203 protein-coding genes, 9 tRNA genes and 3 pseudogenes (1 of these 215 cut by a window edge) are annotated in these 230,686 nt (G+C 57.4%); 91 read left to right on the top strand and 124 right to left on the bottom strand.

The features are described from left to right. Positions 1-649, bottom strand: the 5' portion of a protein-coding gene (gene gnd / locus KO536_RS13570) for a phosphogluconate dehydrogenase (NAD(+)-dependent, decarboxylating) (protein ID WP_133077897.1). The gene continues 332 nt to the left of window position 1, outside the view; 649 of the gene's 981 nt are visible here — the first part of the coding sequence; its start codon is at positions 647-649; the stop codon falls past the left edge of the window. Positions 650-1,013: 364 nt separating this feature from the next. Here gnd and KO536_RS13565 point away from each other — a divergent pair, with 364 nt between their 5' ends. Further along, entirely contained in the window at positions 1,014-2,756 is a 1,743-nt protein-coding gene (locus KO536_RS13565; RefSeq protein WP_133077898.1) for a phosphoethanolamine transferase CptA, read from the top strand. A gap of 141 nt (positions 2,757-2,897) precedes the next feature. Then, positions 2,898-5,141 (top strand): TonB-dependent siderophore receptor, encoded by a 2,244-nt coding sequence (locus tag KO536_RS13560; RefSeq protein ID WP_219262107.1) that lies wholly within the window; start codon positions 2,898-2,900, stop codon positions 5,139-5,141. A gap of 129 nt (positions 5,142-5,270) precedes the next feature. Here KO536_RS13560 and KO536_RS13555 read toward each other — a convergent pair whose 3' ends face one another. The 7 genes from KO536_RS13555 to KO536_RS13525 all read right to left on the bottom strand — a co-directional run bounded on the left by KO536_RS13555 (position 5,271) and on the right by KO536_RS13525 (position 19,372). After that, positions 5,271-5,756 (bottom strand): GNAT family N-acetyltransferase, encoded by a 486-nt coding sequence (locus KO536_RS13555; RefSeq protein ID WP_133077989.1) that lies wholly within the window; start codon positions 5,754-5,756, stop codon positions 5,271-5,273. Positions 5,757-5,842: 86 nt separating this feature from the next. Next, on the bottom strand, positions 5,843-6,190 hold the full coding sequence (locus tag KO536_RS13550) for a hypothetical protein (protein WP_257622913.1): 348 nt from the start codon (positions 6,188-6,190) through the stop codon (positions 5,843-5,845). After that, complete coding sequence (locus tag KO536_RS13545) at positions 6,183-9,443, bottom strand: ATP-binding protein (protein ID WP_219262105.1); 3,261 nt, start codon at positions 9,441-9,443, stop codon at positions 6,183-6,185. Before KO536_RS13545 ends, KO536_RS13550 begins: the two co-directional genes overlap by 8 nt. After that, a complete protein-coding gene (locus KO536_RS13540; RefSeq protein WP_133077901.1) occupies positions 9,444-10,067 on the bottom strand; it encodes a response regulator transcription factor in 624 nt (207 codons plus the stop codon). A gap of 330 nt (positions 10,068-10,397) precedes the next feature. Then, a complete protein-coding gene (gene mgtA / locus KO536_RS13535; RefSeq protein WP_219262104.1) occupies positions 10,398-13,160 on the bottom strand; it encodes a magnesium-translocating P-type ATPase in 2,763 nt (920 codons plus the stop codon). Positions 13,161-13,325: 165 nt separating this feature from the next. Continuing rightward, a complete protein-coding gene (locus KO536_RS13530; protein WP_219262103.1) occupies positions 13,326-18,803 on the bottom strand; it encodes a dermonecrotic toxin domain-containing protein in 5,478 nt (1,825 codons plus the stop codon). A gap of 89 nt (positions 18,804-18,892) precedes the next feature. Then, positions 18,893-19,372, bottom strand: a complete 480-nt coding sequence (locus tag KO536_RS13525) for a sigma-70 family RNA polymerase sigma factor (protein WP_219262102.1) — start codon at positions 19,370-19,372, stop codon at positions 18,893-18,895. 303 nt (positions 19,373-19,675) lie between these two features. Here KO536_RS13525 and KO536_RS13520 point away from each other — a divergent pair, with 303 nt between their 5' ends. From KO536_RS13520 to KO536_RS13510, 3 genes are read left to right on the top strand one after another with little or no spacing between them, the layout of a single operon-like run. Next, positions 19,676-20,842, top strand: coding sequence for an efflux RND transporter periplasmic adaptor subunit (locus KO536_RS13520; RefSeq protein ID WP_219262101.1), 1,167 nt, complete (start codon positions 19,676-19,678; stop codon positions 20,840-20,842). Then, positions 20,843-22,813: a MacB family efflux pump subunit gene (locus KO536_RS13515; RefSeq protein ID WP_219262100.1), complete on the top strand. Its 1,971-nt coding sequence runs from the start codon at positions 20,843-20,845 to the stop codon at positions 22,811-22,813. 7 nt (positions 22,814-22,820) lie between these two features. Beyond that, on the top strand, positions 22,821-24,236 hold the full coding sequence (locus KO536_RS13510) for an efflux transporter outer membrane subunit (protein WP_219262099.1): 1,416 nt from the start codon (positions 22,821-22,823) through the stop codon (positions 24,234-24,236). A 26-nt stretch (positions 24,237-24,262) separates the two neighbouring features. Here KO536_RS13510 and zapE read toward each other — a convergent pair whose 3' ends face one another. Next, positions 24,263-25,378: a cell division protein ZapE gene (gene zapE / locus KO536_RS13505; protein ID WP_219262098.1), complete on the bottom strand. Its 1,116-nt coding sequence runs from the start codon at positions 25,376-25,378 to the stop codon at positions 24,263-24,265. 303 nt (positions 25,379-25,681) lie between these two features. Between zapE and KO536_RS13500 the strand changes: the two genes are divergently transcribed. The 3 genes from KO536_RS13500 (at position 25,682) to KO536_RS13490 (ending at position 27,152) form a co-directional block, all read left to right on the top strand. After that, entirely contained in the window at positions 25,682-25,936 is a 255-nt protein-coding gene (locus KO536_RS13500) for a DUF2790 domain-containing protein (RefSeq protein ID WP_133077910.1), read from the top strand. A 289-nt stretch (positions 25,937-26,225) separates the two neighbouring features. Continuing rightward, complete coding sequence (locus KO536_RS13495; RefSeq protein ID WP_133077911.1) at positions 26,226-26,483, top strand: DUF2790 domain-containing protein; 258 nt, start codon at positions 26,226-26,228, stop codon at positions 26,481-26,483. A 111-nt stretch (positions 26,484-26,594) separates the two neighbouring features. After that, positions 26,595-27,152 carry a GNAT family N-acetyltransferase gene (locus tag KO536_RS13490; protein ID WP_219262097.1) on the top strand — a complete coding sequence of 186 codons (558 nt, stop codon included), beginning with the start codon at positions 26,595-26,597 and terminating at the stop codon, positions 27,150-27,152. A 90-nt stretch (positions 27,153-27,242) separates the two neighbouring features. Here KO536_RS13490 and KO536_RS13485 read toward each other — a convergent pair whose 3' ends face one another. Next, the gene (locus KO536_RS13485; protein WP_016782369.1) at positions 27,243-27,518 is read right to left on the bottom strand and encodes a PepSY domain-containing protein; all 276 of its coding nucleotides are present in this window, start codon (positions 27,516-27,518) and stop codon (positions 27,243-27,245) included. 164 nt (positions 27,519-27,682) lie between these two features. Between KO536_RS13485 and KO536_RS13480 the strand changes: the two genes are divergently transcribed. Both KO536_RS13480 and KO536_RS13475 read left to right on the top strand, forming a co-directional pair. Further along, complete coding sequence (locus KO536_RS13480; RefSeq protein WP_133077913.1) at positions 27,683-28,678, top strand: FecR family protein; 996 nt, start codon at positions 27,683-27,685, stop codon at positions 28,676-28,678. Positions 28,679-28,890: 212 nt separating this feature from the next. Then, the gene (locus KO536_RS13475; RefSeq protein WP_133077914.1) at positions 28,891-29,277 is read left to right on the top strand and encodes a fe2+ zn2+ uptake regulation protein; all 387 of its coding nucleotides are present in this window, start codon (positions 28,891-28,893) and stop codon (positions 29,275-29,277) included. On the opposite strand, the gene KO536_RS13470 is transcribed toward KO536_RS13475, so the two are convergent. Continuing rightward, positions 29,274-29,462 carry a hypothetical protein gene (locus tag KO536_RS13470; protein WP_019828355.1) on the bottom strand — a complete coding sequence of 63 codons (189 nt, stop codon included), beginning with the start codon at positions 29,460-29,462 and terminating at the stop codon, positions 29,274-29,276. The genes KO536_RS13475 and KO536_RS13470 overlap by 4 nt on opposite strands. A 148-nt stretch (positions 29,463-29,610) precedes the next feature. Between KO536_RS13470 and KO536_RS13465 the strand changes: the two genes are divergently transcribed. Beyond that, a complete protein-coding gene (locus KO536_RS13465; protein ID WP_219262096.1) occupies positions 29,611-29,748 on the top strand; it encodes a hypothetical protein in 138 nt (45 codons plus the stop codon). Between the two features lie 72 nt (positions 29,749-29,820). Here the strand turns inward: KO536_RS13465 and KO536_RS13460 are convergent, their stop codons facing one another. The 3 genes from KO536_RS13460 to KO536_RS13450 form a co-directional block, all read right to left on the bottom strand. Continuing rightward, entirely contained in the window at positions 29,821-33,495 is a 3,675-nt protein-coding gene (locus tag KO536_RS13460; RefSeq protein WP_219262095.1) for a translocation/assembly module TamB domain-containing protein, read from the bottom strand. Then, complete coding sequence (locus KO536_RS13455; protein WP_133077916.1) at positions 33,492-35,219, bottom strand: autotransporter assembly complex family protein; 1,728 nt, start codon at positions 35,217-35,219, stop codon at positions 33,492-33,494. The genes KO536_RS13460 and KO536_RS13455 overlap by 4 nt, the downstream gene beginning before the upstream one ends. Before the next feature lie 64 nt (positions 35,220-35,283). Further along, positions 35,284-35,934 carry a GNAT family N-acetyltransferase gene (locus KO536_RS13450; protein WP_133077917.1) on the bottom strand — a complete coding sequence of 217 codons (651 nt, stop codon included), beginning with the start codon at positions 35,932-35,934 and terminating at the stop codon, positions 35,284-35,286. A gap of 167 nt (positions 35,935-36,101) precedes the next feature. On the opposite strand from KO536_RS13450, the gene xthA reads away from it, so the two are divergent. Together xthA and KO536_RS13440 are read left to right on the top strand one after the other, a co-directional pair. Then, positions 36,102-36,914 (top strand): exodeoxyribonuclease III, encoded by an 813-nt coding sequence (gene xthA / locus KO536_RS13445; protein WP_219262094.1) that lies wholly within the window; start codon positions 36,102-36,104, stop codon positions 36,912-36,914. A gap of 89 nt (positions 36,915-37,003) precedes the next feature. Continuing rightward, positions 37,004-38,311 carry a substrate-binding domain-containing protein gene (locus tag KO536_RS13440; RefSeq protein WP_219262093.1) on the top strand — a complete coding sequence of 436 codons (1,308 nt, stop codon included), beginning with the start codon at positions 37,004-37,006 and terminating at the stop codon, positions 38,309-38,311. A 26-nt stretch (positions 38,312-38,337) separates the two neighbouring features. Here KO536_RS13440 and KO536_RS13435 read toward each other — a convergent pair whose 3' ends face one another. Continuing rightward, a complete protein-coding gene (locus tag KO536_RS13435) occupies positions 38,338-39,537 on the bottom strand; it encodes an acyl-CoA dehydrogenase (protein WP_133077920.1) in 1,200 nt (399 codons plus the stop codon). Between the two features lie 155 nt (positions 39,538-39,692). On the opposite strand from KO536_RS13435, the gene KO536_RS13430 reads away from it, so the two are divergent. The 3 genes from KO536_RS13430 (at position 39,693) to KO536_RS13420 (ending at position 42,095) form a co-directional block, all read left to right on the top strand. Next, positions 39,693-40,658, top strand: a complete 966-nt coding sequence (locus KO536_RS13430) for a LysR family transcriptional regulator (RefSeq protein ID WP_133077921.1) — start codon at positions 39,693-39,695, stop codon at positions 40,656-40,658. 26 nt (positions 40,659-40,684) lie between these two features. Next, the gene (locus KO536_RS13425) at positions 40,685-41,083 is read left to right on the top strand and encodes a MerR family DNA-binding transcriptional regulator (protein ID WP_133077922.1); all 399 of its coding nucleotides are present in this window, start codon (positions 40,685-40,687) and stop codon (positions 41,081-41,083) included. Between the two features lie 115 nt (positions 41,084-41,198). Continuing rightward, positions 41,199-42,095, top strand: coding sequence for a hydroxymethylglutaryl-CoA lyase (locus tag KO536_RS13420; RefSeq protein ID WP_219262092.1), 897 nt, complete (start codon positions 41,199-41,201; stop codon positions 42,093-42,095). A gap of 613 nt (positions 42,096-42,708) precedes the next feature. Here KO536_RS13420 and KO536_RS13415 read toward each other — a convergent pair. Continuing rightward, on the bottom strand, positions 42,709-44,394 hold the full coding sequence (locus tag KO536_RS13415; protein ID WP_219262091.1) for an AMP-binding protein: 1,686 nt from the start codon (positions 44,392-44,394) through the stop codon (positions 42,709-42,711). A gap of 204 nt (positions 44,395-44,598) precedes the next feature. Between KO536_RS13415 and KO536_RS13410 the strand changes: the two genes are divergently transcribed. Genes KO536_RS13410 through KO536_RS13395 form a run of 4 tightly spaced genes read left to right on the top strand, consistent with a single transcriptional unit; the run spans position 44,599 to position 50,162 of the window. Beyond that, positions 44,599-45,762, top strand: coding sequence for an isovaleryl-CoA dehydrogenase (locus KO536_RS13410; RefSeq protein ID WP_133077925.1), 1,164 nt, complete (start codon positions 44,599-44,601; stop codon positions 45,760-45,762). 11 nt (positions 45,763-45,773) lie between these two features. Beyond that, positions 45,774-47,381: a carboxyl transferase domain-containing protein gene (locus KO536_RS13405; RefSeq protein WP_133077926.1), complete on the top strand. Its 1,608-nt coding sequence runs from the start codon at positions 45,774-45,776 to the stop codon at positions 47,379-47,381. 28 nt (positions 47,382-47,409) lie between these two features. Then, positions 47,410-48,228, top strand: a complete 819-nt coding sequence (locus tag KO536_RS13400) for a gamma-carboxygeranoyl-CoA hydratase (RefSeq protein WP_133077927.1) — start codon at positions 47,410-47,412, stop codon at positions 48,226-48,228. Further along, on the top strand, positions 48,225-50,162 hold the full coding sequence (locus KO536_RS13395) for an acetyl/propionyl/methylcrotonyl-CoA carboxylase subunit alpha (protein WP_133077928.1): 1,938 nt from the start codon (positions 48,225-48,227) through the stop codon (positions 50,160-50,162). Before KO536_RS13400 ends, KO536_RS13395 begins: the two co-directional genes overlap by 4 nt. Before the next feature lie 57 nt (positions 50,163-50,219). On the opposite strand, the gene KO536_RS13390 is transcribed toward KO536_RS13395, so the two are convergent. Beyond that, on the bottom strand, positions 50,220-50,882 hold the full coding sequence (locus KO536_RS13390) for a LexA family transcriptional regulator (RefSeq protein WP_133077929.1): 663 nt from the start codon (positions 50,880-50,882) through the stop codon (positions 50,220-50,222). A 129-nt stretch (positions 50,883-51,011) separates the two neighbouring features. Here KO536_RS13390 and KO536_RS13385 point away from each other — a divergent pair, with 129 nt between their 5' ends. Continuing rightward, on the top strand, positions 51,012-51,359 hold the full coding sequence (locus KO536_RS13385; protein ID WP_133077930.1) for a DUF6124 family protein: 348 nt from the start codon (positions 51,012-51,014) through the stop codon (positions 51,357-51,359). Positions 51,360-51,407: 48 nt separating this feature from the next. On the opposite strand, the gene KO536_RS13380 is transcribed toward KO536_RS13385, so the two are convergent. Further along, positions 51,408-52,460, bottom strand: coding sequence for a Glu/Leu/Phe/Val dehydrogenase dimerization domain-containing protein (locus KO536_RS13380; protein ID WP_133077931.1), 1,053 nt, complete (start codon positions 52,458-52,460; stop codon positions 51,408-51,410). Between the two features lie 183 nt (positions 52,461-52,643). Between KO536_RS13380 and KO536_RS13375 the strand changes: the two genes are divergently transcribed. The 3 genes from KO536_RS13375 (at position 52,644) to KO536_RS13360 (ending at position 56,401) form a co-directional block, all read left to right on the top strand. Further along, a complete protein-coding gene (locus tag KO536_RS13375) occupies positions 52,644-53,117 on the top strand; it encodes an Lrp/AsnC family transcriptional regulator (protein WP_133077932.1) in 474 nt (157 codons plus the stop codon). Between the two features lie 531 nt (positions 53,118-53,648). Beyond that, on the top strand, positions 53,649-54,800 hold the full coding sequence (locus KO536_RS13370) for a M14-type cytosolic carboxypeptidase (protein ID WP_219262090.1): 1,152 nt from the start codon (positions 53,649-53,651) through the stop codon (positions 54,798-54,800). Between the two features lie 290 nt (positions 54,801-55,090). Then, positions 55,091-56,401 carry a leucine-rich repeat-containing protein kinase family protein gene (locus tag KO536_RS13360; protein WP_219262089.1) on the top strand — a complete coding sequence of 437 codons (1,311 nt, stop codon included), beginning with the start codon at positions 55,091-55,093 and terminating at the stop codon, positions 56,399-56,401. 111 nt (positions 56,402-56,512) lie between these two features. Here the strand turns inward: KO536_RS13360 and KO536_RS13355 are convergent, their stop codons facing one another. Then, entirely contained in the window at positions 56,513-57,217 is a 705-nt protein-coding gene (locus KO536_RS13355; RefSeq protein WP_219262088.1) for a YebC/PmpR family DNA-binding transcriptional regulator, read from the bottom strand. A 107-nt stretch (positions 57,218-57,324) separates the two neighbouring features. Further along, positions 57,325-58,185, bottom strand: coding sequence for a LysR substrate-binding domain-containing protein (locus tag KO536_RS13350; RefSeq protein WP_133077936.1), 861 nt, complete (start codon positions 58,183-58,185; stop codon positions 57,325-57,327). Between the two features lie 113 nt (positions 58,186-58,298). Here KO536_RS13350 and KO536_RS13345 point away from each other — a divergent pair, with 113 nt between their 5' ends. Both KO536_RS13345 and phnX read left to right on the top strand, forming a co-directional pair. After that, complete coding sequence (locus KO536_RS13345; RefSeq protein WP_219262087.1) at positions 58,299-59,408, top strand: 2-aminoethylphosphonate--pyruvate transaminase; 1,110 nt, start codon at positions 58,299-58,301, stop codon at positions 59,406-59,408. A gap of 71 nt (positions 59,409-59,479) precedes the next feature. Then, positions 59,480-60,307 carry a phosphonoacetaldehyde hydrolase gene (gene phnX, locus KO536_RS13340; protein ID WP_219262086.1) on the top strand — a complete coding sequence of 276 codons (828 nt, stop codon included), beginning with the start codon at positions 59,480-59,482 and terminating at the stop codon, positions 60,305-60,307. Positions 60,308-60,368: 61 nt separating this feature from the next. On the opposite strand, the gene KO536_RS13335 is transcribed toward phnX, so the two are convergent. Next, positions 60,369-60,929 carry an NADPH-dependent FMN reductase gene (locus KO536_RS13335; RefSeq protein ID WP_133077939.1) on the bottom strand — a complete coding sequence of 187 codons (561 nt, stop codon included), beginning with the start codon at positions 60,927-60,929 and terminating at the stop codon, positions 60,369-60,371. 196 nt (positions 60,930-61,125) lie between these two features. On the opposite strand from KO536_RS13335, the gene KO536_RS13330 reads away from it, so the two are divergent. Both KO536_RS13330 and KO536_RS13325 read left to right on the top strand, forming a co-directional pair. Further along, complete coding sequence (locus KO536_RS13330) at positions 61,126-61,347, top strand: hypothetical protein (RefSeq protein ID WP_133077940.1); 222 nt, start codon at positions 61,126-61,128, stop codon at positions 61,345-61,347. A gap of 95 nt (positions 61,348-61,442) precedes the next feature. Continuing rightward, positions 61,443-62,354, top strand: coding sequence for a LysR family transcriptional regulator (locus KO536_RS13325; RefSeq protein WP_219262085.1), 912 nt, complete (start codon positions 61,443-61,445; stop codon positions 62,352-62,354). 18 nt (positions 62,355-62,372) lie between these two features. Here KO536_RS13325 and KO536_RS13320 read toward each other — a convergent pair whose 3' ends face one another. The 4 genes from KO536_RS13320 to KO536_RS13305 all read right to left on the bottom strand — a co-directional run bounded on the left by KO536_RS13320 (position 62,373) and on the right by KO536_RS13305 (position 65,094). Then, on the bottom strand, positions 62,373-62,954 hold the full coding sequence (locus KO536_RS13320; protein WP_219262084.1) for a GNAT family N-acetyltransferase: 582 nt from the start codon (positions 62,952-62,954) through the stop codon (positions 62,373-62,375). 92 nt (positions 62,955-63,046) lie between these two features. Beyond that, a complete protein-coding gene (dnaQ, locus tag KO536_RS13315; RefSeq protein WP_133077943.1) occupies positions 63,047-63,805 on the bottom strand; it encodes a DNA polymerase III subunit epsilon in 759 nt (252 codons plus the stop codon). After that, positions 63,798-64,250, bottom strand: a complete 453-nt coding sequence (gene rnhA, locus KO536_RS13310; protein ID WP_133077944.1) for a ribonuclease HI — start codon at positions 64,248-64,250, stop codon at positions 63,798-63,800. Before rnhA ends, dnaQ begins: the two co-directional genes overlap by 8 nt. 85 nt (positions 64,251-64,335) lie before the next feature. After that, positions 64,336-65,094, bottom strand: coding sequence for a class I SAM-dependent methyltransferase (locus KO536_RS13305; protein WP_133077945.1), 759 nt, complete (start codon positions 65,092-65,094; stop codon positions 64,336-64,338). A 73-nt stretch (positions 65,095-65,167) separates the two neighbouring features. Here KO536_RS13305 and gloB point away from each other — a divergent pair, with 73 nt between their 5' ends. The 8 genes from gloB to fabI all read left to right on the top strand — a co-directional run bounded on the left by gloB (position 65,168) and on the right by fabI (position 75,791). Beyond that, positions 65,168-65,947 (top strand): hydroxyacylglutathione hydrolase, encoded by a 780-nt coding sequence (gloB, locus tag KO536_RS13300; protein WP_219262083.1) that lies wholly within the window; start codon positions 65,168-65,170, stop codon positions 65,945-65,947. Between the two features lie 99 nt (positions 65,948-66,046). Next, entirely contained in the window at positions 66,047-67,447 is a 1,401-nt protein-coding gene (locus KO536_RS13295; protein ID WP_219262082.1) for a lytic transglycosylase domain-containing protein, read from the top strand. Positions 67,448-67,602: 155 nt separating this feature from the next. After that, positions 67,603-69,432, top strand: coding sequence for an extracellular solute-binding protein (locus KO536_RS13290; protein WP_219262081.1), 1,830 nt, complete (start codon positions 67,603-67,605; stop codon positions 69,430-69,432). After that, on the top strand, positions 69,429-71,270 hold the full coding sequence (locus KO536_RS13285; RefSeq protein WP_133077949.1) for an extracellular solute-binding protein: 1,842 nt from the start codon (positions 69,429-69,431) through the stop codon (positions 71,268-71,270). Before KO536_RS13290 ends, KO536_RS13285 begins: the two co-directional genes overlap by 4 nt. Continuing rightward, entirely contained in the window at positions 71,271-72,344 is a 1,074-nt protein-coding gene (locus KO536_RS13280) for a microcin C ABC transporter permease YejB (protein ID WP_133077950.1), read from the top strand. It begins immediately after the preceding gene. Between the two features lies 1 nt (position 72,345). Then, positions 72,346-73,365 carry an ABC transporter permease gene (locus KO536_RS13275; protein ID WP_133077951.1) on the top strand — a complete coding sequence of 340 codons (1,020 nt, stop codon included), beginning with the start codon at positions 72,346-72,348 and terminating at the stop codon, positions 73,363-73,365. A gap of 1 nt (position 73,366) precedes the next feature. Next, complete coding sequence (locus KO536_RS13270; protein ID WP_133077952.1) at positions 73,367-74,977, top strand: ABC transporter ATP-binding protein; 1,611 nt, start codon at positions 73,367-73,369, stop codon at positions 74,975-74,977. 19 nt (positions 74,978-74,996) lie between these two features. Next, on the top strand, positions 74,997-75,791 hold the full coding sequence (gene fabI, locus KO536_RS13265) for an enoyl-ACP reductase FabI (protein WP_016782317.1): 795 nt from the start codon (positions 74,997-74,999) through the stop codon (positions 75,789-75,791). 223 nt (positions 75,792-76,014) lie between these two features. Here the strand turns inward: fabI and KO536_RS13260 are convergent, their stop codons facing one another. From KO536_RS13260 to KO536_RS13215, 10 genes are all read right to left on the bottom strand, one after another. Continuing rightward, the gene (locus KO536_RS13260) at positions 76,015-77,886 is read right to left on the bottom strand and encodes a SurA N-terminal domain-containing protein (RefSeq protein ID WP_219262080.1); all 1,872 of its coding nucleotides are present in this window, start codon (positions 77,884-77,886) and stop codon (positions 76,015-76,017) included. 229 nt (positions 77,887-78,115) lie between these two features. Further along, entirely contained in the window at positions 78,116-78,388 is a 273-nt protein-coding gene (locus KO536_RS13255; protein WP_016782315.1) for an HU family DNA-binding protein, read from the bottom strand. 148 nt (positions 78,389-78,536) lie between these two features. Further along, the gene (gene lon, locus KO536_RS13250; RefSeq protein ID WP_133077954.1) at positions 78,537-80,933 is read right to left on the bottom strand and encodes an endopeptidase La; all 2,397 of its coding nucleotides are present in this window, start codon (positions 80,931-80,933) and stop codon (positions 78,537-78,539) included. 163 nt (positions 80,934-81,096) lie between these two features. Then, positions 81,097-82,380: an ATP-dependent Clp protease ATP-binding subunit ClpX gene (gene clpX / locus KO536_RS13245; protein ID WP_046809721.1), complete on the bottom strand. Its 1,284-nt coding sequence runs from the start codon at positions 82,378-82,380 to the stop codon at positions 81,097-81,099. Between the two features lie 106 nt (positions 82,381-82,486). Then, on the bottom strand, positions 82,487-83,128 hold the full coding sequence (gene clpP, locus KO536_RS13240) for an ATP-dependent Clp endopeptidase proteolytic subunit ClpP (protein WP_016782312.1): 642 nt from the start codon (positions 83,126-83,128) through the stop codon (positions 82,487-82,489). 90 nt (positions 83,129-83,218) lie between these two features. Continuing rightward, the gene (gene tig, locus KO536_RS13235; protein WP_133077955.1) at positions 83,219-84,529 is read right to left on the bottom strand and encodes a trigger factor; all 1,311 of its coding nucleotides are present in this window, start codon (positions 84,527-84,529) and stop codon (positions 83,219-83,221) included. A 359-nt stretch (positions 84,530-84,888) separates the two neighbouring features. Next, positions 84,889-84,964 (bottom strand) — tRNA-His (locus KO536_RS13230). A gap of 87 nt (positions 84,965-85,051) precedes the next feature. Continuing rightward, positions 85,052-85,136: transfer RNA gene (locus KO536_RS13225), tRNA-Leu, on the bottom strand. Positions 85,137-85,192: 56 nt separating this feature from the next. Further along, positions 85,193-85,268 (bottom strand) — tRNA-His (locus KO536_RS13220). Between the two features lie 40 nt (positions 85,269-85,308). Beyond that, positions 85,309-85,385 (bottom strand) — tRNA-Arg (locus tag KO536_RS13215). A 280-nt stretch (positions 85,386-85,665) separates the two neighbouring features. On the opposite strand from KO536_RS13215, the gene folD reads away from it, so the two are divergent. Next, positions 85,666-86,520 carry a bifunctional methylenetetrahydrofolate dehydrogenase/methenyltetrahydrofolate cyclohydrolase FolD gene (gene folD, locus KO536_RS13210; RefSeq protein ID WP_219262079.1) on the top strand — a complete coding sequence of 285 codons (855 nt, stop codon included), beginning with the start codon at positions 85,666-85,668 and terminating at the stop codon, positions 86,518-86,520. Between the two features lie 117 nt (positions 86,521-86,637). On the opposite strand, the gene cysS is transcribed toward folD, so the two are convergent. Both cysS and KO536_RS13200 read right to left on the bottom strand, forming a co-directional pair. Then, positions 86,638-88,020 (bottom strand): cysteine--tRNA ligase, encoded by a 1,383-nt coding sequence (cysS, locus tag KO536_RS13205; RefSeq protein ID WP_219262078.1) that lies wholly within the window; start codon positions 88,018-88,020, stop codon positions 86,638-86,640. Between the two features lie 22 nt (positions 88,021-88,042). Next, on the bottom strand, positions 88,043-89,740 hold the full coding sequence (locus KO536_RS13200) for a glutamine--tRNA ligase/YqeY domain fusion protein (RefSeq protein WP_133077958.1): 1,698 nt from the start codon (positions 89,738-89,740) through the stop codon (positions 88,043-88,045). Between the two features lie 277 nt (positions 89,741-90,017). On the opposite strand from KO536_RS13200, the gene KO536_RS13195 reads away from it, so the two are divergent. Together KO536_RS13195 and lpxH are read left to right on the top strand one after the other, a co-directional pair. After that, the gene (locus KO536_RS13195) at positions 90,018-90,521 is read left to right on the top strand and encodes a peptidylprolyl isomerase (RefSeq protein WP_019823171.1); all 504 of its coding nucleotides are present in this window, start codon (positions 90,018-90,020) and stop codon (positions 90,519-90,521) included. Further along, the gene (gene lpxH / locus KO536_RS13190; RefSeq protein ID WP_133077959.1) at positions 90,518-91,246 is read left to right on the top strand and encodes a UDP-2,3-diacylglucosamine diphosphatase; all 729 of its coding nucleotides are present in this window, start codon (positions 90,518-90,520) and stop codon (positions 91,244-91,246) included. Before KO536_RS13195 ends, lpxH begins: the two co-directional genes overlap by 4 nt. Before the next feature lie 55 nt (positions 91,247-91,301). Here the strand turns inward: lpxH and KO536_RS13185 are convergent, their stop codons facing one another. From KO536_RS13185 to KO536_RS13165, 5 genes are all read right to left on the bottom strand, one after another. Beyond that, a complete protein-coding gene (locus tag KO536_RS13185) occupies positions 91,302-92,831 on the bottom strand; it encodes a DHA2 family efflux MFS transporter permease subunit (protein WP_133077960.1) in 1,530 nt (509 codons plus the stop codon). Positions 92,832-92,894: 63 nt separating this feature from the next. Next, on the bottom strand, positions 92,895-94,100 hold the full coding sequence (locus tag KO536_RS13180) for an efflux RND transporter periplasmic adaptor subunit (protein ID WP_219262077.1): 1,206 nt from the start codon (positions 94,098-94,100) through the stop codon (positions 92,895-92,897). A 9-nt stretch (positions 94,101-94,109) separates the two neighbouring features. After that, entirely contained in the window at positions 94,110-95,585 is a 1,476-nt protein-coding gene (locus KO536_RS13175; RefSeq protein WP_219262076.1) for an efflux transporter outer membrane subunit, read from the bottom strand. After that, the gene (locus KO536_RS13170; RefSeq protein ID WP_133077963.1) at positions 95,582-96,055 is read right to left on the bottom strand and encodes a MarR family winged helix-turn-helix transcriptional regulator; all 474 of its coding nucleotides are present in this window, start codon (positions 96,053-96,055) and stop codon (positions 95,582-95,584) included. The genes KO536_RS13175 and KO536_RS13170 overlap by 4 nt, the downstream gene beginning before the upstream one ends. A gap of 265 nt (positions 96,056-96,320) precedes the next feature. After that, complete coding sequence (locus KO536_RS13165) at positions 96,321-96,929, bottom strand: tRNA-(ms[2]io[6]A)-hydroxylase (protein WP_133077964.1); 609 nt, start codon at positions 96,927-96,929, stop codon at positions 96,321-96,323. A gap of 220 nt (positions 96,930-97,149) precedes the next feature. Between KO536_RS13165 and KO536_RS13160 the strand changes: the two genes are divergently transcribed. Further along, positions 97,150-98,013 carry a universal stress protein gene (locus KO536_RS13160; protein WP_133077965.1) on the top strand — a complete coding sequence of 288 codons (864 nt, stop codon included), beginning with the start codon at positions 97,150-97,152 and terminating at the stop codon, positions 98,011-98,013. 12 nt (positions 98,014-98,025) lie between these two features. Here KO536_RS13160 and KO536_RS13155 read toward each other — a convergent pair whose 3' ends face one another. After that, on the bottom strand, positions 98,026-98,496 hold the full coding sequence (locus KO536_RS13155) for a DUF1289 domain-containing protein (RefSeq protein WP_019823181.1): 471 nt from the start codon (positions 98,494-98,496) through the stop codon (positions 98,026-98,028). Positions 98,497-98,903: 407 nt separating this feature from the next. On the opposite strand from KO536_RS13155, the gene acnB reads away from it, so the two are divergent. After that, positions 98,904-101,504, top strand: coding sequence for a bifunctional aconitate hydratase 2/2-methylisocitrate dehydratase (acnB, locus tag KO536_RS13150; RefSeq protein ID WP_133077991.1), 2,601 nt, complete (start codon positions 98,904-98,906; stop codon positions 101,502-101,504). Positions 101,505-101,577: 73 nt separating this feature from the next. Here the strand turns inward: acnB and KO536_RS13145 are convergent, their stop codons facing one another. Next, complete coding sequence (locus KO536_RS13145; protein WP_133077966.1) at positions 101,578-102,648, bottom strand: AI-2E family transporter; 1,071 nt, start codon at positions 102,646-102,648, stop codon at positions 101,578-101,580. Between the two features lie 21 nt (positions 102,649-102,669). Further along, on the bottom strand, positions 102,670-102,909 hold the full coding sequence (locus KO536_RS13140) for a sulfurtransferase TusA family protein (protein WP_133077967.1): 240 nt from the start codon (positions 102,907-102,909) through the stop codon (positions 102,670-102,672). A gap of 120 nt (positions 102,910-103,029) precedes the next feature. On the opposite strand from KO536_RS13140, the gene KO536_RS13135 reads away from it, so the two are divergent. After that, on the top strand, positions 103,030-104,460 hold the full coding sequence (locus KO536_RS13135) for a M48 family metalloprotease (protein WP_133077968.1): 1,431 nt from the start codon (positions 103,030-103,032) through the stop codon (positions 104,458-104,460). 121 nt (positions 104,461-104,581) lie between these two features. Here KO536_RS13135 and nadA read toward each other — a convergent pair whose 3' ends face one another. The 13 genes from nadA to KO536_RS13070 all read right to left on the bottom strand — a co-directional run bounded on the left by nadA (position 104,582) and on the right by KO536_RS13070 (position 116,351). Continuing rightward, positions 104,582-105,640 (bottom strand): quinolinate synthase NadA, encoded by a 1,059-nt coding sequence (nadA, locus tag KO536_RS13130; protein WP_016782293.1) that lies wholly within the window; start codon positions 105,638-105,640, stop codon positions 104,582-104,584. A 223-nt stretch (positions 105,641-105,863) separates the two neighbouring features. After that, a complete protein-coding gene (locus KO536_RS13125) occupies positions 105,864-106,826 on the bottom strand; it encodes a type II secretion system F family protein (protein WP_133077969.1) in 963 nt (320 codons plus the stop codon). Between the two features lie 27 nt (positions 106,827-106,853). Then, on the bottom strand, positions 106,854-107,840 hold the full coding sequence (locus KO536_RS13120) for a type II secretion system F family protein (protein ID WP_133077970.1): 987 nt from the start codon (positions 107,838-107,840) through the stop codon (positions 106,854-106,856). A gap of 2 nt (positions 107,841-107,842) precedes the next feature. Beyond that, positions 107,843-109,276, bottom strand: a complete 1,434-nt coding sequence (locus tag KO536_RS13115) for a CpaF family protein (RefSeq protein WP_133077971.1) — start codon at positions 109,274-109,276, stop codon at positions 107,843-107,845. A 3-nt stretch (positions 109,277-109,279) separates the two neighbouring features. After that, positions 109,280-110,497, bottom strand: a complete 1,218-nt coding sequence (locus KO536_RS13110; protein ID WP_219262075.1) for an AAA family ATPase — start codon at positions 110,495-110,497, stop codon at positions 109,280-109,282. Then, complete coding sequence (locus KO536_RS13105; RefSeq protein WP_133077973.1) at positions 110,491-110,994, bottom strand: TadE/TadG family type IV pilus assembly protein; 504 nt, start codon at positions 110,992-110,994, stop codon at positions 110,491-110,493. Before KO536_RS13105 ends, KO536_RS13110 begins: the two co-directional genes overlap by 7 nt. Next, positions 110,994-111,464, bottom strand: a complete 471-nt coding sequence (locus tag KO536_RS13100; protein WP_133077974.1) for a TadE/TadG family type IV pilus assembly protein — start codon at positions 111,462-111,464, stop codon at positions 110,994-110,996. The genes KO536_RS13105 and KO536_RS13100 overlap by 1 nt, the downstream gene beginning before the upstream one ends. 8 nt (positions 111,465-111,472) lie before the next feature. After that, positions 111,473-112,813 (bottom strand): TadE/TadG family type IV pilus assembly protein, encoded by a 1,341-nt coding sequence (locus KO536_RS13095; protein WP_219262116.1) that lies wholly within the window; start codon positions 112,811-112,813, stop codon positions 111,473-111,475. 39 nt (positions 112,814-112,852) lie between these two features. Continuing rightward, entirely contained in the window at positions 112,853-113,659 is an 807-nt protein-coding gene (gene cpaB / locus KO536_RS13090; protein WP_219262074.1) for a Flp pilus assembly protein CpaB, read from the bottom strand. 12 nt (positions 113,660-113,671) lie between these two features. Then, positions 113,672-114,994 carry an AAA family ATPase gene (locus KO536_RS13085; protein ID WP_133077977.1) on the bottom strand — a complete coding sequence of 441 codons (1,323 nt, stop codon included), beginning with the start codon at positions 114,992-114,994 and terminating at the stop codon, positions 113,672-113,674. A gap of 14 nt (positions 114,995-115,008) precedes the next feature. Next, on the bottom strand, positions 115,009-115,527 hold the full coding sequence (locus tag KO536_RS13080; protein WP_133077978.1) for a prepilin peptidase: 519 nt from the start codon (positions 115,525-115,527) through the stop codon (positions 115,009-115,011). A 27-nt stretch (positions 115,528-115,554) separates the two neighbouring features. Continuing rightward, the gene (locus KO536_RS13075; RefSeq protein WP_133077979.1) at positions 115,555-115,746 is read right to left on the bottom strand and encodes a Flp family type IVb pilin; all 192 of its coding nucleotides are present in this window, start codon (positions 115,744-115,746) and stop codon (positions 115,555-115,557) included. Between the two features lie 413 nt (positions 115,747-116,159). Continuing rightward, positions 116,160-116,351, bottom strand: a complete 192-nt coding sequence (locus tag KO536_RS13070) for a Flp family type IVb pilin (protein WP_133077980.1) — start codon at positions 116,349-116,351, stop codon at positions 116,160-116,162. A gap of 241 nt (positions 116,352-116,592) precedes the next feature. Between KO536_RS13070 and KO536_RS13065 the strand changes: the two genes are divergently transcribed. Continuing rightward, positions 116,593-117,456, top strand: a complete 864-nt coding sequence (locus KO536_RS13065) for a response regulator transcription factor (protein WP_133077981.1) — start codon at positions 116,593-116,595, stop codon at positions 117,454-117,456. An 8-nt stretch (positions 117,457-117,464) separates the two neighbouring features. Here the strand turns inward: KO536_RS13065 and KO536_RS13060 are convergent, their stop codons facing one another. Together KO536_RS13060 and KO536_RS13055 are read right to left on the bottom strand one after the other, a co-directional pair. Continuing rightward, entirely contained in the window at positions 117,465-118,067 is a 603-nt protein-coding gene (locus KO536_RS13060) for an FMN-dependent NADH-azoreductase (RefSeq protein ID WP_219262073.1), read from the bottom strand. Further along, positions 118,064-118,507, bottom strand: coding sequence for a GNAT family N-acetyltransferase (locus KO536_RS13055; RefSeq protein ID WP_133077983.1), 444 nt, complete (start codon positions 118,505-118,507; stop codon positions 118,064-118,066). The genes KO536_RS13060 and KO536_RS13055 overlap by 4 nt, the downstream gene beginning before the upstream one ends. A gap of 268 nt (positions 118,508-118,775) precedes the next feature. On the opposite strand from KO536_RS13055, the gene KO536_RS13050 reads away from it, so the two are divergent. Next, a complete protein-coding gene (locus KO536_RS13050; protein ID WP_133077984.1) occupies positions 118,776-119,282 on the top strand; it encodes a C40 family peptidase in 507 nt (168 codons plus the stop codon). A gap of 108 nt (positions 119,283-119,390) precedes the next feature. On the opposite strand, the gene KO536_RS13045 is transcribed toward KO536_RS13050, so the two are convergent. Next, a complete protein-coding gene (locus KO536_RS13045; protein ID WP_133077985.1) occupies positions 119,391-120,710 on the bottom strand; it encodes an LLM class flavin-dependent oxidoreductase in 1,320 nt (439 codons plus the stop codon). Between the two features lie 17 nt (positions 120,711-120,727). Beyond that, entirely contained in the window at positions 120,728-121,651 is a 924-nt protein-coding gene (locus tag KO536_RS13040) for an ABC transporter substrate-binding protein (RefSeq protein ID WP_219262072.1), read from the bottom strand. Between the two features lie 313 nt (positions 121,652-121,964). Between KO536_RS13040 and KO536_RS13035 the strand changes: the two genes are divergently transcribed. Next, positions 121,965-123,203, top strand: coding sequence for an acyl-CoA dehydrogenase family protein (locus KO536_RS13035; RefSeq protein WP_133077987.1), 1,239 nt, complete (start codon positions 121,965-121,967; stop codon positions 123,201-123,203). Between the two features lie 73 nt (positions 123,204-123,276). Here the strand turns inward: KO536_RS13035 and KO536_RS13030 are convergent, their stop codons facing one another. Both KO536_RS13030 and KO536_RS24325 read right to left on the bottom strand, forming a co-directional pair. Continuing rightward, positions 123,277-123,726, bottom strand: coding sequence for a hypothetical protein (locus tag KO536_RS13030; RefSeq protein WP_219262071.1), 450 nt, complete (start codon positions 123,724-123,726; stop codon positions 123,277-123,279). A gap of 295 nt (positions 123,727-124,021) precedes the next feature. Then, positions 124,022-124,138, bottom strand: a pseudogene (locus KO536_RS24325) (zinc-binding dehydrogenase); the annotation flags it as partial. A gap of 62 nt (positions 124,139-124,200) precedes the next feature. Here KO536_RS24325 and KO536_RS13020 point away from each other — a divergent pair. Then, positions 124,201-124,356: pseudogene (locus KO536_RS13020) on the top strand (LysR family transcriptional regulator); the annotation flags it as partial. 174 nt (positions 124,357-124,530) lie between these two features. Here the strand turns inward: KO536_RS13020 and umuC are convergent. Further along, positions 124,531-125,808, bottom strand: a complete 1,278-nt coding sequence (gene umuC, locus KO536_RS13015) for a translesion error-prone DNA polymerase V subunit UmuC (RefSeq protein ID WP_219262070.1) — start codon at positions 125,806-125,808, stop codon at positions 124,531-124,533. 391 nt (positions 125,809-126,199) lie between these two features. Beyond that, the gene (locus KO536_RS13010; RefSeq protein WP_219262069.1) at positions 126,200-126,568 is read right to left on the bottom strand and encodes a hypothetical protein; all 369 of its coding nucleotides are present in this window, start codon (positions 126,566-126,568) and stop codon (positions 126,200-126,202) included. 578 nt (positions 126,569-127,146) lie between these two features. Here KO536_RS13010 and KO536_RS13005 point away from each other — a divergent pair. Next, positions 127,147-129,048 carry an acyltransferase family protein gene (locus KO536_RS13005; protein WP_219262068.1) on the top strand — a complete coding sequence of 634 codons (1,902 nt, stop codon included), beginning with the start codon at positions 127,147-127,149 and terminating at the stop codon, positions 129,046-129,048. 645 nt (positions 129,049-129,693) lie between these two features. On the opposite strand, the gene KO536_RS13000 is transcribed toward KO536_RS13005, so the two are convergent. From KO536_RS13000 to KO536_RS12920, 17 genes are all read right to left on the bottom strand, one after another. After that, positions 129,694-129,769, bottom strand: a tRNA-Lys gene (locus tag KO536_RS13000). Between the two features lie 74 nt (positions 129,770-129,843). Then, entirely contained in the window at positions 129,844-130,536 is a 693-nt protein-coding gene (queC, locus tag KO536_RS12995) for a 7-cyano-7-deazaguanine synthase QueC (protein WP_133077402.1), read from the bottom strand. Position 130,537: 1 nt separating this feature from the next. Beyond that, positions 130,538-131,185 (bottom strand): 7-carboxy-7-deazaguanine synthase QueE, encoded by a 648-nt coding sequence (queE, locus tag KO536_RS12990; protein ID WP_133077401.1) that lies wholly within the window; start codon positions 131,183-131,185, stop codon positions 130,538-130,540. A gap of 163 nt (positions 131,186-131,348) precedes the next feature. Beyond that, positions 131,349-132,167 carry a tol-pal system protein YbgF gene (gene ybgF / locus KO536_RS12985; protein WP_133077400.1) on the bottom strand — a complete coding sequence of 273 codons (819 nt, stop codon included), beginning with the start codon at positions 132,165-132,167 and terminating at the stop codon, positions 131,349-131,351. A 6-nt stretch (positions 132,168-132,173) separates the two neighbouring features. Beyond that, on the bottom strand, positions 132,174-132,674 hold the full coding sequence (gene pal / locus KO536_RS12980) for a peptidoglycan-associated lipoprotein Pal (protein ID WP_003441254.1): 501 nt from the start codon (positions 132,672-132,674) through the stop codon (positions 132,174-132,176). 51 nt (positions 132,675-132,725) lie between these two features. Then, positions 132,726-133,976, bottom strand: coding sequence for a Tol-Pal system beta propeller repeat protein TolB (gene tolB / locus KO536_RS12975; protein ID WP_016782234.1), 1,251 nt, complete (start codon positions 133,974-133,976; stop codon positions 132,726-132,728). 47 nt (positions 133,977-134,023) lie between these two features. Continuing rightward, positions 134,024-135,094: a cell envelope integrity protein TolA gene (gene tolA, locus KO536_RS12970; RefSeq protein ID WP_219262067.1), complete on the bottom strand. Its 1,071-nt coding sequence runs from the start codon at positions 135,092-135,094 to the stop codon at positions 134,024-134,026. Beyond that, a complete protein-coding gene (tolR, locus tag KO536_RS12965; RefSeq protein ID WP_162200692.1) occupies positions 135,094-135,546 on the bottom strand; it encodes a protein TolR in 453 nt (150 codons plus the stop codon). Before tolR ends, tolA begins: the two co-directional genes overlap by 1 nt. Before the next feature lie 23 nt (positions 135,547-135,569). Next, complete coding sequence (gene tolQ, locus KO536_RS12960; RefSeq protein ID WP_016782231.1) at positions 135,570-136,265, bottom strand: protein TolQ; 696 nt, start codon at positions 136,263-136,265, stop codon at positions 135,570-135,572. Then, entirely contained in the window at positions 136,255-136,722 is a 468-nt protein-coding gene (ybgC, locus tag KO536_RS12955; RefSeq protein WP_133077398.1) for a tol-pal system-associated acyl-CoA thioesterase, read from the bottom strand. The genes tolQ and ybgC overlap by 11 nt, the downstream gene beginning before the upstream one ends. Before the next feature lie 137 nt (positions 136,723-136,859). Further along, positions 136,860-137,918 (bottom strand): Holliday junction branch migration DNA helicase RuvB, encoded by a 1,059-nt coding sequence (ruvB, locus tag KO536_RS12950; protein WP_019823257.1) that lies wholly within the window; start codon positions 137,916-137,918, stop codon positions 136,860-136,862. After that, on the bottom strand, positions 137,919-138,527 hold the full coding sequence (gene ruvA / locus KO536_RS12945; RefSeq protein ID WP_133077397.1) for a Holliday junction branch migration protein RuvA: 609 nt from the start codon (positions 138,525-138,527) through the stop codon (positions 137,919-137,921). It lies immediately after the preceding gene. Between the two features lie 111 nt (positions 138,528-138,638). Then, positions 138,639-139,163, bottom strand: a complete 525-nt coding sequence (gene ruvC / locus KO536_RS12940; protein WP_133077396.1) for a crossover junction endodeoxyribonuclease RuvC — start codon at positions 139,161-139,163, stop codon at positions 138,639-138,641. 132 nt (positions 139,164-139,295) lie between these two features. Then, the gene (locus KO536_RS12935; RefSeq protein ID WP_019823260.1) at positions 139,296-140,042 is read right to left on the bottom strand and encodes a YebC/PmpR family DNA-binding transcriptional regulator; all 747 of its coding nucleotides are present in this window, start codon (positions 140,040-140,042) and stop codon (positions 139,296-139,298) included. Positions 140,043-140,151: 109 nt separating this feature from the next. Beyond that, positions 140,152-141,927 carry an aspartate--tRNA ligase gene (gene aspS / locus KO536_RS12930; RefSeq protein ID WP_019823262.1) on the bottom strand — a complete coding sequence of 592 codons (1,776 nt, stop codon included), beginning with the start codon at positions 141,925-141,927 and terminating at the stop codon, positions 140,152-140,154. Positions 141,928-142,036: 109 nt separating this feature from the next. Next, complete coding sequence (locus KO536_RS12925) at positions 142,037-142,258, bottom strand: FmdB family zinc ribbon protein (RefSeq protein ID WP_019823263.1); 222 nt, start codon at positions 142,256-142,258, stop codon at positions 142,037-142,039. A gap of 181 nt (positions 142,259-142,439) precedes the next feature. Continuing rightward, entirely contained in the window at positions 142,440-142,802 is a 363-nt protein-coding gene (locus KO536_RS12920; protein ID WP_133077395.1) for a ribbon-helix-helix domain-containing protein, read from the bottom strand. An 850-nt stretch (positions 142,803-143,652) separates the two neighbouring features. Between KO536_RS12920 and KO536_RS24450 the strand changes: the two genes are divergently transcribed. Then, a complete protein-coding gene (locus tag KO536_RS24450; protein WP_133077394.1) occupies positions 143,653-144,255 on the top strand; it encodes a cold-shock protein in 603 nt (200 codons plus the stop codon). A gap of 66 nt (positions 144,256-144,321) precedes the next feature. On the opposite strand, the gene KO536_RS12910 is transcribed toward KO536_RS24450, so the two are convergent. The 3 genes from KO536_RS12910 to KO536_RS12900 all read right to left on the bottom strand — a co-directional run bounded on the left by KO536_RS12910 (position 144,322) and on the right by KO536_RS12900 (position 145,468). After that, positions 144,322-144,528: a SlyX family protein gene (locus tag KO536_RS12910; protein WP_133077393.1), complete on the bottom strand. Its 207-nt coding sequence runs from the start codon at positions 144,526-144,528 to the stop codon at positions 144,322-144,324. Between the two features lie 2 nt (positions 144,529-144,530). Beyond that, positions 144,531-144,956 carry an HIT domain-containing protein gene (locus tag KO536_RS12905; protein ID WP_219262066.1) on the bottom strand — a complete coding sequence of 142 codons (426 nt, stop codon included), beginning with the start codon at positions 144,954-144,956 and terminating at the stop codon, positions 144,531-144,533. Positions 144,957-145,330: 374 nt separating this feature from the next. Continuing rightward, positions 145,331-145,468, bottom strand: coding sequence for a hypothetical protein (locus KO536_RS12900; RefSeq protein WP_219262065.1), 138 nt, complete (start codon positions 145,466-145,468; stop codon positions 145,331-145,333). A gap of 268 nt (positions 145,469-145,736) precedes the next feature. Here KO536_RS12900 and KO536_RS12895 point away from each other — a divergent pair, with 268 nt between their 5' ends. Then, on the top strand, positions 145,737-147,020 hold the full coding sequence (locus tag KO536_RS12895) for an OprD family porin (RefSeq protein WP_133077391.1): 1,284 nt from the start codon (positions 145,737-145,739) through the stop codon (positions 147,018-147,020). A 266-nt stretch (positions 147,021-147,286) separates the two neighbouring features. Here the strand turns inward: KO536_RS12895 and KO536_RS12890 are convergent, their stop codons facing one another. Together KO536_RS12890 and KO536_RS12885 are read right to left on the bottom strand one after the other, a co-directional pair. Next, positions 147,287-148,129 carry a mechanosensitive ion channel family protein gene (locus KO536_RS12890; RefSeq protein ID WP_019823275.1) on the bottom strand — a complete coding sequence of 281 codons (843 nt, stop codon included), beginning with the start codon at positions 148,127-148,129 and terminating at the stop codon, positions 147,287-147,289. Positions 148,130-148,267: 138 nt separating this feature from the next. After that, on the bottom strand, positions 148,268-148,753 hold the full coding sequence (locus KO536_RS12885; protein ID WP_019823277.1) for a YajQ family cyclic di-GMP-binding protein: 486 nt from the start codon (positions 148,751-148,753) through the stop codon (positions 148,268-148,270). A 116-nt stretch (positions 148,754-148,869) separates the two neighbouring features. Here KO536_RS12885 and KO536_RS12880 point away from each other — a divergent pair, with 116 nt between their 5' ends. Genes KO536_RS12880 through KO536_RS12870 form a run of 3 tightly spaced genes read left to right on the top strand, consistent with a single transcriptional unit; the run spans position 148,870 to position 152,503 of the window. Beyond that, a complete protein-coding gene (locus KO536_RS12880) occupies positions 148,870-149,835 on the top strand; it encodes a putative 2-dehydropantoate 2-reductase (protein WP_219262064.1) in 966 nt (321 codons plus the stop codon). Positions 149,836-149,882: 47 nt separating this feature from the next. Further along, positions 149,883-151,919 (top strand): ATP-binding protein, encoded by a 2,037-nt coding sequence (locus KO536_RS12875; RefSeq protein WP_133077389.1) that lies wholly within the window; start codon positions 149,883-149,885, stop codon positions 151,917-151,919. 2 nt (positions 151,920-151,921) lie between these two features. Continuing rightward, complete coding sequence (locus KO536_RS12870; protein ID WP_133077388.1) at positions 151,922-152,503, top strand: cob(I)yrinic acid a,c-diamide adenosyltransferase; 582 nt, start codon at positions 151,922-151,924, stop codon at positions 152,501-152,503. Between the two features lie 63 nt (positions 152,504-152,566). On the opposite strand, the gene KO536_RS12865 is transcribed toward KO536_RS12870, so the two are convergent. The 4 genes from KO536_RS12865 to secA all read right to left on the bottom strand — a co-directional run bounded on the left by KO536_RS12865 (position 152,567) and on the right by secA (position 158,319). Further along, entirely contained in the window at positions 152,567-153,511 is a 945-nt protein-coding gene (locus KO536_RS12865) for a Nudix family hydrolase (protein ID WP_219262063.1), read from the bottom strand. Beyond that, a complete protein-coding gene (locus KO536_RS12860) occupies positions 153,508-154,140 on the bottom strand; it encodes a glutathione S-transferase (RefSeq protein ID WP_133077386.1) in 633 nt (210 codons plus the stop codon). The genes KO536_RS12865 and KO536_RS12860 overlap by 4 nt, the downstream gene beginning before the upstream one ends. Before the next feature lie 97 nt (positions 154,141-154,237). After that, positions 154,238-155,455, bottom strand: coding sequence for a bifunctional glutamate N-acetyltransferase/amino-acid acetyltransferase ArgJ (gene argJ / locus KO536_RS12855; RefSeq protein WP_133077385.1), 1,218 nt, complete (start codon positions 155,453-155,455; stop codon positions 154,238-154,240). A 116-nt stretch (positions 155,456-155,571) separates the two neighbouring features. Beyond that, a complete protein-coding gene (secA, locus tag KO536_RS12850) occupies positions 155,572-158,319 on the bottom strand; it encodes a preprotein translocase subunit SecA (protein WP_219262062.1) in 2,748 nt (915 codons plus the stop codon). A 308-nt stretch (positions 158,320-158,627) separates the two neighbouring features. Between secA and KO536_RS12845 the strand changes: the two genes are divergently transcribed. Further along, entirely contained in the window at positions 158,628-159,083 is a 456-nt protein-coding gene (locus KO536_RS12845; protein WP_133077383.1) for a DUF721 domain-containing protein, read from the top strand. Between the two features lie 15 nt (positions 159,084-159,098). Here KO536_RS12845 and KO536_RS12840 read toward each other — a convergent pair whose 3' ends face one another. Further along, positions 159,099-160,583 carry a helicase HerA-like domain-containing protein gene (locus KO536_RS12840; protein ID WP_133077382.1) on the bottom strand — a complete coding sequence of 495 codons (1,485 nt, stop codon included), beginning with the start codon at positions 160,581-160,583 and terminating at the stop codon, positions 159,099-159,101. Between the two features lie 195 nt (positions 160,584-160,778). Here KO536_RS12840 and KO536_RS24550 point away from each other — a divergent pair. Then, positions 160,779-161,810: pseudogene (locus KO536_RS24550) on the top strand (cache domain-containing protein); the annotation flags it as partial. A 93-nt stretch (positions 161,811-161,903) separates the two neighbouring features. Further along, entirely contained in the window at positions 161,904-162,668 is a 765-nt protein-coding gene (locus KO536_RS24545; RefSeq protein WP_374105705.1) for a methyl-accepting chemotaxis protein, read from the top strand. Here KO536_RS24545 and KO536_RS12830 read toward each other — a convergent pair. After that, the gene (locus tag KO536_RS12830; protein ID WP_133077380.1) at positions 162,591-162,851 is read right to left on the bottom strand and encodes a hypothetical protein; all 261 of its coding nucleotides are present in this window, start codon (positions 162,849-162,851) and stop codon (positions 162,591-162,593) included. The genes KO536_RS24545 and KO536_RS12830 overlap by 78 nt on opposite strands. A gap of 132 nt (positions 162,852-162,983) precedes the next feature. Next, entirely contained in the window at positions 162,984-163,832 is an 849-nt protein-coding gene (purU, locus tag KO536_RS12825) for a formyltetrahydrofolate deformylase (RefSeq protein WP_016782207.1), read from the bottom strand. A gap of 351 nt (positions 163,833-164,183) precedes the next feature. Here purU and mvaT point away from each other — a divergent pair, with 351 nt between their 5' ends. Further along, positions 164,184-164,561, top strand: a complete 378-nt coding sequence (mvaT, locus tag KO536_RS12820; RefSeq protein ID WP_133077379.1) for a histone-like nucleoid-structuring protein MvaT — start codon at positions 164,184-164,186, stop codon at positions 164,559-164,561. 76 nt (positions 164,562-164,637) lie between these two features. Here the strand turns inward: mvaT and sbcB are convergent, their stop codons facing one another. The 3 genes from sbcB to KO536_RS12805 all read right to left on the bottom strand — a co-directional run bounded on the left by sbcB (position 164,638) and on the right by KO536_RS12805 (position 167,077). Continuing rightward, positions 164,638-166,089, bottom strand: a complete 1,452-nt coding sequence (sbcB, locus tag KO536_RS12815; protein ID WP_133077378.1) for an exodeoxyribonuclease I — start codon at positions 166,087-166,089, stop codon at positions 164,638-164,640. 67 nt (positions 166,090-166,156) lie between these two features. After that, entirely contained in the window at positions 166,157-166,516 is a 360-nt protein-coding gene (locus KO536_RS12810; RefSeq protein ID WP_133077377.1) for a PilZ domain-containing protein, read from the bottom strand. A gap of 180 nt (positions 166,517-166,696) precedes the next feature. Then, positions 166,697-167,077 carry a tetratricopeptide repeat protein gene (locus KO536_RS12805; RefSeq protein WP_133077376.1) on the bottom strand — a complete coding sequence of 127 codons (381 nt, stop codon included), beginning with the start codon at positions 167,075-167,077 and terminating at the stop codon, positions 166,697-166,699. A 161-nt stretch (positions 167,078-167,238) separates the two neighbouring features. Between KO536_RS12805 and pyk the strand changes: the two genes are divergently transcribed. Continuing rightward, positions 167,239-168,690 (top strand): pyruvate kinase, encoded by a 1,452-nt coding sequence (gene pyk / locus KO536_RS12800; protein WP_133077375.1) that lies wholly within the window; start codon positions 167,239-167,241, stop codon positions 168,688-168,690. A 68-nt stretch (positions 168,691-168,758) separates the two neighbouring features. On the opposite strand, the gene KO536_RS12795 is transcribed toward pyk, so the two are convergent. Continuing rightward, positions 168,759-169,697, bottom strand: coding sequence for an iron-sulfur-binding ferredoxin reductase (locus KO536_RS12795; protein ID WP_219262061.1), 939 nt, complete (start codon positions 169,695-169,697; stop codon positions 168,759-168,761). A 333-nt stretch (positions 169,698-170,030) separates the two neighbouring features. On the opposite strand from KO536_RS12795, the gene KO536_RS12790 reads away from it, so the two are divergent. After that, positions 170,031-171,554, top strand: coding sequence for a fumarate hydratase (locus tag KO536_RS12790; RefSeq protein ID WP_133077373.1), 1,524 nt, complete (start codon positions 170,031-170,033; stop codon positions 171,552-171,554). Positions 171,555-171,629: 75 nt separating this feature from the next. Here KO536_RS12790 and yiaY read toward each other — a convergent pair whose 3' ends face one another. Then, positions 171,630-172,778, bottom strand: coding sequence for an L-threonine dehydrogenase (gene yiaY / locus KO536_RS12785; protein WP_133077372.1), 1,149 nt, complete (start codon positions 172,776-172,778; stop codon positions 171,630-171,632). A gap of 138 nt (positions 172,779-172,916) precedes the next feature. On the opposite strand from yiaY, the gene KO536_RS12780 reads away from it, so the two are divergent. Further along, positions 172,917-173,942, top strand: coding sequence for a DUF4917 family protein (locus KO536_RS12780; RefSeq protein WP_133077371.1), 1,026 nt, complete (start codon positions 172,917-172,919; stop codon positions 173,940-173,942). Positions 173,943-173,957: 15 nt separating this feature from the next. Here the strand turns inward: KO536_RS12780 and KO536_RS12775 are convergent, their stop codons facing one another. Further along, positions 173,958-174,290, bottom strand: coding sequence for a YegP family protein (locus tag KO536_RS12775; protein WP_133077370.1), 333 nt, complete (start codon positions 174,288-174,290; stop codon positions 173,958-173,960). Positions 174,291-174,462: 172 nt separating this feature from the next. Here KO536_RS12775 and KO536_RS12770 point away from each other — a divergent pair, with 172 nt between their 5' ends. From KO536_RS12770 to KO536_RS12760, 3 genes are all read left to right on the top strand, one after another. After that, entirely contained in the window at positions 174,463-175,002 is a 540-nt protein-coding gene (locus tag KO536_RS12770) for an RNA polymerase sigma factor (RefSeq protein ID WP_133077369.1), read from the top strand. After that, positions 174,999-175,940 carry a FecR domain-containing protein gene (locus KO536_RS12765; RefSeq protein ID WP_219262060.1) on the top strand — a complete coding sequence of 314 codons (942 nt, stop codon included), beginning with the start codon at positions 174,999-175,001 and terminating at the stop codon, positions 175,938-175,940. Before KO536_RS12770 ends, KO536_RS12765 begins: the two co-directional genes overlap by 4 nt. Positions 175,941-176,060: 120 nt before the next feature. Beyond that, a complete protein-coding gene (locus tag KO536_RS12760) occupies positions 176,061-178,607 on the top strand; it encodes a TonB-dependent receptor (RefSeq protein ID WP_219262059.1) in 2,547 nt (848 codons plus the stop codon). Between the two features lie 138 nt (positions 178,608-178,745). On the opposite strand, the gene KO536_RS12755 is transcribed toward KO536_RS12760, so the two are convergent. The 6 genes from KO536_RS12755 to KO536_RS12730 all read right to left on the bottom strand — a co-directional run bounded on the left by KO536_RS12755 (position 178,746) and on the right by KO536_RS12730 (position 183,232). Then, positions 178,746-179,066: a ribbon-helix-helix domain-containing protein gene (locus KO536_RS12755; RefSeq protein WP_133077366.1), complete on the bottom strand. Its 321-nt coding sequence runs from the start codon at positions 179,064-179,066 to the stop codon at positions 178,746-178,748. Positions 179,067-179,081: 15 nt separating this feature from the next. Then, entirely contained in the window at positions 179,082-179,663 is a 582-nt protein-coding gene (locus tag KO536_RS12750; RefSeq protein ID WP_133077365.1) for a DJ-1/PfpI family protein, read from the bottom strand. 116 nt (positions 179,664-179,779) lie between these two features. Next, positions 179,780-180,997 (bottom strand): SAM-dependent methyltransferase, encoded by a 1,218-nt coding sequence (locus KO536_RS12745; protein WP_133077364.1) that lies wholly within the window; start codon positions 180,995-180,997, stop codon positions 179,780-179,782. Between the two features lie 106 nt (positions 180,998-181,103). Beyond that, entirely contained in the window at positions 181,104-181,718 is a 615-nt protein-coding gene (locus KO536_RS12740) for a TPM domain-containing protein (protein WP_133077363.1), read from the bottom strand. 27 nt (positions 181,719-181,745) lie between these two features. Continuing rightward, a complete protein-coding gene (locus tag KO536_RS24445; protein ID WP_219262058.1) occupies positions 181,746-182,486 on the bottom strand; it encodes a YgcG family protein in 741 nt (246 codons plus the stop codon). 137 nt (positions 182,487-182,623) lie between these two features. Next, complete coding sequence (locus KO536_RS12730; protein ID WP_133077361.1) at positions 182,624-183,232, bottom strand: LemA family protein; 609 nt, start codon at positions 183,230-183,232, stop codon at positions 182,624-182,626. A 242-nt stretch (positions 183,233-183,474) separates the two neighbouring features. Between KO536_RS12730 and bglX the strand changes: the two genes are divergently transcribed. From bglX to codA, 3 genes are all read left to right on the top strand, one after another. Then, positions 183,475-185,766, top strand: coding sequence for a beta-glucosidase BglX (bglX, locus tag KO536_RS12725; RefSeq protein ID WP_219262057.1), 2,292 nt, complete (start codon positions 183,475-183,477; stop codon positions 185,764-185,766). A gap of 693 nt (positions 185,767-186,459) precedes the next feature. After that, the gene (locus tag KO536_RS12720) at positions 186,460-189,333 is read left to right on the top strand and encodes a ribonucleoside-diphosphate reductase subunit alpha (RefSeq protein WP_219262056.1); all 2,874 of its coding nucleotides are present in this window, start codon (positions 186,460-186,462) and stop codon (positions 189,331-189,333) included. Between the two features lie 170 nt (positions 189,334-189,503). Further along, entirely contained in the window at positions 189,504-190,739 is a 1,236-nt protein-coding gene (gene codA, locus KO536_RS12715; protein WP_219262055.1) for a cytosine deaminase, read from the top strand. Between the two features lie 133 nt (positions 190,740-190,872). On the opposite strand, the gene flgE is transcribed toward codA, so the two are convergent. From flgE to KO536_RS12685, 6 genes are all read right to left on the bottom strand, one after another. Then, positions 190,873-192,192, bottom strand: a complete 1,320-nt coding sequence (gene flgE / locus KO536_RS12710) for a flagellar hook protein FlgE (RefSeq protein WP_133077357.1) — start codon at positions 192,190-192,192, stop codon at positions 190,873-190,875. Positions 192,193-192,221: 29 nt separating this feature from the next. Continuing rightward, a complete protein-coding gene (locus KO536_RS12705) occupies positions 192,222-192,947 on the bottom strand; it encodes a flagellar hook assembly protein FlgD (protein WP_219262054.1) in 726 nt (241 codons plus the stop codon). Positions 192,948-192,962: 15 nt separating this feature from the next. Next, the gene (gene flgC, locus KO536_RS12700; RefSeq protein WP_133077355.1) at positions 192,963-193,406 is read right to left on the bottom strand and encodes a flagellar basal body rod protein FlgC; all 444 of its coding nucleotides are present in this window, start codon (positions 193,404-193,406) and stop codon (positions 192,963-192,965) included. A 3-nt stretch (positions 193,407-193,409) separates the two neighbouring features. Further along, positions 193,410-193,817, bottom strand: a complete 408-nt coding sequence (gene flgB, locus KO536_RS12695) for a flagellar basal body rod protein FlgB (RefSeq protein WP_133077354.1) — start codon at positions 193,815-193,817, stop codon at positions 193,410-193,412. Positions 193,818-194,131: 314 nt separating this feature from the next. After that, on the bottom strand, positions 194,132-194,959 hold the full coding sequence (cheR, locus tag KO536_RS12690) for a protein-glutamate O-methyltransferase CheR (RefSeq protein ID WP_219262053.1): 828 nt from the start codon (positions 194,957-194,959) through the stop codon (positions 194,132-194,134). 12 nt (positions 194,960-194,971) lie between these two features. Beyond that, positions 194,972-195,934 carry a chemotaxis protein CheV gene (locus KO536_RS12685; RefSeq protein ID WP_133077352.1) on the bottom strand — a complete coding sequence of 321 codons (963 nt, stop codon included), beginning with the start codon at positions 195,932-195,934 and terminating at the stop codon, positions 194,972-194,974. A gap of 78 nt (positions 195,935-196,012) precedes the next feature. Between KO536_RS12685 and flgA the strand changes: the two genes are divergently transcribed. From flgA to KO536_RS12665, 4 genes are all read left to right on the top strand, one after another. After that, positions 196,013-196,783 (top strand): flagellar basal body P-ring formation chaperone FlgA, encoded by a 771-nt coding sequence (gene flgA / locus KO536_RS12680; protein ID WP_219262052.1) that lies wholly within the window; start codon positions 196,013-196,015, stop codon positions 196,781-196,783. A gap of 151 nt (positions 196,784-196,934) precedes the next feature. Continuing rightward, the gene (flgM, locus tag KO536_RS12675; RefSeq protein ID WP_219262051.1) at positions 196,935-197,261 is read left to right on the top strand and encodes a flagellar biosynthesis anti-sigma factor FlgM; all 327 of its coding nucleotides are present in this window, start codon (positions 196,935-196,937) and stop codon (positions 197,259-197,261) included. Positions 197,262-197,312: 51 nt separating this feature from the next. Beyond that, complete coding sequence (locus KO536_RS12670; RefSeq protein ID WP_219262050.1) at positions 197,313-197,780, top strand: flagella synthesis protein FlgN; 468 nt, start codon at positions 197,313-197,315, stop codon at positions 197,778-197,780. Positions 197,781-197,876: 96 nt separating this feature from the next. Further along, positions 197,877-198,617: a flagellar brake protein gene (locus KO536_RS12665; RefSeq protein ID WP_133077349.1), complete on the top strand. Its 741-nt coding sequence runs from the start codon at positions 197,877-197,879 to the stop codon at positions 198,615-198,617. Positions 198,618-198,687: 70 nt separating this feature from the next. Here KO536_RS12665 and KO536_RS12660 read toward each other — a convergent pair whose 3' ends face one another. Next, positions 198,688-200,010: an MFS transporter gene (locus KO536_RS12660; protein ID WP_219262049.1), complete on the bottom strand. Its 1,323-nt coding sequence runs from the start codon at positions 200,008-200,010 to the stop codon at positions 198,688-198,690. A gap of 65 nt (positions 200,011-200,075) precedes the next feature. After that, the gene (locus tag KO536_RS12655) at positions 200,076-201,317 is read right to left on the bottom strand and encodes a glutamine synthetase family protein (protein WP_219262114.1); all 1,242 of its coding nucleotides are present in this window, start codon (positions 201,315-201,317) and stop codon (positions 200,076-200,078) included. Between the two features lie 374 nt (positions 201,318-201,691). Here KO536_RS12655 and KO536_RS12650 point away from each other — a divergent pair, with 374 nt between their 5' ends. Continuing rightward, a complete protein-coding gene (locus tag KO536_RS12650; RefSeq protein ID WP_133077346.1) occupies positions 201,692-202,990 on the top strand; it encodes a histidine-type phosphatase in 1,299 nt (432 codons plus the stop codon). Here KO536_RS12650 and KO536_RS12645 read toward each other — a convergent pair. Both KO536_RS12645 and KO536_RS12640 read right to left on the bottom strand, forming a co-directional pair. Further along, positions 202,945-204,210: an EAL domain-containing protein gene (locus KO536_RS12645; protein ID WP_133077345.1), complete on the bottom strand. Its 1,266-nt coding sequence runs from the start codon at positions 204,208-204,210 to the stop codon at positions 202,945-202,947. The genes KO536_RS12650 and KO536_RS12645 overlap by 46 nt on opposite strands. A 121-nt stretch (positions 204,211-204,331) precedes the next feature. Next, on the bottom strand, positions 204,332-205,093 hold the full coding sequence (locus KO536_RS12640) for a FadR/GntR family transcriptional regulator (RefSeq protein WP_219262048.1): 762 nt from the start codon (positions 205,091-205,093) through the stop codon (positions 204,332-204,334). A 241-nt stretch (positions 205,094-205,334) separates the two neighbouring features. Between KO536_RS12640 and KO536_RS12635 the strand changes: the two genes are divergently transcribed. The 9 genes from KO536_RS12635 (at position 205,335) to KO536_RS12595 (ending at position 213,281) form a co-directional block, all read left to right on the top strand. Beyond that, a complete protein-coding gene (locus KO536_RS12635; protein ID WP_133077343.1) occupies positions 205,335-206,075 on the top strand; it encodes an SDR family oxidoreductase in 741 nt (246 codons plus the stop codon). A gap of 82 nt (positions 206,076-206,157) precedes the next feature. Further along, positions 206,158-207,006 (top strand): fumarylacetoacetate hydrolase family protein, encoded by an 849-nt coding sequence (locus tag KO536_RS12630; RefSeq protein ID WP_133077342.1) that lies wholly within the window; start codon positions 206,158-206,160, stop codon positions 207,004-207,006. A 14-nt stretch (positions 207,007-207,020) separates the two neighbouring features. Beyond that, positions 207,021-208,298, top strand: a complete 1,278-nt coding sequence (locus KO536_RS12625; protein WP_133077341.1) for an L-fuconate dehydratase — start codon at positions 207,021-207,023, stop codon at positions 208,296-208,298. Between the two features lie 24 nt (positions 208,299-208,322). Further along, complete coding sequence (locus KO536_RS12620) at positions 208,323-209,168, top strand: amidohydrolase (RefSeq protein WP_133077340.1); 846 nt, start codon at positions 208,323-208,325, stop codon at positions 209,166-209,168. Next, a complete protein-coding gene (locus KO536_RS12615; RefSeq protein ID WP_219262047.1) occupies positions 209,165-209,941 on the top strand; it encodes an SDR family oxidoreductase in 777 nt (258 codons plus the stop codon). Before KO536_RS12620 ends, KO536_RS12615 begins: the two co-directional genes overlap by 4 nt. Further along, entirely contained in the window at positions 209,938-210,279 is a 342-nt protein-coding gene (locus KO536_RS12610) for an L-rhamnose mutarotase (RefSeq protein ID WP_219262046.1), read from the top strand. The genes KO536_RS12615 and KO536_RS12610 overlap by 4 nt, the downstream gene beginning before the upstream one ends. 56 nt (positions 210,280-210,335) lie before the next feature. Beyond that, complete coding sequence (gene fucP, locus KO536_RS12605; RefSeq protein ID WP_133077337.1) at positions 210,336-211,571, top strand: L-fucose:H+ symporter permease; 1,236 nt, start codon at positions 210,336-210,338, stop codon at positions 211,569-211,571. A gap of 40 nt (positions 211,572-211,611) precedes the next feature. After that, positions 211,612-212,934 carry an MFS transporter gene (locus tag KO536_RS12600; RefSeq protein ID WP_219262045.1) on the top strand — a complete coding sequence of 441 codons (1,323 nt, stop codon included), beginning with the start codon at positions 211,612-211,614 and terminating at the stop codon, positions 212,932-212,934. Between the two features lie 95 nt (positions 212,935-213,029). After that, positions 213,030-213,281, top strand: coding sequence for a hypothetical protein (locus tag KO536_RS12595; protein WP_219262044.1), 252 nt, complete (start codon positions 213,030-213,032; stop codon positions 213,279-213,281). A 120-nt stretch (positions 213,282-213,401) separates the two neighbouring features. Here the strand turns inward: KO536_RS12595 and KO536_RS12590 are convergent, their stop codons facing one another. Both KO536_RS12590 and KO536_RS12585 read right to left on the bottom strand, forming a co-directional pair. Beyond that, positions 213,402-214,670 carry an MFS transporter gene (locus KO536_RS12590; RefSeq protein ID WP_133077334.1) on the bottom strand — a complete coding sequence of 423 codons (1,269 nt, stop codon included), beginning with the start codon at positions 214,668-214,670 and terminating at the stop codon, positions 213,402-213,404. A gap of 116 nt (positions 214,671-214,786) precedes the next feature. After that, entirely contained in the window at positions 214,787-215,743 is a 957-nt protein-coding gene (locus KO536_RS12585; protein WP_133077333.1) for a LysR family transcriptional regulator, read from the bottom strand. Positions 215,744-215,849: 106 nt separating this feature from the next. Here KO536_RS12585 and KO536_RS12580 point away from each other — a divergent pair, with 106 nt between their 5' ends. The 7 genes from KO536_RS12580 (at position 215,850) to KO536_RS12550 (ending at position 224,103) form a co-directional block, all read left to right on the top strand. Further along, entirely contained in the window at positions 215,850-216,590 is a 741-nt protein-coding gene (locus tag KO536_RS12580; RefSeq protein ID WP_133077332.1) for an SDR family oxidoreductase, read from the top strand. Positions 216,591-216,716: 126 nt separating this feature from the next. Beyond that, positions 216,717-217,565 carry an ureidoglycolate lyase gene (locus KO536_RS12575; protein ID WP_133077331.1) on the top strand — a complete coding sequence of 283 codons (849 nt, stop codon included), beginning with the start codon at positions 216,717-216,719 and terminating at the stop codon, positions 217,563-217,565. 38 nt (positions 217,566-217,603) lie between these two features. Further along, the gene (gene denD, locus KO536_RS12570) at positions 217,604-218,578 is read left to right on the top strand and encodes a D-erythronate dehydrogenase (protein WP_133077330.1); all 975 of its coding nucleotides are present in this window, start codon (positions 217,604-217,606) and stop codon (positions 218,576-218,578) included. A 151-nt stretch (positions 218,579-218,729) separates the two neighbouring features. Next, entirely contained in the window at positions 218,730-220,100 is a 1,371-nt protein-coding gene (locus tag KO536_RS12565; protein ID WP_133077329.1) for an MFS transporter, read from the top strand. Continuing rightward, positions 220,097-220,981 (top strand): NAD(P)-dependent oxidoreductase, encoded by an 885-nt coding sequence (locus KO536_RS12560; RefSeq protein WP_219262043.1) that lies wholly within the window; start codon positions 220,097-220,099, stop codon positions 220,979-220,981. Before KO536_RS12565 ends, KO536_RS12560 begins: the two co-directional genes overlap by 4 nt. Positions 220,982-220,997: 16 nt before the next feature. Continuing rightward, a complete protein-coding gene (locus tag KO536_RS12555; RefSeq protein WP_219262042.1) occupies positions 220,998-222,782 on the top strand; it encodes an IlvD/Edd family dehydratase in 1,785 nt (594 codons plus the stop codon). Positions 222,783-222,915: 133 nt separating this feature from the next. Then, positions 222,916-224,103, top strand: a complete 1,188-nt coding sequence (locus KO536_RS12550) for a fumarylacetoacetate hydrolase family protein (protein WP_133077326.1) — start codon at positions 222,916-222,918, stop codon at positions 224,101-224,103. A gap of 59 nt (positions 224,104-224,162) precedes the next feature. On the opposite strand, the gene KO536_RS12545 is transcribed toward KO536_RS12550, so the two are convergent. Continuing rightward, positions 224,163-224,239: transfer RNA gene (locus KO536_RS12545), tRNA-Arg, on the bottom strand. Between the two features lie 616 nt (positions 224,240-224,855). Between KO536_RS12545 and KO536_RS12540 the strand changes: the two genes are divergently transcribed. The 5 genes from KO536_RS12540 (at position 224,856) to KO536_RS12520 (ending at position 228,451) form a co-directional block, all read left to right on the top strand. After that, positions 224,856-226,397, top strand: coding sequence for an NCS1 family nucleobase:cation symporter-1 (locus KO536_RS12540; protein ID WP_133077325.1), 1,542 nt, complete (start codon positions 224,856-224,858; stop codon positions 226,395-226,397). 55 nt (positions 226,398-226,452) lie between these two features. Next, entirely contained in the window at positions 226,453-227,181 is a 729-nt protein-coding gene (locus KO536_RS12535; protein ID WP_133077324.1) for an aspartate/glutamate racemase family protein, read from the top strand. A 233-nt stretch (positions 227,182-227,414) separates the two neighbouring features. Further along, positions 227,415-227,645 (top strand): hypothetical protein, encoded by a 231-nt coding sequence (locus tag KO536_RS12530; RefSeq protein ID WP_133077323.1) that lies wholly within the window; start codon positions 227,415-227,417, stop codon positions 227,643-227,645. 29 nt (positions 227,646-227,674) lie between these two features. Then, a complete protein-coding gene (locus KO536_RS12525) occupies positions 227,675-227,851 on the top strand; it encodes a PA3371 family protein (RefSeq protein ID WP_219262041.1) in 177 nt (58 codons plus the stop codon). Positions 227,852-228,124: 273 nt separating this feature from the next. After that, complete coding sequence (locus KO536_RS12520) at positions 228,125-228,451, top strand: Arc family DNA-binding protein (RefSeq protein ID WP_219262040.1); 327 nt, start codon at positions 228,125-228,127, stop codon at positions 228,449-228,451. A 112-nt stretch (positions 228,452-228,563) separates the two neighbouring features. Here KO536_RS12520 and mgtE read toward each other — a convergent pair whose 3' ends face one another. From mgtE to KO536_RS12500, 4 genes are all read right to left on the bottom strand, one after another. Beyond that, the gene (gene mgtE / locus KO536_RS12515; RefSeq protein WP_133077321.1) at positions 228,564-230,006 is read right to left on the bottom strand and encodes a magnesium transporter; all 1,443 of its coding nucleotides are present in this window, start codon (positions 230,004-230,006) and stop codon (positions 228,564-228,566) included. 298 nt (positions 230,007-230,304) lie between these two features. Then, positions 230,305-230,381: transfer RNA gene (locus KO536_RS12510), tRNA-Arg, on the bottom strand. 70 nt (positions 230,382-230,451) lie between these two features. Further along, positions 230,452-230,528: transfer RNA gene (locus tag KO536_RS12505), tRNA-Arg, on the bottom strand. Positions 230,529-230,598: 70 nt separating this feature from the next. Further along, positions 230,599-230,675: transfer RNA gene (locus tag KO536_RS12500), tRNA-Arg, on the bottom strand. Positions 230,676-230,686 lie beyond the last annotated feature (11 nt).

Raw genomic sequence — 230,686 nt, 5'->3', positions numbered from 1 at the left:
TCTCACCGCCCTTCATCTTCATCAGGTTGAAGCCTTCGGCGTAAGCCTGCATCAAACCGTATTCAATACCGTTGTGCACCATCTTCACGAAATGACCAGCACCTGCCGGGCCCGCATGGATGTAACCACGCTCGGCACGATCGTCGTCAGATACACGGTCCTTGGTGCGCGGGATGTCACCCATGCCCGGGGCCAGCGCTGCAAACAGCGGGTCCAGGTGCTTCACGACAGCGCTGTCTCCACCGATCATCATGCAATAACCGCGCTCCAGGCCCCACACGCCGCCCGAGGTACCGACGTCAACGTACTGGATGCCCTTTTCGGCCAGAGACTGCGAACGACGCATGTCATCTTTATAGAAGGTGTTACCGCCATCGATGATGATGTCATCGGCGTCCAGCAGCTGGCTCAGGGTCTCGATGGTGTCTTCGGTCGGCGCACCTGAAGGCAGCATGACCCAGACAGCACGGGGTTTGGCCAGGCCTGCGACCAGCGCTGGCAAATCGGCAACGCCGGTGGCGCCTTCCTGTTCCAGAGCGCTGACAAAGTCGGTATTGCGGTCAAAAACCACGGTTGTATGCCCATTGAGCATCAGACGCCGTGCGATATTCCCGCCCATACGGCCCAATCCAATAATTCCCAACTGCATGTACTGTTGCTCCCAACGACAAATAAATAGGTGTACAGCACCTTAGTGCAACATTGCCCAAGGTGCCCGGTCAGGATCAGTCCTGACACATGGTGCATAGTTTCGCACAAGGTGAAGGGCAGATTCCCGATTCAATACACTCAACAGACGGACGAAGCAGCAAAGATTGCAAAACCAATACCCCTCAAGGTCGCCGAATGCGCCGACACACCCCCCGCAAGCGCAGCTATTGGCGACAAAGTTTTCACATGCACTTGGAGATACTTGAACACTTTGTGGCTGCTCTTTCGTGAGGCAGCCCCCATGTGTTGTGCCTGATTAATAGGCAACAACCATTCAAGTCAGTTATCAGCTGGAGCGCTGTATGGGGATGTTTAAACGCAGCAACACGTCTGCGAAAGGATTTGACTGGGCCGGCCTGGGTTGGCTGTTCCTGTTCTTCTGGTATTTTTCCGGCATCACCCAGCTACTGATCCAGCTGACCGGCACCTCCGGCTTCTCGGGGTTCCGCCAGGCCTTTGTGATGAGTGCCGTCTGGTTGGCTCCTATGCTGATGTTTCCCAAGCACACCCGCGTAATGGCTGCCGTGATTGGCGTCGTGCTGTGGGCCTGCTCGATGGCAAGCCTGGGCTACTTCTTTATCTATCAGCAAGAATTCTCGCAAAGCGTCATCTTCATCATGTTCGAATCGAACATCTCCGAAGCTGGCGAATACATGACCCAGTATTTTGCCTGGTGGATGGTGCTGGCATTCGTGGCCCATACCGCTTTCGCCGTGTTCCTGTGGTCACGCTTGCGCCCGGTGTACCTGCCCCGCGTGCAGGCCTGGGCTGCAGCGGTTGCCATACTGGTGGCGGTTATCGGTTACCCGCTGATCAAACAGACAATGAAGCACGACTCTATGGCCTCCGCCATGGAAAGCTTCGAAAGCCGTGTCGAACCTGCAGTGCCGTGGCAGATGGTAGTGGCGTATCGCCGTTATCTGGAGCAACTGGATAACATGCAAGGCATGCTGGCCAGCGTCAGCAAGATTCCGCCCCTGACCAACCTCAAGGACAACGAAGCCGGCAAGCCAACCACCCTGGTGCTGGTCATAGGCGAATCGACCAATCGCCAGCGCATGAGCCTCTATGGCTACCCGCGCGAGACAACGCCAAACCTCGATAAATTGCGCGATCAACTGGCGATTTTCGACAACGTCGTCACTCCACGGCCCTACACCATTGAAGCCCTGCAACAAGTGCTGACGTTCGCTGACGAAGAAAACCCGGATCTGTATCTCAGTACTCCGTCACTGGTCAGTGTCATGAAGCAAGCGGGCTACAAGACTTTCTGGGTCACCAACCAGCAGACCATGACCAAGCGCAACACCATGCTCACCACCTTCTCCGAGCAGGCTGATGAACAGGTCTACCTCAACAACAACCGCAACCAGAACGCTCGCCAGTACGACGGCGATGTCATTGAGCCGTTCAACAAGATCCTGGCCGACAGCGCCCCGCGCAAACTGATCGTGATCCACCTGCTCGGCACCCACATGAGCTACCAGTATCGTTACCCGCCGACCTTCGACAAGTTCGTGGACCGTACCGGTGTGCCAGCCGGACTGACCGACGACCAGGTACCGACTTACAACAGCTACGACAATGCCGTGTTGTATAACGATTTCGTGGTGTCGAGCCTGATCAAGGACTTCGCCAAGACCGACCCCAACGGCTTCCTGTTGTATCTGTCCGACCACGGCGAAGATGTATTCGATTCGGTCGGTCACAACACCCTGGGCCGTAACGAAGCCAAGCCGACAGCACCGATGTACACCATTCCGTTCATGGCCTGGGCATCGCCAAAATGGCGTGAAAACCACACCTGGAATTTCGCCAGTGACCTCAGCCGTCCTTACAGCAGCTCGCAGTTCATCCATACCTGGACTGATCTGGCCGGCCTGAGTGCCGATGAACTGGACGACAAGAAAAGCCTGGTCAGCGATCAGTTTGTCGCCCGCCCGCAACTGATTGGCGACCCGTACTCGCGCCCGCAGAAAGCCTTGATCGATTTCAGCCTGATCAAGCCTAAACCTCCGGCTGCAGGCAATGTAGCCAAGCAATAAATAACCTGCAGGGCGCCAATGGCGCCCTGCTCGTTTTCAGGCACACACATCACAAATAATTCTCATTACCCCTAAACCTTCTCCTTGTCATTCGTTTGAAGCACTAGACAACTTCATAACAACGACAAGGAGTCGGCAGCGATGTTCGCGCCATTTACCCGTTCCATGACCCTGACACTCGGGCTTATCGGCACTACCGTCAGCCCGCAATTGTTGGCAGACACCGAGCAGGATGACGTAGAGAAAACCTCCCGTTCACTGGAACTGGGCAGTACCAGTGTCACCGCCCAAGGTCTGGGCGCCAGCACCGAAAATACCGGTTCCTACACCACGGGCTCGACCAGCACCGCGACCAAACTCAACCTGAGTATTCGCGAAACTCCGCAGTCGATCTCAGTCGTCACCCGTCAGGAGATGGATGACTTCAACCTCAACACCCTGACCGAGGCCATGCGCCATACCACGGGGATTGTGGTGCAGCACAACGACTCCGACCGGGTCAGTTATTCGTCACGCGGCTACACCATCTCCAATTTCCAGATTGACGGGATGCTCAATACGTTCAGTTTTATGAAGACTGATGCCGACACCATCATCTACGACCGAATTGAAGTGGTGCGCGGCGCCACCGGCCTCACAACCGGCGCGGGCGATCCGTCGGGCACCATCAACATGATCCGCAAACGCCCCACCCACCAATTGCAGGCCAAGGCCGGGGCAACAGGCGGCAGTTACGATGACTATTACAGCTATGTCGACGTGGGCGGCCCGCTGGCTTTCGACGGTCGTTTGCGCGGGCGCACCGTGTTGTCTTATCGCGACAGCAAGTCGTTTCGCGATATCTATGCACTCAAGCGTGAAGTGGCCTACGGCATTCTGGAAGCAGACCTGACCGACACCACCCTCCTGGCAGTGGGTTACGACTACCAGGACAAACAGGTAAAAGGGTCGTCCTGGGGGACCACTCCCTATTGGACCGGTTCGGGCGAGAAAGCCAAATTTGGCCGCTCAACCAACCTGGCCACCTCCTGGAGTTCATGGCCGATGAAGGACAAGACCGCCTTCGCCACCCTGGACCAGCAACTGTCCAATGACTGGCACCTCAAAGCGGCCTATACCCATCGCACCAGTGACGCCGAAGGCAAGGTCTACTACGCCGGGGGCGGTTTCCCCAATGCCGATGGCACAGGTATGTCGGCCTATAACAGCCATTTTATCGGCGAAGAAAAAATGACCGCCGTCGACGTCAATATCTCAGGCACTTACCCCTTGTTCGGGCGTGACCACGAGTTGATGGTGGGTTACGGCCAGGCCAAAAACGACAACACGTCACCCTTGATGATTAACCTCAACCCAGAGACCTACGACACCATTCCAAACTGGCAGGACATGAGTTCGATTCCCAAGTATCAGGACTTTAATACCGGCATTGAGGGCAGCCAAAACATCGTCAAACAAAAGTCCGGTTACCTGGCTACACGCTTCAACCTGACGGATGAATGGCATGCCGTACTCGGCACCCGTTATGGCAGCTGGAAAAGCTCCAACGCCAACACCGTGTTTGTTGAGAACAATTCAGGCCCTCTCAAGCACACAAAAGTCAGCCAGACACAAAACGACATCATTACGCCTTACGCGGGCTTGCTGTATGACTTCACCGAGGAGTTGACGGTCTACGCGAGCTACACCGATATTTTCAAACCTACAACCAACAAGGCCGTAGGCGATGCTTATCTTGAACCGGTGGTGGGTAGCAATTATGAACTGGGCTTGAAGGGCAGCTTCTTGCAAGAACGCCTCAACCTGTCGACAGCCGTGTTCTGGAGCAAGCAGGACAACGTACCGGAAATCGACGACTCAGTGCCTCGCGGCCCCAAGGGCGAGGAATATTACAAATCCGGTGGCAAGGGCAACAAGATCAATGGCTTTGAGGTCGAACTGGCCGGTGAGGTCATGCAGGACTGGAACATGGTCGCCGGTTACACCTACACCCATTCACGCAACGCCGCAGGCCAACGCATGAATACCGCGTCGCCATTGAATCTGGTCAAAATTTCGAGCACCTACCGCCTGCCAGGTGAGTGGAATGCCATGACCGTGGGCGCCGCCGTCAACTGGCAAAGCGATATCTATCGCGCTGCCAACCGTCCTACCGGACAGAAAAATGCAGCGGGTTATCCGATCACCTTTAAAGAAGACATCACCCAAAAGTCCTACACCCTCGTCGACCTGATGGCCCGCTACACATTCGACGAACACGTCTCGGCATCATTGAACGTCAAGAACCTGCTCGATCAGAAGTATTACGAAAACGTCGGCTTCTATAACGGCGTGTTCTGGGGCGAACCGCGAACGGTGAGTGTTGGCCTGGAGTGGACGCTCTAAACCGGAGCTTTATCAAGCACAGCGGGAGCAGGCTTGCTCGCGATGCAATCGCCGCGGCAAGCCTGAAACACCGCCCCACCTGCATGACGGGCAGCACCGTTCCCGCAGGACGTGTGAAACCCGCCGCGCTTACAAATATTTGTTCCAGAACATCATGCGCCCGTGAGCAGGGTCGAGCTGACCATCGCTGAAACCAAACTTGCGATAGGAACCTTGAGCCACGGGGTTGCCCTCAAGCACTTCCAGGGTGATCTTGCAGCAGCCTCGCTCACGGGCAATGTCTTCGACCTTGAGCAACATTTTCTGACTCAGGCCCAGACCGCGAAACGTATCCACCACTGACACATCATGTACGTTGACTAACGGTTTGCCAGCAAACGTCGAAAAACCTTCAAAACAGTTCACCAGACCTGCCGCCTCGCCGTTGACGAACGCCAGCACGCTAAACGCATGAGGGCGTCTGGCAAGCTCTGCCGGCAATTGCGCCAACACGTCCTGCGACAACTCTTCACCTCCACCCATGGGGTCTTTGGCGTAGTGGTTCAACACGTCTCTCAGCGCTTGAGCATGAACCGGGTTTGTATAATCAGCTTGAACTACCACGACATCCGACATTACGGGCATTCCTCGACCAATCCTGGTTCTGTTTATGAGAACACCAGACCTTAGCGCGGCCCCTGTGAAGCACACAAGTATCCGTCTCAGGGCAAGTGCGTGGAATCAAGCATCGACATCCGGGTGGCGAGCTGATTTGAAAAACTCTCAGCATCCGTATAAATCAGTACATGGCGAAACTGCGAATTTTCCTTGTGGAATTGAGCTTCATCCGCAATGCCCCCTCCTGCCATTTTCTGGCTGATCAGCAGCACGTCATACTCATTGGTCCGGGCTGCTCTCAAGCTCACCAAGGCCTCAGGGTTGTACAAAGGCGCGATCCGGTAATAGCCCAGAAGGTTAAGAGCCCTTTCCATTTTCAGCGCTTGTACTGGATCATCATCGGCAATCAATATTCGTAATGTTTTTGTTGGCATTTTGGCCTCGTCATTCATGAGACTCATCGGCTTGAGCATAACGGTCCAGCTCGTCGGCCAGTTGCTCCATGCTGTAGTGCAGTGCATCGACAGCACCAGCAAGACCTTGTGGTTCCGCCATCCTGCAAATCTCTTCCAGTTGCTCGCAACACTCAATCAGCTTCGTGGCTTGAATGAGCTTGCCTCCTCCTTTGACACCATGTGCCAGAGCACTCAATCCCTCATAATCATCTTTCACAAACAGCTCGATCAGTGCACCGAGGTCCTGGCGATTACTGATGGCCAGTTCAGCGAGCAGTTTGTGGACCACCCCATCATCACCTTGGCTCAACTGTTTAAGATAAGTCAGATCAATCTGCCCGTCAGACTCATCGGCACTCTTGCCTGATGGCCCCTGCGGTACCCCAGACGCCAGGCAGGCACTCAAGTCCTTCAAACTGATGGGCTTGAACAAGCATTGATCCATTCCAGCTTCCCGGCAACGCACAGCTTCCTCTGGTTGTGCGTTGGCCGTAAAACCAAAAATCTGGCAGGGCGCTCGCCCCAACGCGACCTCCTCTGACCGCACTGCCCGTGCCAGCTCATAGCCATCCATGACCGGCATGGAACAATCAGTGATGACCACGTCAAACTGCCCCATCCGCCATGCCTTCAGACCCAGCGCACCATTTTCGGCGTCGGCCACGCGGTGCCCCAGGTAGCTGAGTTGTTGGGCCAGCAGCATCCGATTCGCCGGATAATCATCCACCACCAATACATTCAGCGAGCGTGTGCTCCCGACTTCTTGCTGCGCCTCGTCGACGGCGATTTCTTCAGGTTCAAGCAATGGCACCACCATCGTGATCTCAACCTGAGTTCCGGTCCCCTGCACGCTACTGAGGTGCAACTGCCCGCCCATCATTTCGCAGAGTTCACGGCTAATCACCAAGCCCAACCCTGAGCCACTACGCGCAGACTGGGTGTTGTTGCTGGCCTGAACAAATGGACTGAACAGTCGAGACTGGTCTTCGTCAGAAATACCGACGCCCGTATCCTCAACGCGCAAACACACCGACACCTGCTGCCCATCGTGAGCAGGCTCTACGTTCAGTTTCAGCCGAACTGCGCCCACATTCGTGAACTTGATGGCATTGCTCAACATGTTGGAGACGACTTGTTTAAAACGCATCGGATCGATCATGACATCTGTGTCCGACGCAGGGCTCAATTCGCATATCAGGCTCAAGTGCTTCTGGCGTGCAAGCCCATCGAACATCCGTGCCACGGCCTCTACCAGGGACTTGAGATTGGAGCGCTTGGGGGTCAATGACAAATAACCGGATTCAATACGCGCGATATCCAGAATATCGCCAATCAAGTCGAGTAACTCGCGGGCCGAGACGGATGCCACTTCGATTGCAAACCGATCCATGACACCCTGGTCGGCTTTTTTCATGGCCAGTTCAAGCATGCCGATTACCGCATTCATGGGTGTGCGTATTTCATGACTCATGGTCGCCAGGAATGTTGTCTTCGCCCGATTAGCCTCATCGGCACTTTGTTTGGCGACGTTCAACTCGTTCATTAGCTGCTGACGCCTGGCAATCACTCGCTGCAAGTAAGTAATCCAGGCAACCGCCACCAAGAGCAGGGCCGCCGCAATGGCGAACCCTTGAATAATTGCCGCACGATTACGCAGCCAATAGCTTTCAACGACGGGTATGTCAGTGCGCCAACGGCCGGTCAGCTCACTCATTTCTCCTGGGGTAATGCTCATGAGCGCCTTGCCCAGAATGGAGTTCAGCTGCGGATCATTGCTGGCTGTGGCAAAGCCGATCTGCTCGGGTTGTGTGCCTACCGTGCTGGTGATTTGCAGCTGTTTACTAAATCGCCTCGAGACCAGATAGCGTGCACTGACCAGCGCACTGACCGCCGCATCAGCTGCGCCTTCTGCCACCATGCTCAGGGCCGCAGGAGGGTTGTCAGCCTCCACCACCTGAATGCCGGGGTAGTTCTGCTCAATAAACTCGCGCAACACGTTGCCCCGCACCAATGCCACCCGCCGGCCCGACATTTCATCCAGGGTTTCAGGCACATCAGAACCAATACGGGTGGTCAGCACAAAAGGCGTTGTGAGGTAAGGTCTGGTAAAGCGCAGTTGATTCTCTCGGGCAGTACCGCTCGTGATTCCTCCCAGCATGTGTGCCTTGCCCGAACTGACCAGCTTAACCCCCTCAGCCACCGTGCTCTCGCGCACGGCTTCGAACTCAAGTCCTGTGTGTGCACTGATCTTGGTTAACAGATCAGCAATCAAACCCTTGAACGTGCCCTGCTCATCAAAGAATGACAACGGTACAAACTGATCATTGATCGCCACCTTTATCCTGGGGTGCATAGCCATCCATCGTTGCTCGCCAGGGCTGGGGTTAAAGCGCCAGGGGTTGGTGATTTGAGGCCCGTCGGAGCTCCAGCGCCGCAGGATCGTCATGCGCGCACTGGGCGGAATCACCGCCAGCGCCGCATTAACAACGCGCAGTAATCTGGGGTTATCGCGGCGTACCGCAAAAGAGAACGGGTTGTCTTCCAGCCGGGAAAAGTCAGCCAGTTGCACGTTGTTCAAGTAGTTTTTGTTGATCAGGTAATTGGCACTGATGTAATCCCCGAGGTAGACGTCGGCCTGGCCAAACGCTACGGCGCCGATCGCCGTCAGGGTTGAGGGATACAACTGCAAGGTAGCCTTGGGGTAAAAATCCTTGACCTTTTGGGGCGGTAAATAGTGATCAAGCATGGCCACACGCAACCCTGCCAGATCGACAGGTGGACGCTCACGATTACTGATGCGCGTCACCAGCGCAGGCGAATCGTCTGCGTAGGCAAGGCTTAGCACCAACTGGGGATCTTGTGCCTCGAAACCATTGGAGCTGCTTAATAAGTCCAGCTCGCCCTGCTTGAGTGCTTCTATCGCCAACGGCCTCGAGGGATACCGTTTGACCTCAATATCGATGTGCAGTAACTGTGACAGCAACTGCGCATAATCGGCGGTCAAGCCTTCGAAGTCCTGGCCATTGACGGCCAGGTCAAACGGACCGTAATCGGGGGCCGAGATACCAAGACGCAAGGGGCCCTGTTGTTTGAGCCATTGCACTTCGGAAGGCTCAAGTACCACGCTGTACTCTTCAACACTCGAACGTCCCAACAGGCGCAATGTCTGCACCGATGTTTCAGCGGCTGCGACGTACTGGCCAAGGACAAGCAGCAGCCCAGCAAGTCCCAGACATGCAAGAGTTTTCAATTAAATCAAATCATTGCGCTTGGCAAAATCTGCCAAATAAACGACCGACTTTATATTCAACTTCTCAATCAACCTCGCCTTGTAAGTACTGATTGTCTTGCTGCTCAATATCATGTCTTCAGCAATCTTCTTGTTACTCAAGCCACGGGCGAGCTGTTGCAATATGTACAACTCCCGGGCCGACAAGTGCTGAATCAACTCAACGTCGCTCATGTTTGCATCACTGTTGCGTACCGAACTGGCCGCCAGGTACGGAAAAAACGTGTAACCATCCATGATTATTTTCACGGCCCTCAACAACTCGGTGAGATCCTGGCTTTTACTGATGAACCCTGCCGCCCCGGCTTTCATGCACCGTTGGGAATAAAACAGGGGGGACTGAGACGTCAGCACCAGAATACGGGTGTCCAGCCCTGCGACCCTGATTCGATTGATCACCTCCAGGCCATCAAGGCCGGGCATGGTGATATCCAGGACAATCAGGTCAACATGATGCAAACGCGCCAATTGAACAGTGTCAGTGCCATTAGCCGCCTCAGCCACGACTTCATAACCCTGGCTTTCCAGCAGTACTTTCATGGCTGACCGAATAAGTGAATGATCATCCGCAATCAACACTTTCATACATTTAATCCTCCGCTAGCTAGCCGAGCATCAGCGTATATCAGGCACAAACATATCGTTTTGAATAGGTACGGCAAGCCAAAGCTTGGAAAAAACGACCTGATGAATGACACTGAAAGTATAGGACAGTTCTTACGAACATAATCTCCAAAGTCCACAATATCTATGCGCAACATACCGTACCCCGTTCGAAATCGAGCCGGGGATGATCGCTAATCGGAGACGATCTACGAGAAGGGAAAACACCATCTGATTTGTAGGTTTTTTCCCAAGATATGGATCCAAAAGCCGAATAACGATTCGGCTCCCTTTAGATGTCAAAGTTAATTCTTATTGCCATCCAAACTTGCGAATGTAGAACCCTTTTACCGCCTGGGTCAGCGCCATGTAGGCCAGCAAAATCATTGGCAAGAACACAAAGTACAACCCCGGCAACGCCTGCAACTTGAAGTAGCCTGCCAAAGGCCCCATTGGCAGGAAAATGCCAACGGCCATGATTATCCCCGTCATGACCATCAACGGCATTGCCGCGCGGCTTTGAAGGAACGGGATTTTCGGTGTACGTATCATGTGGACGATCAGGGTTTGGGTCAGCAAACCGACCACAAACCAGCCTGACTGAAACAGGGTCTGGTGTTCGGGTGTGTTGGCTTTGAAGACGTACCACATCAGCCCAAAAGTCAGGATGTCGAAGACCGAGCTGATCGGCCCAAAGAACAACATGAAACGCCCGACATCAGCAGGCTGCCAGCGCTGCGGTTTTTTCAGCATTTCCTCATCGACGTTATCGAACGGGATGGCAATTTGTGACACGTCGTAAAGCAGGTTCTGCACCAGCAAGTGCATCGGCAACATTGGCAGAAACGGAATAAACGCACTGGCGACCAACACCGAGAACACATTGCCGAAGTTCGAGCTGGCAGTCATTTTGATGTACTTGAGCATGTTGGCAAAGGTGCGGCGCCCTTCCAGCACACCCTCCTCCAGCACCATGAGGCTTTTTTCCAACAGAATGATGTCAGCTGCCTCCTTGGCGATGTCTACCGCACTGTCCACCGAAATCCCGATATCTGCCGTGCGCAACGCCGGGGCATCGTTGATCCCGTCGCCCATAAAGCCGACCACATGACCATTGGCCTTGAGCAAACGCACGATACGTTCCTTGTGCGTGGGGGTAAGCCGGGCAAATACGTTGGTGGTTTCCACTGCCTCCGCCAACTGGGCATCACTCATGCGCTCAATGTCGTTGCCCATCAGCAGGCCCTGTTGCTCCAGGCCGACCTCCCGACAGATTTTGGCCGTAACCAATTCGTTATCGCCGGTCAGCACTTTTACGGCAACGCCATGCTCGGCCAACGCCTTGAGCGCCGGGGCGGTGCTCTCCTTGGGAGGGTCCAGGAACGCCACATAGCCAATCAGCGTCAGTTCCTGTTCATCCGCCAGGCTGTAAGTGTCCCGCCCCCCGGTCATTGGCCGCGCAGCCACGGCCACAACCCGCAAGCCTTCCTCGTTGAATTCGGCGGTCACCTGGCGAATACGCGCCAGCAACGGGTCACTCAGGGCTTCTTCCTGATCGCCATGGCGCACGGTGTTACACACGGACAGCACTTCTTCGACAGCCCCCTTGCAGATCAGCAGATGAGGCTGATCCTGCTCGGCCACCACCACCGACATGCGTCGGCGGGTAAAGTCGAACGGGATTTCATCCACCTTGCTGAAAGCCGTGCCCACGTTCAGCTCACGGTGAACCTCAACATGCTCCAGCACCGCCACGTCCAGCAGGTTCTTCAAGCCGGTCTGGTAGTAGCTATTGAGATAGGCCATTTCCAGCACATCGTCAGACTCTTGCCCCCACACATCAACGTGTCGGGCCAGAAAAATCTTGTCCTGGGTCAGGGTGCCGGTCTTGTCGGTGCACAGCACATCCATCGCGCCAAAGTTCTGAATCGCATCCAGGCGTTTGACGATGACTTTTTTACGGGACAAAAACACCGCACCCTTGGCCAGGGTCGAGGTCACAATCATCGGCAACATTTCCGGGGTCAGCCCCACGGCCACCGACAACGCGAACAGCAAGGCTTCGGTCCAGTCCCCCTTGGTAAAACCATTGATAAAGAGCACCAGCGGCGCCATCACAAACATGAAGCGGATGAGTAGCCAACTGATGTTGTTGACCCCGGTCTGAAACGAAGTCGGGCCACGATCGGTCGCACCCACCCGTTGGGCCAGCGCGCCAAAATAGGTGTTATTACCCGTGGTCAGTACCACCGCCGTCGCCGCACCGGAGACCACGTTGGTGCCCATGAACAAGATATTTTCCAGCTCCAGCGGGTTGCTGGTCTGGTTGTCAGACTGACGGGAAAACTTCTCCACCGGCATGGACTCACCGGTCATCGCCGCCTGGCTGACAAACAAGTCCTTGGCACTTAGCACCCGGCAATCGGCCGGAATCATGTCGCCTGCCGACAACACAATCAGATCACCCGGCACCAGTTGCTTGATCGGCAATTCGATACGCTGCGCGCCCCTGATTTGCCGAGCGGCTCCCGAAAACCGGCCAAACATCGGCGAAGTGTCAGCACCAAAGTCTCGGCGCATCACCGTGGCGGTGTTGCTCACCATTTCCTTGAGCGCGTCAGCCGCCTTGTTGGACTTTGCCTCCTGCCAAAAACGCAGCACGGTCGACAGCACCACCATGGTGCTGATCACCACGGCCGCCTGTACGTCATCGGTGGCCAGCGACACACCTGCGAGCAAGGTCAGCAGCAGGTTGAACGGGTTTTTGTAGCAGTGCCACAAATGCACCCAGCGACTGAGCGGCTGTTCGTGCTCAACCTCATTGAGCCCGTGTTGCTGACGCAACGCATCGACCTCGGCATCACTCAACCCGTCGGTGTGGGTGCCCAGGTTGTCGATCAATAACGCGCTGTCGCTGTTGGCAGCGACCACCAGGGTTTGCGCCAGAGTCGGTGGTACTTCCCGACTGACCGTGGTGTTGGTCAGGCTGTCGAGCAAGGCCAGGCGCCGAAAGTGCCGGCCGAAATGGCGAGTACGCAAAAAGCCTGCGAAGAATTCTTTCAGGGCGAGTTTCATGGTGCTACTCCTGCGACGCGAGCGCACATGCCACTGAGGGACTTCGCTCATGATCAAAACGCCGGTAGCTGATGCCCGGCGTTTTAAAGAGTAAGCCGTAAGAAGGATGACGTTTTATCTATCAGAATATTCTTCAGGATCGGTTCAGCCCGGGATGGGCCCGGACTAAATGTCCCCTGGGGCCAGTAGCCTGAAAATCATCACCTGGCCATCCCGCGTCACCCCGGCCAACAGTTTGAACAACCGGTGGCGCTCATGGGCTTCGCGCAAGGCTTTGACCACAGAGTTGTCAGGTAACTCCCATATCTGATTGGCAATCACGGAATCGATCCAGGCATCAGAAAAGTGCAAACCACGTCGCGACTCATTCAGCACCACTGGCTTCAACCCGACGCCCGTCCTGCGAGGTGGCAGGAACTTTGTCGTCATCACATACAAGTCTCCATTAGGGCTTTTGAATATCTGGCTGAACAAACCTCGTCTAAACAGTGCTTCGTTCCCGCGGCCTAATGACACATAGCCTTTACGCCTCAGCACACTGCGCAAAAATTGATTCATTGGCATTTGCGTCGACAACATTATGTTTGTTCGACTGTTCAGTAAGGTGCTCAGGTCGGCCAATAGCGCAGACTCTTCGGTGGACAGGGGCAAGATGCTCAGGAAATCACCCAAAACCATAGCCTCATGGATATAGAGGGTATTGCGCGTAGACAAGGACAAGGGCGCCAGGCCCTGTAGCTCATCGTAAACCGGTAAACCCTCTGGCACGGGCAAACCATTGATTTGCGCCTCGAAGATCCGGATCAGCGTTTCAATCGGCAAGCCGTGGCGATAGGTATGCTGCCTGGCCAATCGCTCCAGCTCCGGCACACTGCGGGCCAGGAGCAGCTCAGGCACCGTGGATTTGATCAGTTGATGCCCATAGCGCGAAACATATCGGGCGACTTGCTGATCAGTCGCCGGTAACGGCATTAACTGGCGTGCCAGTGCGTCAAGCCGGGCGGAGAGATCCAGCTGCGCCACCGGGGACTGCAGCAATTGCCATTCGCCCATCCGCCGAAAGATCCCTTGGGGCTCCACCACCAACATATGCCCCACCCTTCCACCGGGCTTGTTGATGGTGATTCGATTGAGATTCTCATTGAAGTGCGCCTCGTAAAAATGCCCATCAATCGAGATGTAATCCATTTCAACAGGTACTTCGAGGTGGTAGACACCTTCTGGAGAGAGACGTCCGCAGACCTGCAGTTGCCCGGCATCAAGGGGATTGGGTTGATACAACGGGTAAAAACCATCCGCATCTGTGCCTTGGGCAACAAACAGATCATGGTCACCTATTACAACCCGATCCATCGACAGCTCGCTGCTGGCTATGGCCTGGGTGACACGGGGCGTCACAACATAGTCTTCCAGCCCCGGGGTGACCGGTCGGCTTGTCGCTGGACGATGGGAGGGGCCGGCCATGGGCTCTGCACTGACGGCACGGAATTTGTTGGCCCACTCGGGCCTGATACCGTCTCGCTGCACGCTCATGGCAAACAAATGCTCCAGCCCCGAGTTGGCCGGAAAGTCGTAATCGGCCAATAATCCCTGGGCCACCTCCAGCGACATGCCGCAATTCATCAAGATGGTTTCTGCCTCTTTCACCCCACCCGGCAACCCATAGCCTGAAGCAAAGTGCCATTCACCCGATTCGGCCAGCCGGACAGGCGGCCCCAGGCGCTGAGTCTGCGGATTTTGCAAATGCAGGGTTTGGGCATTTTTTGGGCGTGTCACGCGGTAGCTTTTGCCCTTTTGAACAATAAATTGCACGCCATCCTTGCGATAACTGCCCAGATCGTATTGTCCGGTCAGTGCACAGGCGTCCTGCGGGGCCAGAGAGATTTCATAGCCGCCGAAGTCAGGCATCACAAAGGGTTGGGGCTCAGGCGCAATGGCCCGTGCCGCCCAGCCCTCACGCGCCAGGGTTTGTCGCGCCTTGAAAGGCTGCATTAACAATCGGGGCGGTACAGGATCATGGGTGACAACGCTTTGCCACTTGCTCGGTTGCGGGCTTTCCAGGCCCAGCATCGCGAAAGTGAGGATCATATCAACCAGGCACATTCCCATTTGCAGCACCTGCTGTGCTGCTTCATAAGCGGAATTGGCATTGCGCAATGCCTTGAATCCCTGGTCGATGAAATAAATATCGGATAACAGGTTCAATCCCGGAATAAACCCGATCAACGCAAAGAAGTTCGCGAACCATTGCTGACGATTGCGCTCCTCGCGCAAGAGATCGCGCTTGGCAGTGGACCGGGACGTCAATCGCAGCACCTTGATCATGCGTTCAGGACGATCAGTGCTCAGGCTCCAGCCCATATCAACCTCGCCCTTGAACTCGGCAGCGATCCAGTCCTGCGGTGCCTGGGTCGCGGCTTCGGCCAGGCGGCCTTGAATCTGCGCCGCGTCCTCACCGGGTTCCGTGCGTTGCGCAAGGTAAGCCAACAACTCCGGGCTTTTGCCCATGCTTGCCAATGCCGCGTTGGCCAACTCCAGGCTGGGATACATGACCAGGCTATTGCCGTGAGCGGTGCCGGGCATATAGATCAGTGTCATATCCGACAGGGTGTCGCGAATGACGCGCACCCCCTCCACCGAGCTCATGGCATAGCGTTCGACATCGCTGCTGTAAGTGACATGGCCAACGCTGATGTCCATCCCCGCGACTTTAAGATCCGCTGACGTTCGCGCCCTGATGGTGTGAGCGAACAGCGCCTGGGCGGTTGCATCCATGCCCTGAAGTCGGGCCTGCCATAGCACCATCTCCAGTGTCTGCCGGTACGGCCGGGCCATGAGCTGAATCTGCACGTCGCTGCCCGGCGCTTGCAAGAAATGGTTTTGCTCAATCACCGCCCGGCCATAAAACGCCAGATTGATCTGCTGCTCGTAGGCACCTCCGATATCCAGAGCAGGCATGATCCGGCTCAGGTATTCAACGGTCAGGCGCGAGCTCCACTCGGGTTTCAACACCTGCAAATACTTGAGGCGCAGTGCTATCTGCGGGTCGTCCGGGTCGAAGTTCTCCAGGGCCAGCTGCACCAGGTTGTAGGTGCGCATCCCCAGAGGCCGTTGCGCCAGCTCGACGCTCGGCACGACGTTGGTGGGGGTAGGCAAATTGGGAGTGCCCAGGGTCTTGATGACCTCCACCTGATCCGGGATGCTGAACATATCCTCAAGCGGGTCCAGATCCTCCTCAAAACCATCGTGCTTGAACTGTTCACGCAATTTTTGCGTGGCGAACTCCGTGACAGAAGGCAAGCGCCTGGACAAATACTCTTCAACCGCCAGCTGATTTTCGTTGATCTGCCTGGACCGCCGCGCATAGTCAGCCTGGACCTCATTGGGCGCTGCCAGTAACCAGGGCCCAAGCCGCTGCTGGAGTGCCATGGCCTGGCGCTGCATCACCACATGAGCAAGTGCCACCTCACGGGCCGCATGCCCGGGCACTTGCAATTGCATCGCACTGGTCTGAGCCAGCAGGCGCAGCGCGGTCTGCCGATCTGCGCCGATAATCACCAGCAAGAACTTGTTGATGGCCTGCAGGGTTTTCTTGTGGGCCTTGATTTGCGCTTTGACGCTGTACTCGACAATTCCGAGGGTAATTTCGCTCAATTGCAGTTCAACCTGCGAGCGCAAAGGCACCGCGCCGACCCAGGCCCGCGCTGGCGCCTGCTCCTCCAGCGCCACTGTCAGCCACAGCGAACAGTCAGCACGGCGGGACAGAGTTTTACCCACGTGCTCGCGCAACTGCGCCAATGAATCGAATCTGAGCAAACCACCGTCCTGACCGGGTACAAACAGCAAGGTCGACGCTTGAAGCGATGGCGTGAGCAACCCTTGGCGCGAAGTGATCACAAAGCAGCCGACCAAGGGGTAGGACAGTTGTTCAGTACCCAGTGCAATGGCCACCAGACGCAACTCGGTGGCGGTGTCATGGCCTGCGAGATTGAGTTTCAGCGCCTGGGTCAGCAAGGCAAAATCCGCAGCGGTCAGTTGCTTTTGCAACACTTGCAACTGGCCTTCAAGCAGCAGTGCCAGATTGCGACTGGTGATCAACCGGCTCTGGGGCGAACCCTGCCCGCCATCAAGCGTCAACACGTCGGCATTTTCAAGATTTGCCTCGCTGGCCAATTCCTTCAAACAGGCCAACGACCATTCGCGCTCGTTGTTCAAGGCTTGTTGGTGGGTCAAAAAATCATTGAACTGCGGAATGTCTTGACCCACCAGCCCCTGTTTCAACATCTGCAAAATGCTGTGTTCGTGCAGTTCGATTTTTTCCTTGCGAATACGCAATGCCAGCTCAGGTGCCAGGCTGCCAAAAGAAATATCCTGCTCATGCCAGCGTGCGTCACGGCGGATAAACTCCGTCACCACGGCACTCAACTCTGACGACAAACCTTTGCCTGCCACCTCCAGGCGCCATTGCTCGGTGGTTTGCGCATAACTCAAGGCCACACCACTGGCATCAATCGGTTCCAGGGTCGCTTCGCCGGTTACCAGCGCCGGGCTGACCATAACGGCGCAAAGCAACTCATTGGCGTGTTGTGTGTACACACTGGCCGTGGCGCTGTGCTCAAAAATATTGTCCGCTACCGCGCGATAAGCGAGGTCGGCCAATGGCCGTCTGTTACCCGACTCATACAGCACCGAACGGCTGTGATAGGGCAACAGTTGCCATAACAACCAGCCTGGCCCCGCATCGCTGTCGATCCAGCGCACCATCTGTGCCAGTAACTCCGTACGCGAAGAGAACTCAAACAGTTCGGTATCCATACCCGGCACAAACAATAGCTCGCGGGCGTTTTGCCCGGCGTCACGCCCGTGGATCACAAACGCCCCTTTGAACAGCACCCCGTTACCATTTCCATGACCATTGGCCCAGGCGATGTCACTGACCTGCAGATCGCCAGATTCCCCCCCTGCCTCCAGGCGTTGCTGATCAGTCGGGGCATCCACCACCTGCAACCACATGCCAAGGCCATCATTGCTCAATTGCCCCGCAGCATGAGCCAGCAGCGCCCGGGTTTTAATCAGCTGGCGGCGCAACACACCCACATACTCGCAACAACTAACGCTTTGACCTTGGGCAATGCCCTGCCAGTAATCGCGCACAGCCTTGTTGTAGCGGCCTTTCAAATTCAGTGAATTCAGCTGGTTCAATACCTGCTCGGGGATGAGCATAACTGGCTGGCCCGTAGTGCCTTCATCACCGACCAGACTGACTCGCTGATTGAGATCAGCCTCGGCAAAATCGTCGCGCAGGCTCTCGACCGCAACTTGAGTCAAGGTCAACGTGACCGGCGCATCAGGCCGCAGCGCGCTGGTCCATGACAGGTTATCGGGGTCGACCCCCAGAGCCTGGAGCACCTGGCCATGCACCACCTGATACAGAGTCGGCGCCGCACTGAACAAAGCCTGTACCTCGCCCAACGCATGCTGGTTCACGGTCACTGCAGCCTGTAATCGATTAAGCAGTTCGCTGGGGTACGCAGCCTCCTCAATCGCGCGGCTCAATTCGATCACGAACCGCTCGCGGCGAGTCAAGGTACTGGGCAAGTCTGGGCGGGGAGGTGCGGCAGAAGGCGTTTGGGAGTCAGTCATGGCGCTCACTTTCTAATGAAAAGAGCACCCAGTAAAACAGCGGGGATTGGCGCAGGAGTGTTACTTATCTAAGCCCAAAAACGGACGATTCAGGCGTTGTCCCACTGCCGGATTCGAACCCGGCAATGCTTCATGGCGTTGACGATGTGCTTCTCCACCACGCTGCGCGATACGCCGAGGCGCTCGGCAATTTCGGGGTGTGACAAGCCTTCGATCTTGCGCAGCAAAAAACACTCGCGACACGCTGCAGGCAGCTCGGCGAGCGCCTTCTGGATCATGTCCAGCCGCTGGCCCTGATCCAGCAGTACCTGGGGTGAGGGGCTGAAAAAACGTTCCTCACCATCGAGCACTTCCAGCGGCTCGGACTGGCGCAAGGTGCTGCGTCGATGGCCATCAATCACCAGGTTGAGTGCCGTGCGGTACAGAAAGGCACGGGGCTGCTCTATCGGCTCGCCCCGTGTACGTTCCAGCACCCGCACATAAGCGTCATGCACCACATCTTCGGCCGCCTGGGCATTACCCAGCCTGGCACTCAAAAAACCCACCAGTTCTCGATAGTAGTTTTCCAACAGGACTCCAGGCCGCGACGGCAGCGGCAACACTCCATGAGCGCAGAAACAGATCTAATGGGATAGCGGCGTGATGATGGCATTTTTGCGGATGTAATTTATAGTAATTCTCATATAGATTTAAACCCCGCACGCTTAAACATTGTCGAAACATCCAGTAACAGACGCATCATCCAATACCTAAATCCCCCGCCAAATCATTCGTTTACTCAACAGCTCCCCGTATCTGTTGCCAGGGCGACAGCGTTTGCCTAGCCCCTTCAGGCATGACGACGGGCCGATTTTCACTGGCTGGATCCCCCCATGAAACGCCCTCGACAGACCCGCCGTGCGCTGCTTGTCACCCTGTGTTTATTACTGGTCGCAGCCGTTTTAGTCTGGCTATTACTGAGCCCGGGACGGGACGCGTATGACACCGTGCCCGTCACCCGGGGCGATATCGAAAGCAGCGTGACCGCACTGGGCACTCTGCAGCCCCGGCAATACGTCGATGTGGGCGCGCAGGCATCAGGGCAAATTCAAAACATTCACGTGGACGTCGGCACTGAAGTCAAAGAAGGCCAGCTGCTGGTCGAAATCGACCCCTCCACCCAGACCGCCAAGCTCGATGCCAGCCGCTTTGCCATTGAAAACCTCAAGGCCCAGTTGCAGGAGCAACGTGCCCTGCATGACCTGGCAAAACAGAAGTTCCAGCGCCAGCAACATCTGGCCAAAGGCGGCGCCACCCGGGAAGAGGACGTTCAGGCCGCACGGGCTGAAGTACGAACCACCCAGGCCCGGATCAACATGTTCGAGGCCCAGATCAATCAGGCCAGGGCCAGTTTGCGCAGTGATGAGGCCGAGCTGGGTTACACCCGCATCTATGCGCCCATGTCCGGCACCGTGGTAGCACTGGATGCCCGCGAGGGTCAGACCCTCAATGCCCAACAGCAAACGCCGCTGATTCTGCGCATTGCCAAACTCTCGCCCATGACGGTGTGGGCCGAAGTGTCGGAAGCTGATATCGGCCATGTCAAACCCGGCATGCACGCCTGGTTCACGACTTTGAGTGGCGGCAACAGGCGCTGGAACAGCACGGTGCGCCAAGTCCTGCCCGTACCGCCCAAACCCCTCAACGAGACCAGTCAGGGCGGCGGCAGCCCCGCCAGCAAAAGCGGCAGCGCCCGGGTTGTGCTGTACACCGTGCTGCTGGATGTCGACAACACCGATCAGGCACTGATGCCCGAGATGACCACCCAGGTATTCTTCGTCGCCGACCAGGCCCGGGACGTACTGCTGGCCCCGATCATCGCGCTGCAGGGCACCACGCAGGACAACCGCCAGACCGCCTACGTCGTGACTGAAAACGGCAAGGTCGAGCCCCGCGAGATCCGCACCGGCATCAGCGACCGTCTACGCCTCGAGATCATCGACGGCTTGAATGAAGGCGATCACCTGCTGATCGGCCCCGCTACCGGCAGCGGAGGTTAAATGCCCACTCCCTTGATCGACCTGCAGGCTATTCGCAAGGTCTACGGCGGCATCGATACTCCAGAAGTTCACGTGCTCAAGGGCATCAGCCTGTCGATTCATGCCGGGGAATTTGTCGCCATCGTCGGCGCTTCGGGCTCGGGCAAGTCAACCCTGATGAACATCCTTGGCTGCCTCGACCGCCCAACGTCAGGCCGCTATCTGTTTGCTGGCGAAGACGTCGCCCACCTCGACAGTGACGAACTGGCCTGGCTGCGCCGCGAAGCCTTTGGTTTCGTGTTCCAGGGCTACCACTTGATTCCCTCGGCCTCGGCCCAGGAGAACGTCGAAATGCCGGCCATCTATGCTGGCACCCCGGCCGCTGAACGCCATGCACGCGCCGCCGCCCTGCTCAATCGCCTGGGGCTGGCCGAGCGCACTGCCAATCGCCCGCACCAATTGTCCGGAGGCCAGCAACAGCGGGTGTCCATCGCGCGTGCCTTGATGAACGGCGGGCATATCATTCTCGCCGACGAACCCACCGGCGCCCTCGACAGCCACAGCGGTGCCGAGGTCATGACCTTGCTCGACGAACTGGCGAGCCAGGGGCACGTCGTCATCCTGATCACCCATGATCGTGAAGTGGCAGCACGGGCCAACCGGATCATCGAGGTGCGCGATGGTGAAGTGATCAGCGACAGTGCCAACGGCAAGCAACCCCCCACAACCGACAACCCCGACGCCTTGCAGGCCATCGACCTGCGCAAGCGCCTGAGCGAAGGCAGCGAAGCGCGGGGCGCCTGGAAAGGCGAGCTGGTCGATGCGGTTCATGCCGCCTGGCGGGTGATGTGGATCAACCGTTTCCGCACCGCACTGACGCTGCTCGGCATCGTCATCGGGGTGGCTTCTGTCGTGGTCATGCTGGCGGTGGGTGAAGGCAGCAAGCGCCAGGTGATGGCCGAAATGGGCGCCTTTGGCTCAAACATTATTTACCTCAGCGGCATGCCACCCAGACCAAGGGCACCGCTGGGCATCATCACCCTCAATGACGTGGCGGCCCTGTCGACCTTGCCCCAGGTCAAGATGATCATGCCGGTCAATGGCGCCGAAATCGGCGTGCGTTTCGGCAATGTCGACCACACGATGTACACCGGCGGCAACGGCATCGACTTCTCGGCCATCTTCAATTGGCCGGTGGTGCAAGGCAGCTTCTTCACCCAGGCCGACGAAAACGCCGCGGCCGCCGTGGCGGTGATTGGCAAGAAGGTGCGCGATAAAGTCCTCAAGGATGTGCCCAACCCGATCGGCCAGTACATCCTGCTGGAAAACGTGCCGTTTCGCGTGGTCGGCGTCCTGGCCGAAAAAGGCGCCAGCTCCGGTGACTCGGACAGCGACACGCGCATCGTGGTGCCCTACTCCGCTGCCAGCGTGCGCCTGTTCGGTAGCCACAATCCGGAATACGTGGTCATCGCGGCTGCGGATGCCAGCAGGGTCCAGCAAACCGAAAAGGCCATTGAGCAACTGATGCTCAAGCTGCACCACGGTACACGGGACTTCGAAATCACCAACAACGCGGCGATGATCCAGGCCGAAGCCAAAACCCGTAACACCCTGTCGCTGATGCTCGGTTCGATTGCCGCCATCTCGCTGCTGGTAGGTGGCATCGGGGTGATGAACATCATGCTGATGACCGTGCGCGAGCGCACCCGCGAAATCGGCATCCGCATGGCCACCGGCGCTCGTCAGCGGGACATTCTGCGCCAGTTTTTGACCGAGGCCCTGATGCTGTCGGTGGTTGGCGGCGTCGCCGGCATCACCCTGGCCTTTATGGTCGGCGGGGTGCTGTTGCTGTGCGATGTTGCCGTTGCGTTCTCCCTGGCCGCAGTCCTCGGCGCCTTTGGTTGCGCGCTGGTAACCGGCGTCATATTCGGCTTTATGCCGGCCCGCAAAGCTGCCCGGCTCGACCCGGTCACGGCCCTAACCAGTGAATGATCTATCGATGAAGCCGTCCTTGAGCCTGTTGACCCTGTGCCTGCTACTGAGCGCATGCAGCCATTCCCCGCCTGACGACCACAACGACGTCATCGCGCCAGCAACCTGGCAGTCGGCACAGGTCCAGACCCGCCATCAGGTCAATCTACAATGGTGGCAACAGTTTGGCAGCTCCGACCTGGATCATCTGATCAACCAGGCGCGGCTTGCCAGCTACGACTTGGCCGCGGCAATGGCGCGGGTACAGCAAGCCCGGGCCTCTGCCGTGATTGCCGGAGCACCGTTGCTGCCCGAGGTAAAAGTGGGCAGCACCGCCAATCGTGAAAAACTGCTGCGCGGCAGCGGCTACAGCCAGCTGGATACCGGTGACAACAACACGGCGGTGGACTATTTCGATGCCCGCCTGAGCGCCAGTTATGAGGTCGATTTCTGGGGTGGCAAGGCAGCGGCCCACGACAGCGCGCTGCAGGCACTCAAGGCCAGTGAATTTGATCGGGACACCGTTGAGCTGACGCTGCTCAGCGGCGTCGCCAACAGTTACGTCCAGACCCTGGCACTTGATGAACAACTGCGCATTGCCCGACTCAATCTGGCCAATGCGCAAAGCGTGCTGCAGGTCGTACAGACCCGTCATCACGCAGGTTCAGCAACAGCCCTGGAACTGGCCCAGCAACAAAGCCTGGTTGCCAGTCAGCAACGCCAGGTCCCGCGGGTGGAGCAACAGGCCCGAGAGGCCCGGATCACCCTCGCCGTCCTGCTCGGCCAGCCCGTTCAGAACCTGAGAGTGGGCAATACGCCTTTCGCAAGTCTGCATTGGCCTGCCATTGGCGCCGGGCTGCCCAGTGAGTTACTGAATCGACGCCCTGATATCGCAAGCGCCGAAGCCAGGCTTGTCGCCGCCCGGGCCGATATCACTGTCGCCCGCGCCGCCATGTTGCCCAGTCTGACCCTGAGCGCCAGCCTGGGCTCGGGGGCAGATCGATTCAGCGATATCCTGCGCAGCCCGTTCTACACCCTCACCGCCGGGCTGGCGGCGCCGATTTTCAACAATGGCCGTCTCGGCGCCGAACGCGACAAAGCCACCGCCCGCCAGCAAGAACTGCTGCAAACCTATCGGGCAAGCATCATCAGCGCTTTTGCCGACGTCGAAAAAGCCCTCAACAGCGCCAGCGGCCTGGACCAGCAACGTCAATGGCAGGATGAAGAGCTCAAGCAGGCGCAACTGGCCTTCGATATCGCGCAAAACCGCTACAGGGCCGGTGCCGAGATGCTGCTGACGGTGCTGGAAACCCAGCGCACGCTGTATCAGGCCCAGGACCAGCACGTACAGCTGCGCCTGGCGAGGCTGCAAGCCAGTATTGCGTTGTACAAGGCAATGGGGGGCGGCTGGGGCGCTACTGCACTGGACCACGGGCACCCATAAACAACTGCACCCGTAGCAGAGGGTGTTTAGAGACCAAACCGCTGCAATTGCATTTCCTGCAGCCGGCTCAAGGTCCGGCGAAAGGCGAACTCCAGATAACCCTGGGTGTAGAGCTGATCCATCGGCACTTGGGCTTCGATGCACACAGGTACTTTTCGGTCGTAGCACTCGTCGATCAGCGCAATGAAACGTCGCACGCTGTCATCGTATTTGGACAACTGCGGCAGTTCACGATCACCGGCCTCGACTTTCACCGCGCCGTCTTCCGTACCTCGGGCAATTTTGCCCTCGCGCTGTTCGGCACTCAGGCAGGGCACGCCGCTGAGCAACATCACCTTGTAACGGTCACAGATTTCCATGAACTCCGTAGCGGCCAGCGGCTGTTCGCACAGTTCGTGAAAGTTGCACCACAACACTGCATCGCTGGCCTGCACCACATTCAACGAACGATGGCCCACGGCAATGGGCTGGCCTGACACCGCCTGCCCTTGGGTCAACTCCTTGAACACCGGTTCAATCGCACTCGGCTGCCCCGTATCAGTCACCCAATAACGTTGATGAGCAATGCCGGGGTGCAGGCGATGGTCCTCAATCCCGTTCACCGAAACGACGTCCATATGCTTGAGAATGGCAGTGATCCCGGGTGCAAAGCGATCCCGGTTGAAACCATGACCGTAGAGGTCTTCAGGTGGCTGGTTAGAGGTGCAGACCAGCACCACGCCTTCGTCGAACATGACCTGAAACAAGCGCCCAAGGATGATCGCATCGGCAATGTCATTGACGAACAGTTCGTCAAAACACAGCACTTTCACTTCCGCACCCAGGCCTTTGGCCAAGGCTTTGAGCGGATCTGCGGTCCCGGTCAGCTGGAACAGGCGCTGATGCACCCATTGCATGAAATGATGGAAATGCTGGCGCCGGGCCGGCACCTGCAGGCTTTGGTAGAAACGATCCATCAACCAGGTTTTACCCCGCCCCACCGGCCCCCACAGATACACGCCATTAACCGGCTGCGCCCCTGAGTGCAGGGTCTCATGGCAGCGTTGCAGCGCTTGGACTGCAACCCACTGGGCAGGGTCATGGACAAACCCCTGCAGCTCGATGGCCTGTTGATACGCACTGAGGGGCGACTCGATATTCATACGGATGACTGACTCCAGAATCAGAGGTGCCAGTATGCCAGCAAGGAGACACACGGAGCACTTGAAAAAAGCCACACCACCACCACATTGTTACCCGAGCGGTAACAGAGCGTTTTGCCATCCACTCTTTTTCCTTGGGTGGATCAGCGTAACATTGCTTACATGCTTCAAACATTGATTGACACAGATACACGGTATCTTCGTACGCACATGACAACTTTGACAGGTGCCGTAACTTCTTCCCGCCTCACCGGCAAATGAAGTCAGTCAGTTTTAACGCTTGATTACTTTAGAGGCCTTACTATGAAAACTTTAATTGCACTTTTTCTTGCTGGCTTTGCAACGCTGGCCGTTGCAGGTGAAACTTCCACCGTCCAGCCTTCAACAGTCGAATCGTACAGCTATGGCACAAAACTGGATATTGCACGGGTCATCAGCCTGTCGACCATTCCCGATGTGTGTGAAGTCGTACCGGCAACCATGATCTATGAAGACTCCCAGGGCCAGCGTCACACCCTTGAATACAAGGCTATGGGCGACGGTTGCAGTTCGCACTGATCTTCAGTGGCTGCACCCACGGATGCGACCCCAGCCCCCTCTTCAGAGGGGGCTTTTTATTGGGCGTCGAAAAAACAATGAAGATTGTTACTGATCTGGAAAGACTGCTTGGCGATCTTGTGACTTTAATAACGGTGCAAGGGGCGTATTCTATGTTCATCCCTCAACGCAACATTGAAACAGGGCACGGTACTTCGTATTGCGTCACGCTCCCCCGATGACGTAATAACTTCTCCCGCCAAACCGGCAATTGAAGTCAGTGATTCGTGATTGTTTTAAGGCCTCGATAATGAAACGTTTGATTGTTCTTGCTCTCCTTGCTTTTTCAACACTGGCGGCGGCTGAAGACGTTAAAGTTGCGCCACAACAACCGGCTGTTGAACATTACACTTACGCCACCGACCTTGATATTGCCACTGTCATCAGCGTGACCCCCATCGCGGATGTCTGCGAAGTTGTACCGGCGCAAATGACTTACGAAGACCATCAGGGTCAGCGTCATATTCTCGAGTACCGTGTGATGGGTAATGGTTGCAGCAACGGCTAATACCCGCTCCCGAGGTAACGATCTACCAGGCCTCCGTTTAACGGGGGCTTTTTTATGGGTGCCATTGGGCGGTACTCTCGACTCAAACCATTGGCAAGGAGCCATCCCCCCATGCAGACCTCACCCACACTGCAGACCCAGCGACTCATACTGCAGCCACTGCAACTGAGTGACGCTCCCGCGGTCCAGAAACACTTTGCCCAGTGGGAGGTCGTGCGCTACTTGAATGCCCTCGTGCCCTGGCCCTATCCAGCCCATGGAGCAATGGACTATTTGCGCGATGTCGCGCTACCGGCCATTGCACGCGGCGAAGAGTGGCACTGGACGATTCGCCTGTTGTCGCAGCCTGACGAATTGATTGGCTGTATCAGTTTGATGGATGCCGTCGACAACAATCGTGGATTCTGGCTGGCACCGCAGTGGCAAGGCCAGGGCCTGATGAGCGAAGCGTGCGGGACAGTCGACCGCTTTTGGTTCGAGACCTTGGGGCGCGAACGTATGCGGGTGCCAAAAGCCGCCCCCAATGTGGCGTCGCGACGAATTTCCGAACGGGGCGGAATGCATTGGGTCAGCAGCGAAGAAAAGGATTTTGTCAGCGGCAGGTTTACCTGCGACCTATGGGAAATGACCCGGGAACACTGGTTGTCGCGGCACAAGCGCAACAATTAAAGCGGGGGTAAAAACACCCGGCCCTGTCAAAGGTTACGATCAGGGCCGGGTTAAAACGCTCAGCGGGCGATTCGTCTCAGGTGAAGAGAGTCAGTCTTTCTTCTCGGAAATCACCTTGCCGGTCGAATCGAAGATAATTTCATATTCCAGGCCATCGACCTTCTTGATCCCTTCTGCTTTCCAGATACCGGCGGCAGGATCCTGAGCTTCGATTTTCTTGATGACGGTGTAGCCGTTCTTGTTCTTGAGCACTTCTACCAGTTCTTTGGAGAATGCCCAGTTGGGGTCAACAGGCTGAGCCATCGCTGCACCGGCACTCAACAAAGCAGCAGTAGTGATCACAGCAGCAAAGGTTTTCTTCAACATTGTCTTAACTCCATTAATTGATGTTGCGTCTGGTACTCAATGTGACTGGAACAACCGTAGCAGAGAAAATCCCGGCCATAGGGCTAATTGACATGCTTTTGACCTGGCTCATGTTCTCGTTACCTCCAGTGCGGGGTTAGAATGCGCAAAACCTGGAAAATTCAATGAGTGAAGCACGCCCCACAGAAGCCGAAAACGATGCCATCACTGAAGCTGCGGCTCAGTGGTGCATGCGTTTGCACGAGCCCGATTGCACAAACCAGGAACGTGAAGCTTTTGCTGCGTGGCTAAATGCCGATCCCCGGCACGCCGTTGAATATGAAGCGATGCTGGACATCTGGGATGTCAGTGAGCACCTGACGCGCTCCGCGCCTGCCGAGGCCCGGGTGGTTGCATTGCCCAGCGCGCCACGTCGAAGCGCCTGGCAGCGTGTTGCCGTGGCCGCGGCCATCACTCTGCTCGCCGCCCCGGTAGCGGCTTATAGCGGCTGGCAGCTGGGCTGGATTCCCAATGCCCATGAACGCTTTGCGGCCGATACCAGCGCGAAGACGGTGACACTGCCCGATGGCAGTCAAGTCGAGCTCAATCTGGGTACACACCTGACGTTCAGCAACTTCAAGGATGAACGCCGGGTGACCCTGAGCAAGGGCGAAGCGTTTTTCAAGGTCAGCCATGATGCCTCGCACCCGTTCCTGGTCCGGGCCGCAGAGGGACAGGTTCGGGTCACAGGCACCCAGTTCAATGTGTGGATGTACGAGGATCAGGTACGGGTCACGCTGCTGGAGGGCTCCGTGCTGGTGACCAGCAACAAGAGTCTGAGTGGCGACGGCTTGCGTCTGGAACCGGGGATGCAGGCGCGCTACAAGGCGGGAGACTACGCAGCGCAAATCAGCCAGACCCCAGCCGGCACGCCGGATCTGGCGTGGCGTAACGGCAAGCTGGTACTCGACAACCTGTCACTGGCCGATGCCTTGCCCCTGATCAACCGCTACCTGGATCGCCCTCTTTCCGTGGCCGACAGCGCCACGGGCAAGCTGCGTATCGGCGGGGTGTTCAATACTCGCGAAATCGATCACCTGGTCACGTCCCTGCCCAAGGTCTTGCCGGTGTACCTGAGTATCAATGCGCAAGGCTCGCCGGTGCTGAACGCCCGGCCCTGAAAACTCAGCGTGCCTGTGAAAGACCGCACAGATTAAAAAAATTTAATAATCAGTCCAAACCCCCGTCCACACTGGACGCGTACGCGTTTGAGATGAATTCACGACAAAATTTCTACATTCCAATGTTCATGATTTCAGCCGCTCATTCGTCTAGTTAACCAAGAGCGCTTTTTTATTTTTTCCTGATCAGGCTCTGAAAAGGAGTTTTTTGCATGCACAACCAGCACATACCAACGGATGGTAGCCACCAGCATCGCGACGCAGCTTTCCAGCCCGACTCGGGGTTGTTGCAAACGCTGACTCCCTTGCAGGGCAACGAACGGATTCGCCACTTACTCAAGTGCTTCGGGCTGCGTACCAGCCTGGTGCGCCTCAAGGTCATTGACGCACTGCTCACGGCTGCCGGCAATGATCGCAGGCTGGGGGTGCGGGGCATGCACAGCCATTTGCAGGCACTGGATATTCCACTGTCATTTCTGAGTGTGCGCGAGGTACTCAAGCGCTTGTGCAGCGAAGGGGTGGTGGTGCTCAACAGCGACAAGAGCTACAGCCTGCATCCGCAGGCTGAAGCCTTTTTGACAGGGAAGATCGAAGCTTAAATCTTGGTCTTGCGGCGCATCACGCCATTGATCACGACCACGATCACGGCCACGCCGATAGCGACGTACTGGAACATTTTTTCAGTGATCATGCCGGCGTTTTGCATGTACGAAAGACCAAACATGATTCCCAGAACCACCAGTGAAATCAAAATCGAGTATTTCAAGCGCTGCGAAGGGGTCATAACCTGTTCCTGAAAGTAAGTCTGAAAGCGAAAACCGGGACCTGACAAATATGTTCGGTTTTCGATAATAAATTGAAACATTCGAGGTCTCATCTTACAGCCAGAACAGTTTTTTAGCTGCTATGGCTCTAACCATGAGGATCCACACATGTTACGTCGAGTCACCAGGCTGGTTCCGTTGTTGCTCATCCTGGCCATGAGCGGATGCGTGATTTTTCCAGGCCATGGATGGCATGACGGTCACCGTCATCATGATGGCGGTCCAGGCTATTACAACCGTTACTGAAGCGCCCCCCTGCCCTTGTGGGAGCGGGCTTGCCCGCTTTCACACAGGGTGGGGAGTCACATTTCACAGCGGTCAGAAGTCCCGCTTGTAGAAGATATCCAGCGAGCTCGCAAAGCCGCTCGCCACTTCGACATACACCCGCTTGCTCAACTTGTAACGCAGGGCAATGGTGCTGGCAGGTTCAAACACACCCACTCCGTAACGCACGCTCAGGCGCTCGTTGATCTTGCCACTGGCCACCACAGACGTGTTGTTGCCACTGCCTTCGGTGTCGAGTTCAAACTCCTTGATCCCCAAATGATTCGCCAAACTGGTGGTGACCCCCGAGCTGCCCAACAACCCCAGGCCCAGAGCCGCTTGTGCCAGCAGGTTTTCATCTTCACCGGTGCCTGTCAGCGGACGCCCCAGAATCAGGTACGACAACGCCTGCTCCTGGCTCATGGCCGGTTCCGAGAATATTTGCGTGGTTGGCTGTTCGGCGCTGCCCGTCAGACGGATACCCGCGATCACGTCGTCAGTCTGGCGAATCGCTTCGATATCCAGATACGGCTGGTCGATCGGCCCTGCAAACAACAGACGCGCCCGGCGAATGGTCAGCTTCTGGCCATAGGCGCGGTAGCGACCATTGTTCAGGCGCAACTCGCCGCGGGTATCCAGGTTGTTGCCGATATGGACCTGCCCCGCCAGATCGGCGCTCAGACCAAAGCCCGAGAACGTCAGCAGTTCCTGGCCCACTACCACGGTGATATCCATGTCGACCTGCATCGGCGACGCCTCATCAGCGGCCTGCTGGCCCACGATGACCGTGTCATCCGAAACCTTCACCGTCGAAGGCGGCAATTCGCGAACTACGATTTCACCTTTGGGAACATTGACCCGACCCGCGATCAACAACGTGTTGTCGGGACTGAGGGTGATTTTCAGATCCGGAGCGACTTCCAGCTTGGCGTAGGGCTCGACCGTTACCGGCAGGCTGTTGCCCTTGACCAGGACGTTGACCGCCATGTTCTGGCCCCACGCCACATTACCGCTGACGCTGCCCTGTCCTTTCTCGCCGCTGGTCCAGCCGCCATTGAGCAGAGCTGTCTCGCCATTGATAGCCACCGAAAGCTGCACATTTTCGAAGTTGGTCGGCAACTGCGGTCCAGAGATTTCACCCTCACTGAGGGCCACATTACCGATGACATGGGGCGCCAGCAAAGCCCCCGAAATGGTGCCCGTACCGTTCAACTGACCGGTGAGCTTTTCTACCATCGGCGCAAACGGACGGATCATCGAGATGTCCAGCCCGGTCAGGCGGAACTCCCCGCTGATCGGTTTGCTTTTAGGCAGCGGATTGATTCGCGCCGACAGCATCAGTTGCCCCAGCTTGCCACCGTCGAAATCCAGGCGGGAATCGACACGGTTAGGGGTCAGGTTGCTGGTCAGCTTGAACGCCTGGTACGGGAAGTCGACCCACTGCCCCTTGTCCTTGAAGAGCAGCGTGCCACCGCTGGCATCGACCACGATCTGACCTTTGGGCCCGCTGGCAGGCAGGTCCAGGATCAAATCGGCATTGAGGTCGCCCTGCCATTGAAAGTCCTTGGGCAGCCACTCGGCCAGGCTGTCGAGGGGGAACTGCTTGAGGTGCAGGCGCAGTTTTGGATCAGGCATCAAACGCTGTTCTTCGCTGCACAAACTGGCCGGGCCTGAAATCCAGCACTGCGAGCCCAGATTGACTCGGCCATCGGCCAGACGCTCCAGCCTTGCCGGATTTTGCAGCACCCAGGCCTGCCCACCGGCCTTGACGTCACCGCTGGCCAATCGACCGCGCCAATTGTCCTTGTCCAGGCCGCCATCCAGTGCCAGGGCCAGTTGCAGCATCGGCCCTTGCACACCCAGCTTGAGCTGCTGGCGCTTGATATCGCCACTGGCGTTGGCGGTCAGCACACCGAGCTGAGTGTCCCCGACCTGAATCCCGCTGCCCTTGAGGTCAAGGCGGCCACGCTGATTTCGATCGAGGTTGGCATCCAGGGTCAGGTTTTGCAGCTGATTATCGGCGAAAGCCAACTGCTGGCCATTAAGCTTCACCGTGCCTTGGGGCGCTTTCAGGGTGCCCCCAGCATCGACACGACCCTTGAGTTGGCCACGCAGTTGCGGCCAGAGCTGCCCCAGGCGCGGCAGGTTGAGATCCAGTTGGGCCTTGAGTTGCTGCTGCAACGTGGCGGTGCCATTGATCCGGTTGTCACCCAGGCGAATATCCAGCGCACTGAGCGTCCAGGCTTCTCCCGCACCGTTGGCCTTGGCCTGCAACACTGCTGGCAAGCCGCGTAAACGGCCTTTGAGATCAAGGTTGGCATCCAGCTCAAGACGCTCATTTTTGAACGAACCTTTGCTGCGCAGCGGGCCTGCCAGCGTACCCGGCAATTCGGCCACCCAATACGCAGGGTTGATGGCACTCAAGTCCAGTGCCGTGTCCCAGGCCACACCCTCGGCGAACTGCACATTGACGTGCCCCTCGGCCTTGCCCTGCCCGGCGACCAGTTTCAGCTGTGGCAAAAATATCTTGCCCAGATCGCCGCTGAACGGGCTGCCGAGGCTGAACTTGCCTGCTGGGCCATCGAGATCGGCCTGGAAGTTGCCCAGATATTTGCCATCGCGATAGGACACTTCGCCGACAAACTTGCGCAAATCCACATCGGGCTTGTCGATCACCGGGTACAGGTTGTGCCACGGGAATTCCAGCCAGTCGATTTTCGCCTCGGCACTCAAGCCCTCCTGCCAGTCCACTTGCCCTGACAGCTTCAAGCGCTGCAGCGGACTGGCGGTCAAGTCCAGCGCTGCGATTTGCGCGCCCTTGGCATCTACCCGACCTTTGAGCAACAGATTCACCGGCTCTTTTTCAGCGGGCAATGTGGCGCTGCCATTGAGTTCATAACCGTCTTTAAGATCGCCCTTGGCTGTCAGCAACAGCTGGTTGAGCACCAGGGTATCCGGCAGATCGGGACTGGCCTTGAACGGCTCGGCGGTGATTTTCAACTGCGCCGGCAGATTGTCCGCCAACGGCTGGATCTCCCCCGTCAGGTGTGCAGTGAGATACCCGCTGGTGTCGGCCGCAAGGTTGAGGGTGGTGCGCAGATTGCCTTCAACCTTGAGCACCACCTCCAGCGTCTTGTCGTCCGGTGCAGGCAGGCTGATAGTGCCTTGCAGGGTCAACGGCCAATCGCCATAGGGTTGTAGCAACCCGGACAATTCAACGTTAAGGTCTTCACGCTCGACCTGTACCGACTCGATTTCCAGGCCCTTGGCTGTCCACTGCGCCGACATCTGCATGCCTTTGAGCTGTTCGATGCCGTTGAACAGCACATTGCCGACTTTGACCACCCCCACCTCAATCGCCAGGGGCAGTTTCAGTTCCGGCAGACTGACCGGACCGCTGCTGCTGTCTTCACTGGGCGGGAATTGCAGGCTGATAGTCTCGGCCTGCAACTGATCGATACACAGGGTCATACGGGCCAGGCAACCCGGCGACCAGGCAAATATGGGCCTGCTGACCTCTACCCGACTGGTGCCTTGCTCCCACAGCAGGTGATCGGCACCCCACTGACCGCCCAGGCGCCCGGCAAAATTTTCAACCTGCAAGCCTGGCACCTGACCCAGCACCCAGCGGCTGCCCGCCTGCGTACCGAGAATCACGCCCACGCTCACCACCACCAGCAGAACCAACGCCAACAGCACCAGACCCGCTATTTTCAAACCACGAATCACAGTTCTGGCCCCATCGAGAAGTGCAAACGAACACCGCCATCGTCATCCAGCGCATGGGCCAGATCCAGACGAATCGGGCCTACCGGCGAGATCCAGCGAATACCCACGCCGACCCCGGTTTTCAGACTCGGGAAGTCCAGCGTATTGAACGCATTGCCCTGATCGACAAAGGTCGCCCAACGCCATTTTTCGGCGAACTGATACTGATATTCGAGACTGCCGGCCAGCATGTAGCGCCCGCCGATACGATCACCTTCTGCGTTTCTCGGTGACAGGCTCTGGTAGTCATAGCCACGCACGCTTTGATCACCACCTGCGAAAAAGCGCAGTGACGGCGGAATCGACTTGTAGCCGTTGGTGGCGCTGCCGCCAAACTGAATTCGCCCCAAAAAGCGGTGTTTGTCCCACAACGTGGTCAATGCCTTGAATTTCACATCGCCGTGAAACAGGTTGGTGTCGGACAACAGCCCCTCCTTGGCCACTTGCATCTCCGTGACCACGCTGTAGCCGTGGCTGGGATCGATACGGTTGTCACTTCGCAATACCGAATAGCTGACACCCGGCATCAACAGGGTGCTAAGACCCGAGTCGTCGCCCAGACGGTATTCTTCGTGCTGCCATTTGAGCGACACGATTCGCGTCCAGCCGTTGTCCAGTTTGCTGTGCCACTCGGGGCCGACCGTGAGCAGTTTGCTCAGGGTATCGGTGTTGGCGATTTCTTCGTTTTGATAGCCCGCGGCAAGACGCAGCTTGTCGGTCAAAGGCGGATCCAGCGGAATGTCATACCAGGCGCCGACGTTTTGCTTGGGCTGGGAAATTTCGGATTCAAAGCCATAACTGTCGCCCCGGGGATTGCCCCAATGGCGCATCCAGCTGGCTTTGCCACGGGCTCCGGTGTCGGTCGAATAGCCAAGGCCCAGGGTCATGGTGCGCGGCTTGCGGGTTTCCAGATCAACATCAATCGGAATCACTTGCCCCACTGCGGTACTGGGCGCGGCATCGACGCGCACGACTTCAAAATACCCACTGCTTTGCAGGTTCTGATTGAGTTCGGCGACCAGTTCAGAGTCGTAAGGGGTGTCCGGCTTGAAAGGCACCATGCGGTCCAGCAGGGTTTGGTCAAAAGGTGCATCGCCCGCAAAAGTGACTTTGCCAAGCAAAAAACGCGGCCCGCTTTCGTAGACCAGATTGATATCCGCAAACCCGCCCTTGGGATCGACCAGAAGTTCGTGCTGAGTAAATTTGCCGTTGAAAAAACCGTAACGCAGGGCACGGTTTTGAATCATTCGCTTGGCGTCTTCGTAATTGCCCTGATTGAGCACCGCACCCGGTTTCAGATCATCACTGGCCGGAATTTGAAAGGCTTTAAGAGCGGCTGCCGGGCCTTCGACGCGCACGTTGACGTTGCGCAGATGCACCGGCTCGCCGGGATCAATGCTCAACACCAGACGCGGCGGATCGCCGGGTTTGACCTCGGCTTCTATAGAGGGATGGTAGTAGCCCAAGGCCTGGGAAGCTTTGAGGGCCTGCTCCTGAGCGCCACGTTGAAAGCGCAATAACGCTTTCTCGTCACGATCACCGAGACTGCCTATGTAGCCTTCCACGTTGGCCTTGAGGGCATCGTTTGCCGGTTTGACTCTGACCACCAACTCGCTTTGGGCAGACACCGCAAAGCTGCTGAGCAGCAGGACAACACCACTGGTAAATCTTCCTGAGAACTTCATAGGCGCGGATGCTATCACGGGCTGGGGGGCTCATAGAGCGCGCCAACGGGCAAAAATTTCGTCTTCAGGCCGTTGCTGTATGCGACACCTGCGGATTGGCATGGAAGAACACATGTTCTACAACGGGCCCAATGGCAACTTCACCGATTTCCACATAGCCCTGGCGTTTGTAGAACTCCAGGTAATGCGGGTTGCCGGTGTCGAGTACCACGCCTTCGGAATGCTCATCCTCGGCGCACCAGTTATGCACCGCTTCAAGCAACTGTTCACCGTAGTGCTTACCCTGGAACTCGGGGTGAATCCCCACCAACGGCAGCATATGCACCGCATCCCCCGGAACGCAGGCCTGCACCGCCTCGTGATAGGCCAGATAGCGCCTCGTACAGTTCAAGCCGGTACTGAGCACCATACGCAACTGCCACGCCCAGCTTTCAGTGATACCCAGGCGCCGTTGCGGTGGGGCAATCAGAGCAATGCCCAACAGACGGTCGTCCACCAGCAACCCCAGCGCTGGCAAATCCTGCAGAAAATGCTGTTTGACCAACTCCCGCACCGTAGCCCGAACCCGCTGCTCGTAACCACTGCGCTCGGCGTTGAACAGAAAGCGAAACGTCGGCTCATGGCGATAAGCCTGATACAGCAAGGAACGCGCTTCTCTTGAATAACCACTGTCGAGCAACTGAATCTGACTGGTGGCGTTCGACGTTTGCGTCATGCGATCAACCTCCCCGGCGCGGCCTCAATAGCGGCGCTTCCAATGGGTACGAACCCCCGAGGGCCACAACAGTTCAATCATGGCCAAGTGCATCCTACGTTAGCAGTGCATTTGCCCTACTGCACGCTGGCAGCTAGCATCGCAGTTTTGCTCAGGACTGCCCGCCCATGAAAATCGTTTCATTCAACATCAATGGCCTGCGCGCTCGGCCGCATCAGCTGGCAGCGCTGATCGAGAAACATCAGCCTGACGTGATCGGCCTGCAAGAAACCAAAGTCCATGACGACCAGTTCCCCCTCGCCGACATCGAAGCGCTGGGCTACCACGTTCACTACCATGGCCAAAAAGGCCATTACGGCGTGGCCCTGCTCTCGCGTCAGGCGCCCCTGGAATTGCACAAAGGCTTTGCCAGCGATGAAGAAGACGCACAGCGGCGTTTTATCTGGGGCACTTTCGCTGACGAAAACGGCCAACCCGTCACCATCATGAATGGTTACTTCCCACAGGGCGAAAGCCGCGATCACCCTACCAAGTTCCCGGCCAAACAGCGTTTCTACAGCGACCTGCAGCAGTTGCTCGAAAGCCGGTTCAGCAACGAACAACCGTTGGTGGTGATGGGCGACATCAATATTTCGCCACAAGACTGTGATATCGGCATTGGCCCGGACAACGCCAAGCGCTGGCTGAAAACCGGCAAGTGCAGCTTTTTGCCGGAAGAGCGCGAATGGCTGGAGCGCCTCAAGGGTTGGGGATTGGTAGACAGCTTCCGCTACCTGCATCCGGATGTGGCCGACCGTTTCAGCTGGTTTGACTACCGCAGCCGCGGCTTTGAAGACGAGCCCAAGCGTGGCCTGCGCATTGACGTGATCCTTGCCTCCCAGGGGCTGGTGCCACGAATCAAGGCAGCAGGCGTCGACTACGACCTGCGCGGCATGGAAAAACCGTCAGACCATGCGCCGATCTGGCTGGAATTGAGCTGACCCACAATCCCGGAACTTTGTGTCATCGGCTTGAAACGTTCCTGACTTAAATTGCAGACATTTCTATGGCTCCAGGAAGGTGCCCCTCAATGCTGCGCTTTATGTCGTTGACCCTGTTATGCACGATGGCCACCCTGGCCATCGCTGCAGACTTGCGGATCCAGGGCTCCAACACTATCGGTGCCAACCTCGGGCCATCACTGGTGGCAGCCATGCTGGCCGAGCAAGGTCTGCACGACATCCACAGCGTCCCGGTCATGCCTCCCAACGAGCACAGCATTGTCGGCACCAACGCCCAGGGTCAGCAGATTCGTGTGGATGTCGCAGCTCACGGTTCTGGCACCGGCTTCACTGCCCTTGCAGCCGGCCAAGCGGATCTGGTGGCCTCATCTCGGCCCATCAAGGACCGTGAACTGGTCGACCTCGAACGCCTCGGGGACTTGAAAAGCCCGGACGCCGAGCAAGTCATCGCCATCGACGGCCTGGCGATTATTCTTCACCCGCGCAACCCGCTGAATCAGCTCAATACCGAACAACTGGCACAGGTTTTCAGCGGCCAGATCAACCGCTGGGAACAAGTGGGCGGTGTCGGCGGCACGATCCACCTGTATGCCCGGGATGAACAGTCCGGCACCTGGGACACGTTTAAAGAGTTGGTACTGAACCGCAACAGGCTCGCCCTGAGCCGCACCGCGCAGCGCTTCGAATCCAGCGAGCAGCTATCGGATGCCGTGAGCCACGACCCCCAGGCCATCGGTTTCATCGGCCTGCCTTATATCCGCCAAGCCAAAGCCGTCGCCATCGTCGACGGTGCATCCCAGCCCATGTTGCCGCTCTCCAGCCTGATCGCCAGCGAGGACTACCCCTTGTCGCGACGACTGTTCTTTTACTTGCCGCCCTCCTCCAGCAACCCTTGGGCCAGGGCGCTGGTGACGTTCACCCAAAGCCCGCAGGGTCAGGCCATCGTCGCGCAGAACGGCTTCGTCGCCCAAAGCGTGCAGGCCGCACGTGTTCTGCCCGGTGCCCATATGCCCGCGCAGTACCGGACGCTGACCAGGCAGGCCCAGCGCCTGACGGTCAACTTTCGCTTTGAAGAAGGCAGTGCATCACTGGACAACAAGGCGCGCCAGGACTTGCTGCGAGTCATCGACTACTTGAAGACCCACGAGAAGATGATCAATCAGGTGACGCTGGTGGGTTTTGGCGATGCCAAGGACGATCCCGAGCGGGCACAACTGCTGTCAAAATTGCGGGCAATGGCCGTGCGCCGCGAGCTGGTTAAAAGCGGCGTGATACTGCGCGAAATTCATGGTTACGGTCAGCAAATGCCCGTGGCGGCCAACACCGAAGATGAGGGCCGCATCAAGAATCGTCGGGTTGAGGTGTGGGTATATTGACCAGACTCCCTCCGGCAGAAACCTGATTACCACTTGTCCAGCTCAAATTTGCCCACCGCCGCACGGTGTACCTCATCCGGGCCATCGGCCAGGCGTAACGTGCGCTGCATGGCGTACATGTAGGCCAGGGGGAAATCTCCCGACACCCCGGCCCCGCCATGAATCTGAATCGCCCGGTCGATGACGTTCAAGGCAACATTCGGGGCGATAACCTTGATCTGGGCGATTTCGCTTTTCGCCACCTTGTTGCCCACGGTGTCCATCATGTAGGCGGCCTTGAGCGTCAACAGCCGCGCCATATCGATTTCCATGCGCGAGTCGGCGATTTTATCGATATTGGCCCCCAGGCGTGCCAGCGGTTTGCCAAACGCCGTGCGCTTCAGGGCGCGTTTGCACATCAACTCCAATGCCCGCTCGGCCATGCCGATGGAGCGCATGCAGTGATGAATACGTCCGGGGCCGAGACGACCCTGAGCAATTTCAAACCCCCGGCCCTCACCCAGCAAGACGTTTTCGCAGGGCACTCGCACGTTTTCAAACAACACTTCAGCGTGCCCGTGGGGTGCATCGTCGTAACCGAACACCGGCAGTGGCCGCACGATGTTCACTCCGGGTGTGTCAACGGGCACCAGGATCATCGAGTGCTGCTGATGACGCGGGTTCTCAGGATTGCTCAAGCCCATGAAGATCATGATTTTGCAGCGTGGGTCACAGGCGCCGGAAGTCCACCATTTGCGGCCATTGATCACCCACTCGTCACCCTCGCGCACAGCGCGGGCTGCCATGTTGGTTGCATCCGATGACGCCACGTCCGGCTCGGTCATGGCGAACGCCGAGCGAATTTCGCCACGTAGCAACGGGTCCAGCCACTGTTTTTTTTGTGCATCACTGGCATAGCGCACCAGCACTTCCATGTTGCCGGTATCAGGCGCCGAGCAATTGAACGGTTCGGAACCCAGCATCGAGCGGCCCATGATTTCAGCCAAGGGGGCGTATTCCAGGTTGGTCAAACCGGCGCCCCGCTCGGACTCGGGCAGAAACAGATTCCACAGGCCTTCGGCACGGGCCTTGAGTTTCAACTCTTCCATGATCGCGGTCGGCTGCCAGCGGTCGCCTGCAGCCACCTGCTGCTCGAAAATCGCCTCCGCCGGGTAGACATGGGCGTCCATAAACGCTGTCACACGCTCGCGCAGTGCCTGAACTTTCGGGGAATAAGCGAAATCCATAGGTGGCTACCTTCTACCGGGAATGTCGAAAAGTGATGCCCGATGCTAGAGCAGCCACCCTTTATTTGCGCCACCTATTAACTGCGTGTATTACCATTCATAAGCAATATATGATTCGCCCGTGTCACCGCCCCTGACAATAAGAGCCAAGCGCCATGAATCTGAACAAGGTTGATCTCAATCTGTTTGTCGTCTTCGACGCCATCTACACCGAAGCCAACCTGACCCGCGCCGGGCAAATCATCGGTATCACTCAGCCTGCCGTGTCCAACGCGCTGGCGCGATTGCGCGAGAGTTTCAACGACCCGCTGTTCGTACGCACGGCCCAAGGCATGGTGCCAACGCCGATGGCGCAGAACATCATCAGCCCGGTGCGCAGTGCCTTGGCGCTTTTGCGCGTGTCAGTGCAAGAAAGCCGCACCTTCAACCCCCTGCAAGCCAACAAGACCTACCGCATCAGCATGACGGACCTGACCGAGGCGGTCATTTTGCCGCCACTGTTTCAGCGTCTGCGGCGTCAAGCACCCTCGGTGGTGATCGAGAGTTTTCTGTCCCATCGACGAGAGACCACTAGCGATCTTGCTGCCGGACGTCTGGATTTTGCGGTGGATGCACCGCTCAATACCGATCCCCAGGTGCGCCACGTCAAGTTGATGGAAGACCGGTACGTGTGCGCCATGCGTCAAGGCCATCCGTTAGCCAGTCAGACCACCCTGTCCCTGGATGACTATCTGGCCATGTCCCATATTCATATCTCGACCCGTCGCAATGGCCTGGGTGAGGTGGACCTGGCGCTGGGCAAAATGGGCCTGCAACGCAAAGTCACCTTGCGCTCCCAGCATTACCTGATGGCTTCCAATGTGCTGCAACAGACCGACATGGTGATGACCGTGCCCGAACGCTTTGCCCGCCGCCATGCCTTGCACTTTGTGCCCTTGCCACTCAATGAACTCCCCAACGTGGAAACCCATTTGTACTGGCACGAAAGCACCGAACAAGACCCGGCAAATCGCTGGATGCGCGAGCAACTGATCGAACTGTGCCAGCAGCAGGCAACCCTGGAAAAGAAATCCTGCGCTGCCAGCTTGCTTGACGTAAACGTCAACCAGCCATTAGTTTAAGAATACGAATTTTCCAGAGCCCGCCCATGAGCAGCCAGACGTACAGTATTTCCGACCTTGCCCGCGAGCTCGACATCACCACCCGTGCCATTCGTTTTTATGAAGAACAAGGGCTGCTCGCCCCTGAACGACGCGGCCAGGAGCGGGTGTACAGCGCTCGGGACAAAGTCAGCCTGAAATTGATCCTGCGCGGCAAGCGCATTGGTTTTTCCCTGGCCGAATGCCGCGAGCTGATTGAGCTTTACGACCCCACCAGCGGCAACCAAAAGCAACTCAACAGCATGCTGGCCAAGATTGCCGAACGCCGCGAGCAGCTTGAACAACAGTTACTGGATATCCAGCAGATGCAACTGGAACTCGATACCGCTGAAGAGCGGTGTCTCCAGGCGCTGGAACAGACGCTGCAAAGCCAGATACCCCATTAGACGCTGATACCTTCAGTGGAAGCGGGCGACGCGGTACATCATGCGGACTGCATCGATGCCATCGCGAACAGGCCCGCTCCCACTGAAGGGTAACTACTCGCAGAAGGTGACCCCCATGACACTTCCAACCCATGTGCGCCTGATCGAAGTTGGCCCGCGCGACGGTTTGCAAAATGAAGCCCTGCCCATCAGCGTCGCTGACAAGGTGCAACTGGTTGACGCCCTGACTGATGCCGGGTTGGGCTATATCGAAGTCGGCAGCTTTGTGTCGCCCAAGTGGGTGCCGCAAATGGCCGGATCGGCCGAAGTCTTTGCGCAAATCCGCCGCAAGGCGGGCGTGGTCTACGGAGCACTGGCGCCCAACATGCGCGGGTTTGAAGATGCCGTGGCGGCAGGCGTAAAAGAAGTGGCGGTATTTGCAGCCGCTTCCGAGGCGTTCTCGCAGCGCAACATCAATTGCTCGATCAGCGAAAGCCTGGCGCGCTTTATCCCCATTATCGAGGCCGCCCGACAGCACGGCATCAGCGTGCGCGGCTATGTATCCTGCGTGCTCGGGTGCCCCTATGAAGGTCAGGTCAGCGCGCAACAGGTGGCACAGGTGGCCAACGAGTTGTACGCCATGGGCTGCTACGAGGTGTCGCTGGGCGACACCATCGGCACCGGAACACCAACGGCCACGCGCACCCTGTTTGAAGCTGTAACGGCTTACGTACCACGGGAAAAACTCGCCGGACATTTTCACGACACCTACGGTCAGGCGCTGGTGAATATCTACGCCAGCCTGCAAGAAGGCATTGCCGTGTTCGACAGTTCCATCGCCGGGCTCGGCGGTTGCCCTTACGCCAAGGGCGCCAGCGGTAACGTGGCCACGGAAGATGTGCTGTACATGCTCAATGGCATGGGCATCGAAACCGGAGTCGACATGGACAAGCTGCTCCTAGCAGGCGAGCACATCTGCAACGTGCTGGGACGTGTTACCGGGTCACGGGTAGCAAAGGCCCGCCAGGGCTAAAAAGTGTTCCATGGTGTTACCTCACCTCCCCACAAACGAGTAACACGGAAACAAAGCGGCCATCCCACTGGCCGGTTTTTTATTGCAAAGAAATACAAGCCTTTGATTTATAAGGATTTTTAAAAGTTGGCACGGCTCCTGCTATCTCTATGGCATAACAAGAATAAAAACCGCAGCAACATAATAAAAACAATACGAAACGACTCTGACATAACAAAAACAACACGGCAGAGACGCAGCTAACAGATTTTTTTGGAGAAGGTTTACTTTTCCGAGGCGCCTAAAAACCACCTCGCAACCGGGCAGAGAATAATAAAACTACCTTCAGGTAGCACCCGCACAGGTTGGATCACAGGTTTGATAGCCCGTGATGAAAGTGGATCAGCGCTCAAAAAAATACGTTTGCTCTTGATCCCGGATGGGGATCGCAAAAAAACGCAGTAAAGGGTGAGTTCCAAAAACAACAATAAACCGCCCTTCAATAATAAAAAAAGAGCATGCACGACATATTAAAGGGGAGCCCAGGCTCCCCTTTGTGTTGTCCGGGATTCGAGATTTTGCCTGTTTCTGTGGCGCGGGCTTGCTCGCGATGCACGCCCGCTCCCACTGGGTTTCAGTTTTGGGGCACGCATTCCAGAATGCTGATCTCGCGCATTTTGAACTTCTGGATCTTGCCGGTCACGGTCATCGGGAATGCATCAACAAATTTGAAGTAACGCGGCGTTTTAAAGTGGGCAATACGGGACTTGCACCAGGTTTGCAGCTCAAGCTCATTGGCCGTGTGGCCAGGGTGAAACTTGATCCAGGCCACGATTTCCTCGCCATACCTGGCGTCCGGAATACCCACCACCTGCACATCCGCCACTGCCGGATGGGTAAAAAAGAACTCCTCCAGCTCCCGCGGGTAAATGTTCTCGCCACCACGAATGATCATGTCCTTGTTGCGCCCCACAATGCGCACGTACCCCTGCTCATCCATCTGCGCCAGATCACCGGTGTGCATCCAGCCCTCGCTGTCGATGGCATCACGGGTCGCCTGCGGGTTGTTCCAGTAACCCAGCATCACGCTGTAACCACGAGTACACAATTCGCCAATCTCACCGCGTTCAACGGTGTTTCCCTCGGCGTCGATCAGCTTGCTCTCCAGTTGCGGCTGGGTACGCCCCACAGTGGTAACACGTAATTCAAGCTCGTCTGCCGGACCTGTCTGAATCGAGACCGGGCTGGTTTCAGTCATGCCATAGGCAATTTGTATTTCTCCCATATGCATTTCGCTGATGACGCGACGCATCACCTCGATCGGGCACGTGGCGCCCGCCATGATCCCCGTGCGCAGGCTCGACAGATCGGACCCGGCACGTTGCGGATGATCCAACATCGCGATAAACATGGTCGGTACGCCGTACAGCGCAGTGGCCCGCTCATCTGTCACCGCTTGCAGAGTCAGGCCCGGGTCAAAGGCTTCACCGGGATAGATCATTGTCGTCCCGTGAGTCACACACCCCAGGTTGCCCATGACCATGCCAAAGCAGTGGTACTGCGGTACCGGGATTACCAGCCGGTCATTGGCCGTCAAACCCAGGCTTTCGCCAACCATATAGCCGTTGTTGAGAATATTGTGATGACTAAGGGTCGCGCCCTTGGGAAACCCTGTCGTACCTGAGGTGTACTGGATGTTGACCGGCTGATCGAAGTGCAGGCTGTCTTGGCGGGCATGGAGTTGATCAGCCGTAACCTCACCCCCCAATTCGGCAAGTCGCGACCACGGCAAAAACCCTGCAGGCGGCTCAGGCGCGAGGCTGATGACCCCGCGCAGATCGGCAAAGCACGCACATTCCAGTGACCCGACCGATTGCCCGGCCAGCTCCGGGATCAGTTCCTGGAGCATTGCGTGATAATTGGATGTCTTGAACGCACCCGCGCACACCAGCCACTGACACGCCGATTGCTTGAGTACGTACTCCAGCTCCGAGAGCCGATACGCAGGGTTGATATTGACCAGAATCACGCCGATCTTGGCGCTGGCAAACTGGCTGATAAACCATTCGGCGCCATTGGGAGCCCACACGCCCAGCCGGTCCCCCACCTTCAAACCCAAAGCCAGTAACGCCCTGGCATGCAGATCAACTGCCCGGGCCAATTGCGCCCAGTTGTAGCGCTGCTGTTGATGGCGCACTACCAGCGCTTCTCCCTCGGGATAAAGCGCAGCTGTCTGATCGAAGGCCTGACCTATGGTCATCGCCAGCAGTGACTTGTCCAGCGCACCCTGGCTGTAACTGGGGACGGATTGCTGCTTCATGACAACTCCTCTTGTGATTGTTCTGGGAGCATGAGCAAGGCGCACGTGCGCGCCCGCTCATTTGAAGAATTGCAATTACTCTGGCCTAAGTTGACGTTAACGTAAAGGTCATTGACAGCGTTAAGCCCCAAGTTTACGTTAACGTCAAGGCTATCAATGGCGACGCAGTAAACGCCTCCATAAGAACAACGATCAAGGTGCCACATGAGCTACCCGACTTTGAACTTCGCCCTGGGCGAAACCATCGACATGCTGCGCGATCAGGTGCAGAACTTCGTCGCCGCCGAACTGGCGCCACGGGCGGCGCAAATCGACAAGGACAACCTGTTCCCGGTAGACATGTGGCGCAAGTTCGGTGACATGGGCTTGCTCGGCATCACAGTCCCTGAAGAGTACGGCGGCACCGGCCTGAGCTATCTGGCCCACGTGGTGGCGATGGAAGAAATCAGCCGCGGTTCGGCCTCGGTCGCCCTCTCCTACGGCGCCCACTCCAATCTGTGCGTCAATCAAATCAACCGCAACGGCACCCACGAACAAAAACTCAAGTACCTGCCCAAACTGATCAGCGGCGAGCACGTCGGTGCACTGGCCATGAGCGAACCGAACGCCGGTTCCGACGTGGTATCGATGAAACTGCGCGCCGACAAGCGCGGCGACCACTTTGTGCTGAACGGTAGCAAAACCTGGATCACCAATGGTCCGGATGCCAGTACCTACGTGATCTATGCCAAGACCGATCTGGAAAAAGGCGCACACGGCATCAGTGCATTTATCGTCGAGCGTGACTGGAAAGGCTTCAGCCGAAGCAGCCATTTCGACAAGCTCGGCATGCGCGGTTCCAACACCAGCGAACTTTTTTTCGACGACGTTGAAGTGCCGGAAGAAAACCTGCTGGGTACGCTCAATGCCGGGGTCAAGGTATTGATGAGCGGTCTGGACTACGAGCGCGTGGTGCTCTCGGGCGGCCCCACCGGGATCATGCAGGCGTGCATGGATCTGATCGTGCCGTACATCCACGACCGTAAACAGTTCGGCCAGAGCATCGGCGAGTTTCAACTGATCCAGGGCAAGGTTGCCGACATGTACACCCAGCTCAATGCCAGCCGCGCCTACCTGTATGCCGTCGCAGCCGCATGCGAACGGGGTGAAACTACGCGCAAGGACGCCGCCGGGGTGATTCTGTACAGCGCCGAACGCGCCACACAAATGGCCCTCGATGCGATCCAGATTCTGGGCGGTAACGGTTACATCAACGAATTCCCGGCCGGCCGCCTGCTGCGTGACGCCAAGCTGTATGAGATCGGCGCCGGCACCAGCGAAATCCGCCGCATGCTGATCGGGCGTGAACTCTTCAACGAAACTCGCTAAGGAGCGTAGGCATGTCCATCTTGCATACGACGATCAACCCGCGCTCGGCCGAGTTCAGCCTCAACCGTGATGCCATGCTCAAACAGGTTGATGCCCTGCATGCCCTGCTTGAGCAGGTGCAACAGGGTGGCGGGGCCAAGGCCCAGGAGCGTCACACTTCACGGGGCAAGTTGCTGCCTCGCGAGCGCATTGATCGCCTGCTGGACAGCGGTTCGCCCTTCCTTGAGCTGAGTCAGTTGGCGGCATACAACGTGTACGGCGAAGACGTTCCAGCTGCCGGAATAATCGCCGGCATTGGCCGGGTCGAAGGCGTGGAATGCATGATTGTGGCCAACGATGCCACCGTCAAAGGCGGCTCGTACTACCCGCTGACGGTCAAAAAACACCTGCGGGCGCAAACCATCGCCGAACAGAACCGCCTGCCGTGCATCTACCTGGTGGATTCCGGTGGCGCCAACCTGCCACGCCAGGATGAAGTGTTCCCTGATCGCGAGCACTTTGGGCGCATCTTCTTCAATCAGGCGAACATGAGTGCCGCGGGCATTCCGCAAATTGCCGTGGTCATGGGGTCATGCACCGCTGGCGGCGCCTATGTGCCCGCCATGGCCGACGAAGCCATCATGGTTCGCCAGCAGGCCACGATTTTTCTGGCTGGCCCGCCACTGGTCAAGGCTGCCACGGGTGAAGTCGTCAGCGCCGAGGACTTGGGCGGCGCCGATGTGCACTGCAAGATTTCAGGGGTGGCCGACCACTACGCTGACAATGACGAACACGCGCTGGCACTGGCCCGGCGCAGCGTTGCCAATCTTAACTGGCGCAAGCTGGGCCAGTTGCAACTGCGTACGCCGCTGGCACCGTTGTATGGCCGCGAAGAGCTGTACGGCATCGTCCCGGCTGATGCCAAGCAGCCTTTTGATGTGCGTGAAGTCATTGCCCGGCTGGTGGACGGCTCAGTGTTCGATGAGTTCAAGGCCTTGTTCGGCACCACGCTGGTGTGCGGCTTTGCCCATTTACACGGCTACCCGGTAGCGATTCTGGCCAATAACGGGATTCTGTTTGCAGAGGCCGCACAAAAAGGCGCGCACTTTATCGAGTTGGCGTGCCAGCGCGGTATTCCCCTGGTATTTCTGCAGAACATCACGGGGTTTATGGTCGGTCAAAAGTACGAAGCCGGTGGCATTGCCAAGCACGGGGCCAAATTGGTGACGGCCGTGGCGTGCGCCAAAGTACCGAAGTTCACCGTCATCATCGGCGGCAGCTTTGGTGCCGGTAACTACGGGATGTGCGGCCGCGCCTACGATCCCCGCTTTCTGTGGATGTGGCCAAACGCCCGAATTGGCGTGATGGGTGCCGAACAGGCGGCCGGGGTGCTGGTGCAGGTCAAGCGTGAACAGGCTGAACGCAATGGCGAGGCGTTCTCGGCACGGGAAGAAGCCGAGATCAAGCAGCCGATTCTCGATCAGTACGAACACCAGGGCCACCCCTACTACTCCAGCGCGCGCTTGTGGGATGACGGCGTGATCGACCCGGCGCAAACCCGCGACGTATTGGCCCTGGGCCTGTCGGCGGCACTCAATGCCCCGATCGACGCCACGCGCTTTGGCGTGTTCCGGATGTAACTCCCACAGCCATTAAGGACTGACGGACATGATTGATTTCAACACCCTCGAACTGCACACCGATCCCCGGGGTTTCGCCACCCTGTGGTTGAGCCGCGAGCAGAAGAACAACGCTTTCAACGCCGAGATGATCCGCGAGCTGATTCTTGCTCTGGACGCTGTGCAGTCTGATCCTGCCCTGCGCTTTTTGGTGCTGCGCGGGCGCGGGAAACATTTCAGCGCCGGTGCCGATCTGGCCTGGATGCAGCAATCGGCCGAACTCGACTACCACACCAATCTCGACGACGCCCGCCATCTGGCTGAATTGATGTACAACCTGGCCAAGCTGAAAATGCCAACCCTGGCCGTTGTGCAAGGTGCAGCCTACGGCGGTGCGCTGGGCCTGATCAGTGCCTGCGACATGGCCATCGGCGCGGATGACGCGCAGTTCTGCCTGTCTGAAGTGCGCATCGGCCTGGCACCTGCCGTGATCAGTCCCTTCGTGGTGCAAGCCATCGGTGAGCGTGCGGCGCGGCGCTACGCCCTGACCGCTGAGCGCTTCAGCGGCCAACGTGCCCGCGAGCTGGGCTTGCTGTCAGAATGCTACCCCATCGCCGAGCTTGAGCAGCAAATCGACCACTGGACCGAAAACCTGCTGCTCAACAGTCCGCACGCGATGCGTTCGTGCAAAGACCTGCTGCGGGAAGTCAGTCATGGTGCACCGACTCTGGCCATTCGCCGCTATTGCGAAAACGCCATTGCAAGGATTCGTGTCAGCCCTGAAGGTCAGGAAGGCTTGCGTGCCTTTCTGCAAAAACGCGCTCCCAGCTGGCAAGCCGATCCATCGACCCAGGAGTCGCGCCCATGACTGCCGGTCTAACCTCTGTGCTCGTCGCCAACCGTGGCGAAATTGCCTGTCGGGTCATGCGTACCGCCAAAGCCCTGGGTCTCACAACCGTCGCCGTTCACAGCTCGACCGACCGCGATGCACGGCATTGCCGTGAAGCTGATATCTGTGTGGACCTGGGAGGCAGCAAGGCCGCCGACAGCTACCTGAAAATCGATAAGATCATCGCAGCAGCGAAGGCCAGCGGTGCTCAGGCCATTCATCCCGGCTACGGTTTTCTGTCGGAGAACGCAGGCTTTGCCCGCGCCATCGAAGCCGCAGGGCTGATTTTTCTCGGACCGCCCGCCAGCGCCATTGATGCAATGGGCAGCAAGTCCGCGGCCAAGGCCTTGATGGAAGTGGCGGGTGTACCTTTGGTGCCGGGCTATCACGGCGAAGACCAGGACCTGGAGACCTTTCGCCTGGCCGCCGAGCGCATCGGTTATCCGGTGCTGCTCAAAGCCACGGCGGGCGGTGGTGGCAAAGGCATGAAAGTCGTCGAAGAGGTCAGTCAGCTGGCTGAGGCACTGGCTTCGGCCCAGCGTGAAGCCCTGTCATCGTTTGGCGATGGGCGGATGCTGGTTGAAAAGTACGTGCTCAAACCACGTCATGTGGAAATCCAGATTTTTGCCGACCAACACGGTAACTGCCTGTACCTCAATGAACGTGACTGCTCGATCCAGCGTCGCCACCAGAAGGTCGTGGAGGAAGCGCCAGCACCCGGCCTGAGCGTTGAACAACGTCAGGCCATGGGCGAGTCTGCCGTGCGGGCGGCTCAGGCCATCGGTTATGTAGGTGCAGGGACCGTAGAGTTTTTACTGGATGCGCGAGGCGAGTTCTTCTTTATGGAGATGAACACGCGCTTGCAGGTTGAGCATCCGGTCACAGAAGCCATCACCGGGCTGGATCTTGTAGCCTGGCAAATCCGCGTGGCACGGGGTGAAGCCTTGCCCATGACCCAGGCACAAGTGCCATTACACGGCCACGCCATCGAAGTGCGCCTGTACGCTGAAGACCCGGGCAATGATTTTCTCCCGCAAACCGGACGGCTTGAGGTGTATCGCGAGTCCGCTGCAGGTCCGGGCAGGCGCGTGGACAGTGGCGTCAGTGAGGGTGACGAGATCTCACCGTTTTACGATCCGATGCTGGGCAAGCTGATTGCCTGGGGAGAAGACCGGGAGCAGGCTCGCTTGCGTTTGTTGGCGATGCTCGATGAATTTGCCATCGGCGGCCTGAAAACCAACCTGAGCTTTTTGCGCCGTATCATTGGTCATCCCGTCTTCGCAGCAGCCGAACTCGATACCGGGTTTATCCCGCGCTACGAGGCACAATTGCTGCCTGCCGTGGAGTCCCTGCCTGCAACATTCTGGTCTGCGGCCGCCGAAGCATTCGATCAAAGTCAGGCCCCACGCGTGCGCGACGATGATCCGGCGTCACCCTGGTCGGCAAACAACGGTTTTCGTAGCGGCCTGCCTGCCCGAACCTTGCTGGCATTGGCCTGCAATGGCGAGCAACAGGTCATCCACCTGAGTGGCAGTTCAGCCATTTGGCGCAATGAACAGCTCGTCATCGAACAGGACGGGGTACGGCGCCAGCACTTGGCCATTCGCCGGGCGGATGCGCTGTACTTGCGCTGGGACGGTGAGCTGCACTGCGTGCGCCTGCACGATCCGATCAGTGCCGTGGATGCCAGTCATACCGCCCAGGGCGGCCTGACAGCGCCCATGAATGGCAGCGTTGTGCGGGTGCTGGTTGAAGTCGGACAAACTGTTGAAGAAGGCGCTCAATTGGTGGTTCTTGAAGCCATGAAGATGGAACACAGCCTGCGGGCGCCCCATGGGGGCGTAGTGAAAGCCTTGTTCTTCCAGGAAGGCGAGATGGTCAGTGAAGGCTCTGCACTGGTCGAACTGGAATGAAAAAAGGCGGATACCGCAATCGGTATCCGCCTTTGCCGGGGCATTTGAAATGCGCCTCTAGAACTTGACTGTCGCCTGAACCACTACCCCGATAATCCGGCAGTTTTGATCAAACAGGGTTTTAGGATAAGTCGGGTTAAGTGGCTTCAGGTAACGTTGACCGCTCTCTTCGATCAACTGCCGAAATGTCGTCGCCTCTGACTCAGGGGTAAGGGCAATCACCATTTTGCCTGGCGTGGCCTCAATATCCGGATCGACCAGAATCATCATCCCTTGCGCGATGCTGACCCCCACCGGTGCGGTCATGGCATCCCCCGTCACCTGTAACCAAAACGCAGCCCCTTTGGCGTAATGATCACTGACCTCGAATATCGTACCGGGCGGGACAGGATAGCCCGGCAGCACCTTTTCGCTAACCTGACCTGCCGTAATCCAGTCTCTCACCGGATAACGGAATGCCGAGGTGATCTCATAGGTGTATTCGTCAGCGCCAGGCGTGTCGCCTGCGTGGCTACGCTCGCGAATCACCAGAGCGACTTCAAGGTGCTCAAGCCCGAGGGCATGCAGCACGTTGTTCATCGTCGGCAAGTCGGGTTGACGGCGTTTATTGAGCCAATGGCCGACTCCGCCCTGGGAAGCCCCGACGCGTTCGGCTAGTTTCTCTTGCGTGAGTTTGAGCTCGCGCAATTTGGTTCTGACTAAAGCGATCCATTTATCCATCTGCCGAACAATACGGATTGATTTCGACGCAACAATACACACATTGTATTATTTATTTTTAATCAATTAATACTCATTGTACTAATCTTGCCTGGCTGATTCGATTAACTCCTGAAACGCAGGTAAATCATGACTTCACTTACAAAAAGCCCGCAGAAAAACGAGTCCGATTCTGAGCTTGATTCCCTTAAGGACACCGTCGCGACACAACGTGCGCTCGACTATTATTTGAAACCATCTGTTTCCCAGCACACGATGGAAAAAAAAGTGTTCCAGGTGAGCAGTGACGTCAGTCAGGAAGAAGCCTTGCTCCATGCATCAGATTATCTGCGATGTGGAATTGCCAGCGCTCATGGTGCGGCCGAGCATCTGCATGGCCCTCAACGGGACTTGCTGCTGAGCCTCGCGTTCTTCATGGAGTCATCCAAGCAACTGGTGGACAGAGCCATTGATGTACAGCCGCTGTCTGCCCATTGATGCCAGAAAAGGCGCCGGTGGCCGATCAGGACACCCGCGCCCCTCTCATCAAGCGTTAAGACGTTCTTGAGCAAGGCTATCGGCGATGCGCGTGGTGTTTTTATCCTGAGCTTTGGCCCTTAGAAAGATCTGACGCAAAGTCTCTCCAATACCTTCAACGTGCTGACGAACTTGTTCGGGCGTGCCACCGTTGTACTCGTAGGACACGTCAATAATGCCGCCCGCGTTGATCGCGTAATCCGGTGCATGCAGGCAACCCCGTCGCCACAGTTCATCAGCATGGGAGGTTTTGGCCAACTGATTGTTGGCAGCACCTGCAATCACTGGCGCACGCAGTAACTGCAAGGTGTCATCGTTGATGATTGCCCCCATCGCGCAAGGCGAAAATACATCGACGTCAAGCCCGTAGATGTCTTGGGCACTCACTGGATGAGCCCCCAGTTCGTCGATTGCGCGACGCACGTTGGCCTCCTGGATATCGTGGACCCACAGCTCAGCGCCCGCCTCTTTCAATTGTCTGGCGAGGTTGAAACCCACCTGACCAAGGCCCTGAATGGCCACCCGCAGCCCCGCCAGGTCACTACGACCCAGGCGCTGCAAGACCGCTTCGCGCAGACCGATAAACACCCCAAGCGCCGTTGCCGGAGACGGATCACCACTGCGGGTGCCGCCGCCCAGTTGCTCACGCGTACCAGCCCCCACCACATGACGGGTGCGCTGGCCCATGAGAGCCATTTCAGTGACGCCGGTGCCGGAATCCGCAGCCGTGATGTAACGCCCACCCAGGCTCTCGACAAAGCCACCCATCGCCTGGAACAGCGCTTCGCTCTTGTCCTTGCGCGGATCGCCAATAATCACCGCCTTGCCACCGCCCAACGGCAAACCGGCCAGCGCCGACTTGTAAGTCATGCCACGGGACAGGCGCAGCACATCGTTCAAGGCTTGCTCTTCATCGGCATAGGGCCACATGCGGCAGCCCCCGAGAGCCGGGCCAAGACGCGTGTTGTGCACCGCAATAATGGCTTTGAGACCCGTGGCTTTGTCATGGCAAAACTGGACGTGTTCGTGGTGATCGAATTCGGGATGAGTAAAAATCGGCATTGCGTTCTCTCTCTTGTTTTTAGCCCGAGAAGCGAGTCAGACCGATAAGTCAGTATCTGACCCGAAGCAGGGTGCGAAGCAAAAGAGTGAAGGTTTTACCTAGGAATTTTCTTTCTATTTTGTAGGAATTGTTCTGCTAATCTGCATGCATCATTCAAAAAAAATAAGAAAACAGATCAGTTCATGCAGATTAAATTAAGCGCTATCGACCGCAAGATTCTTCGCCTGCTGCAACACAATGCCGACCTGTCTGCCGCCGAAGTGGCAGAGCACGTGGAGTTGTCGCAATCGCCCTGTTGGCGCCGCATCCATCGATTGCAAGAAGAAGGCGTCATCGAGCGCAAGGTCGCCCTGCTCAATCCGAAAAAGCTCGGGCTCAATGTGGTGGTGTTCGTCAATGTGCGGTTATCAGGCCACGGGCGACGCCATCTGACCGAGTTTGAAGAAGCGATCACCGATTACCCCGAAGTGATCGAGTGCTACACGATGGCGGGCGATATGGACTACCTGCTGAAGGTGGTGACCCATGACATCGACAGTTATGAACGCTTTCTACGCGATCACTTGTTGCAGAAGCCGCACGTTCAGGAAGCCCACTCGAATATCGCCATGAGCGAAGTCAAACGCACCACGGAGTTGCTGCTGGCATCGGGATAAAGGCCGCGTAATAGAGCCTTGGGGTTAGGAGTGGAAATTTAATTTCCAAAAAGCGTGGGAAAAAACTTGCTTTGCAAATGATAATGATTACTATTGCATGCAGCTGGTCGCGAGATCAGTCGATAATTCAAGGGACCTTAGGTCGGTCTTTTGAATTACCTCCTCATCAGGCTAATCACGGTTATTTGACCCGGCTTCTAGCCGGGTCTTTTTTTTGCGGCCAGTTATCTGGCTCTGCGTGCTTCAGGCTAATGAAGTCTTGTGTGCGGCCGGTTTTTTTCGGTGACCGCTACGATGCCGACGATGATAGCAAAAGAACATCGGGAAACGGAAGCCTGAAGTCCTGGACTATGGCCGTAATGGCAATCTAGCACTTGAGAATCACTCGCAAAAACCCTACACTTGCGCAGCGTCAAGGACGACGCCCCCCTTCGTTTTTCCCTCCATCTTATTGTCCAAAATTCCGTATTGGCCTAATGCCATTGCACTGTACAGTAACGCCCACAACTATCAGATTTCGGGATTTTGACGATGACTGTGGCGCCCTCTTCACTTCATATCAGCAGTGACTTCGACAGCGGCAATGTCCAGGTGCTGGATGCCAGTAATCCGCTGCAGGTAAAACTGGCCATCAAACCAGATACCAAAAGCCCGCATTTTCAGTGGTTCCACTTCAAGGCCGATGGCCTGACACCGGGACACACGCACCATTTCCAATTAAGCAACGCCGGCCAGTCTTCCTATAGCAAAGCGTGGGATGGTTATCAGGCAGTAGCTTCGTACGACCATGAAAACTGGTTCCGCGTACCGAGCGATTTCGACGGTACCTCGTTGAACGTTCACCTTGCCGCCGAGCAGCCTCAGGCCTGGTTCGCCTACTTCGAACCTTACAGCCGCGAACGCCACGATCAGTTGATCAAGAACGCCCTGCAGTGGTCAGGCTGCCAGTTGCTGGCCACCGGTAAAAGTGCCGAGGGGCGGGATATCCAGTTGTTGCGCAAAGGGAACGGCGCCAGCCACAAACGCAAGATCTGGATCATCGCCCAGCAGCACCCGGGCGAACACATGGCCGAATGGTTTATGGAAGGCATTTTCGAACGCCTGGAACAGGGCAGCGATCCCCAAATGCGCAAGCTGCTGGACTTTGCCGACCTGTACCTGATCCCGAACATGAACCCGGACGGCGCGTTTCACGGGCACTTGCGCACCAATGCCAATGGCCAGGACTTGAACCGCGCCTGGCAAAACACCAGCCCCCAGGTCAGCCCTGAAGTGTTCTTCGCCCTGGAGCAAATGACCCACTACGGTGTCGATCTGTTCCTGGATATCCACGGCGACGAAGAAATCCCCTATGTGTTCACGGCGGGCTGTGAAGGCAATCCTGGCTACACCCCTCGCCTGGCGACCCTGGAAGAACGTTTTCGCAGCCACCTCAGCGGCCTGACCAAAGACTTTCAGACTGCCCATGGCTACACCCGCGACGAGCCGGGCCAAGCCAACATGACCCTGGCCTGCAACAGCGTCGGCCAGCGCTTCGACTGCCTGTCGCTGACGCTGGAAATGCCGTTCAAGGACAACAACGATGCGCCGAACCCGCAAACCGGCTGGGATGGAAAACGCTCGAAGCAGTTGGCCAAGGACGTGCTGACCACCCTGTCGGCCATGGTCAGGGAACTGCGTTAAAAGCCCACATCCAGCACCACGTTGTCGGTATAGGTACCCGCTGGCGGCGTGGTCTGGTCGGTGTAGATTTTGGCGTTGTAGTTGAAAATCTGACTGCCATTGCCCAACCCGTTACCGGGAAAAACCTCGGCCGACGAACTCGCCCGTCGAGCTACGTAAGAAATTAAGCAAAGTTATGCTAAGTACAACTTTTAGCTTACGCCAACGGGTGCAAATACTCGGCCACAGGTCGAATAGTCGTTATTATGCGCGACACTTTTTGCGCCACCCACGAGTAACCGACCCTGCTTATGGATACCCTCGCTAAACTGCGCGCCGGCCAATTGGCGGGCCTCAAACGTCTTGATCTGTCGTGCGGACTTACCGAGTTCCCGGACGAAATTTTCCAGCTTGCCGACTCCCTGGAAATTCTCAACCTCAGCGGTAACGCCCTGAGCAGCTTGCCCGACGACCTGCATCGCCTGAGCCATTTGCGCATCCTGTTTTGCTCGGACAATCAGTTCACCGAGCTGCCAGCATGCCTGGGGCAGTGCGCACAGTTGAGCATGATTGGCTTCAAGGCCAACCGCATCGAAAGCGTACCCGGCACCGCGCTGCCGCCTTTGCTGCGCTGGCTGATCCTGACCGACAACTGCATCGAACAATTACCCGAAGAACTGGGCCAGCGACCCCTGCTGCAAAAGCTGATGCTGGCCGGTAATCGCCTGCAGCAGCTGCCCAGCAGCCTGGCCAGTTGTGAGCGCCTGGAATTGATCCGCTTGGCTGCCAACCAATTCAGCGAGCTGCCCGACAGGCTGCTGGCACTGCCGAGCCTGAGCTGGCTGGCCTACGCTGGCAATCCGTTGCGTGAAGATGCCAGCGCTCATCGCCCGCCTGACGACACGCCGGATATTGATTGGTCGCACCTTGAGCTTGAGCACAAGTTGGGCGAAGGCGCTTCAGGAATCATTTATCAAGCCCGGTGGACTGCCCTCGGTCAGGCGGACCAGTCAGTTGCCGTCAAGCTGTACAAGGGCAGCATCACCAGCGACGGCTCGCCCCTCAATGAAATGAATGCCTGCATCGCTGCGGGGCAACACCCCAACCTGATCAAGGTATTGGGCCGTGTAGCGGGGCATCCTGACAACCAGGCCGGTCTGGTCATGGAGCTGATCGACCCGTCATTCATCAACCTTGCGGCCCTGCCCAGTTTTGATACCTGTAGCCGCGACGTGTATGCCAACAGCACCCGGTTTACCGGCGAAAGTGCCTTGCGCATCGCTCGCGGCATAGCCTCGGCGGCAGGCCATTTGCACGCGCAGGGCATCTGTCATGGCGATTTGTACGGGCACAATATTCTGTTCAATGCCCAAGGCGAATGCCTGCTGGGGGATTTTGGCGCCGCGTGCTTCCACGCCATTGACGACAGTCCGCACAGCCGTGCGCTGCAACGCATTGAAGTGCGAGCATTCGGGATTTTATTGGGGGAATTGCTGGAGCGTATCGACTCGGGCCTGAGCGATCAGCAGCGCAGTGACCTGCAAGGCCTGCAACAGCGTTGCATCCAGCCTGACGTGTTGGCACGGCCGGGGTTTGTTCAAATCAGTCAGGAACTGGCATGAAAACCTGTAGCCGCTGACGAGGAACGAGGCTGCGATAAGGGCTGAAAGAGGTTCAACCCATCGCAGCCTCGCTACGCTCCTCAGCGACTACAGAAGAGCGTTGCTTCAGACTCAGGCCAACGCCACAAACATGTCCTGCACGTCGTCCTGCTCTTCCAGCTTGGCCAGGAACTCCTGGACTTCAGCCATTTGCTCGTCAGTCAGACCACTGACCGGGTTTTTCGGCTGGTAGCCCAACTTGGCCGACAACACGGTGAAGCCCTGCTCAGGCAGTGCTTTTTGTACGGTGTCCAGGTCAGTCGGTTCAGTGATGAACAAGGTAGTGCCTTCTTCTTCACCTTCTTCGAAGTCCTGAGCGCCCGCTTCGATTGCGGCCATTTCAGGATCTGCGTCCGGGGTATCAGGCTTGGCTTCGATCATGCCAACGTGGTTGAAGTCCCACGCCACCGAACCCGAAGCACCCAGCTGCCCCTTGCGGAAGGCAACACGGATTTCAGCCACGGTACGGTTGATGTTGTCCGTCAGGCACTCAATGATCAGCGGTACCTGGTGAGGTGCAAAACCTTCATAGGTGACACGATGGTATTGCACGGCTTCAGTACCGATACCGGCACCTTTATTGATCGCGCGCTTGATGGTGTCAGCTGGCATCGAGGCTTTCTTGGCCTGTTCATAAACCAGACGCAAGTGCGAGTTCATGTCCGGATCGGCGCCGTTGCGCGCAGCAACCGTCAGTTCCTTGGCCAACTTGCCAAAAATCTTGCCACGGCTGTTGGCGGCGTCCGCTTTATGTTTAACCTTCCACTGTGCGCCCATTACTCACTCTCTCAATCGGGTGTGTCGCGGCATATCGGCCGTCGAATGGGCGCAAGTTTATACGCCCGCAAGTCGGCAATCGACCAAAAAATCCAATCGCTGCCTGCTTAAGCCTTGCCCAGCTCCATAAACGCCTTGATCAGCCGCAACTCGGCGCGCCGTTCCATGCAACCCAGCATATGCAGGTTGACGAGCCCCGCACCGTTGATCGGCACCGCACACACTCGAGGGTCATGGCTGACTTCTACCGACGACACAATGCCCACACCGAGCTGTGCTGCCACGGCCTCGGTAACGGCTTCACGACTGTCCAGCTCCAGCAACACCCGCGGGGTGACCCCGGCCTGAGCACAGGCGCTGTCAAAGGTGCGACGGGTAATCGACGTCGGTTCACGCAACACCATGATCACCTGGTCCAATTGTGAAATAGCGATGCCATCCGGCAAAGCCTGCCATGGGTGATTGGCCGGCACCAAGGCGCATATCCGCGACTCATCCAACGGACGCAAGGTCAGGCCTTTGCGCGGTTCTACTTCCGTCAGCACGGCTACATCGACATGTTCCGACAACAACGCCGCCAAGGTTTCCTGGGCATTGCCCAAACGCAAGTTCACGGTTATTCCCGGATAACGCGCCCGCAGGCCAGCCAGCATCGGCATCACCAGATGCGGGCCGTCGGCCGCTACCTCAAGCCGCCCGGTGAGCAGTTGGCGATTGGCCTCCAGCATGACCTGTGCCTCATCCACCAAACCAAACATGGCTCGCGTGATGGCCGCCAGCCTGGTGCCTTCTTCAGTCAGCTCCACACGCCTGGCCGTACGTCGCAGCAAGGTGATCTGGTAGTGCTCCTCAAGCGCCTTGATGTGCCCCGTAACGGCTGGCTGGCTGATAAAAAGTCGGGCCGCAGCCCGGGTAAAACTGCCTTCTCGGGCCACCGCGTCAAAGGCACGAAGCTGAAATAAATTCATGCATAATCCTCACTGATGGCTGGCATAACAACAAACAATTTGATTGATATCAACTCAAACTGCAATTTATGCCCTGTAACCAGTAGCCATCCAATGCTTGCGAGAATTTCAGAATGAGTACTGCCGCGCCGATCCTGCTGACCCCTGGCCCACTGACGACGTCGGCGCGAACCCGCCGGGCGATGATGGTCGACTGGGGTTCCTGGGATGACAGTTTCAACCAGCTGACTGCCAGCCTCTGCGAGCAACTGCTGGCCATTATCAACGGCGGGATCAGCCATCACTGTGTGCCTCTGCAAGGCAGCGGCACCTTCGCCGTCGAGGCCGCCATCGGTACCCTTGTGCCACGAGATGGCAATGTGCTCGTACTGATCAACGGTGCCTACGGCAAGCGACTGGCCAGGATCTGCGAAGTGCTGGGGCGTCGTTTCAGCACCTTTGAAACGGCTGAAGACCAGCCCACCACCGCTACCGACGTAGACCGCCTTCTGCGTGCCGACCCGAGCATCACCCATGTGGCCCTGATTCACTGCGAAACCAGTACCGGGATTCTTAATCCGCTGCCCGAAATTGCAGCGGTCATTGCTCAACAAGGTAAACGTCTGATCATCGACGCCATGAGTTCTTTCGGCGCCCTGCCCATCGATGCACAGCAAGTCCCTTTCGACGCGCTGATCGCAGCGTCCGGCAAATGCCTGGAGGGGGTGCCGGGCATGGGGTTTGTCTTCGCCCGCAAAGAGGCGCTGCAGAACGCATCGGGCAACAGTCACTCACTGGCGATGGACCTGTTTGATCAGCACGCCTATATGACCAAAACAGGCCAATGGCGCTTCACTCCACCCACACACGTGGTCGCGGCCTTGCACGAAGCCCTGCTGCAGTACAACGAAGAAGGCGGTTTACCAGCACGCCACCAGCGTTATGCCGACAACTGCCAGTCGCTACTCGACGGCATGGCCGCCCTGGGTATTCGCAGCTTCCTGCCCGAGGCCATTCAGGCTCCGGTTATCGTCACCTTCCATGCGCCCAAAGATCCGCGCTACCAGTTCAAGGAGTTCTACGAACGCGTGAAAGCCAAGGGTTTCATCTTGTACCCGGGCAAATTGACCCAGGTCGAAACCTTCCGTGTGGGCTGCATAGGCCACGTCAATCAGGCCGAGATCCAGGCTGCTGTGAATGCCATAGGCCAAGTGCTACATGAGATGGAAGTCTTCGACATTTGATGGTGTGGGACAGGCTAGAACAACCCAAATTACTTCGTGCGGCCCTGCCCGCTCTTACAGGATTGACTGACATGAACTACACCAACCCAAGCAAGCTGCAAGCCGCCATTCTCGACTGGGCAGGCACGGTGGTCGATTTTGGCTCATTCGCCCCTACGCAAATTTTCGTCGAAGCCTTTGCCGAGTTCGACGTACAGGTCTCCATCGAAGAGGCACGCGGCCCGATGGGCATGGGCAAGTGGGATCATATTCGTACCCTGTGCGACCAGCCACAGATCACCGAGCGCTACAAAAAAGTATTTGGCCGCGCGCCAACTGACGAAGACGTGACCGCGATCTACCAACGCTTCATGCCACTGCAGATCGAAAAAATTGCCGAACACTCGGCGCTGATTCCCGGCGCACTGGAAACCATCGCCAAACTGCGTGATGAGGGGATCAAGATCGGTTCATGCTCGGGCTACCCGGCGCAAGTAATGGCCAAAGTCGTTGAGCTGGCTGCCACCAATGGCTACGTCGCCGATCACGTAGTGGCCACTGACGAAGTGCCAAATGGCCGCCCCTGGCCTGCTCAGGCACTGGCCAACGTGATCGCGCTGGGCATTGATGATGTGGGCGCCTGCGTAAAAATCGACGACACCGTGCCGGGCATCCTTGAAGGTCGCCGTGCAGGCATGTGGACGGTCGCACTGGTGTGTTCCGGAAACGCCCTGGGCCTGACCTACGAGCAGTACACGGCGCTGGATGCCGCCACGCTGGACAGTGAGCGCTCCCGCATCCACGCCCTGTTCGCGGGCTCGCGCCCCCACTACCTGATCGACACCATCAGTGACCTGCCGCACGTCATTGCAGACATCAACCAGCGTCTGGCCAATGGCGAAATGCCACAAAGCAGCTGAGCGAGATAAAAAAAACGCGGCAGCCCTGAGTCAGGCCTGCCGCGTTTTTGATGAGAAAGACTCAGAGCTTGTGTTGCTGCTCGACCCATTTGGCAAAGTCGTCGATGAATTTTTGCAAAAACGGTCGGGTTTTTTCTGACAGCTTGCCAGACGCATCAAATGCATCCCCCGCACCACCCAGGTACGCCTCAGGCTGTTGCATGCACGGAACATTGAGGAAAACCAGCGACTGGCGCAAATGCTGGTTTGCCCCAAAGCCACCAATGGCCCCCGGCGAAACACTGATCACCGCACCCGGTTTGCCGCTGAACACACTTTGGCCATAGGGACGCGAACCGACATCTATCGCGTTTTTCAACACGCCGGGCACCGAGCGATTGTATTCAGGGGTCACGAACAGCACGGCATCGGCAGGGCGTATCTGATCGCGAAACGTGCTGTAAGGCGCAGGAGGCGGCGTGACATCAATGTCTTCGTTATAGAGGGCCAGTTCGCCGATTTCGACAATATTCAGTTTCAAATTTGCCGGAGACAGTTCTGCCAGAGCAAGGGCGACTTTTCGATTGAGGGAGTCTTTCCTCAGACTGCCGACCAACACCGCAACGTTGTAGACCTTGCTCATAGAAAACCCCGAGTCTGTGGCTATAGGAAGAGTAGTTATAGATGATCGGACGCCTTTCTTGCACCCCAGTTCACCCTATCTGCCTGCAAGCCTGTAAAGTAGCAGGACTATTTTTTTCACATTGCTAAACTTCCCCTACTGATCAACGGTCTACAGAACCGCAAATTGGGTGTTTATCTCCAGAGGTTCTCTACAAATGGCGGCAGTTCTCGTTGGGCAATTTCATGCAAGGGATGCGGAAGGACGCGTCTATTCCGTGCATGAATTTGAAGATACACAAGCGACAGGCGAGCAACCGGTAAAAACGTACAAGCTGGCCATTGGCGATCGCGTCAAAAAGAACGATGACAACACCTTCGAGCTCGTACAGTCGGGCGTCGTACTGGTTCGAGATCCTTCTCCGGTTGTCGCAGCCTGACCTGCAGCCCACGGCATATCGCGGAAGTCAAAGGATGAGACTTGGGTCAGGCTTCGTCACGCTGAAACCTCATCTGCCGGACATGGACTTCACGCATGCGTTTACGCCACATCGAAGTGATACAAGCGATCTTGCAAACCGGCAACCTCGGCCATGCTGCCGAGTTGCTGCAATTGCCCGCGGCCACCCTCAGCGCCACGCTGCAAGAGGCCGAGCAGCAATTGGGCTTCATGCTGTTTGCCAGTGTTCGCGGGCGGCTTCAAGCCACCCGCGACACCCTTGTGCTCCAGCCCCACATCAACCAGCTGTATCAGGCACTTGAGCCGCTGCGCCAGCTTGGCAACGACTTGCGCCAGCATCAGGAGCCAGCCTTGCGTGTGGCCTGCAGCGAAACCCTGGCACACCCCCTTCTGCCTTACTGCATAGGTGCCCTCAGGCGCCGCTTCCCCGATACGCCAACCACCTTGAGCAGCCAGCCTTGCGCCGAAATTGTGCGCCGCCTGTTGATGGACGAGTGCGATCTTGGCCTGAGCCTGCAGTCATCGGAACAACCCGGGATCGACTGCCAGCCTCTGGTTCAAGGCAAAGTACAGTTTTTGGCCCCTCACGGCTGGTTGTCCCCCAAGCACAAATACATCGCGCTGCAAGAATTGGCCGGCCAGGCAATGATTGGCCTGCAGCAGCACGACCCTTTGAGCCGCCTGCTCGACGGCAAACTGCAAGCCTTGCGCCCGATGCCTGTGGTGCAGATTCAGGTTCAGAGTTACCAGATGATGCGCAGCCTGGTGGAAGCCGGGGAAGGATTGGCTTTGGTCGACCCGTTCACGGCCGTAGGCGCCAAGACCAGCGGTCTGGATGTGTGCCCCGTGTCACCGGCTATCCCGGTGACACTCTATGGGCTGACACGCAAAGACGCGCAACCCGGACCTGCGCTCAAGGCATTGCTCGATATCGTGCGCCATAAAGCCGAGGCATTACTGGCTGATCAGGGGTTGGTGGTGCTTTAACACCCGCCAGATTGGCGTTCAGGGCAGTGAGTCGCGGTTCTCAAAAATCAGATACCAGAAAATCGCCACTTCGCTGGTGTGCGGATCAATACCGCGATAACGCAGATAATCGATGCCTCCCACCTGATACCCGCAACGCTCATACAACCGGCAAGCGCCGAGGTTGTTGTTTTGGGTCTCCAGCATGATCCCCGGCAGATTTTTTTTGCGGCTCCAGAACTTGACCACATCCAGCAATGATTTGGCCACGCCATGGCGGCGGGCGCCGGCAACCACGGCCAGCTCATCCACGTGGGCAAAGCCATTCCAGTTGGTGCTCACCACCACATGCCCGACCGGCTGATTGTCCAGATAGGCCATGAAAATGTCACTGTCCTTGCCCCCGCGATAGCTGGCAAATTCATCAGGGTCGATGCCGTAGCACTTGCGATAAGGCGTGATCAGGTCCAGTGGCCAGTGCTCGACTTTTTTATTGCGGTCGGCACGGGCGTAGGCGCGAACCTCAAAGCTGAAATCGTTGCACCACACATACGGCGCAAAGCCTTCATCAGCCAAACGTACTGAGACTTGAGGGTCTTTGGGGTTCATAACCAGGTGCATGAAAAATCCTTCTTTCTTGTCGTCGATGCTGACAATGGGCTGCTGCGCACCCCATCGCCCGCCTGCGCCAGCGACTACAAGGTCGGCGAAGGCTATTGCAGCGTCTGTCCCTTGGCGTCGAGGAGTTGGGTCCACAACGAAGGGGCGCCAGCCGATTTGGCAATGGCTTCAAGACGAGCCGCATGCTCGGCCAAGTCGCTTTCACTTGCACGAATAATCCGACCCGGATGACGGTCTGCCGACAAGCGGCGAATTTCACTGGCCTGATTGCCCGAGCCTTCGCCCGAACCATTGCCGTCAGAAGCATTGCCCGCCAGTGACAGGCTGGTTTGACCACCGGTCATGGTCAGATAAACGTCTGCCAGGATCTCGGAGTCGAGCAACGCGCCGTGTAACTCACGACCCGAGTTATCGACGCCATAGCGTTTGCACAAGGCATCAAGGCTGTTGCGCTGCCCCGGGTGACGGGCCCGCGCCATCGCCAGGGTATCGAGGATTGTGCAGTGGCGAGTGAGATCGGCCCGATCCGTCTGCCCGATCAGGGCAAACTCGTTATTCAAAAAGCCCACGTCAAACGCGGCGTTATGAATGATCAACTGAGCGCCCTTGATGAATTCAAAAAACTCATCGGCCACTTCAGCAAAACGGGGCTTGCCCACCAGAAACTCATTGGTAATGCCGTGGACGCCAATGGCGCCCTCGTCACTTTCGCGGTCGGGCTGCAGGTACACGTGAAAATGCCTGCCGGTCAAGCGACGTCCCATCAACTCGACGCAACCGATCTCGATCACGCGGTGGCCGTCGGTGACTGGCATACCGGTGGTTTCGGTATCCAGTACAACACTACGCATGCTTGATTCCCCGCACCTGATCTACCCCACGGTTGGCCAACTGGTCAGCGCGCTCGTTGCCAGGATGACCAATGTGTCCGCGTACCCATTGCCACTTCACGGTATGACGGTTGACCTGCTCATCGAGCAACTTCCACAGATCGGCGTTCTTCACCGGTTCCTTGGAAGCCGTTTTCCATCCGCGTTTTTTCCAGTTGACCATCCATTCGGTGATGCCTTTCATCACGTATTGGGAGTCGGTCACCAGCAACACTTCACACGGACGCTTGAGCTCTTCAAGCCCACGAATGGCGGCCATCAGTTCCATGCGGTTATTGGTGGTATTGGCTTCGCCGCCCCAGAGCTCTTTTTCAACGCCCTGGCAGACCAGCAAGGCACCCCAGCCACCCGGGCCAGGATTACCCTTGCAGGCACCATCGGTGAACATTTCAACGCTATCGATCATTACAAACTATCCAGAAAAGGCTGCTTATGGCCTGACCATCAGCAATGGTCAGTACCTGAGCCGGGCTAACCCGGCCCAACATAAATTAAGATTCGGTGTGGGGCCGATTAACCTTGGCCATCTGCAGGGGAATCAGCTTGCCCATCGGTTCCCGACGCAAAGGATTGACCGGGCGCAAGCCCACCACCATTTTGCGTGCGACCAGTACATAGAAGCCGCCACCGGCCAATTGCCAGCTGCCAGCCTTGCGCTCCCAGCCTGAAAAACGGCTCTGCCACGCTTTGGATGCAAGCGGCGGACGATAGCATCCGAAGCGGCGTTTCTCCAGCGCAAAGCCCAGTAGATTCAGCCAGTCGGCGACGCGTGAAGGTGAAATGCAACGCGCCTTGCGCAGGGCATCCTTGGCGAACACATGGCGTAATCCCCAACTGCTCCAGGGGTTGATCCCGACAATCAACAAATGTCCGCCGGGTCGCACGCTGCTGGCTGCTTCGCGCAACAAACCATGGGGCGAGAGGCAAAAATCCAGGCCGTGCTGCAACACCACCACATCCGCTGCATGCTCACACAACGGCCAGGCCTGCTCTTCACAAATGATTTCAACCCCCGGCAGAGGCGCTCCAAGACGCACACTGCGGCGCACTTGCGCAGCCTGGGGCGGGGATTCGGCGCCAGGGCCGTAATGCACCAGATAGCCGCCGAAAAAGCGCCCCAGCTCGTCCTCAAGCACACGCTGCTCATCTTCGAGCAACAACTGCCCAAGGGGCCCGGACAGCCATTCGCGCGCAGAACTGATCAGCGCCAGCCACTCAGGGTCTGCCTGAGCCAATGCTTTATCGATCATCGCTCCTCCAACTCGCCATCTACCTATCACAAGTCCTAAGATGCGCCATTGTTTCGCACTTGGGAATTGCACCATGTTACAGATCGACGCCCTGCCCGCCTTCAACGACAACTACATCTGGCTGTTACAGGACACCATACAAAAGCGCTGCGCCGTGGTCGATCCGGGTGATGCCGCGCCTGTTATGGACTGGCTGGCCCGGCACCCGGACTGGGTACTGAGCGACATTCTGGTCACCCATCACCACTTCGATCATGTGGGGGGTGTTGCGCAATTGCATGAGCACACTGGCGGCAAGGTCTGGGGCCCGGCACTTGAGACCATCCCGGCCCGACAAGTGGCACTCAACGACGGCGACCGTATCGACGTGCTGGGCCTTGAGTTCCTGGTATCACTGGTACCCGGCCACACGCTCGGGCACATCGCCTACTATCACGGCGACCCGGCCGGACCCGTGCTGTTTTGCGGCGACACCCTGTTCGCCGCCGGATGTGGCCGACTGTTTGAAGGCACTCCCGAACAAATGCACCACTCCTTGAGCCGCCTGGCTGCGCTGCCTGCTCACACCGCCGTGTATTGCACCCACGAATACACCCTGAGCAATTTACGCTTCGCCCAAGCGGTCGAACCCGCCAATGCGGATATTGCCGCGCGAGTCGAACAAGTCACGCAATGGCGTGCCGAAGGTCGCATCAGCTTGCCATCATCCATAGACCTCGAATTACTCACAAATCCCTTTTTAAGGGTTAATGAAACATCTGTTAAAGAAAAAGCTGACGAGTGGAACTCCCTCGACAACGACTCGCCCAGTGCTGTCTTTGCCAGTCTGCGCAGCTGGAAAGACACGTTCTAAAACGGGCTGCGGTTGGCACAAAAATTCTGAACAGTTGACCGCACCCCCCCTGCTTTCTAGAATCCCCCGACATTTTTTCCTGAAACTATCCCTCAGCCAATGTCGTCATTTAAAGGTTACTCCATCAATTCAGACGCATTGACGCGCTTGGTTAAAGCCATCGCGGTGGCTGTGTCCGCCACTCTCGCGGGCTGCCAATCCATGGATCATTCGGCGCAAACCACCGAACGGGCCAGCCTTAAAATCGCCAAACGCATCCCTCAAGAGCCGCTCTGGCTCAGCGAAAAGCCTAGCCCCGTTGCCCCGCAAGATGTCTGGGAGCGGATGCGCCAGGGCTTCAAGTTGCAGGACGGCCAGAACGTTAACCCCCGCATTGAACAGCAGCGCTTGTGGTTCGCCAGCAACCCGTCATTCCTCGAAAACGCGGGTGAACGCGGCAGCCTTTACATCCACTACATCGTGGAACGCCTCGAAGAGCGCAACATGCCGCTGGAACTGGCCCTGTTGCCAGCCATCGAAAGCGCCTACAACCCAATGGCGTATTCCCACGCCAATGCGGTCGGCCTCTGGCAATTTATTCCTTCGACAGGCCGCTATTTCAATTTGCGTCAAACCCGTGCCTACGATGGCCGCCGTGACATCACCGCTTCGACCCTGGCAGCCCTGAACTACCTGAACCGCCTGCACGACATGTTCAATGGTGACTGGCTGCTGGCGCTGGCGGCTTATAACGCCGGCGAAGGCACCGTAAGCCGGGCCATTGAGCGCAATGAAAAGCTCGGCTTGCCGACCGACTACTGGAACCTGCCACTGCCGCAGGAAACCAAAGACTACGTCCCGAAACTGCTGGCCCTGTCCCAGGTGGTGCTGGCCCCTGAAGCCTACGGCATCAACCTGAACCCGATCGCCAACGAACCCTACTTCGAAATGGTCGAAATCAAACAGTCCATGGATTTGTCCCGCGTGGCAGCCCTGGCCGAGATCGACGAAGACGAGATGTTCCAGCTGAACCCGGCTTATAAGCAGCGTGCCACCACCGACGGACCGCAACACCTGCTTGTACCCACCTCCAAAGCGCAATTGCTGACCGCCAGCCTTTCCAACCTCAAGCCTGAAGAACTCGTTAGCCTGCGTCCTAAAAAGCCTGTATTTGACACCATTGCGAGCACCAAGCCCGCACAGCTGAACCGCAAGTACCGGGTTAAAAGTGGCGACAACCTGACGTTGATCGCCAAGGCCAACAAGGTTGATGTCAAAGACTTGCAGCACTGGAACAAACTGAGCGGCAACAACCTCAAGGCCGGCCAGATCCTGGTCATGCAGGACTCACGCAAACCTTCTGGCAGAAAACCTACGCAATACAAGGTCCAGAAAGGCGATTCGCTGTACATGGTTGCCAAGCGTTTCAACGTTGAAATGCAACATCTCAAGCGCTGGAATCCAAACAGCGCTAAAGCCCTCAAACCCGGGCAGATGCTGACAGTATCCAAACCGCGTTAAGCACAAGGCTGACCCTGTTGCGGGCAAGTTGTTTCCTACACAAAAGTAGGGCACAACTTGCCCGCAGTGCTTTCCAGAGTGGCCTTTTTCCTACAGATACAAGCTGTTACTGTACGGAAACCTAAGCCCAATGCCTGGATCGGATCTCTGACTTGATGCGTCCCCTCCTCACGCTATTTATGAGCCTGGCCTTGAGCTCCCCCGCAAGCGCATCCCTGAGCGAAAGCCACGGTTATGCGCAGTTCGGCACACTCAAGTACCCGGCCACGTTCACCCACTTCGATTGGGTAAACCCTGACGCGCCTAAAGGCGGGACCTTGAAGGTCATGGCCTTCGGCACCTTTGACACCCTCAACCCCTATACCTTCAAAGGCACCAGCCCGGTATCGACGCCTAATTTTTTGCAATACGGGGTCAACGAGCTCAACGAAACCCTGATGGCCGGCACTGGCCAGTACGCGCCATCCGGCGATGAGCCAACATCCAGTTATGGCTTGATCGCACAATCAGTGGAATACAACGAAGACCGCAGCTGGGTCGTATTTAACCTACGACCAGAAGCCCGTTTTCACGATGGAAAGCCGATCACTGCCTACGACGTTGCGTTCTCTTACAACCTGTTGCTCAAAGAGGGCCATCCGCAGTACCGGACCAATCTCCAGGAAGTCCAGCGGGTCGACATCCTGGGGCCCAAACGCATTCGCTTTGTGTTCAAGCGCGCGAACAACCCCTTGCTGATTTTGCGTCTGGGCGAGTTGCCAGTCCTGCCCCAACACTACTGGGCAAAGCGCGATTTCAAAGCCACGACCTTTGAACCACCTCTGGGCAGCGGACCCTATCGCATCACCACAGTTACCCCCGGTCGGCAACTGGTCTTCGAGCATGTGAAAGACTGGTGGGGGGCCAACTTGCCGGTCAATCGCGGCAAATACAATTTCGACCGGGTTGAAGTGGAGTTCTACCGCGACAGCGACGTCGCTTTCGAAGCCTTCAAAGCCCGTGAATTCGACATCTATATCGAACACCAGGCCAAGAACTGGGCCAATGGCTATAACTTCCCCGCGGTCCGCCGGGGAGATGTAGTCAAGGCTGAAATCACTCACCAGATTCCGACTCAAACCCAGGGGCTGTTCATGAACAGCCGCCGCGCCAGCTTTGAGCAGGACAAAGTTCGTGAAGCCCTGGGGTTGATGTTCGACTTTGAATGGACCAATCGAACGCTGTTCAACGGTGCCTACAAGCGCGCGTCGAGTTTTTATCCCAACAGCGAGTTTTCGGCCAGTGGCATTCCCCAAGGGCATGAATGGCTGATGCTTTCGCCCTGGCGTAATCAACTGCCGCCCGAACTGTTCAGCCAGACCTTTGCCCTGCCTCAAACCGACGGCCGCGGCATCCCCCGTGAAACCATGCGCCAGGCGCTGGGTTTACTGGCCGAAAGCGGCTGGAAGCTGTCCGGGCAACGCCTGCTCAACAGCGAAGGCAAGCCGCTGCGCTTCGAGATATTGCTGGTCAACCCCAACCTTGAGCGCATCCTGCAACCCTATGTGGAAAACCTCGCCAGCATCGGCATCGACGCCCGACTGCGCACGGTAGATCGCGCGCAATACAAACAACGGCTGGATCAGTTCGACTTCGACATGATCCTGATGACCCTCGACCAGACCCTTAGCCCAGGCCTTGAGCAGTGGCAGTACTTCCACTCCAGTCAGGTCAACGTCAAGGGCAGCAAAAACTATGCAGGCGTTGCCAGCCCGATAGTGGATCAATTGCTCGAACGCTTGCTGGCCGCCCAAAACCGTGACGAGCAATTGTCGGCCGGGCGAGCGCTTGACCGCGTACTGCTGTGGCAGCACTACATCATTCCTAACTGGTATCTGAACTATCACCGCCTGGCGTACCGCAACCGGTTCGCCTTTGTGACTACGCCGCCCTACACCCTGGGCCTTAGCGCGTGGTGGCTTAAGCCTACGGAGAAAAAACAATGATGCCTTTGCGTACGTTGCTCAACCCCATCGCTGGCTTACTGTTGACCGGCTTTGCCTGCGTGGCGCTGGCAGCCCCTCAACACGCGTTGACCCTCTATGACGAGCCGCCGAAATACCCGGCCAATTTCAAGCATGTCGATTACGTCAACCCGGACGCGCCCAAGGGCGGGACGTTTCGCAAATCCTCGCTTGGCAGCTTTGACAGCCTCAACCCTTTTATCAATAAAGGCGTTCCGGCCGACGATATAGATCTGACCTTCGATACCCTGGCCCGGCAGACCCTGGATGAACCCTTCACTTCCTACGGCCTGATCGCCGAGAAAATCGAAAAAGCCCCCGACAACAGCTGGGTGCGCTTTTACCTGCGACCCCAGGCAAAATTCAGTGATGGTCACCCGATTCGTGCCGAAGACGTTGTGTTCAGCTTCGATACCCTGATGAAAAACGGCTCACCGCTGTACAAGGGCTATTACAGCGATGTCGACCAGGCCATCGCGGAAAACCCGCTGCAGGTGAAATTCACCTTCAAGCACAACAAAAATCGCGAGCTGCCACTCATTCTTGGCCAACTCCCGGTTCTGCCCAAGCATTGGTGGGAAACACGGGAATTCGGCAAGGGCAATCTGGAAGTACCTCCCGGGAGCGGGCCTTACACCATCACCGAAATCAAGCCCGGACGCTCAATCCGCTACGAACGCAACAAGGACTACTGGGGCAAGGACCTGCCGATCAACAAGGGCCTGTACAACTTCGACACCATTACCGTCGATTACTTTCGTGACAACAGCGTAGCGTTCGAAGCGCTCAAGGCCGGGCAATTTGATTACTGGCTGGAAATCAGCGCCAAGAACTGGGCCGGTGCCTACAACGCTCCCGCGTTCACCCAGGGCCGCTTGAAAAAAGAAGAAATCCGCAATCACAACCCGACAGGCATGCAGGGTTTTATCTTCAACCTGCGTAAGCCCATGTTCCAGGATGTTCGGGTGCGCGAAGCCATAAGCCTGCTGTTTGACTTCGAGTGGGCCAACAAGCAACTGTTCAGCGGCGCTTATGCACGCACCGGCAGTTATTTCGAAAACTCGGAAATGGCCGCCAAAGCACCGCCCACCGAAGAAGAACTGGCCATTCTGGAGCCTTTGCGCGGCAAGGTTCCTGACCAGGTGTTCACTGAAGTCTTCAAGCCCAATGTCACTGACGCCAGCGGCATGATTCGCGAGCAGCAACGCCGCGCGTATCAGCTGCTGCAAGAAGCAGGCTGGCGCATCGTCGACGACAAGATGGTCGATGCACAGGGCAAGCCGGTCACAATCGAATTTCTGCTGGCACAGACCGAATTCGAGCGCATTCTCCTGCCTTTCAAGCGCAACCTCAGCGACCTGGGTATCGACTTGCAGATCCGCCGGGTTGATACCTCCCAGTACCTGAACCGTCTGCGTTCGCGGGATTACGACATGATTGTGGGCAGCTTTCCCCAGTCCAGCTCACCTGGTAGCGAACAGCGCGAATACTGGGAATCGCTCAGTATCGATAAGCCCGGCAGCCGTAACTTCATAGGCCTCAAAGACCCGGCCATCGATCAACTGACCGAGGGCCTGATCAATGCCGAGTCCCGCCAGAGCCTGATCAACCATGCCCGGGCCCTGGATCGTGTCTTGCAATGGGGCTACTACGTCATCCCGAACTGGCACATCAAAACCTGGCGCGTTGCGTACTCAAGTCATATCGGCCACCCCGAAGTGACGCCAAAATATGACATTGGCACGGCAACCTGGTGGGCAAAACCTGACACCAAACCTGCAACTGCGACTAAACCTACAAGCGCGAGCCTGGAGCCTTAAATGCTGGCTTATATATTCAGGCGACTGCTGCTGATTATTCCGACGCTATTCGGAATCCTGCTGATTAACTTCGTCATAATCCAGGCCGCGCCCGGCGGCCCGGTTGAACAGATGATCGCCAAGCTGGAAGGTTTTGATGGCGCCACCAGCCGTATTGCGGGAGGTGGCTCGGAGGTGTCGGTGGCCGGCTCCAACTATCGTGGCGCCCAAGGGCTGGACCCGGAGCTGATCAAGGAAATCGAAAAGATGTACGGCTTCGACAAGTCGGCGCCGGAACGCTTGTGGATCATGATCAAGAACTACGCACAACTGGACTTCGGCGAGAGCTTTTTCCGAGACGCCAAGGTCATTGACCTGATCAAGGAGAAGATGCCTGTTTCAATCTCGCTGGGGTTATGGAGCACCCTGATCATGTATCTGGTGTCGATTCCGTTGGGGATCGCCAAGGCTACGCGGCATGGAAGTCATTTCGACGTCTGGACCAGTTCATTGATCATTGTGGGCTATGCGATTCCCGCCTTTCTGTTTGCCATCCTGCTGATCGTGCTGTTTGCCGGGGGCAGCTACTTTGACTGGTTCCCGTTACGCGGCCTGACCTCCAATAACTTCGATGAGCTGAGCGTGGGCGCCAAGATCCTCGATTACTTCTGGCACCTGGCGTTGCCGGTCACCGCGCTGGTGATTGGCAACTTTGCCACCATGACCTTACTGACCAAAAACAGCTTTCTCGATGAGATCAACAAGCAGTACGTGGTCACCGCCAAAGCCAAGGGTCTGACGAACCATCGAGTGCTCTATGGTCATGTGTTCCGCAATGCCATGCTGCTGGTGATCGCAGGTTTCCCGTCGGCGTTTATCGGGATTTTCTTTACCGGCGCCTTGCTGGTTGAAGTGATTTTCTCCCTGGATGGCCTGGGCCTGATGAGCTTCGAGGCGGCCATCAATCGCGATTACCCCGTGGTCTTCGGCACCCTGTTTATTTTCACGCTGGTCGGGCTGGTGGTGAAGCTGATCGGTGACCTCTCATACACCCTGGTTGATCCGCGTATCGACTTTGAAAGCAGGGAGCATTGAGATGAAATTATCGCCTCTGAATCGACGCCGCTTTGCGCGCTTCAAAGCCAATAAACGTGGCTGGTGGTCACTGTGGGTTTTTCTGGTGCTGTTCGGGCTCAGCCTGAACGCCGAATTGATCGCCAATGACAAACCACTGGTTATCAATTACGACGGGGAACTGTATTTCCCGGCGCTCAAGCGCTACCCGGAGACTGACTTTGGCGGTGAGTTCCCCCTCGAGGCCAATTACAAAAGCCCGTATATCCGTGAACTGCTGGCCAAGAAAGACGCCTGGGTGCTGTGGCCGCTCATACCGTACAGCTATCAGAGCATTAACTACGACCTGAAAGTGCCCGCTCCAGCGCCGCCTTCAGCGGAAAACTGGCTAGGCACCGATGACCAGGGGCGCGATGTACTGGCCCGAGTGATTTACGGCTTTCGGATATCGGTGCTGTTCGCTCTGACCCTGACCGTCTTGAGCTCAATCATCGGCGTGATCGCCGGAGCACTTCAGGGCTTTTATGGCGGCTGGGTCGACCTTGCCGGTCAGCGCTTTCTGGAAATATGGTCAGGCTTGCCCGTGCTATACCTGCTGATCATTCTCGCAAGCTTTGTGCAGCCCAACTTCTGGTGGTTGCTGGGAATCATGCTCCTGTTCTCCTGGATGAGCCTGGTCGACGTAGTACGCGCCGAATTCCTCCGTGGGCGGAATCTGGAATATGTGCGCGCCGCACGCGCGCTCGGCATGCAGGACATGGCCATCATGTACCGCCACATTCTGCCCAACGCCATGGTCTCCACCATGACGTTCATGCCGTTTATCCTGACCGGCGCCATTGGCACCCTCACCGCGCTGGACTTTTTGGGTTTCGGCCTGCCGCCAGGCGCTCCGTCACTCGGCGAACTGGTCGCTCAGGGCAAATCCAACCTGCAAGCACCCTGGCTGGGCATCAGTGCATTCGCGGTGCTGGCCATTATGCTCAGCCTGCTGGTGTTTATCGGCGAGTCCGCTCGCGATGCCTTCGACCCGAGGAAATGAGATGACACAAGACAATCTGATCGAAGTGCGCGATCTCTCCGTCGAGTTCATCGCCGGTGAAACACCGCAGCGTGTGGTGCAAGGCATCAACTTTGATATCAAGCGCGGGGAAACCCTGGCCCTGGTCGGTGAGAGCGGGTCCGGGAAGTCAGTGACCGCGCATTCGATCCTCAGGTTATTGCCCTACCCGCTCGCCCGTCACCCAAGCGGCAGCATTGCCTATGGCGGGCAGGACTTGCTGAGCCTGGACGAGAAAAAGCTGCGCCATATTCGTGGCAATCGCATTGCGATGATTTTTCAGGAGCCCATGACCTCACTGAACCCGCTGCACAGTATTGAAAAACAAATCAATGAGGTGCTGGGCATTCACAAAGGGCTTACCGGAAAGGCGGCCACACAGCGCACTCTGGAGCTCCTGGATCTGGTTGGTATCCCAGAGCCTCACAAGCGCCTGAAGGCCCTCCCACACGAGCTCTCAGGCGGCCAGAGACAGCGTGTAATGATTGCAATGGCCCTGGCCAATGAGCCAGAGCTGTTGATTGCCGATGAACCCACCACGGCGCTGGACGTCACGGTACAGCTTAAAATTCTCGATTTGCTCAAGGATCTGCAAGCCCGCCTGGGCATGTCGCTGTTACTGATCAGTCACGATTTGAACCTTGTTCGACGAATTGCGCACCGAGTATGTGTCATGCAGCGCGGTTTAATCGTCGAACAAGCATCGTGCGAGCAGCTGTTCCGTTCGCCGCAACATCCATACACCCGGGAACTGCTCAGTGCAGAACCCAGTGGAGGCCCGGCCAACACGGTTGCGGGCCCGCCATTGCTGCAAGTCGAGGACCTGAAAGTCTGGTTCCCGATCAAAAAAGGGCTGTTGCGCAAGACCGTCGATCACGTCAAAGCAGTGGACGGAATCAACTTCAGCCTGCCACAGGGCCAGACCCTGGGCATTGTGGGTGAAAGTGGATCGGGCAAGTCGACCCTGGGTCTGGCGATTTTGCGTTTGATTGCCAGCAAGGGTTCGATCCGTTTTGAGGGCAAACGGCTAGACTGTTTGTCGCAGAAAGAAGTCCGGCCGCTGCGACGGGAAATGCAGGTGGTGTTCCAGGATCCGTTTGGCAGTCTCAGCCCGCGCATGAGCGTCAGCGAGATTGTCGGCGAAGGGTTGCGCATTCACCGCATGGGCACCGATGCAGAGCAGGAAATTGCAATTATTGAAGCCTTGCGAGAAGTAGGTCTGGATCCGGAAACCCGGCACCGTTACCCTCACGAGTTTTCAGGCGGACAACGGCAACGAATCGCCATTGCCCGCGCCCTGGTTTTGAAGCCGGAGTTGATTTTACTGGACGAACCAACCTCAGCGCTGGATCGGACAGTACAACGCCAGGTCGTGGAGCTGCTGCGATCACTTCAAACCAGGCACAACCTGACGTATTTGTTTATCAGCCATGACCTGGCTGTCGTCAAAGCGCTGAGCCACCAGTTGATGGTGGTCAAGCATGGCCAAGTGGTCGAACAGGGTGATGCGCAAAGTATCTTTGCCTCACCGCAACATCCATATACACAACAGCTGCTGGAAGCCGCCTTTTTGGCACCAGTGGCTGTCGATTAACCTGATAGAGGAACAACACATGGGTTTTCTCACCGGTAAGCGCGTACTGATCGTTGGTGTCGCTAGCAAATTGTCCATCGCTTCTGGCATTGCTGCCGCCATGCATCGTGAAGGCGCCGAACTGGCTTTCACTTATCAGAACGAAAAGCTGAAAGGTCGTGTTGAAGAATTCGCAGCTGGTTGGGGTTCAAACCCTGAACTGTGCTTCCCTTGCGACGTTGCCAGCGACGAAGAAATCGCCAAGGTCTTCGAAGACCTGAGCAAGAAGTGGGACGGTCTGGACTGCATCGTTCACTCCGTAGGTTTCGCTCCTGGCGACCAGCTGGATGGCGACTTCACTGACGCTACCACCCGTGAAGGCTTCCGCATCGCTCACGACATCAGCGCCTACAGCTTCGTGGCCCTGGCCAAAGCCGGTCGTCCGATGATGAAAGGCCGCAACGGCAGCCTGCTGACCCTGTCTTACCTGGGTGCAGAACGCACCATGCCTAACTACAACGTGATGGGCATGGCCAAGGCCAGCCTGGAAGCGGGCGTACGTTACCTGGCAGGCAGCCTGGGCCCTGAGGGCACTCGCGTTAACTGCGTATCGGCAGGCCCGATCCGCACCCTGGCAGCGTCGGGCATCAAGAACTTCCGCAAAATGCTGGCGGCCAACGAAGCGCAGACTCCTCTGCGTCGTAACGTCACCATCGACGAGGTCGGCAATGCCGGCGCCTTCCTGTGCTCCGACCTGGCGTCGGGCATCAGCGGTGAAATCATGTACGTAGACGGCGGCTTCAACACCACCGCTATGGGCAGCCTCGAAGAGTAAACCCTTCGCTGTAGCCGCCAATCAAAACGCCCGGTGCATTGAATGCACCGGGCGTTTTTTTGCACTGCGATTGCCTTTGGGAGCGGGCTTGCTCGCGATAGCATCAACACAGTCTGCCTGATACATCGCGCCGCCTGATCGCGAGCAACCCGCTCTCCCACTGAAAACAGGCAAAAAAATGGCCGCTCAATGAGCGGCCATTTTCAGTGAAGCGGGAGAACCCTTAGTAGCGCTCAACCTTGGCTTCGTTTTCCAACTGCTTGCGGTAGGCAGCAAAGTCCTGCTGGCCAACACGTGAAGCGAGGAAGCGACGGTACGAGGCCTTCTCTTCTTCCGTCGGCGCTACCGCGTCGTTGACGCCATTCAGGCGCAATACAACGACACTGCCATCAGCCAAGGTCACACTGCCAAATGTCGGCTTGTCCTTGGATACAGGCTTGGGCATGCGGAACACAGCTTGCAGCACGGCCGGATCAATACCTTCCTGACCACGGGCAACTGCTTCCTGGACCTTCCACGACTGACCATCAATTGGCTGATTCAACGGCAGTTTGCCATCGCGCAGTTCCTTGATGATTTCTTCAGCGCGGGTTTTGGCCGCTGCACTTGCGTGCTCTTTGACCAGTTGTGCCCGGATGCTCGAGGCAACAGCTTCCAGCGGCAACTGCTCTGGCTTGCGGTGCTCCTTGACGCGCAACACGACTACGGTCTCAGGATCGAGCTCGATAGCTGTGCTGTTAGCACCTTCATCCATCACTTCGGTGCTGAATGCGGCTTGAATCACAGCGCGGTTGGCTGCGATACCTTCACCACCCTCACGACCAAATGGCGCAGAGGTATGCACGGTCAGTTTCAGCTCTTGAGCAGGCTGAACCAGATCGGACGCTTCAAATGCAGAGTCTTCCAACTGCTTGGTTGCATCCACAAAGCGGCGTTCGACCTGCTGGGTTTTCAGGTCATGGGTCAGCTTGTCTTTCAGGCTGGCAAAGCTCGGCACTTCAGGTGCTTCGACGCCCAGCAACTTGATCAGGTGGTAACCGAAGGTGGTCCGCACCGGCTCCGAAACCTGGTCCTGCTTCAACGCATAGACTGCAGTTTCGAACACAGGATCGTAGACACCCTGCCCTGCAAAGCCCAAGTCACCACCATTGGCAGCCGAGCCCGGATCCTGGGAAAACTCTTTGGCCAGAGCCTCGAAGCTTTCACCTTTGGCCAGACGCTGCTGAATCTCGGCGATCTTGGCTTTGGCCTGCTCGTCGCTGACCTTGTCGTTGACTTCAATCAGGATATGCGCAGCCCGGCGTTGTTCAGCCAGGTTAGCGATTTCCTTTTGATACAAGGCTTGCAGTTCATCGTCTTTCACGGCCACCTGGTCAAAGAAAGAAGATTTCTTCAACTCGATATAGTCGATCACGACCTGATCAGGAGTCATGAACTCCTTGGCGTGCTCGTCGTAGTAAGCCTTGACTTCGTCATCGCTCAGCTTCACCGCAGCCGGGTCGGCCTTGATGTTCACAGAAGCGAAATCGCGGGTCTGCTTTTCGAGACGGGCAAAAGCATTGACCTGTTCATCGGTCACAAATCCACTGCCTGCCAAACCGGCACGCAACTGACCAATCAACATTTCCTGGCCCAGCATGTCGCGGAACTGAAGGCGGCCGTAACCCAGTTGACGAATCACCTGATCGAAACGCTCAGGGCTGAATTTGCCATCTTCCTGAAATTCAGGGGTTTGCAGAATGACTTGATCCAGAGCGGCCTCAGAGAACGAAAACTTCGCGTCTTTAGCGCCTTGCAGCAACAGCTTGCGATCAATCAACCCTTTGAGGGCCGCTTCACGCAGCATTTTTTCATCCAGCAACGAAGAGTCAAAATCCTTGCCCAGCTGCTGCAGCAACTGACGACGTTGCATGTCGACGGCCTGGCTCAGCTCAACTTGAGTGACTTCTTCACCGTTAACCTTGGCGGCATCCTGGCTGGTAGAGGTGGCTTGAAAAATGGCATCGAAACCGGTCAACGCCATTAACGCGACGATGACACCGATGATGGTCTTGGCAATCCAGCCTTGTGAATTGTCCCTGATATTTTGCAGCATGCTTCCCCCAGAAACGGTCTTGCATAATGAGCAACCGTGGAGCGTGGGTAGAGTCCGGATAGAAGAAAGGCGCATCCGAGGATGCGCCTTCTCGTAACTGGCGGAGCGGACCGGGCTCGAACCCGCGACCCCCGGCGTGACACGACGATGTAGCCACCGACTGCACTACCGCTCCGCTGCCAAGCCTGGCGTGCGCCTGACCCGGTTGGGTAAAAAGTGTTACAGAAACTTAGTTAACCGCTTCTTTCAGTGCTTTACCGGCTTTGAAGCCTGGTTTTTTAGCAGCAGGAATTTCCAGCGTTTTACCGGTCTGTGGGTTACGACCAATACGAGCAGGACGATCGGTTACAGAGAAAGTACCAAAACCAACCAGTACCACAGAGTCGCCAGCCTTAAGAGCGCCAGTGACGGATTCGATTACTGCGTCCAGCGCACGGCCAGCTGCAGCTTTCGGGATATCAGCAGATGCAGCGATAGCATCAATCAGTTCCGACTTGTTCACTCTAAGTCCCCTTATATCTATCTGAGTATGTTTCTAAAGTTTTTTGGTAAAAGCAAAACGACTGCTGAAGCACTTACGGACACTTATAGAGCCGCTTTATAACAAGGGCTCTAAAAAGCGTCAAGAAAGCCCATCAGGCGAATCCGTATTAATGCGTGCTAATTCTTTCCTTAGAGTCAGACTCTCGCTTCTCATCCTTGGCAACAATCTCGGGAGCCACATCCGGCAAGGGCTCCGGGGCGTATTGCAGCGCAATTTGCAGGACCTCGTCAATCCATTTAACGGGTTTGATCTGAAGATCCTGTTTGATGTTGTCAGGAATTTCCTTCAAATCACGAACGTTTTCTTCAGGGATAATTACAGTTTTGATGCCACCACGGTGTGCAGCAAGTAATTTTTCCTTCAGACCACCAATCGCGAGTACCTGACCACGAAGGGTAATTTCACCGGTCATGGCAACATCGGCGCGTACCGGAATCAGGGTCAATGCCGAGACCAGAGCAGTACACATCCCCACACCTGCACTAGGGCCATCCTTAGGCGTCGCGCCTTCCGGCATGTGAATGTGAATATCGCGTTTCTCGTGGAAATCCAACGGGATACCCAGGCTCTTGGCACGGCTTCGGACCACCGTCAACGCAGCGGTGATTGACTCTACCATCACGTCACCCAGCGAACCGGTCTTGATCAACTGGCCCTTTCCGGGCACTACGGCCGCTTCGATGGTCAGCAATTCGCCACCCACTTGAGTCCATGCCAGACCGGTCACTTGACCGATTTGATCCTGAACCTCGGCCAAGCCGTAGCTGAATTTTCTTACACCTAAAAAGTGCTCAAGCAGCTCTGGGGTGACGGTAACAGCAAAGCGTTTTTCCATCGCATGCTCTTTGACCGCCTTGCGGCAAATCTTCGCAATCTGGCGCTCAAGGCCACGTACACCGGCTTCGCGGGTGTAGTAACGGATGATGTCCCGGATTGCTTCGTTGTCAAATGCCAGCTCGCCCTTCTTCAAGCCATTGGCTTCGATTTGCTTTGGAGCCAGGTATTTGACAGCGATATTGATTTTTTCGTCTTCGGTGTAGCCAGGCAGACGAATGACTTCCATCCTGTCCAGCAACGCTGGCGGGATGTTCATCGAGTTGGAGGTGCACAGGAACATCACATCGGACAGGTCGTAGTCGACCTCGAGGTAATGGTCATTGAAATTGTGGTTCTGCTCGGGATCAAGTACTTCAAGCAATGCCGAAGCCGGATCGCCGCGCATGTCACTGCCCATCTTGTCGATTTCATCGAGAAGGAACAGCGGGTTGCGCACGCCAACCTTGGTCATCTTTTGAATCAATCTTCCTGGCATCGAGCCTATGTAAGTACGACGATGACCACGAATTTCTGCTTCATCTCGCACGCCACCCAAGGCCATACGTACGAATTTACGGTTTGTTGCGTGGGCAATGGACTCGGCGAGCGAGGTTTTACCAACGCCCGGAGGACCGACCAGGCACAGAACTGGGCCACGAATTTTCTTCACGCGCTTTTGCACGGCGAGATATTCGAGGATCCGCTCTTTGACTTCATCCAGACCGTAGTGGTCTGCGTCCAGAATGTCTTCAGCGCGCTTGAGATCCAGACGCACCTTGCTCTGCGCCTTCCACGGCACCTGCACCAGCCAGTCGATGTAGGAGCGCACTACAGTGGCTTCTGCAGACATTGGCGACATTTGCTTGAGCTTGTTCAGCTCTGCCTGGGCCTTGGCCATTGCGTCTTTAGGCAAGCCCGCAGCGTCGATGCGTTTTTTCAGCTCTTCGATTTCGTTGTGACCTTCGTCACCATCGCCCAGTTCCTTCTGAATGGCCTTCATCTGCTCATTCAGGTAGTACTCGCGTTGGCTGCGCTCCATTTGCTTTTTGACACGGCCACGAATGCGTTTTTCCACTTGCAGCAGGTCAATCTCGGCATCCAGCAGTGCCAGAACGTGCTCAACCCGGGCCTGCAAGTCGATGATTTCGAGAATTTCCTGCTTCTGCTCGATTTTCAGCGCCATGTGCGCGGCCATCGTATCGACCAGGCGGCTTGGCTCATCAATGCTGTTAAGCGAAGACAGAACCTCGGCCGGGACTTTTTTGCCCAGCTGCACGTATTGCTCGAACTGCGAAAGCAGACTGCGAACGAAGACCTCGGATTCACGATCCGGGGCAGCCACTTCGTCAATCAAGGAGACTTCGGCACTCAGATAACCATCTGCCTGGCCAAAACGCTCAACTGCACCGCGCTGCTCACCCTCGACCAGCACTTTGACCGTACCGTCCGGGAGCTTGAGCAGTTGCAGGACAGTTGCAATGGTGCCGACGCGATAGAGCGCATCTTCGCCCGGATCGTCGTCAGCCGGATTCTTTTGAGCCAACAGCAGAATCTGCTTGTCGCCCGTCATCGCAGCCTCAAGGGCCTCGATCGACTTCTCGCGTCCCACGAACAGTGGGATCACCATGTGCGGATATACAACAACATCACGCAACGGCAGGAGAGGCAATTCGATGGTTGTCTTCATGATTTCGCCTCTACGGCGGCCAAAAGGCCGTAATCAGATGGATGTAAGCTTGAAGCCAAGATGGGGGCAGTCTTGAAAAAAAACAAGCGTTGAACGACAGGAAAAACAAAGGGGCCCGAAGGCCCCTTCTTTAACACGCAATGTGTAATGCCCGGCATTACGTTTACGCGTCAGGTGCAACCTTGGCAGTCGCTTCGTTGTTTTCATAGATCAACAACGGCTTGGACTTGCCTTCTATAACGCTTTCGTCGATCACAACTTTACTCACCTCGGATTGCGAGGGGATTTCGTACATTGTGTCGAGCAGCACGCCTTCAAGAATCGAACGCAGGCCACGAGCGCCAGTTTTACGCTCCAGAGCACGCTTGGCTACGGCCTTCAATGCGTCAGCACGGAACTCGAGATCAACACCTTCCATCTCGAACAGCTTCGCGTACTGCTTGGTCAACGCATTTTTAGGCTCGGTCAAAATCTGCATCAAAGCAGTTTCGTCCAGCTCATCAAGCGTTGCCAGAACAGGCAGACGACCCACGAACTCCGGGATCAGACCAAACTTGACCAAATCATCAGGTTCGACTTCACGCAGGGATTCGCCAACCTTCTTGCCCTCTTCCTTGCTGCGCACTTCAGCACTGAAGCCGATGCCGCCGCGAGTCGAGCGGGCCTGCACAACCTTCTCCAGGCCCGAGAACGCACCGCCACAGATAAACAGGATGTTGCGGGTATCAACCTGCAAGAACTCCTGCTGTGGGTGCTTGCGACCACCTTGGGGCGGAACGGAAGCCACGGTGCCCTCGATAAGCTTGAGCAAAGCCTGCTGCACACCTTCACCGGAAACATCACGGGTAATCGAAGGGTTGTCAGATTTGCGCGAAATCTTGTCGATTTCATCGATGTAGACAATACCCATCTGGGCTTTCTCTACGTCGTAATCGCATTTCTGCAGCAGCTTCTGAATGATGTTCTCAACGTCTTCACCCACGTAACCAGCTTCAGTCAGCGTGGTCGCGTCAGCAATAGTGAAAGGCACATTCAGCAGACGAGCCAAGGTTTCTGCCAGCAAGGTCTTACCCGAGCCGGTTGGGCCGATCAGCAAAATATTGCTCTTGCCGAGTTCGACGTCGTCGTTCTTTTTGTCACGCTGGTTAAGGCGCTTGTAGTGGTTGTACACCGCTACAGCCAAAACCTTTTTGGCACGTTCCTGACCAATGACGTATTGATCAAGGATGCCGCTGATTTCTTTTGGCGAAGGTAATTTATGCGCGCTGCTCTCGGCCTGGGCTTCCTGCACCTCCTCACGGATGATGTCATTGCACAGGTCAACGCATTCGTCGCAGATAAAGACCGAGGGGCCGGCAATCAATTTGCGCACTTCATGCTGGCTTTTGCCACAGAAGGAGCAATAGAGCAATTTGCCGTTGTCCTCGCCGTTGCGGGTGTCAGTCATTCGATCGATCCAAATCCGATAGGCTTGCAACACAAGATGAAGGCAACTGCGGGCTTTTTCAAGCCCGCAGGTGGTCGGTTAACCCAACCACCCACATTTGAGCTGCTTAAGCGGGCATTTGACGCTTGCTGAACACAGAGTCGATCAAACCGTATTCGGTTGCACGCTCGGCGCTCATGAAGTTGTCACGCTCAGTGTCACGCTCGATGGTTTCGAGAGTCTGGCCCGTGTGGTGAGCCAGCAGCGAGTTCAAACGATGACGGATGTTGAGGATTTCCTTGGCATGAATGTCGATATCCGACGCCTGCCCCTGGAAACCGCCCAGTGGCTGGTGAATCATCATGCGCGAGTTAGGCAGGCAGTGACGCTTGCCCGGTGCGCCACCGGCCAACAGGAAGGCACCCATGCTGCACGCCTGACCAATGCAGATGGTCGACACGTCAGGCTTGATGAATTGCATGGTGTCGTAGATCGACATGCCTGCAGTCACCGAGCCGCCTGGGGAGTTGATGTAAAGATGGATGTCCTTGTCCGGGTTCTCGGCTTCAAGGAAAAGCAGCTGCGCCGCAACCAGGTTGGCCATGTAATCTTCTACAGGGCCGACCAGGAAGATGATTCGTTCCTTGAGCAGGCGCGAGTAGATGTCATAGGCGCGCTCGCCACGGGCGGACTGCTCGACAACCATCGGGACCAGGCCGCCAGCGGCGTGGATATCAGAGTTCTGCTGAATATAAGAATTGCGGGACATGTCCGGCAGTCACTCCCAAATAGTCTTGTCTGGATACGCATAAGCCAGCTCGAGGCTGGCTTATGGTTGTGTTTTCTAACGAGTCAGAAATCAGTCGGCTTGTGGAGCTTCCACCGGCTTGACAGCTTCTTCGTAAGAGACCGCTTTATCGGTCACCTTAGCCTTCTGCAGAACAGTATCCACAACTTGCTCTTCCAGCACAACCGAACGAACCTCGTTCAATTGAGCGTCGTTTTTGTAGTACCAAGCTACAACCTGCTCTGGCTCCTGGTATGCGGAAGCCATTTCCTGAATCATTTCGCGAACGCGATCTTCGTCAGGCTTGAGGTCGAACTGCTTGACCACTTCAGCTACGATCAGACCCAGAACTACGCGACGGCTGGCTTGCTCTTCGAACAGCTCAGCTGGCAGTTGATCAGGCTTGATGTTGCCGCCGAACTGCTGAACAGCCTGCACACGCAGACGATCAACTTCGTTGGACAGCAGGGATTTAGGCACTTCGATCGGGTTGGCAGCCAACAGACCGTCCATTACCTGATTCTTGACCTTGGACTTGATAGCCTGACGCAGTTCACGCTCCATGTTCTTGCGAACTTCGGCACGGAAACCTTCCAGACCCGTTTCCTTGATACCGAATTGAGCGAAGAACTCTTCGTTCAGCTCAGGCAGCTTAGGCTCGGAAACAGTGTTCACAGTCACGGTGAACTCAGCTTCTTTGCCGGCCAGGTCCAGATTCTGGTAGTCAGCAGGGAAAGTCAGCTTCAGAACGCGCTCTTCGCCAGCTTTAGCGCCAACCAGGCCTTCTTCGAAGCCAGGAATCATGCGGCCCGAACCCAGAACCAACTGAGTACCAGTAGCGGAACCGCCAGCGAATACTTCGCCATCAACCTTGCCAACGAAATCGATGTTCAGCTGGTCATCGTTCTGGGCAGCACGGTCAGTCACTTCAAAACGGGTGTTCTGCTTGCGCAGCACGTCCAGCATTTTGTCCAGGTCGGCATCAGCCACTTCGGCGCTCAGGCGCTCGATAGCGATAGTGTCCAGACCGGTTACTTCGAATTCAGGGAACACTTCGAAAGTAGCAACGTATTCCAGATCCTTGCCTTTTTCGAAGACTTTAGGCTCAACCGAAGGTGCGCCAGCCGGGTTCAGCTTCTGCTCAACCACTGCTTCGTAGAAGGAAGCCTGAATCACATTGCCCAGAGCTTCTTGACGCGCATCAGCTTCGTAACGCTGACGGATCACGCTCATTGGCACCTTGCCTGGACGGAAGCCCGGGATCTTGGCCTTTTGGGCAGTCTGTTGCAGACGCTTGTTGACTTCAGCCTCAATACGCTCTGATGGCACGCCAATGGTCATGCGACGCTCAAGAGCGGAAGTATTTTCAACAGAAACTTGCATGGATATTCCTCGTTGCACAGACATTAGCCGGCCGTTTCCGACCCCATAATCAAGGGCAAGCATTCTAGTGGGTCAAACTCAAGAAGTCACCCTACCGCAAACACCCTGAGAAACGGCCGACAGAATTTAAGTAAAAGCAGCCATTCGCCTCGCCTTCTATATAGATAGAAGCGTGTACCGATTATTTGGCGATAACAGGTAGCCTTTGGAGCCACCCAATCTGCGCGCATTGTCACACAAATCGTAAAGGACGCTAAGCATGCGACAAATGAGGCGCCGAGAGACACCCATATGTCCGTTTTTTCAAACTGCAGATACAAAAAAACGCCAGACTATTAATCTGGCGTTTTTTTTAAATATGGGGTGGACGAAGGGGATCGAACCCTCGACAACGGGAGTCACAATCCCGTGCTCTACCAACTGAGCTACGCCCACCATAGTGCGCTTAAAACCCTGCTTGCCTGATGCAACAAACAGTTAAAACAAAAGAAAAAAGCCGCTACAAGCGGCTTTGTTCAAATTTGGTGCGGACGGAGAGACTCGAACTCTCACACCTTGCGGCGCTGGAACCTAAATCCAGTGTGTCTACCAATTCCACCACATCCGCAATTCAAACTTTTGAAGCAAAGACGCCAGACTATTAATCTGGCGGCCTTCTAAATATGGGGTGGACGAAGGGGATCGAACCCTCGACAACGGGAGTCACAATCCCGTGCTCTACCAACTGAGCTACGCCCACCATATTGCCTGTACCGCTTACTTGTGCCAAAGCTGCCTAATGGCGCACCCGGCAGGACTCGAACCTGCGACCATCCGCTTAGAAGGCGGATGCTCTATCCAGCTGAGCTACGGGCGCCTTGTTAGCCTGTATTCTTTGACGACTACAAACCAAGTGCTTTCAGTATCACCAAGCTGGACAACAACTTCGCTCTACCTTCTTAACCAGTGCTAGGCTGTGCCCGACAAGTGCGACGAATGTTATAGGTGAGCCTTAAAGTCGTCAACTCTTTTTTGAAAAAAGTTTAGAAATATAAAGGAGTTAGGGCAATAAACAGACCAGGCGCCTTTGCCGTCGCGCCACGGCATGCGAGAATGCACGTCCTTTTTCCACCCTTTACGATGGTTAATCACGCGTAATGACTGCACAACTAATCGACGGTAAAGCGATTGCCGCCAGCCTGCGCCAGCAGATTGCCAAACGTGTCGCCGAGCGTCACGAGCAAGGCCTGCGCACCCCTGGTCTGGCAGTGATTCTGGTCGGCAGCGATCCTGCTTCCCAGGTTTATGTTTCGCACAAGCGTAAAGACTGCGAAGAGGTAGGCTTTCTTTCCCAAGCCTATGATCTGCCTTCTGACACCACCCAGCAGGACTTGACCGACCTGATCGATCGTCTCAATGACGACGCGAACATCGACGGCATCCTGCTGCAACTGCCTCTGCCTGCCCACCTGGATGCCTCCAAACTACTGGAACGCATTCGCCCGGACAAAGACGTCGACGGTTTCCACCCTTATAACGTCGGCCGCCTGGCCCAACGCATCCCGCTGCTGCGCCCATGCACGCCGAAAGGCATCATGGCCCTGCTGGAAAGCACCGGCCAGAATCTGTACGGAATGGACGCAGTGATTGTCGGAGCCTCGAACATCGTTGGCAGGCCAATGGCCATGGAGCTGCTGCTGGCTGGCTGCACCGTGACCGTGACCCACCGCTTTACCAAGGATCTGGCCGGCCATGTTGGCCGTGCCGACCTGGTGGTCGTGGCTGCTGGCAAGCCAGGCCTGGTCAAAGGCGAGTGGATCAAGGAAGGCGCTATCGTGATCGACGTTGGCATCAACCGTCAGGCTGATGGCAAGCTGGTCGGCGACGTGGTGTACGAGACCGCCCTGCCCCGCGCCGGCTGGATCACTCCAGTTCCAGGCGGCGTAGGCCCGATGACTCGTGCCTGCCTGCTTGAAAACACCCTGTACGCAGCTGAAACATTGCACGGCTAAACGTTCAAGCTGCTACAAACACAACGGCACCTTCGGGTGCCGTTGTTATTGGCGCCGCCAAAAGCAGGACAAACAAAAGCCCGCACTTGGCGGGCCTTTATTCATACAACGAGCAACCTAGTCAGCCAAGCGCCAGGTCGTCCCACCCTTACCGTCTTCCAGCACAACACCCATCGCGGCGAGCTGATCACGAATTCGATCAGACTCTGCCCAGTCCTTGCCGGCACGGGCCGCCAGACGCGCTTCGATCAACGCATCTACCTGAGCCGCATCGATCTTGCCTTCAGCACCCGCCTGCAGAAAGTCATCCGCCTCAAGCTGCAACACACCCAACACATCGGCCAGTTGCTTGAGTCGCGCCGCCAGACCGGCAGCTGCCTGCAGGTCGGTTTCGCGCAAACGGTTGATCTCACGAACCATCTCGAACAGCACCGCACAGGCTTCAGGCGTACCGAAGTCGTCGTTCATGACCTGGGTAAAACGCTCAACAAACGCCTCACCACCGACCGGAGCAACCTTGGGCAGGCCTTTAAGTGCGTTATAGAAGCGATCCAGGGCCGCTTTCGCATCCTTGAGATTGTCTTCGGAGTAGTTGATCGAGCTACGGTAATGGCTTGAGACCAACAGGTAACGCACAACTTCTGGATGATATTTCTCCAGAACGTCGCGAATGGTGAAGAAGTTGTTCAAGGACTTGGACATCTTCTCGCCATTGATGCGAATCATCCCGCAGTGCATCCAGGCATTGGCGTAGGTCTTGCCGGTTGCCGCTTCGCTTTGGGCGATTTCGTTTTCATGGTGCGGAAACTCAAGATCGCTCCCGCCACCATGAATATCGAAGGTCTCACCCAGGCAGCAGGTAGACATCACCGAACATTCGATGTGCCAGCCCGGACGACCAGACCCCCACGGAGACTCCCAGCTCGGCTCTCCTGGCTTGACGCCTTTCCAGAGCACGAAGTCCAGCGGATCATCCTTGGCCTCGTCGACTTCGATGCGAGCGCCAATGCGCAGATCTTCGATCTTTTTGCGCGACAGCTTGCCGTAGCCCATGAACCTGGCAACACGGTAGTACACGTCACCATTGCCCGGAGCATAGGCGTAGCCCTTGTCGATCAAGGTCTGGATCATTGCGTGCATGCCAGGGATATGGTCCGTGGCACGAGGCTCCATATCCGGCTTGAGGATATTGAGCCGCGCTTCGTCTTCATGCATCGCTGCGATCATGCGCTCGGTCAGCGCCTCGAAAGGCTCGCCGTTCTCCCGGGCACGATTGATGATCTTGTCTTCGATGTCCGTGATGTTTCGCACGTAGGTCAGGTTGTAGCCGCTGAAACGCAACCAGCGGGTCACCAGATCGAACGCAATCATGCTGCGGCCATGACCAATGTGGCAGTAGTCGTACACGGTCATGCCGCACACGTACATGCGCACATTGTTACCGTCCAGCGGCTTGAATACTTCTTTGCTCTTGGTGAGCGTGTTGTAGATCGTAAGCACGGCTTTTTCCTTCAAAACTTGATCACTGGCCCCACGAATCACGCAAGGTCACGGTACGGTTGAATACCGGGTGACCGGGTTTCGAGTCCTTGATATCCGCGCAGAAGTAACCTTCGCGCTCGAACTGGAAACGGTCTTCCGGCTGTGCATTACCCAGCGAGGGCTCAGCACGACAACCGGTAAGAACCTGCAGCGAGTCAGGGTTGATGTTTTCCAGGAAACCGGCGCCATCCTCGGCCTTTTCAGGGTTCGGCGAGCGGAAAAGACGGTCATACAAACGCACTTCGCATTCGACGCTGGCAGCAGCCGGCACCCAATGCACAACACCTTTGACCTTGCGACCTTCAGGGTTTTTACCCAGGGTTTCAGGATCGTACGAGCAATGCAGTTCGACGATGTTGCCATCGGCGTCCTTGATCGCTTCGTCAGCACGAATCACATAGCTGCCGCGCAAACGCACCTCGCCCGCAGGCTCAAGACGCTTGTAGCCTTTTGGCGGCTCTTCCATGAAGTCGTCACGGTCGATGTAGATTTCACGGGCGAACGGCAATACCCGCACCCCCATGTCTTCTTTCGGGTGACAAGGCAATTCAAGGTTTTCGACCTTGTCTTGCGGGTAGTTGGTGATGATGACTTTCAGCGGGCGCAGTACGCACATGGCACGGGGTGCGCTGTGGTCCAGATCGTCACGAATGCTGAATTCCAGCATGCCGAAGTCAACCACACCGTCAGAACGGTTGGTGCCGACCATGTCGCAGAAGTTACGGATCGACTTGGGCGTGTAGCCACGGCGACGGAAACCCGACAGCGTGGACATGCGCGGGTCATCCCAGCCATTGACGTGTTTTTCGTCAACCAATTGCTTGAGCTTGCGCTTGCTGGTGATGGTGTAGTTCAGGTTAAGACGGCTGAATTCGTACTGACGCGGGCGCGCAGGCACTGGCAGGCTGTCGAGGAACCACTCATACAACGGGCGATGGCTTTCGAATTCCAGGGTGCATATCGAATGGGTGATCCCTTCGATGGCGTCCGACTGACCGTGCGTGAAGTCATAGTTCGGGTAGATGCACCACTTGTCACCGGTCTGGTGATGGTGGGCATGGCGGATGCGGTACATGATCGGGTCGCGCAGGTTCATGTTCGGCGAGGCCATGTCGATCTTGGCCCGCAGTACGCACTTGCCGTCCTCGAATTCACCGGCCGTCATGCGGGCGAACAGATCAAGGTTCTCTTCGACACTGCGGTCGCGGAACGGGCTGTTCTTGCCAGGCTCAGTCAGGCTGCCGCGGTATTCCTTGGCCTGCTCGGGTGTCAGATCGCAAACGTAGGCCTTACCCTCTTTGATCAGGTAAATCGCCCACTCGTGCAACTGGTCGAAATACTGGGAGGCATAACGCACTTCGCCAGACCACTCAAAGCCCAGCCATTTGACGTCGCTTTCAATGGCGTCGATGTATTCCTGGTCTTCCTTGGCCGGGTTGGTGTCGTCAAAACGCAAATGCGTAACGCCACCGAACTCCTGAGCCAACCCAAAGTTCACACAAATGGATTTGGCGTGACCGATGTGCAGATAGCCATTTGGCTCTGGCGGGAAGCGGGTCACGATCTGTGTGCATTTACCCGAGTCAAGGTCCGCCTGAACGATTGGACGCAGGAAATTGGCCGGGACAGCAGGGCCAGCCTTTGGATTCAGAGTGGGGTCGACAGTGGGCTTGCTCATAGGATCCTTGAACGTAACAGGGTGCGCGGCCTGGGTCGGCCGACTAAATCAAAGCGCCTATCATAGCCGATGCCGCCAAGTCACTGACAGAGCAGGTGCTCAATCAAAGCGATTGAAATGCCGGCTTTTAGTCCCCATATGGGAAAAACACCATCGAAATGCCGTGCGGGCACGCTAAACTCCGCCCGCGGCTGTATCTACCCAGCCAGCCTGGGGGATTGAGGTGCGTGTCACCGCGCCCAGGCCCGACGAATTCTCTGATAGAGCGATAACGACCATGACCAAAGTAAAACTGAGCACCAACCACGGCGACATCGTGATCGAACTGAACGCTGAAAAAGCACCGATCACCGTTGCCAACTTCATCGAATACGTTAAAGCCGGCCACTACGAAAACACCGTTTTCCACCGTGTAATCGGCAACTTCATGGTCCAGGGCGGCGGTTTCGAGCCAGGCATGAAAGAAAAGAAAGACAAGCGCCCAAGCATCCAGAACGAAGCTGACAACGGCCTGCCAAACGAGAAGTACACCGTGGCCATGGCTCGCACCATGGAGCCGCATTCGGCTTCCGCCCAGTTCTTCATCAACGTGGCTGACAACAGCTTCCTGAACCACAGCGGCAAAACCGCTCAAGGTTGGGGCTATGCCGTATTCGGTAAAGTCGTTGAAGGCCAGGATGTTGTAGACAAGATCAAAGGTGTTGCCACGACTTCCAAAGCCGGTCACCAGGACGTGCCTAAAGAAGACGTGATCGTCGAGAAAGCAGAGATCATTGAGTGATACTGCTGATTTCAGATTTGCATCTGGAAGAGGAGCGCCCGGACATAACCCGGGCGTTTCTGGATTTCCTGACCGGGCGTGCCCGCTCGGCTCAGGCGCTCTACATCTTGGGTGATTTTTTCGAAGCCTGGATTGGCGACGATGCGATGACGCCCTACCAGCGCTCGATCTGTGAAGCGCTACGAACACTGAGCGATACCGGCACCAAGATTTTTCTGATGCACGGCAACCGCGATTTCTTGCTTGGCCAGGCCTTTTGTAAAGCGGCTGGCTGCACCCTGATCAAAGACCCCAGTGTTGCGGACTTTTATGGCGAGCCGGTTTTGTTGATGCACGGCGACAGCCTGTGCACTCGCGACGAAGCCTACATGCGCCTGCGACGCTACCTGCGCAACCCCATCACTTTGTGGATTCTGCGCCACCTGCCCTTGGGCACGCGGCATAAATTGGCGCGCAAACTGCGCAGTGAAAGCCGTGTCCAGACCCGTATGAAAGCCAATGACATCGTCGACGTGACTCCCGAGGAAGTGCCCCGGATCATGGCTGACTTTGGCGTACACACCTTGATTCACGGCCATACCCACCGTCCCGCGATCCACAAACTGCTGGTTGCAGATCACGCCGCCAAACGCATTGTGCTCGGCGACTGGGACCGTCAAGGCTGGGTACTGCAAGTGGATGAGCACGGCATGCAACTGATGCCGTTTGATTTCACGCCAGCCTAGATTCAAGAGCCCCTCACCCTGGCCCTCTCCCGGAGGGAGAGGGTAAAAGCCCACATCAATGCCCGCTGGTCGCCGGCCCCGCTTTGGCGGCAAACGGTGGCTTGGCCAGCCATACCAACAAAATCAACCCCATAAACAGCCAGCCCATCATGGTGAAGTAGTCCACGGTGGAAAACATATACGCCTGACTGGTCAGAATCTTATCCATCTGAGCGTAGGCAGGCGTACTGGCACCCCCCAGGCTTTCCAAGGTATGGCGTGTCACCGGGTCATAGGCGCTGATGCTTTCACTCATGTAGGCATGATGCTGATCCGCCCTGCGAATCCAGATCCATGTGGTCAAGGAGGCCGCAAAACTCCCCCCCAGGGTCCGCAAGAACGTTGCGAGCCCAGCGCCATCGGCGATCTGATGCGGCGGTAAATCCGACATCAAAATGGTCAGCGTCGGCATAAAGAACAAGGCCACGCCAATCCCCATAAACAGCTGCACCATCGCGATATGCTGGAAATCCACCTCATTGGTGAAGTCTGCACGCATAAAGCAACTCAGGCCGATAGCCAGAAACGCCAGGCCAGCCAGCAAGCGCAAATCGAATTTATGCGCGTACTTGCCCACAAACGGCGACATCAACACCGGCAAGATCCCGATCGGTGCCACAGCCAAACCCGCCCAGGTCGCGGTGTAGCCCATCTGCGTCTGCAGCCATTGCGGCAAAATCAAATTGATGCCGAAGAACCCGGCATACCCCAACACCAGCACAATGGTGCCGATGCGAAAGTTACGGTGGGCAAACAGGCGCAAGTTGACGATCGGATGCTTGTCGGTCATTTCCCAAATGATGAAAGCCGCCAGTGCTACTACCGACAATGCGCTGCCCAAAAGGATGAAGTTGGACTCGAACCAGTCCAGATCATTGCCCTTGTCGAGTACGATCTGCAGCGCGCCTACACCAATGATCAGGGTAATCAACCCCACATAGTCCATCGGCTGACGGGTGATCACCACGGGGCGGGACTTCAGTTGCTGGCGAACCACCATCACCGCGAAGATACCGATCGGGATATTGATGAAGAAGATCCAGGGCCAGCTGTAACTGTCTGTGATCCAGCCACCCAGAATGGGACCCGCAATGGGCGCAACCACCGTGACCATCGCCAGCAATGCCAATGCCATCCCCCGTTTCGCAGGTGGGTACACCGCAATCAACAGGGTTTGCGTCATGGGATACAGCGGCCCGGCCACCAACCCTTGCAGCACCCGAAACCCGACCAGTTCAGGCATCGAGGTCGAAATACCGCACAAGAACGAGGCCAGCACGAACAGGATTGTGGCCCACAAAAACAGCTTCACTTCGCCAAAACGGCGACTCAGCCAGCCTGTCAGGGGCAAGGCAATCGCGTTACTGACCGCAAATGAAGTAATCACCCACGTGCCCTGCTCAGAACTCACCCCAAGGTTGCCGGAGATGGTGGGCAAGGCGACGTTGGCGATGGTCGTATCGAGCACCTGCATAAAGGTTGCAAGCGACAGACCAATAGTGGCCATTACCAAGCTGGGAGGGGTAAAAGACGCGTTTGTACTCATCGCAAATCCTTTAAAGCCGGGGATGCAGCCTCGCCGGTGCGGCGAGGCTCATGGATTGGCGAATCAGCGTTGGGCGGCCATATCGCCTGTTGCAGCGCTGTTGCTGTCAATCAAACGCGTGATCAGGGCTTCGGCCTCGGCCAATTGCTGCGCATAGACATGGGTGGTGAACGAGGCTTTTTGCGGCGGTTGCTGGGCCAGCACCGGGCCGCTCTGGTCACGCAGGTTCACATCAACCGTTGTCGACAAACCAACACGCAGCGGATGTGCAGCCAGCTCACCGGCATTGATGTGGATACGCACCGGCACACGCTGCACGATCTTGATCCAGTTACCCGTGGCATTTTGCGCAGGCAGCAGGGCAAATGCGCTGCCCGTCCCGGCACCGATGCTGTCGATGGTGCCGCTGTATTTCACGCTGCTGCCATAGATATCCGATTCAATGTCCACCGGCTGACCGATGCGCATCTTGTGCAGCTGGGTTTCCTTGAAGTTGGCATCAATCCACAGCTGATTCAGCGGAATGACCGCCATCAACGCGGTGCCCGGCTGAACCCGCTGACCCAACTGAACAGTGCGCTTGGCCACATACCCGGTGACCGGAGCAATCAGGGTGGAACGGGCGTTTGCCAGGTAAGCCTGACGCAACTGAGCTGCAGCAGCTTTCACATCCGGGTGGTTGGCCACCGAGGTGTTATCGACCAGCGCACGGGTGGTATCGAGTTTTTGTTCGGCATTGCGCAGGGCGCTTTGCGCTGAAGACAGGTCATCCCGGGCATGGGACAGCTCTTCTTGGGAAATTGCCCCGCCAGCCGCCAGACTTTTCCGGCGGTTGTAGTTGTCCTGGTTCTTTTGCACTTCGACCTTCTGCGCAGCCACCTGGGCCTTCATGCCCTTCACGTCACTGAACAGACCACGAACCTGGCGCACGGTACGCGCCAGGTTGGCCTCGGCGCTTTGCAGGCCCACCTGCGCATCGCTCGGATCGAAATTAAGCAGCACCTGGCCCTCATGAACCAGATCGCCATCATCCGCACCAATACTCACCACCGTACCGGTGACAAGAGGCGTGATTTCAACCACGTTGCCATTTACATAGGCATCGTCGGTGCTTTCATTCCAGCGACCATAAAATTCTTCCCAGCCCCAGACACCCAGGCCTGCCAGGATGACCAGAATCGCCAGGCCACTGAGCAAGAGCTTGCGCTTGCGCTGATTACCCGCGTCCTGGGTGTTTTGCGTTTCATTCGGTGTTTGCACAGTAGCCATGACGAGTACCTAAATAATTCTGCCAACAAGGACTTGAGAGGGAACGGCCTCGGCCGTATTGCCGGGCTCAAATCCACCGCCCAGGGCTTGCATCAGTTGTATCGAAAGGTCGATCTGCTCGGCATTCAGGTCCGCCAGCTGACGCTGGGCCAGAAGCAGTTGCTGCTCAATGCTGAGCACGTCCAGGTAGTTACCGACACCGGAGCCATAGCGCTGCAACACGGTATTGAACGAATCCTGAGCGATATCGGTTGCCCGCTGCTGGGCGTTGATTTGCTGCCCCACGGCACTCAGTTGAGCCAGGGTGTTACTGACATCGCCCAAGGCGCCCACGAGTATCTTGTTGTACTGCGCGACAGCCAGATCGTAATTGGCATCCTCGGCATCCAGCCCGGCGCGCAAACGCCCGCCATCAAAGATCGGCAGCGAAATGGCCGGGGCAATATTGAGAAAGCGACTGGCAGACCCGAACAACGCATCCCCCAACAGCGACTGAGTGCCTGCCGCCGCACTCAAGTTGAGATTGGGATAAAAGCGCGTCTTGGCCACCGCAATATTTTTGCTTGCCGCCTCTACTCGCCAGCGCGCCGCCACCAGATCCGGGCGACGACCCAACAGCTCAGCCGGCAGGGTGCTCGGCAACGCCACGGCGCTCGGCGCCAGAATCTTCGGACGAGCAATATCAACTCCGCGATCCGGCCCCTTGCCCAGCAATACCGCAAGCGCGATGCGTGCACTTTTGAGTTGTTTTTCAGCGCTGATCAACTGCTCCTGAGAACTGGCCTCAAGGCTTTCGGTTTGCTGAAACTGGTAGTGGCTGTCGATGCCGGCTTGCAGACGACGCTTGCTCAGGTCGAGCAATTTGCCAGTACGCTCCAGGTCATCCTTGGCCAGATCACGGACGACAAAGGCATGCCCGAGGCTGCTGTAACCCCGCGCCACATCAGCGGCCAGAGTCAGGCTTGCGGCCTGGCTGTCGACTTCGGCCGCGCGGGCTTCGCCCAACGCTGCCTCCCAGGCATCACGCTGGCCGCCCCACAGATCGAACGTGTAATTAAACGTCAGACTGGCATCGCGCAAGGTGTCGTATCGACCACCCTGCCCGGTCGGATCTTGAGAACGCGACAAGCGCGAACGAGAGACATCGGCTTCGGCATCCAGGGTCGGCATCCGTGCGGCATTGGCCGCACCGGCCGCAGCAGTCGCCTGATGCGCACGAGCACTGGCTATTTGCATGTCCGGGCTGTCGCGCAAGGCTTCTTGAATCAGGCCGTCCAGCTGCCCGTCCCCCAAACGCTTCCACCAGTCTTTTTCTGGCCAGGCTGCGGGTGTAACCGTAATGCCGTTGAGCGACTGGGCGGCCTTGAGGTTTTTCGCCTCCTGGCTCACGCCCACGGTGTTCAGACCGCTATAGCTGGCGCAACCCGCCAGTACCATCGACGTAAAAACCAGGCTCAGGCCTGTACGCAGCGTTATATGGCTCATTTTTCACCTAAACGCATGACAGTGATCGGATCACCCGCTGCCAGCAGTATTTTCTTGAGGATCTGTTCCAGGCTTTGCAACTCTTGCGGGCTAATGGCGCTTGCCAGCTGATTCATCGCGTCAGCGCCAATCTGCGGCAATTGGCTGGCCAGCGCCTGCCCGTCGTCGGTCAACACCAGCCGCACCTGCCGCCGATCGGCTTCGGAACGCTGGCGCATCAACAGATTTTTTTGCTCGAGACGGTCAAGCATGCGGGTCATCGAGCCACTGTCCAGAGACAGGTGGCGGCAGAGTTCGGCCGGGGTATCGACGTCGTACTGGGCCATGATGATCAGAACCTTGAACTGCGCCGCCGTGATGCCGTAAGGCTCCATATGGCGGTCGATGATCCGGTCCTTGAGCATGGCCGTGCGCCCCAGGAGCATGCCCAGGGTGCAATTTTGGAAGTTATCGGGATGGAAATGCTTCATCAGGGCACCAGGAAGCTGCCTAGGCAGTAATGTTTCTAAATATTACTGTCTAGGCAGCTAATGTCAAGCCGATAATTAGGCAGCTATCTATCTGGCTGTAAGCACTCATCTTTTCTGTAGTCGCTGCCGAGGAACGAGGCTGCGATCGGCGGCGCAGCCGTCGAAAAACCTGAAATCGCGGTCTTTCTGTTAAATCGCGGATTCAGGCTTTTCGATTTCTTCGCAATCGATCGCAGCCGTCGTTCCTCGGCAGCGACTACAGGACTCATGCTTGGGTTGGCACACCACTGTGGAAGCGGAATTCAACATCCGGGGACTCGATCAACTCCTGCTCCGCCGCCCTCACCCGCTCGATGACCTGGGCAATATCCTTGGCGTCGCCATACTGATAGGCCAGTTTCAGATAGCCCTGAAAATGCCGGGCCTCGCTCTTGAGCAAACCAAAATAGAACTTGCCGAGTTCTTCGTCCAAATGAGGCACCAATGCTTCGAAACGCTCGCAACTGCGGGCTTCGATAAACGCGCCCACGACCAGCGTATCCACCAGCTTGACCGGTTCATGGTTGCGCACCACTTTGCGCAACCCCGAGGCATAGCGCCCGGCCGACAGCTGACGCAGTTCGATCTTGCGCCTTTTCATCAGGCGCATGACTTGCTCGTGATGCACCAGCTCTTCACGGGCCAGACGCGACATCATGTTGATCAGGTCAACATGGGAGTGGTACTTGGCAATCAGGCTAAGGGCCGTGCTGGCAGCCTTGAACTCACAGTTTTTGTGATCGATCAGCAAGGTTTCCTGATCGGCCAATGCCGCTGCGATCCAGCCGTCAGGCGTGCGGCAGCCCAGGAACTCATGAATTTCAGGAAGAATCACGCGCACGCTCCCGACCAATGGGGATTGCACAGCTGACGGGCAGTGTTTTGAAAAATCGCTGACATGAGGCTCACAAAGACTGGATTGAGGCGAGCCGGGGATTATACGGGCCACGGAGCGCAGCACCAACGGCACAACTTGATATGCATCAACACAGGTACAACGACTGAACAACTATAGTGATTACACGCCGCTTTTATTACTTGTGGAGTTACCGGTCATGCACAGCATCAACAGCCTGTTGGTCGTCATCGAGCCCCATCTGATGGAAAGTCTCGCCCTCAAGCGCGCCAAACACATCGCCAGCCACACAAAAGCGCATTTGCACCTGTTGATCTGCGATAAAAAGCATGACCACTCAGCCCTGCTGAGCGTGCTTGAAAGCAGCCTGAAAAGTGAGGCCTACAGCGTCACCAGCGAGCAGGCCTGGCATGAAAGCCAGCACGCCACCATCATCAAGGTGCAGCAAGCCCACAACTGCGGGCTGGTGATCAAGCAACACGTACCCGACAACCCGCTGAAAAAAGTGCTGCTGACCCCCGAAGACTGGAAACTGCTGCGCTATTGCCCAAGCCCGGTATTGTTGGCCAAGACCGCTGAATCCTGGGAACACGGGGTCATATTGGCCGCCGTCGACGTGGGCAACAACGACCCTGAGCACATGGCCCTGCACTCAAGCATCGTTGACCACGGTTTTCGGATCGCCAGCATGGCCCATGCACAATTTCATGTCGTCAGCGCGCACCCCGCCCCTATGCTCGCCGCTGTCGACGCAGCCTACCCATTGGACACGCAACTGCAAGAAACCTACCGGGCAGAGTGCCGGGTGTTTCAGCAACAGTGTGAAATTGACGACAGCCGCCTGCATATCGAGGAAGGCCCGGCAGACGTGATCATCCCACGGGTCGCCAAGGCCCTGGGTGCAGTGGTAACGGTCATGGGCACAGTGGCGCGCACCGGGTTCTCGGGGGCATTGATCGGCAATACGGCCGAGGTGGTGATCGACAAGCTGGAAAGCGACATTCTGGTGCTCAAGCCCGAGGACATGATCGAGCACCTGGAAGAACTGGCGAATAAAGGCTGATCGGCTGGCGACCTATTCGCCAAACGCCTCTTTCAGAAACCCGGGAGCTATATAGCGCTGATAATGCGCTTCGGACAGGAGGAAAAATTCCCGATCAATGGCGTCACGCAACTCGGGCAGCGCCCAGCCACGAAACTCCGGCAGCAGCACCATGCCATAGAGCTCCAGCTGATTGATCACCCGCGCACCGCGGGCAATCAGCTGGTAGGCCCAGCAGTATTCGGACTGGTTGGGTACAAAGCGGATCTTGCGTGCCACCAGTTGGTCACGCAGCGTAGCCCGGTCGAATACCTCGACCTTGCCGGCCATCACCTGCACCAAAAGCTGCTCAAGACGACGCCACACAGCACGTTTTTCTTCCTCGTTGTAACCGTTCCAATTGATCACTTCATGGTGAAAACGCTTGCAACCACGGCACACGAGGTCGCCGTAGACCGTTGAGCAAAGGCCTATGCAGGGGGTCTTGATGGTTTGATTGGACATGGCGAAATAGAGCACTGCAGAACGAAACAGGTGGCCATGTTAGCCCTTTGTCTAACGCAGATCACCCCTCAACCTTCAGGGGCTAACTTACCTTTAACAAGTTTTTACCGTAGAATCGGTCTGCCTTTTAAGGCGCCAATGTCCGTTAGAAGCTGTTTTCAAAGCGTCACGAGCACAGTTGATCCCGAAGAACGGTGTTGGTGAAGGGTATTTGCACTGCAGATACCCGCACCAACATTCATCATCTCCCCCCGTTCGGAAGGCGTAAAACTTTGAAAACAGCTTCTGTTGGGAATCCTTGCAACTCTGGCTAAGCGGCTCAAAAAGCCCCCATGCGCATGAGTGCTCGGCATTCCTGGATGAGCGTCCCGGACACCCATTTGGGACCAATGATGAGGGTAATAACTGTGCTTGAAGCCTACCGCAAACATATCGAAGAGCGCGCAGCACTGGGTATCGTTCCCCAGCCGCTAAACGCCGAACAAACCGCATCTCTGGTTGAGCTGCTGAAAAACCCGCCAGCTGGCGAAGAAGAATTTCTCGTTGACCTGATCACCAACCGCATTCCGCCGGGTGTTGATGAAGCGGCCTATGTAAAAGCAGGCTTCCTGTCCGCCATCGCCAAAGGTGAAGCGACTTCCCCACTGATCAGCAAGAAGCGCGCTGTAGAACTGCTTGGCACCATGCAAGGCGGCTACAACATCGTGACGCTGGTCGAGATGCTGGATGACGCAGAGCTGGCACCGGTTGCCGCCGAGCAACTCAAGCACACCCTGCTGATGTTTGACGCCTTCCACGACGTCGCTGAAAAAGCCAAAAACGGCAATGTCCACGCTAAAGCCGTGGTGCAATCCTGGGCTGACGGCGAGTGGTTCAAGAACCGCCCTGTACTGGCTGACAAAATCAGCCTGCGCGTGTTCAAGGTCACTGGCGAAACCAACACCGACGACCTGTCGCCTGCACCGGACGCCTGGTCGCGCCCTGACATCCCGCTGCACGCCCTGGCCATGCTGAAAATGGCTCGCGACGGCATCGTGCCGGACGTTCAAGGCTCCATCGGTCCGATGAAGCAAATCGAAGAAATGCGCAACGCAGGCTTCCCTATTGCCTACGTCGGCGACGTGGTCGGTACCGGTTCGTCGCGTAAATCGGCCACCAACTCCGTACTGTGGTTCTTCGGCGACGACGTTCCTTACGTACCGAACAAGCGAGCCGGTGGTTTCTGCTTCGGCAGCAAAATCGCTCCGATCTTCTACAACACCATGGAAGATGCTGGCGCACTGCCAATCGAGTTCGATGTTTCCAACATCAACATGGGCGACGTGATCGACCTGTACCCGCACGCTGGCAAAGTCTGCAAGCACGGTACCGACGAAGTCATCACTACCTTCGAAATGAAGACCCCGGTTCTGTTGGACGAAGTTCGCGCTGGCGGCCGTATCCCCCTGATCATTGGCCGCGGCCTGACCGAGAAGGCTCGCGCTGAACTGGGCCTGGCTCCATCCGACCTGTTCAAAAAGCCTGAAGCACCTATTGAAAGCACCAAGGGTTTCACCCTGGCGCAGAAAATGGTCGGCAAGGCTTGCGGCGTGACCGGCGTTCGTCCGGGCACTTACTGCGAACCGAAGATGACCACCGTAGGTTCTCAGGACACCACCGGTCCAATGACCCGTGACGAACTGAAAGACCTGGCGTGCCTGGGCTTCTCCGCTGATCTGGTAATGCAGTCGTTCTGCCATACCGCGGCCTATCCAAAGCCGATCGACGTCACCACCCACCACACCCTGCCTGATTTCATCATGACCCGCGGCGGTGTTTCCCTGCGTCCGGGCGACGGCATTATCCACAGCTGGCTGAACCGCATGCTGCTGCCGGATACCGTCGGCACAGGTGGTGACTCCCACACCCGCTTCCCGATGGGCATCTCGTTCCCGGCCGGTTCCGGCCTGGTAGCGTTCGCCGCAGCCACTGGCGTAATGCCACTGGACATGCCAGAGTCGGTTCTGGTTCGCTTCAAAGGCGAAATGCAACCGGGCATCACCTTGCGTGACCTGGTACACGCCATCCCTTACGTCGCCATCCAGAAAGGCCTGCTGACGGTAGAGAAGAAAGGCAAGATCAACGAATTCTCGGGTCGCATCCTGGAAATCGAAGGTCTGGACAACCTGAGCATCGAGCAGGCATTCGAACTGTCCGACGCCTCGGCAGAGCGTTCGGCTGCTGGCTGCACCATCAAGCTGTCCAAAGAGTCCATCACCGAATACCTGAACTCCAACATCACCCTGCTGCGCTGGATGATCGGTGAAGGTTACGGCGACGCTCGTACCCTTGAGCGTCGTGCTCAAGCGATGGAAGCCTGGGTAGCCAACCCTGAGCTGATGGAAGCCGATGCTGACGCCGAATACGCGCACATCATCGAAATCGATCTGGCTGACATCAAAGAGCCTGTGCTCTGCGCGCCAAATGACCCGGATGACGCCCGCCTGCTGTCCACCGTTGCCGGTGAGAAGATCGACGAAGTGTTCATCGGTTCGTGCATGACCAACATCGGCCACTTCCGCGCTGCGGGCAAGTTGCTGGACAAGGTCAAAGGTCAGCTGCCAACTCGTCTGTGGCTGTCGCCGCCGACCAAGATGGACGCTCACCAGCTGACCGAAGAAGGCTACTACGGCATCTACGGCAAAGCTGGCGCACGCATGGAAATGCCGGGCTGCTCCCTGTGCATGGGTAACCAGGCACGTGTAGAGCCGAACTCGACTGTTGTGTCGACTTCGACCCGTAACTTCCCGAACCGTCTGGGTGACGGCGCGAACGTTTACCTGGCTTCGGCCGAGTTGGCGTCGGTTGCCTCGATCCTGGGTCGCCTGCCTTCCGTTGAGGAATACATGGCCTACGCGGCAGAGATCAACACCATGGCAGCGGACGTATACCGCTACCTGAGCTTTGATCAGATCGCCGAATTCCGTGAAGCGGCTGCAAATGCCAACATTCCGGTTATTCAAGCGTAAGCTGATGCAGTAACGAAAAAGCCCCGACTCTCACTGCAGAGCCGGGGCTTTTTCATGTCCGCGATTCAGGTGTTTATAGCAGTGGAGCCACAACTTGCTGCTCCCGTGGCCAGGCATCCAGCACCGCCTTGAACAGCGTCGCCAGCGGGATTGCAAAAAACACCCCCCAGAAACCCCACAACCCGCCAAACAACAGCACCGCACAAATGATTGCCACCGGGTGCAGGCTCACAGCCTCGGAGAACAGCAGCGGTACCAGCACGTTGCCGTCCAGGGTCTGGATGATCCCGTAGACAGCCATCAGATAGATAAACTGATCACTCCAGCCCCACTGGAACAACGCGATCAACAGCACCGGCACCGTCACCACCACGGCCCCCACATAGGGCACCACCACCGAAATCCCCACCAGCAACGCCAGCAAGGCCGAATAATTAAGGCCCATGGTGACAAATGCGATGTAAGTCACGCCACCGCAAATAATGATCTCGATGACCTTGCCGCGAATGTAGTTCGCGATCTGGCGGTTCATTTCTTGCGCCACACGGGTAATCAACGCCCGCTCGCGAGGCAGATAACCACGCACCCAACGGCCGATCAGCGCCCGGTCCTTGAGGAAGAAAAACACCAGGATCGGCACCAGCACCAGATAAATCATGATGTTGACCAACAGCGGCAGACTGGACAGTGAAAAGGTCAGCGCCAGTTGCCCGAACTTGCCGATTTCACCCCGGGCAACTTCGATGGCTTGCAGCACCTGCTCATCCGAAACCAGATGCGGATAGCGCTCGGGCAACAGCAACAACAGCGATTGCCATTTTGCGAGCATGCCCGGCAGCTCATTGAACAGCGTGATCAGTTGATGCCAAAGCAAAGGCACCACCACCACAAGAAACACCAGCAACAACCCCATGAACAATGCAAACACCAGCCCGACCGCTGCGGCGGCGGGCACTCTCAGACGCTCCAGAGCAACCACCAGGCCCTGCATCAGATACGCCAGCACCATGCCCGCCAACACGGGCGCCAACATGCCGCCCAATGTCAGCACAGCGGTAAATGCCAGCACCAGCAAGACCGCCAGTACAACCGCTTCCTCATCAGAGAAATAGCGCTGAACCCAACCACGTAGAACCTTGAACATCAATATTCCTTAGACCGGGACTCAGGCCTTGCGTAGCCAGTAGCGATAGGTACCCGCATTTTCTTCTTCACGCAGCAGTTCATGCCCTGCCAAGCGCGCGAAGGTACGAAAGTCACGCTGTGAACCCCCATCCGTGGCGATGACCTTAAGGACCTGACCACTGCTCATTTTGTTCAACGCCATCTTGGCCTTGAGCAATGGCAACGGACAATCAAGGCCCGCTGCGTCCAGTTCGGCATCATGGGCCAACGCATCAGTCATTACGTACTTCTCCAGATAGGGCATTTTTTATGCCCGCTAGAATACCCCAAGCAGAGCCGCCACTGGTCGCCAGCCGAGTGTCCAGCTACAGTAAGCGCTTTACCGACCAGAGCTCTGTGCATGACTTTTCTGCGCCCTACCCTGTTGACGCTCGCTTGCCTGCTCGCCTCGCCGAGCTTCGCCGACGATTTACCGTCTCTGGGTGACGCCAGTTCATCGATCGTCTCGCCACAACAAGAGTACCAACTGGGCCGTGCCTGGTTGAGCATGCTGCGCGGACAGGTGTCGCAGCTCAATGATCCGCAACTCAAGGATTACGTCGAAACCAGCGTCTACAAACTGGTTGAAACCAGCCAGGTACAGGATCGCCGGCTGGAATTCATTCTGATCAACAGCCCGCAGCTCAACGCCTTCGCCGCTCCCGGCGGGATCATCGGGGTCAACGGCGGCCTGTTCCTCAACGCCCAGACCGAAGGTGAGTACGCCTCGGTAATGGCCCACGAACTTGCTCACTTGTCACAGCGTCACTTCGCTCGCGGCGTAGAGGCCCAGCAGCGCATGCAGTTGCCGATGATGGCTGCGCTGCTCGCCGGGATCATCGTTGCGGCCTCGGGCGCGGGCGACGCGGGCATTGCCGCCATCGCCGGGACACAGGCTGCGGCCATGCAGGAACAGCGGCGCTTCTCGCGACAGAATGAGCAGGAGGCTGACCGGATCGGCATTCTCAACCTGGAGAAAGCAGGCTACGACCCGCGCTCAATGCCTACCATGTTCGAACGCCTGATGCGCCAATACCGCTTTGACGGCAGGCCACCCGAGTTTTTGCTGACTCACCCGGTCACCGAGTCGCGTATCGCCGACACCCGCAACCGCGCCGAACAGGCCAGAGTGGGCGGCACCGAAGACAGCTTGCGCTATCAACTGATCCGCGCCCGGGTGCAACTCAACTACGAAGAAACCCCGGGTCTGGCGGCCAAACGCTTTCGCCAGCAACTGGATGAGAACCCGAAAAACGACGTAGCCCGCTATGGCCTGGCCATTGCCTACATCAAGGGCAGCCAGTTCAACGAAGCCCGCGATACGCTCAAACCGCTACTGGAAAAGTCGCCGAACGACATCACCTACAACCTGGCGCAAATCGAGCTGGACATGGACAGCAATCGCCTGGCCGAAGCCCAGCAGCGAATCGACAGAATGCGCACCCTGTATCCGGGCAACTACCCGCTCAATCAGGCGCGTGTTGATCTGTTGCTCAAGCAAAATAACCCCAAGGAAGCCGACAAAGCCCTTGAAGCCTTGCTCAAAAGCCGCCCCGATGACCCGGATGTCTGGTACTCGGTTGCAGAAACTCGAGGCTTGTCAGGCAACATCATCGGGCTGCATCAGGCCCGTGCGGAATACTTTGCGCTGGTGGGGGATTTCCGACAGGCCATCCAGCAACTGGACTTTGCCCAGAAGCTCACCAACAACTTCCAGCTGTCGGCCCGCCTGGATGCCCGCAAGCGGGAACTGATGGATCAGGAGCGGGCGCTCAAAGATATGATGAACTGACAAAAGCCTCACTGACTCTGTGGGAGCGGGCTTGCTCGCGATAGCCTCGACGCGGCAAGCCCGCATCACGAGCAAGTGAAATCGCCGCACCGCCACTCCCACAGATAGTAGGGCTAGCTACTCAGGCATTCCCCGCCAGTTTCAAACGCGCAGCCTGGGTGAAGTCCAGCATGCGCTTGAGCGGGCGAATGGCATGGGGCACCAGTGCCGGGTCGACAAAAATCTCGTTGGTACCCTGCTGCAAACACTCCAGGGTGCGTTCCAGGGTATTCATGGCCATCCACGGACAATGTGCGCAACTGCGGCACGCCGCACCGTTACCCGCAGTGGGTGCCTCGATAAAGACCTTGTCCGGGCACAGCTGCTGCATCTTGTAAAAAATGCCGCGGTCGGTGGCCACGATAAAGGTCTTGTTGGGCAGGTTCTGCGCCGCAGCAATCAGTTGACTGGTGGAGCCCACGGCATCCGCCAGATCGATCACCGACTCCGGCGACTCCGGGTGAACCAGAATTGCCGCGTCCGGATACAACGCCTTCATGTCTTCGAGCTGCTTGGACTTGAACTCTTCGTGAACGATGCACGCACCGTCCCACAGCAGCATGTCGGCACCGGTCTGGCGCTGGATGTAGCGGCCCAGATGCTTGTCCGGCCCCCAGATAATGGTTTCGCCGTTATCCATCAGGCTTTCGACGATTTCCAGCGCGCAGCTTGATGTCACCACCCAGTCAGCCCGGGCCTTGACCGCCGCGGACGTGTTGGCATACACCACCACCGTGCGCTCGGGATGCTTGTCGCAAAAGGCCGAGAACTCTTCAACCGGGCAGCCCAGGTCAAGAGAACACGTGGCCTCCAGCGTTGGCATCAACACGCGTTTTTCAGGGGTCAGGATTTTCGCCGTCTCGCCCATGAAGCGCACACCTGCCACCAGAATGGTTTTGGCCGGGTGGGCCGCACCAAAGCGGGCCATCTCCAGGGAGTCGGACACACAGCCGCCGGTTTCTTCGGCCAGGGCCTGAATCACCGGATCACAGTAGAAATGCGCCACCAGCACCGCGTCGCGGGCTTTAAGCTCAGCCGCGATCTGCGCACGAAGGCTGAGGGCTTGTGCCTCAGTCAGCGGTTTTGGCTGCTTGGCATCAAGGTGGGCTTGAACCAGAAGTCGTTCAGAAATTTGCGTCATGTTCGCAAGACCTGCAAGCGCGTTGCGCGAAAGTCGAGTGTACCACCAGCTCCGGACCGTCAAGTCCCGCTGGGAGAATGTGTGTATCAGGCACGGACAAGCACTGAAGCGCGATAAGGCTACAGAATATCCTTGGGATTCAAAAGTTTAATGTTGCACGGGCGACGGCGGGCAAGTGATCGAGCGTTTTTTCGGAAAAAGGAGTGCTGCGCGCGCCCCTCCCTTAGATCTTTCCGAAAACCTTGAACACGCTAATGATCGCAGGCCCGATGGCAACCAGAAAAAAGCTGGGCCACAGGCAAAAGATCAGCGGAAAGACCAGTTTTGTACCGACCTTGGCAGCTTTTTCCTCAGCCAGTTGCGTACGCCGATCGCGAAATTCTTCGGCATATATCCGCAAGGTGGTCCCCACACTGGTGCCGAAGCGGATGCTCTGCGCCAGCAAGCTCACCAGCCCGCGAATGTCTTCCAGCCCGGTACGCTCGGCCAGGTGCTTGAGGGCCTCAGTGCTTGGAACACCCGCACGCACTTCGGCGTTGACCAGTGCCAGCTCAAGGGCAAGATCGGGCTGGCTGACGGCCATTTCCTCGGAGACCCGCTCGATTGCCTGGGGCAAGGCGAGCCCCGACTCCACGCACACCACCATAAGGTCCAGCGCATCCGGGAAAGCAATCAGCAGCCGCGACATGCGTGCCTGCTTGCGTGCGCCCACATAGACCGCCGGAACCAGCCACCCCACCCCAAGTGCCAACATCAACAGGCCAACGCCCAGTAGCAGCGACATATTGGTAATAAACGGCAACGCCACAAGCGTAATACCTGTCAGCAGCAAGGGCAGCAGCAGCCGAATCGCCCAGTACACTTGCACCGCCGACGGCGAGCGATAACCGGCATGGGTCAACAGGGTGCGGGTGGCCGATGAGCGCCGGGTCTCACCGGCACTGAAGCGCTGCCCCACCTGCTCAAGCATCATTTGCAGATTGCTCGGTGGCGCCCGATGGTCTGTGCCATGACCCCGCTTGATCAACATCAAGCGGCGCTGCACCGGGCTTTGCAGCCCCCTGACCAGCATCACCAGTGTCGCCACCACCAGCACCACACTCAGCCCGATAAGCCCGGCGAACAACAGCCGGGTCAGTTGCTCGTCACCCACCAGCCGGTTGATCAGTTCCAGTAAATAGTTCATGCCCATGCCCTCCGGGATACCCCGTATTCACACCTGGATCCGGATGATTTTGCGGATCCAGAAAATCCCGATCAGCATGGCCACAAACGCCCCCATGATCAGCTTCTGCCCCAGGGGTTCCTTGAACAGCAAGGGCATGTAGGTCGGGCTCGAAATCAAGATGGCCAGCGCCAGGACAAAGGGCATCGATACCAGTATCCAGCCGGACATCCGCCCTTCGGCCGAGAGTGTCTTGACCTTGCGATGGAAGCGAAAACGCCCGCGAATCAGGCTGCTCAAACGGGTCAGTACTTCGGTCAGGTTGCCACCGGTTTCACGGTGGATCAGTACCGTGGTCACCAGCATCATCACCGTCATGCTGGGCACACGCTCCAGCAGGCCCAGCATGGCCCGACGCACATCATTGCCATAGTTGATATCGGCAAAAGCCAGACCAAACTCGTAAGCCACCGGCCCGTGATGTTCATCAGCAACCAGTTGCAGGGTTTCGTTGAACGGATGGCCGGCACGCAGGGCGCGGCACATGGCATCCAGGGCATCGGGCAAACCCTCCTCGAACTGGGCGAAACGTTTGGTACGGTCGTGGGATATTTTCCATATTGGCAACCAGAAACTGACCAACGCAGCCGGTACCGCCACCCACCACAGCTGCAGAAATGACCACAGCACAAGCCCCACCGCTGTCGCCAGCACCAGCCCCAGCAACAGGACCCGATAAGCCCGATACTCATGACCGGCCTGCTCGATCATCTGGGCCAGGGTTTCCATCATCGGCAACTGCTCCAGGCGAGCCTCGAGGGGCGGCAGGCGACGCAGGTATTTCTGGCGCAGTATCGACTGCATGTTGGGCAAGTTATTGGCCCGCTCCAGCAAGTTAAGACGGCCACGAATGCGCTTGCGCACCTGGTTGGCCTCACCGAACACCGGAATCGTCAGCCCCTGACTGAGCAGGAACATGGCAGAGAACACCATGCCCAGAAACGCCAGGATAAATTCACCAGGAATCTGGTTCATCACTACCCCTCCATCCAGTCCGGCCGGAACAGGCTGAGCGGCAGCTCAATGCCCCGTTTGGCCAGCACATCACGAAATGCCGGCACCATCCCGGTTGAGCGAAACTCGCCCAAAACCTCCCCTTTCTCGCCCATGCCGCTGCGCACAAAGGCGAAGATCTCGGTCATGGTGATGACATCACCTTCCATGCCATTGATTTCCTGCACGCTGACCAGACGTCGCGTACCGTCCTCCTGACGTTCCAGCTGGATGACCACGCCGATGGCCGAAGCGATCTGCTGACGCATGGCCTTGATCGGAAAAGTGGCTCCGCTCATGGACACCATATTCTCGATCCGCCCCAATGCATCGCGGGCAGTATTGGCGTGAATGGTGGTCAACGAACCATCGTGCCCCGTGTTCATCGCCGTCAACATATCCAGGGCCTCGGCGCCACGCACCTCACCAATAACGATCCGGTCCGGGCGCATCCGCAGACTGTTACGCACCAATTCACGCTGGCCCACTTCACCACGGCCCTCGATATTCGATGGACGGGTTTCCAGACGCACCACATGGGGTTGCTGCAGTTGCAACTCGGCAGAGTCTTCGATGGTGACGATCCGCTCGTTGTGCGGGATAAAACTGGACAGCACATTGAGCATGGTGGTCTTGCCGCTACCGGTGCCCCCGGAGATCAATACATTGAGCCGCCCGCGCACGATCGCCTTGAGCATCAGGGCGATCGCTGGCGTCAGGGTGCCCATTTGCACCAGGCTCTGGGTATTGAGCAAATCCACGGCAAAGCGACGGATCGACATGCTCGGCCCGTCGATGGCCAGCGGCGGGATGATCGCGTTGACCCGCGAGCCGTCCTTGAGCCGCGCGTCCACCAGCGGCGAGGACTCATCAATGCGTCGCCCCAAACTGGACACGATACGGTCGATGATATTGAGCAGATGCTGGTCGTCGCGAAAGCGCACATCGGTTCTCTGCAACTTGCCAAAGCGCTCGACATATACCGAGTTGAATCCATTGACCAGAATGTCGGACACGCTGTTGTCACCGAGCAACGGTTCAAGCGGCCCGAGCCCCAGTACCTCATCGGTGATTTGCTTGATAATCAACTGGCGGCTGCTGGCACTGACCGGCGCCGAGTACTCGTCCAGCAGGCGCAGACTGATTTCGCGGATCTGGCGTCCGGCGTCGGCCAGCTCCAGGGTATCGAGCAAGGACAGGTCCATGACCTTGAGCAACTGCTGGTAGATTTTCTCCCGCCACTCGGCTTCCATCGAGCTGAGTTTGGTGCGGGTTTCGTACACCACATCCGGTGCACTGGCCTCCCAGGCCATCAATACACTGGCGCAGTCGGCACCCTCGATGGGTATCACCACAGTATCTACCGGGGCCAGCTTGCCAGCTCGCTGACGCAGGCGGTTACGAAAGTCGCTGAGCATGGCTTATCCTCCGAACAGACGGTTGAACGTACGTTTTAGCAAGCCCGCTTCATTGGCCTCGACACCGATCAGGTTGTGGCTCAACTCGCGCAGGCTCGAAGTGATACCGGCACGCGGCGCATGCAGTTCCAGTGGCACCCCGGTGTTCTGGCTTTCACTGACCACCGCATAGTCATTGGGCAATTTTTGCAGGTCAGCGCAACGCAACGCATCGCTGATGTCCTTGGGTTTGAACGGCGAAGCCTTGTCAAAGCGATTGATCACCACGTGCAGGCGATTGCTCTGCACGCCCAGATCGTCGCGCAGGATGCGCACAAGGCGATTGGCGTCCTGCAGATGGCTCAGGCTCTGTTGCAGCACGATATAGACCCGATCCGACTGTTCCAGGGTGATGCCGGTGAGGTGATCGATATGGCGCGGCAAATCCACCACCACCCAGTCGTAGGTGTTGCGCGCCAGCCGCAACAGACTGTCCAGTTGCTCCAGAGGTATATCCTGGGACAGGCACAGTTCATCGGCGCGCCCGCCCAGCACATGCAAGGCAGGGCTGAAATGGCTGCAAAAACCGCGCAATGCGACGCTATCCAGGGTATCGATCTGTTGCAGCACATCGGTATGACTGTGGGTCGGCAGCACATCGAGGCTATGGGCCAGGCTGCCGAACTGCAGGTCCAGGTCCAGCAACAGGGTTCTGCCGCCGTGAACGCTCAGTTGATGAGCCAGATTACAGGCCAGCATCGAGGCCCCCGATCCGCCCTTGGCATTCATCACCGCCACCAGTTTGCCCTTGGCCCCACGATCGGAGTGCAGTTCCATTTGCATGCGGTCGAGTGCCGACTGCAAATCCTCTGCTGACACAGGCTCAGGCAAAAAATCACGGGCTCCGGCCTGCATGGCCAGACGCATGCCTTCGTGCTCTTCCAGAGGCCCGCACACCAGCAGAGGCGGACGCTCTTTGAGCGGGTGCTGCAACAGCGCCGCCAACTCCTCACGCCATAAATGGCTGACGCGCAACAGCAGGAAATCAGGCATCTGCTCCAGCCCGTACAACGGATCGGTATGGCCATTGCTCACCAACCGGATGTTCACCTGCAGGTTGGGTATGCCCTGGCTCAAGGCTTTGAGATGGTTCAACGCCGCCCCGTCTCGCCCACTGATCAACAAGCGCATTGCCTGGCGATCTGTCGACGCAGCCGCCGTCACTTCTCGCACGCTCAACATGGCGTAATCCCCGGTGTAACCGTTGCATCAGGTTGACGACCAAGACTCTCGCGAGGTGCCGTCGACCTGAACGTGGGCAGAATGAACACCCCTCTGAATCCGGGGATCAACAGATTGAAACTGAAATTGGTGACCTGTAGCTGTACATAACGAATGGCCGCAAAGCCGGTGGCACTCACCAGATCATTGGGGCTGGCGATCACAGCACCGTTGGCATCCATATAGATCAAGTTCAGGTTGGCCGTGCTCAAGCTGGCAATCAGGCTGCTCGGCCCGGCATTGGTGGCGGTGTTGAACATCGCGCGACGCAGGATGACCGGATCCTGGATATTGCACACCGCCGCCAGACGCGCACCACGACGCACCGACTCACTGAGCACGTTGACCGTGAAATACAACCGGCCCATTTCCAGCGCGCCAAACAGCAAGGTGAACAACACCAGAGCCGTGATGGCGAACTCGACGATGTACACGCCGCCCATGCGCTTGCTGTTCATCACAAGGCCCTCATGACAACCGTTGAAGTCAGCAGCAGGCCCAGCGGCACGCTGCTGCCATACAGGGCCGGGATTGAGCTGCCGATCACCGGGACAAAGGTGTAGGCAATGCTGACCCGGACATGGTCAGTGCCCACCGCACTCACCGTGACATTGCCCGTGGTGAGGCCCGGTGCTACCGCCGGGTAGCCATTGGGGTTGGCCGGTATGCCATAGACGGCAACATTCTGGGTCTGGGTGATCAGCGCGGCACTCAGCTGGACCGTACCCAGGGTTGAATTCCATGCCTGGCTGGCCACATACCGCCCGGCATCACGACTGGCCTGCTGCAAGCTGTTGTACTGGAACAGCATGCGACCGAACTCGGCGAAGGTGAGCATCAGTAAAACCAGCAGCGGCAGCGTCAGCGCCAACTCGACCATTGCCAGGCCACGTTGAGCACGTACCGACTTGAATCCACAGCGTCCCATGAGACCTCCTAGGAGTCGGTGCTCGGCGTCTGGTTATTGTCGATATAGGTTTTGTACAACTGAATGATCTGTGGACCGACGCTACCCGCCGGATTTGGCCCGGGTACGTTGTCGCCTTCGCACACACTGACGAACTGACCAAAAATCTGCGCCGAATTGCCTTGTTGGGCTTCGGGCTGCAGCACGAAATAGCAACCAAAGCCCAGTACCGGTATCGATGACGCGCCGTCGTTCTTGCCAGAGCAATCGCCGATCACGATTTTGATGATGCGCCGTTCAAATACGCCATTGCTCTGACAATTACCCCCGCCGCCCACACAGGCAGCCGAGTCCTGTGCCCAATTGTTGTAGTCGTACAAGGCACCACTGGAAGTGGACAGGTTGCCGTTGCTGGAAGTGACCGTCTGACCGTTGTACTGAATCGGCGCGGGGGAGCCGGCGTAGGTAAACGACTTGGAATTGACGGTAGTGACCAGGTCCGGCGGGTAATCCGAGGCGCTCAGCCCCCCTTTGTATTCGTTAAATCGCGTATTGAGACCCTGCGCCGAAGGCCCAACGGTGTTGCCGGGTTTGGTCTGGACTGTCGAGCCGACAACATTGCACTGATTGATTCCGCCCGCCAATCCCTCCCTGACCGTCTTGCCACCCGAGCCAAAATCCAGCAGTTGAAAGTTGCCCGGGCCAATGGCAGAGCTGTTATTGGCTGCGGTTTTGAGCACTTGCAAATCACCGAACCTGAAGCCCCAGAACATTCCCGCAGTCGGGTTGTTTTGCGTCGGATCGCCGCATACCAGCAGCGGCGTCAGATCACACGGAGCGCTGGTCGGGCTGGGGCCGGCGGTGGCAACCGCCGCGACTGACTTGCTGGTGGCGTTGCCATTATCCAGGGCCTGAAACACACCCCAGAAAAAACTGCTCAGGGGGTAATTGGTCACCGTGACCCGGACAAAAGTCGCATTGGCAGGGCCAGGAAAAGAAAACGGTCCATAAACGGTGGTTGCCAGCTCCACCTTGGCAAAGCCTGCTGCATTGGCTGCAATCGCCGTGGCCAGTTCCTGGTTGCCCGCCGCATTGGCATTCAGGGTCAGGGTGTTGAGTGCAGCGGTTTGAGTCAGGCTCGCAGACCCGGTCGCACCTACCACCATGCTCAGCGTTTTGGCCCCGCTCAGTGCTGCGGCATCCACTGCATTTTGCAGGCGAGTCTTGTTCAGCAGCATATGGCTGCCGTCCAGTGCCAGGGCCCCCATCAGCAAGAGCGAAGCCATGGCAATCACGACCAGAACAAGCATGGCTCCACGCTGTTGTTGTGCAAACGCGATGCGAGGCTGTTGGATACACGCGTTCATGATGTTCCACCTTCACATTTTCACCGGGCCGCAGGCCGACCCCTACAGCGCTTTTTCTACTGTTGCTGTGACGCCGCGAATCACGATCACGCTGGCGTTGTTGGCAGGTACACGACGACGTACCACCGGCTTGGAAATCACGCTCGGCAGCGCGGGTGCTGCCACTGCAACGGGCTCGGCCATGACCGGTTCCTTGTGGTTGTCCAGCGGATTGCGCAAGGCCAATTGCACCTTGCCTGCCGCCATCCCCTTGACCAGCACTTCCGCCTGGTCAGGCGTCACTTCCACGGTGACCGCACGCACCACCACCGGTTGGGTCTTGTCGGTACTGGCTGTCTGGTCCACCGCCAGAACCCGCAGATCTTCCAGAATGGTCTTGGACTCGGCATCACCCGCGTTACCTGTCTGCCTGGTGGCCAGCACATCGACCCGATTTCCCGGCAACAGGAACCCACCGACGCCAACCACATCATCGACACGTACCGATATGGCACGCTTGCTGGGTTCGATCAGTGACGCCAGGGTGCTGCCGCCCATGTGCTCGGCCAGACGTGCACCACGCAGGATGTCGCCACGCAGCAGGGAGAAAGTGGCGATCTTGCCAACTACTTTTTCAGTCGAATCGAATGCGTCATCCGGTGCGGCATCCTTGGGCATACGCACCACTGTCACCTGCTGCGGCTCGATCATTTGCCCGAAAGCAATTTCTACCGTGGCGATCACCACGTTTTGCTGGTTATCGTCGGGGCTGGTATTGAGCCTTGCCGTCAGCCAGTTGTTGGCCATCCATGTCGCGCCCAGCCCCAGAATCACGGACAGGACAATCAAAGTAAGCGTGCGCGAGTTCATGACAATGACTCCTTACCCAAGAAAATCGAGTTGGACGAAATAGTTGTGCCACGCCCACTCAAGTTCCTGAGCAGTCAGTGGTCCTGACCCTTCCAGATAACGCTGGCGATCACACGCCATATTCAAGAGATCCCGCGGATGGCAAGGCACCAGGGGCATGTTTTCGGCGCCATAGAGTTCGCGCAGCACATAACTGAGCAACACAGGGTCATGAGCAATGCCCAGCCGTTGCGTTTCTTGAACCCAGATACGTTCGTATTCGCCAGGCTTGAGGTAGCCAAATTGCAGCTTGTAGCCAATACGCCGCAAAAACGCCTCATCGGCCAGCTCCAGCGGGTTGAGGTTGGTGGAAAACACCAGGATCAGGTCAAATGGCAGTTCGCAGTGACGCCCACCCCCCAGGTTGAGGAAATCGCGGCGCTCCTCCATCGGCACAATCCAGCGATTCAACAACACGTCCGGCGTCATGCGCTGGCGCCCAAGATCGTCGATGATCAGCAAGCCGTTGCTGGCCTTCAGTTGCAACGGTGCCTGGTACTGGCGGGCAAACGGGTCGTAGCGAACGTCCAGTTGCTCCATCGTCAGCTCGCCACCGGTGATGACAATCGGCCGTTCACAACGCAGCAGCCGACGATCGATGCCTTCACTGAGCATCAAGGTGTTGGGTTGTTCGTCATCGTCCAGGCGCTTGTGCACCTGAGGGTCGAAAATCTCGATCACCGCTTCGTTGATAGCGATTGCATGGGGCACCCATATCGCCTCGGCAAACAGCCGTATCAAACGGCTGCTGACATAGGTCTTGCCGGTGCCCGCAGGTCCGTAAATCATGATGGCGCGCCCGGAATTCAGGGCAACGCCCAATTGATCGAGCATGCTTTGCGCGAGCACCATCGAACCGAAGCAGTGATGCATGTCATGGGCACTGATACGACCGTGATGAATGGTCTGCAACTTGAGCAGTGTTCGATAAGCGCTCACCGGATAAGGCGCAGCACCTATATAGCCACTGCGGGCCAGGGCATCGCGGGCACTGTTGCGACCGCGTTCGGTCAAGCCGTAGCGCAGGGTCTGCCCCCCTGCCTGGCCGAGCACTTCGACACGGCGATCCTTGCGCAGGAATGTCAGGACTTCTTCCAGAACTGCACCGGTCAGGGCCAGACGTACCGTCAGTTGCACCATGTCCAGCACCCCGGCATCGTGCAAGTGCTTGCACACCAGATCACCGAGAAAGTTGTCCGCCAGTCCGGTCTCAAGGATCGTGCGTGGCTGTGGCGCCAGTTGCTGTACCGCTTCGCGCTCAGCGAGAGAAACACGGTTGCTGCTGATGGCGTACATGGTGTTCTCCTGAACTAATGGCTTAAAGGCAGCCAGAAGACGCTGATCAAGGTGCCCAGCAAAACGGCGATCGAATAGGGGAAGGGCTTGCCAGCCACTTCGTCATCGGCTGGCGGAAAGTAGGCTCTGGCCCTGAGCATCAGCCAATATCGACCCAGGGTTTGCAGCGCCTGGCCACGCACAAGCACCAGCAGCAGGCCGCATGCCCCCCCTGCAATCAGGCTGAAAAACGCAGCCCAAAGGGCGTCATGCGGGGTGAGAAAGGCGCCGGCCATCGCCATCAGCTTTACATCCCCGGCGGCCATACCCCCGACCATATACATGGGCAGAAAAATTGCGAAACCGACCAGCAGGCCCAGCAGTGCATGGCCCAGACCGATCAAGCCAAAGGCATAGGTCTGGCCGACAACCCCCAGCACCAACCCCAGCAAAACAAGAAGGTTGGGAATGCGGTGATTGCGCAGATCGCTAACCACCGCAATTCCCAGCAGCCCTGACAGCAACGCAACAGCAACACTCTGTAACTCGCTCATGGCTGCACCCTCACAGGGATCATCGTGCTAGCAGGTTTTGCCCTGTACGGCGCATCCCAGGCTGGTAATGGCGGTTTTCACATTGGTGCCCAAGGTGATAAACGCCGCGACAGCGCCCAGGGTTATCAGACCACCGGCCACTGCGTATTCGACAATGGTCAGGCCATCTTCATCGTTGATGAACTTCAGCACTGAAGTCTTAACTGATTGCAGTTTCATTTTGCCCACCTCACTCAATGTTTAATATTCACCAGCAGGGCTATATGCACTGCTTAATTAAAATCTTAGTCAGCGCACATACTGATGGGTTAGGAGTTTTTTGCTGACTGCTAGGACTTTATTGCCAACACGCCAGACATATTAATTACGAACCCCCTGACCAAAATAAATCGACCGCGTGCAATAGTTCATATGCTGACCGTACTACTACCACACCATTCGCAACCTGCATTTTTCCGCCACCTGCAGCACTCAATACAATAAAAAAACCGGCTCAGAACAGTTGGCTAGAGGGGACGTATAGCGCAACTGACTAAGCCGGGTGATTCATATCAGGATTCAATCTTCCCGCCGCCAAGCCACCCACAACACGTGTATAAAGGTCGCCCTGACAGGCCCCGCACAATGCTGAATCAACAGGTTTTACCCTGTACCGCGCACCCCAGACTGGTAATGGCCGTGCTGACGTTACCTCCCAAGGTTATAAAAGCTGCAACCGCCCCCAGGGTAATCAACCCACCGGCTACGGCATACTCGACAATCGTCAGGCCGTCTTCATCCTTGATAAAGGCATGTATATAATTCCTGATTGACTGCACGTTCATTCTACTCACCTCACTTGAGTGGTTTACCCAAAGCGATTACTTAATAAACCGCCTGATTGAAGGCTAGTCAGTGGCCATCAGGGCCGTTAGGAGTTTATTGTCGAAGGACAGGATTTTTTTGCATTTTTTTTCACAAAACAACCACACTTACAGGCGCACCCTAAAGAACACTGAAGCGCAGCAGGCACTGATAAAGACTCGAAAAAGCAGACAGCACAAGGCACAAGACAGGATTAATCAAATGACATCCGACGCTGTCATAAAGCCTCATCTCTTATGGTTCGATCTGACGCGCAATCAATCGACTGAAGAACTGCTCCTGCTCTTTCGCCCGGCCTGCACCTGCCAGCTGGAACAACCCCTGGCATGGCTGCAAAGACGTTGCGAACCGGTGCCGGACATGATTTGCATGCACTTTGACTGCCCCGACCTGCCCGGGCTGAGTTTGTTGCAGGAGATCAAACTCAAGTCTCCCTCCACGCCCATCACCATGTTTACCGTCCAGCACAGTGAAGAACTGGCCGTCTGGGCCATGCGCTCACGGGTCTGGGAATATGTGGTGTTGCCCTTGTGCGCCAGCGAGGTCAGCCGCTACCTGCACGCCCTTGAACAGCTCTGTGAGCTGCGCCACAACCGAATCGGCGCCAGCAAGGCACAGGCAATCGAACATGGCCCCACCCTGCCGGACAGCATTCGGCTGACGACTGACCATCAAAAGCACAAGGCACTGCACAATGCGTTGCAGTACATCGATCAGCATTACCACGAAAGCATCGACCAAAAGGCCCTGGCCAAGCGTTGCGGCATGACCGCCTTTCGCTTCAGCCGCCTGTTCAAGGAAGTCTACGGACTGGGTTTTATGGATTACGTATTGGGCAAACGTATGGACAACGCCAAAGACCTGCTCGACAACAGCCAGATGCCCATCACCAGCATCGGCTATGAAGTGGGATTCAAGGACCCCTCCTACTTCGCCCGTGCATTCAAGCATTACGCCGGCTGCACACCCAGCGAGTATCGCCAGGCACGACGCAATAAAGTGCCGGTGCCCAATGACGTACTCACGCAAGTAATCGAGAGCCTGGCCCACAGTGCCGAGGGTTGAAGGAAGGGCTATTGGTCGGCCAAGCGTGCAAGTTGCTCACGGGCATCCTTGAGTGCTGCTGCCACTGCCGCCTCGCCAAACACAAGGCCCTGCAAATAGACAAAGTGAATGTCAAACAGCCCAAGCGTGTTCAGGGCATAACGCAGGTAGTCCGTCAGAAAATCCGGTTGCCGCGCCCTTTCCCCCTGATGAAAACCACCCGAGCCCACCAGCACGTACACCGGACGATCGGCAAGTAACCCGGTTTTGCCCTCGGGGCCTGCGCTGAACGTGCGATGAATGCGCAACACGTAATCGATCCACAGCTTGAGAGCTGCCGGGACGGTGAAGTTGTGCATGGGCGTGGCGATCACCAGCATGTCGCTGGTTTCCAGCTCACGAATCAGCGCCTCGGACACATCGAACACCGGGGCCTCGAACGGTGTGGGTGTCGCCAGCGCGGCGCCGTAATCGATGCCCAGCGGCGGCAACGGTTGCTCGCTGAAGTCACGCCCCACCCATGCAAGATCAGGATAACGTTGGCGCAGGGATGCCAAAAATTCGCGAGCCAGCCGACTGGCATGGGAAAAGTGCCCGTGGGGGCTGGCGTTGATCAGCAATGCATTGTTCATGGTTGCTCCCCGGTGAGGGTCTGGGTGAAGTGCATGCCATGCGCCAGCAGGCCCTGGCGGAAATAGAAACGCTGAGCCAGCGCCATGTGCAGCCCCGTGTCCAGTACCAGATGATCGCACTGGCGCCGCATCGCTTCTTCGCGAACGCGGCTCAACAGGCGACTCCCCACACCTGAACGCTGTAAATCGGGACTCACCACCAGATCATCGACATAAATAAAGCGCGAATAGATCAGGTTTTCCATCTCGCGGTACCCCGCCAGCCCGACCAGAGTATGCCCCTGCCAGGCAGCGAGCAGACGGTAGCCCTGAGCCACCTGTCGCAGAAGTTGCGTTGAATAGGTTGCGGGATCTCGCAGATGTGGGCGCAAGACGCGCATCAGGTCAAAACTGACACGCAGTGCCGGCTCGTCCTCAAGATGTTGCAGTGTGAAATTCATGATGGTCAGCCATTAGGAAAGTGGCTCCACTTTAGAGCGGTAACGGCATACCACCCAGAGCCACAAAGTGACTAAATGACCAGGCCATGATTATCACTGAGCGCCCTGCCCCAGCGCGGATATGCCCCCCTGAAACGCTTTTCTCAATACAACTAGTACTGTTCGTCGGACTCGGAAATTTCCGCCAATATGCGTAGGAATTTTCCCGTTTCTGCGTAGTACTGACGAATTTAGACTTCAAGTACCCCCATCAAATAGAAGGTTACTTGTGTCCAGATTCATTTCTTTGTTCTTGTTTTTTACATTCGCCGGCTCCAGCATTGCGTCCGCCACCGATCTTTACAAAACGTATTCCTGGGCCATTCAACAATCGGTTAAAAAAGAAAGTTCTTCACCACTGCACGTCAAAAAGGTCATCGACAGCGCCCACTCCTTGCTGGGCATCCCTTACCTGTGGGGCGGCATGTCGCGGGAAAAGGGCTTCGATTGCAGCGGCATGCTGGTCTACCTGTTCAAAAACGAAGCCAATATCCATATACCCAGAACCACTTCGGCCATGCTGAATGCAGACTTGCAAAAGGTCGCCCGACATCAACTCAAACCTGGCGATGCCGTTTTTTTCCGTACCCAAGGGGGGACGCGAAGCAATCACGTCGGCCTGTACATCGGCGATAACCGTTTTATTCATGCACCGCGCACGGGCAAGACGATTCGTATCGACTCGATGGACAATTCGTACTGGAAGAAAAACTACACCACCGCTCGCCGCTTCTAAGGCCGCACACAAGGATTCAACCGCTCACAGAAGCGGACGTATTGATGGCTCTACCGAGTAGTAAGTTATCTGCGAGGGGTTTAGGGGTAAGCCCCTCGCTTTGTAACCTCAGCCAAAATTCTTCAAGCCCAGATGACCGCGCAACGTCGGGTGTTCATACGCCGTGCGCAGATAACCGCGACGTTGCAGGATCGGCACCACCGACTCGGTGAATTCCGTGAAAGTACCTGGCAGGTAGGCAGGCGATACCACATAGCCGTCGCAAGCACCCTGCTCCAACCAGTCAATCAGTTGCTGCGCCACGCTTTCGGCGGTGCCCGCCAATTGCGGTACGCGAATACTGGCGGCCATGATGGCACCGTACTCGCCAAGGGTGATGTCGCGCTCCAGACGCAGTTTTTGCGCAATCACGTCCGGCGTCGCCGAGTGCCTGGCGATGTCCAGCAGGCGGGTGTCCAGCGGGAACCGGGTGAAGTCGAAATTGGACTGGGTCGACAGGGTGATCACCCCCAGTTCAGGGTTGGCCAATGCATTGTGTTCATCGCGCTTTTTGATCGCTTCGGCTTCAGTGCCGCCAATGAATGGCATGACCGCCGTGAGAATTTTGCAGTCATCGGGGTTGCGGCCAATGGCGCGCATTTGCTGGTGGATGTCCTGACGGAATTCGAGCATGCGCTCTACCCGACTGTTGATGCTGAAAATGACCTCTGCCCAGCGCGAACCAAACTGCCGACCACGGCCCGACGCCCCGGCCTGAATCAATACGGGCTGGCCCTGGGGTACACGCGGGATATTCAGCGGCCCCTCACACTCAAAGAAAGTACCGCGGTGCTTGAAGGCATCGATTTTGTCCGGGTCCGCGAGAATGCCGCGAACCTTGTCCAGCACCAGCGCATCAGGCTGCCAGCTGTTCCACAACTTGAGCACCAGTTCGACAAACTCATCGGCACGGGCGTAACGCTGGTCATGGGCCAGATGCTGCGCATGACCAAACAGACGCGCTTCGCTGTCGTTCATGGACGTGACGATGTTCCACGCACTTCGCCCTTTGGAAATGTGATCGAGGGAGGCAATCGCCCGCGCTACATGGGGTGGTTGGTAGTAGGTGGTGGAACGCGTCAGCCCCAGGCCGATATGCCTGGTGTGACCGGCCAGCAGGCTAAGAATCGGCAACGGGTCCAGCCGCGCAGCATCCTGGGCACCCAGCTCAAAAGAGCGCGCACGTGATTGCCCGGCCTGATCGCCAACCGCCAGGCGATCGGCAAAAAACAACAGGTCAAAGCAGCCGTCTTCGAGGGTTTTGGCAATTTCGATGTAGTAGTCGGGGTCGAGAAAGTGGCTATGGGTCTGCGGGTGACGCCACACCGCGTGACTATGTACCACGGGGCCCGAAAGCATGAACCCCGCCAATGCCATTTGCTTGGCCATAAGGTTTTCCTCGGTGATCAGAGTGCGCGGTCAAACATGGGAGTGACGTCGTAGGGCTTTTTCAGCAGCTTGGCGTCGTAGAGAAAATCAGAGGTGGCCTGGGCTTCGCTGACGATGGTGGGCGAGATGGGCAATACGGTAATGGCATCACGCTTGAACCAGGCCTTGGCGATTTCCGGGGAAGACTGGTTGGCCTTGGACCAGGCAGCCGCGTATTCGTCGACATGGCTCTGGCTCCATACCCGGGCACGGGTCAGACGCTCAACAAAGTCCTTGATGATCTCGCCCTTTTGCGCCAGCACCGGCTCATACGCAACTACATAGGTCGGTGCGCTCATCAGCCCCTTGGCATTGCGGATCAGTGTGCTGCCCTCTTTCTCCTGCAAGGAAACATAGGGTTCCCAGGTACCAAAAGCGTCAATGTCACCCTGGCTCAAGGCCATGCTCGCTTCAGCGGGCAACAGGAACTTGTAGTTCACGCTGTCACGCGGGACTCCGGCTTCATCCAGCGCCTTGAACATCATCTGCTGGCTCCACGAGCCGTTCCAGATCGCGACGGTTTTGCCTTTGAGGTCCGCCACCGACTTAATACCCGGGCGGGCCACGATCCCTACGCCGTTGAGGCTGGTCTGGGTACTGGCCACCACTTTGACCGGAGCTCCGTTGGCCGCCAGGCTGATCACCGGGGTGTCGCCCACCACGCCAATATCCAGCGCGCCGCTGGCGACTGCCGAAGCCACGGGAGAGCCGGTATTGAAGCGTTTGAAGTCGATGGTGTAAGGCAAGTCTTTGAGCTCACCCGAGAGCTCCAGAACAATGCGATTGGAGAAGAACTGATCCCCCACGACCAGGGTCTGCGGTGCAGCAGCATAAGTGGGTGCGCCCTGCAGCGCCAGCGAGGCCAGACCCAACAGGGTTAGCAATTTTCGACGTGTTGTCATTAAAGATTCCTACAGAGTTAACGGATAACTCAACCATCTGTAGGCATGCAGTCTGGCATTGAGAAAAGAGGCTTTATGGATCACCAAGCGTGGCGTTTTTAGAAGCTAGCGCAATAAAGACATAAGCATCTAATACTTTTAAGGCATATACATAGAACCCTGTCCGGGTATTTGGTTAGCTGTTTTTGGTATTAAGCATTTAACCCATCCAGGATTAAGGTGACCTCACCAGACCACTGGGCCCAATCGCATTTACTTCACTCATTCCAGCGCCAGCGCGCCTTTGAGCGCAGGCCCGGCAAGGTCAGATTGCATGCCTAATCCTGAATTGAACCTATGGGGCACCGCCCCGACCGATCGTTACGAACAATTGGCAGCCCCCTTTCGCCCGCTGTTTGAACACATCAGTGCGCAAGCCGCAGAGGCTGACGGGTCACGCAGCAGCCTTGCCACTGTGATCCAGCAATTGAATGCACTGGGCTTGCCGCGCTGGCGCTTGCCCGCCACTTATGGCGGGCAGGACGCCACGCTGGTTGAGCTGCTCACCCTGTTGACCGAACTGTCTGCAGCAGACTCGAACATCACCCAGGCCCTGCGCGGGCATTTTGGTTTTTGCGAGGAAGTGCTGGTTTCAAAGAGTCCCGAGTGGCAGGCAAAGTGGCTCGACACGCTCAGCCAAGGCGCGCTGCTCTCGCCAGGCAGTACCGAAGTGGGCACACAGACCCGTGGCGAGTTTGAAACACGCATCCATCGCTCTGACGACGGCTCGCTGCGTATCAGCGGGAAAAAGTTCTACACCACCGGGGCGCTTTACAGCGACCTGATCAACACGATCGGCACCGGTGACGACGGGACGCTGTACAGCGTAGTGGTCAACCTTAAAGCGCCGGGAGTACAGGTCATTGACGACTGGAACGGTTTTGGCCAACGCCTGACGGCCAGCGGCACCTGCATCTTTGATAACGTGCGACTGGATGATGAACCGCGCCCCACTGACCAGCGTTTTGCCTATGGGCAATCGTTCTTTCAGATTTATCACCTGAGCACCCTCGCCGGCATCGCCCGCCGCGCAACCTTGAGTGGCGCCGATGAGCTGAGCAAACGATCCAGAACCTTTTCCACCGGCAATGCCGATGTCGCCGCGCAAGATGTGCAACTGCTGCAAGTGATCGGCGAAGTGGCAAGCCAGGCCTACGCGGCACATGCCATTACCCGGCAGGCTGCGCAGCGTCTGGAGCAAACCGCGCAGTACACGATAGCCAGTGACCAGCCGTTGGCCCACGACGACCCGCAGGTCGCACTGGCCGAGCTTGAAGTGTGCCTGGCAGTCAATCCCGTGGTGGATGCCACGCTCGCAGCGACCACAGCGTTGTTCGATGCCCTGGGTGCCAGCGCTACCGCCAGCAACAAGGCGCTGGATCGACTCTGGCGCAACGCACGCACCCTGGCCAACCACAACCCCCGCGTGTACAAGTCGCGCATCGTGGGCAACTACCTGGTCAACGGCCTGGTACCGCCCTCGCAGTGGCGGGTGGGTGTAGCCAAGGGCTGAGTACCCGGCTACCCGCTCAGCCTGCCCTACAGACAGGCTGAGCGGGTAGCCGGTGAAGGTTCAACTGGAAAGATCAAGCATTGGCAATGCTTGCCAGCGCCGCCTTGAGCTCCCGTCCTCCTTTCGCCACAACGATCTGATCATTGCTGGCTACCTGGAACTCCTTAGGGGTCGAGTACACGCAGGTCACAGTGATCGCTGCACTACGCCCATTGGTGAAAACCACTTGCACATCTTCGTAGTTGGCGATGGCACTCTGAACCGAAAATGTCTCCGTGATTATGCTCGGCAGCGTCATGAGCAGGGCCGAAACATCACGGGCCATTTCGTTCAGGAATTTGGCTTCCTGGTGTTCCTGATGTTGTTTCGCCTCTGGGGTTACCCCCCTCGAACCACAGGTACAACTGTAAGAAGCAAACATGCCGCTGGTATGGTCACAATACATTTTGTCACACCAGCAATTCGTAACCGTGCCGAACGCACTGGCCTCATTCCCGCAACTGGGGCACGTGATAGTACTCATCTTTATCCTCTGAACTTATGGAGACCGGTTTGTTGCCATTGCGTACTTGTCGAGTAGCACATAACAAGTACGGTGGCGGCCTCTAAAACTGGCACTGAACACCCCCCTACGCAAATCAGGTAAGCGATACCGAACCAATCAAGACCAAACCTTCTAATTCATACGAAATCTCCTACAGCTTTTCTTCCGTAAACAACAACTTATGGCGTGACCTGCTAAAACGCCCCGCGTGCTTTCGCACACAGGGCGGCAAGGCCGGATGACCTGAAACTCAACCTCTCACCCGACCGTACAATCAGGAAATCTTGATCACGACCTTTCCGAAGGCGCCCCTCGCCAAGTGCTCGTAGGCTTGTCGCGCTTCTTCAAACGAATAGACCTTATCGATTACGGGACTGATCTCGTTTTCGTTGGCCAGTTGAATCGAAATGACTTTAGGCGTGACCGACCGAACAGTCGATTTGGTCGCCGAAGGGATCTTTGGTGCAAGTGCTCGAAAAATATCGGCCACGCCCACGCCCGGTATCCGTGCTGTATCCGAGCAGATCCCACCTCGCTCCGCAGGTTCACGCTTTTGTTGACTGGGTGAATCAGCGGTTTGCCCTCCTTTCTCACTCCTGGCTGGAGTAAAAGAGAGCCAGGATTCAATCCTGATTGTTTGCAGGCTGAGTCTGATTTGCTCGCAGGCTGCGCAGACATCGGCCGGGGGGCCATTTTACAGCCTCAAATCGACTTAAAACTTGTATGAGGCGAACACTGAACTGTTACCACCCGGACCAGCAGGCCACGACAGTTTTTCACCCATTAACACGAAACCCGCCACAACTGATCCAGCCTCGTCGTAAAGCTTTGGCTCATCATCTCCCGACGCATGCTCCAATCCGGCTTGCTCGGCACACTGGCGGCACGTAACGTCCCCCTGCCCCAACGCCCGTTGATCTGATCCAGAACCGCCATCACCCTGGATGCTTCTGCGGGCTGATTCATCGCAAACAGATCATCGGAAAACTCCCCGGGCTGGCGAAGATCCAGCAGCAGCACCTCGGCCTTGCTGTACTTGAAGCCGGGCTGAAAAACATGCTCCAACGCATCAACGGCCGCCTTGGTCAGCAGCCGCACATCATCCGTCGGGTATGGCAGGGTCACGACGACGCCTTTCGCGTATTTCGCTTCATCCGGGTTAAACATGCCTGTGCGGATGCTGACCCGGACTTTCTTGCAGTAAGATTTTTGCGCTCGCAGTTTTTCCGAGGCACGCATCATGTACGTGGCCACGGCCTCTTTGATCGGTGCCAGCTCGGTCAGCCGTTTGCCAAACATTCGACTGCAACAGATCTCCTGCTTCGGTGGATCAGGCTCGTCCAACTCCAGGCATGAGGTGCCCGACAGCTCACGTGCCGTTTTCTCGATCACAACGCTGAACTTTTTACGAAGTGACCAGGGGTCAGCCTTGGCCAGGTCCATCGCAGTCTTGATGCCCATGCTTTCAAGGTGAGCGGTCATGCGGCGCCCTACCCCCCACACTTCAGACACGGCCGTATTACGCAGCACCCAGTCGCGTTCAAGATCACCGCACAGATTCACAACACCACCGGTGCGTGTCTGGAGGCGTTTGGCCGTATGGTTGGCGAGCTTGGCCAGGGTTTTGGTGTGGCCAATACCAACACCCACGGGTATGCCGGTGCACTTGAGGATTCTGGCTCGCAACTGCCTGCCCAGGGCGATGACGTCTGCGATACCGGTCAGGTCAGCAAACGACTCATCAATGCTGTAGACCTCCACTGCCGGCACTATGGATTCGATCAGGCTCATGACCCGCTCGCTCATGTCACCGTACAGCGCATAGTTCGATGAGAACGCAACGATCCCCTCCTGCTGGAGGCGCTGCTTGATCTGGAAATAAGGCTCACCCATTTTCACAAAGGGCTTGGCCTCGTAACTGCGAGCGATGACGCAGCCATCATTGTTGCTCAGCACCACAATGGGAACTTTCGCCAGGTCCGGTCGGAATACCCGCTCGCAACTGGCATAAAAGCTGTTGCAGTCAATCAATGCAAAAACCGGCCTGGGCTTAGTGACCATGGCGGCGCACGCTGTGAGTAACCACCCCCCCGTTCGAGCAAGCGTCAGCAGCCGGTAACGGGAAAACTGCAGACATCTTGAACGCGTGAAGGGGTAAACGGACGCCGCCTTCAGCCTGAAGGCCCAAGAGTGTAAAGCTCATGACGCACGCCTTTAATTAACTGTATGAATATACAGTTAACGCTGTAGGACGTGTCTGGTCAATATTTCTGTCAGGGTTTTCTGACGGGAGGAGCCCGGGGTTTGTCGCAGGTGAGCACTCTCAATCTTCGTCACAGATAAGTGCCGAGGATATCCAGGCCCGAGTTGACGCTCATGTCACCGGCCCGGTGACAGCGTCTACAGGGACCAGCAAATCAAGCATCGGCTCACCGCAATCGATGGTGGCCGATTAATCTTCTGCGCCACGAAACGTGACAGCGCGGTTGGTAAAAATCGTCTGCAAACTGGCTGGCTCATTAGCTGAATCTGTCTTTCGCCTTATCTCTTCAAGCCCTAACTCAATACGGTAATCACAGAGGTGATCGAACAGCTTGTCTTGTGAGACCGTGATGGCCTCGCCTCCACTCTTGGAGCACAAGATATGCAGCACAGCGGCGAACGGGAGAGACAGTGCCTCCTCGACATCGCGCTCAAAGTACGCCTCCAACTGCGCAGCCAACAGCTCCAGCCACTTGTCATTCAAGTTGCAGGGCAAAGTGGACTCAAGTCCTTTGCGAAGCACCTCGTCACGAAACGAAACCATCAAATCCTTAGCCATGACATACCCCTCAGTAGTGAGGCTGCTATTAAACTACTGTCAAAAGACCACGGCTCTGGCTGCGATCGCGGGAACTTTCCTAATTTCAGGTGAATCAATTCCTACTTCACATTTACCCTGCCTAGCTACCTTGCTTAAGTACAAGTTCCGCGGCCACACGTTCAACTCAACAGAAAATATGCGCCGCCACGGGCACCTGACGGGGAGTCATTACTTATGAAGTCACACTCATACGAAGATAAACTTTCAACTACCACCCTCCGAATAGCGCATTATATTTCTTATATACCACTTAAATTCTTGTCAACTTACAAGCATTCACCACAGAGATGAACCCACCAAATAAAGCGCGTGCACCCGGTCTATCACAAGCACTCAAACCACTTCAGCACACCCTGCACAGCTAAAAAAATCACTACAAATCTTTCTTTAAGTAATCACTACTCCGGATACTAGCGAGCGGAAAAGCTCGACATGTGATATCTCTCGTAGTTTGGAATACAGCGCTTTTGGGCTCTAACATGCTATGATGGCCACTATAATGCCATATTATTAAAACTGTGATCATGGACACACAAATGCACTTCCGAAAAAACATAAACTCGCTTCGAGCACTTGCGGTTATTTCCGTCGTGCTGTTTCACTTCAAGATTGGAGGATTCGACGGCGGGTTTTCAGGGGTCGATATTTTCTTCGTTATATCCGGCTTCTTGATGACAGGGATCATCGTCAGCGGGCTCCAGAAGCAAAATTTCTCTCTATTAGCGTTTTACGCATCCAGAGCACGGCGAATTGTCCCGGCGCTGCTGACACTGTGTGCGGCGCTGCTGATCTTCGGTTTTATCTATTTCCCCCTTGATGACTACCGGGAACTGATCAGAGCAATCAAAAGCAGCCTGCTCTTCAGCTCCAACTTCATGTTCGCCAAAAGCGGAGGCTATTTCGACGCACCGCTGCACGAGAACTGGCTGTTGCACACTTGGTCGTTGTCGGTCGAGTGGCAGTTCTACATGCTCTACCCCGTGCTGCTGATGGCACTCTACAAGTTCCTGGGCATACACAAGACCAAAACGGCGCTTGTATTGCTCGCGCTAGGGTCGCTGGGCGCATCGGTCTATCTGACCAATACCAATCCGGTTTTTGCGTTCTACATGCTGCCTACCCGCGCCTGGGAACTGATCGTCGGCGGGCTGGTATTCCTGTTCCCGCTGCAACTGAGTAAACGAATCAGCTACACACTTGAAGGGCTCGGGCTAGGCGCAATCCTGCTAAGTATTTTCTGTTTTTCCGAGCAGGACCTCTGGCCGGGATACCTGGCCCTGTTGCCCGTACTAGGCACCGCGCTGGTAATCATCGCAAATACTCAGTCGGCCTTCAGTAATAGCCGCGCCTTGCAGTTCTCTGGAACCATCTCGTACTCCGTGTATCTATGGCACTGGCCGCTAGTCGTGTTCCTCTTTACATGCGGGCTGCTAAACAGCTGGCCGCATGTACTGGCGGCGATCGTGATGTCTTTCGTGCTCGGAGCCCTTTCGTTCTACCTGATTGAATCGAAGACAAGAAAAATCATCACGGCACCCCGGACGATCTTCAAATATGCATCCTTTGTCGTGTTGATGGTCGGCTTCGCGGCCATCATCTCCTCCGTCGCCAAGGACCATCCTGGCATTCGGTTTGCTTATGTAGACCTCGGCCAACCCGAATACACCAGCAGCCTCTACACACAAGAGTGCATCTCCAATCCCTATAATGCTGCCGAATGCAAACTGGGCTCAGGCGACGTGTCTGTCATTTTATTCGGTGACAGTCACGCCCAATCGACTGCTGCGGCTGTCCAGGTTGAAAATGGCCAGGCAGCCTTATCCTGGGCCCGCGGGGGCTGCCCAACCCTGCAGAACTTTGCAATGCATGACAAAGATCTGGAGAGCAAATGCCACGGATTCAACAGCGAAAAGCTTCTGGCACTGAAAAACTCACACCAGGGTGTACCCGTCGTTCTGTTCAGTAGAGCGGCCATGTACACCGATACAAGCAGAGGCAATAGTTACCGCGTGTACTTCCCGGGCCAGGAGCACCTGACGGGTCAGTCATTTGCCGATGCATACGCCGCCGAGTACACCAAGGTTGTGTGTGCTATCGCAGAAAATCGTCCTGTGTATATCGTCAAACCGATCCCGGAAATGCCGTTCAATATCTACAAAGGCTTGAACCTGCACAAACGCATTTTCCAGTCCTCATCGGACATCACTGTTTCACTGCAGGACTACGAGCAACGTAATCGTATAGCCAACCACGCCATTGAAGTCGCGGCAAAGCAGTGCAATGCCAAGGTTATTGACCCAACCCCATACCTTTGCCCAAACGGACAATGCATGGGTTCAAGGGACGGTGTACCTCTGTACTACGATGACAACCATCTAGTAGATGCTGACAATGAGCAGCTGAAAGGGTTGTTCAATGGAGTCATTGAAAAGATTTAAATCTTTCTCATCCTCGATTGAACTGGCACTGGATAGCGACTCGTCCGGGCCGTTTTGGGGATCTGGTAGTTGCCCTCCATAAAAAAGGTCCGCCAACACAGGTTGATTGCGGGCCAACCGGCTTGAACCCCTTGAGCATGAGTTGCGTCCAGTTGCCCGCCATGAAGCGACCATAAAACTGGTCGCTTTGCCTTTGGGGTGTCATGCACACGAGTGCCAAGCCTCAGAACAAGCATCGATACCGAGCTCGCACTCACGCAAGGCCGTCCAAGACCTCCTACACCAAACCCGCACCATGCTGCTCGTCAGCCTCTCCATGCCCACCAACAGCCTGAGAACCACCGCCAACAAGGATTCACTCGATGCACCTCTGACGCGGTCGGCCAAGCCTGATAAGCCCACCGGATGCAGTGGACGAGGAACAGGCGATCATGATCGAGGACCGTATCGTGATGATCAACCTCAGGTTTCAGTCACTGAGCAAGCCACTGGCGACAGAGCCGCAAGTGATTACCCCCTCACAACTGTCGCGTTATCACGCCCGCCCCTGCCTGGAGGAATACGCATTTTCTTGCCTTACCAAATCCCGGACACAAAAAAGCCGGTTAATCCTGAGGATTAGACCGGCTGTTTTGGTGTTGCATATGGTGGGTCGTGTGGGATTCGAACCTACGACCAATTGGTTAAAAGCCAACTGCTCTACCAACTGAGCTAACGACCCGCTTCGTTGTGGGACGTATAATACTGATTTCTAACGAGAATTCAACACCTTGTTCGAAATAAATTCGAAATAATTCAAAAATAACGGGTTGGGTCAATAATTCCGGCTGCTGCGAAGCCTTCCGCACGCAGGCGGCAGCTATCACACTTGCCACAAGCTTGGCCTTGGGCGTCCGCCTGGTAGCAAGAAACTGTCAACGCGTAATCCACACCCAGCTTTGTACCCGCTTGCACAATTTGAGCCTTGCTCATGTTTTGCAAAGGCGCCTGGATTCGAAAACCCTGCCCCTCTACACCGGCCTTTGTTGCCAGGTTCGCCATGACTTCAAATGCTTCAACAAACTCCGGGCGGCAATCCGGGTAGCCGGAGTAATCCACAGCATTGACGCCGATAAAGATATCTCGCGCCTGAAGCACTTCAGCCCAACCCAACGCCAAAGAAAGGAACACCGTGTTGCGTGCGGGTACGTAGGTAACCGGAATGCCTTCACTTGGAGCTTCTGGCACGTCAATCGAAGTGTCGGTCAGTGCCGAGCCGCCAATACCGTCCAGGTTCAGGCCAATGACTTTATGCTCAACCGCCCCCAGATCCCGTGCAACACGCGCTGCGGCATCGAGTTCGGCACGGTGACGCTGACCGTAATCAAAGCTCATGGTGTAGCAGCTATAGCCTTCAGCACGAGCCATGGCCACGACCGTTGCTGAGTCGAGGCCGCCAGACAGCAAGATCACGGCTCTTTTTTCGGTGACAACAGTTTGTTCGGTCATTTCAGCGCCCCGGCTCGTCATTCCACAGATATTTGTGCAGCTGCATTTGCAAACGTACAGGCAGGTTATCCGCCACGATCCAGTCAGCCAGATCACGGGCCGGCAAGTCATGGTGACTCGGCGAAAACAGCACTTCGCCCGCCCGTCGATCCAGACCATACTCAATCAGCTTGGATACCGCCCAGTCGTAGTCTTCCCGCGAACAGATCACGAACTTGACCTGATCATTAGGCGTCAACAAAGCGATGTTTTCGTAGAGGTTGCGATGGGACTCTTTGGAGCCCGGCGTTTTCAAGTCAAGAACGCGGCTAACGCGCGGGTCGACTGCCGAGATGTCCAGCGCACCGCTGGTCTCGATCGAGACTTCGTAGCCAGCATCACAGAGTTGCTTGAGCAGAGGAATGGCATTGGGCTGAGCCAGCGGCTCGCCACCTGTCACACATACGTAACGCGGACGAAAGTCGGCAACTTGCTGGAGGATGTCGTCCAGAGGGCGCACAGTCCCGCCACTGAAGGCGTAAGCGCTGTCACAGTAACCGCAGCGCAAAGGGCAACCGGTCAGGCGTACAAAAACGGTGGGCAGGCCAGCCGTTCGCGTTTCACCCTGCAACGAGTAAAAAACTTCGGTAATTCTCAATGTGTCTTGCATATTCGCCACGGGCGTAACAGCTAAACAGGCTGTCCGCCTCCGTCAGGCACTCCAAAGAATCTGCTCACGCAGGATTAAGAGGAGCGTATTTCATAAAAGGGCATGGATTCTAACGAAAAAACCCGCGATAGGCGCGGGTTTCTCGATTTAAGCCGGTTAATGCTTACATGCGCTGCAAATCGCGCTGAGCCAGCTGAGCAGCCGAAGTACCCGGATACTGGGCCACTACCTGCTGCAAGATGCCTTTAACCTTGTCTGTGTGACCCAGGCGGCGCTCTACATCAGCAAGCTTATAGAGTGAATCCGGTACTTTCGCATGCTTGGGATACAGCTGACTGACTTTGGCAAATGCCTGGCCAGCGGCCTGCAAATCGCCTTTGGCCAAGTTCACTTCACCCAGCCAGTATTGGGCATTGCCCGCATATTGGCTGTTTGGGTATTTGCGCAGAAAGGCCGTAAATGCCTGGCTGGCCTTGTCGAAATCCTTGGCTTTGATCAAGTCGAAAGCAGCATCGTAATAGAGCTTTTCTTTCGCAGGATCACCTGGTTCCGAACTGGCAGCAGCCTGAGTAGCAGGCGCTGCTGTATTACCGGCGGCGTTAGCACCACCGGCAGAAGAATTATCAGGAGTGGCAGCAGGAGCAATGCCAGCACCAATGCGCCGATCAAGTTCCTGATATCGCTCCAGGCTTTCTTGTTTCATGCGCGAAACATCATTTTGCAGAACTTCAATCACACCTTGTTGGCGTGCAATCTGCTCCTGCATTTGTTGCAACTGGTTGAACAGCTCGCCCTGTGCCGAGACAGGGGCCGAAACCCCTCCCCCGGCATAGGCGCCGCTCGCACCATAACCCGGTGATGGATAACTCCCCCCGCTATTGTTATAGCCAGAGTTGTCATCGACCACAGGAACCGCAGCCCATGCCGCTAGCGGCATGAGGCTGAGAGTCAGAATAGTTACAGCACGGCGGCACGTTCGCATGACGAATTACTTACGCAGTTCGACGCGACGGTTTTGAGCCCACGACTGTTCGTCGTTGCCAGTAGCGATTGGACGCTCTTTACCGTAGGACACCAGCTCCAGCTGTGCTGGAGAAACGCCTTGCAGTACCAGGTAGCGTTGAACGGCTTTCGCACGACGCTCGCCCAGTGCCATGTTGTACTCACGAGTACCACGGGCGTCAGTGTTACCTTCCAGAACAACGCGAGCGCCGTTAGCTTTCAGGTCTTTAGCATGAACGTCCAGAGCGCGCATTGCTTCTGGTTTCAGGTCCGAAGAATCGTATTCGAAGTAGAAAACAGTGATAGCGCGCAGAGCAGCTTCTTCGCTCAGGGAACCATCAACAGCGCCAGTGTTTGCGCCGTAACCAGCGTTTGGATCAACAGCAGCGCCTTCACCGGCATTGTCGCCGCCTTTGGACGAGCAACCTACAGCTACAGCCATGGCCAGTGCCAGCGCAGCAAATTTACCAAACTTCAGCATTTCCATCGTAAAACTCCTAATGAACCCCAAGTGTTATGTGAAACGTACAGCACCACGTCAGTTCAGGTAAGGGGACCAGGAAGGTTCTCTGACTTCGCCTTGAGCGGTAGGAAGAGGGAGCCTTACGCGTCCATTGATAGACACGAGCATCAAGACTCCCCGGCCCTGCTGGCGGGTGGCGTAGATTACCATGGTGCCGTTGGGTGCAACAGTAGCAGACTCATCAAGGTTGGTATCTGTGAGGATTTTCACGCTTCCACGTTGCAAATCTTGCGCCGCAACACGGAAATTGGTGAAACCGTCCTGACGATGGATCATTACCAGGGTCTTTTCGTCAGCCGAAAGCTTGGGACTGGCGTTGTAGTTCCCGATAAACGTCACGCGCTCTGCGTTACCGCTGCCTACATTGGTTTTGTAAATCTGCGGTTTGCCGCCACGGTCAGAGGTGAAGTAGATGGTAGAACCATCTTTACCCCAGAACGGTTCGGTATCGATTGCCGGGTTGTTGGTGACGCGAGTCAACCCACGGGAAGCCAGATCCATCACGTAGATCTCGGCATTGCCGTCTTTGGACAATACGAACGCCAGCTTGGAGCCATCCGGCGACCATGCAGGCGCACCGTTCAAACCTTCAAAGTTGGTGATTTGCTCGCGACGACCAGTATCAATGTTCTGCACAAAGATACGAGGACGTTTCTGCTCGAACGATACATAAGCGATGCGCTTGCCATCCGGTGCAAAACGCGGCGACAGGATCGGCTCGCGCGACTGCAGCAAAGTAACGGCACGGGCACCATCGTAGTCCGAGCGCTGCAAGGTGTAACGGGTGTTGGTTGCACTTGCACGTTCTGCTGTTACATAAAGCAGGCGAGTTGAGAATGCACCTTTGATGCCCGTCAGCTTTTCAAACGACTGGTCGGAGATGTAATGCGCCATGTCCCGCAATTGTTCAGCCGTTCCCGACACACTGCCAGTCAATACTGGCTGCTCGGTGGCAACGTTGAACAAAGCATATTGCACCTGCAGGCGACCGCCCGCTGGCACGATATTACCGACCATTACGTATTGGGCACCCAGGGCTTTCCAGTCGCGAAAAATGACTTCGCTGGCCTGAGTCGGCAAGCCGATCATGTTCTGCTTTGGAATCGGCGCGTAATAACCCGAGTTGCGCAGGTCATTGCCGATGATTTCAGCCATGTCATCTGGCAATACGGTGCCGCCCTGCCAGCCAAAAGGCACTACGGCAATAGGCGTCGCCCGGTCGCTACCGCTGGTGACCAGAATGTTCTTTTCATCTGCTACAGCCATCCCTGCCAAGCAGCAGACGACGACCAGCAGTCCTCGAAAAAGTTTAATCACAAGGCTAGATCCTCAGGTGTGAATGTCATCTTGAATGATCGATAAGGATTAAAATCGCTGGGTTTCATACCCTGCATTTCCGTTAAACGGCCAATGTTCTTGACCGCTGCCACAGCCGAGCTATCGAACGGCCCGTCACCACTGGATTTGGCAACCGTCACAGACGTCACCGTGCCATCTGGCAACATGCCAATTTGCAGCACCACTGTCATGTTCTTGCGCGCCGACGGCGGACGAGCCCACCCTTCTGCTGCACGAGCACGAATCAGGTCATCGAAACTGCCGGCGACCTCATCACCTTGCTCATCTGCCAGAGCTTGCTGGCGTTGCGGCGTGTCGGAAAGCAAATCAGCCAAGGCTTGCGCCTTTTTCTCTTCGGTCGATTTACGTGCTGCTTCTACGGCCTTTTTCTTGGCTGCATCGGCAGCGGCCTTTTTCTTCGCATCTTCGGCGGTTTTCTTCTTCGCCTCGTCTGCTACGGCCTTTTTCTTCGCATCTTCAGCCGCTTTTTTCTTGGCGTCTTCAGCGGCCTTTTTCTTGGCCTCTTCTTCCGCGGCCTTCTTGGCCTCTTCCTCGGATTTTTTCTTGGCTATGTCAGCCAGTTTTTTCTCTTCGGCTTTCTTAGCTTCCGTAGCCTTTTTAGCATCGTCGGCTTTCTTGGCTTCATCAGCCTTCTTGGCCTCGTCTGCCTTTTTAGCTTCGCTCGCCTTGGCTTCGTCAGCTTTCTTGGCTTCTGCAGCTTTTTCGGCAGCCTCTTCTTTCTTTTGTTCCGCGGCTTTTACAGCTTCCTGCTCAACCTTCTTCTGTTCCATCTGCTCGACTTCGGTCTGACGCGCGGCGGATTTCTTCGCCTCACCCGCAATCTTTTGATTGGTCTGAGTGGTCGCCTGACTTTTTGACTTCAGTTGATACAAGGTTGCCTGAACAATCGGTTTTGAAGGCGGCAGATCCGGGGTCATGGCAAAACTGACAAACAGCATGCCAAAAATCAGAACGTGCAGCCCTATCGCCCAGACTGTAGGCCAAAAATAATTTTCAGAGGCGGACGGCTCCCGCTGTTCGCGCATCAGGGAGCCTCGGTTATCAAGCCAACGTTACCGACCCCGGCCTTCTGAAGGCCACCCATAGCACCCATTACCGCGCCGTAATCAACGGTTTTGTCACCGCGAATGAAGACCTGGGTGTGTTTGCCGCCTTCATTGCCTGCGCGAATGATCTTAGTCACAGCGTCAGTCATCTGAGGCAAGGTCATTGCCTTGTCCATCTGCTTATCGGTATCAACTTCACTGCCAAGATTCCAGAAATAGGTCTTGTCAGCCTTGATCGAAATAGTCAGAACCTGAGTGTTGTTGTCTTGCGGCAAAGCCTCGCTGGAGACCTTGGGCAAATCAACCTTCACACCCTGATTGAGCATCGGAGCGGTCACCATGAAGATAACCAGCAGTACCAGCATCACGTCGATGTAAGGCACCACGTTCATCTCGGCAACCGGCTTGCGCTTCTTGCGAGCTCGAGCGATTAAAGCCATTGGAAATTACCTGCTTATTCTTCGCTGGTGTGCACTTTGCGGTGCAGGATCGCCTGGAATTCGTCGGCGAAGGTGTAGTAGCGGCTGATCAGGGTTTCACTGCGAGCTGCAAAACGGTTGTAAGCGATAACCGCCGGGATAGCAGCGAACAAGCCGATGGCCGTTGCAATCAATGCTTCGGCAATACCTGGCGCTACGGTAGCCAGTGTTGCTTGCTGGGCAGTTGCCAGGCCACGGAAGGAGTTCATGATGCCCCATACGGTACCGAACAGACCGATATACGGGCTCACGGAACCTACAGTGGCCAGGAACGGCAAGCTTTGCTCAAGCTTTTCTTCTTCGCGGGAGATGGCGACTCGCATGGCACGTGCAACACCTTCCATCACCGCTTCAGGATCAACGCCCGGCTGCTGACGCAGACGCGAGAACTCTTTGAAACCGGCACGGAAGATTTGTTCAACGCCAGAGTCCGGATCAGGATTGCTGCCTGCCTGACGATACAGCTTCGACAGGTCGATACCCGACCAGAAACGCTCTTCAAAGCTTTCCAGGGCACGTCGACCGGCGCGCAGCATTGTGCTGCGCTGAAAAATCATGACCCACGAGGTAACCGATGCGGCCAGCAGGGTCAACATTACCAACTGCACAACAATGCTGGCATTGCTAACCAAGCTCCACATGGAGGAATGGTCGACGACGTTAGCTTCCACGCTTTATCTCCTGCTCTAAATGTTTACCCGCGCCGCTCACGTCGGCAAAGGCCGTACGTAAAGCTTCGGGAATGGCCCGGGGTTTGAAACTATCGGCGCGCACACAGGCCACCAAAAATTGCCCTTCACAGAGCAACGTTGCATCTGCAGCCCGCCAGACCTGTTGCTTGAAACGCAGACTGGCACGGTTGAGCTCTGTTACTTGCGCACTTACCAACAGTTCGTCGTCCAGTCGCGCCGGTGCGTGGTAACGCGCCTCGCTGGAATGCACGACAAATAACAGGTTCTCACCCACAAGCTCGGACTGGGCAAAGCCCATCTCCCGTAGCCTTTCGGTTCGAGCCCGCTCCATAAATTTTAGATAATTTACGTAATACACGACGCCACCCGCATCGGTGTCCTCGTAATAAACGCGACAGCGATGTGCGAATGGCTCTAGCCTGTTTTGCGCGCGCATACTCTAGTGCTTACTCCTCAGGTTGCCAATCCGCCAGACGACTGTTTTTTACGCTTCTTGAGCTTTATGACCCAAGATTTTCAACGCCAGCCCTTGAGACAGCAAAAACCTTAAAAAAATCGGCCGCCAAGGGCTTATTAATCGTCCAGGGCATTCAAAAATTCGTCTACCACAGGCATGTCACCCAGACGGGACGGAATATTCAAACCGAAGTGCAGATACGCATGACGGGTCACAACGCGCCCGCGCGGCGTGCGCATGATGTAGCCCTGCTGGATCAGATACGGCTCCAGCACATCTTCAATTGTATGACGCTCTTCGCTGATCGCAGCGGCCAGACTGTCTACACCTACCGGCCCACCATCGAACTTCTCGATCATGGTCAGCAGCAAACGTCGGTCTTGATGATCAAAACCATGCTCATCAACGTCCAACAGGTTCAACGCCAGATCTGCCACCGGCTTGGTGATGTGCCCTTTGGCCCGTACCTCGGCAAAATCTCGCACACGACGCAACAAACGGTTGGCAATCCGCGGTGTACCGCGAGCCCGCCGGGCAATTTCGTAAGCCCCCTCAGGATCGAGTGGCAGACCAAAAATCCCCGCGGAGCGACTGACAATCGTCGCCAGGTCGTCAGTACTATAGAACTCCAGTCGCTGAACAATCCCGAAACGATCGCGCAAAGGGTTGGTCAGCATCCCGGCGCGAGTCGTCGCACCCACCAGGGTAAAAGGCGGCAGGTCTAGCTTGATGGAGCGCGCTGCTGGCCCTTCGCCAATCATGATATCGAGCTGAAAGTCTTCCATTGCCGGGTAGAGCACTTCTTCGACGATGGGTGACAGACGATGGATTTCATCGATAAACAGCACGTCATGGGGCTCAAGATTGGTCAGCAAGGCCGCCAAATCGCCCGGGCGCTCCAACACAGGACCTGACGTGCTTTTAATGGACACCCCCATTTCCTGGGCAATGATATTGGCCAGCGTGGTCTTGCCCAGTCCCGGCGGCCCGAAAATCAGCGTGTGGTCCAACGACTCCGAACGCCCGCGTGCAGCCTGGATAAACAGCTCCATTTGCTCACGTACGGTTGGCTGACCAATATAGTCGGCCAGGCTCAAAGGACGAATTGCCCGGTCCTGAACCTCTTCCCGGTCTCGTCCGCCTGAGGCCGTTATCAAACGATCAGCTTCAATCACTTAAATCATCCCCTTAAGGGCGCGACGAATCATATCTTCACTGCTCAACGTTTTGTCCTTGATTGCCGAAACAGCCTTGCTCGCTTCCTGGGGCTTGTAACCCAGGGAAATCAAGGCACTGACCGCATCACTTTCAGCACTGGCCACCTGTATCGGGGCATCAGGCTGGTTAGGCACCAGGGCGAACATGCTTGGCACCTGCTCCCATGCCTTGAAGCGATCCTTCAATTCGACCAGCAATCGCTCGGCTGTCTTTTTCCCGACACCCGGGACCTTGGTCAAGGCGGACGTATCCTGAGCCTGCACACAACGAACAAGCTCATCGACTTCAAGGCTGGACATTAAAGCCAGGGCCAGCTTTGGACCGACACCGTTGAGCCGGATCAGCTCACGAAAGAAATCGCGCTCGCGCTTGCCTATGAAACCATAGAGCAACTGGGCGTCTTCGCGAACTACCAGATGGGTATGCAGGGTCAGAGGCTCGCCGATAGACGGCAACCGATAGAGCGTGGTCATGGGCACTTCCAGCTCGTAACCCAGGCCATTTACATCAAGAATCAGGTGCGGCGGCTGTTTTTCAGCCAGAGTCCCGCGCAAGCGTCCAATCACGTTTCAGATCCTTTTCTCTGGCCAGATCAATGGCTGACAAGTAGAACGACAGGGACGCATCATTACAGATGACACCCTGCCAGCAAGCATAATCAGGTTAAACATCACGTCTCAGAGCCGCAAACGCCCACCACGGCTTCGCGCCGCACCCAAACCGTGGGGCAACAGACTCGAGCGAGTGTGGGCATGACACAAGGCAATTGCCAGCGCATCGGATGCATCGACTTGCGGCTTAGTGGTCAGTTTGAGCAGGTGCATGACCATCATCATCACTTGCTCCTTATTGGCACCACCAGTACCGGCCACAGCCTGCTTGACCTGAGTTGCCGAATATTCGGCGATCTCCAGACTTTCCTCGGCCCCGGCAACAATCGCCGCACCCCTGGCCTGACCCAGCTTGAGTGCCGAGTCGGCATTGCGCGCCATGAACACCTTTTCGATGCCCATAGTAACGGGGCCATACGTCTGAATAACTTCACGCACCCCACGATAGACAATCAGCAACCGCTCATGCAGCTCGCCGCTACCCGTACGAATGCACCCTGAAGCCACGTACACACAGCCACGCCCAGTGTCTCGCACTACGCCATAACCGGTGATTCGCGAACCAGGATCGATACCAAGAATAAGAGTCATAACGCCTACAGCTTATGAAGTGACGCCTACCGGCCTATACCCGGACAGCTTAAAGGCAGAAGCCGGAGGTGCCCAGCGCCGCTATCGTCGCGACGGAGCACCTCCGGCCTCTTGATTGACGCAGCCAGTATGTCAGGCAAGCTGTTCCAGGACAGCGTCAGGGATCTCGGCATTGGAATACACGTTCTGCACATCATCCAGATCTTCAAGCATGTCGATCAGCTTGAGCACCTTTTCAGCACCCTCCAGGTCCAGTTCGGCACTGGTGGTGGGTAGCATCACGATCTCTGCGTCAGTCGGAGCAAAGCCTGCAGCTTCCAGAGCGTTGCGAACCGCGTAAAAGCTTGAGAACGAAGTGAACACGTCAATGGAGCCATCTTCGTTGGTGACTACGTCGTCAGCATCAGCCTCCATCGCCGCTTCCATCAGCGCATCTTCATCAACGCCAGCCACATAGGAAATCTGCCCCTTGCGCTCAAACAAGTACGCAACCGAACCGTCAGTGCCCAGGTTTCCGCCGCATTTGCTGAACGCATGCCTTACAGCTGCAGCGGTGCGATTGCGGTTGTCGGTCATGCACTCGACCATCACTGCAACGCCGCCAGGACCGTAGCCTTCGTAGCTCAGCTCGACCATATCGTCGGTATCAGCTGCGCCAGCACCACGGGCAACCGCACGATCAATGATGTCGCGGCTCATGTTCGCACCAAGTGCCTTGTCCAGCGCCAGACGCAGGCGCGGGTTGGAGCCCGGATCACCGCCACCCTGACGGGCAGCAACGGTTAGCTCACGTATCCACTTGGTGAAAATCTTGCCTTTTTTGGCATCCTGACGCTCTTTGCGGTGCTTGATATTCGCCCACTTAGAATGACCTGCCATAACGCACTCCGAATCCTTTATGAAACATTGCCCGGTCTTGGCCCGGCAATAAAAATTCTCGACCCAAATGACAAAGGCGCATCCGGAGATGCGCCTTTGAGGGCCAGCTTTACTCAGCCTTTGGCTGTTCGCGCAAACGAATATGCAGCTCGCTCAACGCCTTGTTATCAACGACGCCAGGAGCCTGAGTCATGACACAGGCGGCACTCTGGGTTTTCGGGAAGGCAATCACTTCACGAATCGACTGAGCACCGGTCATCAGCATCACCAGACGGTCCAGGCCGAAGGCCAAACCACCGTGGGGCGGCGCGCCGTATTTCAGAGCATCGAGCAGGAAGCCAAATTTCTCTTCCTGTTCTGCTTCATTGATACCCAACAGGCGGAAGACCGCTTGTTGCATTTCCTTGCGGTGGATACGGATCGAACCACCACCCAACTCAGTACCGTTCAACACCATGTCATAGGCACGGGACAACGCGGTAGCCGGGTTGGCCTCGAGCTCTTCAGGCGAGCACTTAGGCGCCGTGAACGGGTGATGCAGGGCGCTGAAGCTGCCGTCTGTGTTCTCTTCGAACATAGGGAAGTCAACAACCCACATCGGTGCCCACTCGCACGTCAGCAGGTTCAGATCGTTACCGACCTTGATACGCAGCGCACCCAGGGCTTCGCTAACGATCTTGGCCTTGTCGGCACCGAAGAACACGATGTCGCCATCAACGGCGCCAACGCGATCCAGGATCACATTGAGGTTGGCTTCAGGGATGTTCTTGACGATCGGCGACTGCAGACCCTCAACACCCTTGGCACGCTCGTTGACCTTGATGTAAGCCAGGCCACGTGCACCGTAGATGCCAACAAACTTGGTGTATTCGTCGATCTTGCTACGCGGCATGCTCGCGCCGCCAGGAACGCGCAAGGCAGCAACGCGACTTTTCGGGTCATTGGCCGGGCCGCTGAACACCTTGAATTCCACTTCCTTGAGCTGATCGGCAACATCAACCAGTTCCAGCGGGTTACGCAGGTCAGGTTTGTCGGAGCCGTAACGGCGCATGGCCTCTTCCCAGGTCATGTGCGGGAACTCACCGAATTCCAGACCCAGCACTTCCTTGAACAGGTTGCGGATCATTTCTTCGGTCAGGCCCATGATCTCGGCTTCGTTCATGAAGCTGGTCTCGATGTCGATCTGAGTGAACTCAGGCTGACGGTCGGCACGCAGGTCTTCGTCACGGAAGCACTTGGCGATCTGGTAGTAACGGTCAAAACCGGCAACCATCAACAGCTGCTTGAACAGCTGTGGCGATTGCGGCAAGGCAAAGAAGGAACCTGCGTGAGTACGGCTTGGCACCAGATAGTCACGTGCGCCTTCTGGCGTGGCACGGGTCAGAATTGGCGTTTCGACGTCCAGGAAGCCGTTCTCGTCCAGGAAGCGACGGATGCTGGTGGTCATGCGCGAGCGCAGACGCAGCTTCTCGAGCATTTCAGGGCGACGCAGGTCGATGAAGCGATAACGCAGACGAGTTTCTTCGCCAACGTCGGAGAATTCGTTGAGCGGGAACGGCGGGGTTTCGGCTTCGTTCAGAACTTCCAGCTCGTATCCCAATACTTCGATCATGCCCGACGCCATGTTGGCGTTGCCGGCACCGGCAGGACGCAGGCGCACCTTGCCAGTGACCTTTACCACGTACTCACTGCGCACACGATCGGCGGCAGCGAAGGTCTCGGCGCGGTCCGGGTCAAACACCACCTGGGCCAGACCATCACGATCACGGATATCGAGGAAAATCACCCCACCGTGGTCACGGCGACGATGGACCCATCCGCAAAGGGTAATTTCCTGGCCTTCCAGGCTTTCGTTCAGTTGGCCGCAATAATGGCTGCGCATCATGGTAGTGGTTTCACTTCTCGTAATTCGAAATTCGGTGGAGGTCTTGCGCACCGTCGGTGCTGGTAACCATGCAAGAGCCCGCTTGTGTTCTGACTGCTTTCGCTCAGTCTCAGTCGGATTTATCGCCGCCTGCCAGATTCTTTTTCGAGCCTGTCTTGAAGTCTGTTTCATACCAGCCTGTACCGCTGAGGCGAAAACCTGGCATGGACAGCATTTTTTTCAATTCAGGGGCCTGACAGGCTGGACAATCAACCAGCGGCGAAGCGCTGATCTTTTGAATGGCTTCCAGCTGATGACCACAGGAAGCGCACTGGTAATCGTACATGGGCATTGGCGTGTCTCGACAATCCGTTAGCGGCAACCCTTAAAGAGGGCCACACAGCAAAGGGCGAGATTATATCTGGTAAATCGAGCCATTGCAGCCGCATGAGCAGCCAGAAGCCCCTAAATGCATCATAAATATCGAGCGATTACAAGACACCGAACGTCCTCCCCCAGCCGAGCACCCTGCCTCACCCCATGACCACCTGGTTTTGCACTCCCTCACGGGAGTCGCGCGCCCTCTTCAATAAATGCATCACACAGACAACTCGAATGAGCCCGCTGAAATTTCTTACCCCCCCATAACGCAAATGCACTTCGCGGTCGATATACGACAACAACGTATTTACCGAGCAGTCATTAAGTCGCGAAATATCAGATAGCACCTCCCAATATACTTCCTCAAGTCGCAAACAGGTGGCAAAACCATTTAACCTGACCGACCGCGAAAGTGGCTGAGCCAACGTCATGCCAAAATCAAGTATCACGGGATCAACCCCAACTCTCTGCAGTAGTTTTCCCCTGACGCTTTCTTGCCGAATCAATCGCCTCATATCCAGAGCACTCCATTGCGAAACACTAGAATTAATGAAAGATTTTGTGCAGAACACACTCCATCAAACGATATGTAAAAATCCTTATCCAGCGGACCAGACCCTCAAGCCTGTAGGAGCGCTCTCGGTCCGAGCGGCGAATACGAGCAGCCTCAAGCCTTGAGCCAACGACGCGGGCGTCGTGATTACGCAGAGATGTGCACCTGAAACCAAATAGCAGAACCCGGACAGAGTACACAACTTCCAAACCCACTAATGTTCTTGGCCACTCCCCTCTATGCATACTCGCCAACAGACACGGGAATATGCCTAAAGCCTGATCAGGTATCACACCAACTTGCACTTCCATTAGTGTGTCAACCACCGAGATTTCCACTTCCACCTCGACTTACAAATACCCCTGCATATAACCGTACACATCCAGCCCACCTAAACCGCACGCGAACAGAAATACCCGCACCATGAACATTAGCGACTGCAAAAAGCACAAAAAATTAACGACCAACGGTCTCCAACACAACGCCCCGGACAATAGCGGTCTCAACAACCTTCTGAGAGCACCACTGCGGCCACACGCAGAAAGAGGACTACATGCGTCTAGGACAAGGTTTTCGCTAAAAACAGATTTTGCCTAGGCATCCTCCAGTAACCTCGCTCACAGATAGCTCCATACGCTTAATTTGAGTAGGCCCAAGCTTTACTGTTAAATTGGCAGCGTGTCGCCCTCTTCCAGCCTCTATCGAGGGCGCATAGGCTGATGTGTACACGTGTCCGGCGCCTCCACTTTTTTTGAAGCGAACCGTGTGCAATCAGCTCTTCCTTGCGATCCATCTTAATGTGAGTCATTGAAATGTTGAAAATCGTCCACCTGCTAACGGGTGCAGCGGCTTTGCTGCTGTCCTTTATTCCCAGCCTGCAATCCGAAGCGCTACCTTACCTCCAACACCCTGATGCCCTTTACCTGGCTTTTCTTGGCCTGCTGAACCTGACACTGGCTCCAGTCATTCCATTCTGGAACAAAGGCCCGCGTCACCAACTGCAGAATCTGGTCAGCGCCCTGCTGGTGCTGTCCGTTGTCCTGCAAACACTGACTCTGTTCGGCCTTCTGCTGCCGATCGGTGATCAACCTGCAGTATTGCTTGGCCTGACTCCTGCAGTCATTGCCGTGCTGCTTCATCTGACCGTCAGCTTCTATAAATCATCACCGTCATCCTCCTCACAAAGCTATGACATGACCAACCGTGATACAGGGACGGTCAAGTGGTTCAATACCTCGAAAGGTTTTGGCTTTATCTCCCGAGATTCCGGGGATGATATTTTTGTGCACTTTCGCGCCATCCGCGGCGAAGGCCACCGTGTTCTGGTGGAAGGGCAGCGCGTTGAGTTCTCTGTCATGAACCGCGACAAGGGCCTGCAAGCTGAAGATGTGATCGCAGCACTGCCGCGACGTTGATTCAAGCGTAAAAAAACCGCGATCAGCCAAGCTGTATCGCGGTTTTTTTTGCCTGCACAAAATGACTTAATAGTGCGGCGGCGGGGCTTCCTCTTCGAACGACTCGAACTGCCCGCCCATTTCTTCCTGGCGCTTGAGCAAGGCAGCCATTTGCATTTGCAAACGATCTACCGCGTTTTGCTGCATTACCAGTACATCATTCAATGCCTGAATGGTGTCATCCTGAAAAGCCAAACGACTCTCAAGGTCCATCACTCGCGATTCAAGCGTCATAATCAACCCTCCGAAAAAGTAAAGCCTGCATCAAGAACCGACGCCAGCCTGCCCCGGACAGCATTTACATCAGCCTGCGTATAGGGTTTGGCAGGATGCTTGCCCCACACCGGCCCCGGCCATGCCACGTCAGTCTGATAACGAACAATCACGTGCATGTGCAATTGACTCACCACGTTACCCAGCGTGGCGACATTCATTTTGTCCGCACCAAACAACCCTTTCAGTACTCGCGCCAGAGCGGTCGTCTCAGCCCACATCATCTGCTGCTCAGAGTCATCCAGTTGAAACAATTCGGTTATACCCTCGCGCCGTGGCACCAGAATAAACCAGGGGTAATTCGAATCGTTGGACAGCAGCAAGCGGCACAAGGGGAAATCCCCTATGAGCCAGGTATCCTCATGAAGGCGTGTATCCAAAGCGAACACTGGGAGCTCTCCTCTTTACCGTTCTTTTAAACTCAGCGTGCGATGAGACTCAGCGCCAGCCAGGTGACAGGCGCGAAGGATACCCTTGATCGACTCCTGCATCACGCCGACATCCGCGGATGCGCACACGAAAAGAGAGCAATGGACGCTCAATCAACAGCACACGGACACTTGTGCACCAAAACTGCACAAAACGAATGCTTTTAGTGCGCCAAAACGTCACTTACCACCCCATTAGGTGTTAACCGGTAACGTTTTAAGCGCGTTTTTTTAGCAGGAACGCCTTCTTGCGACGAAAAAGAACACGCCAAGGGCGCTCTTATCGCCGTTCGACCCAAGCAAGATCAGGCCTCATAGCTCGAAAACGAACAAAATTATTTATTTTTCATCACCACTGCTTTTTGAGCATGCTTGTTGCATAGAGCATTTACATAGTCGATAGGCTTCAGCCGGAATGCAGTAGCCTGACGATAAATAACAATAGCTGGTCCGTAGGAAATTGGAGTTTTCATTGTAGGCAGCCTGGATTCACCCATATGCCAAACGCTGAAAACAACACTGATTTAGATGCTGAAACACGGCATAACGCTGCGCGCTTGCGACATGTAGGGTGCTATTTGCGACATGCCTGTAAAGAAGCTGAAAGCTTATGAGAGCAAGTATCGCCAACATTGTCGGCGTGATATAAGTTTGCGCCGACACAAAAAGAAAGAGCCGCCCAGATAATAATTTCAGGTGGGACGGCAGTACTCTTCCTAAAAACCAAAGGAGCAAATCACGATGCGCGTGATGAAGTGGAGCATAATCGCCCTGGCTGTTTCAGCCGGTACTACTCAGTTCGCAATGGCCTCCTCCCAGGACGACGCCAAAGGTTTCATCGAAGACAGCACTCTGACTTCTAAAACCCGCATGCTGTACATGAACCGTGATTTCCGTAACGGCGCTGGCAACATCGCCAAGCCAACCGGCGGCTTCAAAAGCGGCTACCGCGAAGATTGGGGCCTGAGCGAACTGCTTAACTACCAGTCCGGCTTCACCCAGGGCACCATCGGTGTCGGTGTTGACGCTTTCGCCATGGGCACAGCACGCCTGGACGGCGGCGCTGGCCGTCAAGGCAACGGCCTGTTCGCCACCAAGAGCGACGGTTCTCCGGAAGATACCCAGTCGAAAATCGGCGGGGCTGTCAAATTCCGCGTTTCCGACACTGAACTGAAATACGGCAACCAATTCGTAGCCAGCCCGGTTTTCTCCACCGACGATAGCCGTCTGCTGCCAGAGGTTGCTACCGGCACCCTGATCACCAGCAAGGAAATCAAAGGCCTGGAGCTGAGCGCAGGTCGCTTCACCGCGCTGAGCTCGCAGACTGGCATGGCACGCGACAGCATCAATGGCAAAGGCCAGCCAGGCCTGACCGCTGCCAACATTGCCGGCGCAACCTACCAATTCACTGACAACTTTGTTGGTGGCGTGGCAGCATCCGACGTTGAAGACTACTTCAAGAAGCAGTACATCAACCTGAACTACACCCTGCCTATCGCAGAGTCTCAGGCCCTGAACTTCGACTTCAACGGCTATAAAACAACCAGCGATGGCAAGGAACTGCTGGGCAACGTGGACAACAAGATCTGGAGCTTGGCGGCTGCTTACAGCCTCGGCGCTCACAAGTTCACCATTGCTCACCAGCGCTCCACCGGTGACAGCGCTTACAACTACGGCATCGACGGCGGCGGCAGTATCTTCCTCGCCAACTCCGTACAGTACTCCGACTTCAACCAGCGCGACGAACGCTCCTGGCAGGGTCGCTACGACCTGAACATGACCAGCTACGGCGTTCCAGGCCTGAGCTTCATGGCTCGCTACGTTAAAGGCGATAACATCTCCACGACTGACGGCGAAGGCAAAGAGCACGAATTTGACTTCGAAACCAAGTACGTATTGCAAGAAGGCCCGGCCAAAGACTTGTCTTTCCGTCTGCGTAGCGCGATCTATCGCACCACCAGCAACAACGGCAACGATGTCAACGACTTCCGCCTGATTGCTGAATACCCGCTGAACATCTTGTAATCATGGCCTTCGGGCGATAGTTACATATACCGTGTTTAGTGAAAGCCACGCTCCTGTCTCAGGGCGTGGCTTTTTATTTGCCTGAATAAAAGTTCAGTTATATAGCAAGCTAACTAATAACTATAAATGCAACTAATTATCAATCGCCAAATTGACCGCCGAACATCTGCAACTACCTTCACAAGGTACAAAAACAATTAAAGGGGCATTTAGCCCCTTTAATGTTTACTCACACCCGACTCGATTGTCAGGTGCCATCTCTGACCTTACTGCGCAGCGACTTCCTGAACCACACGAACCACTCGTTGCGGAAAAGGAATATCCACGCCCTGAGCCTTCAAGCGATCGCGGGAATGTTCGTTGAGCATAAACAGGACATCCCAATAATCCGGGGTATTGACCCATACACGCAACGACATGGTGATCGCACTATCACCCAAGGCCGTGACCACAACAACTGGAGCCGGTTCTTTCAGGACGCGAGGGTCATCGGCCAGCGCCAGCAACACTTCACGGACCTTTTGAAGATCCGCCTCGTAGTCCACACCCACATCAAATACCACTTTGCGCGTCGGTTGACGGTTGTAGTTGGTGATGATGCCGTTGGACAGGTTGCCGTTTGGCACGATGACAGTTTTGTTGTCACCGGTGCGCAACACGGTGTGGAAGATCTGAATACTGTCCACAGTACCGCTTACGCCTTGCGCTTCGATCCAGTCACCGATCTTGAACGGACGGAACAGCAGAATCAGTACCCCACCCGCAAAGTTCGCCAGACTGCCCTGCAACGCCAGACCAATGGCCAGACCTGCCGCACCAATGGCCGCGACAAACGACGTGGTCTGGATACCGATCATTGACGCGACACTGACAACCAGCAGTATCTTGAGAATGATATTGGCGAGGTTGCTGATAAAGCCCTGCAACGCCAGGTCTGCCTTTCTCAGCGCCAGCAACTGGCCAATCTTGGTAGTCAAACGGTTGATCAGCCACCAGCCCACCGCCAGCGTAACCACTGCCAGCAGCACACGGCTGCCGTATTCCATGATCATGGGGATCCAGGCCTGGGAGGCCTTGATCAACTGATCCACTTCAGTGTTCAAATCCATTTACATCTCCTCGCGACAAAACTCGACGCCGTCATTTATTCAGCAAAACGATAAGGCAACCGTGGTCGCCAAACCGCTTGCGCCGCGCCCAGGAAATTTCGGACGGCAATGCGCGTCATTGGTTCCCTGGGCCCGTGATCAGTCGCGAAAATTGTTGAACTGCAGTGGCATGTCGAACGTCTTGGCACGCAGCGCTGCAATCGCATCCTGCAGGTCATCGCGTTTCTTGCCGGTGATGCGTACTTGCTCGCCCTGAATGGCAGCCTGAACCTTGAGCTTGGCATCCTTGACGTGAGCAACGATTTTCTTCGCCAGCTCTTTATCAATGCCTTCCTTGAGCACCGCTTCCTGCTTCATCAATTTGCCCGAAGCATAGGCATCCTTGACCTCAAGGCATTGAACGTCGATCTTGCGCTTGACCAGTGCCAACTTGAGGATCTCGATCATTGCTTCCAGCTGGAAGTCGGCTTCAGCGGTCAGATTGACCGTCAGATCCTTCTCCTTGAACTCAAAAGTGCCTTTACCCTTGAGGTCATAACGACGATCCAGTTCCTTGACGGCGTTCTCGACGGCGTTGGTGACTTCGTGCTTGTCCAGTTCGGATACCACGTCGAACGACGGCATGTAATTTTCTCCAATAATAAAGGGCGCGCTCAACACAGATGGAGCACGCCTGACCTGACAGTTAAAATGCGCGGGCATTATAGCGGTTCTTCGACTTCATTCACTTGCGAGCTCACATGCGAAATTCGGCCCTGCCACACACCCACTCCGACGTGCCTGCCCGGGCGAGTACCACCTGGCACGTTCTCGGCGCAGGAAGCATGGGCATGCTGTGGGCTACTCGACTGGCACGGGCCGGCTTGCCAGTGAAGCTCATCGTGCGCAACTGCGAACGCCTGCAAGCGTACAAAGCAGCCCGGGGTTTGACTCTGATTGAAGGCGAAGAGTCGCAAAAATGGAACATCCGCGCGCAAATTCCTGAAAACGGCGAGCCGATTCAGCGCCTGCTGGTCACCTGCAAAGCCTATGACGCGCAACAGGCCGTCGCGCAAATTGCCGCTCGGCTTACCCCGGACGCAGAAATAATCCTGCTGCAAAACGGCCTCGGCAGCCAACAGGCCGTCGCGGCCCTTGTGCCACACATTCGCTGCATCTTCGCCTCCAGCACCGAAGGCGCCTTTCGTGATGGTGATTGGCGCGTGGTATTTGCCGGCCGGGGTCACACGTGGCTGGGTGATGCCGATCAAGGCACCATCGCGCAATGGCTTGATGAACTTCAGCGCAGCGGCATTGATCACGAATGGAGCCCGAACATCCTGAGCCGCTTGTGGCGCAAGCTGGCACTCAACTGTGCAATCAATCCCCTGACGGTTCTCTACGACTGCCGTAATGGCGGGCTGCAAGCACACAGCGCCGAAGTGCACACCCTCTGCGCAGAGCTCAGCGCTCTGCTTGAGCACTGCGGTCAAGCCGGTGCCGCGGTCGGCTTGGCCACTGAAGTGGATCGCGTTATCCGGGCCACTGCCAACAACTACTCCTCCATGCACCAGGATGTTGCCCACGGCCGCCGTACCGAAATCAGCTACCTGCTCGGATATGCCTGCGAAGCAGCCCGCAGCAGCCAGTTCGCCGTCCCACACCTGCAGCACCTGCACCAGCGATTGACTGAACACCTGCAGCAGCGCGGATTGCCCTGTAACTGAGGGGCGCGCTACCCTGCCAGCATCTTCTTAATCTAAGCGGCCACTCCATGCCCTTGCGCCAGCGCCTTGAAAACCTACCGGTAGGCCAGAAGTTGCTGGCCGCCCTGCTCGTCTTGCTGGCTGCCGTCATGCTGGTTGCCAATTTGACGTTCATCAGTGTCGCGTACTGGATTTCCCACGAAAGTACCGCCCCGCAAGCCCTGCAAACACTGGGGCAACTGACTTCAAATCCTGACCTGATCGCTCATGCGCTGGATTCACCGCAGAGCGCAAAATCCCTGCTCAATGAAATCGGCAGCTACGCCCCCCTTCGCGCTGCCGCGATTTATGACAGCTCAGGAAACCTGCTGGTGCAGTTGCAACACGGTGAACACCTCCCGCTCCCCGAGCACTATCGCCAGATTGAAGCCTGGAGCCTCACCGAACTGCGCAGCCATCAAGTCACACGCCTGCACCACGGTGACCAACCACCCGGGCACCTGCTGTTGATCGCCAGCAGCGAGCTGCCCATGGCCTTCTACACCGGCACGCTGACGGCCAGCCTGGGCATTCTGGTGTTCAGCATTTTGCTGTGGTTCGTGGTGGCACGCCAGATCAAGCGCCTGATCACCCAGCCCATCCACCGCCTTGAAGAGCTGTCGCGCCAGGTCAGTCGCGAAGAAAACTACGCATTACGCGCAGCGCCAGGCAACAACGACGAAATCGGCAGCTTGGCCAGAGCATTCAACACCATGCTCTCGCGCATTGAAGTGCGTGACCAGGAACTCAAGCGCGCCCGAGACGAAGCCCGTGAAGCCTACGACCAAGCTCAGGCACTGGCCGAAGAAACCCGTCATGCCAATCGCAAGCTGGAGCTCGAAGTACAAGTTCGTAGCAAAATAGAGAAAAAACTCACCGGATTTCAGAACTACCTCAATTGCATCATCGACTCCATGCCTTCGGCCCTGATCGCGTTGGACGAAGAACTCTATGTCACCCAATGGAATCAGGAAGCCAGCGCCCTGTCCGGCACGCCATTGGACGATGCCATGAGCAAGCCCATTTACCTGGCCTTCGAACCCTTGAAACCCTTCCTGCCACAGCTCAAGGACACGATTGAGCACCACCGGGTAACAAAAATTGAACGCGTCACCTGGGGACAGGGCGAAGACGCTCACCACTACGCCCTGACCTTTTACCCGCTCATGGGCGGTGCCGGACGCGGCGTCGTGATCCGCATCGATGACATTACCCAGCGACTGTCACTGGAAGACATGATGGTGCAGTCGGAGAAGATGCTCTCCGTAGGCGGACTCGCTGCCGGCATGGCCCATGAGATCAACAACCCCTTGGGCGCTATCCTGCATAACGTGCAGAACATTCGCAGACGCCTGTCGAGCGACCTGCCAAGGAATATCGAGCAAGCCGAGCAGACCGGCATTGACCTGGACGTGGTCAATCACTACCTGCAGGCACGAGAGATCCCGCAGTTGCTTGACGGCATCCAGCAGGCCGGGGCCCGCGCAGCCAAAATCGTGACCCACATGCTCAGCTTCAGCCGCCGCAGCAACCGGCAAATGAGCCCCTGCGATTTATCGGCACTCATTGATCAAGCCCTGGACATTGCCAGCAATGATTTTGACCTGGCCATTGGCTTTGACTTCAAGGGCCAGGCCATCATCCGCCAGTTCGACCCACAGCTCGGCCCGGTACCCGGCATCCCCAACGAGCTGGAGCAGGTGCTGCTCAATTTGTTGAAAAATGCCGCCCAGGCCATTCATCAACGTACCGACAAGAGCGAGCCAGGGCGTATCATTCTGCGCACCAGACTGAATCCGCCATGGGCCGAGATTCAGATTGAAGACAATGGTATCGGGATGCCGGAGCCTGTGCGCAAACGAATTTTCGAGCCGTTTTTCACCACCAAGGAAGTTGGCCAGGGCACGGGGCTGGGCCTGTCCGTGTCGTACTTCATCATTACCAACAACCACAAGGGCCAAATGGAAGTGCACTCAACCCAGGGGCAAGGCACTTGCTTTACCCTGCGCCTGCCTTTAACCGGCAACCCGATGACCTACCCCGAATCAACCAAGGTGGAACTGTAAACATGGGCTTTCGCTTATCGAAAATTTACACTCGCACCGGCGACAAGGGCGAAACAGGGCTCGGCGATGGCCGCCGCGTACCCAAGGATCACCCCCGCATAGAAGCCATCGGCGAGGTCGACACGCTGAACAGTCAGGTGGGCCTGCTCCTGGCCGGGCTCATCGAGCACAGCGAACAGACCCCTGGCCTCATCGAGTTGATCGAAGTACTTGAACCCTGCCAGCATCGATTGTTTGACCTGGGAGGGGAATTGGCGATGCCCGAGTATCAGGCTCTCGACAAGGTCGAAATCGAGCGGCTTGAAGCCGCGATTGATCGCTGGAACGAAGAGTTGGGCCCGCTTGAGAACTTCATTTTGCCCGGTGGTTCGAGTCTGATCGCCCAAGCCCATGTTTGCCGCAGCCTGGCACGCAGCGCCGAACGCCGCTGCCAACAGCTCAATGCGCTGGAGCCCCTGGCGGGCGTTGGATTGGCTTATATCAATCGTTTGTCTGACGTGCTGTTTGTTGCGGCACGCTTGATTGCCAAGCGTCAGGGAATTGCAGAGATCCTCTGGCAAGCGGCAGCAAAGCCGGGGGTTTGACAGTCGAGTTCAGCACGTGTGGGAGCGGCGGTACGCCGCTCCCACAAGAGCTTGCGCAATTATTTAGACCTGTGGCCAGAACGCCCGAATTCCGGCAACGCCCTGTGCACCGATAGTCCACACCTGCTGACGATCATCAGGTCCCAGCCCGCCCAGCAAAAACACCGGCTTACTGAAATTGGCGATCAATTGTTGCGCCTGCTCCCAGCCCAGCGGTGGCGTATCAGGGTGAGTCTGCGTCGGCAGAACCGGCGACAGGGTCACGAAGTCCACATCCATCTGCTCGGCCAGCATCAACTCTTCAGCGTTATGGCATGAGGCTGCCAACCAGCGGTCTTTAGGCAACGGCCTACCCTTGGCGGCGTACTTGCGCAATTGCGCAGCGGTCAGATGCCAGCCCGCCGAAGGAAAGTCTCCCAACCACTCCAGCGGCCCCTTGAGCATCAGTTGCGCCTTGCCTGCACACAAACCGGTCGCATCTACCGCCAAATCCCGGTACTTGGGGTCATATCCATTGGGCGCACGCAGCGAAACCAATTTAATGCCACCGGCAATTGCCTTCTGGATACCGCGCAACAGCTCAGGGGTTTCAAGACCATCCGGAGTGATCAGGTATTGATCGGGCAAACGGGCAGCCGTAACAATCGGCTGGTTAGCCTCAGGGAACGCGTATTGCGCCAACTCGCGCGGGCTTACCCAAGCCAATGGCTGGCCTTCTGCACCATGAGGTTCACCGGTGAACGCTGAAACCTCCCACACATCCAGCAGAACATGCTTGTCCGGGTAATCATGTTGAACCTTGATCAAAGGCCGAGCAGCCTGAACCACAATGCCCAACTCTTCCTTCAACTCACGACCCAGTGCAGCCTCGACCGACTCCCCAGCCTCAACCTTGCCGCCTGGAAACTCCCACAGGCCGCCTTGATGCTGAGAATCAGCGCGACGAGCGATCAGAATCTTCCCGTCAGTGCCCCGGATAACGGCCGCAGCCACATGAACTCGTTTCACCCTTGTACTTCCTCTAATCCGGCCTGTTGCCAGGCTTTGAACGCGGGCCATTGGTAAATGGCGTCGATATAAGCTTCATCTTCAGCTGACAGCGCAACGCGGTAAGTTCGCAGGCGAACAGCCACCGGAGCAAAAAAAGCATCGGCCACACTGGATCGACCGAACAGATAAGGCCCGCTTTCGGTCGCCACTGCGCGGCACTCTGCCCACAGCGCGCTCATCCTGTCGATATCGGCCTGGGCCTCGGCAGGCATGGAGAGCAGCGCCTGATCACGACTCAAATCAAATGGCAGATTGCTCCGCAAACCAAAAAATCCGCTGTGCATTTGCGCGCACGCCGATCTGGCCTGAGCCCGCGCAGCGACATCTTCCGGCCACAGTCGAGCGGCCGGAAAACACTCATTCAGGTATTCCGCGATAGCCAGCGAATCAGCGATGGTGCCGTGTACGGTCTTCAGCAGCGGTACTTTTCCCGTTGCCGAGTGTTGGAGAATAAGTGCCCGGGTATCAGGCTGGCCCAGCTTGATCAGCGTCTCGGTGTACGGTGCACCCGCCAGATCCAGCGCCAGCGCGGCGCGCAGGGACCACGATGAATGCAACTTGTCGCCAATGATCAGGTGAAAGCTCATAGATAGGCACCTTGAGAAAAGGGAGAGCTGATAAAGCGGGGGTATTACGGGCCCATCAGCGCCGAGGCGACTGACAGGCCCGCAATGTCGAGACGACTCAGGTACGGTATTCGGCGTTGATTTTCACGTACTCGTGGGACAAGTCCGTCGTCCAGATGGTCTCGCTGCAAGCACCACGCCCCAATTCGATACGGATGGTGATTTCTTCACGGGCCATCACTGCAGAACCCTGCTCTTCAGTGTAAGTGGCCGAACGTGCGCCACCACTGGCAATGCACACCTCACCCAGGAACACATCAATCTTGCTCACGTCCAGATCCGGCACGCCAGCACGGCCCACAGCGGCCAGGATGCGGCCCCAGTTAGGATCGGAAGCAAACAACGCGGTCTTGATCAGCGGCGAATGGGCAACGGTGTAGCCGACGTCCAGGCATTCCTGATGATTACCGCCGCCATTCACTTCAACAGTGACAAACTTGGTTGCGCCTTCGCCATCGCGCACGATGGCCTGCGCCACGTCCATGCAGACTTCCAGCACTGCCTGTTTCAACGCAGCAAACAGTGGGCCGCTGGCCTCGGTGATTTCAGGCAAAGCCGCTTTACCCGTAGCAATCAACATGCAGCAGTCGTTGGTCGATGTATCACCATCGATCGTAATGCGGTTGAACGACTTGTTCGCGCCGTCGAGCAGCAGGTTTTGCAGCACATCGCGGGCAACCTTGGCGTCGGTTGCGATGTAGCCCAGCATGGTGGCCATATTGGGACGAATCATCCCTGCACCTTTGCTGATGCCCGTAACAGTGATGGTTACGCCTTCGTGTTCGAACTGACGGCTGGCACCTTTGGGCAAGGTGTCAGTGGTCATGATGCCGGTTGCAGCCTGCGCCCAATTATTTTCGGACAGATCGTCCAGAGCGGCTTGCAATGCACCTTCGATTTTCTCAACCGGCAGCGGCTCACCGATCACACCGGTGGAGTACGGAAGCACGGCACTGGCGGGCACGCCCGTCAGCTCGGCCAGTTTGTCGCAGGTACGGGTTGCCGCAATCAGCCCTGGCTCACCTGTGCCCGCATTGGCATTGCCCGTGTTGGTCAGCAAGTACCGCACCGGGCCTTGCACACGCTGCTTGGCCAGGATGACAGGCGCGGCGCAGAACGCATTCAGGGTGAATACACCCGCCACGCTTGAGCCTTCAGCGCAGCGCATAACCACCACATCCTTGCGCCCTGGACGCTTGATACCGGCTGAAGCTATACCCAGTTCAAAACCGGCCACCGGGTGCAAAGTAGGCAAAGGACCAAGACCAACAGCCATGACGCGCTCCTAAATAAGTGTTGTGCGCCGCCGCAAAGGGACGGGAATTCAATGGTAAAACGCCGCGACGGCTAATGCCGGTCGCGGCGCAGGTGTTTCAGCAGTTGAAGCGGGCTTTAGTTGATTTGCCCGTGACAGTGCTTGTATTTCTTGCCCGAGCCGCAGTAGCAGAGTTCGTTGCGACCCAGCTTTGGCTCGTTACGAGCAGGCTCGGCAACCACGCCAGCCACATCGGCGCCTTCCAGCACCTTGGCCAATGCGTCTGGCTGATCAAGGCCCGGCGCTTCGGCATGCTGGAACTGCAAACGCGAAGCCAGGTCTTCAGCTTCCTGACGCAGGCGTGCTTCTTCGGCTTCAGGGTCTTCGCGACGAACCTGTACATGTGACAACACACGAATCGAATCGCGCTTGATCGAATCAAGCAGCTCGGAGAACAGGTTGAACGACTCCCGCTTGTACTCCTGCTTCGGGTTCTTCTGTGCATAACCGCGCAAGTGGATACCGTGACGCAGGTGATCCATGGTCGACAGGTGGTCTTTCCACAGGTCATCCAGTACGCGCAGAACAATTTGTTTCTCGAACGTGCGCAGCGCTTCAGCACCGGCCTGATCTTCTTTTTCGCTGTAGGCAGCAATCAGCTCGTTCAGCAGCTTCTCGCGCAGGGTTTCTTCGTACAGGTGATCATCTTCGTCGAGCCATTGCTGGATCGGCAATTTCACGCCAAAGCCGCTTTCGATGGCAGCTTCCAGGCCTTTGACGTCCCACTGCTCCGGCAACGATTGCGGCGGAATGTGAGCGCTGATGGTGCTGTCGAGAACGTCCTTGCGGAAGTCTGCGATGGTTTCACCGATGTTGTCGGCTGCCAGCAACGTGTTACGCATGTGATAAATCACTTTACGCTGTTCGTTGTTGACGTCATCGAACTCCAGCAATTGCTTACGAATGTCGAAGTTGCGACCTTCAACCTTGCGCTGCGCCTTTTCGATCGCGTTGGTCACCATGCGGTGCTCAATCGCTTCGCCAGACTGCATGCCCAGGGCTTTCATGAAGTTCTTCACCCGATCAGAGGCAAAGATGCGCATCAGGCTGTCTTCAAGCGACAGGTAGAAACGACTGGAACCTGCGTCACCCTGACGACCGGCGCGACCACGCAACTGGTTGTCGATACGGCGCGATTCGTGACGCTCGGAAGCGATCACATGCAGGCCACCCGACTCCAGCACTTGCTGGTGACGCTTTTGCCAATCGGCCTTGATCTGTGCGATCTGCTCAGGCGTCGGATCTTCCAGGGAGGCGACTTCCACTTCCCAGTTGCCGCCCAACAGGATGTCAGTACCACGACCCGCCATGTTGGTAGCGATGGTCAGCGCACCCGGACGACCGGCCTGGGCAATGATCTCGGCTTCTTTTTCGTGGAACTTGGCGTTCAGAACCTTGTGCTCAATACCTTCCTTGTTCAGAAGGTTGGACATGTGCTCGGAGGTTTCGATGGTCGCTGTACCCACCAGCACTGGACGGCCTTTGGCCATGCAGTCCTTGATGTCAGCCACAATCGCCGCGTACTTCTCATCGGCGGTGAGGAACACCAGGTCGTTGAAGTCCTTGCGCGCCAGTGGCTTGTTCGGCGGGATAACCATCACCGACAGACCATAGATCTGGTGGAATTCAAACGCTTCGGTGTCCGCAGTACCGGTCATGCCCGACAGCTTGTTGTACAGACGGAAGTAGTTCTGGAAGGTGGTCGTAGCCAGGGTCTGGCTCTCTGCCTGAATATTCAGGCCTTCCTTCGCTTCGATAGCCTGGTGCAGGCCTTCGGACAAACGACGACCCGGCATGGTACGGCCAGTGTGTTCGTCGACCAGCAATACCTGACCGTCTTCAACGATGTATTCAATGTTGCGATTGAACAGCTTGTGAGCACGCAGCGCGGCGTACACATGGGTCAACAGGCCCAGGTTGTGTGCCGAATACAGGCTCTCGCCTTCTGCGAGCAAGCCGATCTGGGTCAGCATGTCTTCAACGAACTGGTGACCGGCTTCGTTCAGTTCTACCTGGCGAGTCTTTTCATCAATGGTGAAATGACCTGCCTTGGTAACTTCACCTTCGACTTCCTCGATGTGCATCTCAAGGCGCGGGATCAGTTTGTTGATTTCGGTGTACAGCTTGGAACTGTCTTCGGCCTGACCGGAGATGATCAGCGGAGTACGGGCTTCATCGATCAGGATGGAGTCGACTTCGTCGATCACGGCGAAATTAAGCTCGCGCTGGAATTTTTCTTCCATGCTGAAAGCCATGTTGTCGCGCAGGTAATCGAAGCCAAACTCGTTGTTGGTACCGTACGTGATGTCGGCGGCGTAGGCTTCACGCTTCTCTTGAGGCGGCTGGAACGGCGTTACAACACCGACTGTCAGGCCCAGGAATTCGTAAAGAGGACGCATCCAGTTGGCATCGCGGCGAGCCAGATAGTCGTTCACGGTGATGACGTGAACGCCTTTACCCGACAGCGCGTTGAGGTAAACCCCAAGGGTCGCGACCAAGGTCTTGCCTTCACCAGTACGCATTTCAGCGATCTTGCCTTCGTGCAAGGTCATGCCGCCGATCAACTGAACGTCGAAGTGGCGCATGCCCATGACACGCTTGCCTGCCTCACGGCATACCGCGAAAGCTTCCGGCAACAGTTGGTCGAGGGTCTCACCTTTGGCTATGCGGGCCTTGAACTCTTGGGTCTTGGCGCGCAATTGCTCATCGGTCAGGGCAACCATCTGCTCTTCGAAGGAATTGACGACCTGTACTGTCTTGAGCATGCGTTTAACTTCGCGCTCGTTCTTGCTTCCAAAAAGTTTCTTTAACAAAGGCGCAAACATATCGGCAGGATCTTCCACACATAGGGATGGAGGGCGGCCCCGAGAGTCGCCCGAGCAGCCCTGATGGCCGCATGCGAACGAGCATTCTACCCGGAAACGGCGGTGAGGAAAGTGGCGTTATTCCACGATACTGGTACAGCGTTGTGAAGGGGCTTACATAAAATAAGGGCTTTTTGCTGAACTTCAAGGCATAAGAACAAGAAGTTACTCATTGATTTCATGAATAAATGTTCATGAACCTCGATCTGAGCGAGTGAAACCGGCGGTTTCTGCTAAGATTGCGGCTCTGCTTTCTCAGGTGTTTGAACATGGCATTTCGCCCACATCCAGCACGGGCACCCTCCGTTCTGCTCCGCGAGGCCAAGCCCCTAAAAGCCATTTTTGGTCATGCAAAGCGTCTGGCGCACCTGCAGCGCTTGCTTGAAAGCCAGCTCCAGCCAGCCGCACGCGAGCATTGCCACGTCGCTTCGTGGCGTGAAGGCAACCTGTTGCTAATCGTGACTGACGGCCACTGGGCCACTCGCCTGCGCTATCAGCAAAAACGCCTGCTGCGCCAACTGCAGGCATTTGACGAGTTCGCCAGCCTGACCCGGATTCTCTTCAAAGTGCAGCCGCCCACAGTGCAGGCCAAGGTTGCGGGGCATACGCTGGATTTATCCGAGGATGCCGCCCAGACCATCCAGGCAACGGCCGACGGCATTACCGACCCGGCCTTGCGCGCCGCCCTTGAGCGCCTGGCGAGTCACGCACGACCTAAACCCTGACCCGCTCCCACCGTTTTACTTGCGCTTGCTGCTGCCCAACAACGACCCCAGCAGCCCCCGAACCAACTGGCGCCCCATCTGGCTGGCCGCCTGGCGCGCCATCGACTGCAGCGCCTTGCCTGCGGTCGAACCCAGAAAGTCTCCCGCCTGATCCAGAAACCCCGGCTCGTGCGGCGCAGCCTGTGTCTGCGCCTGGTCTTGCGGCGCCACGCCCTTGCGGGCCATGAGAATCTCGTACGCCGACTCCCGATCCACAGGCTTGTCGTATCGCCCCTGCAGCGCAGAACCGCGAATCAAGGCCTCGCGCTCGGCTTCAGTCAACGGACCAATACGCGATTGCGGTGGCGCAATCAGTACGCGCTGGACCATGGCTGGCGTGCCTTTTTCTTCAAGCATGCCCACCAGCGCCTCCCCTGTACCCAGCTCTGTCAGTACCGCCAACGCATTAAACGCCGGATTCGGACGAAATCCGTCAGCCACGGCCTTCAGGGACTTCTGCTCCTTGGCCGTAAAGGCCCGCAGGCCATGCTGGATACGCAGCCCCAACTGCGCGAGCACCGTATCCGGCAAGTCCGCAGGCGATTGAGTGACAAAATACACCCCGACACCCTTGGAACGGATCAGGCGTACGACTTGTTCCAAGCGATCCTGCAACGCTTTTGGCGTCCCGGCAAACAGCAGGTGCGCCTCGTCAAAAAACAGCGCCAGCAGGGGTTTGTCCGCGTCGCCGCGCTCGGGCAGTTGCTCGAAAAGCTCCGCCAACAGCCACAGCAGAAAGGTTGCGTACACCTTTGGCGCTTCATGAACCAAGCGACTGGCATCAAGCAGATGAATCTGCCCGCGACCGTCACTGGCAGGCTGCAAAATATCTTCGAGTTGCAGTGCCGGCTCCCCGAACAGGGCTTCAGCACCCTGCTGTTCGAGGGTTGCCAGACGCCGCAACAGGGCCTGACTTGAGCCGGTGGTCATCAGGGCGGCGTCATCGCCCAATATTTGAGGGTTATCACGCAGATGATTGAGGAGCGCCTTCAGGTCTTTGAGGTCGAGCAACAACAACCCTTCACGATCCGCCACCTTGAAGGCTGCATAGAGCGCCGACTGCTGGCTATCGGTCAGCTCCAGCAGGCTGCCTAACAGCAACGGCCCCATTTCACTCAAGGTTGTACGCAACGGATGACCGGTCTTGCCCTGGATATCCCACAAGGTCACCGGATACGCCTTGGGCTGGTAATTGAGCCACGGCATTCCCGCAATCCGCTCCGCGATTTTCCCCTGGGGGTTGCCGGCCGCGCCCAAACCGCACAGATCGCCCTTGATGTCAGCGGCAAAGACTGCAACTCCGGCATCGCTGAACTGTTCGGCCAAACGTTGGAGAGTCACGGTTTTACCCGTCCCCGTGGCACCCGCCACCAGCCCGTGCCGGTTGGCAAGGCGCAAGGACTGAGCGATGGGCTGACCCGAAAGGTCGGCACCGAGTACTAGAGCAGAAGAGTCAGGCATTTTGCCACCTTTGATTAATCTTTCGCGATCGCGGGTCGATACACCTTGAATGCTAGACCAGAAAAAACCGGATTTAGCGTCGTAAAGCGCCTTGATGAACACTCAACCTGCCCGGTTAAGGCGGTGATGTGTAGCACGCGCGTTTTACCAGAGTGTATGCCTCACACTTTTAGACCTTAGCGGACCCTTCAAGCCATGAATAAAAACCTGCGTTTCAGCCATAAAATCCTGCTTGCCGCGTCCCTGATCGTAATAGCCGCCTTTTCGCTATTTACGCTGTACAACGACTACTTGCAACGCAATGCCATCCGCCACAACCTGGACAGCTACCTGCACGAAATGGGCAGCGTCACGGCCAACAACATACAGACATGGCTGGGAGGCCGGATTCTGCTGGCGCAAAACCTCGCCGAATCCATCGCCCTCACTCCAGAGCCCGCCCAGGTGGCGAACCTGCTGGAGCAAAAAACCCTGAGCAGTACGTTTATGGCCGTTTATTTTGGTGACAGCCAGGGCGGCTTTACCATTCGCCCTGACAGCAAAATGCCTGACGGCTACGACCCGCGTACCCGCCCCTGGTACAAGGATGCGCTGAACAGCGCCTCCTCAAGCCTGACTGAACCCTATATAGATGCAGCCACCGGCCAGATGGTTATTTCCATCGGTGCCCCGGTTAGAGAATCCGGGCAAACCCTGGGCGTCGTCGGCGCCGACCTGACGCTGCAAACCATTACCGACAGCATCAATGCCCTGAACTTCAATGGCATGGGCTACGCCTTTCTGATCAGTGCCGACGGCAAGATCCTGGTCCACCCGGACAAAACCCTGGTGACGAAAAACCTGAAGGATGTCTATCCCCAGGACACGCCTTCGATCAACGCCGGGTTCAGCGAGATCCAGGTCGACGGCAAAACCCGTATCGTGACCTTTGCGCCGGTCAAAGGCCTGGGTTCGGTCAACTGGTACATCGGCCTGTCCGTTGACAAGGAACAAGCGTTCGCAGCGCTCAGCGAGTTCCGAACGTCGGCCATCATTGCCACCGTGATTGCAGTGGTTTCGATCATTGCCCTCCTCGGCCTGCTGATTCGCCTGCTGATGCAGCCACTGCACGTCATGACCCGTGCCATGCAGAACATTGCCGAAGGTGAAGGCGACCTGACGCGCCGCCTGGTGGTTGAGTCCCAGGATGAGTTCGGCATGCTGGGCAGTGCGTTCAACCGTTTTGTCGAACGCATTCACTCGTCGATCAGCGAAGTGGCCTCGGCGACTGAACAGGTCAACGAAGTGGCCCTGCGTGTCGTCAGCGCATCCAACTCATCGATGCTCAACTCGGACGAGCAAGCAAGTCGCACCAACAGCGTTGCAGCTGCGATCAACGAATTGGGTGCCGCCGCGCAAGAGATCGCGCGCAATGCGGCCCAGGCATCACACCAGGCCAGCGATGCACGCGGCCTGGCCGAAGAAGGCCAGCAAGTGGTGGAACGCAGCATCAACTCGATGCAAAAACTGTCGCAAATGCTCGGCACATCCAGCGGTCATATCGAGTCGTTGAACGACAAGACCGTGAACATCGGACAGATCCTTGAAGTGATCACCAGCATTTCTCAGCAAACCAACCTGCTGGCGCTTAACGCTGCCATTGAAGCGGCTCGTGCTGGCGAGGCCGGGCGCGGTTTTGCCGTGGTGGCCGATGAAGTTCGCAACCTGGCACACCGTACCCAGGAGTCGGCGCAGCAAGTACAAAAGATGATCGAGGAGTTGCAGGTCAGCGCCCGCGGTTCAGTGAGCACCATGGAAGAAAGTCAGCGTCACAGCCAGGACAGCGTAGAAATCGCCAACCGCGCAGGCGAGCGCCTGATCAGCGTGACCGAACGCATTGGCGAGATCGACGGGATGAACCAGTCCGTCGCCACGGCAACCGAAGAGCAAACCTCGGTGGTCGAGTCGATCAACATGGACATTACCGAAATCAATACGCTCAACCAGGAAGGGGTTGAAAACCTTCAGTCAACGCTTCGGGCCTGTTCCGACCTTGAACAGCAGGCTGCCCGCTTGAAGCAACTGGTGGGTAGTTTCCGCATCTGAGTGACAGTCAGCCGCTTCAAGCCTGTCGCTTGAAGCTTGCTGCAACTGCTCCCAAAGCCTGGCGGCATCGGCAAAATCGGTGCCGTCCTCCGGGCTCAGCGCATCCGGATCATAACGACTCAAACAGCCTTCACCCACAGTGGCGGGTGCACGGGATGTAGCGTTGTCGAGTGGATCACTCATGTCACCTCCCCTGCACTGCTGCAAACCTTTGGGAGCTGGCTGCCTGCAATACAGGCAACCCGGCTCATATGAAACACCGAGGCGATACCATCGCGAGCAAGCCCGCTCCCGCACGTGTTGTGCAGTGAATGCTTAGAACACAACCGTCTTGTTGCCATGAACCAGCACGCGGTCTTCAAGGTGATAACGCAGGCCACGGGCCAGCACCATCTTCTCGACGTCACGACCGAAACGAACCATGTCTTCAATACTGTCGCTGTGGCTGACGCGCACCACGTCCTGCTCGATGATGGGGCCGGCGTCCAGTTCTTCAGTCACGTAATGGCACGTTGCGCCGATCAGTTTCACGCCACGCATTGATGCCTGGTGATAAGGCTTGGCGCCTACAAACGATGGCAGGAAGCTGTGGTGAATGTTGATGACCTGGCCTGCATATTCACGGCACAGATCAGGTGGCAGGATTTGCATGTAGCGCGCCAGCACCACCACTTCAGCATCATGATGCTTGACCAGACGCGAGACCTCGGCAAATGCCGGCTCTTTGTTCTTCGGGTCAACCGGGACGTGATAGAACGGGATGCCATGCCACTCGACCATGCTGCGCAAGTCATCGTGGTTGGAAATCACGCACGAAATATCGCAGTCCAGTTCATCGCTATGCCAGCGGTGCAGCAGATCTGCCAAACAGTGGGATTCGCGGCTCGCCATCAACACCACGCGTTTTTTCTGCGCCGTATCGGTAATACGCCACTCCATCGAGAACTCTTCGGCGATCGGGGCAAATGCCTCACGAAATGCCTCGAGACCGAAAGGCAGGGAATCGGCACGAATCTCGTGACGCATAAAGAACCAACCGCTCTGGTCGTCCGAGTGATGGCTCGCTTCAGTGATCCAGCCATTGTGGGAGGCAAGGAAATTGCTGACCTTGGCGACAATGCCGACGCCGTCGGGGCACGCAATCACCAACCGAAAAGTGCGCATGAGGGAAAAACTCCAAAAACTTTACTAAGGCCGCCATTCTAGCGAGTGCGCGGCAAAACTACAGTATTCGTTACGCCCTGCTGCCTGCGCCACGGCGTCGCGCTGCCTGTTCCACACGCCAGCACCGACGTGGCCTGCACTGTAATTGGCGTGTAACTGGCAGGCCTTATTAATCACCGTTATTAAGGCTGCTGTACCGCTCATTATTTAATGAGCGCGCATATAGAGACGGTGAAGTTAATGAATAAAATTTTAAATTAATCACCTGTTACAGGTTTACTTGCAGTTACTGTCTGACTACTATTGCGCCACTGTCTCCCTGTTACCCCTTTTCAACATAAGGTTATCCTCATGTCCTTGATCAACGAATACCGTGCAACAGAAGAAGCTATCAAAGAACTGCAAGCTCGCCTGAAGAACCTGTCCGAAGACGACAAACTTCAAACCGAGCTGGAATTTGAAGGCAAACTGCGCACGCTGATGGGCGAATACCAGAAATCGCTACGCGATATCATCGCGCTTCTGGACCCAGAGTCCAAAGTAAGCAAAGCACCACGCGGTGTTGTTAAAACCACCGGCACCAAACGTGCCCGCAAGGTTAAACAATACAAAAACCCGCACAACGGTGAAGTGATTGAAACCAAAGGCGGCAACCACAAAACTCTGAAAGAGTGGAAAGCCAAGTGGGGCAGCGACGAGGTTGAAGGTTGGGCTACTTTGCTCGACTAAGTGATACCCCGCGCGCACACTTTTTGCGCCGCTAATAAAAAACGCCAGCTTGCTGGCGTTTTTTATTGCCTGTTTTTTAATCCGTACTCTCCGTGCACGCATCCAGCCCAACGCGACGGCTCAACTCCCGTGCATAACGCTGCCATTCGCCCAGCAGCTTTAGCTGAGCCGCCGTGGCGCTGCGGGACAGCTCGTCCGCTGCCTGCATGAAGTTATCCAGGGTCATGGGGGCTCCCATGGCAGGATCAGTCAAACGTTGTTGGCAGAACAGATGCCAGCGTTCAACTTCTTCAGCACTCAAGGTATGAGGAAAGTTTCGGGCCCGGTAGCGGAATAATAATTCGGGTAACCGTTCATCATCAAAAGCCCATGTATCGTTGGCCAACTGCTCCGGGTCACTGAGTCTGACTTGCTCACACAAGCGACGATCGCGATCACCGAAAAAGCCGTCATACAATTGCTGCTCCGGATCTTCACTGGGGGCAAAGTCTTCGCGGGTATAAATGGCCGACAACTTATCCTTCCAAACTTCCTGTGCCTCGCTCAGGCGAGCGGCTCGTGCTTGATAGAGCGGCATATCCAATTGCAAGCGCTCTTGATCCTGTGCACGCACTACATTCAAGGGCGCCACCACCGGACAACGATTAATCTGAATCAGCTTTAGCGGAACCGGCAATTGACCTTCGGGCAAATCTTCACGACGGGTGTAAAGCATTGTGCGCAAAGTGTCGGCATCCATGTCCAGTAATGGCTGAGGATCAAAGTGCAGATCGCACACAATCAGCGCATTGCGATTCTTCGGATGCCAGGCCAGCGGCAATACCACGCCCACATAATGTCTGGCCGCAGAAAAGCGTCCCGAAATATGCACCATCGGTTGCAACAGACGAACTTGATCAAGCACGCGCTGCTTACTGCGCAACTGGAATAACCAGTCATATAACTTGGGTTGTTTGTCACGGATCAGCCGAGCCAGTGCGATGGTTGCCCGCACATCGGACAACGCATCGTGGGCCTGACCATGATCAATCCCGTTGGCGGCCGTCAAACGCTCCAGCTTGAGCGTCACCCGCCCGTCTTCCTGAGGCCAGACGATCCCTTCAGGACGCAGGGCGTAGGCTGTACGCACGACATCGATCAAGTCCCAGCGACTGTTGCCGCCCTGCCATTCACGGGCATAAGGATCGAAAAAGTTTCGATACAGACTGTAGCGCGTTACCTCGTCATCAAAGCGCAGCGAGTTGTAGCCCGCGCCACAGGTACCGGGTTGCGCCAGCTGGGCATGCGTGCGGGTCATGAACTCCGCCTCGCCCAAGCCTTTGTCTTCAAGGCGGCTAGGGGTGATGCCCGTGATCAGGCAGGCCATCGGATGAGGAAGAATGTCGTCGCTGGGCTGGCAGTAGAGATTGACCGGCTGATCAATCTCGTTGAGTTCCAGGTCGGTGCGGATACCGGCCACTTGCACGGCTCGATCGCAGCGCGGATTAATGCCGGTCGTTTCGTAGTCGTACCAAAAAATAGAGGTCACGGGGTGTTCCTGAGCAGTAGACCTCAACAGTCTAGGCGCTCAAACCCGGGCAAGACCAGCCTTGGAGCTAGGCAGAGGCCTGCAAGGGCTGAAAACTGAAGTAGCGCTGCAGGGATGTAATCAATGCCGCGTATTCGGCAGGCGGCTGATACAGGACAAAGCCGGAGTCGTAATAATGAGGCGTTACATCCTCATGACACCACATGCAACGCGCCGTCAGATCAATAAACTGCGGGTATCCTTCGGTATCGGGAAGCTTGAGCCGAAACTCGAAGTTGGCGTCCACCAGCATCGGTAGCTGACTGATCAGCATCAGGCCACCCTCGGACACATTACCCAAAAAACCAATGGGCTTGTCCGTGAACCTATTGAACACTTTTAGGAAAAACGTCAGTTGATGCCGCTGGATAAGCCGCTCGATAACCATGATCACTATCACTTTAAAAGGCCATTCAGCATGGCCGCGCTAGCGCCTCGAAACACCCTGCCCGCCTGAGGCACAGCCCCCAGGCACTACACCTTATTGGATACGCACAAATACATGACAAGCTCAAACGAGTTGAATATTAGTCAACCGACTCCAAATGACCAGTTTAAATTTCGTACATCATGGAATGACTGCAGGTAGCGCCTGAGCCGTTGTCCCGGGCCCCGGGATGAATTTGAGAATGCGCAGGGTCTCAATCCGCGCCTTGGCCCGATAGGCGTACTCGCTCTTGGGAAATTCATTGATGATGTACTGATAGGTCTGGGCCGCATCCAGGTAAAACTTCGTACGTTCCAGACACAACCCACGGAGCATAGCTGTTTGTGGCCAGATATACGGACGACTGCGACTGTCGCGGTCAACCTCGGACAACTCAAGCATCACCGCTTCGCAGTTGCCGCGGTCATAAGCACGGTAGGCATTGTTCAAATGGTGATTCATCGACCAACGGGTACAGCCGGCCACACTGGCAACCAACACTAAAATGAGCACAATTCGCATGGGGATCTCCTGTTCACCACAGTGTATCGACCCCACGGTCAAATTCTTCAGGCAACAGATCCGATGCACCACAACTTAAGCAGAAAGTAGTGCAGAGGAACAATGACTACAGCTAAAGACCATAGTAGCCTTTGGCAGCGCTTGAACTCAGGAGTCTTTGCATGTCTGTTCGTCGAACCAAAATTGTTGCCACACTTGGCCCTGCCAGCAATTCACCAGAAATGCTGGAGCAGCTGATCCTCGCTGGCCTGGACGTTGCCCGTCTGAACTTCTCCCACGGCACTCCCGATGAGCACAAGGCTCGCGCCAAGCTGGTCCGTGAGATCGCGGCCAAGCATGGTCGTTTCGTCGCCCTGCTGGGTGACCTGCAAGGCCCGAAAATCCGTATCGCCAAATTCGCCAACAAAAAGATCGAGCTGAAGATCGGTGACAAGTTCACCTTCTCCACCAGCCATCCGTTGACCGAAGGCAACCAGCAAGTGGTCGGTATCGACTACCCCGACCTGGTTAAAGACTGCGGCGTGGGCGACGAGCTGCTGCTCGACGACGGCCGTGTCGTCATGCGTGTAGACACTGCCACCGACGACGCCCTGCACTGCTCCGTGCTGATCGGCGGCCCGCTGTCCGACCATAAAGGCATCAACCGTCGCGGCGGCGGTCTGACCGCTCCAGCCCTGACTGAAAAAGACAAGGCTGACATCAAGCTGGCTGCCGAAATGGAAGTCGACTACCTGGCCGTATCCTTCCCTCGGGACGCTGCGGACATGGAATACGCCCGTCAACTGCGTGACGAGGCTGGCGGTACTGCCTGGCTGGTCGCGAAGATTGAACGCGCTGAAGCCGTGGCTGACGACGAAACCCTCGACGGCCTGATCAAGGCCAGCGACGCGGTAATGGTTGCCCGTGGCGACCTGGGCGTTGAAATCGGTGATGCAGAGCTGGTGGGCATCCAGAAGAAAATCATTCTGCACGCACGTCGCCACAATAAAGCGGTGATCGTAGCGACCCAGATGATGGAGTCGATGATCCAGAACCCGATGCCAACTCGCGCCGAAGTGTCCGACGTTGCCAACGCTGTTCTCGACTACACCGACGCCGTAATGCTCTCGGCCGAAAGTGCTGCCGGTGCCTATCCACTGGAAGCCGTACAAGCTATGGCACGTATTTGCGTCGGCGCTGAAAAGCATCCGACCAGCAAGACCTCCAGCCACCGCATCGGTAAAACCTTCGAAAGCTGCGATCAAAGCATTGCACTGGCGGCCATGTACACCGCCAACCACTTCCCGGGTGTCAAAGCGATCATCGCCCTGACCGAAAGCGGGTACACGCCGTTGATCATGTCGCGCATCCGTTCTTCGGTGCCGATCTACGCGTTCTCCCCGCACCGTGAAACCCAGGCCCGCGCCGCGATGTTCCGTGGCGTGTACACCGTACCGTTCGACCCGGCTTCGCTGCCGCCAGAACAGGTCAGCCAGGCTGCCATCGACGAGTTGCTCAAGCTGGGCGCTGTTAAAAATGGCGACTGGGTCATCCTGACCAAGGGCGACAGCTACCACACCATCGGTGGCACCAACGGCATGAAGATTCTGCATGTCGGCGACAAAATGGTTTAAGCCTTACAAGGCTCTAGCCCAAAGCCCCGCCTGAGTGATCAGGCGGGGCTTTTTTATGGCTGCCAGACTTAGCTGCGCGTCAAGAAAGCATCCGCCAGCAGCTGATTACGAGGCAGTCCGGCCAGAAACAGACGCTTGGCAAACCCATCGACACTGTCGGGATGCCCACAGACCAGCGCGTGGGTCTGGCGCGAAACAATGCGCATCTCAAGCAAGTACTCCGGCAACTGATGACGCTCCAGGTGCTCGACTACAAGGTTGGGGCAAGTGCCCGCCAGGGCGGACAATGAGTCCTTGAGGTAATACTCGCTTTCATCACGCGCCACATGCACCAGCAAAATCGGCCCTTGATGGTCCTGACGCAACGCCTCGCGCAACACGCCATACAGCGGCCCCAAACCGGTGCCCGACGCCAGTAGCCAGAGCGGCTGCTCCTGCCAGTCCGGGTCGTAACGCAGCGCGCCACCGCGCAACTCACCCAGCCGCACACCCTCCCCGACCTTGAATTGGCGGGCAGCGCTGGCGAACTCACCGGGGTGAGCGCAATCGAGGTGAAACTCCAGAAAGCGGTCTTCTTCGGGCAGACTGGCCAGCGAGTAAGGACGAGCGATACCACTGGCGGTCCACAGCACCACATGCTGGCCTGCGCGATAACGCAAAGGGCGCTGCGGCAAAAGACGCAGACGCAATACCGTCGGGCTCAGCCAGTCGAGCGCCGCCACCTCGGCAGGCAAGCCGTCGCGCACGGGATCAAACGCTTCAACCTCCAGATCTTCGACCACCTGGCACTGACACGCCAGGCGCCAGCCCTGCTCACGTTGCGCCCGGACCAAAGCGTCGGGCTTGAGATCCACGGGCTCACCCCTCACGCAGCGCACCAGACACGCATGGCAACTGCCCGCCCGGCAGCTGTAGGGCACAGCCACACCGGCCTGATTCAAGGCGTCGAGCAGATTGGTGCCATCGGCAACCGACCAATGCCGGTCGGCAACGTGTAATTCGGGCACTCAGGCCTCCGCAGGATAATTCTGTGGGAGCGGACTTGCTCGCGATTGCATCACCGCGGTGTACCAGGTTCACCGTGCAGCCTGCATCGCGAGCAAGCCCGCTCCCACATGGGGTATGGGTTGATTGATAGATCTTTATCGCAGCCTTCGCCAGCGGCTACAAGTTTTGCCCGTGCGGGTGTATCAAGGAGTGTACCGGGTTATACTGCCGCGCCGTTTTTGTACCGGTCATGCGTGCCCGGTATGCCTAGCAAAGATGTTTTCGACAGACCGATACACCAAGGTCGCAAACACCTTAATTGAATGTTCCCGTCTTATAGAGGAGCGCGACCCATGACCGTGATCAAGCAAGACGACCTGATTCAGAGCGTTGCTGACGCCCTGCAATTCATTTCCTACTACCACCCCGTGGACTTCATCCAGGCGATGCACGAGGCCTACCTGCGCGAAGAATCGCCAGCAGCCCGTGACTCGATGGCGCAAATCCTGATCAACTCGCGCATGTGTGCCACTGGCCACCGCCCGATTTGCCAGGACACCGGCATCGTCACCGTTTTCGTGCGCGTAGGCATGGATGTACGCTGGACCGGCGCCACCATGGGCCTGGACGACATGATCAACGAAGGCGTGCGTCGCGCTTATAACTTGCCGGAAAACGTCCTGCGCGCTTCGATCCTGGCCGACCCGGCAGGCGCCCGTCGCAACACCAAGGACAACACCCCTGCGGTCATCCACTACTCCATCGTTCCGGGTAACACCGTGGAAGTGGACGTAGCGGCCAAGGGCGGCGGTTCCGAGAACAAGTCGAAAATGGCCATGCTCAACCCGTCCGACTCGATCGTTGACTGGGTGCTCAAGACTGTTCCGACCATGGGCGCGGGCTGGTGCCCACCGGGCATGCTCGGCATCGGCATCGGCGGCACCGCTGAAAAAGCGGCCGTGATGGCCAAGGAAGTGTTGATGGAGTCCATCGACATTCACGACCTGATCAAGCGTGGCCCGTCCAGCCGTATCGAAGAGATGCGCATCGAGCTGTTCGAGAAGGTCAACCAACTGGGTATCGGCGCCCAGGGCCTGGGCGGCCTGACCACTGTTCTTGACGTGAAAATCATGGACTACCCGACCCACGCAGCGTCCCTGCCGGTGTGCATGATCCCGAACTGCGCGGCCACCCGTCACGCCCACTTCGTACTGGACGGCTCCGGCCCTGCAGCACTCGAAGCGCCACCGCTGGACGCCTACCCGGAAATCGTTTGGGAAGCAGGCCCGTCGGCCCGCCGTGTCAACCTCGACACCCTGACCCCGGAAGACGTGCAGAGCTGGAAGCCGGGCGAAACCGTCCTGCTGAACGGCAAAATGCTGACCGGTCGTGACGCTGCGCACAAGCGCATGGTTGAAATGCTGAACAAGGGTGAAACCTTGCCGGTAGACCTCAAGGGTCGCTTCATCTACTACGTGGGCCCGGTTGATCCGGTGCGCGACGAAGTGGTTGGCCCTGCCGGTCCGACCACCGCCACGCGGATGGACAAGTTCACCCGTCAGATCCTCGATCAAACCGGCCTGCTGGGCATGATCGGCAAATCCGAGCGCGGTCCTACCGCCATCGAAGCCATCAAGGAACACAAAGCCGTGTACCTGATGGCCGTCGGCGGTGCTGCGTACCTGGTAGCCCAGGCGATCAAGAAATCGCGCGTGGTGGCATTTGCCGAACTGGGTATGGAAGCGATCTACGAGTTCGACGTCAAAGACATGCCCGTCACTGTGGCAGTCGACAGCAACGGCGAGTCGGTCCACATCACCGGCCCGGCGATCTGGCAGAAAAAAATCAGCGACAGCCTGGCCGTAGAAGTGCAATAAGCGCTTTTAAAGCCAGACATAAAAACGGCCGGGTTAATAACCCGGCCGTTTTTTTATGCCCTCAAACCAGCCCGCTTAAAACGCGTTACGGAAGATTTCCTCAATCTGCCCCTGATCTGCCTTGCGCGGATTGGTCAAACCACACGCATCTTTCAAGGCATTGGTGGCCAGGATCGGGATGTCATCCAGCTTGGCCCCCAGATCACGCAGCCCCGCCGGAATCTCGACGTCCCTGGCCAGCGTACGAATCGCCGCAATGGCCGCCTGGGCGCCCTCTTCCGGGCTCAGGCCGCGCACATCGGCACCCAGTGCATGGGCCACGTCGGTCAAACGAGCCGCGCACACACTGGCGTTAAAGGTTTGCACATGGGGCAGCAATACTGCGTTGCACACACCATGGGGCAAGTCATAGAACCCGCCCAACTGGTGGGCCATCGCATGCACAAAGCCCAGGGATGCGTTGTTAAAGGCCATACCGGCCATGAACTGCGCGTAAGCCATGTTTTCGCGCGCCGTCAGGTCCTTGCCGTCATTCACCGCCTGGCGCAGGTTCTGACTGATCAGCTCCATTGCCTTGATCGCGCAGGCATCGGTAATCGGGTTGGCTGCGGTCGACACATAAGCCTCAATGGCATGGGTCAGCGCATCCATGCCCGTGGCTGCCGTCAGGCCTTTAGGCATCGCGACCATCAACTCAGGGTCGTTGACCGACAGCAACGGCGTGACGTTGCGGTCGACAATGGCCATTTTTACGTGGCGCTCTTCGTCTGTGATGATGCAAAAACGCGTCATTTCACTGGCCGTACCAGCCGTGGTGTTGATCGAAACCAGCGGCATTTGCGGCTTGGCCGAGCGATCGACACCTTCGTAATCACGGATATGCCCGCCATTGGTCGCGCACAGCGCAATGCCCTTGGCGCAGTCATGGGGCGAACCGCCGCCCAGCGACACGATAAAGTCGCAGTGCTGCGCCTTGAGCACCAGCAGTCCCGCCTCTACGTTGGCAATGCTCGGGTTAGGTTTGGCACCGTCAAAAATCACCGAATCAATGTCTTGCAGCGCGAGCTTTTCAGCGATCAAGGTCGCAACCCCCGCCTTGGCCAGCCCCGCGTCGGTCACAATCAATGCCTTGCGAAAGCCATAGTTGCGGATCGCAGTCATGGCCTCGTCCAGACAACCATTACCCATGATGTTGACGGCGGGAATAAAGAAAGTACTGGTCATGTCGAGTCCTCTTGACGGGTCATTGGCTAAATCGGTTCTTTACAGCTTCGCCCAATCACAATGCAGCAATGTTGATCTGGCTCAACACTTGAGCGTGATAAAGTCCGCTACCGCCCACGCCTTGAGACGATATTTGCGATGACACCCTTCCAGGAATTTGATGCCGAACTAGAAGACTGGAACCAGTTACGCACCAGCACGCCGTGCAGCGGTCTGCTGATCGGTAACGGCGCGAGCATGGCCGTGTGGCATGACTTCTATTACGACTCACTGTTTGATAAAGCCAAGAGCGTAGCCGAAAAACCGCTGAGCCAGACCGAACTCAGCGTGTTCGAAGCCCTTGGCACCCGCAATTTCGAACATGTACTGAGCGCCCTCAAGACCGCGAGCAAGGTCAACAAGGCACTGGCCATCAACTCGGCCTCACCGCGCAAACGCTATTACGCCATCAAGGAAGCCCTGATCAACTGCACTCAGGACATCCACATCCCCTGGCGCCTGATGCAGCCCGACACCCTGGCTTGCTGGCACGAGGAACTGGCGCGCTATGCCACCGTGTATTGTTCCAACTACGACCTGCTGGCGCCCTGGGCTGTCATGCAGGCACCCAAGCAGTTCAATGACCTGTTCAATGCATCCGGTTCGACCTTTGAATTGAGTGCGAGCGCCGCCAAGGGCAAAACCACCCGTATGCTCTACCTGCACGGAGCGTTGCACCTGGTCAGGAATCAGGAAGGCAAGGCCCGGAAAATCACGGCCAGCGAGCCCACCTTGTTGAGCAACTTCGCCATTAACCACTCGATCAGCGCACTGGACGATGTACCGTTATTTGTCAGCGAAACCAGCAGTGACGACAAGCGCAAATCCATTCGCCAGTCCGATTACCTGTCTTTTTGCCATGAGCAGCTAATGGCTCACAAAGACGCGCTGTGCATTTTTGGCCATAGCTTGAGCGAGCAGGACCAACACCTGATCGACGCCTTGCGCCTGGCGCCGCTCAAAACCCTGTGCATCGCCATCTACCCGCGCAGCGAGGCGTTTATCCGTTTCCAGAAAAACCATTACACCGCGCTGTTTGCCGACAAGAAACTGGCACTTCGCTTCTTCAATTCAAAGACTCACCCGCTGGGCCTCAGCCGACACTCCGTGCCGGTAGAGGCTTGACCCACACCACGTCCCTCAGAGCTTCTCTTTGATCACCGTCGTCGGGCCGTTGTGTTTGACACTGGCAATGCCTTTGTCCCGCGCGGCCTCTGAGCTGTACAACTCACTGGTACCAATGACCTGGTGATTGGCCGCCTTCAGATTGAAGTAGGGCTTGCCATCCTTGGCCGCTTTTTTCTCGTAGCGCTCATCCAGCGGGCTGTTGGCCTGAACCGAGGCAATCCCGGCCTTGGCCGCCGCGAGCGTGGTGTACTGCTCACTGACCAATATCGTTTCGGCATTCGCCGCTTTCAATACAAAACGAAACTGCCCGCTGCTGGTCTTGCTCAATTCGTACCAACCCGACATAGCCTTTCTCCTGAAAATAAGGGTGCCTGCGCTTATTCAGTAAAGACCCCACAGGCTATTTATCCATTTATCGACAGGAATGAACGGGACACGCATTTTCAACGAGACAAATAGCAATGGTTATCGATACCATTCGCGACTTATTTGCATCGCTGTGTTCACAAGGATCTTCATGTCAGGCCTTAAACCCGACCCGCCCGCGGCCGATCACTTTCGCGAGTTCTATACGCAAATTCTGCACTTTCTGCGCAAGCGCACCGACAACACCAGCGATGCAGCCGACATGACCCAGGATGTTTTCACCCAATGGCTGGGTTATCAGGACCGGGCCAAGGTCGAGCAGCCACGGGCTTTTTTATTTCAGATGGCGCGCAATCTGTTGCGCGACCACTGGCGGCGCCAGCAAGTACGACAAGCCGTGCACGGCGAGCACGCCGAGAGTGAAGCCGAACCCTTAAGCGATGAGAGGGATGACCCGATGGCCGCGGCCCAGCGTCAGCAGCGCCTTGAGCAGCTCAAAAGCGTGCTTGCAGAACTCTCGCCCAGGCGCCGCGAAGCCCTTATGCTGCACCGTTTTGAAGGCTTGAGTCAGGCACAGATTGCCGCACGCATGGGGATTTCCGTGAGCATGGTCGAAAAGCACATTGCCCTGGCCTTACTGCACTGCAAGCAACATCTACAACGGGACAGCGGCAAGGAGCAGCCAAAATGAGTCCTTTTCAAGAAGCCGGGCACGAGAGCATCGATGAACAGGCGGCCCATTGGTTTTCGCGCAATCGTAACGAGCGCGACCCATCCAGCCGAGAGCAATTCAACAGGTGGCATGCCAACCCGGCCCATGCACAGGCCTATGCCGAATTCCAATCCCTGTGGGCTGATCTGGGCGAACTTGAACGGGTAAACCGTCCCGTAACGCTTCCCGTGCGCCCCCGGCGATTCAACGCAGCGCTGGCCACCGCGGCCGCCGTCCTGTGCGCCGTCTTTGCGCTGAACCTGGGAGCCCCAGTGGCCCTGCACCAGCTGCACGTGAGCACCTCGGCCCAAGGCGGGCGCACGGTATCACTGCCTGACGGCAGCACCTTGAATGTCAATGCCAACACCCGGGTACGCCTCGAATTCAGCGCACAACAGCGCGATATATATCTGGATCAGGGCCAGTTCTATATCGACGTAGCGGCCAATAAAGAGCAACCACTGGTGGTGCATGCTGGCGATGCGCGCATCCGGGTAGTCGGCACCGGATTCGATGTCCGGCGCAGCTCACGCCAATTGGTGGTCAGTGTCGCCCATGGCCAGGTTGCGTTTACCCCCGATGCCACCTCTTCAACCCTGCTTGGCGCTCAGCAACGCGCCACCTACGACTACGCCAGGCACTCACTGCAAGAGCAAAACCTGGGCCCTGATGAAGTGGCGGACTGGCGCAGCGGGCACCTGTCCTTTCGCAATCGCGAACTGGCCAGCCTGGTGGACGAGCTGGACCTGTACCGCCCCGGCGTCATCCAGCTTGCCGATGGCCCCCTCGCTCGCTACAAGGTCTCCGGCAACCTGGACACCCGCGATCCACTGGCACTGGTCAAGGCCCTTCCCGCGTTGATCCCGGTAAAAAACGTGCTGCTGGACAACGGAATCATCCGCATCGAACCTCGCTAAAAAAACATATGCGAATATTTTGCATTCGCATATGTGGTTTTTTCAGGCTGTCGCGTCTTCCTCCGGTCTGCGTTGCTAACGCATGTCTTTTTGGCCTTTGTTGCCACACCGGGGGATTTCATGTTTCGCACACCACATCACTTCTCGCACGTTTACGCGCGCCCGACACTGGCGGCGGCTTGCCTGGCGATCAGCCTGCAAGCCCATGCCCAGTCGTTCCAGTTGCAGCTGCCGGCACAATCGCTGGCCAGCTCACTGAGTGAGGTGGCACAGCAAGCGAAAATCCAGCTGCTGTTTGACGAAGCCCTGCTACGCAACATAAAAGCCCCCGCGCTCAAAGGCGACTTCACACCACAACAGGCCATCCAGCTACTGCTCAAGGGCACCGACTTCAGCTTGATCCAGGTCGACCGCACCTACGTTGTCCGGCCTCGGGAAGACGGCACCACCACCAGCAACAGCCTTGAACTCGGCGCAGTCAGCGTCGTGGGTAATGGCAACGAGGTCGACTCCAGCAGCGTCGGCAAATCGACCATGACCCAAACCCAGATCAATCAGTATCAGGCCAACAACATCCCCAGCCTGCTGGCCACACTGCCGGGCATCAACCTCGGCGGATCGCTCAAGCCTGGCGGTCAGACCATCAATATCTGGGGCATGGGCGAAGCCGAAGACGTTCAAATGACGGTGGATGGCGCGACCAAAAGCGGCTTTGAGCGCTACAAACAGGGCACGATTTTTATCGAGCCCGAGCTGATCAAGCGCCTTGAAGTAGAAAAAGGCCCCCATGACATACACACCGGCAATGGTGGTTTTGCCGGCGTCGTACACATGGAAACCAAAGATGCCCCGGACTTGCTCGAAGACGGCAAAGACGTTGGCGCCATGCTCAAGTACGGCTACAGCAGCAATTATCATCAACAGGTTTACAGCGGTGCCGCGTACGGCCGCACCGAAGATGGCCGCGCCGATGCACTGGTGTACTACACCAAACGCGACGGCGACAACATGAAGCTGGCCGACACGATGCCCGATCCGAAAAACCTGTACCCGGTCAATCCCAAGCGCCTGCCCAACACCGCCCAGGATCTGGACGCGCAACTGCTCAAGCTCAACCTGAGACTCAATGACGAACACCGCGTCGGCATGTCTTACTCACGGGCGAACAATGACCTGTGGGTGCCCTTCTCGGCTGTCAGCTATCCGGAGCCACCCAGCAAGGCCAACATTGCCAAATATGGCTATGACATTGCCTCCCGACGATACCTGTCCAACCGCTCAACCATCGACACCACCTGGTCGACCCAATACAAATACGAGCCTCTGGACAACCCCCTGGTAGACCTTGAGGTCAAGTACTCCCACTCCAACACCGAACAAACCGACAAGCGCAGCGAACAGGCCCACACCCAGCCCACCACCGGCGGGCGCAAGATGGAAACCGGCTACACCGATGACATGCTGCAGATCGAAAACATCAGTCTGTTTGCCACCGGCCCGCTGGACCATGCCGTGACCACCGGCGTGCAATTTCGCAGACATCAGCGTGATGTGGACATGTGGATGCCAGGCGGTAATTACGAAACAGAGAAGTACAACTACGGCCACTACCAGCCCAACTTCATGCCACGGGGCAAGGTCAATACCAACAGCGTCTACCTTCAGGACGCCATCACTTGGGGCGACTTCACCTTGACCCCGTCCATGCGTTACGACCATGTGCGCAATCGCGGTCAGGAAAACGACGCGCCCTTTTACAACCATCCGGAACTGGGTCACGACTACAGCGACAAAACCTACACTGGCTGGTCGCCTCGCCTGTCGGCCTTCTGGACAATTACCCCGAAAACAGCCTTGTTCGTTAACTACAGCAAGACCTGGCGCGCCCCGGTGATCGACGAGCAATACGAAGTCCAGGGCACTGGCAGCCGCACCTCCAGCAGCCGGAGCCTGGATCCCGAGCGCATCACCGGCTGGCGCGGGGGAAACATCACCACGTTTGATCAGATTTTCAGCGACAGCGACCACGCCCTGGTGCGCACCACCCTGTTCCACAACACCGTCGACGACGAGATTTTCAAAGCCACAGGTGTGGGCTGTGCCGCACAAACAGTCGATGTCAGCATGAGCACAGCCTGCGGCCCCAATATGCCCAACTACCGCAATATTGGCAGTGTGACGATCAAAGGGTTTGAGGTTGAGAGCTTTTACGAGTCCACCTACGTGTTCGGCTCACTGTCGTACGCATGGATGACGGGTAAACACGAAGGCGCCTACACCAACCCGTGGGGCCCCAACGTCTGGGCCCGAGACGTGCCTGCACCAAAATGGATTGCCGTACTGGGCACCAAAATACCGAGCCTGGATGCTCGCGTTGGCTGGAAGGGAGAATGGGTGCGTAAAACAGACCGCAGACCGAGCGACGATTACTACAGCAGCCCGATCAGCGTTCTGGGTGACCGTTACTGGGATCACTACAACAACGACGGCTACAACGTGCAGGGCCTGTTTGCCAACTGGAAGCCGCAACAGCCGTACCTCAAGGGCACCGAGGTCAACTTCACCCTGGACAATATGTTCAATAACAGCTTTCGCCCGATGCTCAGCGGCGATAACGCCTACAGCCAGGGCCGCAATGCCAAGGTCAGCGTAACGCGGTTCTTCTGAGTTGGCTGATCCGGCAAACCCTCTGTGGGAGCGGGCTTGCTCGCGATTCGGCCTGCACGGTGTATCTGGCCCACCGCGTCGACGCCATCGCGGGCAAGCCCGGCTCCCACAGGTGTGTGCCGCTCACACCCGCAAGCGCTATTGCGGGAGAGAGCGGTTACTGTGACGTGCTACCACACTCAACTCCGGCGCCTGCACCCGGCGCTGGCTCAAGTAGCGGGTGCAACTCACGCGCAGGAACGAGGCAAAGTTGACCACTTCGCCGCGATAATCCATGACCTCTTCATACAGCTTGGCCACCAATTGGTTGGTGGTCATGCCGTCTGCTTCGGCGATTTCACTGAGAATGTCCCAGAACTGGTTTTCCAGGCGCAACGTCGTGACCACGCCGCAAATACGCAATGAGCGCGAACGTGACTCGTAAAGAATCGGATCGGCTTTTACATACAGTTCACACATGGTCACGCCTCCTTCCTACAAAGTGATCTTGGTGCCCAACAAGCCCAGAAACGCCGCAAGCCATGCAGGATGTGCCGGCCAGGCAGGAGCGGTAGCCAGGTTGCCCTGTACATGGGCCTTGGTCACGTCGATGTCGATATACGTACCGCCCGCCAGACGCACTTCCGGTGCACACGCCGGATAAGCACTGCATTCACGTCCTTCAAGCGTGCCCGCCGCCGCCAGCAGTTGCGCGCCATGGCACACCGCCGCAATCGGCTTGCCCGCCGTGTCGAAATCACGAACCAGTTCAAGAACCTTTTCGTTCAAGCGCAGGTATTCCGGTGCACGACCACCCGGCACGAGCAGAGCGTCGTAATCGCTGGCTTTAACCTTGTCGAAATCGAAATTCAGGGCAAACAGATGGCCGGGTTTTTCGCTGTAGGTCTGGTCGCCCTCGAAGTCGTGGATGGCGGTACGCACGGTTTGGCCAGAGGTCTTACCCGGGCACACGGCGTGCACGTGATGACCGACCATCAACAGCGCCTGAAACGGCACCATCACTTCGTAGTCTTCGACGTAATCGCCGACCAGCATCAGAATTTTTTTCGCTGCCATGGTGCGTGCTCCTGTGGGGTAAGACCTTGGGCCAGTAAGAGTAGCCAAAGTAACCCCTCAGCGCCCAAGCGGGTAATAGCCAAGTACTACGTACCCGCCAGACGCAACTTACAGGCTTATTTCAGCAAGCCATCGGCCTGCAGCAGCGTTTCAAGACAGTGTTCCTGGATGTTGTAGAACGCCTTGAGCTCCTGGATTTTCACCAACAGCTGAGCCGGATCAAGCGGCTCGGCGCGCTTGACCGCGAGGATCATCTTGTTTTTGTTGGTGTGCTCCAGGGAGATGAACTCAAACACCTTGGTTTCATAACCGCAGGCTTCTAGGAACAGTGCGCGCAAGCTGTCAGTGACCATTTCGGCCTGCTGGCCCAGGTGCAGGCCGTATTGCAGCATCGGCTTGAGCAATGCCGGGCTCTGGATTTGCAGGCGGATCTGCTTATGGCAGCACGGCGAACACATGATGATCGCAGCCCCGGAGCGAATCCCCATATGGATGGCGTAGTCGGTGGCAATGTCGCAGGCATGCAGCGCGATCATTACGTCGATCGGGGTCGGCGCAAAACTGCGCACATCACCATGCTGGAACGTCAGGCCCGGATGTTCGAGGCGCTGAGCGGCGTTGTTGCACAGCGTGACCATGTCTTCGCGCAACTCAACCCCGGTCACCAGGCCTTCGGCTTGCAGGCTGTGGCGCAGGTAATCGTGGATGGCAAACGTCAGATAACCCTTGCCCGAACCAAAATCCACCACCTTGACCGGTTGATCCAGCTTGAGGGGCGAGTTACTCAGGGCGTGGGAAAACACCTCGATAAACTTGTTGATCTGCTTCCACTTGCGCGACATCGCCGGGATCAGTTCTTGCTGCTTGTTGGTCACGCCCAGATCAGCCAGAAACGGCCGAGTCAGATCCACAAAGCGGTTCTTTTCACGGTTGTGCTCGGCCGACGGCACTTCCCGCTCTTGCTGGCTTTTGCCTTTGAACAGCGAGCTTTTGCCTTTTTTGCTGTATTCCAGCTGCACTTCGTCGGTCAGGGTCAACAAATGTGCGTTCTTGAACGCTTCCGGCAGCAGCTCGGCAATGTTGGCCACGCCCTCTTGCAGCGGGAAGTTCTTGGTGATGTCACGGGTTTTGTAGCGATACACAAACGACAGGCAGGCCTGATCCTTGACCGTGACCTGCTTGATGATGATCCGCTGCAGCTCGGCTTCAGCACCCACGTACTTGGCCAGGACCAGCTTGATAAAGGAGTTCTGGGCCAGGCCGGTTTCCAGCAGGCTCAAAAATTGCGCACGATGATCCGGCACAGACGCGGCGGTGGTAGCAGTCACTGACATTGAAAAAGGTGCCTCGGGGGTGCAGGAGGGGAAATCAAAAAACGAATGGCGGCCATTTTAGGCGTGTTGGCCGCCGGGGGCACGGAGTTATTTCAGACAGCGGCAATTACAACATCACCAACCGATTCGGTAATTGATTACGTGTCTGCGTCTTGGGCACATGCTGTTTGAGCACTTCGGCACAGGCATCGATGCAGGTAATAAAGCCCTCTGCCGTATGCCCCAGCGCCACGCGCCGCACGAAGTCGTTAACGATGGTGCCCCAGTCGCTGTTGTCCAGATGACGCGAGATGCCTTCGTCTACCAGGATTTCGACATAACGCTCAGCCTCACTGACAAAAATCAGCACGCCGGTGCGCCCCGCCGTGTGATGCAGTTTCTGTTCGAGAAACTGGCGTCGGGCCAGATTACTCGCGCGCCAGTGCCGCACACGGGGCGGAATGAGCCGGGTGGTGATGGCCGGGAGGCGAAAGATCAGACTAAGGAAGACAAAGCTGGCCCACTGCAGCATCAGCAGCGTGTAAGTCGTCAGCCCGCTGTTTAAAAAGTGCACCACAGCGGGCACCACCAGGGCGATGAGGCTGGCCCACAGCAAGGGGATGTAGCTGTAGTCGTCGGCACGGGGAGCCAGCACGGTGACGATTTCGGCGTCGGTGTGCAATTCGGCACGGGTGACGGCTTCTTCGACCTGCCGCTGTTGCTCTGGAGTTAATAAAGCCATAAGTCTCGATACTCGTTGAAAAATGAATTACCAGCCGCCTGAGGCCCCGCCGCCGCCAAAGCTGCCACCGCCGCCGCGAAAACCTCCGCCACCGCCTCCTCCGAACCCGCCACCCCCAAAACCGCCCGAGCGCGAACCACCGCCACCGCCCGAGTGGCAGATGCCCAGGAACTGGCAGGCAGCGACAATCAGCACAAACAGTATAAATAGCAGCACAACCACGCCCGGGTGCTCAGCCATGAAATCATTGCTGCCGCCCTGCCCGGTGGCGTAGGCCGGTTCGGCCAAGGGAGCACCGCCCAATACCTGCAGGATGGCGCCGACACCGTCGCTGATCCCCTGGTTGTAGTTCCCTGCCTTGAAGGCCGGAGTGATGACCTGATTGATGATCACAGAGGACTGGGCGTCAGTGAGCCGATCTTCCAGGCCATAGCCGACCTCGATGCGCAACTTGCGGTCGTCACGGGCCACGATCAGCAAGGCGCCGTTGTTTTTGTCCTTTTGGCCGATGCCCCAGGCGCGACCCAACTGGTAGCCGAAGTCTTCAATCGGGGTGCCTTGCAGGTCGGGCACCGTGACCACCACCACTTGCTCGCCGGTGGCTTTTTCGTGGGCTTGCAGGGTTTGCGTCAATTGCTGGCGAGTGGCGGGATCAAGCATTTGCCCGTCATCCACCACCCGCCCGCTGAGCGCGGGAAAGGTCAGTGCCTGGGCCGTGGCTATAAAGAGCCACAGCAACAGGCCAAGCCCCGGTCTTGATAAGCGCATCGCTACCTCGATATTAAAGCCCGGACTCTTGTAGTCGCTGCCGCAGGCTGCGAAGGGGTTCGCAGGGTCTTTGAGGAAACGGTTTGCTCCGCAAACCTTCGCAGCCTGCGGCAGCGACTACAACATCACACAAGCAATTAGAACTTCACTTCAGGCGCTTTGTCGGCGTCCGGGGTGGTGGCTTCAAAGGTCGAGCGTACTGGCAGGTCGCTGTACATCACCGCATGCCACAAACGCCCCGGAAAGGTGCGGATTTCAGTGTTGTAGCGCTCTACCGCAAGGATAAAGTCGCGACGGGCCACGCTGATGCGGTTTTCCGTGCCTTCAAGTTGTGACTGCAGCGAGAGGAAGTTCTGGTTCGACTTGAGGTCCGGGTAACGCTCGGACACCACCATCAATCGACTCAAGGCTCCCGTGAGCTGGTTCTGCGCTTCCTGGAACTGCTTGAGTTTTTCGGGATTGTTCAGGGTGCTGGCGTCGACCTGGATCGAAGTCGCCTTGGCCCGCGCCTCAATCACCGCCGTCAAGGTGGCTTGCTCCTGCTTGGCCGCGCCCTTGACCGTTTCGACCAGGTTGGGGATCAGGTCCGAGCGACGCTGATACTGGTTCTGCACTTGCGACCAGGCCGCCTTGACCTGCTCGTCCAGGGTCGGAATGGTGTTGATCCCGCACCCCGCCAGCAGGCTGCTCAAGGCCAGCAGGGCGATCACTTTCCAGCCCACAACTCTAACGTTTTGTATTCCCATGCTTGTGACGCTCCGAAATAACGACATTTGGTTATTGACCACACACCACGCCTAAAAACTCCCTGCAATACTGGATTGCACGCGACGAATCAGCTAAAAGACTGCCTACCATTCAGGAATACTCCGTTCTAAAGGTAGGTCAATTCTTTAATTCGAGTACTCCTGATACCTCCCCAGAACAATATCGCTGCACAAGCGTGGGCTTCCCTCGCTTCAAGTGAGCGGCTGCGCAGAAGAATCCAATGAGAAAAATGTGTTTGCTGGGCATTGTCATCAGCCTGGCCAGTCACACCGTGTGGGCTCAAACCCCTGCGGCCCCGCTCCCGCCTAAAGACGTGTTCGTCGCTGACCTGCTGAAGAAAATGACTGTCGATGAAAAGATCGGCCAATTACGCCTGATCAGCATCGGCCCGGAAATGCCCCGCGAGATGATCCGCAAGGAAATCGCCGCAGGCCGTATCGGTGGCACCTTCAACTCCATCAGCCGTGACGAAAACCGCCCGATGCAAGACGCTGCCATGCGCAGCCGTCTGAAGATCCCGATGTTTTTTGCGTACGACGTGATCCATGGCCATCGCACTATTTTCCCGATCAGCCTGGCCCTGGCCTCCAGCTGGGACATGGATGCCATCGGCCTGAGCGGTCGCGTGGCCGCCAAGGAAGCCAGCGCCGACAGTATCGACCTGACCTTCGCACCCATGGTGGATATCGCCCGCGACCCGCGCTGGGGCCGTACCTCCGAGGGCTTTGGTGAAGACACTTACCTGGTCTCGCGCATCGCCAGGGTCATGGTGCAGGCCTATCAGGGCGCGTCACCGGCCCTGCCCGGCAACATCATGGCCAGCGTCAAACACTTCGCCCTGTATGGCGCAGTGGAAGGCGGCCGGGACTACAACACGGTGGACATGAGCCCGACACGCATGTTCCAGGACTATCTGCCGCCCTACCATGCAGCGATTGAAGCCGGCGCCGGCAGCGTGATGGTGGCCCTGAACTCGATCAATGGCATACCGGCCACCTCGAACATGTGGCTGATGCAGGATTTGCTGCGCAAGGACTGGGGCTTTAAAGGCGTTGCTGTCAGCGACCACGGCGCAATCATCGAGTTGATCAAGCATGGTGTGGCCAAGGACAGCCGGGAGGCCGCCAAGCTGGCGATCAAGGCCGGTATCGACATGAGCATGAACGACAAGGCCTACGGTGAGGAGTTGCCCGGCCTGCTCAAGTCCGGCGAAGTGCCGCAAAGCGATCTGGATAACGCGGTGCGTGAGGTGCTTGGCGCCAAATACGACATGGGCCTGTTTGGCGACCCGTACCTGCGGATCGGCAAGGCTGAAGACGATCCGGTCGATACCAAGGCCGACAGTCGCCTGCATCGCAGCGAAGCCCGTGAAGTGGCGCGCAAGAGCCTGGTGCTGCTGAAAAACCAGTCTGAAACCCTGCCGCTGAAAAAAGAGGCGCGCATCGCGCTGGTTGGCCCGCTGGCCAAGGCCCCGATTGACATCATGGGCAGTTGGGCGGCGGCCGGTCAGCCAGCACAATCTGTCACCGTATACGACGGCATGCGCAACGCACTCGGCGAACAGGGCAACTTGATCTATGCCCGTGGCGCCAACATCACTGACGACCAGAAAATCGTCGACTACCTCAACTTCCTCAACTTCGATGCACCCGAAGTGGTCAATGATCCGCGCCCGGCGCAGGTGATGATTGACGAAGCGGTCAAGGCAGCACAGCAGGCAGATGTGGTGGTTGCCGTGGTGGGCGAGTCGCGGGGCATGTCCCACGAATCATCAAGCCGCACCAACCTCGACATTCCTGCCAGCCAGCGCGCCCTGATTACAGCGCTAAAGGCTACGGGCAAGCCGTTGGTGCTGGTGTTGATGAACGGCCGGCCGCTGTCGATTTATGTACAACAGCAACAGGCCGACGCAGTGCTGGAAACCTGGTTCAGCGGCACCGAAGGCGGTAATGCAATCGCTGACGTGCTGTTCGGCGACTACAACCCGTCCGGCAAATTGCCGATTACCTTCCCGCGCTCGGTTGGTCAGATTCCGACTTATTACAGCCACCTGAGCATTGGCCGACCGTTCACGCCGGGCAAGCCGGGCAACTACACCTCGCAGTATTTCGATGAGCCCAACAGCCCGCTGTACCCGTTTGGCTATGGCCTGAGCTACACCGACTTCAGCCTGTCGGATGTCAGCCTGTCGGCCAAGACCTTGAAGCCGGGTGCCACCCTGACGGCCAGCGTGACCGTCAAAAACACCGGCAAGCGTGCTGGCGAAACAGTGGTTCAGCTGTATATCCAGGACGTCACCGCGTCCATGAGCCGTCCGCTCAAGGAACTGAAAAACTTCCAGAAGATCATGCTCCAGCCTGGCGAGGAAAAGGTGGTGCAGTTCAACATCGACGAGAACGACTTGAAGTTCTATAACGCACAATTGAAGTACGCCGCAGAACCGGGTGAATTCAACGTGCAGATCGGCCTCGATTCGCAAAACGTCCAGCAAAACAGCTTCCAATTGCTGTAATTTCGCTCAATGACCGGGAAGGTCTGCCCTGACCTTCCCGGTGCTTCTTCGTAGCAATATCCCCTTGACCTTTCCTATCTTTGCACCCGCCTGAAAATGCGTTCGGACAGCGCTGTTTTTTATGGTAGGGTTCGCGCCCTCAAAATTCAGCACGCACAGTTTAATCCGGTAAAAATTGGTGACAAACGGTCTGATGCAGAGCCTGTGGGGCCTACGCCGTTTTTTATACTTTCATACACAAATCGAGCATGGATTCAAGCCAAGATCCTACGTTGCAGAGACTCGGCAAAACGCATATCTTGTATCTATCCAGCCAAAAAACCCCATATGTAGGGTTTTAAGCAAAAAGACCAAGCACAACTCAGACGAGAATTTCAAGCCCTTTTCTCGCGCCTGCCTGGTGAACCAAACACGATTTTAAAGACCAAACCGCTCATGCGGATGGCAACCGCTTTCCAACGTAAATGTCGGAAAGCGGCCCGGGTGTTGCAGTAAAAATACTGTCATCCAACAGGAATACGGTTTCACGCGGTCTGCGTGAATCAAGACTTCGGCACGGAAGCGGCTCAACCCCCCTTCTGTACGTCCCGAAGTTGTTATGCCCGGCTCATCACCGGTTGTAGTGCTTCAGGACGTAACGGTGGGCACCCAAAAGGCGCCCAAACAAACATAGAGAATGTGGAGACACCCCCCATGCAAACCGATACAACTCGCGAGAACTCGCAGGGTTCCGATTCAAATCTGGATCTGTCTGCGACCGCGCCAGGCCAACTGCGCGTGATCAAACGTAACGGGGCTGTGGTTCCTTACACCGATGACAAGATCACCGTTGCCATCACCAAGGCGTTTCTCGCAGTTGAGGGCGGCAACGCTGCTGCCTCGTCCCGCATTCACGACACTGTTGCGCGCCTGACCGAACAAGTCACCGCGACCTTCAAGCGTCGCATGCCATCGGGTGGCACCATCCACATCGAAGAAATCCAGGACCAGGTTGAACTGGCCCTGATGCGCGCCGGCGAGCAAAAAGTGGCTCGCGACTATGTGATCTACCGTGACGCCCGCTCCAAGGAACGCGCCATCCGCGCTCCGGCCCAAGACGCCGTGAATGCTCACCCGTCGATCCGCATCACCCTTGCCGACGGTACTTTTGCACCCCTGGACATGAGCCGCCTGAACACCATCGTCACCGAGGCCTGCGAAGGTCTGGAAGAAGTTGACGGCGACCTGATCCAGCGCGAAACCCTGAAAAACCTCTACGACGGCGTAGCGCTGAGCGACGTCAACACCGCCCTGGTGATGACCGCCCGCACCCTGGTAGAGCGCGAGCCCAACTACTCGTTCGTGACCGCTCGCCTGCTGATGGACACCCTGCGTGCCGAAGGCCTGAGCTTCCTGAAAGTAGCTGACAGCGCCACCCACCACGAGATGGCTGACCTGTACGCCAAGGCCCTGCCTGCCTACATCGCCAAGGGTATCGAGTTCGACCTGCTGAACCCTGTGCTGGCCACCTTCGACCTGGAAAAACTGGGCAAGGCGATCAACCACGAGCGCGATCAGCAGTTCACCTACCTGGGCCTGCAAACCCTGTACGACCGTTACTTCATCCACCACGATGGCGTGCGTTTCGAACTGCCGCAGATCTTCTTCATGCGCGTGGCCATGGGCCTGGCAATCGAAGAGAAGCAAAAAGAAGACCGCGCCATCGAGTTCTACAACTTGCTGTCGTCCTTCGACTACATGTCGTCGACTCCGACCCTGTTCAACGCCGGTACCCAGCGTCCGCAGCTGTCCAGCTGCTACCTGACCACCGTGCCGGATGACCTGTCGGGCATTTACCACGCGATTCACGACAACGCCATGTTGTCCAAATTCGCCGGTGGCCTGGGCAACGACTGGACGCCAGTACGTGCACTGGGTTCGTGGATCAAGGGCACCAACGGCAAATCCCAGGGCGTGGTTCCGTTCCTCAAGGTCGTGAACGACACCGCTGTGGCCGTTAACCAGGGTGGCAAGCGCAAAGGCGCTGTGTGTGCCTACCTGGAAACCTGGCACATGGACATCGAAGAGTTCATCGAGCTGCGCAAGAACACCGGTGATGATCGTCGTCGTACCCACGACATGAACACCGCCAACTGGATCCCTGACCTGTTCATGAAGCGCGTCTTCGATGACGGCCCGTGGACCCTGTTCTCGCCATCCGAAGTACCGGACCTGCACGACCTGACCGGCAAGGCCTTCGAAGAGCGTTACGAGTACTACGAAGCGCTGTCCCAGTACCCGGGCAAGATCAAGCTGTTCAAGACCATCCAGGCCAAAGACCTGTGGCGCAAAATGCTGTCCATGCTGTTTGAAACCGGCCACCCGTGGCTGACGTTCAAAGACCCGTGCAACCTGCGCAGCCCGCAGCAGCACGTGGGCGTGGTCCACAGCTCGAACCTGTGCACCGAGATCACCTTGAACACCAACAAGGACGAAATCGCCGTTTGCAACCTGGGCTCGATCAACCTGCCGAACCACATCGTCAACGGCAAGCTGGACACCGACAAGCTCAAGCGCACCATCGACGTAGCCGTTCGCATGCTCGATAACGTGATCGACATCAACTACTACTCGGTGCCGCAAGCACGCAACTCGAACCTCAAGCACCGTCCAGTGGGTCTGGGGATCATGGGCTTCCAGGACGCTCTGTACCTGCAGCACATTCCGTACGCTTCGCAAGCAGCCGTGGAATTTGCAGACAAGTCGATGGAAGCGGTCAGCTACTACGCAATCCAGGCTTCTTGCGACCTGGCAGACGAGCGCGGCGCTTACGAGACGTTCCAGGGTTCGCTGTGGTCCAAAGGCATCCTGCCCCTGGACTCGCAACAGATCCTGATCGAGCAGCGTGGCCAGAAGTACATCGACGTTGACCTGAACGAATCCCTGGACTGGGCACCGGTTCGTGCCCGTGTACAAAAAGGCATTCGTAACTCCAACATCATGGCCATCGCACCGACCGCCACCATCGCCAACATCACTGGCGTATCGCAGTCGATCGAACCGACCTACCAGAACCTCTACGTGAAATCGAACCTCTCGGGCGAATTCACCGTGATCAACCCGTACCTGGTTCGCGACCTCAAGGCGCGCGATCTGTGGGACTCGGTCATGATCAACGACCTGAAGTACTACGACGGTTCCGTGCAGCAGATCGAACGCATCCCGCAAGAGCTCAAAGAGCTGTATGCCACCGCGTTTGAAGTCGATACCAAGTGGATCGTTGACGCCGCCAGCCGCCGTCAGAAGTGGATCGACCAGGCTCAGTCGCTGAACCTGTACATCGCTGGCGCTTCGGGCAAGAAGCTGGACGTGACCTACCGCATGGCCTGGTACCGTGGTCTGAAAACCACTTACTACCTCCGTGCCCTGGCCGCGACCAGCACCGAGAAGTCCACCGTCAACACGGGCAAGCTCAACGCCGTGTCGAACGGCAACAACAGCGAAGACGTCGCTGCAGCCCCTGCCGGTCCAGCACCGGTACCAAAGGCTTGCGCGATTGACGAGCCGGATTGCGAAGCTTGCCAATAAGCTGAGCGGGCAGGCGGGTCAAACCGCCTGACCAAAAACCCCCGTTAAACCCTGGTAACAGTTGGGTTTAACGGGGGTTTTGTTTTTTGCGCGATTAAACGACGGGAATCCCCTGCCTGCCTCGTCAGCGACTACATTGCAGGTTGCAGAATTCAACAACAGGACGCCCCATGAACATCATCAATGCCACGTTGCGTAAAACACCCGGCCTGTTCACGGTCAGTTGCGAAGGCGAGCGCATCGGCGCCATCACGTTGCAGCAAGGCACTGTGCCCGTGCAAAACGGTGATATCGATGCCCGCGGCCAACTGTTAATCGCCCCTCTGGTTGAACCCCATATCCATCTGGATGCAGCCCTGACCGCGGGCCAGCCCGAGTGGAATGCGAGCGGCACCCTGTTCGAAGGCATCGAGCGCTGGGCACAGCGCAAGGAAACCATCACCCACGAAGATACCAAGCAGCGTGCCCACACCACTCTGCGCATGCTGGCCGAGCATGGCATTCAGCACGTGCGCACCCATGTCGATGTGACCGATCCAACCCTGGCCGCACTGCGGGCGATGATTGAAGTGCGCGAAGAGGCCCGGCATCTGGTTGACCTGCAAATCGTTGCGTTTCCGCAGGAAGGTATCGAGTCGTACGCCGCAGGGCGCGAGCTGATGACCCTGGCCGTGGAGTTGGGCGCTGATGTGGTCGGCGGCATTCCGCACTTTGAAAACACCCGGGAGCAAGGGGTCAGTTCAATTAAATTCTTGATGGACCTGGCCGAGCGCACCGGCTGCCTGGTGGATGTGCACTGCGACGAAACCGACGACCCCCATTCGCGCTTTCTTGAAGTGCTGGCCGAAGAGGCCCGCGTACGCGGTATGGGCAGCCGGGTAACCGCCAGCCACACCACGGCCATGGGCTCTTACGACAACGCCTACTGCTCGAAACTGTTCCGCCTGCTCAAGGCTTCGGGCATCAACTTCGTCTCGTGCCCGACCGAAAGCATCCACTTGCAGGGCCGCTTCGACAGCTTCCCTAAACGTCGCGGCGTGACACGGGTTGGCGAACTGGATCGGGCCGGGATGAACGTGTGCTTCGGCCAGGACTCGATCAAGGACCCTTGGTATCCATTGGGCAACGGCAACATCCTGCGGGTTCTGGATGCCGGCTTGCATATCTGCCACATGATGGGTTTTGAAGACCTGGCGCGCTGCCTGGATCTGGTCACTGACAATAGCGCGCGCACCCTAGACCTGGGCGAGCGGTACGGCATTGCCGTGGGCCGTCCGGCAAATCTGCTGGTGCTGGATGCCGAGAGCGACTACGAAGCGGTGCGCCGCCAGGCCAAGGCGCGGGTCTCGATTCGTGGAGGCAAGGTACTGATGACCCGAGTGCCGGAGCGGGTTGAGTTCACCTGAACCTGCGCGCTTTGGGTAGGAGCTGGCTTGCCTGCGATGCTGACAACGCGGTCACTTGCCAGACCGCGCTGCTGCTATCGCGAGCAAGCCCGCTCCCACAATGGTGACGGGCATACCCTCTCGCGACCCGCCATTACGTCATCTGAATAATGGTCTGCATGATGGTGCTTTGGGTCGAGATGGTTTTGGCGTTGGCCTGGTAGTTGCTCTGCGCCTTGATCAGGTCCACCAGTTCGCTGGTCAGGTTGACGTTGGAGTCTTCCAGGGAGTTGGACTGGATGGCGCCCAGGCTGCCAATTTTCGGCGCGTCGTAACCGGCCACACCCGAGGAGTAGGTTTCTTTCCAGGCGGTGCCACCCACCGGCTGCAAGCCTTGCTCGTTGGTAAAGCTGGCCAGGGAAATCTGGCCGATGGCGCGGCTCTGGTTGTTGCTGAAGTTGGCGAACATCACGCCCGAACCATCGATGGTCAGGTTGTTGATCTGGCCGGTGGCATAGCCGTCCTGGGTGGGCGGGTTACGGGAAGTATCGGTGTTGTACTGGGTGGTTTTGGCCATGTTGATCACGATGCCACCCGCTTTGGACGCCGCACCGTTGTCTTTCCATTCGCCATTGATCATGGCGCCCGGCTTCCAGCCACTGACAACCAGGGTGTTTTCAGCCTGGTCATCAGCCGCGCCTGGCTGCGTCACCTTGGTCAACGCACCGGCCGAATCAAACGCCATGGTTGAAGGCACTGGTGCCGTGGCATTCTCGCCTGTTGGCAAGGTGCCATCCGGGTTGCGGCCATCGATCAGGGTATAGACGCTCCAGTTGTTGCCACCGGTCTTGACCATGTACTGGTCCATCGGGTGCGCGTTGCCCTGGGTGTCATAGACCGTGGTGCTGAATTTTTTGGTGTAGCTGGTGGAGACGGTCGGATCGAACGGGACCTTGGCCTGATCGATCGCATCGGCGCTGGAGTTCAAGTTGATCTCGGACGTGACCGAACCTGTAGGCTTGGGCGCCAGGTTCGAGGTGTCGATACGCAGGTCGGTAAGCACGCCATTGACGATATTGCCGTTGGCATCCACGCCATAACCCTGCAAGCGCGCAGTGCCATCAGAGCTGGTCACATAACCGTCTTTATCGGACTTGAACGTACCGGCACGGGTGTAGCTCAAGGAGCCGTTGTCGCTCAGCACGAAGAAGCCGCTGCCCTGAATCCCCATGTCCAGAAGGTTGCCGGTGTTGTTGACTGCACCTTGACCAAAGTTTTGCGAAACCGCTGCCAGGTTCACGCCACTGCCGATGGTCTTGCTGCCGATCCCCAGCTTGTTGGCCGAGTAGATGTCGGCAAACTCTGCCCGCGAAGATTTGAAGCCGGTGGTCGCAGCGTTGGCGATGTTGTTGCCGGTCACGTCGAGCTGCTTGTTCGCCGCATAGAGGCCGCTAAGGCCGATATTGAATGACATGTTTCTCTCCTTGAGGCGTATGAGTCGGCTTAGAGGCCAATGGTCTGGACTTTGGATATGCCAATGCTGCCCAGGCCTGCGAGGTTGAGCATGATTTCGCCACCGGTCTTGCTCAGGGTCACGCTGTTAACCGTGGCTGGCAGGTAGGTGGTGAGCGCCGTCGTGCCGGTGTCGGTTTTGCTTGATGCGGTGAAGGTGTACGAGCCCTTGTCCAGCAGCACGCCCTCGTCGTCCTTGCCATCCCAGGTAAAGCCCGCGTTACCGGCCTTCTGGGTGCCCATGTCGATCGTGCGGACCACTTCACCGTCCGCATTGGTAATGCTGATCACGGGATTGGAGTTGGCGTCCTGGACCACCACGGTGCCGTTGAATGGCTTTTCGCTGGCGGGGTCCACATAGGCCTCACCGGTTTGCACAATCACCGAGCGCCCCACCAGCGACGAGGCCTGCAAGGCTTGCGAAGACTGGAAGTTGCCCGAGAGCGAAGTGACCGTATCGTTGAGCGTGGTGATGCCTTCCAGGCTGCTGAACTGGGCCAGTTGCGCGACGAACGCAGTGTTGTCCTGCGGGTCCAGCGGGTTCTGGTTTTTCAGTTGGGTAACCAGCAGTTGCAGGAACGCATCCTTGCCCAGCGCCGTGTTCCCGGACGCAGCCTTCGAGGCCGCCGCCAGACTGGTATCGGTGGTCTTGGCCTGGGCGGAGTTGGCAAGCACCTGGTTAAGGGTCATGCCGCTGGTGGAATCGGTCACACTCATTTGCGTCGCCCCTTATCACTGACCGAGGGTCAGGACCTTCTGCATCATGGTTTTGGCGGTATTCATCAGCTCGGCGTTGGTCTGAAACGAACGGCTGGCAGAAATCATGTCAGCCATTTCTTCAACCACATTGACGTTGGGGTAGTACACATAGCCCTTGGCGTCTGCAGAAGGATGGTTAGGTTCGTAACGGGCCTGAAGCTCGCTTTGGTCCTCAACCACGCCCAGCACCTGCACACCTTGGCCTGCACCGTCCTGATTCTGGAACAGCGAGTCGCCGGTGGTGCTTTGCGCGCCCTGAAACATAGTGGCAAATACCGGGTGACGAGCACGGTAGGTCTGGTCGATGCTCGAAGACACGGTGTCGGCGTTGGCGATGTTGCTGGCCACGGTGTTCAGGCGCGTGGTCTGGGCGCTCATGCCACTACCGGCAATATTGAAAACACTGGATAGAGACATGGATTACTCCCCACGCAGGGCCGACATCAGCCCTTTGAATTTGCTGTTGAGCAGGGTGAAGCTGGCCTGGAAGTTGACCGCATTCTCTGCATAGTTCGATTGCTCCAACTGAGCATCCACGGTGTTCTGGTCGATCGAGGGCTGCATCGGGGTGCGGTACAGCAGCGACTCGTCGCCACTGCTCAGGCCCTGGGCTTCGATATGGCGAGTGTTGGTCTTGTTCAACGCAAAGGCGCCGTTCTGGTTTTTGTCGCTCTGTGCCGCGAGCACAGAGGCAAAGTCCAGATCCCGAGCCTTGTAGTTCGGGGTGTCGGCGTTGGCGATGTTGTTGGCCAGTACCTCGGCACGCTGAGCGCGAAAGCCCAGGGCTTGCTCATGGATACCGAGCGCTTTATCGAAGCTGATGCTCATGTCGGAAAACCTTTGTGGGCTGACCTGAGAATGTGATTCAGGTTTTACATGACAGGGATAGAGCAAACCCCGTGCCAGTTTTTACAGCCCCGTATTTCAAGGGTTTTCCGGATTGCGGACAGCGGCAATGCCAGAAAAGCGGCAACGGTTGACCGCTGACTGCCGCTTTTCTGCCGCTTGGAGCAGGTTTTATGTAGTCGCTGCCGAAGGCTGCGATAAGGGCCACAGGCCCTTGAAAAGGTTTTGCACCGATCTCGGGAAACGGGTTGCTGCGCAACCCTTCGCAGCCTGCGGCAGCGACTACGGATAGAGGTCTATTTGGCCTGGTAGATGATTCCCGGGCTGCATTGGACCATCTGGTAGTGATCCGGCAAGCCGTTGAGGGCTTCAGAGGCGCCCAAAAACAAATAGCCACCCGGTTTCAAGGTGCTGTGGATACGCAGCAGAATGTCTTTTTTCACTTCTGCCGAGAAGTAGATCAACACGTTGCGGCAAAACACGATGTCGAACTTGCCAAACCCTGCGTAGCTGTCCAGCAGGTTGAAGGAGCGGAACTCGACCCGATTCTTGATCGGCGTCTTGAGCACCCAGCGCCCCGGCCCCTTGGGATCGAAATAGCGCTGCAAGCGTTCTGGCGAAAGGCCCCGGCCAATCGCAAGGTTGTCGTATTCGCCGGTTTTACAGGTATTGAGCATCTGGGCCGACAGGTCGGTGGCAAAAATCTGCACACCCGCTTTCAACTGCCCAAGGTTGCTGCGCTCAAACTCGTCAATGGCCATCGACAACGAGTACGGCTCCTGCCCCGAAGAACAGGCCGCCGACCAGATTCGCAAACGCTGGCCAGGACTGGCCTTGATTTGCTCGGGCAGCACCTTGTTCTTCAATACTTCGAAGGGGTAGGTGTCGCGAAACCACAAGGTTTCGTTGGTGGTCATCGCATCGACCACCAGTTCGCGCAGCCCGCTGCGCGGCTGGCTCTGGATACGCTGAATCAGCTCGCCCAGGGACTTGATACCTTGCTGCTCCATCAGCTTGTTAAGCCGGCTGGAGACGAGGTACTGCTTGTTTTCACCCAGCAAAATGCCACAGGCTTTTTCCAGGAAGACCCGGAACTGTTCAAAATCCAAATTAGCCGTCGACAAATGTCCTGCCTCTTAAATCGATTTGACCGCCAGGGGTGAGCCCTGGCTATGGTCTGCTGCTTTTATCCGGTCAACTACCCGGGATGCCAGGTCATCAGGTCGGAACTTGGCCAAAAAGTCATCGGCACCGACCTTTTTCACCATAGCCTGATTGAATACCCCGGATAACGAAGTATGCAGAATGATGTGCAGCTTTTGCATCCGCGGATCGTTACGGATTTCAGCAGTCAGGGTGTAGCCGTCCATTTCCGGCATCTCGATATCCGAGATCATCATCAGAAATTCTTCAGACGGGTCCTTGCCCTCCTCCACCAGCTTGCGCAGGTAGTCCAGCGCCTGACGGCCATCATTCAACGACACCACTTCAACGCCTACCGTTTGCAGGCAACGGGCTACCTGCTTGCGTGCCACCGACGAATCGTCGACGGTCAGCACCCGCAATGACAGTGCCTTGCTCCGGGTTTCGACATCCACTACACCGTGGGTGATGGTTTCAGGTGATGGCGAGACTTCTGCCAGTACCTTCTCGACATCGATGATTTCGACCAGCTGATCGTCCAGCCGGGTGACGGCCGTCAAGTAATGGTCGTTACCCGTGCCCTTGGGCGGCGGATGGATCTCTTCCCAGTTCATGTTCACGATGCGTTCAACCGAGCGAACCAGAAAGCCCTGAGTCTTGGTGTTGTACTCGGTGATGATCACAAACGGGCTGCTTTGATCTTTCAGGGCCCCCGCCCCGGTGGCCATGGCCAGATCGAGAATCGGGATGGTCGCGCCTCGAATGCTCGCCACACCACATACCACGGGATGAGACTTGGGAATCAAGGTCAGTTTCGGGCATTGCAGCACCTCCCTGACCTTGAACACATTGATCCCGTAAAGCTGTGGTCCATCCAGACGAAACAACAACAGCTCCAGGCGATTTTGCCCGACCAGCTGAGTGCGCTGGTTAACCGCATCCATCATCCCGGCCATTCTCAGCTCCTCTTAAAAACTTCAAGTTTCATCACGCACTTCCCGGTAAACGGCACGGGGCTTGCTTTTTTATCGGCCATGAACGCAAAAACGACAATTTCCTGCCACCGGCCCTTCCTCCAGACCCTGCGCCGCAGCTGTCTGAGCGTCCTGGCGGCTGGCACCCTGATTGGTCTGGGCACTCATACCCAGGCTGATGCGTTTACATCGCCTGATCAGCTTATCGGCGTGACCCAGGGCTTTCTTGAATTCACCGTTGAAGACTACCTGGCAACCAGCCAGACCGAGGGGCGATATCAGATCCAGGTCAACAACCTTGACCCCCGTCTGCGACTGGCTCATTGCGACAAGGAATTGACAGCAACCCTGGAAAGTCCGGCACAACCCATGGGCCGGGTGATCGTGCGCGTGCGCTGCGAAGGGGGCTCGCCCTGGACTATCTTCGTTCCAGCCCAGGTCAAACTGTTCCGTGACGTGGTCATCGTCAATCACCCGCTCAAGCGCGGCATGGTGATCGACTATGCCGATGTCACCTTGCGCGAGCGGGATATCAGCCTGATCAATCAGGGCTACCTGACGGCGACTGAACTGGCAGTGGGTCAAAAGCTGCTGCGGCCCATGATCACCGATCAGGTACTGACCCTCACGCACCTGGAACAGGTTGCCACCGTGCGCAAGGGCGACCATGTGGTCATCAGCGCCCGTAGCGGTACGTTAAGTGTCAAAATGCCCGGCGAAGCCCTGTCAGACGGAGGCCTCAGCGAGCAGATACGAGTCAAGAACCTGAACTCCAAACGTGTGATCCGGGCCCGAGTGACAGCACCCGGTCAAGTTGAGGTGGCATTGTAGGAAAGTTGGCATCAGTCTCCGGACTTTCCTACACTGTGGTTTGACACAGATCAGTACAGTTCTGTGTGAAGCTATGATTAATCGAGCCTAAAGTTTTTCCGGGTATGGCCGAAAACATGGCAAGCGTCCAAATACCCAGAGGTTTATCGTTATGGTCATCGACTTCAGTCGTCTTGGCAGCGCGCCGCCCTTAACCGGCAGTACGCGCAGCAATGCAAATCAGGAAGCAGGCAGCACCACGCAAGCGGCCCCGGCTAAAGGCCCTGAGCAAACCAGCGCCAGCGCCCCCAGCGGGGAATCTGTACACCTCAGCCAAGAGGCTCAGCAGTTGCAGAAGATCAGCGACTCGTTGCGTGACCAACCTGTTGTCGACAAAAATCGGGTGGCCGAGCTTAAACAGGCCATCGCCGAGGGCAGCTACAAAGTCGACAGCAACCGGGTCGCCAGCAAACTGCTCAACATGGAAGCCCAGCGCTAGGCCCACATGGCCTGTGCCAGGCTTTTGGACGCTTAACTCCCAGAGCCCGTTATGCACGACGAAAATTTACTGCAACTGATCAATGATGACCTGGCCCCCGCCGAACAACTGCTCGGCCTGCTGCAAGACGAGTCCATTGCCCTGAAAGGCCGCGACATGCAGGTGCTGGAAAACATTCTGGCGCGCAAACAGTCGTTGATCATTTTGCTGGAACAACATGGCCGCAAGCGCAGCGAGATTCTCGCGGGCCTTGGCCTGGCCACCAACCGCAGTGGCCTCGAAAGCCTTGCCAGCCACTCAAGCGTGGGCGCGCAACTGCTCAGCCAAAGCGATGTGCTGAACCAGTTACTGGCCCAATGCCAGGCTGCGAACCTGCTCAATGGACAGTCGATCCAGACCCAGCAGGCAATCACCGCCAACCAGCTGCGCATTCTTCATGGCGGCGAAGCCCCCTCGTTGTATGACGCCCGCGGCACCACTTCGATGCTCAACAAGCATCGCGCCTACAGCCAGGCTTGAGCCTGCGCATCCGCAGCCTGTAGCGAGACACGCACCATAATGGCAGAATGCCTCTTTTTTGCGTGTCGCTGTATTTTGTCTGGAGATTGATCAACCGTGTTCGACGCCCAAGATGCTCCGCAACCGCCAAAGGTGCTGACCACCCCTTTGGAAATTGCCTCCAACCTGCGGATGCTGCAAGAGAGCCATGACCCGCTGATCATCACTTTCCAGGATCGCACCCAGCGCTTCCAAAGCTATGTGGTGGATATAGACCGTGAGCGCAACACCATGGCGCTGGACGAAATGATCCCCCGTGACGGCGAGCGCTTTCTTGAGGCTGGCATACCGTTTCGGGTTGAGGGTTTCCACGATGGCGTGCGCATTGCCTGGGAGTGCACCACGCCGCTGACCCTTGATGACAGCAAGGATCACCGCTGCTATCGCGGTGCGCTACCCCGCGAAGTGGTTTACCACCAGCGGCGCAACGCCTTTCGTGCGGCCCTGCGGCTGGCCAATCTGGTCAGCGTGGAGGTCGCGGGTGAAAAGCTCAAAACCCCGATCAAAGGCAAGTTGCTGGACGTTTCTGCAACGGGCTGCAAATTGCGTTTTGAGGGTGATATCGGCCAGGGCATGCAACTGGGTCAGGTGTATGAGCGCTTCAGCGCCGACCTGCCGTTTGGCCTGATGTCCACCCCGGTCGAGTTGCGTTACCTGCACTTTGAAGAGCGGCTGAACATTACCTTTGCCGGCATGCGCTTTCACAACATCAGCGGCGCCGTACAGCGTCAGGTCGAACGTTTTGTGTATCAACTGCAACGCGAAGCGCGCCAGTTTGATAAAGACGACGATTACTGAACGTGAGTGAACCCTGCACATCCTGTGGGAGCTGCCTTCGCGAGCAAGCCCGCTCCCACAGGGAAAGTGTCTAGGGCTTGGGTTCTGGCTCCGGCTCCGGCTCCGGCTCCGGCTCCGGCTCCGGCTCCACGTTATCCACCATCTGCTCCTGCACCACCTGCTCATCCACCCGCGGGTCAAGCGCCGCTACCAGCGGTGAACTGGACATGCTGTCAGGCATTGCCACGTGATGCAGCGGCGCATCATCGACCTGGTGCAGGTTGGTCACTGCATTCGGGCGAATTCGCCACACCAGGATCAAACCCGCCACGCTGAAAAAGGCGTAGAGCATGTGGCTGCCAAGCACCTTCATCAGAACCCCCGCCACCAGCGGTCCCACACTCGCCCCAATGCCGTAGGTCACCAGTAACATGGCGGTCAGCGACACTCGACGCTCCGGCTCAATGTGGTCATTGGCAAATGCCACGGCCAGCGGATAGATGCAAAACTGCATCAACGCCGCCATGCCTCCGGCCACAAACAGCACCTCCAGCGGTACCGACGGCAGGATCGCCAGCGGCAATGCGGCCAGCGCCAGCAAGAAGGCGAAGATGCGGATCAGCAACGGCCGGTCATAGCGGTCGGACAACCAGCCCAATGGCCACTGCACCAGCAACCCGGCAAAAATACAGCTACCCATGTACAGACCGACCAGCTCGGTCGACAGCCCCTGCTGCGAGGCATAAAGCGGCGCCAGACCGTAGAACGAACCCACCAGCAGGCCCGCGCCCATCACCGCGATCAACGACTGGGGTACACGCTTGATAAAAAACTTGGGGTCCATCGGTGCGGGGTGCAGGGGCGCCGGGTGAATACGTCGGGTCATGGCCACGGGCACCAGGCACAGGGCAAAGCACAACGCCACAACCATCAGCAATTCGAGCCCCAGGGCCGGATGGATCACCAGGATCAATTGGCCGAGCACCAGGCCCAGATAGGAAGCGATCATGTACAGGCTGAACACCACGCCTCGCTGCTTGGCATCGGCCTGCTCATTGAGCCAGCTTTCGATGACCATGTACTGGCACATCATGCCCAGACCGACGATCACCCGCAGCAGCAACCATACCGGCAACCAGTCCGTCAGCCCGTGACACAGCACCGCCGCACCGACAATACCGGCGCAGGTGGCGTAGGCACGGATATGCCCGACCCGGGCAATCAGCCGGTGGCCGATCTTGCCGCCCAGGACCAGGCCAAAATAGTTGGCCGCCATCAACGCGCCGACCCACAGGCCGTCAACGTTGTCGGCCGCCAGGCGCAGCGCCAGATAGGTACTCAAGAGGCCAGAGCCGATCAACATCATCAGCGAGGCAAAGTACAACGCTCGAAAAGACTTCCAGATTTGGTGCATTGGCTTTCCGTGCGGCTCCTTGTATCTGCAGCCGGGGCAAGGCCCGGTGCCACAGATTTAAACAGTTAAGCCTGAGCCGCCAGAACGCGACGCTCCCAGGGAGTTATTTCGTCATGGAAGCTGGTAAGTTCCAGCGTCTTGGACGCAACGTAACCTTCGATGAACTCCACCCCGAACAGTTCAATCGCCAACTGACTGCGCTTGAGGCGATCAAGGGCTGCATGCAAGGTACAGGGCAATGACAGCGCCGGGGGCACTTCGAATTCGCCCTGAATCGCAGCGCTCGGTTCCAGCTCATGCTCAATGCCATATAACCCTGCCGCAAGGCTGGCGGCAATGGCCAGATACGGATTGGCGTCAGCGCCCGGCAAACGGTTTTCAACCCGCCGCGCCACGGGTGAGCTGGCCGGGATCCGAAGGCCTGCAGCACGGTTATCGTGGGACCAGCACGCATTGTTCGGCGAGGCATAGGGGTGGAACAGACGCTGATAGGAATTGACGTTGGGCGCAAACAGCGCCGTGAAGTCAGCCATGCCTGCCTGCTGCCCACCGATAAAGTGGCGAAAGGCGGCCGTCGGCTGCCCCGCCTCGTCGCTGAACACATTACGACCGCTGCCCAGCTCCACCACGCTCTGGTGAATGTGCATCGAGCTGCCGGCGGTGTGGGCCAGTGGCTTGGCCATGCACACAACGGTCAGTCCATGCTTGAGGGCGACTTCCTTGAGTAAATGCTTAAACAAAAACGTCTGGTCGGCGAGCAGCAGCGGATCACCGTGCAGCAGGTTTATTTCAAACTGACTGACGCCCATCTCGTGCATAAAGGTGTCGCGCGGCAAGCCCAGTGCCGCCATGCATGCGTAGACCTCGCTGAAAAAAGGCCGCAAGCCGTTATTGGAGCTGATGCTGAACGCAGAAAAACCTTCTTCAGGACGACCATCGAGCCCCACAGGCGGACGGAATGGCTGAGTCGGATCGGTGTTGGGCGCAAACACAAAGAACTCAAGCTCAGTCGCCACCACCGGCGCCAGACCGCGGGCCGCGTAACGGGCAATAACCGCCTTCAACTGACCTCGCGTCGACAACGCCGAGCTTTCACCGCTGAACTCATCGGCGTCACAAATGACCAGGGCACGGGGCTGCTGACTCCAGGGCAAGCGATGGAGTTGGGCAAGGTCTGGCACCAGGGCCAGGTCGCCATCGTCGCTGCCATAGAAACGCGACTCGGGGTAGCCGCCCATGATGCATTGCAACAGCACGCCACGGGCCATCTGCAAGCGCCGACCTTCGAGAAATCCCGCAGCGGTCATCACCTTGCCACGGGGTACGCCATTGAGATCGGGCGTGACGCACTCAACCTCATCAATACCCGCCAATCGCTGTGCGAGTGAGCCCTGGCCATCGCTCGTCATGACACGTTCCTTGTTGTGCAGGCCACTGAGGGCAATGTGTACAAAATACGCACCTGCTCCAGATTTGTGTAGTCGCTGATGATGGACCGTATCGGCATTGTGGGAGCGGGCTTGCTCGCGATTCAGGCGGCGCGGTCCACCAGGTACACCGCGTCGATACTATCGCGAGCAAGCCCGCTCCCACAGAGCCAATACGCCAGGTTGTGCGGTGTTTACCCGATAACTGTCTAAGCTCTTTGCCCACCGTGTCAGGAAGACCAAAAGGAAAAACCATGAAGCCGCTGCCCCCTCTCTACACCAGCCTGCTGCTGGCCAGCCTGCTCAGCCCTGCAGCCTTCGCCCAAACCCCCACAAGCGATGGCTATGTGCTGGATAAAGTCGTGCAAGTCAGCCGTCATGGCGTGCGACCTCCCACCCAATCCAATGAAAAACTGCTGACCTCCGTCACTCAGCGCCAATGGCCAACCTGGCTTGTGCCCTTGGGCAACTTGACCGGCCACGGCTATACCGGTGCTGTCGAAATGGGCCGCTACCGCGGGGAGGTACTGCGCACCGCCGGACTGATCCCCAAGGGTTGCCCGGATGCCAGCCAGTTGCTGGTACACGCCAGCCCCCTGCAGCGCACCAAGGCCACCGCACAGGCCCTGCTCGATGGCATGTTCCCCGGCTGCGGGCTGCAACCGACCTATGTCAGCGGCAATCAGGACGCCTTGTTCCAGGCCAATGAAATGCCCTTTGCCGCCCTTGACCCGGTGAAAGCCAAAGCCGAAATCCTCAAAGCCCTGGGTGGCAGCGTCGAAGCGGCACAGGCGCGCTACCAACCCTTTGAAGAAAAACTCAGGGAAGTCGCCTGCCTGCCCGGGGCTGACTGCCCCTATGGCAAACAAGCCTGGACCCTTGAACAAAACGCCAAGGGCCGCTTCTCGATCAAGGGCCTGAGCGCGGGCGCCAACATGGGCGAAGTGTTCCGCCTGGAATACAGCCAGGGCTTGCCACTGGATAAAGTCGCGTTCGGCAACGGTCGTACCGCAGCCCAAGTGTCCAGCCTGATGGTGCTGACCAAAGCCAAGTACGACTACCTCAATGACATCCCTTATATCGCCAGTCGCGGTGCGTCAGAGCTGATGAACCAGATTTCGCTGGAACTCAAGCAAGGCACCCCGCTGGCCCAAAAAGACGGGCAAAGCATCCCGCCTGATGTGCCGCTGATGCTGCTCGTGGCCCACGACACCAATATCGCCTACCTGCGCACCATGCTCGGCTTCGGCTGGAAGCTGGGGGACTACATCGAGAACAATATCCCGCCCGTCGGTACGCTGCAGTTTGAACGCTACAAGGAAGTCAAAACCGGCGAGTACTTTCTGCGCATTGCCTTTGAGGCGCAGTCAATGGATCAGATCCGCAACCTGACGCAGCTGACCGGCGCCCAAAAACCGCTCAAGCGTGATTTCAACAGCGCCGGGGACTGCCGTAAAACCAGCGTCGGCCTGCTTTGCCCGCTCAAGGATGCGATGGCCACCGTGGATCAGAACATCGACCCGACTGCACTGACGCCGTACTCATTCGAGTGATCCGGCGCCGTTGAAACCTCAGCGCCAGGACTGGCTTCACGTTGTTGCAACCAGTGCAGCAAGTCCTGTCCGCTCATGGGTCGTGCAAACCAGTAGCCCTGCCCTTCAACGCACCCCATTGTCAGCAAGCGCTGAAACTGGGCCTCGGTTTCGATCCCTTCAATGACCACCGACAGGCCCAGGGTTTTACCCAGGGCCAGGGTGTTGGCGATCACCGCTTCGCAGCGCGGTTCATGCTCCAGGTGGCGAACAAACCCGGCGTCGAGCTTGATTTCATTAAATGGCAACTGACACAGCCGTTGCAGCGAGGAAAACCCGGTTCCAAAGTCGTCGATCGATAACCGGCAGCCCATCATTCGCAGGCGTACCAGGTTCTCCAGGCTGGCGGCTGGCGCTTGCAGCAGTCCGTTCTCGGTCAGTTCGAAGGTCAGCCTGGAGCCTGGCGTCGCATGCCGGGTCAGGATGCCCTTGAGGGTGTAAGTCAGCTGGTTATTGGCCAATTGCGCGGTTTGCAGGTTGAACGCCATGTTCAAGGGAAAGCCCTGAATCCTGGCTTGCTCTTGCAGTCTCAACGCCTGATCCAGTTGGGCAAACAACATGTCGTCCATCAACCCGCAGCGCTCCAGCACCGGGATAAACATGGCCGGGGGCAGCACCCCTTTACTCGGGTGCTGCCAGCGACACAGCACCTCAACACCACACACCTCGCCGGTCTGCAGGTTGAACTTGGGTTGGTACCAGGCCTGCAGTTGCTGCAGGGCCAGGGCCTGGCGCACCTCGTCTTCACAGGCCAGTTGCACCTTACTGCCGGGCGTTTTCTCGGTGGTGCAGGCGCCCTGATACTTTGCCAGCAGAGGCCCAAGCACTTCGGCGTGCAGCGGCTTGCCGACATCACCCAGCAACTCCAACCCCAAAAGGGTAACGATCTGACGCGCCGTGCGGCGCAAGTCAGCCGACAGGGCACTGCTGATGATGATGGCTTTGACTTGCCCCGACTTGCCCACCCGGCGCAAAAAGGCCAGACCGTCCATGCCTTCCATCTGCAAATCGCAGACGGCGATATCCACCGCACCTGCCTGCTCAAGAACCGCCAGCGCCTCACTGCCATCGCTGGCCTCAAACACTTCATGACAGCCCAGCGAGCGAAACAGGCTCACCGCTACGGCGCGCTGGAAGTCGTCATCTTCCAAAATCAGGATACGCAGTGAATGACCAGACATCAGGTTGACCCATCGAAAAACGGTGTAGGTCAATTGTCCCGGAGACAACAGGATAGTTACCTAGGAAATTTCCCCTTAAACGTAGGAATTATCCCAAGCCGACCCGGCTGTCGATTGAGCGTCAGCGAGCACTGCGGGTGAAGATGCGGATCACCTCATCCAGGTGCTCGGCCATGGCCTGACGCGCAGCCTCCGGGTCGTGCTGCTCCAGCGCTTGCAGCACGCGCCGGTGTTCATTTTCCGAACGATGAATCATGTCGTCCGGGGTGTAATGGCTTTGCAAACGCTGGAACATGCTGCCGTAACGGTGCCCCAGCAAATGCTGGATCATCAGCGCATAGGCCGGGTTGTCCGAGGCCTGGGCGATGCGGATATGGAACAGGCGGTCGCCCGGGTGGGTATGGGAGTCTTCGCGATTGTCCTGCACGTTGCGTTCGAACGCCTCGCGGATGCCCGCCAATTCTTCGTCACTGGCATTCACCGCCGCCAGTGCAGCGGCCTCGGGCTCGATCAGGCGCCGGGCCTGAAGCAAGGCGAACGGCGGGATTTCAGCGCTGAAATCAACTTCGATGCCCAGTTCGGGGTCCAGTTCTTTCCACTGATTGCGGGTGGCCTGGGCCATCACCGGCTCATCGGACACCTCCTGCACCGGAGGCTCACAGACCAGCACTCCGTTACCCACGCGCACATCCACCAGGCCGATGACTTCCAGCGCAATCATCGCCTCGCGCACCGAAGCGCGACTCACGCCCAGCAACTTGGCCAACTCCCGCTCAGCCGGCAAGCGGCTGCCCGGCGGAAATTCACCGCTGTCGATCAAGGCCCGTAGCTGATCAGCGATTTGCCGATAAAGCCTTTGATTATCAATAACTTGAAATGGCATAAGGAAATAAGCTCTGGTAAGGACAGCCTTCGACAAGCTCGTTTGGCAAAAAAAGGCGCTTGTTGAAGCTTGAGGTGCATGCTACAAAAGGACCAATGGCCTGACCATTGGACGGATAACGTAAAGCGATCATAGCAAACCTTATCCACACACTTGCGTCGTTTTGCCATTTGTTACGCTCGCAATGGCCTGACCATTAGACCTATAACGACAAAAACAACAACATCGCAATGGAGCACCCATGGATCTTTCCGGCAAACGCGTGCTGATCACTGCGGCCGCTCAGGGTATTGGCCAGGCCAGTGTCCAGGCGTATCTCGCCGCTGGCGCCGAAGTCTTCGCCGCCGACATCAATGCCGCCGCCCTCGACGCCCTTGAAGGCGCGCACACTCATCTCCTGGACGTCACCGACGCCGCTGCCATCGAGCGCCTGGCCAAAACACTTGGCCCGCTGGATGTGCTGTTCAACTGCGCGGGCGTGGTTCACAGCGGCAATATTCTGGAATGCAGCGAAAAGGACTGGAGCTTCGCCCTGGACCTCAACGTGACCGCCATGTACCGCATGATCCGCGCTTTCTTGCCGGGCATGCTGGGCAACGGCGGCGGTTCGATCATCAACATGGCCTCGGTGGCCTCCAGCGTCAAAGGCGTGCCCAACCGCTTTGCCTACTGCGCCAGCAAAGGCGCGGTCATTGGCCTGACCCGTTCAGTGGCGGCTGATTTTGTGAGCCAGAACATCCGTTGCAACGCCATCTGCCCCGGCACCGTCGACTCCCCTTCCCTGCGCCAGCGCATCAGCGAACAGGCTCTGCGCGAAGGCCGCAGTGTCGACGAGGTGTACGCCGCCTTTGCTGCGCGCCAGCCCATGGGCCGCATCGGCACCGCCGAAGAAATCGCCCAGTTGGCGCTGTACCTGGGATCGAGTGCCAGCGGCTTCACCACCGGCACGGCACAAATCATTGATGGCGGCTGGAGCAACTGACGCCATCGCTTTTGACTTTGCTCTCGTGGGAGCGGGCTTGCTCGCTTCCACAGGGCCCTACCCCTTCCAAAAAGGATTGTTTATGAAACTGCTGCGCTACGGTGACAAAGGTCAGGAACGCCCTGCCCTGCTCGACAACAACGGTCAACTGCGCGACTTGTCCGCAGTGGTCGCAGACATCGCAGGCCAAACCCTGAGCCCCGAAAGCATTGCCCGCCTGCAAGATATCGACCCCTCGACCCTGCCACTGGTTGAGGGCTCCCCACGTATCGGCGCCTGCGTTGGTCAGGTCGGCAAATTTATCTGCATCGGCCTCAACTACGCCGACCATGCTGCCGAAACCGGCGCCGCCATCCCCGCCGAGCCTGTGGTGTTCAGCAAATGGACCAGCGCCATTGTCGGCCCCAACGACAACGTTGAAATCCCGCGCAACTCGCGCAAAACCGACTGGGAAGTCGAACTGGGCGTGGTCATCGGCAAAGGCGGTCGCTACATCAGCGAAAGCGATGCCCTTGAGCATGTGGCTGGATATTGCGTGATCAACGACGTGTCCGAGCGTGAGTTCCAGCTGGAGCTGGGCGGCACCTGGGACAAAGGCAAGGGCTGCGACACCTTCGGCCCGCTTGGGCCGTGGCTGGTGACCCGTGATGAAATCGCCGACCCGCACCAGCTCGACCTGTGGCTGGAAGTGGACGGCAAGCGCTACCAGAACGGCAACACGCGGACGATGATTTTCCAGATCCCGAAAATCATCAGCTACCTCAGCCAGTTCATGAGCCTGCAACCGGGCGACGTGATTTCCACCGGCACCCCGCCAGGTGTCGGCCTGGGCATCAAGCCCGAACCCGTGTACCTGCGCGCAGGCCAGACCATGCGCCTGGGTATCAGCGGGCTGGGCGAACAACAGCAACGCACCGTGAATGCCGACTGACAGGGAGCTGCACCATGACCACGATTACTGCCGTACGGGTTGAAGACATCCGCTTCCCCACCTCGCAATCGCTCGACGGTTCTGACGCGATGAACCCGGACCCGGACTACTCGGCGGCCTATGTCATCCTCGAAACCGACACCCCGGGCCTTGAAGGCCATGGCCTGACCTTCACCATCGGCCGTGGCAATGAAATCTGCTGCGCCTCGATCAAGGCCCTGTCCAGCCTGCTGGTGGGGTTGAAGCTGGAATGGATCGCCGAAGACATGGGCCGCTTCTGGCGCCACGTCACCAGCGATAGCCAACTGCGCTGGATCGGCCCGGACAAGGGCGCCATTCACCTGGCCACTGGCGCGGTGGTCAATGCCGCCTGGGACCTGTGGGCCAAGGCAGAAGGCAAACCCGTGTGGCGCCTGGTGGCCGACATGAGCCCCGAAGAACTGGTGCGCTGCATTGATTTTCGCTACATCACCGACTGCATAACCCCGGCACAAGCCCTCACGTTGTTGCGCGAACGCGCCCAGGGCAAGGCCGAGCGCCTGGCTTCGCTCGAAGCTGACGGCTACCCCTGCTACACCACCTCGGCCGGGTGGCTCGGTTATGCCGATGACAAACTGCGCAGGCTGTGCCAGGAGGCGGTGGATGCAGGCTTCAGCCACGTCAAACTGAAGGTCGGCCATGACCTGCAGGACGACATCCGCCGCGTGCGTATCGCACGCGAGGTGTTGGGGCCGGATCGCCAGTTGATGATCGACGCCAATCAGGTATGGGAAGTGGACGAGGCCATTGACTGGGTGCGCGAGCTGTCATTTGCCAACCCGTGGTTTATCGAAGAACCCACCAGCCCGGACGACGTGGAAGGTCATCGCAAGATCCGCCTGGGCGTTACCCCGGTCAAGGTCGCAACCGGTGAGATGTGCCAGAACCGTATCGTGTTCAAGCAACTGATCATGCGCGAAGCCATTGATGTGGTGCAGATCGACGCCTGCCGTCTCGGAGGGGTCAATGAAGTGCTGGCCGTGATGCTGATGGCCGCCAAATACAACCTGCCCGTGTGCCCCCATGCGGGTGGCGTAGGTTTGTGCGAATACGTGCAGCACCTGTCGATGATCGATTACCTGTGCATCGCCGGGACTCACGAAGGCCGGGTGGTGGAGTTTGTCGACCATCTGCATGAGCACTTTGAAGACCCGTGCGTGATTCGCAACGCGGCCTATATGCCACCCCAGGCGCCGGGCTTCTCGATCCAGATGAAAGCAGCGTCCCGCGAGCAGTATCGGTACCGGGGCTGAACCCACGGGCGGAGCACAATAATAATGTCGTCCTTACACTCACTACGGCTCGATGCCCACCAGCACTTCTGGCGCTATGACCCGGCCAGCTATCCCTGGATAGGTCACGGCATGGACGCTTTGCGCCGCAACTTTGAGCCTGAAGACCTGCGCCCGCTGCTGGATGCGGCCGGGCTTGACGGCTGCATTGCCGTGCAGGCCCGGGCCTGTACCGGCGAAACCGATCAATTGTTGCTGTTGGCTGAGCGTTACCCGTGGATTCGCGCCGTGGTGGGTTGGGTCGACCTGTGCGCGGGGGATCTTGAACAGTCCCTGGAGCGCTGGGCGCAGGCACCGGCATTGCGTGGTTTTCGGCATCAACTGCAAGACGAAGACTCACCGGCCGGTTTCATGCAGAACCCGGCGTTCAACCGGGGGCTGAGCACCTTGCAGCGCCAGGGCCTGGTCTATGAAGTGCTGATCAAGGCCCAGGATCTGGGGGCGGCAACGGCACTGTGCCGACAACACGATCAGCATCATCTGGTGCTCGACCACCTGGGCAAACCCGATGTGCAGGCCAACCATTTAAAGGCCTGGGCCAAACAGCTCGCGCCGCTGGCTGCCTTGCCCCACGTCAGTTGCAAGCTGTCGGGGCTGATCACCGAAGCCCATTGGCAAGACTGGCACAGCGGGCAACTGACGCCTTATTTGCACACCGCACTGGAACTGTTCGGCCCCGACCGCTTGATGTTCGGCTCCGACTGGCCGGTGTGCCTGCTGGCCAGCGAATACGCACACACCTGCGACGTGCTCGCCAGCGTGTCGCAAGACGCGGCCATTTGGGGTGGCACGGCGTGCCGCGTCTACAACATAGAGGGATCGACTCCATGAATCTGTATCTGCAAGACAAGGTTTTTATCGTCACTGGCGGCGGTTCGGGGATTGGCGCGGCCATCTCCCTGGGGCTGGCCGACGAAGGCGCGATACCGGTGATTTTCGGTCACAGCCCACTGTCCGATGAACTGGCACGGCAACTGGATCTACGCGGTACGCCGAGCCTGTTCATCCAGGTCGAACTGCGTGACGAAGACGCCTGCCGCGCAGCGGTCGCGACGGTGCTGCAACGCTTTGGACGCATCGACGGGCTGGTCAACAACGCCGGGGTCAACGACAGCGTAGGCCTTGAGGCCGGGCGCTCGGCCTTTGTCGATTCCCTGGAAAAGAACCTCATCCATTACTACGTGATGACCCACTTGTGTGTCGACGCGCTCAAGGCCACTCGCGGGGCCATCGTCAACATCAGCTCCAAGACGGCCCTCACCGGGCAAGGCGGCACCAGCGGTTATACCGCGGCCAAGGGCGCGCAACTGTCGTTGACCCGCGAATGGGCCACTTCGTTGCTGGCCGACGGGATTCGGGTCAATGCGGTGATCCCGGCAGAAGTCATGACCCCACTGTATGAGCGCTGGATCGACACGTTCGCCGACCCGAAGGCCAAGCTTTCGAGCATCGTCGAAAAAATCCCCTTCGGCCAACGCATGACCACGGCCTCGGAGATCGCCGACAGCGTGCTGTTTCTGCTGTCCTCGCGTGCCTCCCACACCACCGGGCAATGGCTGGTGGTGGACGGTGGCTACACCCACCTGGACCGGGCGCTGACATGACTCACCAGTGCCTGGCGCTGGACCTCAAGGACGACCCGGCATTGATCGCCGAGTACGAGCGCCTGCACCGGCACATCTGGCCGCAGATCAGCGCCCACCTGCGCCAGCACGGCGTACTGGACATGCAGATCTGGCGCCTGGGCACCCGGTTGTTCATGGTCATGGACACCGCCCCCGGCTTCAGCACTGAAGCTTTTGAACGGGCCAGCGCCAGCGACCCCAGGGTGCAGGAATGGGAGGCACTGATGTGGCGCTTCCAACAGCCCACACCCTGGACCTTGCCCCATGAAAAATGGGCGCCAATGAGCCGGATATTCAGTTTGAAACACTCATCCTGACCCGCTTCCACACAGAACCATGCAAGTCGCACACAACAATAAAAAGGAGATGCGTCATGTCACTCAAGCACTCGAACGTCGCAGAGCCGTCCTTTACCCGGGCGGTTACGTCCTATCGCTGGGCACTGATTCTGGTGACCTGCCTGTTTTTCCTGTGGGGGCTGTCCTATGGCCTGCTCGATGTACTGAACAAACACTTTCAGGAAACCCTGCACGTCAGCAAGGCCCAGTCAGGCCTGCTGCAAAGCGCGTACTTCGGGGCGTACTTTCTGATCGCCCTGCCTGCCGGCTTCATCATGGACCGATACGGCTACAAGGCCGGTATTTTGCTGGGCCTGTGCCTCTACGCCACCGGCGCCCTGCTGTTCATGCCAGCCGCTGCCGCACAGAGCTTTCAGTTCTTTCTGTTCGCCCTGTTTGTAATCGCCTGCGGCCTGGGTTGCCTGGAAACCGCCGCCAACCCGTATGCCACGGTATTGGGTGAGCCCGCCGGTGCCGAGCGACGCTTGAACCTGGCACAGTCATTCAACGGCCTGGGGCAGTTCTTCGGACCGTTGATTGGCGGCGCACTGTTCTTCAGTGGCGCCAACAGCACCGACACCACCCAATCGCTGCAAATGACCTACCTGGTGATTGCCGCACTGGTGTTGCTGGTGGCGGTGCTGATCGCCCGCACCCCGTTGCCCGACCTGCGCGAGCAGGAAGTGCAAGCCGGGCAGCACGACCACAAAACCCTGTGGCAGCACCGCGAGTTCGTCACAGGGGTGATCACCCAGTTTTTCTATGTGGGCGCCCAGGTCGGCGTGGGTGCTTTTTTCATCAACTACGTCACCGAACACTGGGCACACATGAGCAGCCAGCAAGCCGCGTATTTGCTCTCGGTGGCGATGCTCAGCTTCATGTTTGGCCGGTTCTTCAGCACCTGGCTGATGGGCCGCGTCAACGCCCAGCGTCTGCTGCTGATCTACGCATTGATCAACGTCGGGCTGTGCGCGGTGGTGGTGACGGGGATTGAAGGCCTGTCGGTGGTGGCGCTGGTGGCGACGTTCTTCTTCATGTCGATCATGTTCCCGACGCTGTTTGCCATGGGCGTGAAAAACCTCGGGCCGCATACCAAGCGCGGCAGCTCATTCATGATCATGGCCATTGTCGGCGGCGCGCTGCTGCCCTACGTGATGGGCCTGGTGGCCGACCACACCTCCACGGCCGTGGCCTACCTGCTGCCGATGGGTTGCTTTGTGATCGTTGCGGCTTATGCCCGTGGCGCTCTCAGAGGCAAGCCAGCCCTTTAAATGCCGTTGTACTCCACAAAAAAAATAATCGGAGCACCTCATGTCCAACCCCGTCCTGCAACAGGCGCTGAGTAAAATTCGCTGGCGCATCCTGCCCTTTGTCGCGTTGATGTTCGCGATGGCCATCATCGACCGTTCCAACATCGGCTTTGCCAAACACGCCTTTCAGGCGGACACCGGCCTGAGCAACGCAGCGTTTGCGTTGGGCGCGGGGATTTTCTTTATCGGCTACGCGGTGTTCGAAGTCCCCAGCAACCTGATGCTGCACAAGATCGGCGCCCGCATCTGGCTGAGCCGGATCATGGTCACCTGGGGGCTGGTGTCGGCGGCGATGATGTTTGCCCACGACGAAACCAGCTTTTACATCCTGCGTTTTTTGCTGGGCGTGGCCGAAGCGGGTCTGTCGCCGGGGGTGGTGCTGTACCTGACCTACTGGTTCCCGCAGAACCAGCGCGGCTCGGCCTACGGCATCTACTATTTCGGCGTACCGGTGTCGCTGATGGTGGGCGGGCCCGTGTCGGGCTGGTTGCTGGAAACCGCGCAATTCGGCCTCACCGGCTGGCAATGGATGTTTGTGACCGAAGGCCTCGCGGCTTCGATCATCGGCGTGTTTGCGTTCTTCTACCTGACCGACAAACCCCGCGACGCCAAGTGGCTGAGCCCTGAAGAAAAGGCAGTCATCGAACACGAACTGGAAAAAGAACACCTGCTCAAGGCCAACAAGGGCCCTTCGTCGTGGCGCGCGGCACTGATCAACCCGGTGGTGCTGTACTTCACCCTGATCTATTTCACGATTCAAGTCAGCGTCTATGGGGTGCTGTTCTACCTGCCGACGCGGATCGCCGAGTTGCTGGGCACCGGCATTGGCTTGAAAGTCGGCGCACTGACTTCAATTCCGTGGATTGCCACCGTGTGCATGCTGTACATCGTGACCCGCCATGCCGACCGCACAGGTCAGCAAACCCGCTTCGCCGCGCTGATGCTGGCATTGGCGGCAGTGGGCATGGTGGGATCGACATTGAGTGGCAGCCTGCCACTGGTGATTTTGGCGTTCTGCGTGGCTGCCGCCGGCTTTATTACCGTGCAACCGTTGTTCTGGACACTGCCTACCCGCTTTTTGGGTGGCGCGGCGGCGGCCAGCGGGATTGCGGTGATTGGTGCGCTGGGCAACCTGGGTGGTTTCCTGGCACCCACGGTCAAAACCTGGGCCGAGGGCTACTTCAACAACCCCCATGCAGGCATGTACTTTTTGGCCGGGACAGCGTTGCTGGGCGCGCTGATGTTGATCCGCTGCGCAAGAACCGGACAAGAACCCGGCATTCAGGTTGATTCACCGTCCGTGACAGCACCTGCGACACGCTGACCGCAGCGGCGGGTATTAACACGGGTCACATGTGAGCTACATTGGGAAACAGTTGGAATCAAAACAACAGCCCGAAATCTCACAAAGGGTGACCCGTGAATACCAATCAAAAACTGAGAACTTTCGACCTGATTCGCGAAGCGGTACTGCCCGAGTACCGCGACCGGGTGAACGAGTACCTGAGCCTTTATGAAGAGGCGCTCCAAAGCGAAAGCACCCGCACTGCCGATAGACACGCCAGCGCCCATCAACTGCGGGGCTACCTGCGCGGCCTGAACACCACCCGGGTGCTGGGCATGGCTGAATGGGAAGAGCTGGACCGACGCATTACCGAGTCGTGGTTGTAACGGTAAACACCTATCCCCCCTGTGGGAGCGGGCTTGCTCGCGATGATATCGACGCGGTGGTTCAGAGACACCGTGTCGCCCGAATCGCGAGCAAGCCCGCTCCCACAAACCCTCTCTCAGTCAGGCGGGGACAAACGCAGCCTGCGGTGCCTGCGGGGCTTTCGGCTCCTTGAGCAGCGCAAAGTAGGCGAAAGCCGAACACGCAGCCACCACCGCACTGATCACGAATGCCGAAGAAAACGAGCCGCTCTGCTGAACGCTGAACCCCGTCAGGATCGGGGCTATGGAGCCCGCCAGATAACCGCCAAAGTTCTGGATCGAACCAAACGAAGCGACACGCTCCGACGGCACGATGGTGTTGACGATCATCCACGCCGTGGCGCTGGAGATGTTGATGAAGAACATGGTCAGGCACAGCAGGATCACGCACGCCACCACGTTGGTGGTAAACGCCACGATCAGGGTAAACAGCGCCCCGCCCAGCAGGCCCAGAATCACCATCAGTTTTCGGCTGGCCAGTACCCGCATGCCCCTCGCCACCAGGCGGTCGCAGCATTTGCCGGCGACGATGGTGCCCAAGGCGCCGAACAGGTAAGCCAGCGATACCACCCAGGCCGTGCGGTACAGGTCCAGGCCATGCTCGCGCTCAAAGTAGCCGGGCAGCCAGGTGAGGTTGAGCCAGATCATGTAGATCACGCCCATGAACCCGAGGAATGCACCCCATGTATTGCGGTCCTTGAACAGCGAGGTCCAGCGCACTTTCGGCGCCTTGGCCTGCTGCACCGGTACCGGTTCTGCGCGGCCTGTTTCGGCCATGTATTGCGCTTTGCTTTTGTAGAACTTGAACCAGCACACCGCCAGTAACAGGCCCATCACACCGGTCAGGATGAACATCCCGCGCCAGCCCAGATGCACCATGAATACGGTCAACAAAGGCGGCGCCAGGCACGGCCCGATGCAGGTCGAGGACCACACCCAGCCGGTTGCCGTGCCCCGCTCCTGGGTGTCGAACCACTCCGACAAGGCCTTGGCCGCCGAAGGAAAGACCGGTGCCTCGCCAATCCCCAGCAATACCCTCAGTCCGACCAGATGGCCGTAGCTGCTGAATAGCCCGAAAGCCGCCTGCGCTACCGACCACACCACCAGCGAGCCACCCAGTGCCAGCTTGCTGCCCAGCTTGTCGATCAAGGCACCGAGGGGGAGTTGGGAGAAGGCGTAGGCAATGGAAAATGCAGAGAGCATCACGCCCATTTGCATCGGGCTGATGGCCAGGTCTTTCTGGATAGTGGTGTTGGCGATGGACAGCGCACTGCGGTCCAGGTAGTTGACCACGCCAATCAGGAACAGGAAGAAGATTGTCAGCGTCTTGTAGCTTTTTATTGTTCTCATTCGCGCCTCTCATGAGCGGTTTCGCCCCTACCCGGCAGGTGGGGCGACGCTCACTTTAGAGGGCGATCTGGCCTGTGCCCAATCACATGATTGGATCAGTTAATAACTGAGGGTTATCAAGATGTCTGGCGAGCACCGCGCAGGGCATCGGGACCACTTAACAGGGCATCGATAAAGGCTTTGGCAGACCACTGAGGCACTTCGTTGCGCCGGGTAATCACGCCGTAATCCGCCAGTACCAGGGGAAACGGCAACGCCAGACGGGTCAAGCGCCCGGCCTGGATTTCCGGCTCGACCATCGACTCCGCCAGCATGGCCACCGCAGGCGTTGTTTGCAGCAGTTGCATCGTGGTTTGCAGGGACACGGTTTCCACGGTGTTTTCAGGGGTTTGCATACCCGCCTCGACAAAGGCTTTTTCTACCCGCGCCCGCATCGGTGTGCCCGTGGGGTAAATCACCCAGGGCCAACTGCCGAGTTCGGCCAGGGGGACTTCGCTGGCCCCCGCCAACGGATGCTGACTGCCGGTGACCAGACACAACGGCTCCGGTGCCAGCGCCTGGAACTCGAACAGTTCACGGTGACGGTCGAGGGTAAACCGGGCCACCACCAGGTCCAGTTCCTTGTGTTCAAGCAGGGTCAGCATGTTGGCACTGGTGCCTTCAAGCACTTGCACGGTGAGCAACGGCCACTGCTGCTTGACCCTCACAATCGCCGCGGGCACCGCCAGAGCCGTTGCCGCATAGATAGTGCCGACCTTCAGCAGGCCATGCCCGCCCTGGCGCAGATGATTGATCTGGCTGACGAACTGGCCGGTATCGTTCAACGCGATCTGGGCGAACCGGGCCACGTGGGTACCCAGATCGGTAAGCGTCATGCTGCGCGGCAAACGGGCAAAGACGTCGAAACCCAATTGGTGCTCGATCTCACGCAGCATCTTGCTGACTGCTGGCTGGCTGATGCTCATTTCCTGCGCGGTGGCATGCATGTTTTGCGTGCGCGCCAGCGTGTCGATAAGCACCAAATGGCGAAACCGCAGCCAGTTGCACAGTTGGTTAAACCCGACATCCGCCATCCGATAACCTCCGGTTATTAAGTCCTGAGAATATCTCATTGGCGATTATCGCAAAGCAACTTTAGTGTGAAGGGGTTGCGCCAAATAATAACAACGGACTCTTGTCATGAACCTAGCCAACAAACGCGTTCTGATCACCGCTGCAGCGCAGGGCATAGGCCGCGCATCGGTACTGGCCTTTCGGGATGCCGGCGCTCAGGTCATCGCCACCGACCTGCATATCGAAGCATTGCACGACATTCCCGGCATTCAAACCCTGTCTCTGGACGTGACCCGTGCCTCGGACATTGACGCGATCTGCCAACAGGTGGGCAACGTGGACGTGCTGTTCAACTGCGCCGGTTACGTGCACAGCGGTGCCGTCCTTGAGTGCGACGAACAGGCCTGGCAATTCTCTTTCGACCTCAACGTAACGGCCATGTACCGGATGATCCGTGCCTTCTTGCCAGGCATGTTGAGCAACGGTGGTGGCTCGATCATCAACATGGCTTCGGTGGCCTCCAGCGTCAAAGGTGTGCCCAACCGCTTTGCCTACACCGCCAGCAAAGCCGCCGTGATCGGCCTGACCAAATCGGTGGCCGCCGACTACGTAGGCCAGGGCATTCGCTGCAACGCCATTTGCCCCGGCACGGTGGACTCCCCGTCGCTGCGCCAGCGCATCGCCCAGCAGGCACTTGAGCAAGGGCGCTCCGAAGCCGAGGTGTACCAGGCTTTCGTCGACCGCCAGCCCATGGGCCGCATTGGCAACGCTGAAGAAATCGCCCGGTTGGCGCTGTACCTGGCCAGCGATGCCAGCAGTTACACCACCGGCACGACCCAGGTGATTGATGGCGGGATGAGCAACTGAAACCAGACTCACTGTAGTCGCTGCCGAAGGCTGCGATGGGTAGCGCAGCTACCCCGCTTTTGAAGGGCCTGCGGCAGCGGCTATAGGAAATGGCTGCACTCTTCTTATTTGGATAAAGGAGCTTTTATGAAACTGCTGCGCTACGGCGATAAAGGTCAGGAAAAACCCGGTCTGCTGGATGCTCAAGGCAATATCCGTGATGTGTCGGCGCACATCGCCGATGTCGCAGGCTCCGCGCTCAACCCCGAAAGCCTGGCCGCACTCAGCAAGATCGACCCCGCCACCCTGCCGCTGGTCAGTGGTTCGCCCCGTATCGGCGCCTGTGTCGGCCAGGTCGGCAAGTTCATCTGCATCGGTCTCAACTATGCGGACCACGCCGCAGAGTCCGGTCTGGCCGTGCCGTCGGAACCGGTGGTGTTCAGTAAATGGACCAGCGCCATCTGCGGCCCGAACGATAACGTAGAAATTCCCCGCGACTCGACCAAGACCGACTGGGAAGTCGAGTTGGGCGTGGTGATCGGCAAGGGCGGCCGCAATATCAACGAACACAACGCACTGGAACACGTGGCCGGTTACTGCGTGATCAACGATGTGTCCGAACGCGAATGGCAGCTGGAGCGTGGCGGCACCTGGGACAAGGGCAAGGGGTTCGACACCTTCGGCCCCCTCGGCCCGTGGCTGGTGACCCGTGATGAAATCACCGATCCACACCAGCTCGACCTGTGGCTAGAGGTAGATGGACAGCGCTACCAGAACGGCAATACCCGCACGATGGTGTTCCAGATCCCGGCATTGATTGCCTACCTGAGCCGCTGCATGTCGCTGCAACCAGGCGATGTGATTTCCACCGGTACGCCACCGGGTGTGGGCCTGGGCGTCAAGCCGTCGCCGGTCTATCTGCGCCCGGGTCAGGAAATGCGCCTGGGCATCAGCGGCCTGGGCGAACAGCGCCAGCGCACCGTGCAGGCCGACTGATTCACCGCTCAAACAACTATAAGAAACAGGGGCTGTACATGAGAATTCTAATCACCGGCGGTACCGGCTTTATCGGCAAGCAACTGGCTCAGCGTCTGCTTGACCTGAACACCCTGACCCTCGAAGGCCAGGCACCTCGTGCCATTGAACGCATCGTGCTGTTTGATGCCTTTGCGGGCGAAGACCTGCCCAGTGATCCGCGCATCGAACTGGTGACCGGTGATGTGGCTGACCCTGAAGTCATCGCCCGGGTGACTGACGGCGTGGATCTGGTATGGCACCTGGCAGCGGTGGTCAGCTCGGCTGCCGAGGCGGATTTCGACCTCGGCATGCAGGTCAACCTGCACGGCCTGATGTTGCTGCTCGAAACCCTGCGCAAACAGGGCAACGCACCGCGCTTTGTGTATGCCAGCGGCTTCGCCGTATTTGGCGGCACGCTGCCGCCTGTGGTCGATGACAACACCGTACTCACCCCTCAGTCCTCCTACGGCATGCAAAAAGCCGTGGGCGAACTGCTGGTGGCCGACTATGCGCGCAAGGGCTTTGTCGATGGCCGCGTGCTGCGCCTGCCAACGGTGGCCGTGCGCCCCGGCAAGCCGAACAAAGCGGCATCGACCTTCTTCAGCTCGATCATCCGCGAACCGCTGGCAGGCCTGCCTGCCGTCTGCCCGGTGCGCCCGGACACCCAGGTGTACCTGACCTCGCCGCGTCGCATTATCGAATCGATGTTGCTGGGCATGACCCTGTCGCCGCAAACCCTGGGCAACGAACGCATCATCCCGCTGCCGGGTGTGACCACCACCGTGGCGGACATGGTCTCGGCGCTGCAACGGGTCGCCGGTGAGGACGTCACCCAACTGATTCGCTGGGAGCCGGACGCCACCATCCAGCGCATCGTCGAAAGCTGGCCGAGCAAGGTCCAGGCCCCTCGCGCCCGGGCACTGGGCTTTACCGCCGACCCGGACTTCGACGCCATCGTGCGCGCCCATATCGAGGATACGGCCCCCAAATAACCCCACACCTCTGTGGGTGCGGGCTTGCTCGCGACGGGATCGATGCGGTTGTTCAGTGACACCGCGTCGCCTTTATCGCGAGCAAGCCCGCTCCCACAAAAAGCAAAAAAGCTCGCGTTACACACAACAATAAAAACTGAGGCCGTGCGATATGACCACAACGCCACTTCCCGATGTCTCCGACATCGAACAACAGACGATCAAGCGCGTTACCAAACGCATGATCCCCTTTCTTATCCTGCTGTTTGTGGTCGCCTTCCTGGACCGCAACAACGTCGGGTTCGCCGCACTGCGGATGAACGAAGACATCGGCATCAGCCAGACCATTTATGGCCTGGGCGCGGGTATTTTCTTCCTCGGCTACTTCATGTTCGAAGTGCCGAGCAACATTCTGCTGCACCGCTACGGCGCCCGTGTCTGGATTGCACGGATCATGGTGACCTGGGGCATCATCGCAGGGGCCATGGGCTTTTTGCAGACGCCCGTGCACTTCGTCTCCCTGCGCGTACTGCTGGGTATCGCTGAGGCCGGGTTCTTTCCGGGGGTCATTTACCTGCTGTCGCTGTGGTTCCCGAGCCGTTACCGCGCCCGCATGATCGCTACCTTTTACCTGGGCGTTCCCATTGCACAAATCATCGGCGCGCCCCTGTCGGTAGGCCTGATGGAACTGGGCGATGCCTGGGGCTTGGTCGGCTGGCGCCTGATGTACATCGTTGAGGCCGTACCGGCCGTGATCCTCGGTGTGGTGTGCTACTTCTACCTCACCGACCACCCGGCGGATGCTCACTGGCTGACCGACAAACAGCGCAACTGGCTGATCAACACCCTGGCCCAGGAAGAGCGCAACAAACCGCTGGTGGTGGGCATTCAACCGACCAAAGGCCAGATGATCCGCAAGGCACTGTGCAACCGTCAGGTATGGCTGCTGGCGCTGGTGTATTTCGGCATCACGTCGGGCTCCAACGCGATGAACTTCTTCATGCCCACCGTACTGGCCTCGTTCCGTGGCTCGTTCGGGCTGGAGATCGGCCTCATGCAGAACGGCCTGATCACCGCCATCCCTTACGCCGTCGCCGCTGTGGCGATGATCTGGTGGAGCCGTCGCTCTGATCGCCTGCAAGAACGTCACTGGCATGCCGGCGGCGCCGCCATGCTCGCGGCCGTGTCCATTGCCGTGGCGCTGTGGCTCAACCAGCCGTGGATCATCGTCGTCGGTTTCATCCTTCTGGCGATGGGTGTTTACAGCGCGATCAACGTGTTCTGGGCCGTCCCGGGGCAAGTACTGACGGGCGTCGGGGCCGCCGTGGGGATTGGCCTGATCAACTCCATCGGTAACCTCAGCGGCTTTATCGGCCCTTACCTGACCGGCTATCTGTTCACCGTCACCGGCAGCTACACCCCAGGCTTCATGGTGATTGCTGCACTGGTCGGCCTGGGTGGCCTGGGCATGGTGCTGATGCCACGCAACAAGGTGTCGCAGATTGGCGAGCAAATGGTCCCGGCGGCTGGAGGCAAAGCATGAGCCTGCCAACCGTAGCCTTCATCGGTACCGGGATCATGGGCCAGCCCATGGCCCGCAACCTGCTGCACGCAGGCTTCCCGGTGCGGGCATGGAACCGTTCTCCCGCCAGGGCGCAGGCACTCGCGGCACAAGGTGCCGAGGCTTTTCAGGCCCCGGCGCATGCCGCAAACGGCGCCCAGGTGCTGATCTGCATGCTCAGCGATGGCCCGACCTGCGACGAGGTGCTGTTTGGCGAGAACGGCGCTGCCCTGGCCCTGGCGCCGGGTGCGCTGGTGATTGTGATGAGTTCGATCCCGGTCGACACCGCCGCCGCACAGGCACGGCTATGTGCCGAACGTGGCCTGCGCTACCTCGACGCCCCGGTGTCGGGGGGCGAGCGTGGGGCGCGGGAAGCCAGCCTGGCGATCATGGTAGGTGGTGAAACCGTGGCCTTCGAGCAAGGCCGCGAGGTGCTGGCCGCCATGGGCCGCCCGGTACACGTCGGCCCGGCGGGCACTGGCGAACTGTCCAAACTGGTCAACCAGTTGATTGTCGCCAGCACCATCGCCACCGTCGCCGAAGGCCTGCTGCTGGCCGAGCGCGGCGGCGCCGACCCGTCAAAAGTCCACGAAGCGTTGATGGGTGGCTTCATCGATTCGCCGATCTGGCGTCAACACGGCCAACGCATGCTTAACAACGACTTCACCCCCGGCGGCCCGGCCAAGTGGCAACTCAAGGACACCCGGACCGCCCTCGCCCAAGCGCAAAAGCTGGGCCTGAACCTGCCCGTGGGCACCCTGGTGGACAGTCTGTTTGCAGCGATGGTCGAGGCCGGTGACGGCGAACTCGACCACGCCGGACTGATCCGCCAAGTGCGCCGCAACAACCCTTTGCCCGAATAATCTGCTGGAGCCTGCCATGACCGATTCAACCCCACGCCGCCTGCGCAGCCAGCTGTGGTTCGACGATCCAAGCCACGCCGACCTTACTGCGCTGTACGTTGAGCGCTACATGAACCAGGGCCTGACCCGGGCCGAACTGCAATCGGGACGGCCCATCATCGGTATTGCCCAGACCGGCAGCGACCTCACGCCCTGCAACCGCCACCACATCGAACTGGCCAAGCGGGTCAAGGACGGTATTCGCGACGCGGGGGGCATTCCGATGGAATTCCCGGTGCACCCGATCGCCGAACAGTCACGTCGCCCAACCGCGGCGCTGGATCGCAACCTCGCCTATCTGGGCCTGGTGGAAGTGCTTCACGGCTACCCGCTGGACGGCGTCGTGCTGACCACCGGCTGCGACAAGACCACCCCGGCCTGCCTGATGGCGGCGGCCACCACTGACTTGCCCTCTATCGTGCTGTCCGGCGGGCCAATGCTCGACGGCTGGCACAAAGGCCAGCGCATCGGCTCCGGCACCGTCCTGTGGCATGCGCGCAACCTGCTCAGCGCAGGGGAGATCGACTACGAAGGGTTCATGACCCTGACCACGGCTTCATCGCCGTCCGTGGGCCACTGCAACACGATGGGCACCGCGCTTTCCATGAACGCACTGGCCGAAGCACTGGGCATGTCGCTGCCTGGTTGCGCGAGCATTCCGGCACCGTACCGCGAGCGCGGTCAAATGGCCTATGCCACCGGCATGCGCATCGTCGACCTGGTGCGCGAAGACGTGCGCCCATCGCACATCATGACCCACGCCGCCTTTGAAAACGCCATCGCCGTGGCCTCGGCACTGGGCGCGTCCACCAACTGCCCGCCACACTTGATTGCCATTGCCCGCCACAGTGGCATCGATCTGTCGCTGGAAGACTGGCAGCGTGTGGGCGAAGACGTCCCGTTGCTCGTCAACTGCATGCCTGCCGGTGAATACCTTGGCGAAAGCTTCCACCGCGCGGGCGGCGTACCGGCAGTGATGCATGAACTGGACAAGGTTGGGCGCCTGCACCGCGACTGCCTCACCGTCAGTGGCCGCAGCATGGGAGAAGTGGTTGCCGACACCGTCACCGGCGATCGCGACGTGATCCGCTCGTACGAAGATCCGCTGATGCACCGCGCCGGTTTTATCGTGCTCAGCGGCAACTTCTTCGACAGCGCCATCATGAAAATGTCGGTGGTGGGTGAAGCCTTCCGCAAGACCTATCTCAGCGACCCGTTGCAACCCAACAGCTTCGAAGCGCGAGCCATTGTGTTCGAGGGGCCCGAAGACTATCAGGCGCGCATCAACGACCCGACGCTGGACATCGATGAACGCTGCATTCTGGTGATTCGCGGCTGCGGCACTGTCGGTTTTCCCGGCAGTGGCGAGGTGGTGAACATGGCACCGCCTTCCAACCTGATCAAGGCCGGGATCGACTCGCTGCCGTGCATGGGCGATGGCCGTCAAAGCGGCACCTCGGCCAGCCCGTCGATTCTCAACATGTCTCCGGAGTCTGCCGTGGGCGGCGGCCTGTCGTTGCTGCGCACGGGGGATCGCCTGCGCGTCGACCTGAATGCGCGCAGTGTCAATTTGCTGGTGGACGAAAGCGTGCTCAACGAGCGTCGCCAGGAACCCCTGCCACCGCTGGCCCCGTCGCAAACGCCGTGGCAGGAACTGTATCGCCAACTGGTAGGCCAGTTGTCCACGGGCGGCTGCCTGGAACCGGCAACACTGTACTGGCGCGTGATCCCGGAAAACGGCCCGCCCCGCCACTCTCACTAAACACTATGGACACATGACCTGTGGGAGCGGGCTTGCTCGCGATGCAGGCGGCGCGCTCTCTCAGGTACACCGCAGTGGCGTCATCGCGAGCAAGTCCGCTCCCGCACTGCCCATTTTTTCAAGGATCAGGCCTATGCAAACGCTGCAATTGACCGTAGAAAACTCCCTGCCGAACGACTGGCAGCGCGCGACGCTGGTGGGTCGTGTATGGCTACCTGGCGAGCGTGGTGGTCCGGCCGTGGTGGTGATTCGAGACGGCGAGGTGATCGACTGCACCGCGCACTTCGCCACCCTGAGCGCGCTACTGGAAAGCGACAAACCGCTGCAAAGCGTACGCGAAATCAGCGGTACGGCCTTGGGTACGATTCAGGCCTTGCTGGCCAACAGTGGCGAGCAGCGTGACATGGCCAAGCCCTATCTGCTGGCCCCTGCAGACCTGCAAGTGATCAAGGCCGCAGGCGTGACATTTGCCGCCAGCATGATCGAGCGGGTCATCGAAGAAAAAGCAGGCGGCGATGCCCTGCGTGCTCAAGAGATCCGCGCCCTGGTGCAGGACGTCATCGGTGACAACCTGCGCGACCTGCTCCCCGGCTCGCCCGAGGCCATGCGCCTCAAGCAGGTGCTGATCGAACAGAACATGTGGTCCCAGTACCTGGAAGTCGGTATCGGCCCGGACGCCGAGATCTTCACCAAGGCCCCGATACTGGCGGCGGTGGGCAGCGGTAATGCCATCGGCATTCACCCGGGGTCAAGCTGGAACAACCCGGAACCGGAAGTCGTGCTCGCGGTGGACAGCCAGGGCCGGATTCACGGCGCAACCCTGGGCAACGACGTCAACCTGCGCGACTTCGAAGGCCGCAGCGCGCTGCTGCTGAGCAAGGCCAAGGACAACAACGCATCCTGCGCACTGGGACCGTTTATTCGCCTGTTCGACGAACACTTCAGTCTCGACGACGTGCGCCAATGCGAAGTGACCTTGCGCGTCGAAGGCACGGACGGCTACGTACTGGACGGCAAGAGTTCCATGAACCAGATCAGCCGCGACCCGGCCAATCTGGCGGAGCAAACCCTCAATGCCAACCACCAGTACCCGGACGGCTTTGTGCTGTTTCTCGGCACCCTGTTCGCGCCCACAGAAGACCGCGACCATCCGGGTCAGGGGTTCACCCACAAGGCGGACGACGTAGTGAGCATTTCGTCACCCGCTCTGGGCGCCCTGCACAATCGCGTGACGGGTAGCGACCAGGCTCCACAATGGGCATTCGGGGTTGGGGCACTGATGAAGAACCTGGCGGGGCGCGGGCTGCTGGGCCAGGCCTGACTGATTGAAAGCCACAAAAAAGGCCCCGCCTGTTCAACAGTGCGGGGCCTTTGCGTATCTGGTGTCCCAGGCGGGGTTCGAACCTGCAACCTTCCCCTTAGGAGGGGGATGCTCTATCCAATTGAGCTACTGAGACAAATGACGGCGAGCATGGTAACGGTCATGCCTTTGTTTGTCATGTCGTGCGTGGCCTTTTTAACGGTCAGACACACGCCCCTTGACCGTTAATGCCGTGTAACCGTCAGACCTGACGCCCAGGACTTACGACCGATCACAACCTCACGCAGCTCAACGACAACCACAGGCGCATACAGCGCCTAATGATCGTATACAAAACGTCACATAACGGTGCACCCAACCGCGCCACAAACCTTTTATGCATCAAAAAGTAACAACCCTCTCTCTGGTCACAATTGACCACGATCCATCTCCCTTTCTATTCGCTGGTTTTTCAGATGGCCCGCAAAAAATAAAAAATCCATTAATTTCATACAGATAAAAAACAGCATAGGGATCCGTGAACACGGCTACTGATCTGTGTGTTTCTGCTGGCATGAATATCGCTTACACCCACACGACACTTGTATACAAAACGAACAAAAACTAAGTACACATTGTTTCGTGGCCCGCTACATAAAAGCAGGCATACCGCGAATTCTCACAACCAGTGATTTCCGCTGCCGTGACGAAGATTTGTCGAGCCAACGCTCATGAACAGTCATCACACCAGCGGACATCAGGAGCTTGCCAGAATGCGTTCAAGACTCTCCGATACCCTCGCTCTGGATTTACCTTCACCGGTTTCAACTCCCCTCCCCGACTCCCTGGACGCTACTGCATCCACCCTGGCGCTCAGTCCGCGCCTGCACAACAGTGACCTGGCCCCCACTAAAACCGAAGGCCGCCGCTGGGGCCGCTACAGCATCTTTGCCCTGTGGACCAACGATGTGCACAACATCGCCAACTACTCGTTCGCCATCGGGCTTTACGCCCTGGGCCTCAACGGCTGGCAGATCCTGCTTTCACTCGGGATCGGCGCTCTGCTGGTGTTCAACTTCATGAACCTGTCGGGCTATATGGGCCAGCGCACCGGCGTGCCCTTCCCGGTCATCAGCCGGATAAGTTTCGGCATTCATGGTGCGCAGATTCCTGCGCTGATACGCGCGGTCATTGCTATCGCCTGGTTCGGTATTCAGACGTATCTCGCCTCGGTGGTGTTACGGGTGCTACTGGTGGCCGTGCATCCCGGTTTCGACGCTTACGACCATGACTCGATCCTTGGCCTGTCGAGCTTGGGCTGGGTGTGTTTTGTCGCGATCTGGCTGGTGCAGCTGACGATCCTGGCCTACGGCATGGAAATGGTTCGCCGCTACGAGGCGTTTGCCGGACCGGTCATTTTACTGACGGTACTGTGCCTGGCAGGCTGGATGTACTTTCAGGCCAACGGCACCATTGCCTGGTCAGACCGCGTGCCCTTGAGCACCGCCGAGGTGTGGCGCAACGTGTTTGCCGGAGCCGCACTGTGGCTGGCGATCTACGGCACGCTGATCCTGAATTTCAGTGATTTCTCACGTTCATCGCCGTGCTGCAAAACCATCAAGGTTGGTAATTTCTGGGGCCTTCCGGTGAACATTCTGGTGTTTGCCGGTATCACCGTCCTGCTGTGCGGCGCCCAGTTTCAAATCAACGGCACCATTATCGAAAGCCCGACGCAGATTATCGCGTCGATCCCGAACACCTTCTTTCTGGTGCTGGGCTGCCTGGCATTCCTGATTGTGACGGTGGCGGTGAACATCATGGCCAACTTCGTCGCACCGGCTTTTGTGCTGAGCAACCTGGCACCCAGGCATCTGACGTTCAAGCGCGCCGGACTGATCAGCGCAACCCTGGCAGTGCTGATCCTGCCGTGGAATCTCTATAACAGCCCGCTGGTTATCGTGTACTTCCTGTCCGGCCTTGGCGCCCTGCTTGGCCCGCTGTACGGGGTGATCATGGTCGACTACTGGCTTGTACGAAAAGGCCGTATCGACGTGCCGGCGTTGTACAGCGAAGACCCGAGCGGCGCTTATTACTACAGCCGAGGCGTTAATTTACGCGCCGTCGCGGCGTTTATTCCTGCTGCTCTGATCGCCATCGTGCTGGCATTGGTGCCAGGTTTTCATACGGTTTCGCCGTTCTCCTGGATGATCGGGGCCGGCATCGCGGCAATGCTTTACCTGATCATCGCCAGGCGCCAACCCCACTACGCCCACGTCAGCGGCGAGTCGATCGCGGTCGACAACGCTGGCCATTGATACGTTTGCGGTCTGGCCAATTCAGACCGCCCACTCTTGATTTGAAGGAGCCCCCATGCGAATTCTCGTGGTCAATGTCAACACGACCGACAGCATCACCCAGGCCATTGCACGTCAGGCGCAGTCCGTCGCCGCGCCGGGCACCGAAATCATCGGGCTGACGCCCGGTTTCGGCGCCGAGTCGGTTGAGGGGAATTTTGAAAGTTATCTGGCCGCAATCGCGGTGATGGACTGCGTCATGTCCTACGACCAGCCCTTCGATGCCGTGATACAGGCCGGGTATGGCGAGCATGGCCGTGAAGGGTTACAGGAACTGCTCAACGTGCCCGTGGTGGACATCACTGACGCAGCGGCCAGCACTGCCATGTTTTTGGGCCGCGCCTATTCGGTTGTCACCACGCTGGATCGCACCGTGCCGCTGATTGAAGATCGCCTGAAACTGTCCGGGCTCTGGTACCGCTGTGCATCGGTGCGCGCCAGCGGCCTTGCCGTTCTGGAACTCGAATCTTCGCCGCAACGCGCGGTTGAAGCCATTGTTCACCAGGCAGAACTGGCCGTCAGCGAGGACAAGGCAGAGGTCATTTGCCTGGGCTGCGGTGGTATGGCGGGCCTTGATGAGCAGATTCGCCAGCGCACCGGCGTGCCCGTAGTCGATGGCGTTACCGCTGCGGTGACCATTGCCGAGTCGCTGGTTCGCCTGGGGCTGTCGACGTCAAAAGTACGCACTTACGCGACCCCACGGCCCAAGGTTATCAGTGGATGGGCCGAACGTTTCGGGCGATAACCGATCGCCTGCAGGCGATATCGACTGAATCCTTGCCAAGCCCGCTCCCGCGGGCCCTGGCCTGTATCGTGCAATTTGCACTACATCAAAAAGCCATCATTGCAAATTGCACTGAAACCCTCTTGAATACATACTCCAAGCAGCTGTTTTATAAGGGTTTTTAGCTCTTTAACAGTTGGCACGAAGACTGCTCTATTAACAGTATCCCGTCCATGCTCTCAGAGATGACCGCCATGAACAGCACCCTGTTACTGTTAAATGCCCTGGCACTGGCTGTTTTAGTGATTTTTCACTTTCAACCTGAACCCGCCACCGCCGAGCAATACGTCCAGACCTATGACAAACCCCTCGCGCCGCTGCCGCAAGTGGCGGTCATGAATAGCGTGAGCAGCGCGACACCTCATCTGACTACAGACCACCCTGCAGCCAACCTGGCTCCCGAGGGTGAGCGCTGGGTCTTTTGAAGCGCATATTGAGAGGTTGGCAGTAAATCATGTCCAAAATTGCTTTGAGTTTGTTGATGCTGGCGCTATCAAGCCTTGCACTTGATGTCTTCGCCCGTAACGAATTCGGAAACCTGCCCTTGATCGCTGCGGGAGTATTTTTCAGTTGCTGGCTGGTGGCGCTGATCATCGGGCGCAGGTTCAAATTTGACCCGCAATTACGCTGAGAGCGCCCTTCTGCTGGAGAACAGACCTTTCAGGATGAACGGTGGATTTGTGCACTATCCACGTCGATGCATTTTTTTAATAATCACTACTGGCATAACGCCTTTATCCGGTTCAATATTTGTCACAGAATTGACGCCAGGGAAGTGGCAGATTTGAGGCATGATGCGCGCCTCCTAGCAATTCAGGTTGAACTTTGGCTATAAGGACGGTCTTAATCACATCCTGCGGCCAATTCCCGAGAACCGCTCCCCTGAACTAACCGGTTAACTAAAATGCGCCCATTGAAACAGGCAATTTACTCCAGCCGTACGGCTGACAAGTTCGTCGTACGCCTGCCAGACGGAATGCGCGAGCGCATCGCCGAAGTGGCTCGCAATCATCACCGCAGCATGAACTCAGAAATCATTGCTCGCCTTGAGCAAAGCCTTATTCAGGAAGGCGTACTGGGTGACGAACTCAGCATGCGCCTGGACAGCCCTGAGCTCTCCCTGCACGAGCGCGAACTGCTGCAACGCTTCCGCCAACTGTCCCATCGCCAGCAAAACGCTCTGGTTTCACTGATTGCTCACGACACTGAGGCAGCTTCGGAGGAAGCCTGATTTAATTCAGGTAACAAAAAGCCAGCATTGCGCTGGCTTTTTTTATGGGCGCCATTTGCGCCAGAAACAAAAACGGCCTGATCTGACAGCTGTCAGATCAGGCCGCTGGCCGTCAGAGCAGGAAGATGGTTGCCAGCCCCAGGAAGATGAAGAACCCGCCGCTGTCAGTCATGGCTGTGATCATCACACTTGCACCCATCGCCGGGTCACGCCCAAGCCGGGCAAGTGTCATGGGGATCAAGACGCCCATCAGCGCTGCCAGCAGCAGGTTAAGCGTCATGGCCGCGGTCATCACCACACCCAGTGACCAGCTGCCGTACAACAGATACGCGACAACACCGATCACCCCACCCCACACCAGGCCATTGATCAAGCCCACGGCCAGTTCCTTGCGCATCAGACGCGAGGTGCTACCGGTATTGACCTGATCGAGCGCCATCGCCCGTACGATCATGGTAATGGTCTGGTTGCCGGAGTTACCGCCAATACCGGCCACGATGGGCATCAGTGCTGCCAGTGCCACCAGCTTCTCAATCGAACCTTCGAACAGACCGATCACCCGCGAAGCAATAAACGCGGTGACCAGGTTGACTGCCAGCCAGGCCCAGCGGTTACGCAGGGACTTCCAGACCGAAGCGAAGATGTCTTCTTCTTCACGCAGACCGGCCATGTTGAGCACTTCGTTCTCGCTCTCTTCACGGATCAGGTCGACCATTTCATCGATGGTCAATCGGCCGATCAGCTTGCCGTTCTTGTCGACCACCGGGGCCGAGATCAAGTCGTAACGCTCAAACGCCTGTGCAGCATCGTAGGCGTCCTCGTCCGGATGAAAACTTACCGGATCGCTGGCCATGACCTCGGACACTTGTTTCTCGGGGTCGTTGACCAACAAACGCTTGATCGGCAACACGCCTTTGAGCGCACCGTCGTAATCAACCACGAACAGTTTGTCGGTATGGCCCGGCAATTCTTTGAGGCGACGCAGGTAACGCAATACCACTTCAAGGCTGACGTCCTCACGGATTGTCACCATCTCGAAGTCCATCAGTGCGCCGACCTGATCCTCGTTATAGGACAGCGCGGAGCGAACACGCTCACGCTGCTGACCATCAAGGGTCTCCATCAGCTCATGGACGACGTCTCGCGGCAGCTCGGGGGCCAGGTCAGCAAGTTCGTCGGCGTCCATCTCCTTGGCGGCTGCCAGGAGCTCGTGATCGTCCATGTCGGCGATCAGGGTTTCACGTACCGAGTCAGAGACTTCAAGCAGGATGTCGCCATCGCGATCGGCCTTGACCAGCTGCCAGACCGTCAGGCGGTCGTCCAGTGGCAATGCTTCAAGGATGTAGGCAACGTCTGCGGAGTGCAGGTCTTCCAGCTTGCGCTGGAGCTCAACAAGGTTCTGCCGATGAACCAGGTTTTCAACCCGGTCATGGTGATGGCCTTCCTGACGATGAGTCAGGTCTTCGACCACACGCTGGCGATTAAGCAGCTCAATGACTTGAGCGAGGCGGCTTTGCAGGCTTTCTTGTGTTTTCTTTACTTCAACTTCGGTCATAGGCGAACTCCACTCCCAGCAGCAGGGCACGCCGGAAGGATCAATCAGTCAATTCATGATTGGAAAAACGGGATGCTGAGTTACTACTGGGTAAGTCCATGGAGGTATTCCACAAGCCCCGGCGGGGCTGACGGGCGCAATCATACACGGCTTAAAAATTAATGACGCAAAAATCTTGGCAATAACAAAAGCTTGCGCAGCACTGCCAGAATAATCAGAAGAGAAGTCGTCAGGATGACAGCAATAGCCAAATCGCAGATAGCAAAAAGCCCGCATACAATGCGGGCTTTTTGGTGTTTGGTGCACTCGACAGGATTCGAACCTGTGACCGCTCGGTTCGTAGCCGAGTACTCTATCCAGCTGAGCTACGAGTGCAAGTTGTGCTTGATAAACCAGACCACCCTGGTTGAAGCCAAGTTAACCGCCGAAGCAATTGACTCTTAAATGGTGCACTCGACAGGATTCGAACCTGTGACCGCTCGGTTCGTAGCCGAGTACTCTATCCAGCTGAGCTACGAGTGCAAGTTGTGCTTGATAGACCAGACCACCCTGGTTGAAGCCAAGTTAATCGCCGAAGCAATTGACTCTTAAATGGTGCACTCGACAGGATTCGAACCTGTGACCGCTCGGTTCGTAGCCGAGTACTCTATCCAGCTGAGCTACGAGTGCAAGTTGTGCTT

Origin of the sequence: Pseudomonas sp. NKUCC02_KPG (assembly GCF_019345465.1) — a bacterium.
Classification (GTDB): Bacteria; Pseudomonadota; Gammaproteobacteria; order Pseudomonadales; family Pseudomonadaceae; genus Aquipseudomonas.
The sequence above is the reverse complement of the archived record's forward strand: the minus strand, read 5'-3'. Positions and strand labels throughout refer to the sequence as shown.

Excerpts from the sequence above, each read along its gene's own strand:
- KO536_RS13565 (WP_133077898.1), top strand. The coding sequence starts at position 1,014 with ATGGGGATGTTTAAACGCAGCAACACGTCTGCGAAAGGATTTGACTGG.
- KO536_RS13560 (WP_219262107.1), top strand. The coding sequence starts at position 2,898 with ATGTTCGCGCCATTTACCCGTTCCATGACCCTGACACTCGGGCTTATC.
- KO536_RS13555 (WP_133077989.1), bottom strand. The coding sequence starts at position 5,756 with ATGTCGGATGTCGTGGTAGTTCAAGCTGATTATACAAACCCGGTTCAT.
- KO536_RS13550 (WP_257622913.1), bottom strand. The coding sequence starts at position 6,190 with ATGAATGACGAGGCCAAAATGCCAACAAAAACATTACGAATATTGATT.
- KO536_RS13540 (WP_133077901.1), bottom strand. The coding sequence starts at position 10,067 with ATGAAAGTGTTGATTGCGGATGATCATTCACTTATTCGGTCAGCCATG.
- mgtA (WP_219262104.1), bottom strand. The coding sequence starts at position 13,160 with ATGAAACTCGCCCTGAAAGAATTCTTCGCAGGCTTTTTGCGTACTCGC.
- KO536_RS13530 (WP_219262103.1), bottom strand. The coding sequence starts at position 18,803 with ATGACTGACTCCCAAACGCCTTCTGCCGCACCTCCCCGCCCAGACTTG.
- KO536_RS13520 (WP_219262101.1), top strand. The coding sequence starts at position 19,676 with ATGAAACGCCCTCGACAGACCCGCCGTGCGCTGCTTGTCACCCTGTGT.
- KO536_RS13515 (WP_219262100.1), top strand. The coding sequence starts at position 20,843 with ATGCCCACTCCCTTGATCGACCTGCAGGCTATTCGCAAGGTCTACGGC.
- KO536_RS13510 (WP_219262099.1), top strand. The coding sequence starts at position 22,821 with ATGAAGCCGTCCTTGAGCCTGTTGACCCTGTGCCTGCTACTGAGCGCA.
- zapE (WP_219262098.1), bottom strand. The coding sequence starts at position 25,378 with ATGAATATCGAGTCGCCCCTCAGTGCGTATCAACAGGCCATCGAGCTG.
- KO536_RS13500 (WP_133077910.1), top strand. The coding sequence starts at position 25,682 with ATGAAAACTTTAATTGCACTTTTTCTTGCTGGCTTTGCAACGCTGGCC.
- KO536_RS13495 (WP_133077911.1), top strand. The coding sequence starts at position 26,226 with ATGAAACGTTTGATTGTTCTTGCTCTCCTTGCTTTTTCAACACTGGCG.
- KO536_RS13490 (WP_219262097.1), top strand. The coding sequence starts at position 26,595 with ATGCAGACCTCACCCACACTGCAGACCCAGCGACTCATACTGCAGCCA.
- KO536_RS13485 (WP_016782369.1), bottom strand. The coding sequence starts at position 27,518 with ATGTTGAAGAAAACCTTTGCTGCTGTGATCACTACTGCTGCTTTGTTG.
- KO536_RS13480 (WP_133077913.1), top strand. The coding sequence starts at position 27,683 with ATGAGTGAAGCACGCCCCACAGAAGCCGAAAACGATGCCATCACTGAA.
- KO536_RS13475 (WP_133077914.1), top strand. The coding sequence starts at position 28,891 with ATGCACAACCAGCACATACCAACGGATGGTAGCCACCAGCATCGCGAC.
- KO536_RS13470 (WP_019828355.1), bottom strand. The coding sequence starts at position 29,462 with ATGACCCCTTCGCAGCGCTTGAAATACTCGATTTTGATTTCACTGGTG.
- KO536_RS13465 (WP_219262096.1), top strand. The coding sequence starts at position 29,611 with ATGTTACGTCGAGTCACCAGGCTGGTTCCGTTGTTGCTCATCCTGGCC.
- KO536_RS13455 (WP_133077916.1), bottom strand. The coding sequence starts at position 35,219 with ATGAAGTTCTCAGGAAGATTTACCAGTGGTGTTGTCCTGCTGCTCAGC.
- KO536_RS13450 (WP_133077917.1), bottom strand. The coding sequence starts at position 35,934 with ATGACGCAAACGTCGAACGCCACCAGTCAGATTCAGTTGCTCGACAGT.
- xthA (WP_219262094.1), top strand. The coding sequence starts at position 36,102 with ATGAAAATCGTTTCATTCAACATCAATGGCCTGCGCGCTCGGCCGCAT.
- KO536_RS13440 (WP_219262093.1), top strand. The coding sequence starts at position 37,004 with ATGCTGCGCTTTATGTCGTTGACCCTGTTATGCACGATGGCCACCCTG.
- KO536_RS13435 (WP_133077920.1), bottom strand. The coding sequence starts at position 39,537 with ATGGATTTCGCTTATTCCCCGAAAGTTCAGGCACTGCGCGAGCGTGTG.
- KO536_RS13430 (WP_133077921.1), top strand. The coding sequence starts at position 39,693 with ATGAATCTGAACAAGGTTGATCTCAATCTGTTTGTCGTCTTCGACGCC.
- KO536_RS13425 (WP_133077922.1), top strand. The coding sequence starts at position 40,685 with ATGAGCAGCCAGACGTACAGTATTTCCGACCTTGCCCGCGAGCTCGAC.
- KO536_RS13420 (WP_219262092.1), top strand. The coding sequence starts at position 41,199 with ATGACACTTCCAACCCATGTGCGCCTGATCGAAGTTGGCCCGCGCGAC.
- KO536_RS13415 (WP_219262091.1), bottom strand. The coding sequence starts at position 44,394 with ATGAAGCAGCAATCCGTCCCCAGTTACAGCCAGGGTGCGCTGGACAAG.
- KO536_RS13410 (WP_133077925.1), top strand. The coding sequence starts at position 44,599 with ATGAGCTACCCGACTTTGAACTTCGCCCTGGGCGAAACCATCGACATG.
- KO536_RS13405 (WP_133077926.1), top strand. The coding sequence starts at position 45,774 with ATGTCCATCTTGCATACGACGATCAACCCGCGCTCGGCCGAGTTCAGC.
- KO536_RS13400 (WP_133077927.1), top strand. The coding sequence starts at position 47,410 with ATGATTGATTTCAACACCCTCGAACTGCACACCGATCCCCGGGGTTTC.
- KO536_RS13395 (WP_133077928.1), top strand. The coding sequence starts at position 48,225 with ATGACTGCCGGTCTAACCTCTGTGCTCGTCGCCAACCGTGGCGAAATT.
- KO536_RS13390 (WP_133077929.1), bottom strand. The coding sequence starts at position 50,882 with ATGGATAAATGGATCGCTTTAGTCAGAACCAAATTGCGCGAGCTCAAA.
- KO536_RS13385 (WP_133077930.1), top strand. The coding sequence starts at position 51,012 with ATGACTTCACTTACAAAAAGCCCGCAGAAAAACGAGTCCGATTCTGAG.
- KO536_RS13380 (WP_133077931.1), bottom strand. The coding sequence starts at position 52,460 with ATGCCGATTTTTACTCATCCCGAATTCGATCACCACGAACACGTCCAG.
- KO536_RS13375 (WP_133077932.1), top strand. The coding sequence starts at position 52,644 with ATGCAGATTAAATTAAGCGCTATCGACCGCAAGATTCTTCGCCTGCTG.
- KO536_RS13370 (WP_219262090.1), top strand. The coding sequence starts at position 53,649 with ATGACTGTGGCGCCCTCTTCACTTCATATCAGCAGTGACTTCGACAGC.
- KO536_RS13360 (WP_219262089.1), top strand. The coding sequence starts at position 55,091 with ATGGATACCCTCGCTAAACTGCGCGCCGGCCAATTGGCGGGCCTCAAA.
- KO536_RS13355 (WP_219262088.1), bottom strand. The coding sequence starts at position 57,217 with ATGGGCGCACAGTGGAAGGTTAAACATAAAGCGGACGCCGCCAACAGC.
- KO536_RS13350 (WP_133077936.1), bottom strand. The coding sequence starts at position 58,185 with ATGAATTTATTTCAGCTTCGTGCCTTTGACGCGGTGGCCCGAGAAGGC.
- KO536_RS13345 (WP_219262087.1), top strand. The coding sequence starts at position 58,299 with ATGAGTACTGCCGCGCCGATCCTGCTGACCCCTGGCCCACTGACGACG.
- phnX (WP_219262086.1), top strand. The coding sequence starts at position 59,480 with ATGAACTACACCAACCCAAGCAAGCTGCAAGCCGCCATTCTCGACTGG.
- KO536_RS13335 (WP_133077939.1), bottom strand. The coding sequence starts at position 60,929 with ATGAGCAAGGTCTACAACGTTGCGGTGTTGGTCGGCAGTCTGAGGAAA.
- KO536_RS13330 (WP_133077940.1), top strand. The coding sequence starts at position 61,126 with ATGGCGGCAGTTCTCGTTGGGCAATTTCATGCAAGGGATGCGGAAGGA.
- KO536_RS13325 (WP_219262085.1), top strand. The coding sequence starts at position 61,443 with ATGCGTTTACGCCACATCGAAGTGATACAAGCGATCTTGCAAACCGGC.
- KO536_RS13320 (WP_219262084.1), bottom strand. The coding sequence starts at position 62,954 with ATGCACCTGGTTATGAACCCCAAAGACCCTCAAGTCTCAGTACGTTTG.
- dnaQ (WP_133077943.1), bottom strand. The coding sequence starts at position 63,805 with ATGCGTAGTGTTGTACTGGATACCGAAACCACCGGTATGCCAGTCACC.
- rnhA (WP_133077944.1), bottom strand. The coding sequence starts at position 64,250 with ATGATCGATAGCGTTGAAATGTTCACCGATGGTGCCTGCAAGGGTAAT.
- KO536_RS13305 (WP_133077945.1), bottom strand. The coding sequence starts at position 65,094 with ATGATCGATAAAGCATTGGCTCAGGCAGACCCTGAGTGGCTGGCGCTG.
- gloB (WP_219262083.1), top strand. The coding sequence starts at position 65,168 with ATGTTACAGATCGACGCCCTGCCCGCCTTCAACGACAACTACATCTGG.
- KO536_RS13295 (WP_219262082.1), top strand. The coding sequence starts at position 66,047 with ATGTCGTCATTTAAAGGTTACTCCATCAATTCAGACGCATTGACGCGC.
- KO536_RS13290 (WP_219262081.1), top strand. The coding sequence starts at position 67,603 with ATGCGTCCCCTCCTCACGCTATTTATGAGCCTGGCCTTGAGCTCCCCC.
- KO536_RS13285 (WP_133077949.1), top strand. The coding sequence starts at position 69,429 with ATGATGCCTTTGCGTACGTTGCTCAACCCCATCGCTGGCTTACTGTTG.
- KO536_RS13280 (WP_133077950.1), top strand. The coding sequence starts at position 71,271 with ATGCTGGCTTATATATTCAGGCGACTGCTGCTGATTATTCCGACGCTA.
- KO536_RS13275 (WP_133077951.1), top strand. The coding sequence starts at position 72,346 with ATGAAATTATCGCCTCTGAATCGACGCCGCTTTGCGCGCTTCAAAGCC.
- KO536_RS13270 (WP_133077952.1), top strand. The coding sequence starts at position 73,367 with ATGACACAAGACAATCTGATCGAAGTGCGCGATCTCTCCGTCGAGTTC.
- fabI (WP_016782317.1), top strand. The coding sequence starts at position 74,997 with ATGGGTTTTCTCACCGGTAAGCGCGTACTGATCGTTGGTGTCGCTAGC.
- KO536_RS13260 (WP_219262080.1), bottom strand. The coding sequence starts at position 77,886 with ATGCTGCAAAATATCAGGGACAATTCACAAGGCTGGATTGCCAAGACC.
- lon (WP_133077954.1), bottom strand. The coding sequence starts at position 80,933 with ATGAAGACAACCATCGAATTGCCTCTCCTGCCGTTGCGTGATGTTGTT.
- clpX (WP_046809721.1), bottom strand. The coding sequence starts at position 82,380 with ATGACTGACACCCGCAACGGCGAGGACAACGGCAAATTGCTCTATTGC.
- clpP (WP_016782312.1), bottom strand. The coding sequence starts at position 83,128 with ATGTCCCGCAATTCTTATATTCAGCAGAACTCTGATATCCACGCCGCT.
- tig (WP_133077955.1), bottom strand. The coding sequence starts at position 84,529 with ATGCAAGTTTCTGTTGAAAATACTTCCGCTCTTGAGCGTCGCATGACC.
- folD (WP_219262079.1), top strand. The coding sequence starts at position 85,666 with ATGACTGCACAACTAATCGACGGTAAAGCGATTGCCGCCAGCCTGCGC.
- KO536_RS13200 (WP_133077958.1), bottom strand. The coding sequence starts at position 89,740 with ATGAGCAAGCCCACTGTCGACCCCACTCTGAATCCAAAGGCTGGCCCT.
- KO536_RS13195 (WP_019823171.1), top strand. The coding sequence starts at position 90,018 with ATGACCAAAGTAAAACTGAGCACCAACCACGGCGACATCGTGATCGAA.
- KO536_RS13185 (WP_133077960.1), bottom strand. The coding sequence starts at position 92,831 with ATGAGTACAAACGCGTCTTTTACCCCTCCCAGCTTGGTAATGGCCACT.
- KO536_RS13180 (WP_219262077.1), bottom strand. The coding sequence starts at position 94,100 with ATGGCTACTGTGCAAACACCGAATGAAACGCAAAACACCCAGGACGCG.
- KO536_RS13175 (WP_219262076.1), bottom strand. The coding sequence starts at position 95,585 with ATGAGCCATATAACGCTGCGTACAGGCCTGAGCCTGGTTTTTACGTCG.
- KO536_RS13170 (WP_133077963.1), bottom strand. The coding sequence starts at position 96,055 with ATGAAGCATTTCCATCCCGATAACTTCCAAAATTGCACCCTGGGCATG.
- KO536_RS13160 (WP_133077965.1), top strand. The coding sequence starts at position 97,150 with ATGCACAGCATCAACAGCCTGTTGGTCGTCATCGAGCCCCATCTGATG.
- KO536_RS13155 (WP_019823181.1), bottom strand. The coding sequence starts at position 98,496 with ATGTCCAATCAAACCATCAAGACCCCCTGCATAGGCCTTTGCTCAACG.
- KO536_RS13145 (WP_133077966.1), bottom strand. The coding sequence starts at position 102,648 with ATGTTCAAGGTTCTACGTGGTTGGGTTCAGCGCTATTTCTCTGATGAG.
- KO536_RS13140 (WP_133077967.1), bottom strand. The coding sequence starts at position 102,909 with ATGACTGATGCGTTGGCCCATGATGCCGAACTGGACGCAGCGGGCCTT.
- KO536_RS13135 (WP_133077968.1), top strand. The coding sequence starts at position 103,030 with ATGACTTTTCTGCGCCCTACCCTGTTGACGCTCGCTTGCCTGCTCGCC.
- nadA (WP_016782293.1), bottom strand. The coding sequence starts at position 105,640 with ATGACGCAAATTTCTGAACGACTTCTGGTTCAAGCCCACCTTGATGCC.
- KO536_RS13125 (WP_133077969.1), bottom strand. The coding sequence starts at position 106,826 with ATGAACTATTTACTGGAACTGATCAACCGGCTGGTGGGTGACGAGCAA.
- KO536_RS13120 (WP_133077970.1), bottom strand. The coding sequence starts at position 107,840 with ATGAACCAGATTCCTGGTGAATTTATCCTGGCGTTTCTGGGCATGGTG.
- KO536_RS13115 (WP_133077971.1), bottom strand. The coding sequence starts at position 109,276 with ATGCTCAGCGACTTTCGTAACCGCCTGCGTCAGCGAGCTGGCAAGCTG.
- KO536_RS13110 (WP_219262075.1), bottom strand. The coding sequence starts at position 110,497 with ATGTTGAGCGTGCGAGAAGTGACGGCGGCTGCGTCGACAGATCGCCAG.
- KO536_RS13105 (WP_133077973.1), bottom strand. The coding sequence starts at position 110,994 with ATGAACAGCAAGCGCATGGGCGGCGTGTACATCGTCGAGTTCGCCATC.
- KO536_RS13100 (WP_133077974.1), bottom strand. The coding sequence starts at position 111,464 with ATGGGACGCTGTGGATTCAAGTCGGTACGTGCTCAACGTGGCCTGGCA.
- cpaB (WP_219262074.1), bottom strand. The coding sequence starts at position 113,659 with ATGAACTCGCGCACGCTTACTTTGATTGTCCTGTCCGTGATTCTGGGG.
- KO536_RS13085 (WP_133077977.1), bottom strand. The coding sequence starts at position 114,994 with ATGTACGCCATCAGCAGCAACCGTGTTTCTCTCGCTGAGCGCGAAGCG.
- KO536_RS13080 (WP_133077978.1), bottom strand. The coding sequence starts at position 115,527 with ATGAGCGAGTTACAGAGTGTTGCTGTTGCGTTGCTGTCAGGGCTGCTG.
- KO536_RS13075 (WP_133077979.1), bottom strand. The coding sequence starts at position 115,746 with ATGAAACTGCAATCAGTTAAGACTTCAGTGCTGAAGTTCATCAACGAT.
- KO536_RS13070 (WP_133077980.1), bottom strand. The coding sequence starts at position 116,351 with ATGAACGTGCAGTCAATCAGGAATTATATACATGCCTTTATCAAGGAT.
- KO536_RS13065 (WP_133077981.1), top strand. The coding sequence starts at position 116,593 with ATGACATCCGACGCTGTCATAAAGCCTCATCTCTTATGGTTCGATCTG.
- KO536_RS13060 (WP_219262073.1), bottom strand. The coding sequence starts at position 118,067 with ATGAACAATGCATTGCTGATCAACGCCAGCCCCCACGGGCACTTTTCC.
- KO536_RS13055 (WP_133077983.1), bottom strand. The coding sequence starts at position 118,507 with ATGAATTTCACACTGCAACATCTTGAGGACGAGCCGGCACTGCGTGTC.
- KO536_RS13045 (WP_133077985.1), bottom strand. The coding sequence starts at position 120,710 with ATGGCCAAGCAAATGGCATTGGCGGGGTTCATGCTTTCGGGCCCCGTG.
- KO536_RS13040 (WP_219262072.1), bottom strand. The coding sequence starts at position 121,651 with ATGACAACACGTCGAAAATTGCTAACCCTGTTGGGTCTGGCCTCGCTG.
- KO536_RS13035 (WP_133077987.1), top strand. The coding sequence starts at position 121,965 with ATGCCTAATCCTGAATTGAACCTATGGGGCACCGCCCCGACCGATCGT.
- KO536_RS13030 (WP_219262071.1), bottom strand. The coding sequence starts at position 123,726 with ATGAGTACTATCACGTGCCCCAGTTGCGGGAATGAGGCCAGTGCGTTC.
- umuC (WP_219262070.1), bottom strand. The coding sequence starts at position 125,808 with ATGGTCACTAAGCCCAGGCCGGTTTTTGCATTGATTGACTGCAACAGC.
- KO536_RS13010 (WP_219262069.1), bottom strand. The coding sequence starts at position 126,568 with ATGGCTAAGGATTTGATGGTTTCGTTTCGTGACGAGGTGCTTCGCAAA.
- KO536_RS13005 (WP_219262068.1), top strand. The coding sequence starts at position 127,147 with ATGCACTTCCGAAAAAACATAAACTCGCTTCGAGCACTTGCGGTTATT.
- queC (WP_133077402.1), bottom strand. The coding sequence starts at position 130,536 with ATGACCGAACAAACTGTTGTCACCGAAAAAAGAGCCGTGATCTTGCTG.
- queE (WP_133077401.1), bottom strand. The coding sequence starts at position 131,185 with ATGCAAGACACATTGAGAATTACCGAAGTTTTTTACTCGTTGCAGGGT.
- ybgF (WP_133077400.1), bottom strand. The coding sequence starts at position 132,167 with ATGCGAACGTGCCGCCGTGCTGTAACTATTCTGACTCTCAGCCTCATG.
- pal (WP_003441254.1), bottom strand. The coding sequence starts at position 132,674 with ATGGAAATGCTGAAGTTTGGTAAATTTGCTGCGCTGGCACTGGCCATG.
- tolB (WP_016782234.1), bottom strand. The coding sequence starts at position 133,976 with ATGGCTGTAGCAGATGAAAAGAACATTCTGGTCACCAGCGGTAGCGAC.
- tolA (WP_219262067.1), bottom strand. The coding sequence starts at position 135,094 with ATGCGCGAACAGCGGGAGCCGTCCGCCTCTGAAAATTATTTTTGGCCT.
- ybgC (WP_133077398.1), bottom strand. The coding sequence starts at position 136,722 with ATGCGCGCGCAAAACAGGCTAGAGCCATTCGCACATCGCTGTCGCGTT.
- ruvC (WP_133077396.1), bottom strand. The coding sequence starts at position 139,163 with ATGACTCTTATTCTTGGTATCGATCCTGGTTCGCGAATCACCGGTTAT.
- KO536_RS12935 (WP_019823260.1), bottom strand. The coding sequence starts at position 140,042 with ATGGCAGGTCATTCTAAGTGGGCGAATATCAAGCACCGCAAAGAGCGT.
- aspS (WP_019823262.1), bottom strand. The coding sequence starts at position 141,927 with ATGATGCGCAGCCATTATTGCGGCCAACTGAACGAAAGCCTGGAAGGC.
- KO536_RS12925 (WP_019823263.1), bottom strand. The coding sequence starts at position 142,258 with ATGCCCATGTACGATTACCAGTGCGCTTCCTGTGGTCATCAGCTGGAA.
- KO536_RS12920 (WP_133077395.1), bottom strand. The coding sequence starts at position 142,802 with ATGAGGCGATTGATTCGGCAAGAAAGCGTCAGGGGAAAACTACTGCAG.
- KO536_RS24450 (WP_133077394.1), top strand. The coding sequence starts at position 143,653 with ATGTTGAAAATCGTCCACCTGCTAACGGGTGCAGCGGCTTTGCTGCTG.
- KO536_RS12910 (WP_133077393.1), bottom strand. The coding sequence starts at position 144,528 with ATGACGCTTGAATCGCGAGTGATGGACCTTGAGAGTCGTTTGGCTTTT.
- KO536_RS12900 (WP_219262065.1), bottom strand. The coding sequence starts at position 145,468 with ATGAAAACTCCAATTTCCTACGGACCAGCTATTGTTATTTATCGTCAG.
- KO536_RS12895 (WP_133077391.1), top strand. The coding sequence starts at position 145,737 with ATGCGCGTGATGAAGTGGAGCATAATCGCCCTGGCTGTTTCAGCCGGT.
- KO536_RS12890 (WP_019823275.1), bottom strand. The coding sequence starts at position 148,129 with ATGGATTTGAACACTGAAGTGGATCAGTTGATCAAGGCCTCCCAGGCC.
- KO536_RS12885 (WP_019823277.1), bottom strand. The coding sequence starts at position 148,753 with ATGCCGTCGTTCGACGTGGTATCCGAACTGGACAAGCACGAAGTCACC.
- KO536_RS12880 (WP_219262064.1), top strand. The coding sequence starts at position 148,870 with ATGCGAAATTCGGCCCTGCCACACACCCACTCCGACGTGCCTGCCCGG.
- KO536_RS12875 (WP_133077389.1), top strand. The coding sequence starts at position 149,883 with ATGCCCTTGCGCCAGCGCCTTGAAAACCTACCGGTAGGCCAGAAGTTG.
- KO536_RS12870 (WP_133077388.1), top strand. The coding sequence starts at position 151,922 with ATGGGCTTTCGCTTATCGAAAATTTACACTCGCACCGGCGACAAGGGC.
- KO536_RS12860 (WP_133077386.1), bottom strand. The coding sequence starts at position 154,140 with ATGAGCTTTCACCTGATCATTGGCGACAAGTTGCATTCATCGTGGTCC.
- argJ (WP_133077385.1), bottom strand. The coding sequence starts at position 155,455 with ATGGCTGTTGGTCTTGGTCCTTTGCCTACTTTGCACCCGGTGGCCGGT.
- secA (WP_219262062.1), bottom strand. The coding sequence starts at position 158,319 with ATGTTTGCGCCTTTGTTAAAGAAACTTTTTGGAAGCAAGAACGAGCGC.
- KO536_RS12845 (WP_133077383.1), top strand. The coding sequence starts at position 158,628 with ATGGCATTTCGCCCACATCCAGCACGGGCACCCTCCGTTCTGCTCCGC.
- KO536_RS12840 (WP_133077382.1), bottom strand. The coding sequence starts at position 160,583 with ATGCCTGACTCTTCTGCTCTAGTACTCGGTGCCGACCTTTCGGGTCAG.
- KO536_RS24545 (WP_374105705.1), top strand. The coding sequence starts at position 161,904 with ATGCTCAACTCGGACGAGCAAGCAAGTCGCACCAACAGCGTTGCAGCT.
- KO536_RS12830 (WP_133077380.1), bottom strand. The coding sequence starts at position 162,851 with ATGAGTGATCCACTCGACAACGCTACATCCCGTGCACCCGCCACTGTG.
- purU (WP_016782207.1), bottom strand. The coding sequence starts at position 163,832 with ATGCGCACTTTTCGGTTGGTGATTGCGTGCCCCGACGGCGTCGGCATT.
- mvaT (WP_133077379.1), top strand. The coding sequence starts at position 164,184 with ATGTCCTTGATCAACGAATACCGTGCAACAGAAGAAGCTATCAAAGAA.
- KO536_RS12810 (WP_133077377.1), bottom strand. The coding sequence starts at position 166,516 with ATGGTTATCGAGCGGCTTATCCAGCGGCATCAACTGACGTTTTTCCTA.
- KO536_RS12805 (WP_133077376.1), bottom strand. The coding sequence starts at position 167,077 with ATGCGAATTGTGCTCATTTTAGTGTTGGTTGCCAGTGTGGCCGGCTGT.
- pyk (WP_133077375.1), top strand. The coding sequence starts at position 167,239 with ATGTCTGTTCGTCGAACCAAAATTGTTGCCACACTTGGCCCTGCCAGC.
- KO536_RS12790 (WP_133077373.1), top strand. The coding sequence starts at position 170,031 with ATGACCGTGATCAAGCAAGACGACCTGATTCAGAGCGTTGCTGACGCC.
- yiaY (WP_133077372.1), bottom strand. The coding sequence starts at position 172,778 with ATGACCAGTACTTTCTTTATTCCCGCCGTCAACATCATGGGTAATGGT.
- KO536_RS12780 (WP_133077371.1), top strand. The coding sequence starts at position 172,917 with ATGACACCCTTCCAGGAATTTGATGCCGAACTAGAAGACTGGAACCAG.
- KO536_RS12775 (WP_133077370.1), bottom strand. The coding sequence starts at position 174,290 with ATGTCGGGTTGGTACGAATTGAGCAAGACCAGCAGCGGGCAGTTTCGT.
- KO536_RS12770 (WP_133077369.1), top strand. The coding sequence starts at position 174,463 with ATGTCAGGCCTTAAACCCGACCCGCCCGCGGCCGATCACTTTCGCGAG.
- KO536_RS12765 (WP_219262060.1), top strand. The coding sequence starts at position 174,999 with ATGAGTCCTTTTCAAGAAGCCGGGCACGAGAGCATCGATGAACAGGCG.
- KO536_RS12760 (WP_219262059.1), top strand. The coding sequence starts at position 176,061 with ATGTTTCGCACACCACATCACTTCTCGCACGTTTACGCGCGCCCGACA.
- KO536_RS12755 (WP_133077366.1), bottom strand. The coding sequence starts at position 179,066 with ATGTGTGAACTGTATGTAAAAGCCGATCCGATTCTTTACGAGTCACGT.
- KO536_RS12750 (WP_133077365.1), bottom strand. The coding sequence starts at position 179,663 with ATGGCAGCGAAAAAAATTCTGATGCTGGTCGGCGATTACGTCGAAGAC.
- KO536_RS12745 (WP_133077364.1), bottom strand. The coding sequence starts at position 180,997 with ATGTCAGTGACTGCTACCACCGCCGCGTCTGTGCCGGATCATCGTGCG.
- KO536_RS12740 (WP_133077363.1), bottom strand. The coding sequence starts at position 181,718 with ATGGCTTTATTAACTCCAGAGCAACAGCGGCAGGTCGAAGAAGCCGTC.
- KO536_RS24445 (WP_219262058.1), bottom strand. The coding sequence starts at position 182,486 with ATGCGCTTATCAAGACCGGGGCTTGGCCTGTTGCTGTGGCTCTTTATA.
- KO536_RS12730 (WP_133077361.1), bottom strand. The coding sequence starts at position 183,232 with ATGGGAATACAAAACGTTAGAGTTGTGGGCTGGAAAGTGATCGCCCTG.
- bglX (WP_219262057.1), top strand. The coding sequence starts at position 183,475 with ATGAGAAAAATGTGTTTGCTGGGCATTGTCATCAGCCTGGCCAGTCAC.
- KO536_RS12720 (WP_219262056.1), top strand. The coding sequence starts at position 186,460 with ATGCAAACCGATACAACTCGCGAGAACTCGCAGGGTTCCGATTCAAAT.
- codA (WP_219262055.1), top strand. The coding sequence starts at position 189,504 with ATGAACATCATCAATGCCACGTTGCGTAAAACACCCGGCCTGTTCACG.
- flgE (WP_133077357.1), bottom strand. The coding sequence starts at position 192,192 with ATGTCATTCAATATCGGCCTTAGCGGCCTCTATGCGGCGAACAAGCAG.
- KO536_RS12705 (WP_219262054.1), bottom strand. The coding sequence starts at position 192,947 with ATGAGTGTGACCGATTCCACCAGCGGCATGACCCTTAACCAGGTGCTT.
- flgC (WP_133077355.1), bottom strand. The coding sequence starts at position 193,406 with ATGTCTCTATCCAGTGTTTTCAATATTGCCGGTAGTGGCATGAGCGCC.
- flgB (WP_133077354.1), bottom strand. The coding sequence starts at position 193,817 with ATGAGCATCAGCTTCGATAAAGCGCTCGGTATCCATGAGCAAGCCCTG.
- KO536_RS12685 (WP_133077352.1), bottom strand. The coding sequence starts at position 195,934 with ATGGCCGGGATGATGGATGCGGTTAACCAGCGCACTCAGCTGGTCGGG.
- flgA (WP_219262052.1), top strand. The coding sequence starts at position 196,013 with ATGAACGCAAAAACGACAATTTCCTGCCACCGGCCCTTCCTCCAGACC.
- flgM (WP_219262051.1), top strand. The coding sequence starts at position 196,935 with ATGGTCATCGACTTCAGTCGTCTTGGCAGCGCGCCGCCCTTAACCGGC.
- KO536_RS12670 (WP_219262050.1), top strand. The coding sequence starts at position 197,313 with ATGCACGACGAAAATTTACTGCAACTGATCAATGATGACCTGGCCCCC.
- KO536_RS12660 (WP_219262049.1), bottom strand. The coding sequence starts at position 200,010 with ATGCACCAAATCTGGAAGTCTTTTCGAGCGTTGTACTTTGCCTCGCTG.
- KO536_RS12655 (WP_219262114.1), bottom strand. The coding sequence starts at position 201,317 with ATGACCGCTGCGGGATTTCTCGAAGGTCGGCGCTTGCAGATGGCCCGT.
- KO536_RS12650 (WP_133077346.1), top strand. The coding sequence starts at position 201,692 with ATGAAGCCGCTGCCCCCTCTCTACACCAGCCTGCTGCTGGCCAGCCTG.
- KO536_RS12645 (WP_133077345.1), bottom strand. The coding sequence starts at position 204,210 with ATGTCTGGTCATTCACTGCGTATCCTGATTTTGGAAGATGACGACTTC.
- KO536_RS12640 (WP_219262048.1), bottom strand. The coding sequence starts at position 205,093 with ATGCCATTTCAAGTTATTGATAATCAAAGGCTTTATCGGCAAATCGCT.
- KO536_RS12635 (WP_133077343.1), top strand. The coding sequence starts at position 205,335 with ATGGATCTTTCCGGCAAACGCGTGCTGATCACTGCGGCCGCTCAGGGT.
- KO536_RS12630 (WP_133077342.1), top strand. The coding sequence starts at position 206,158 with ATGAAACTGCTGCGCTACGGTGACAAAGGTCAGGAACGCCCTGCCCTG.
- KO536_RS12625 (WP_133077341.1), top strand. The coding sequence starts at position 207,021 with ATGACCACGATTACTGCCGTACGGGTTGAAGACATCCGCTTCCCCACC.
- KO536_RS12620 (WP_133077340.1), top strand. The coding sequence starts at position 208,323 with ATGTCGTCCTTACACTCACTACGGCTCGATGCCCACCAGCACTTCTGG.
- KO536_RS12615 (WP_219262047.1), top strand. The coding sequence starts at position 209,165 with ATGAATCTGTATCTGCAAGACAAGGTTTTTATCGTCACTGGCGGCGGT.
- KO536_RS12610 (WP_219262046.1), top strand. The coding sequence starts at position 209,938 with ATGACTCACCAGTGCCTGGCGCTGGACCTCAAGGACGACCCGGCATTG.
- fucP (WP_133077337.1), top strand. The coding sequence starts at position 210,336 with ATGTCACTCAAGCACTCGAACGTCGCAGAGCCGTCCTTTACCCGGGCG.
- KO536_RS12600 (WP_219262045.1), top strand. The coding sequence starts at position 211,612 with ATGTCCAACCCCGTCCTGCAACAGGCGCTGAGTAAAATTCGCTGGCGC.
- KO536_RS12590 (WP_133077334.1), bottom strand. The coding sequence starts at position 214,670 with ATGAGAACAATAAAAAGCTACAAGACGCTGACAATCTTCTTCCTGTTC.
- KO536_RS12585 (WP_133077333.1), bottom strand. The coding sequence starts at position 215,743 with ATGGCGGATGTCGGGTTTAACCAACTGTGCAACTGGCTGCGGTTTCGC.
- KO536_RS12580 (WP_133077332.1), top strand. The coding sequence starts at position 215,850 with ATGAACCTAGCCAACAAACGCGTTCTGATCACCGCTGCAGCGCAGGGC.
- KO536_RS12575 (WP_133077331.1), top strand. The coding sequence starts at position 216,717 with ATGAAACTGCTGCGCTACGGCGATAAAGGTCAGGAAAAACCCGGTCTG.
- denD (WP_133077330.1), top strand. The coding sequence starts at position 217,604 with ATGAGAATTCTAATCACCGGCGGTACCGGCTTTATCGGCAAGCAACTG.
- KO536_RS12565 (WP_133077329.1), top strand. The coding sequence starts at position 218,730 with ATGACCACAACGCCACTTCCCGATGTCTCCGACATCGAACAACAGACG.
- KO536_RS12560 (WP_219262043.1), top strand. The coding sequence starts at position 220,097 with ATGAGCCTGCCAACCGTAGCCTTCATCGGTACCGGGATCATGGGCCAG.
- KO536_RS12555 (WP_219262042.1), top strand. The coding sequence starts at position 220,998 with ATGACCGATTCAACCCCACGCCGCCTGCGCAGCCAGCTGTGGTTCGAC.
- KO536_RS12550 (WP_133077326.1), top strand. The coding sequence starts at position 222,916 with ATGCAAACGCTGCAATTGACCGTAGAAAACTCCCTGCCGAACGACTGG.
- KO536_RS12540 (WP_133077325.1), top strand. The coding sequence starts at position 224,856 with ATGCGTTCAAGACTCTCCGATACCCTCGCTCTGGATTTACCTTCACCG.
- KO536_RS12535 (WP_133077324.1), top strand. The coding sequence starts at position 226,453 with ATGCGAATTCTCGTGGTCAATGTCAACACGACCGACAGCATCACCCAG.
- KO536_RS12530 (WP_133077323.1), top strand. The coding sequence starts at position 227,415 with ATGAACAGCACCCTGTTACTGTTAAATGCCCTGGCACTGGCTGTTTTA.
- KO536_RS12525 (WP_219262041.1), top strand. The coding sequence starts at position 227,675 with ATGTCCAAAATTGCTTTGAGTTTGTTGATGCTGGCGCTATCAAGCCTT.
- KO536_RS12520 (WP_219262040.1), top strand. The coding sequence starts at position 228,125 with ATGCGCCCATTGAAACAGGCAATTTACTCCAGCCGTACGGCTGACAAG.
- mgtE (WP_133077321.1), bottom strand. The coding sequence starts at position 230,006 with ATGACCGAAGTTGAAGTAAAGAAAACACAAGAAAGCCTGCAAAGCCGC.